This is a genomic window from Pseudomonas sp. ArH3a (assembly GCF_022648765.1).
Lineage (GTDB): Bacteria > Pseudomonadota > Gammaproteobacteria > Pseudomonadales > Pseudomonadaceae > Aquipseudomonas.
The window spans coordinates 3,564,787-3,787,254 of record NZ_CP080330.1 but is presented as its reverse complement, the minus strand read 5'-3'; the positions used below and the strand labels follow the sequence as shown (position 1 = coordinate 3,787,254).

229 protein-coding genes, 3 tRNA genes and 8 pseudogenes (1 of these 240 only partly in view) are annotated in these 222,468 nt (G+C 58.5%); 128 read left to right on the top strand and 112 right to left on the bottom strand.

Annotated features, from left to right (window positions below; genetic code table 11):
- Positions 1–446: 446 nt before the first annotated feature.
- Positions 447–764, bottom strand: coding sequence for a hypothetical protein (locus tag K0P33_RS17245; protein ID WP_242149921.1), 318 nt, complete (start codon positions 762–764; stop codon positions 447–449).
- A 64-nt stretch (positions 765–828) separates the two neighbouring features.
- Positions 829–1,167 (bottom strand): hypothetical protein, encoded by a 339-nt coding sequence (locus tag K0P33_RS17240; RefSeq protein WP_242149917.1) that lies wholly within the window; start codon positions 1,165–1,167, stop codon positions 829–831.
- 212 nt (positions 1,168–1,379) lie between these two features.
- Between K0P33_RS17240 and K0P33_RS17235 the strand changes: the two genes are divergently transcribed.
- Positions 1,380–1,664: a hypothetical protein gene (locus tag K0P33_RS17235; RefSeq protein ID WP_242149914.1), complete on the top strand. Its 285-nt coding sequence runs from the start codon at positions 1,380–1,382 to the stop codon at positions 1,662–1,664.
- Here the strand turns inward: K0P33_RS17235 and K0P33_RS17230 are convergent.
- Positions 1,631–2,017 (bottom strand): hypothetical protein, encoded by a 387-nt coding sequence (locus tag K0P33_RS17230; protein ID WP_242149911.1) that lies wholly within the window; start codon positions 2,015–2,017, stop codon positions 1,631–1,633. The genes K0P33_RS17235 and K0P33_RS17230 overlap by 34 nt on opposite strands.
- Positions 2,018–2,496: 479 nt before the next feature.
- Between K0P33_RS17230 and K0P33_RS17225 the strand changes: the two genes are divergently transcribed.
- The 4 genes from K0P33_RS17225 to K0P33_RS17210 all read left to right on the top strand — a co-directional run bounded on the left by K0P33_RS17225 (position 2,497) and on the right by K0P33_RS17210 (position 5,454).
- Positions 2,497–2,808: a DUF1654 domain-containing protein gene (locus K0P33_RS17225; protein ID WP_242149908.1), complete on the top strand. Its 312-nt coding sequence runs from the start codon at positions 2,497–2,499 to the stop codon at positions 2,806–2,808.
- 110 nt (positions 2,809–2,918) lie between these two features.
- Positions 2,919–3,374 (top strand): hypothetical protein, encoded by a 456-nt coding sequence (locus K0P33_RS17220; RefSeq protein ID WP_242149905.1) that lies wholly within the window; start codon positions 2,919–2,921, stop codon positions 3,372–3,374.
- Between the two features lie 119 nt (positions 3,375–3,493).
- Complete coding sequence (locus K0P33_RS17215) at positions 3,494–4,270, top strand: hypothetical protein (RefSeq protein WP_242149902.1); 777 nt, start codon at positions 3,494–3,496, stop codon at positions 4,268–4,270.
- On the top strand, positions 4,267–5,454 hold the full coding sequence (locus tag K0P33_RS17210; RefSeq protein ID WP_242149899.1) for an XRE family transcriptional regulator: 1,188 nt from the start codon (positions 4,267–4,269) through the stop codon (positions 5,452–5,454). The genes K0P33_RS17215 and K0P33_RS17210 overlap by 4 nt, the downstream gene beginning before the upstream one ends.
- A gap of 74 nt (positions 5,455–5,528) precedes the next feature.
- On the opposite strand, the gene K0P33_RS17205 is transcribed toward K0P33_RS17210, so the two are convergent.
- Both K0P33_RS17205 and K0P33_RS17200 read right to left on the bottom strand, forming a co-directional pair.
- Complete coding sequence (locus K0P33_RS17205; protein ID WP_242149898.1) at positions 5,529–5,759, bottom strand: hypothetical protein; 231 nt, start codon at positions 5,757–5,759, stop codon at positions 5,529–5,531.
- A gap of 3 nt (positions 5,760–5,762) precedes the next feature.
- Complete coding sequence (locus K0P33_RS17200; RefSeq protein WP_242149895.1) at positions 5,763–6,584, bottom strand: XRE family transcriptional regulator; 822 nt, start codon at positions 6,582–6,584, stop codon at positions 5,763–5,765.
- Between the two features lie 106 nt (positions 6,585–6,690).
- Between K0P33_RS17200 and K0P33_RS17195 the strand changes: the two genes are divergently transcribed.
- Both K0P33_RS17195 and K0P33_RS17190 read left to right on the top strand, forming a co-directional pair.
- Positions 6,691–6,918, top strand: coding sequence for a helix-turn-helix transcriptional regulator (locus tag K0P33_RS17195; RefSeq protein ID WP_074900406.1), 228 nt, complete (start codon positions 6,691–6,693; stop codon positions 6,916–6,918).
- A gap of 50 nt (positions 6,919–6,968) precedes the next feature.
- Positions 6,969–7,583: a hypothetical protein gene (locus K0P33_RS17190; protein ID WP_242149892.1), complete on the top strand. Its 615-nt coding sequence runs from the start codon at positions 6,969–6,971 to the stop codon at positions 7,581–7,583.
- A gap of 182 nt (positions 7,584–7,765) precedes the next feature.
- Here the strand turns inward: K0P33_RS17190 and K0P33_RS17185 are convergent, their stop codons facing one another.
- Complete coding sequence (locus K0P33_RS17185) at positions 7,766–7,960, bottom strand: hypothetical protein (protein WP_242149889.1); 195 nt, start codon at positions 7,958–7,960, stop codon at positions 7,766–7,768.
- 136 nt (positions 7,961–8,096) lie between these two features.
- Here K0P33_RS17185 and K0P33_RS17180 point away from each other — a divergent pair, with 136 nt between their 5' ends.
- The 51 genes from K0P33_RS17180 (at position 8,097) to K0P33_RS16930 (ending at position 43,747) form a co-directional block, all read left to right on the top strand.
- Positions 8,097–8,930, top strand: coding sequence for a hypothetical protein (locus K0P33_RS17180; protein ID WP_242149886.1), 834 nt, complete (start codon positions 8,097–8,099; stop codon positions 8,928–8,930).
- Between the two features lie 36 nt (positions 8,931–8,966).
- Positions 8,967–9,809, top strand: a complete 843-nt coding sequence (locus K0P33_RS17175; RefSeq protein WP_242149883.1) for a ParB N-terminal domain-containing protein — start codon at positions 8,967–8,969, stop codon at positions 9,807–9,809.
- 1 nt (position 9,810) lies between these two features.
- Positions 9,811–10,791 carry a phage replication protein gene (locus tag K0P33_RS17170; RefSeq protein WP_242149881.1) on the top strand — a complete coding sequence of 327 codons (981 nt, stop codon included), beginning with the start codon at positions 9,811–9,813 and terminating at the stop codon, positions 10,789–10,791.
- Positions 10,766–11,542, top strand: a complete 777-nt coding sequence (locus tag K0P33_RS17165) for a hypothetical protein (RefSeq protein WP_242149878.1) — start codon at positions 10,766–10,768, stop codon at positions 11,540–11,542. The genes K0P33_RS17170 and K0P33_RS17165 overlap by 26 nt, the downstream gene beginning before the upstream one ends.
- Positions 11,539–11,727, top strand: a complete 189-nt coding sequence (locus K0P33_RS17160) for a DUF1382 family protein (RefSeq protein WP_242149875.1) — start codon at positions 11,539–11,541, stop codon at positions 11,725–11,727. Before K0P33_RS17165 ends, K0P33_RS17160 begins: the two co-directional genes overlap by 4 nt.
- Positions 11,724–12,119 (top strand): phage protein NinX family protein, encoded by a 396-nt coding sequence (locus K0P33_RS17155; protein ID WP_242149871.1) that lies wholly within the window; start codon positions 11,724–11,726, stop codon positions 12,117–12,119. Before K0P33_RS17160 ends, K0P33_RS17155 begins: the two co-directional genes overlap by 4 nt.
- Positions 12,116–12,844, top strand: a complete 729-nt coding sequence (locus K0P33_RS17150; protein WP_242149868.1) for a hypothetical protein — start codon at positions 12,116–12,118, stop codon at positions 12,842–12,844. The genes K0P33_RS17155 and K0P33_RS17150 overlap by 4 nt, the downstream gene beginning before the upstream one ends.
- Positions 12,841–13,083 carry a hypothetical protein gene (locus K0P33_RS17145; protein ID WP_242149865.1) on the top strand — a complete coding sequence of 81 codons (243 nt, stop codon included), beginning with the start codon at positions 12,841–12,843 and terminating at the stop codon, positions 13,081–13,083. Before K0P33_RS17150 ends, K0P33_RS17145 begins: the two co-directional genes overlap by 4 nt.
- Positions 13,080–13,496: a recombination protein NinB gene (locus K0P33_RS17140; RefSeq protein WP_242149862.1), complete on the top strand. Its 417-nt coding sequence runs from the start codon at positions 13,080–13,082 to the stop codon at positions 13,494–13,496. Before K0P33_RS17145 ends, K0P33_RS17140 begins: the two co-directional genes overlap by 4 nt.
- Positions 13,496–13,813: a hypothetical protein gene (locus tag K0P33_RS17135; protein ID WP_242149859.1), complete on the top strand. Its 318-nt coding sequence runs from the start codon at positions 13,496–13,498 to the stop codon at positions 13,811–13,813. Before K0P33_RS17140 ends, K0P33_RS17135 begins: the two co-directional genes overlap by 1 nt.
- Positions 13,797–14,039 (top strand): hypothetical protein, encoded by a 243-nt coding sequence (locus K0P33_RS17130; protein WP_242149855.1) that lies wholly within the window; start codon positions 13,797–13,799, stop codon positions 14,037–14,039. Before K0P33_RS17135 ends, K0P33_RS17130 begins: the two co-directional genes overlap by 17 nt.
- Positions 14,036–14,665: a recombination protein NinG gene (locus K0P33_RS17125; RefSeq protein WP_242149852.1), complete on the top strand. Its 630-nt coding sequence runs from the start codon at positions 14,036–14,038 to the stop codon at positions 14,663–14,665. Before K0P33_RS17130 ends, K0P33_RS17125 begins: the two co-directional genes overlap by 4 nt.
- A 47-nt stretch (positions 14,666–14,712) precedes the next feature.
- Positions 14,713–15,513, top strand: coding sequence for an HNH endonuclease signature motif containing protein (locus K0P33_RS17120; protein WP_242149849.1), 801 nt, complete (start codon positions 14,713–14,715; stop codon positions 15,511–15,513).
- The gene (locus tag K0P33_RS17115; RefSeq protein WP_242149845.1) at positions 15,510–16,055 is read left to right on the top strand and encodes a hypothetical protein; all 546 of its coding nucleotides are present in this window, start codon (positions 15,510–15,512) and stop codon (positions 16,053–16,055) included. The genes K0P33_RS17120 and K0P33_RS17115 overlap by 4 nt, the downstream gene beginning before the upstream one ends.
- A 115-nt stretch (positions 16,056–16,170) precedes the next feature.
- Positions 16,171–16,246: transfer RNA gene (locus K0P33_RS17110), tRNA-Thr, on the top strand.
- Positions 16,247–16,249: 3 nt separating this feature from the next.
- Positions 16,250–16,324 (top strand) — tRNA-Asn (locus K0P33_RS17105).
- Between the two features lie 256 nt (positions 16,325–16,580).
- Entirely contained in the window at positions 16,581–17,417 is an 837-nt protein-coding gene (locus tag K0P33_RS17100; protein ID WP_242149842.1) for a DUF1983 domain-containing protein, read from the top strand.
- Between the two features lie 36 nt (positions 17,418–17,453).
- Positions 17,454–17,780, top strand: coding sequence for a phage holin, lambda family (locus K0P33_RS17095; protein ID WP_242149839.1), 327 nt, complete (start codon positions 17,454–17,456; stop codon positions 17,778–17,780).
- Positions 17,777–18,163 (top strand): hypothetical protein, encoded by a 387-nt coding sequence (locus tag K0P33_RS17090; protein WP_242149836.1) that lies wholly within the window; start codon positions 17,777–17,779, stop codon positions 18,161–18,163. Before K0P33_RS17095 ends, K0P33_RS17090 begins: the two co-directional genes overlap by 4 nt.
- Positions 18,150–18,311 (top strand): hypothetical protein, encoded by a 162-nt coding sequence (locus tag K0P33_RS17085; RefSeq protein WP_242156160.1) that lies wholly within the window; start codon positions 18,150–18,152, stop codon positions 18,309–18,311. The genes K0P33_RS17090 and K0P33_RS17085 overlap by 14 nt, the downstream gene beginning before the upstream one ends.
- Positions 18,312–18,360: 49 nt before the next feature.
- Positions 18,361–18,570 carry a hypothetical protein gene (locus K0P33_RS17080; RefSeq protein ID WP_153000344.1) on the top strand — a complete coding sequence of 70 codons (210 nt, stop codon included), beginning with the start codon at positions 18,361–18,363 and terminating at the stop codon, positions 18,568–18,570.
- A complete protein-coding gene (locus tag K0P33_RS17075) occupies positions 18,567–18,782 on the top strand; it encodes a hypothetical protein (RefSeq protein WP_242149832.1) in 216 nt (71 codons plus the stop codon). Before K0P33_RS17080 ends, K0P33_RS17075 begins: the two co-directional genes overlap by 4 nt.
- Positions 18,779–18,970, top strand: a complete 192-nt coding sequence (locus K0P33_RS17070; RefSeq protein ID WP_242149829.1) for a hypothetical protein — start codon at positions 18,779–18,781, stop codon at positions 18,968–18,970. The genes K0P33_RS17075 and K0P33_RS17070 overlap by 4 nt, the downstream gene beginning before the upstream one ends.
- A complete protein-coding gene (locus K0P33_RS17065) occupies positions 18,967–19,398 on the top strand; it encodes a proteasome subunit beta (protein WP_242149826.1) in 432 nt (143 codons plus the stop codon). The genes K0P33_RS17070 and K0P33_RS17065 overlap by 4 nt, the downstream gene beginning before the upstream one ends.
- Positions 19,399–19,406: 8 nt before the next feature.
- On the top strand, positions 19,407–20,024 hold the full coding sequence (locus K0P33_RS17060) for a hypothetical protein (RefSeq protein WP_242149824.1): 618 nt from the start codon (positions 19,407–19,409) through the stop codon (positions 20,022–20,024).
- Between the two features lies 1 nt (position 20,025).
- Positions 20,026–21,516, top strand: a complete 1,491-nt coding sequence (locus tag K0P33_RS17055) for a terminase (protein WP_242149821.1) — start codon at positions 20,026–20,028, stop codon at positions 21,514–21,516.
- Positions 21,516–22,898, top strand: a complete 1,383-nt coding sequence (locus K0P33_RS17050; protein ID WP_242149818.1) for a DUF4055 domain-containing protein — start codon at positions 21,516–21,518, stop codon at positions 22,896–22,898. Before K0P33_RS17055 ends, K0P33_RS17050 begins: the two co-directional genes overlap by 1 nt.
- Positions 22,899–22,901: 3 nt before the next feature.
- A complete protein-coding gene (locus K0P33_RS17045; protein WP_242149815.1) occupies positions 22,902–23,960 on the top strand; it encodes a phage minor head protein in 1,059 nt (352 codons plus the stop codon).
- A gap of 14 nt (positions 23,961–23,974) precedes the next feature.
- A complete protein-coding gene (locus tag K0P33_RS17040) occupies positions 23,975–24,205 on the top strand; it encodes a hypothetical protein (RefSeq protein ID WP_242149812.1) in 231 nt (76 codons plus the stop codon).
- A gap of 120 nt (positions 24,206–24,325) precedes the next feature.
- Positions 24,326–25,063, top strand: coding sequence for a hypothetical protein (locus K0P33_RS17035; protein WP_242149810.1), 738 nt, complete (start codon positions 24,326–24,328; stop codon positions 25,061–25,063).
- A gap of 3 nt (positions 25,064–25,066) precedes the next feature.
- The gene (locus K0P33_RS17030) at positions 25,067–26,044 is read left to right on the top strand and encodes a phage coat protein (protein ID WP_242149807.1); all 978 of its coding nucleotides are present in this window, start codon (positions 25,067–25,069) and stop codon (positions 26,042–26,044) included.
- A 50-nt stretch (positions 26,045–26,094) separates the two neighbouring features.
- Positions 26,095–26,403, top strand: a complete 309-nt coding sequence (locus tag K0P33_RS17025) for a HeH/LEM domain-containing protein (protein ID WP_242149804.1) — start codon at positions 26,095–26,097, stop codon at positions 26,401–26,403.
- Between the two features lie 10 nt (positions 26,404–26,413).
- Positions 26,414–26,791: a hypothetical protein gene (locus K0P33_RS17020; RefSeq protein WP_242149802.1), complete on the top strand. Its 378-nt coding sequence runs from the start codon at positions 26,414–26,416 to the stop codon at positions 26,789–26,791.
- Positions 26,792–26,793: 2 nt separating this feature from the next.
- Complete coding sequence (locus tag K0P33_RS17015) at positions 26,794–27,159, top strand: glutamate 5-kinase (RefSeq protein WP_242149799.1); 366 nt, start codon at positions 26,794–26,796, stop codon at positions 27,157–27,159.
- A gap of 2 nt (positions 27,160–27,161) precedes the next feature.
- Entirely contained in the window at positions 27,162–27,542 is a 381-nt protein-coding gene (locus tag K0P33_RS17010; RefSeq protein WP_242149797.1) for an HK97 gp10 family phage protein, read from the top strand.
- Positions 27,539–27,934 carry a phage tail terminator-like protein gene (locus K0P33_RS17005; RefSeq protein WP_242149794.1) on the top strand — a complete coding sequence of 132 codons (396 nt, stop codon included), beginning with the start codon at positions 27,539–27,541 and terminating at the stop codon, positions 27,932–27,934. Before K0P33_RS17010 ends, K0P33_RS17005 begins: the two co-directional genes overlap by 4 nt.
- Before the next feature lie 60 nt (positions 27,935–27,994).
- The gene (locus K0P33_RS17000; RefSeq protein WP_242149791.1) at positions 27,995–28,924 is read left to right on the top strand and encodes a phage tail tube protein; all 930 of its coding nucleotides are present in this window, start codon (positions 27,995–27,997) and stop codon (positions 28,922–28,924) included.
- A gap of 48 nt (positions 28,925–28,972) precedes the next feature.
- The gene (locus K0P33_RS16995) at positions 28,973–29,488 is read left to right on the top strand and encodes a hypothetical protein (protein WP_242149788.1); all 516 of its coding nucleotides are present in this window, start codon (positions 28,973–28,975) and stop codon (positions 29,486–29,488) included.
- Positions 29,489–29,583: 95 nt separating this feature from the next.
- The gene (locus tag K0P33_RS16990) at positions 29,584–29,736 is read left to right on the top strand and encodes a hypothetical protein (protein ID WP_242149785.1); all 153 of its coding nucleotides are present in this window, start codon (positions 29,584–29,586) and stop codon (positions 29,734–29,736) included.
- Positions 29,737–29,921: 185 nt separating this feature from the next.
- Complete coding sequence (locus K0P33_RS16985; RefSeq protein ID WP_242149782.1) at positions 29,922–30,320, top strand: hypothetical protein; 399 nt, start codon at positions 29,922–29,924, stop codon at positions 30,318–30,320.
- Between the two features lie 66 nt (positions 30,321–30,386).
- On the top strand, positions 30,387–34,100 hold the full coding sequence (locus tag K0P33_RS16980; RefSeq protein ID WP_242149779.1) for a phage tail tape measure protein: 3,714 nt from the start codon (positions 30,387–30,389) through the stop codon (positions 34,098–34,100).
- Positions 34,100–34,438, top strand: coding sequence for a phage tail protein (locus K0P33_RS16975; RefSeq protein WP_242149776.1), 339 nt, complete (start codon positions 34,100–34,102; stop codon positions 34,436–34,438). The genes K0P33_RS16980 and K0P33_RS16975 overlap by 1 nt, the downstream gene beginning before the upstream one ends.
- Before the next feature lie 7 nt (positions 34,439–34,445).
- Positions 34,446–35,195, top strand: coding sequence for a phage minor tail protein L (locus K0P33_RS16970; protein WP_242149772.1), 750 nt, complete (start codon positions 34,446–34,448; stop codon positions 35,193–35,195).
- A gap of 2 nt (positions 35,196–35,197) precedes the next feature.
- Entirely contained in the window at positions 35,198–35,953 is a 756-nt protein-coding gene (locus K0P33_RS16965; RefSeq protein WP_242149769.1) for a C40 family peptidase, read from the top strand.
- Complete coding sequence (locus K0P33_RS16960; protein ID WP_242149766.1) at positions 35,950–36,534, top strand: tail assembly protein; 585 nt, start codon at positions 35,950–35,952, stop codon at positions 36,532–36,534. The genes K0P33_RS16965 and K0P33_RS16960 overlap by 4 nt, the downstream gene beginning before the upstream one ends.
- A 58-nt stretch (positions 36,535–36,592) precedes the next feature.
- On the top strand, positions 36,593–40,177 hold the full coding sequence (locus K0P33_RS16955; RefSeq protein WP_242149763.1) for a DUF1983 domain-containing protein: 3,585 nt from the start codon (positions 36,593–36,595) through the stop codon (positions 40,175–40,177).
- 1,060 nt (positions 40,178–41,237) lie between these two features.
- A complete protein-coding gene (locus tag K0P33_RS16950; RefSeq protein ID WP_242149761.1) occupies positions 41,238–42,197 on the top strand; it encodes a phage tail protein in 960 nt (319 codons plus the stop codon).
- Positions 42,197–42,487, top strand: a complete 291-nt coding sequence (locus tag K0P33_RS16945) for a hypothetical protein (protein WP_242149758.1) — start codon at positions 42,197–42,199, stop codon at positions 42,485–42,487. The genes K0P33_RS16950 and K0P33_RS16945 overlap by 1 nt, the downstream gene beginning before the upstream one ends.
- Positions 42,484–42,738 (top strand): hypothetical protein, encoded by a 255-nt coding sequence (locus K0P33_RS16940; RefSeq protein ID WP_242149755.1) that lies wholly within the window; start codon positions 42,484–42,486, stop codon positions 42,736–42,738. The genes K0P33_RS16945 and K0P33_RS16940 overlap by 4 nt, the downstream gene beginning before the upstream one ends.
- A gap of 56 nt (positions 42,739–42,794) precedes the next feature.
- Positions 42,795–43,220, top strand: a complete 426-nt coding sequence (locus K0P33_RS16935) for a structural protein (protein ID WP_242149751.1) — start codon at positions 42,795–42,797, stop codon at positions 43,218–43,220.
- Positions 43,217–43,747, top strand: coding sequence for a lysis system i-spanin subunit Rz (locus K0P33_RS16930; RefSeq protein WP_242149749.1), 531 nt, complete (start codon positions 43,217–43,219; stop codon positions 43,745–43,747). The genes K0P33_RS16935 and K0P33_RS16930 overlap by 4 nt, the downstream gene beginning before the upstream one ends.
- A gap of 595 nt (positions 43,748–44,342) precedes the next feature.
- Here K0P33_RS16930 and K0P33_RS16925 read toward each other — a convergent pair.
- Together K0P33_RS16925 and K0P33_RS16920 are read right to left on the bottom strand one after the other, a co-directional pair.
- Positions 44,343–44,873 (bottom strand): hypothetical protein, encoded by a 531-nt coding sequence (locus K0P33_RS16925; RefSeq protein ID WP_242149746.1) that lies wholly within the window; start codon positions 44,871–44,873, stop codon positions 44,343–44,345.
- Between the two features lie 49 nt (positions 44,874–44,922).
- Entirely contained in the window at positions 44,923–45,363 is a 441-nt protein-coding gene (locus K0P33_RS16920; RefSeq protein ID WP_242149742.1) for a PACE efflux transporter, read from the bottom strand.
- A gap of 115 nt (positions 45,364–45,478) precedes the next feature.
- Between K0P33_RS16920 and K0P33_RS16915 the strand changes: the two genes are divergently transcribed.
- The 4 genes and pseudogenes from K0P33_RS16915 to K0P33_RS16900 all read left to right on the top strand — a co-directional run bounded on the left by K0P33_RS16915 (position 45,479) and on the right by K0P33_RS16900 (position 48,495).
- Entirely contained in the window at positions 45,479–46,369 is an 891-nt protein-coding gene (locus K0P33_RS16915) for a LysR substrate-binding domain-containing protein (RefSeq protein ID WP_242149738.1), read from the top strand.
- A gap of 166 nt (positions 46,370–46,535) precedes the next feature.
- Entirely contained in the window at positions 46,536–46,835 is a 300-nt protein-coding gene (locus tag K0P33_RS16910; protein WP_242149735.1) for a hypothetical protein, read from the top strand.
- A 363-nt stretch (positions 46,836–47,198) separates the two neighbouring features.
- Positions 47,199–47,735, top strand: a pseudogene (locus K0P33_RS16905) (hypothetical protein).
- Between the two features lie 442 nt (positions 47,736–48,177).
- Positions 48,178–48,495, top strand: a complete 318-nt coding sequence (locus K0P33_RS16900; protein ID WP_242156065.1) for a hypothetical protein — start codon at positions 48,178–48,180, stop codon at positions 48,493–48,495.
- Between the two features lie 331 nt (positions 48,496–48,826).
- On the opposite strand, the gene K0P33_RS16895 is transcribed toward K0P33_RS16900, so the two are convergent.
- On the bottom strand, positions 48,827–50,137 hold the full coding sequence (locus tag K0P33_RS16895) for a PAS domain-containing methyl-accepting chemotaxis protein (RefSeq protein WP_242149732.1): 1,311 nt from the start codon (positions 50,135–50,137) through the stop codon (positions 48,827–48,829).
- A 664-nt stretch (positions 50,138–50,801) separates the two neighbouring features.
- Positions 50,802–51,644, bottom strand: a complete 843-nt coding sequence (locus tag K0P33_RS16890; RefSeq protein WP_242149730.1) for an enoyl-CoA hydratase/isomerase family protein — start codon at positions 51,642–51,644, stop codon at positions 50,802–50,804.
- A 103-nt stretch (positions 51,645–51,747) separates the two neighbouring features.
- On the opposite strand from K0P33_RS16890, the gene K0P33_RS16885 reads away from it, so the two are divergent.
- Together K0P33_RS16885 and K0P33_RS16880 are read left to right on the top strand one after the other, a co-directional pair.
- Positions 51,748–52,131 (top strand): helix-turn-helix domain-containing protein, encoded by a 384-nt coding sequence (locus K0P33_RS16885; RefSeq protein ID WP_242149727.1) that lies wholly within the window; start codon positions 51,748–51,750, stop codon positions 52,129–52,131.
- A 17-nt stretch (positions 52,132–52,148) separates the two neighbouring features.
- Positions 52,149–52,292: pseudogene (locus K0P33_RS16880) on the top strand (transposase domain-containing protein); the annotation flags it as partial.
- Here the strand turns inward: K0P33_RS16880 and K0P33_RS16875 are convergent.
- Both K0P33_RS16875 and K0P33_RS16870 read right to left on the bottom strand, forming a co-directional pair.
- Positions 52,274–52,765, bottom strand: coding sequence for an AAA family ATPase (locus K0P33_RS16875; protein WP_242149724.1), 492 nt, complete (start codon positions 52,763–52,765; stop codon positions 52,274–52,276). The pseudogene K0P33_RS16880 and the gene K0P33_RS16875 overlap by 19 nt on opposite strands.
- Before the next feature lie 366 nt (positions 52,766–53,131).
- On the bottom strand, positions 53,132–53,590 hold the full coding sequence (locus K0P33_RS16870) for a helix-turn-helix domain-containing protein (protein ID WP_242149722.1): 459 nt from the start codon (positions 53,588–53,590) through the stop codon (positions 53,132–53,134).
- A gap of 96 nt (positions 53,591–53,686) precedes the next feature.
- On the opposite strand from K0P33_RS16870, the gene K0P33_RS16865 reads away from it, so the two are divergent.
- Both K0P33_RS16865 and K0P33_RS16860 read left to right on the top strand, forming a co-directional pair.
- A complete protein-coding gene (locus K0P33_RS16865) occupies positions 53,687–54,628 on the top strand; it encodes an aromatic alcohol reductase (RefSeq protein ID WP_242149719.1) in 942 nt (313 codons plus the stop codon).
- A 408-nt stretch (positions 54,629–55,036) separates the two neighbouring features.
- Positions 55,037–55,324 (top strand): helix-turn-helix transcriptional regulator, encoded by a 288-nt coding sequence (locus tag K0P33_RS16860; protein WP_242149716.1) that lies wholly within the window; start codon positions 55,037–55,039, stop codon positions 55,322–55,324.
- Between the two features lie 82 nt (positions 55,325–55,406).
- Here the strand turns inward: K0P33_RS16860 and K0P33_RS16855 are convergent, their stop codons facing one another.
- Positions 55,407–55,670, bottom strand: a complete 264-nt coding sequence (locus tag K0P33_RS16855) for a hypothetical protein (RefSeq protein ID WP_242149713.1) — start codon at positions 55,668–55,670, stop codon at positions 55,407–55,409.
- A gap of 483 nt (positions 55,671–56,153) precedes the next feature.
- Positions 56,154–56,714, bottom strand: coding sequence for a fasciclin domain-containing protein (locus K0P33_RS16850; RefSeq protein WP_242149711.1), 561 nt, complete (start codon positions 56,712–56,714; stop codon positions 56,154–56,156).
- Positions 56,715–56,956: 242 nt separating this feature from the next.
- On the opposite strand from K0P33_RS16850, the gene K0P33_RS16845 reads away from it, so the two are divergent.
- The gene (locus K0P33_RS16845; protein WP_242156063.1) at positions 56,957–57,505 is read left to right on the top strand and encodes a GNAT family N-acetyltransferase; all 549 of its coding nucleotides are present in this window, start codon (positions 56,957–56,959) and stop codon (positions 57,503–57,505) included.
- An 8-nt stretch (positions 57,506–57,513) separates the two neighbouring features.
- Here K0P33_RS16845 and K0P33_RS16840 read toward each other — a convergent pair whose 3' ends face one another.
- The 4 genes from K0P33_RS16840 to K0P33_RS16825 are packed head-to-tail and all read right to left on the bottom strand — an operon-like array spanning position 57,514 to position 59,357.
- A complete protein-coding gene (locus tag K0P33_RS16840; protein WP_242149708.1) occupies positions 57,514–57,759 on the bottom strand; it encodes a helix-hairpin-helix domain-containing protein in 246 nt (81 codons plus the stop codon).
- Between the two features lie 49 nt (positions 57,760–57,808).
- Positions 57,809–58,063 carry a hypothetical protein gene (locus K0P33_RS16835; RefSeq protein ID WP_242149705.1) on the bottom strand — a complete coding sequence of 85 codons (255 nt, stop codon included), beginning with the start codon at positions 58,061–58,063 and terminating at the stop codon, positions 57,809–57,811.
- Entirely contained in the window at positions 58,064–58,600 is a 537-nt protein-coding gene (locus K0P33_RS16830) for a GNAT family N-acetyltransferase (RefSeq protein WP_242149703.1), read from the bottom strand. It lies immediately after the preceding gene.
- A 7-nt stretch (positions 58,601–58,607) separates the two neighbouring features.
- The gene (locus tag K0P33_RS16825) at positions 58,608–59,357 is read right to left on the bottom strand and encodes an SDR family oxidoreductase (RefSeq protein ID WP_242149700.1); all 750 of its coding nucleotides are present in this window, start codon (positions 59,355–59,357) and stop codon (positions 58,608–58,610) included.
- 362 nt (positions 59,358–59,719) lie between these two features.
- Here K0P33_RS16825 and K0P33_RS16820 point away from each other — a divergent pair, with 362 nt between their 5' ends.
- From K0P33_RS16820 to K0P33_RS16810, 3 genes and pseudogenes are all read left to right on the top strand, one after another.
- Positions 59,720–60,328: a LysE family translocator gene (locus K0P33_RS16820; RefSeq protein WP_242149698.1), complete on the top strand. Its 609-nt coding sequence runs from the start codon at positions 59,720–59,722 to the stop codon at positions 60,326–60,328.
- Between the two features lie 341 nt (positions 60,329–60,669).
- A pseudogene (locus K0P33_RS16815) lies at positions 60,670–60,750 on the top strand (S26 family signal peptidase); the annotation flags it as partial.
- A gap of 169 nt (positions 60,751–60,919) precedes the next feature.
- Complete coding sequence (locus K0P33_RS16810) at positions 60,920–61,903, top strand: GlxA family transcriptional regulator (RefSeq protein WP_242156061.1); 984 nt, start codon at positions 60,920–60,922, stop codon at positions 61,901–61,903.
- Here K0P33_RS16810 and K0P33_RS16805 read toward each other — a convergent pair.
- From K0P33_RS16805 to K0P33_RS16775, 7 genes are all read right to left on the bottom strand, one after another.
- Entirely contained in the window at positions 61,839–63,824 is a 1,986-nt protein-coding gene (locus K0P33_RS16805; RefSeq protein WP_242149695.1) for an avidin/streptavidin family protein, read from the bottom strand. The two genes, K0P33_RS16810 and K0P33_RS16805, sit on opposite strands and share 65 nt — an antisense overlap.
- A gap of 141 nt (positions 63,825–63,965) precedes the next feature.
- Complete coding sequence (locus K0P33_RS16800; RefSeq protein ID WP_242149694.1) at positions 63,966–65,309, bottom strand: MFS transporter; 1,344 nt, start codon at positions 65,307–65,309, stop codon at positions 63,966–63,968.
- 20 nt (positions 65,310–65,329) lie between these two features.
- Positions 65,330–66,151: an aspartate/glutamate racemase family protein gene (locus K0P33_RS16795; RefSeq protein ID WP_242149691.1), complete on the bottom strand. Its 822-nt coding sequence runs from the start codon at positions 66,149–66,151 to the stop codon at positions 65,330–65,332.
- Positions 66,152–66,182: 31 nt separating this feature from the next.
- A complete protein-coding gene (locus K0P33_RS16790) occupies positions 66,183–67,073 on the bottom strand; it encodes a hypothetical protein (protein WP_242149688.1) in 891 nt (296 codons plus the stop codon).
- A 66-nt stretch (positions 67,074–67,139) separates the two neighbouring features.
- Positions 67,140–68,798 (bottom strand): hydantoinase B/oxoprolinase family protein, encoded by a 1,659-nt coding sequence (locus tag K0P33_RS16785; RefSeq protein WP_242149686.1) that lies wholly within the window; start codon positions 68,796–68,798, stop codon positions 67,140–67,142.
- 12 nt (positions 68,799–68,810) lie between these two features.
- Positions 68,811–70,889, bottom strand: a complete 2,079-nt coding sequence (locus K0P33_RS16780; protein ID WP_242149683.1) for a hydantoinase/oxoprolinase family protein — start codon at positions 70,887–70,889, stop codon at positions 68,811–68,813.
- Between the two features lie 168 nt (positions 70,890–71,057).
- Positions 71,058–73,619: a LuxR C-terminal-related transcriptional regulator gene (locus tag K0P33_RS16775; protein ID WP_242149679.1), complete on the bottom strand. Its 2,562-nt coding sequence runs from the start codon at positions 73,617–73,619 to the stop codon at positions 71,058–71,060.
- A 386-nt stretch (positions 73,620–74,005) separates the two neighbouring features.
- Between K0P33_RS16775 and K0P33_RS16770 the strand changes: the two genes are divergently transcribed.
- A complete protein-coding gene (locus K0P33_RS16770) occupies positions 74,006–74,920 on the top strand; it encodes an ADP-ribosylglycohydrolase family protein (protein ID WP_242149676.1) in 915 nt (304 codons plus the stop codon).
- A gap of 23 nt (positions 74,921–74,943) precedes the next feature.
- Here K0P33_RS16770 and K0P33_RS16765 read toward each other — a convergent pair whose 3' ends face one another.
- From K0P33_RS16765 to K0P33_RS16745, 5 genes are read right to left on the bottom strand one after another with little or no spacing between them, the layout of a single operon-like run.
- Positions 74,944–76,203: an FAD-dependent oxidoreductase gene (locus K0P33_RS16765; RefSeq protein ID WP_242149673.1), complete on the bottom strand. Its 1,260-nt coding sequence runs from the start codon at positions 76,201–76,203 to the stop codon at positions 74,944–74,946.
- Positions 76,204–76,206: 3 nt separating this feature from the next.
- Positions 76,207–77,778 (bottom strand): aldehyde dehydrogenase (NADP(+)), encoded by a 1,572-nt coding sequence (locus tag K0P33_RS16760; protein WP_242149670.1) that lies wholly within the window; start codon positions 77,776–77,778, stop codon positions 76,207–76,209.
- Positions 77,779–77,835: 57 nt separating this feature from the next.
- Positions 77,836–78,783, bottom strand: coding sequence for a dihydrodipicolinate synthase family protein (locus tag K0P33_RS16755; protein WP_242149668.1), 948 nt, complete (start codon positions 78,781–78,783; stop codon positions 77,836–77,838).
- 38 nt (positions 78,784–78,821) lie between these two features.
- Positions 78,822–79,748 carry a 4-hydroxyproline epimerase gene (locus K0P33_RS16750; protein ID WP_242149665.1) on the bottom strand — a complete coding sequence of 309 codons (927 nt, stop codon included), beginning with the start codon at positions 79,746–79,748 and terminating at the stop codon, positions 78,822–78,824.
- Positions 79,749–79,760: 12 nt separating this feature from the next.
- Complete coding sequence (locus tag K0P33_RS16745; RefSeq protein WP_242149662.1) at positions 79,761–81,386, bottom strand: APC family permease; 1,626 nt, start codon at positions 81,384–81,386, stop codon at positions 79,761–79,763.
- Positions 81,387–81,563: 177 nt separating this feature from the next.
- Here K0P33_RS16745 and K0P33_RS16740 point away from each other — a divergent pair, with 177 nt between their 5' ends.
- The 4 genes from K0P33_RS16740 (at position 81,564) to K0P33_RS16725 (ending at position 87,891) form a co-directional block, all read left to right on the top strand.
- A complete protein-coding gene (locus K0P33_RS16740; RefSeq protein ID WP_242149658.1) occupies positions 81,564–82,322 on the top strand; it encodes an AraC family transcriptional regulator in 759 nt (252 codons plus the stop codon).
- An 86-nt stretch (positions 82,323–82,408) separates the two neighbouring features.
- Positions 82,409–84,475 (top strand): maltose alpha-D-glucosyltransferase, encoded by a 2,067-nt coding sequence (gene treS / locus K0P33_RS16735; RefSeq protein ID WP_242149655.1) that lies wholly within the window; start codon positions 82,409–82,411, stop codon positions 84,473–84,475.
- 540 nt (positions 84,476–85,015) lie between these two features.
- Complete coding sequence (locus K0P33_RS16730) at positions 85,016–86,578, top strand: AAA family ATPase (RefSeq protein WP_242156058.1); 1,563 nt, start codon at positions 85,016–85,018, stop codon at positions 86,576–86,578.
- Positions 86,575–87,891, top strand: a complete 1,317-nt coding sequence (locus tag K0P33_RS16725; protein WP_242149651.1) for an McrC family protein — start codon at positions 86,575–86,577, stop codon at positions 87,889–87,891. The genes K0P33_RS16730 and K0P33_RS16725 overlap by 4 nt, the downstream gene beginning before the upstream one ends.
- 117 nt (positions 87,892–88,008) lie before the next feature.
- On the opposite strand, the gene K0P33_RS16720 is transcribed toward K0P33_RS16725, so the two are convergent.
- Positions 88,009–88,242: a LysR substrate-binding domain-containing protein gene (locus K0P33_RS16720; RefSeq protein ID WP_242149648.1), complete on the bottom strand. Its 234-nt coding sequence runs from the start codon at positions 88,240–88,242 to the stop codon at positions 88,009–88,011.
- Between the two features lie 33 nt (positions 88,243–88,275).
- On the opposite strand from K0P33_RS16720, the gene K0P33_RS16715 reads away from it, so the two are divergent.
- Both K0P33_RS16715 and K0P33_RS16710 read left to right on the top strand, forming a co-directional pair.
- Positions 88,276–88,650 (top strand): nitroreductase family protein, encoded by a 375-nt coding sequence (locus K0P33_RS16715; protein ID WP_242149645.1) that lies wholly within the window; start codon positions 88,276–88,278, stop codon positions 88,648–88,650.
- Between the two features lie 128 nt (positions 88,651–88,778).
- Positions 88,779–89,171 carry a tautomerase family protein gene (locus K0P33_RS16710; protein ID WP_242149642.1) on the top strand — a complete coding sequence of 131 codons (393 nt, stop codon included), beginning with the start codon at positions 88,779–88,781 and terminating at the stop codon, positions 89,169–89,171.
- A gap of 47 nt (positions 89,172–89,218) precedes the next feature.
- Here K0P33_RS16710 and K0P33_RS16705 read toward each other — a convergent pair whose 3' ends face one another.
- Positions 89,219–89,824 (bottom strand): cysteine hydrolase, encoded by a 606-nt coding sequence (locus K0P33_RS16705; RefSeq protein ID WP_242149639.1) that lies wholly within the window; start codon positions 89,822–89,824, stop codon positions 89,219–89,221.
- Positions 89,825–89,959: 135 nt separating this feature from the next.
- Between K0P33_RS16705 and K0P33_RS16700 the strand changes: the two genes are divergently transcribed.
- Positions 89,960–90,820 (top strand): alpha/beta fold hydrolase, encoded by an 861-nt coding sequence (locus K0P33_RS16700; protein WP_242149636.1) that lies wholly within the window; start codon positions 89,960–89,962, stop codon positions 90,818–90,820.
- Between the two features lie 642 nt (positions 90,821–91,462).
- Here K0P33_RS16700 and K0P33_RS16695 read toward each other — a convergent pair.
- The 4 genes and pseudogenes from K0P33_RS16695 to K0P33_RS16680 all read right to left on the bottom strand — a co-directional run bounded on the left by K0P33_RS16695 (position 91,463) and on the right by K0P33_RS16680 (position 93,194).
- Complete coding sequence (locus tag K0P33_RS16695) at positions 91,463–91,762, bottom strand: hypothetical protein (protein WP_242149633.1); 300 nt, start codon at positions 91,760–91,762, stop codon at positions 91,463–91,465.
- A 464-nt stretch (positions 91,763–92,226) separates the two neighbouring features.
- Positions 92,227–92,421, bottom strand: a pseudogene (locus tag K0P33_RS16690) (hypothetical protein); the annotation flags it as partial.
- Positions 92,422–92,627: 206 nt separating this feature from the next.
- Positions 92,628–92,714 (bottom strand) — tRNA-Leu (locus K0P33_RS16685).
- Between the two features lie 198 nt (positions 92,715–92,912).
- Positions 92,913–93,194: a hypothetical protein gene (locus K0P33_RS16680; protein ID WP_094953889.1), complete on the bottom strand. Its 282-nt coding sequence runs from the start codon at positions 93,192–93,194 to the stop codon at positions 92,913–92,915.
- Between the two features lie 182 nt (positions 93,195–93,376).
- On the opposite strand from K0P33_RS16680, the gene K0P33_RS16675 reads away from it, so the two are divergent.
- Positions 93,377–93,826 carry a GFA family protein gene (locus tag K0P33_RS16675; RefSeq protein WP_242149631.1) on the top strand — a complete coding sequence of 150 codons (450 nt, stop codon included), beginning with the start codon at positions 93,377–93,379 and terminating at the stop codon, positions 93,824–93,826.
- 2 nt (positions 93,827–93,828) lie between these two features.
- Here K0P33_RS16675 and K0P33_RS16670 read toward each other — a convergent pair whose 3' ends face one another.
- On the bottom strand, positions 93,829–94,356 hold the full coding sequence (locus K0P33_RS16670) for a DinB family protein (protein WP_242149628.1): 528 nt from the start codon (positions 94,354–94,356) through the stop codon (positions 93,829–93,831).
- A gap of 125 nt (positions 94,357–94,481) precedes the next feature.
- On the opposite strand from K0P33_RS16670, the gene K0P33_RS16665 reads away from it, so the two are divergent.
- The gene (locus K0P33_RS16665; protein ID WP_242149625.1) at positions 94,482–95,171 is read left to right on the top strand and encodes a tellurite resistance TerB family protein; all 690 of its coding nucleotides are present in this window, start codon (positions 94,482–94,484) and stop codon (positions 95,169–95,171) included.
- Between the two features lie 550 nt (positions 95,172–95,721).
- Here K0P33_RS16665 and K0P33_RS16660 read toward each other — a convergent pair.
- The 9 genes from K0P33_RS16660 to K0P33_RS16620 all read right to left on the bottom strand — a co-directional run bounded on the left by K0P33_RS16660 (position 95,722) and on the right by K0P33_RS16620 (position 104,215).
- The gene (locus K0P33_RS16660; RefSeq protein WP_242149622.1) at positions 95,722–96,543 is read right to left on the bottom strand and encodes a hypothetical protein; all 822 of its coding nucleotides are present in this window, start codon (positions 96,541–96,543) and stop codon (positions 95,722–95,724) included.
- 18 nt (positions 96,544–96,561) lie between these two features.
- A complete protein-coding gene (locus K0P33_RS16655; protein WP_242149620.1) occupies positions 96,562–96,909 on the bottom strand; it encodes a DUF2493 domain-containing protein in 348 nt (115 codons plus the stop codon).
- A 63-nt stretch (positions 96,910–96,972) separates the two neighbouring features.
- A complete protein-coding gene (gene mgtA / locus K0P33_RS16650) occupies positions 96,973–99,687 on the bottom strand; it encodes a magnesium-translocating P-type ATPase (protein WP_094953641.1) in 2,715 nt (904 codons plus the stop codon).
- Positions 99,688–99,922: 235 nt separating this feature from the next.
- Positions 99,923–100,216 carry a hypothetical protein gene (locus K0P33_RS16645; RefSeq protein ID WP_094953642.1) on the bottom strand — a complete coding sequence of 98 codons (294 nt, stop codon included), beginning with the start codon at positions 100,214–100,216 and terminating at the stop codon, positions 99,923–99,925.
- A gap of 317 nt (positions 100,217–100,533) precedes the next feature.
- Positions 100,534–101,145: a LysE family transporter gene (locus K0P33_RS16640; RefSeq protein WP_094953643.1), complete on the bottom strand. Its 612-nt coding sequence runs from the start codon at positions 101,143–101,145 to the stop codon at positions 100,534–100,536.
- 72 nt (positions 101,146–101,217) lie between these two features.
- Positions 101,218–102,009 carry an AraC family transcriptional regulator gene (locus K0P33_RS16635; RefSeq protein WP_242149617.1) on the bottom strand — a complete coding sequence of 264 codons (792 nt, stop codon included), beginning with the start codon at positions 102,007–102,009 and terminating at the stop codon, positions 101,218–101,220.
- A 62-nt stretch (positions 102,010–102,071) separates the two neighbouring features.
- Positions 102,072–102,542 carry an arsenate reductase ArsC gene (locus K0P33_RS16630; protein WP_094953645.1) on the bottom strand — a complete coding sequence of 157 codons (471 nt, stop codon included), beginning with the start codon at positions 102,540–102,542 and terminating at the stop codon, positions 102,072–102,074.
- A gap of 13 nt (positions 102,543–102,555) precedes the next feature.
- Positions 102,556–103,839: an arsenic transporter gene (locus tag K0P33_RS16625; protein WP_094953646.1), complete on the bottom strand. Its 1,284-nt coding sequence runs from the start codon at positions 103,837–103,839 to the stop codon at positions 102,556–102,558.
- A gap of 19 nt (positions 103,840–103,858) precedes the next feature.
- Positions 103,859–104,215 (bottom strand): metalloregulator ArsR/SmtB family transcription factor, encoded by a 357-nt coding sequence (locus tag K0P33_RS16620; protein WP_094953647.1) that lies wholly within the window; start codon positions 104,213–104,215, stop codon positions 103,859–103,861.
- A gap of 177 nt (positions 104,216–104,392) precedes the next feature.
- Here K0P33_RS16620 and K0P33_RS16615 point away from each other — a divergent pair, with 177 nt between their 5' ends.
- From K0P33_RS16615 to K0P33_RS16605, 3 genes are all read left to right on the top strand, one after another.
- Positions 104,393–104,608, top strand: a complete 216-nt coding sequence (locus K0P33_RS16615; RefSeq protein ID WP_017138831.1) for a hypothetical protein — start codon at positions 104,393–104,395, stop codon at positions 104,606–104,608.
- Positions 104,609–104,679: 71 nt separating this feature from the next.
- The gene (locus K0P33_RS16610) at positions 104,680–105,375 is read left to right on the top strand and encodes an AzlC family ABC transporter permease (protein ID WP_094953648.1); all 696 of its coding nucleotides are present in this window, start codon (positions 104,680–104,682) and stop codon (positions 105,373–105,375) included.
- The gene (locus K0P33_RS16605; protein ID WP_094953649.1) at positions 105,372–105,683 is read left to right on the top strand and encodes an AzlD domain-containing protein; all 312 of its coding nucleotides are present in this window, start codon (positions 105,372–105,374) and stop codon (positions 105,681–105,683) included. Before K0P33_RS16610 ends, K0P33_RS16605 begins: the two co-directional genes overlap by 4 nt.
- 1,157 nt (positions 105,684–106,840) lie before the next feature.
- Here the strand turns inward: K0P33_RS16605 and K0P33_RS16600 are convergent.
- Positions 106,841–107,098 (bottom strand): hypothetical protein, encoded by a 258-nt coding sequence (locus K0P33_RS16600; RefSeq protein WP_094952224.1) that lies wholly within the window; start codon positions 107,096–107,098, stop codon positions 106,841–106,843.
- Positions 107,099–107,207: 109 nt separating this feature from the next.
- On the opposite strand from K0P33_RS16600, the gene K0P33_RS16595 reads away from it, so the two are divergent.
- Positions 107,208–107,561 carry a hypothetical protein gene (locus K0P33_RS16595; RefSeq protein ID WP_094952223.1) on the top strand — a complete coding sequence of 118 codons (354 nt, stop codon included), beginning with the start codon at positions 107,208–107,210 and terminating at the stop codon, positions 107,559–107,561.
- Positions 107,562–107,706: 145 nt separating this feature from the next.
- Here the strand turns inward: K0P33_RS16595 and K0P33_RS16590 are convergent, their stop codons facing one another.
- The 7 genes from K0P33_RS16590 to K0P33_RS16560 all read right to left on the bottom strand — a co-directional run bounded on the left by K0P33_RS16590 (position 107,707) and on the right by K0P33_RS16560 (position 115,077).
- Positions 107,707–108,411: a YoaK family protein gene (locus K0P33_RS16590; protein WP_094952222.1), complete on the bottom strand. Its 705-nt coding sequence runs from the start codon at positions 108,409–108,411 to the stop codon at positions 107,707–107,709.
- A 69-nt stretch (positions 108,412–108,480) separates the two neighbouring features.
- On the bottom strand, positions 108,481–110,115 hold the full coding sequence (locus K0P33_RS16585) for an ATP-binding cassette domain-containing protein (protein ID WP_242149614.1): 1,635 nt from the start codon (positions 110,113–110,115) through the stop codon (positions 108,481–108,483).
- 124 nt (positions 110,116–110,239) lie between these two features.
- On the bottom strand, positions 110,240–111,289 hold the full coding sequence (locus tag K0P33_RS16580; protein WP_094952219.1) for a DNA topoisomerase IB: 1,050 nt from the start codon (positions 111,287–111,289) through the stop codon (positions 110,240–110,242).
- 73 nt (positions 111,290–111,362) lie between these two features.
- Positions 111,363–112,442: a molybdenum ABC transporter ATP-binding protein gene (gene modC / locus K0P33_RS16575; protein ID WP_094952218.1), complete on the bottom strand. Its 1,080-nt coding sequence runs from the start codon at positions 112,440–112,442 to the stop codon at positions 111,363–111,365.
- A 3-nt stretch (positions 112,443–112,445) separates the two neighbouring features.
- Positions 112,446–113,126 (bottom strand): molybdate ABC transporter permease subunit, encoded by a 681-nt coding sequence (gene modB / locus K0P33_RS16570; RefSeq protein WP_094952217.1) that lies wholly within the window; start codon positions 113,124–113,126, stop codon positions 112,446–112,448.
- Complete coding sequence (gene modA, locus K0P33_RS16565; RefSeq protein WP_094952216.1) at positions 113,127–113,900, bottom strand: molybdate ABC transporter substrate-binding protein; 774 nt, start codon at positions 113,898–113,900, stop codon at positions 113,127–113,129. It abuts the gene before it with no gap.
- Between the two features lie 118 nt (positions 113,901–114,018).
- A complete protein-coding gene (locus K0P33_RS16560; RefSeq protein WP_094952215.1) occupies positions 114,019–115,077 on the bottom strand; it encodes a nitronate monooxygenase in 1,059 nt (352 codons plus the stop codon).
- A 204-nt stretch (positions 115,078–115,281) separates the two neighbouring features.
- Between K0P33_RS16560 and K0P33_RS16555 the strand changes: the two are divergent.
- Positions 115,282–115,404 (top strand): annotated as a pseudogene (locus K0P33_RS16555) (CGNR zinc finger domain-containing protein); the annotation flags it as partial.
- 31 nt (positions 115,405–115,435) lie between these two features.
- Entirely contained in the window at positions 115,436–115,897 is a 462-nt protein-coding gene (locus tag K0P33_RS16550; protein WP_242149612.1) for a GyrI-like domain-containing protein, read from the top strand.
- Between the two features lie 3 nt (positions 115,898–115,900).
- Here K0P33_RS16550 and ada read toward each other — a convergent pair whose 3' ends face one another.
- The 4 genes from ada to K0P33_RS16530 all read right to left on the bottom strand — a co-directional run bounded on the left by ada (position 115,901) and on the right by K0P33_RS16530 (position 118,180).
- A complete protein-coding gene (gene ada, locus K0P33_RS16545) occupies positions 115,901–116,944 on the bottom strand; it encodes a bifunctional DNA-binding transcriptional regulator/O6-methylguanine-DNA methyltransferase Ada (RefSeq protein ID WP_242149609.1) in 1,044 nt (347 codons plus the stop codon).
- Positions 116,945–117,019: 75 nt separating this feature from the next.
- Positions 117,020–117,685: a DNA oxidative demethylase AlkB gene (gene alkB, locus K0P33_RS16540; RefSeq protein ID WP_242149606.1), complete on the bottom strand. Its 666-nt coding sequence runs from the start codon at positions 117,683–117,685 to the stop codon at positions 117,020–117,022.
- A 3-nt stretch (positions 117,686–117,688) separates the two neighbouring features.
- The gene (locus tag K0P33_RS16535; protein ID WP_094952211.1) at positions 117,689–117,856 is read right to left on the bottom strand and encodes a hypothetical protein; all 168 of its coding nucleotides are present in this window, start codon (positions 117,854–117,856) and stop codon (positions 117,689–117,691) included.
- Positions 117,857–117,877: 21 nt separating this feature from the next.
- Positions 117,878–118,180: a DUF1883 domain-containing protein gene (locus tag K0P33_RS16530; RefSeq protein WP_034119651.1), complete on the bottom strand. Its 303-nt coding sequence runs from the start codon at positions 118,178–118,180 to the stop codon at positions 117,878–117,880.
- Positions 118,181–118,391: 211 nt separating this feature from the next.
- Between K0P33_RS16530 and K0P33_RS16525 the strand changes: the two genes are divergently transcribed.
- The 4 genes from K0P33_RS16525 (at position 118,392) to K0P33_RS16510 (ending at position 120,793) form a co-directional block, all read left to right on the top strand.
- Positions 118,392–118,742 (top strand): hypothetical protein, encoded by a 351-nt coding sequence (locus K0P33_RS16525; protein WP_242149603.1) that lies wholly within the window; start codon positions 118,392–118,394, stop codon positions 118,740–118,742.
- 198 nt (positions 118,743–118,940) lie between these two features.
- On the top strand, positions 118,941–119,564 hold the full coding sequence (locus K0P33_RS16520; protein ID WP_094952226.1) for a c-type cytochrome: 624 nt from the start codon (positions 118,941–118,943) through the stop codon (positions 119,562–119,564).
- The gene (locus K0P33_RS16515; RefSeq protein ID WP_094952209.1) at positions 119,561–120,484 is read left to right on the top strand and encodes a c-type cytochrome; all 924 of its coding nucleotides are present in this window, start codon (positions 119,561–119,563) and stop codon (positions 120,482–120,484) included. The genes K0P33_RS16520 and K0P33_RS16515 overlap by 4 nt, the downstream gene beginning before the upstream one ends.
- Before the next feature lie 78 nt (positions 120,485–120,562).
- Positions 120,563–120,793: a hypothetical protein gene (locus K0P33_RS16510; protein ID WP_094952208.1), complete on the top strand. Its 231-nt coding sequence runs from the start codon at positions 120,563–120,565 to the stop codon at positions 120,791–120,793.
- A 9-nt stretch (positions 120,794–120,802) separates the two neighbouring features.
- Here the strand turns inward: K0P33_RS16510 and K0P33_RS16505 are convergent, their stop codons facing one another.
- Positions 120,803–121,087 (bottom strand): hypothetical protein, encoded by a 285-nt coding sequence (locus K0P33_RS16505; protein ID WP_094952207.1) that lies wholly within the window; start codon positions 121,085–121,087, stop codon positions 120,803–120,805.
- Positions 121,088–121,231: 144 nt separating this feature from the next.
- Entirely contained in the window at positions 121,232–121,417 is a 186-nt protein-coding gene (locus K0P33_RS16500; RefSeq protein ID WP_094952206.1) for a hypothetical protein, read from the bottom strand.
- Between the two features lie 311 nt (positions 121,418–121,728).
- On the opposite strand from K0P33_RS16500, the gene galU reads away from it, so the two are divergent.
- Positions 121,729–122,568, top strand: a complete 840-nt coding sequence (gene galU / locus K0P33_RS16495) for a UTP--glucose-1-phosphate uridylyltransferase GalU (RefSeq protein ID WP_003212579.1) — start codon at positions 121,729–121,731, stop codon at positions 122,566–122,568.
- Between the two features lie 102 nt (positions 122,569–122,670).
- Entirely contained in the window at positions 122,671–124,029 is a 1,359-nt protein-coding gene (gene gorA / locus K0P33_RS16490; protein WP_242149600.1) for a glutathione-disulfide reductase, read from the top strand.
- Here the strand turns inward: gorA and K0P33_RS16485 are convergent, their stop codons facing one another.
- Positions 124,030–125,037, bottom strand: coding sequence for a DNA-binding protein (locus tag K0P33_RS16485; protein ID WP_242149597.1), 1,008 nt, complete (start codon positions 125,035–125,037; stop codon positions 124,030–124,032).
- Positions 125,038–125,207: 170 nt separating this feature from the next.
- Here K0P33_RS16485 and K0P33_RS16480 point away from each other — a divergent pair, with 170 nt between their 5' ends.
- From K0P33_RS16480 to ahpF, 3 genes are all read left to right on the top strand, one after another.
- Complete coding sequence (locus K0P33_RS16480) at positions 125,208–126,140, top strand: site-specific integrase (RefSeq protein WP_242149594.1); 933 nt, start codon at positions 125,208–125,210, stop codon at positions 126,138–126,140.
- 133 nt (positions 126,141–126,273) lie between these two features.
- Positions 126,274–126,837: an alkyl hydroperoxide reductase subunit C gene (ahpC, locus tag K0P33_RS16475; protein ID WP_010210361.1), complete on the top strand. Its 564-nt coding sequence runs from the start codon at positions 126,274–126,276 to the stop codon at positions 126,835–126,837.
- Between the two features lie 127 nt (positions 126,838–126,964).
- Positions 126,965–128,530 (top strand): alkyl hydroperoxide reductase subunit F, encoded by a 1,566-nt coding sequence (gene ahpF / locus K0P33_RS16470; RefSeq protein WP_242149590.1) that lies wholly within the window; start codon positions 126,965–126,967, stop codon positions 128,528–128,530.
- A gap of 106 nt (positions 128,531–128,636) precedes the next feature.
- Here the strand turns inward: ahpF and gloA are convergent, their stop codons facing one another.
- Positions 128,637–129,158 carry a lactoylglutathione lyase gene (gene gloA / locus K0P33_RS16465; RefSeq protein WP_094952201.1) on the bottom strand — a complete coding sequence of 174 codons (522 nt, stop codon included), beginning with the start codon at positions 129,156–129,158 and terminating at the stop codon, positions 128,637–128,639.
- 199 nt (positions 129,159–129,357) lie between these two features.
- On the opposite strand from gloA, the gene K0P33_RS16460 reads away from it, so the two are divergent.
- Entirely contained in the window at positions 129,358–129,894 is a 537-nt protein-coding gene (locus K0P33_RS16460) for a DUF4946 domain-containing protein (protein ID WP_318654886.1), read from the top strand.
- A gap of 109 nt (positions 129,895–130,003) precedes the next feature.
- On the opposite strand, the gene K0P33_RS16455 is transcribed toward K0P33_RS16460, so the two are convergent.
- The 3 genes from K0P33_RS16455 to K0P33_RS16445 form a co-directional block, all read right to left on the bottom strand.
- Positions 130,004–130,369, bottom strand: coding sequence for a histone-like nucleoid-structuring protein, MvaT/MvaU family (locus K0P33_RS16455; RefSeq protein WP_094952200.1), 366 nt, complete (start codon positions 130,367–130,369; stop codon positions 130,004–130,006).
- A 200-nt stretch (positions 130,370–130,569) separates the two neighbouring features.
- On the bottom strand, positions 130,570–132,111 hold the full coding sequence (locus K0P33_RS16450; protein ID WP_242149585.1) for an EAL domain-containing protein: 1,542 nt from the start codon (positions 132,109–132,111) through the stop codon (positions 130,570–130,572).
- Between the two features lie 117 nt (positions 132,112–132,228).
- Entirely contained in the window at positions 132,229–133,101 is an 873-nt protein-coding gene (locus tag K0P33_RS16445) for a LysR family transcriptional regulator (protein WP_094952198.1), read from the bottom strand.
- Positions 133,102–133,177: 76 nt separating this feature from the next.
- On the opposite strand from K0P33_RS16445, the gene K0P33_RS16440 reads away from it, so the two are divergent.
- Positions 133,178–134,095, top strand: coding sequence for a DMT family transporter (locus K0P33_RS16440; RefSeq protein ID WP_242149582.1), 918 nt, complete (start codon positions 133,178–133,180; stop codon positions 134,093–134,095).
- Between the two features lie 245 nt (positions 134,096–134,340).
- Complete coding sequence (gene hppD / locus K0P33_RS16435; RefSeq protein ID WP_094952196.1) at positions 134,341–135,417, top strand: 4-hydroxyphenylpyruvate dioxygenase; 1,077 nt, start codon at positions 134,341–134,343, stop codon at positions 135,415–135,417.
- 55 nt (positions 135,418–135,472) lie between these two features.
- Here the strand turns inward: hppD and rarD are convergent, their stop codons facing one another.
- Positions 135,473–136,354: an EamA family transporter RarD gene (gene rarD / locus K0P33_RS16430; protein WP_094952194.1), complete on the bottom strand. Its 882-nt coding sequence runs from the start codon at positions 136,352–136,354 to the stop codon at positions 135,473–135,475.
- A gap of 314 nt (positions 136,355–136,668) precedes the next feature.
- On the opposite strand from rarD, the gene K0P33_RS16425 reads away from it, so the two are divergent.
- Positions 136,669–137,946: a DUF6543 domain-containing protein gene (locus K0P33_RS16425; protein ID WP_094952193.1), complete on the top strand. Its 1,278-nt coding sequence runs from the start codon at positions 136,669–136,671 to the stop codon at positions 137,944–137,946.
- A gap of 48 nt (positions 137,947–137,994) precedes the next feature.
- Here K0P33_RS16425 and K0P33_RS16420 read toward each other — a convergent pair whose 3' ends face one another.
- From K0P33_RS16420 to K0P33_RS16410, 3 genes and pseudogenes are all read right to left on the bottom strand, one after another.
- On the bottom strand, positions 137,995–139,002 hold the full coding sequence (locus tag K0P33_RS16420; protein ID WP_094952192.1) for an aldo/keto reductase: 1,008 nt from the start codon (positions 139,000–139,002) through the stop codon (positions 137,995–137,997).
- A gap of 81 nt (positions 139,003–139,083) precedes the next feature.
- Positions 139,084–139,242 (bottom strand): annotated as a pseudogene (locus tag K0P33_RS16415) (LysR family transcriptional regulator); the annotation flags it as partial.
- Positions 139,243–140,401: 1,159 nt separating this feature from the next.
- A complete protein-coding gene (locus K0P33_RS16410; RefSeq protein WP_242149579.1) occupies positions 140,402–141,712 on the bottom strand; it encodes an MFS transporter in 1,311 nt (436 codons plus the stop codon).
- A gap of 161 nt (positions 141,713–141,873) precedes the next feature.
- Here K0P33_RS16410 and K0P33_RS16405 point away from each other — a divergent pair, with 161 nt between their 5' ends.
- Positions 141,874–142,980: a sugar diacid recognition domain-containing protein gene (locus K0P33_RS16405; protein WP_242149577.1), complete on the top strand. Its 1,107-nt coding sequence runs from the start codon at positions 141,874–141,876 to the stop codon at positions 142,978–142,980.
- Between the two features lie 91 nt (positions 142,981–143,071).
- Positions 143,072–144,211 carry a glycerate kinase gene (locus K0P33_RS16400; RefSeq protein ID WP_242149575.1) on the top strand — a complete coding sequence of 380 codons (1,140 nt, stop codon included), beginning with the start codon at positions 143,072–143,074 and terminating at the stop codon, positions 144,209–144,211.
- A 17-nt stretch (positions 144,212–144,228) separates the two neighbouring features.
- Here K0P33_RS16400 and K0P33_RS16395 read toward each other — a convergent pair whose 3' ends face one another.
- On the bottom strand, positions 144,229–145,821 hold the full coding sequence (locus tag K0P33_RS16395; protein WP_242149572.1) for an alpha/beta fold hydrolase: 1,593 nt from the start codon (positions 145,819–145,821) through the stop codon (positions 144,229–144,231).
- A 179-nt stretch (positions 145,822–146,000) separates the two neighbouring features.
- Here K0P33_RS16395 and K0P33_RS16390 point away from each other — a divergent pair, with 179 nt between their 5' ends.
- Positions 146,001–146,513, top strand: coding sequence for a GNAT family N-acetyltransferase (locus K0P33_RS16390; protein ID WP_094951810.1), 513 nt, complete (start codon positions 146,001–146,003; stop codon positions 146,511–146,513).
- On the opposite strand, the gene K0P33_RS16385 is transcribed toward K0P33_RS16390, so the two are convergent.
- The 3 genes from K0P33_RS16385 to ccoN all read right to left on the bottom strand — a co-directional run bounded on the left by K0P33_RS16385 (position 146,510) and on the right by ccoN (position 148,931).
- Positions 146,510–147,202 (bottom strand): aspartate/glutamate racemase family protein, encoded by a 693-nt coding sequence (locus tag K0P33_RS16385; protein ID WP_242149569.1) that lies wholly within the window; start codon positions 147,200–147,202, stop codon positions 146,510–146,512. The genes K0P33_RS16390 and K0P33_RS16385 overlap by 4 nt on opposite strands.
- Before the next feature lie 90 nt (positions 147,203–147,292).
- Complete coding sequence (locus K0P33_RS16380) at positions 147,293–147,502, bottom strand: cbb3-type cytochrome c oxidase subunit 3 (protein WP_094951812.1); 210 nt, start codon at positions 147,500–147,502, stop codon at positions 147,293–147,295.
- 1 nt (position 147,503) lies between these two features.
- Complete coding sequence (ccoN, locus tag K0P33_RS16375; RefSeq protein WP_242149567.1) at positions 147,504–148,931, bottom strand: cytochrome-c oxidase, cbb3-type subunit I; 1,428 nt, start codon at positions 148,929–148,931, stop codon at positions 147,504–147,506.
- 253 nt (positions 148,932–149,184) lie between these two features.
- Here ccoN and K0P33_RS16370 point away from each other — a divergent pair, with 253 nt between their 5' ends.
- On the top strand, positions 149,185–149,679 hold the full coding sequence (locus K0P33_RS16370; RefSeq protein ID WP_094951814.1) for a hypothetical protein: 495 nt from the start codon (positions 149,185–149,187) through the stop codon (positions 149,677–149,679).
- A gap of 84 nt (positions 149,680–149,763) precedes the next feature.
- Positions 149,764–150,435, top strand: a complete 672-nt coding sequence (locus K0P33_RS16365) for a DUF3313 domain-containing protein (RefSeq protein ID WP_242149564.1) — start codon at positions 149,764–149,766, stop codon at positions 150,433–150,435.
- A 4-nt stretch (positions 150,436–150,439) separates the two neighbouring features.
- On the opposite strand, the gene K0P33_RS16360 is transcribed toward K0P33_RS16365, so the two are convergent.
- From K0P33_RS16360 to K0P33_RS16340, 5 genes are all read right to left on the bottom strand, one after another.
- Entirely contained in the window at positions 150,440–151,438 is a 999-nt protein-coding gene (locus K0P33_RS16360) for a DUF3829 domain-containing protein (RefSeq protein WP_094951815.1), read from the bottom strand.
- Positions 151,435–153,024, bottom strand: a complete 1,590-nt coding sequence (locus K0P33_RS16355; RefSeq protein ID WP_242149562.1) for a J domain-containing protein — start codon at positions 153,022–153,024, stop codon at positions 151,435–151,437. Before K0P33_RS16355 ends, K0P33_RS16360 begins: the two co-directional genes overlap by 4 nt.
- 118 nt (positions 153,025–153,142) lie before the next feature.
- Positions 153,143–154,537, bottom strand: a complete 1,395-nt coding sequence (locus tag K0P33_RS16350) for a DUF1254 domain-containing protein (RefSeq protein ID WP_242149559.1) — start codon at positions 154,535–154,537, stop codon at positions 153,143–153,145.
- A gap of 215 nt (positions 154,538–154,752) precedes the next feature.
- Positions 154,753–155,118: a response regulator gene (locus K0P33_RS16345; RefSeq protein ID WP_242149556.1), complete on the bottom strand. Its 366-nt coding sequence runs from the start codon at positions 155,116–155,118 to the stop codon at positions 154,753–154,755.
- A gap of 337 nt (positions 155,119–155,455) precedes the next feature.
- Positions 155,456–159,010 carry a hypothetical protein gene (locus tag K0P33_RS16340; RefSeq protein ID WP_242149554.1) on the bottom strand — a complete coding sequence of 1,185 codons (3,555 nt, stop codon included), beginning with the start codon at positions 159,008–159,010 and terminating at the stop codon, positions 155,456–155,458.
- Positions 159,011–159,290: 280 nt separating this feature from the next.
- Between K0P33_RS16340 and K0P33_RS16335 the strand changes: the two genes are divergently transcribed.
- The 5 genes from K0P33_RS16335 to K0P33_RS16315 all read left to right on the top strand — a co-directional run bounded on the left by K0P33_RS16335 (position 159,291) and on the right by K0P33_RS16315 (position 165,858).
- Positions 159,291–162,788, top strand: a complete 3,498-nt coding sequence (locus K0P33_RS16335; RefSeq protein WP_094951820.1) for a response regulator — start codon at positions 159,291–159,293, stop codon at positions 162,786–162,788.
- A 15-nt stretch (positions 162,789–162,803) separates the two neighbouring features.
- A complete protein-coding gene (locus K0P33_RS16330) occupies positions 162,804–163,619 on the top strand; it encodes a protein-glutamate O-methyltransferase CheR (RefSeq protein ID WP_242149550.1) in 816 nt (271 codons plus the stop codon).
- Complete coding sequence (locus K0P33_RS16325) at positions 163,616–164,215, top strand: chemotaxis protein CheB (RefSeq protein WP_094951821.1); 600 nt, start codon at positions 163,616–163,618, stop codon at positions 164,213–164,215. The genes K0P33_RS16330 and K0P33_RS16325 overlap by 4 nt, the downstream gene beginning before the upstream one ends.
- Positions 164,209–165,402, top strand: coding sequence for a hybrid sensor histidine kinase/response regulator (locus K0P33_RS16320; protein WP_242149548.1), 1,194 nt, complete (start codon positions 164,209–164,211; stop codon positions 165,400–165,402). Before K0P33_RS16325 ends, K0P33_RS16320 begins: the two co-directional genes overlap by 7 nt.
- Before the next feature lie 78 nt (positions 165,403–165,480).
- Positions 165,481–165,858 (top strand): response regulator, encoded by a 378-nt coding sequence (locus K0P33_RS16315; protein WP_094951823.1) that lies wholly within the window; start codon positions 165,481–165,483, stop codon positions 165,856–165,858.
- A gap of 39 nt (positions 165,859–165,897) precedes the next feature.
- Here the strand turns inward: K0P33_RS16315 and K0P33_RS16310 are convergent, their stop codons facing one another.
- From K0P33_RS16310 to K0P33_RS16295, 4 genes are all read right to left on the bottom strand, one after another.
- Positions 165,898–167,568, bottom strand: a complete 1,671-nt coding sequence (locus K0P33_RS16310) for a response regulator (RefSeq protein WP_242149545.1) — start codon at positions 167,566–167,568, stop codon at positions 165,898–165,900.
- Complete coding sequence (locus K0P33_RS16305; RefSeq protein WP_094951825.1) at positions 167,568–169,067, bottom strand: ATPase domain-containing protein; 1,500 nt, start codon at positions 169,065–169,067, stop codon at positions 167,568–167,570. The genes K0P33_RS16310 and K0P33_RS16305 overlap by 1 nt, the downstream gene beginning before the upstream one ends.
- A gap of 802 nt (positions 169,068–169,869) precedes the next feature.
- Complete coding sequence (locus K0P33_RS16300; protein WP_242149543.1) at positions 169,870–170,928, bottom strand: tetratricopeptide repeat protein; 1,059 nt, start codon at positions 170,926–170,928, stop codon at positions 169,870–169,872.
- A gap of 77 nt (positions 170,929–171,005) precedes the next feature.
- Entirely contained in the window at positions 171,006–171,899 is an 894-nt protein-coding gene (locus tag K0P33_RS16295) for a bestrophin family protein (RefSeq protein ID WP_094951827.1), read from the bottom strand.
- Between the two features lie 225 nt (positions 171,900–172,124).
- Here K0P33_RS16295 and K0P33_RS16290 point away from each other — a divergent pair, with 225 nt between their 5' ends.
- From K0P33_RS16290 to K0P33_RS16270, 5 genes are read left to right on the top strand one after another with little or no spacing between them, the layout of a single operon-like run.
- Complete coding sequence (locus K0P33_RS16290; protein ID WP_242149540.1) at positions 172,125–173,774, top strand: AMP-binding protein; 1,650 nt, start codon at positions 172,125–172,127, stop codon at positions 173,772–173,774.
- A gap of 21 nt (positions 173,775–173,795) precedes the next feature.
- Positions 173,796–174,563: an SDR family NAD(P)-dependent oxidoreductase gene (locus K0P33_RS16285; protein ID WP_242149536.1), complete on the top strand. Its 768-nt coding sequence runs from the start codon at positions 173,796–173,798 to the stop codon at positions 174,561–174,563.
- A gap of 11 nt (positions 174,564–174,574) precedes the next feature.
- The gene (locus K0P33_RS16280) at positions 174,575–175,759 is read left to right on the top strand and encodes an acetyl-CoA C-acyltransferase (RefSeq protein WP_094951830.1); all 1,185 of its coding nucleotides are present in this window, start codon (positions 174,575–174,577) and stop codon (positions 175,757–175,759) included.
- Positions 175,760–175,768: 9 nt separating this feature from the next.
- Complete coding sequence (locus tag K0P33_RS16275; RefSeq protein WP_242149533.1) at positions 175,769–176,896, top strand: acyl-CoA dehydrogenase; 1,128 nt, start codon at positions 175,769–175,771, stop codon at positions 176,894–176,896.
- 11 nt (positions 176,897–176,907) lie between these two features.
- Entirely contained in the window at positions 176,908–177,681 is a 774-nt protein-coding gene (locus tag K0P33_RS16270) for an enoyl-CoA hydratase (RefSeq protein WP_094951832.1), read from the top strand.
- Between the two features lie 890 nt (positions 177,682–178,571).
- Here the strand turns inward: K0P33_RS16270 and K0P33_RS16265 are convergent.
- The 13 genes from K0P33_RS16265 to arnC form a co-directional block, all read right to left on the bottom strand.
- Entirely contained in the window at positions 178,572–179,879 is a 1,308-nt protein-coding gene (locus K0P33_RS16265; RefSeq protein ID WP_242149530.1) for an IS4 family transposase, read from the bottom strand.
- Between the two features lie 192 nt (positions 179,880–180,071).
- Complete coding sequence (locus tag K0P33_RS16260) at positions 180,072–181,223, bottom strand: acyl-CoA dehydrogenase family protein (protein WP_094952616.1); 1,152 nt, start codon at positions 181,221–181,223, stop codon at positions 180,072–180,074.
- Between the two features lie 3 nt (positions 181,224–181,226).
- Positions 181,227–182,330 (bottom strand): enoyl-CoA hydratase/isomerase family protein, encoded by a 1,104-nt coding sequence (locus tag K0P33_RS16255; protein WP_242149527.1) that lies wholly within the window; start codon positions 182,328–182,330, stop codon positions 181,227–181,229.
- Positions 182,331–182,447: 117 nt separating this feature from the next.
- Entirely contained in the window at positions 182,448–183,161 is a 714-nt protein-coding gene (locus K0P33_RS16250) for an HPP family protein (RefSeq protein WP_094952614.1), read from the bottom strand.
- A gap of 163 nt (positions 183,162–183,324) precedes the next feature.
- On the bottom strand, positions 183,325–183,513 hold the full coding sequence (locus K0P33_RS16245; RefSeq protein ID WP_256589293.1) for a type VI secretion system contractile sheath small subunit: 189 nt from the start codon (positions 183,511–183,513) through the stop codon (positions 183,325–183,327).
- Between the two features lie 312 nt (positions 183,514–183,825).
- Positions 183,826–185,448 carry a phospholipid carrier-dependent glycosyltransferase gene (locus K0P33_RS16240; protein WP_242149525.1) on the bottom strand — a complete coding sequence of 541 codons (1,623 nt, stop codon included), beginning with the start codon at positions 185,446–185,448 and terminating at the stop codon, positions 183,826–183,828.
- A 3-nt stretch (positions 185,449–185,451) separates the two neighbouring features.
- Positions 185,452–186,831: a UDP-glucose/GDP-mannose dehydrogenase family protein gene (locus K0P33_RS16235; RefSeq protein WP_094952612.1), complete on the bottom strand. Its 1,380-nt coding sequence runs from the start codon at positions 186,829–186,831 to the stop codon at positions 185,452–185,454.
- Positions 186,828–187,241, bottom strand: a complete 414-nt coding sequence (gene arnF / locus K0P33_RS16230) for a 4-amino-4-deoxy-L-arabinose-phosphoundecaprenol flippase subunit ArnF (protein WP_094952611.1) — start codon at positions 187,239–187,241, stop codon at positions 186,828–186,830. Before arnF ends, K0P33_RS16235 begins: the two co-directional genes overlap by 4 nt.
- Positions 187,238–187,585 (bottom strand): 4-amino-4-deoxy-L-arabinose-phosphoundecaprenol flippase subunit ArnE, encoded by a 348-nt coding sequence (gene arnE, locus K0P33_RS16225; RefSeq protein ID WP_094952610.1) that lies wholly within the window; start codon positions 187,583–187,585, stop codon positions 187,238–187,240. The genes arnF and arnE overlap by 4 nt, the downstream gene beginning before the upstream one ends.
- Positions 187,582–189,237 carry a lipid IV(A) 4-amino-4-deoxy-L-arabinosyltransferase gene (gene arnT, locus K0P33_RS16220; protein WP_094952609.1) on the bottom strand — a complete coding sequence of 552 codons (1,656 nt, stop codon included), beginning with the start codon at positions 189,235–189,237 and terminating at the stop codon, positions 187,582–187,584. Before arnT ends, arnE begins: the two co-directional genes overlap by 4 nt.
- Positions 189,234–190,118, bottom strand: coding sequence for a 4-deoxy-4-formamido-L-arabinose-phosphoundecaprenol deformylase (gene arnD / locus K0P33_RS16215; protein ID WP_242149522.1), 885 nt, complete (start codon positions 190,116–190,118; stop codon positions 189,234–189,236). Before arnD ends, arnT begins: the two co-directional genes overlap by 4 nt.
- Entirely contained in the window at positions 190,118–192,109 is a 1,992-nt protein-coding gene (gene arnA, locus K0P33_RS16210) for a bifunctional UDP-4-amino-4-deoxy-L-arabinose formyltransferase/UDP-glucuronic acid oxidase ArnA (RefSeq protein WP_094952607.1), read from the bottom strand. Before arnA ends, arnD begins: the two co-directional genes overlap by 1 nt.
- Entirely contained in the window at positions 192,106–193,140 is a 1,035-nt protein-coding gene (gene arnC, locus K0P33_RS16205; protein WP_094952606.1) for an undecaprenyl-phosphate 4-deoxy-4-formamido-L-arabinose transferase, read from the bottom strand. Before arnC ends, arnA begins: the two co-directional genes overlap by 4 nt.
- A gap of 471 nt (positions 193,141–193,611) precedes the next feature.
- On the opposite strand from arnC, the gene K0P33_RS16200 reads away from it, so the two are divergent.
- Both K0P33_RS16200 and K0P33_RS16195 read left to right on the top strand, forming a co-directional pair.
- A complete protein-coding gene (locus K0P33_RS16200) occupies positions 193,612–194,430 on the top strand; it encodes a hypothetical protein (RefSeq protein ID WP_094952605.1) in 819 nt (272 codons plus the stop codon).
- A gap of 108 nt (positions 194,431–194,538) precedes the next feature.
- Positions 194,539–195,453 (top strand): tyrosine-type recombinase/integrase, encoded by a 915-nt coding sequence (locus K0P33_RS16195; protein WP_242149519.1) that lies wholly within the window; start codon positions 194,539–194,541, stop codon positions 195,451–195,453.
- Positions 195,454–195,978: 525 nt separating this feature from the next.
- On the opposite strand, the gene K0P33_RS16190 is transcribed toward K0P33_RS16195, so the two are convergent.
- Entirely contained in the window at positions 195,979–196,836 is an 858-nt protein-coding gene (locus K0P33_RS16190; RefSeq protein WP_242149517.1) for an SDR family oxidoreductase, read from the bottom strand.
- A gap of 95 nt (positions 196,837–196,931) precedes the next feature.
- Complete coding sequence (locus tag K0P33_RS16185; RefSeq protein ID WP_242149514.1) at positions 196,932–197,843, bottom strand: LysR substrate-binding domain-containing protein; 912 nt, start codon at positions 197,841–197,843, stop codon at positions 196,932–196,934.
- 115 nt (positions 197,844–197,958) lie between these two features.
- On the opposite strand from K0P33_RS16185, the gene K0P33_RS16180 reads away from it, so the two are divergent.
- Positions 197,959–198,567: a LysE family translocator gene (locus tag K0P33_RS16180; RefSeq protein ID WP_242149511.1), complete on the top strand. Its 609-nt coding sequence runs from the start codon at positions 197,959–197,961 to the stop codon at positions 198,565–198,567.
- A gap of 9 nt (positions 198,568–198,576) precedes the next feature.
- Here the strand turns inward: K0P33_RS16180 and K0P33_RS16175 are convergent, their stop codons facing one another.
- Positions 198,577–199,782 (bottom strand): multidrug effflux MFS transporter, encoded by a 1,206-nt coding sequence (locus K0P33_RS16175; RefSeq protein WP_094952600.1) that lies wholly within the window; start codon positions 199,780–199,782, stop codon positions 198,577–198,579.
- A gap of 260 nt (positions 199,783–200,042) precedes the next feature.
- Here K0P33_RS16175 and rbsK point away from each other — a divergent pair, with 260 nt between their 5' ends.
- The 3 genes from rbsK to K0P33_RS16160 are packed head-to-tail and all read left to right on the top strand — an operon-like array spanning position 200,043 to position 203,366.
- A complete protein-coding gene (rbsK, locus tag K0P33_RS16170; protein ID WP_242149508.1) occupies positions 200,043–200,963 on the top strand; it encodes a ribokinase in 921 nt (306 codons plus the stop codon).
- Positions 200,964–200,991: 28 nt separating this feature from the next.
- Positions 200,992–202,323, top strand: coding sequence for an L-fucose:H+ symporter permease (gene fucP, locus K0P33_RS16165; protein ID WP_242149506.1), 1,332 nt, complete (start codon positions 200,992–200,994; stop codon positions 202,321–202,323).
- A complete protein-coding gene (locus K0P33_RS16160; protein WP_242149503.1) occupies positions 202,320–203,366 on the top strand; it encodes an aldose 1-epimerase family protein in 1,047 nt (348 codons plus the stop codon). Before fucP ends, K0P33_RS16160 begins: the two co-directional genes overlap by 4 nt.
- On the opposite strand, the gene deoR is transcribed toward K0P33_RS16160, so the two are convergent.
- A complete protein-coding gene (deoR, locus tag K0P33_RS16155; RefSeq protein WP_094952596.1) occupies positions 203,363–204,121 on the bottom strand; it encodes a DNA-binding transcriptional repressor DeoR in 759 nt (252 codons plus the stop codon). The two genes, K0P33_RS16160 and deoR, sit on opposite strands and share 4 nt — an antisense overlap.
- Positions 204,122–204,249: 128 nt before the next feature.
- Here deoR and deoC point away from each other — a divergent pair, with 128 nt between their 5' ends.
- From deoC to K0P33_RS16135, 4 genes and pseudogenes are all read left to right on the top strand, one after another.
- Complete coding sequence (gene deoC / locus K0P33_RS16150; protein ID WP_242149501.1) at positions 204,250–204,933, top strand: deoxyribose-phosphate aldolase; 684 nt, start codon at positions 204,250–204,252, stop codon at positions 204,931–204,933.
- Positions 204,934–205,124: 191 nt separating this feature from the next.
- Positions 205,125–205,553, top strand: a complete 429-nt coding sequence (locus K0P33_RS16145) for a hypothetical protein (RefSeq protein ID WP_242149498.1) — start codon at positions 205,125–205,127, stop codon at positions 205,551–205,553.
- Positions 205,554–207,578: 2,025 nt separating this feature from the next.
- Positions 207,579–208,052 carry an MbcA/ParS/Xre antitoxin family protein gene (locus tag K0P33_RS16140; RefSeq protein WP_242156057.1) on the top strand — a complete coding sequence of 158 codons (474 nt, stop codon included), beginning with the start codon at positions 207,579–207,581 and terminating at the stop codon, positions 208,050–208,052.
- Between the two features lie 21 nt (positions 208,053–208,073).
- Positions 208,074–208,334 (top strand): annotated as a pseudogene (locus tag K0P33_RS16135) (restriction endonuclease); the annotation flags it as partial.
- A gap of 87 nt (positions 208,335–208,421) precedes the next feature.
- Here the strand turns inward: K0P33_RS16135 and K0P33_RS16130 are convergent.
- Entirely contained in the window at positions 208,422–208,751 is a 330-nt protein-coding gene (locus K0P33_RS16130) for a helix-turn-helix transcriptional regulator (protein WP_242149495.1), read from the bottom strand.
- 82 nt (positions 208,752–208,833) lie between these two features.
- Here K0P33_RS16130 and K0P33_RS16125 point away from each other — a divergent pair, with 82 nt between their 5' ends.
- Entirely contained in the window at positions 208,834–209,292 is a 459-nt protein-coding gene (locus K0P33_RS16125) for a hypothetical protein (RefSeq protein ID WP_242149493.1), read from the top strand.
- A 28-nt stretch (positions 209,293–209,320) separates the two neighbouring features.
- Here K0P33_RS16125 and K0P33_RS16120 read toward each other — a convergent pair whose 3' ends face one another.
- Both K0P33_RS16120 and K0P33_RS16115 read right to left on the bottom strand, forming a co-directional pair.
- A complete protein-coding gene (locus K0P33_RS16120; protein WP_242149490.1) occupies positions 209,321–209,548 on the bottom strand; it encodes a BPSL0761 family protein in 228 nt (75 codons plus the stop codon).
- 317 nt (positions 209,549–209,865) lie between these two features.
- Positions 209,866–210,474 carry a DUF6088 family protein gene (locus K0P33_RS16115; protein ID WP_347341781.1) on the bottom strand — a complete coding sequence of 203 codons (609 nt, stop codon included), beginning with the start codon at positions 210,472–210,474 and terminating at the stop codon, positions 209,866–209,868.
- Positions 210,475–210,617: 143 nt separating this feature from the next.
- Here K0P33_RS16115 and K0P33_RS31430 point away from each other — a divergent pair.
- Positions 210,618–211,661, top strand: a pseudogene (locus K0P33_RS31430) (site-specific integrase); the annotation flags it as partial.
- Positions 211,662–211,722: 61 nt separating this feature from the next.
- Here the strand turns inward: K0P33_RS31430 and K0P33_RS16105 are convergent.
- From K0P33_RS16105 to K0P33_RS16090, 4 genes are all read right to left on the bottom strand, one after another.
- Positions 211,723–212,793 (bottom strand): UvrD-helicase domain-containing protein, encoded by a 1,071-nt coding sequence (locus tag K0P33_RS16105; RefSeq protein WP_242149482.1) that lies wholly within the window; start codon positions 212,791–212,793, stop codon positions 211,723–211,725.
- A complete protein-coding gene (locus tag K0P33_RS16100) occupies positions 212,786–214,396 on the bottom strand; it encodes an AAA family ATPase (RefSeq protein ID WP_242149479.1) in 1,611 nt (536 codons plus the stop codon). Before K0P33_RS16100 ends, K0P33_RS16105 begins: the two co-directional genes overlap by 8 nt.
- Positions 214,397–214,527: 131 nt before the next feature.
- The gene (locus K0P33_RS16095; RefSeq protein WP_242149476.1) at positions 214,528–214,998 is read right to left on the bottom strand and encodes a transposase domain-containing protein; all 471 of its coding nucleotides are present in this window, start codon (positions 214,996–214,998) and stop codon (positions 214,528–214,530) included.
- Between the two features lie 59 nt (positions 214,999–215,057).
- A complete protein-coding gene (locus K0P33_RS16090; RefSeq protein WP_150692523.1) occupies positions 215,058–215,423 on the bottom strand; it encodes a histone-like nucleoid-structuring protein, MvaT/MvaU family in 366 nt (121 codons plus the stop codon).
- 295 nt (positions 215,424–215,718) lie between these two features.
- Here K0P33_RS16090 and K0P33_RS16085 point away from each other — a divergent pair, with 295 nt between their 5' ends.
- Positions 215,719–215,934, top strand: a complete 216-nt coding sequence (locus K0P33_RS16085; RefSeq protein WP_242149473.1) for a hypothetical protein — start codon at positions 215,719–215,721, stop codon at positions 215,932–215,934.
- A 23-nt stretch (positions 215,935–215,957) separates the two neighbouring features.
- On the top strand, positions 215,958–216,365 hold the full coding sequence (locus K0P33_RS16080) for a hypothetical protein (protein WP_242149470.1): 408 nt from the start codon (positions 215,958–215,960) through the stop codon (positions 216,363–216,365).
- A 427-nt stretch (positions 216,366–216,792) separates the two neighbouring features.
- Here K0P33_RS16080 and K0P33_RS16075 read toward each other — a convergent pair whose 3' ends face one another.
- From K0P33_RS16075 to K0P33_RS16050, 6 genes are all read right to left on the bottom strand, one after another.
- Positions 216,793–218,115: an allantoin permease gene (locus K0P33_RS16075; protein ID WP_242149468.1), complete on the bottom strand. Its 1,323-nt coding sequence runs from the start codon at positions 218,113–218,115 to the stop codon at positions 216,793–216,795.
- 111 nt (positions 218,116–218,226) lie between these two features.
- A complete protein-coding gene (locus tag K0P33_RS16070) occupies positions 218,227–219,201 on the bottom strand; it encodes a biotin-dependent carboxyltransferase family protein (protein ID WP_242149465.1) in 975 nt (324 codons plus the stop codon).
- Positions 219,198–220,070: an allophanate hydrolase subunit 1 gene (locus K0P33_RS16065; RefSeq protein WP_242149462.1), complete on the bottom strand. Its 873-nt coding sequence runs from the start codon at positions 220,068–220,070 to the stop codon at positions 219,198–219,200. Before K0P33_RS16065 ends, K0P33_RS16070 begins: the two co-directional genes overlap by 4 nt.
- Entirely contained in the window at positions 220,067–221,440 is a 1,374-nt protein-coding gene (locus K0P33_RS16060) for an acetyl-CoA carboxylase biotin carboxylase subunit (RefSeq protein WP_242149460.1), read from the bottom strand. Before K0P33_RS16060 ends, K0P33_RS16065 begins: the two co-directional genes overlap by 4 nt.
- A 10-nt stretch (positions 221,441–221,450) precedes the next feature.
- On the bottom strand, positions 221,451–221,696 hold the full coding sequence (locus K0P33_RS16055; protein ID WP_095191478.1) for an acetyl-CoA carboxylase: 246 nt from the start codon (positions 221,694–221,696) through the stop codon (positions 221,451–221,453).
- 94 nt (positions 221,697–221,790) lie between these two features.
- Positions 221,791–222,468 carry the 3' portion of a 5-oxoprolinase subunit PxpA gene (locus K0P33_RS16050; protein WP_242149458.1) on the bottom strand. It continues 81 nt past the right edge of the window, so the window shows 678 of its 759 coding nt (coding positions 82–759); its start codon lies off the right edge, out of view; it ends in the stop codon at positions 221,791–221,793.

Here is a 222,468-nt window from a genome sequence, read left to right as displayed (position 1 = left end):
CCCTCGGACTCGCCTGCGGTGTTCGTCTTCGTTTGGGTTGGGCCTGCCAGCTCCCTGGCTGATGCGCGGTCACATCGTCGGCCCTGCTTTCCGCTGCCTGTTAGGGTGTTGGGCGAAGCCTTCAGGCTTGCTACGCCACGCGGGTGAACCGTTGATCTACTTCATGGCCGTATCTCCTGTTGTTCGCTCACTGGGAAGGCAGTGGCCACCTATGAGAATGGGTGATGCAGATGCCCGGTGCTGGTCTCCGGGTTGAGAGTCATGCCGCGGTCAGCGCCTTTCGGCTACCGCAATGCCAGTTATTACGAGCCGGTACCGCGCGGGCATAAAATAGTACTTAGCCGGTCAGCGTTCACTCTCGGAACTGTTAGTTTTCAAACCTGCCCATCAGCCTGGGCGTGCATCCGCATCCAGCTGCGCACTCTGTGAATGCGCAGGAGGATGGTTCAGATAGGCGAGTTGCTATCGGAGTCGCAGCTATTAAGCCACTCCAGAACAGCTTCTTCGCCGATGGCGCTCAGCATGTCGGTAGGGTCTGTGTGCTCACCGGCCAGCCATCTGGCCAGGTCTTCCTCGGCCATCGCCTGAAGAACCTCTGTCGGCCCGAGGAAGTCGATGACGTCGCGGATATCAAGGTCGTGTAGACGATCATCCAGAGCCATGTCTTCAACAATTAGCCTTGGGTCGCCCTCGACGGTGACTGTCATGCCGCGATAGTCATTTTCCACGAACACCTTGTCGGCCTTGAATACAGTTGCTTCCATCGTCTTGCCCTCGGTTGTTTTCCCGCTGCCCACCGCTCTGGATGGGCATCAGTGAAAAGGTCCGTCATGCTGAATGGCCGGCTCGTACTATGTCGCTCATGCATACAGTTGCCGTGCCGCGCATGCTGATCACTTCGCGCTCTCGTTTCAGGCGTTCAGCCTTTGCCAAATATTCGAAGGTGGGGTGGAAGTAGCACTCAGGCTTGTGGCCGTCCTTCTTCATATGGCCCAGCTCACCGCTACGAACCGCTGCATTGAGTGCCTTCCGAAGGCTGGCCGGGAGGCTATTCACCACCATCCTGAAGCGCTCATTACGAACCATCTGCACGTTCGCTTGGTTGGCGGTTAGCTCGCCCTTCTGCATCAGGTCCTGTAGGTGATCGATATCGTTCTGTCGTGCCATGTTCCTTCTCCTGTCCGATTTTCCGGATAACCCTGTCGCCAAGGTCATCGAGGAAATCTGTGGCGCCGTGACCCGCTACTGGCGTCGGTCACCGGCTTGAATCAAATGTGGTTGCCTGTTTTTACAGGGGCAGGCTCCCTGTTTCCTCGCTTTCCACAGTCGAGGGAAACCCATATGCTTCGGCCTCCACAGTCGAAACAAGGAATGTCGCAATGGCGGAATATATGGTGCGTGTTGGACTATCTAATGCGGGCGGGGATGATTACAGCGATCTCCATGATGCAATGGAGGTGCTTGGCCTTAAGAGAACGGTGGTTTTCGAAAATGGGAAAAGATACAAGATGCCAAATGGTACTTACTTTGGCTCAAGCTCCCTCGGAACCACTGCGCTGAGAGACAAGGTGAAATCGATTGCCGATCCTCTAGCCGTACTAGGAGCCGCATCTGTCTTCGTGTGCCAGTCTCAAGATTGGCAGGCTTGGCTTTTCGAGGACTGACTTGATCCACCACCAGCGGAAGGCTTTCCTTTAGGCATTTCGCTGACCCAGTAGGCCAGGTGATTCGACGCGATGGCGAAAGCCTCATCAAAAGTGACGCTTTCATCCGTCGAGACCTCCTGAACAATCTTGCGAAACCGCTCAATCTGTTCTTCGTTCATTTCCTTACTCCGGCTTGATTCAGTGGCCAGGAACTGCGGGTAAGTGGCGGCGGGGTCCTGCTCAGCACCTTGTCGCCACAACTCTACAAAGTGCCGGTAAGCAGATTCGGCGAACTGCTTGGCCAACTGATCGAACTCTTCGGTGCCAGGTTTTGGAATCACTTCGATAGTCAGCCCTTCAATTTTTGCCATCTTCACTCTCCTGCTTTCCGCGTGGTCCTGAGTAGGGCCACCTGGAGAGCATCCGGCCCGCACGTGGCTGGCCGGCAATCTCTGATTCCTTCTCACAGTCCGCGGATCTTCCCGACTGCACTCTTGTTCTTGCACGGATCTAAGCTGCTCCGGCCGGGTCGAGGCACGATTCTCATCGCGTTTACCCGTGGGTCGATTAAGGCTCGACCTCGCTAAACCTTTTTGATGCTGGGCCGGTGGTGATCCGGCAAGGGTGAGGCTGTGTGACTAAAGAGCGGGTCAGGCCCTGAGGCCCTGGCGAGTCCCTGTTGGGTGACTCGATGGAGTGAACTATCACGCATCGTGTTTATTACGTCAACACGTAATGTGATTTATTTTTTCAAGTTAACACGTCGGCTCGCAGTTACGTTTTTTGGGGGTGTGGGATATGATTCCGGTTAAGCTGTATGGATATACAGCATTTAACTGGGAGGTGGTTTATGGCGAAGAAGCAGGCGGCACCGGCAGCACGACAGGAAATGAGCGGTATGGCGCGCCTGGGGCTGCGCGTCTCATCGATGATCAATCACCCGGCGGCACAGGCGCAGCGTTGGGTGACGATTCACCGCCTGGACACGGATGGGGATCGGGAGTGGGAAGAGGTGTTAAGCGTGATCGCTGGAACTGACGAACTCGAGCTTACGCTCAACGACGACGGCAGCGTGACGGTGAGGTGGGAGCAGCAGGAGGCCGAGCCAGCTGGGAAGGGCGAAGCGGAGTTTGAGCCGGAGGAAGAGTCCGCACCTTTCTGACCTGCATGAAAAAGCCCGCACTCGGCAGGCTGTCGGACTGCCACCATTCCGCTACAATCGGCGCCGGCTGAGCCTCAGCCAGGCCAATGAAGGCGCGATGGAGTGATGGCATGAAGACGGGGAAGGTGGCGGGAGCCGCAACGCTTGCTGCAATACTGGCAATGAACGGGTGCGCCAGCATCGTGAGCACCAGTAAGCCAAAGGTGAATATCTATGCCTTGCCGCAGGTGACGACGTACACGATCAAGGATTCGGCGGGGAAAGTTTTGCTTACCGGGCAAACCCCTGGAGCGGCGCTGCTGGAGACTAGCCGTGGCTACTTCAAGCGCCAAACCTACTCAATCACGTTCAGCGCTGACGGCTACAGCGACAGCACTCAAGCCCTCAAGCCGACGATCAGTGGTTGGTACTGGTGGAATATCCTGCTCGGCGGCGCAATCGGCATGCTCATCGTCGATCCGCTCACCGGCGCCATGTACACGCTGCCGGACGAAGTTGTGGGAACGCTCAAGCCGGTCGCATCCAGCACCCCATCGCCCCTGGCGCGGCAAGTCCAGGCTCAGTAATAGCCCACAAAAAAGCCCGCTCAATGGCGGGCTACGGATTCAGATCGGGGAGGGCAGATACAGGAAGCCCGGCGCTGGGCCGGGAACTCGGCTTTTGATCGGAAAGGTTAGGTGCCGACTTGCTGCAAGTCTGGAGCGTGCTATTATCGGTTAACGGTGAAAAAACAAAGAAAATCCAGATTGCGGGAATTGATCAAAATATGACCATAATTGATATTCAAGAAGAGGTTGAAAGCCTACTGGTAGCTCATTTTCCAAGAAATTTTTGGGTTAGAGCATTGGATGATCTGCATGCGGCATATGGTATGGCGTACGACACCATGACCGCACGTTTGGAGCTTCATGAGCATGAACTTGTCAGGGCATTGCCGCAGGCTCGGCACTATAAACTGAGCTCAACCATGCGGAGCATCGCCGAGTCGTCCGGGCTCGAAGTGCTAGATTTGAAGGCTGATAACTCGGGGGAGAACTACGTTGTATTAAGGTCTGGACCTCTTCAGCTTGGTCGTATTGGCGTGAATCAAGGTAGTTCTCTGCCTCGGGGGGCGAAGCATCGAGCGCTGATTGCAGCGTTGAACGCAAGGCTTGAGGGTGTCACGCACGATTTGTTTTCACCAACTGTACATATGCTTCCCTCAAGCACGCTTGGCTTGCTCTTAGTTAACGTAAATCCTAAGCAGAACCTCGATCAGGACCGGATGATTGATCTTCAAGTCGGAGTTCCATATAGCGATCTTTCAGGCTGGCACTATCTTCAGCCATGCTCGAAAGTTCTGACAAAGTACTCAGATGTACCTGCGGTAGAAGAGCCGGCCGTACTGACAGATAAGGCGGTAATTCGATTGAAAGAAGTGATTAGCGAAATCGAAGCATCGGAATCCAGAGATAAGTCATGAGAGTCGGCGTTTCAGGTTTTGTCCCTGCTCGCCTCACTCAGGCGCGAGTACTGGCTTCATTGACCAGGCTTGAGTTGAGCGAGCGCATCGGAAAATCGTCTTCTTCTATTTCGCGATGGGAGAAAGGAGAGAGTGCACCCGAGTCAGAGGCTCTCGAAAGTATTTCTTTTGTGCTTGGTTTTCCGGTTGCCTGGTTTACTCGTCCAATCTCAAGCAAGCCGGTATCGCCAGTTTTTTATAGAACACTTGCGAGTACGAGCAGCGATCTGCGCGGGAAAGCTGGAACAAGGATGGATTGGCTACAGGAGATTGCGGGGTATCTGTCTACTTGGCTCGACTGGCCAGAATTAAATTTACCTAGCTGCGAGGTTACCGATCACCGACAGCTAGATTTTCCCGAGATAGCGAGAGCTGCTTTAAAGTGCAGGGAAATGTGGGGGCTTGGGCTAGGCCCGATAGCTGACCTGTCCATGGCAGCAGAAGGTGCTGGGATAATCTGTGCGCACGTCCATCAAGGCAATACAAAAATGGACGGATTGTCTCAGTGGGACGAGTCTCAGAAAAGACCGTTTATTTTGCTCTCTAGCGATAAGGGTAACTATTATCGCTCTAGATTCGACCTTGCACATGAGATCGGTCATGTAGTTCTTCACAAAAATATTAAGACATTTGATATTTTACATCTCAAAGAGATCGAAAAGCAGGCAAACTATTTTGCCAGCTGTTTATTGCTGCCTGAGGAGCTTCTGTCTATAGAGCTTCCAAGATATCCGTCTCTGGAGAATTTGCTTTCATTGAAGCGGCGCTGGAATGTATCTGTAGCCGCGATCATTTACCGAGCTGAGAAGTCGCTGTTCATTGGTGAGCAAGAGGCGTTGAGGCTCAGGAAAAGCTACTCCGCTCGTGGGTGGATAAAGGGCGAACCGTTCGACAATGATTCTGCTCTAGAGAGCGTTCGGCTAATGCCGAGAGCCATAAACGCCATTTTAGATGCGAAAATAAAAACAAAGGTATCGATAGTTCGAGATCTGATGATGCCTGTGAAGGATGTTGAGCAGCTTTGCGGACTCGCTGACGGTTTCCTAGCATTTCAGCCTAAGATAATTAGTAACCCACTTCCAAAGCTTAAGAGTCTGCAGGACGACTCAGGCTCTAATGTGTTCGAGTTTAAAAAGAAAGGTTAAGTTCTTTCTCAGGGCTGGGGTGGGCACCGCACCCCAGCCTTTCAATGAGGCGCTACAAATAAGCGCTCGGTCCATCACCCCCGCACAATCCTCCCTTCCTTCACCTCTTCCGCATACCCTGCCAGCTTGTCCTCAGCCTGCTGGAACGAGAGGGCTATCTTCAACAGCTCCGTAGCCTCGCCTTCTTGGCCTGTCGCTGACAGCCTCTTCGCTGCCTGTATCAGATCGACGCCTGACCACTTAAGCAGGGCCGCAGCCTCTTTCAGGTCGCGGCGCAGCTGCTGGTTGGGCTTGGTGAGGGGCATGGGTTACACCGGTTGTCCGTTCCACACATAAAGCACGCGAGCAAGGATGTGGGTATCGTCCACCCGGATGTCCTCGGGGTCGTGGTGCTTGTTGTCCGAGATCATCTTGAAGCGATCCTTGCCTTTCTTCTGCAGGCGCTTCACGTACAGCATCTCGTCGTGAGAGAAGAGGTAGATGCCGTCACCTGTGAACTCCCGGATCGTGATGTCCACGAGCAATGGGTCTCGATCCTTGATCGTCGGCGCCATCGACTGGCCCCACCCGGTGATCATCTTCAGGTGGAAGTGTTCTTTGAACGTGAGGCCAAGGTCGCGCAGGTGCTTAGGGCTGACGCGTATGTCCTGGAGCATCTCCGGGTATTCGTGCGGAATCTGCCCGCCGCCCATCGCCGCCCGCACGTCGTAGTGAGCAATCCACACCTCGTCACCGACCTGGCCGGGGCGGGAGAAGTCGACGGTGATGACGTTGCTCGACCCCAGCTCCCGTGCGGTCTCATTGACTGCGTCCGCGATCATCCTGCGCGCGTCATCAGTAAGATTCTTGCCGTGCTTTGCCAGCATCAGATTCACGATTTCAGCAGTGGACGGGCGAGCGGCCTGATCTGGCGCACTTGGCGACTCATTTTGCGTATCTAGCAGAAGCTCGGACTTCTCGACGCGTAGCGCCTTGGCCATCAGTTCTATATCTGCAAAAGACGGCTCTCGCGTCCCGGCCTCGTAGTTACCCACTCGGGATTGCGACCAGCCGCAAGCTTCGGCCAGTTGAGCCTGTGATTTTCCAGCATTTTTACGTGCGCGTTTGATGCGCTCAGCTAATTCGGTCATGCGCGGGATTCAATCACGTATTGAAATACCCGGCTTTCACTTATTGTGTTTGCCTTTAACACGATGCGTGTTTATCCTTGGGCCAAGAGCTATAGGAGCGATTTCCATGAACCACGTCCGAAACATTCGAGAGAAAGCCGGGATTACCCAGGCCGCACTTCGTCGGTCGCTTGGGTGGAATCAATCGCGCCTCGCTAATTACGAGTCCGGCCTTCGTTGTCCGGGGCTCAGCGAGGCACGCCTGATCGTGTCTGCATTGAACGCCTTGGGAGCCAAGTGCGTTCTTGATGAAGCATTTCCGCCTGCGGGCGTTTCATCCCAGTCCGCCGCCTGACATCCCTGTCCGCCGTTCCATTGAAGCCAGATTAGAAGAGAGCAGTCCCCATGGAAACGTCCAGTTCCAGACACAACGTTCAAACCCGTGATCAGGTGCTGGTCGCTCACGCTCAAAACCAGATCGCACGTACCAGCTTGAGCCAGGACGATTTTGCCCAGGCGCTGAGCCTTGAGCTGCACCTGTCGATTCCTGACCGAGCCAAGAAAAAGGAAGTGCCCGACTTCAATTCGCCCGAACTGACCGGCGATGTGAGTGAGTTCGTGAAGGCGACCGGCCGCTGGCTCAAGCGAGTACAGCGCTGGCTGAACGGCGATCAGGAAATGCCTTCCTGGCTGGAAGAGTCTTGGGTCAATGCCCTTGAGCCTGAATACCGCGATCACTGCTTGAACGAGCTGGCGAGCCGCCACGGGTTGACCGGCGCCCGCCAGATGACCAGCGACCAATGCGCGAACAAAAGCTTCGGCGCGCTGATCCGCGCGCTTGGCGATGTGATCGACACCGGCAGCGAAGTGTTTGACGACCAAGTGATGTGCGAGCAGGACCTGCCGCACTTGCCGGCGTTCGCCAAGCAATGCCGACAGGTCGAAGCGAAGGCGGGGGAGTTGCGCCGCAAAGCTGAGGCTCTGCTCAACGGAAAGCCTGCACTGAAATCAATCGCCTGAATTTCACAACCGGAGAAAGACCATGACCCAGGAAAACGAAGCGGTACTGGATGACCGCCAAATCAACATCGCATCTCAAGCCCTGGCTGATGCAGTTGTGGCATTGGCAGTTCGAGGGGAGGTTGAGGGCATTGAGGAAGCAGCGACCAGCATCTCTAATGCGCTGGTCGCTGGCCTACGACTTATCCAAGCGTCTTGTAATGCTCGGTAAGGGTTTTGTGAAAGGCAATGACGAACTCGGCAATGTTTTTTCCGGAGGCTTCGCTCACGCCTTTCACCCTGAACAAATCCGCACCGCTCGCCCTTACCAGCTCGAGAGCTACTTGATGCGCCGCTTCTTCAGGGCGGTTTATTGGATCAATCACTATTTCAGTCATGTCCGGCCTCCTAGGCCTTCTTGTGTGGAAGCAGAAAGCTACCACGGATGCGCCGGACACCTATAACGCCTGAATCGCGGGCACAAAAAAGCCAGGTTCGTGGCCTGGCTGATTGCGTAACACAAGGAAAATCTACATGAGCAATTTAACCCAAAACGCCATCAACGTAAACGGCCCGGCAATTACCGTCGAGCAGGTAACGCCTGAGATCGCTCGCGCCTGGCTTGAGCGGAATACTGGTAACCGCGCGGCAAGCATGGCGCATGTCGCAAAGCTTGAGAAAGCGATCCGCGAGGGGGGCTGGAAGATGACCGGCGACCCTATCCGCTTTTCGAAGGGCGGAAGCCTGTTGGATGGTCAGCACCGCCTGCACGCCATCATCCAATCCGGCATCACCGTAACCTGCGTCGTAATGCGTGGCTTTGACGAAAGCATTTTCGACGTGCTCGACAGCGGGAAGGGGCGCCAGAAGTCGGATGTGCTTTTTGTCCAGCTGGGCCTCCCAGTTGAAACCTGCAAGATGCTCGCGACCGCTACCACTTGGGTGATCGACTACGAGAAAGAGCAGTTTGGATTCCCCGGCAAAGCCGAGAAGACCGATGTCCTGGAGTTCGTGAAGCGCAACCCGCTGCTCATTGCTGCCGCCGAATATGGGCAGACCCTTCCTCGCCAATCGCCTGTCCCTCGCTCCATCGCGGCAATGTTTTACTTCTATGCAAGCCAGCGCAACCAGGCTTTAGCAGAGCGGTTTCTGGAGCGCTTCATGGTTGGCGCCGTTGAGGGGGTCAATGACAACCTGCTTTATCTGCGCAATCGCTGCTTTGCCGCATCCGTTGACCGTCGGCCGATCCATCGCAGCCAAGTGCTTGCCGCGCTGATTCGCACCTGGAACGCAGAGGCGCGCGGGAAGCCGATCAAGCACGCGACCAACGTGTTGCGAACCGACGACACGTTCCCGACTTTCATCTAAATAGGATGGGAGCGGGAAACCGCTCCCTATCAAAAAATGGCCGATCAAATCATTCAGTGCCAGGCATCCCTGATCAAGGTCGCGAATCGATTCCGCAAGGACTTCGGCGACATTGAAAGCCTGGCCGCAAGCATTTCAGAGATTGGGCTCTTGCAGCCAATCGGCATCGACTCCGGATACCGTCTCGTTTTTGGTGAGCGCCGCCTACGCGCCTGCCTGTCCCTCGGTTGGGAAAAGATTCCAGTCCGCACTGTTCACCTTGATTCAATCTTGCAAGGCGAGCTCGCCGAAAATGAGTTCCGCAAGGACTTCACGCCATCCGAGCGAGTTGCGATTGGCGAGGCTATTGAGCTTGAACTGCAAGGGCGAAACCATCGCCCTGCGTCAGAAAGTCCGGAAAATTTTCCGGAGTTACTAAAGGGCGATACACGCGACATAGCTGCGAAAGCTGCTGGATTCGGTAACGGAAAAACCTACGAGCAGGCCAAGCGTGTCGCTAACGAGGCCGCGCCTGAGCTTGTCCAGGCGATGGATGAAGGTCGCGCCTCCGTCTCGGGTGCTGTGGCTTTGCTGGTTCTGCCAAAGGATCTGCAGGCCTCGGTTGCGGTCGGAGATAAGAAGTCGATTCAGCAGGCCTCCAAGGCTGCCAAGGCGCCACCTAAGGAGCAGGCTCGTGCATCTGACCTCATCCTCAGCGTCATCACTCAGGTTGAGCTGATAGGGCGTTACGTAGAGCGTAGCGAGGTTGGCGTGCCTAGCTTTGCTGGTCAGTTCCTTTCTGACCTGATCGAAGCGGACGCCACTATCCAAGCGCGGCTCTCTGCCATTCTTCCAGTGCTGCAAGGCCTCTCAGATATCGCCAGTGCGGTGGAGGCCTGATATGCAATTCACCCTATCCATCAATCAGGTCAAGTCGCTTGAGTGGGGGCTCAACTCCCAGCAGGCGCTCCTGTTTGCGTTCGTCTACGCATGCCCAAGCTGGACGACTCCAGTTAAAACCGAAAACGGCATTTTCTTCGCGCTGAGCAAGGCAAAGATCGTAGAGGAACTGCCTCTGCTGACCGACAAGCCCGACACCGCTTACCGCATGCTGAAAGCCCTGGAAGAGGCCGGTTTGATTGATCTGTCCAGCACGGCAAACATCACGCTGTTCCGCCTGACCAAGAAGGCCGCAGAGTGGAACAAAAAAGAAGACGGGTCGGAAAAATATCCGACCCCGCCAACCTCAAAGGGTCGGAAAAATATCCGATCTACCTCGGATAAATCTCCGAGCAAGGTCGGAAAAAAATCCGTGCAAGGGTCGGATAAATCTCCGACAAATCAAGATACCAGTAATCAGGATACCAATCAGGGTACCAGTCACAGCTTGCCGGAAGGCTCGGACAAGCCGACCCAAGCCGGCGTGTTGGTGCTGGTGGTTGATCAACCCGAAGCGCCCCGCGTCGAAATCCCGGCCGACATGCCAGGGCCGAAAGACCAGACCTGCAAAACGTTCAAGGCCTGGGCGAACTACGCCATGGCCTACCGCAAGCGTTACCAGTGCTGGCCGGTGTGGAACGCAGCAGCCGGCGGAATCCTTGGCAAGCTGGTTGACCGCCTGGGTATCGAAGTCGCTCACAGCGTGGCCGCGTACTACCTCACGATCAACGACGCTCGCATCGTCAACGACTGCCACAGCCTGAACAACCTGATCGCCAAGGCCGAGGCGTACCACACCCAGTGGGCGACCGGTCGCCAGATGAATTCCCGAACTGCCCGCCAAATCGAAGACACCCAAGCCAACGTGAATGCCGCGCAAGAGGCAAGCCGCAGCATTCTGGAAGGAGGTGAGAGCAATGCTTTCCTACGCCGAAACCGCTGAACTGAGCATGGCCATCTGCGCCACGGCTGAAACCCTTGGGCAAGTGCTGAGCGCTCCGGCTGCCAAGCTGATGGCTGAGGACTTGGCCGATCACCCCATGGACGTGATCGCCAATGCGCTCTGGTCCTGCCGCCGCGAACTGACGGGCAAGCTGACCCTGGCCGCGATCCTTCAGCGCGTGCAAGCCGCCGACGGTCGTCCAGGCAAGGACGAAGCCTGGGCCATCGCCATGACCACGAACGACGAATTTGAAACCGTCGTGCTGACCGATGAAATCCAGCTGGCCCTTGCTGCTGCCAAGCCTGTACTCGACGCCGGGGACAAAATTGGCGCCCGCATGGCCTTCATCAGCGCGTATGAGCGGTTTGTCAGCCAATCCCGAGAGGATGCCAAGCCTGTGAACTGGCACGTCTCTGTGGGTTTTGACGCCAATCGCCGAATTCAGGCTGTCACCAAGGCCGTGGAGCTGAAACGCATCCCCCGTGAGCACGGGCAGAAGTACTTGGCTGACCTGAGCGTTGTGCCTGTCACGGAGGATGGCAGGGCGATCGCTGGTTTGCTGACCGGCGCGGTGACCCGCCCGGCGCCAGTACTGCGCGAAAAACTCCAGCTTGTGAAGTCGTCGATGCTGGAAATGCGCGCCGCCAGTGCCGAGCGGAAAACCGAAATGCGGATTGAAGCGGCCAACGAGTTGGCAGATCGCCGTGCACTGCTGATCAAGCAGGCCCAGGAATTGGAGTCACGAGCATGAAACGAGCAAACCCAGCCCAGCTACGCCAATCCATTGAGATGGCCAACACGATGGTTAAGCACGGAATCCGTTTTGTGTGCATGCCGGTGGTGGACGAGGCGGACCTTCAGAACCTGGCCAGCCAGGCCGCTGAGCGCTTTGAGCGCATGGCATTGATCGCAGAAGCAGCGGAGCAACGGACATGACCGAATTCGTAGAAGTGAATACGCAAGACCTGTCGGGCGCTGCGCTGGATTGGGCTGTGGCAAAGGTTGGGGGTGTTGAAGTCAGTTGGCGTTATGGGCGGGAGCTGGTGGAGGTTCATGACGGCGGCGGCATCAAACTGATCGAAAGTATCCGCTCAATCTACTCGCCATCCACCGACTGGAGCCAGGGAGGGCCGCTGATCGAATCCGGCGAACTGACGGTTGAGCCCAGCGCTTGGGACTGGAAGGGCGCATGCGTTCTGTGGCGCGCAACAGTAGAGGGTGAGAGCGTCTATTTCGAGCATACGAACCTGCTGGTCGCAGCAATGCGTTCCGCTGTTCACGCCAAGCTTGGTGAAACCCTAAGCGTGCCAAAGGAGCTGCTGTCATGACCGACTACACCGAACTGAAGCGGCTGGCCGAGGCTCATGCACAGAAGGATATTGCCGATCCGATTGAGTCGAAGCGAGTAATGCTGGTTGAGCCTAAAACGGTCCTGGCCCTGATCGCCGAGAACGAGCGACTGGCCAAGCAGTGGGGTGACCGTCCTGCGTATCGCACCCCCGAGTACGAGAGCAAGCGGGACGCTATGTGGCGCCGAGCTCATATGGTCGCGACCTCAAAAGGTTACGACCACATCAACATGGCAATCGCAGCGGCCCCTCAAGCATGCGCGGATTGCATGGGTTGCGGCGGCGAGTGGCAGGGCGATGGCGCGCCGAACTCGGTATGCGAAACCTGCAATGGAAGTCGTGGCAAATCGCTTGAGGTCGAGCGCGACCAGCTCAAGGCCGAGAACGAGGCGCTGCGCAAGCATCAGCCAAGCGCCGAGGTGATTTGGTGTGCGTGCGGTGATGGCCATGCTGCCAATAGCTACGGCGCTGGGTTCATGGATGCGAACAATGGGGTTTGCGAGAACTGCGATGCGGCGAGCGGCGGATACGACTTGCGCAAGGATGCCGAGCGGTATCGCTTTGTTCGCTCTATCGCCAGCATAAGCGCTGGTCGCCGTTACTTGGTCGTCAAGCGGCGCCCAGTCAGCGGGTTTAGCAGCAGTACGGCGCGTGACTTTGACAGTGCCATCGACGCCGCCATGGGCCAGGGAGAGCGGTCATGACCTACGCCAAGCCCGAAAGCTATACCGATGCCGATTGGGAAATGGTCCAGGGCTACATGCGCGGCAAAGACGGTCTGCCGCCCCAGCGCCGAAACGCCGCCTACATGCACGGTCACCGAGACGGTGTGTCCGATGCGACTGGCGTGCCGCATGAGCGGGCCAATGTCTTGATCCGTCGGGCGAACATGATTCCAGGCATCACGCCAATGGCGCCGATAAATGCTGGTGGCCGGCCATGACTAGCCTCCAGATCCGCAACGAATCAGACCGCAACAAGGCCATGGGCTACATCGCCGGCCTGGACCTGGCCAAGCCCAAGAAGCTGTCCATCACCGAAGTCGACCGCAGCGGGGAGCAGAACAAGGCCCTTCACGCGGCCCTGTCCGATATCGCCGCCCAGGTCGAGCACGCCGGGAAGAAGTGGGATGTTCTGATCTGGAAGCGCCTTCTGACGGCCGCCTGGCTGCGCGAGACGGGCGATCAACCGCAGATGATACCGGCGGTGGACGGCAACGGCTTCGACGTCATCTACGAGCGCACCAGCAAGCTCACCGTGAAGCAGTGCGGCGAGCTGATCGAGTGGGTTCATTGCTTCGGCGCCGAGCACCATGTGCGGTGGACGCAGAAGGACAATTGGGGAGGGCGCTACTGATGAGCCATAACTTCAAGCCGGGCGACCTGGCGCTGATCGTTGATCGTCGCGCACGTGAAGCGAACGTAGGAAGAACAGTTTCCTTGGTCAAAAGCCTCGGGTCACCTGCTGTGTATTTTTGGGAAGGGGTTGAGTTCCGCAATACGACTGGGAGCCAGATTTGGGTGATCGAGGTGAATGGTGAGCCTCTGGAAGCGCGCCGCAAGGCCCACGTCATGCGCGGGCCAATTTGCGAATACAAGCTGATGCCCCTGCGCGGCGACTTCACCCCTGAGCAGCAGAAAGCCAAGGAGGTGTCTGATGTGCATCTGGTTTGAAGTGACCCCGCTCCATGACAACCCTGCCGAGGTGCATAACGCTGGCGGCCTAGCTGATGCTGTCGGTTGTGCTGTTCGGGATCTGCCCACCATCAGCGATACCGCGATGGATCCAGGCGAATGTCTGTGCGATCTGGACATTGAGGCATTTGAGTCGAAGTTCGGGTATCGGCATGAAGTCGGTGAAACCTCCTTCGATAATCGTCTGGTCGAGGTTTCGGCATGAAGCGTACCCCGCTGCAACGCAAAACCCCGCTCACGTCCGGCGGCCCGCGCCGTAAACGCTGCCCGGAGTGCCGAGTCATGTTCGTGCCTGCGCGCAATGGCCAGGCAGTGTGCGGCGAGATCGAGTGTGCCATTGCTCATGGTCAGTCGGAGAAGGGCCGGGCAATCGCCGGGAAGGCACTGGCCGAAGTAGGGCGCCGCGAGATCAAGGTGCGCAAGGAGAAGCTGAAGAGCAGGGCGGATCATGCCAAAGAGGCTCAGGCGGTCATAAACCGCTACGTCAGGCTGCGTGACGCTCACCTGGGCTGCATCAGCTGTGACAAGCCGGCGAGCTGGGGCGGTCAATGGCACTGCTCGCATTTTCGCAGCGTTGGGGCTGCCCCACACATCAGATACAACCTCTGGAATATGCATCGTTCTTGTTCCGTCTGTAACAACCACCTTAGCGGGAACATAGCTGGATATAGGCCAAAACTGATTGAAAAAATCGGGCAGAAAAAGGTGGATTGGCTGGAAAGCAATCATTCCGTAGCCCGCCATGACATCGCGTACTTGAAACGCATCAAGGCAGTTTTCACCAAGAAATGCCGTCGCCTGGAGGGTCGCATCCAATGCAATGCTGCGTAGAAGATTGTGGCCGGTCGGTCATGTACAGGGGCGTTCAGCTCTGTCAGATGCACTATCACCGCAAACGAAGGAATGGCGACTTTGCTTTAGTGCTTGAAAAGAAGCGCAAGAAGCTAGGCTACTCCAGGGTTTACCGGGTAACGATGCCCGGCAAAGGCTACCAGCGCGTTTACGAGCCAGATCACCCCTTGCGTGACAAGGCTGGTTATGTGGCCGAACACCGGGCGGTCGTGTACGCAAAATATGGAGATGCTCTCCCTGACTGCGAATTATGTGGCGTAGGGCTCGACTGGAAGATCTGTCACATTGATCACATCGACCGAGATGTCAAAAATAACCTGTCTAGCAATCTCCGGCCACTTTGCCGAGTTTGCAATACGACTCGCGATTATCCACCTCAGTGCGAGCTACAAAAAAACCACAAAATCACGATTGATGGCGTCTCCCAAACTCCACAAGAGTGGAGTCGTGATCCAAGAGTTAAGGTTTCTGGAAACACGATAATCCTGAGAAAGAAGTCGGGCATGAGCGACTTCGACGCTGTATTTGCGCCGAAAATCACCCACAACGGTCGCAAGCCTGTGCCAGCTTCAAGGAAAACCAATCACAAGCATGAACGGAGCAATGCTTTCGTGATCACCATCGATGGCGTGACTGACACACTCGCGGAGTGGTCGAGGATGCCAGGCGTAGTCGTCACTGAGCGCGCAGTGGCGAACAGGATTAATTCGGGCTGGGATCCTATCGATGCTTTGTTCACTCCACCACGCAGTCGGGGGAGATTGAGTGAAATCGATGAGGCCGAATACCGGGCAAAGACCAAAGAACTCAAGAGGGCTGCAGCATGACCTATCGCAACGTGGTATCCGCAGTAGTCCGGGCGCTCGCCGCCGAAACCATCAACTCCGCCGGCGGCTGCGACTTCGAGCCCAAGGTGCAATGCGCTAAGCAGAAGGGGGATATCGTCGGCAAGGAGGCGGCGTTTCTCCAGGACTGCTGGGTATTCGGTCGGCTGCACAAGGCGTTGACTGCCGAGCACTGGCGCGCCCTGGTTGCGAAGTTCTCCACGCACACCGAACGGAAGCACGCGGCAATTGCTGAGCTGACCCGCGTGATGCGATCGCCGGCGCCGGAGCGTTTCCTGCACTGCGCCGTGGTTACCTGGGCCTTGCCTCGGTTGCCAGGGGTGGACGGTAAACGCTCCACAAACGTGCTACCGGCCGGGTGGTACGAGATGGATAACTGGTCGAACGAACCACATCCGATCAAGACCCAGGAGCGGTGGAGGCGGGATATTCGCAAGGCCTTGGAGACCAGTGTGGACCTCGCTTTAATCGAGGCTCAGCACATTCTTGAGCATGAAGGCCTTGTGATGTCAGAAGTCGCTTGACGAGCACTGATCCATTGAGCCAATATTCACCCATCCTGTCGTACTTGCGCATGTAGGTGATGCAAGAGACAAACAAACCCGGCCACTGCGCCGGGTTTTTTATTGCCTGAATCCAGCCGTCATAGCTCCAGCGGTAGAGCAGTCGCCTTGTAAGCGAATGGCCCGGGGTTCGAATCCTCGTGGCGGCACCATATTGGTGAGTAGCACAGCGGTAGTGCAATCGGCTGTTAACCGATCGGTCAGTGGTTCGATCCCACTCTCACCAGCCAGTAACACCTGTAGCCAGGACAGCCTTCGGGAAGGCCTGGACGTCGATAGCCGGACAGTGCGACGTACGGAGATAACACCGGCAGCCCGCGCACTCTGACCTCACTGTGCTTCCAGGGTGGCGCGAGACAGGAAAGGCGAGATCGATGCATTGGGGCGTCGACGCTGGGATGGTCTTTGGCTGACTGCGGGAAAGACCGCGCACCTATTCAGGGCCTCAGCATTCGCTGGGGCTTTTCTCGTTATGAGGCACGGAAAATGTCCCGCACGATCCAATCCAGCAATTACGTGCCGGGCGTTTCCGGCCTGAAGATCGACCTGAAGACGGGCGAGTTCGAACTGAACTCCTGCGCCCTCGGCAGCGCGGCTAAATCGCCAGAGCGCCAGATGGTGTCGGTTGAAGTGGCCAGCTGGAGCAAGTGGGACTTGCCCAAGAATGCCGAAAACCTGCTCCAGTTCATGCAGGCAGAGCTTGAGCGGGTGCCGGAGCAGTATCGTCACGCCGCCGAGTTCGAAGAGTTCGATGCGAGCTACGGCGATGAATCGTTCAATGCTCGCCTGTTCCTGAGCTACTCGCGTCTTGAGACCGAGGAAGAGCTGGCTGATCGGCTTGCGAAAGCGAAGGTGGCCGGCACACGGGTCAGCATCAAGAATGGTCTTTTGACTATCAGCCATGATGGTGTTGTGCGGTGCAAGATCGGCAATCTGGACCAGCCAGAGCCGGAGCAGCCTCAGCCCTTCAAGGTTGATGGCGACCGCGTCTTCATCAGCGAGGCCACGATTAAGGACGGCATCATCAAGTCGCCATTGTTGGCTGCATGGGGCGTGCGGATGCAGCTCGGCGAGAATGGCAAGTACTACGCCGCGGGCGTCGGCTTGTCATCACAGATCCTGGTGTCGGCTGATCGCTTCGCCATCAACGGACGCGGCGCATCAGACATCCTCCGCGACATTGCCGACATGATCAGCGAGACCAAGCTTGGTCAGGGTCTGAAAGAGGAGGTTGACCTGCTGGGTTCGAACCTCGCTGACCAGGTCAAGGCATTGATCCGCAAGGAGCTCATGCCGGGCGGCCTGCTTCACCGCTCCCGCTAATTCATTACTTCACTCCCTAACCGGGAGGATACCGAGATGAACCCGATGCCTGAGAAAAACCCCGACTTCTGGGCCCAGGTCTGGCTGGTCCTCTCGAACCCACTGTGGCAGGGCGCAATCATGGCCTTCACGATCACGCTGTTGCGCGTGCTGTACGACGCCAAAGAGCCGAACTACTGGCGAACCTTGTTCGAAGCGCTGCTGTGCGGGGCATTGAGCCTATCGGCCAGCAGCATCATCGAGTGGATGGAATGGCCCCCAAGCCTATCCGTTGCTGCTGGTGGTGCCATCGGCTTTATCGGCGTGACAGCGATCCGTGACCTGATCATCAGGTTCCTGGGTAGAAAGGCGGACGCAGCATGAAGGCGATAGCAGCGGGGATCATCATTGCCCTGGTTGGCCTTTTGCTCGTCGGCATCCAGCAGCTGCGGGTCGAGGATCTGCGAGACGAAAAGCTGGTCGAGACCCGCGCCAAGGAGGAGGCCGTGAAGGCCAACACCGAGAGCCAAGCCACGATCACCACCCTGCGCGCCGAAGCCCAGCGCAACGCCGATTACCAGAAAGACCTGAGCAAGCGGTTACAGGCCAGTCAGGCCAAAGCCAGAAAGGCGGAGAAGAACTTTGAAGAACTCAAACGCAACAGCAAACCTGTTCGTGATTGGGCTGCTCAGCCTCTGCCTGACGGCCTGCGCGGCAAAGCCGGTGGTGGTGACAAAGACCCAGGCCGTAAGGATGGAAGCCCCTGAGCTGATCCCATGCGAGCGGGTAGACCAAGACGACGCCGACCTTCGCCTGAATGGTGATGTGTGGGAGTTGAAGGACAAGGCCATCAAGTTGCTGGATACCTGCGCTGACCAGGTGGACGCCCAGATCGTCCGCAGCCAGAGCAAGTAATCCGCGCCACGTTTTCGAATGCGCCAAATCGTGGCGCGAGACAGGTCACATGAAAGTAATCGTAACCAAGCTCCTGGGGTCGGCTGAAGTCGAGTTCCTGCGTGAGGGTGTGGTCGTTCATCGCGAGCGGTTCACCGGCAAAGTCACCTCCGAGTACCGCCGCACCATTGCGTTCAATGAGTCGTTCGACGACCACCGCTGCCGGTTTGTGACGGCCATGCCTGCTGACCGGGCGTTCCAGTATGAGGTTTCGCCATGAGCATCAAGAAACAGCTGATTCACTTCAATGACATCCGGCTCACCTTGTCTGCGGATGACCTGAAGGCTGCACTGATCGCCAAGTATGGTGATGCTGCTGCCGAAGTACTGGTCGATGACGTGACCCTCCAGAATGCTACCTACTCCACTTACTACCCCAATGACGGCGTGGAGTTCACCTTTGCTCAGCCGCTGGAAGGGCACAACACGTGAGCAACGTCACCCGCCTGCGGCACGCGCTGCCAATGAGCTCGGACATCAACGCTGCGGTAAGCGCGCTCGACAAGGCTATCGCCGCAGCAGTTGACGCATCCAAGGAAGCCGGACTGCCTCAAGGCCTGATCGTGAGCCTGCTCCACGGTCACGCACACGCACAGACACACGAGATGGTGATCGAATGACGACCATTGCCTACAAAGACGGCGTGATCGCCTATGACGGTCGTCAGACCCGCAACGATCGCATCGTTTCCGACAGCGCCCCGAAGTGCCAGGTGGTAGACGGGGTCAGCTTCTTCCTGTGTGGTTCGGTATGCGACGAAAAGACTTTGATAGCTGCCTACTTCGGCACTACCTCGCCAGTCCCCGTCGAGTGCTCGGGCTACGTCGTCGATGCTGGAAAGCTGATGATGGTCGGACATGAGGACAACACAGGCATCTGGAAGCAGGAGCTTGAGCTGTCAAACCCGGACGCCATTGGCAGCGGGTCAGCGTATGCCCTTGCTGCCATGGATATGGGTGCAAGCGCAGAAGACGCAGTGCGCGCCGCCATGAAGCGCGACATCTACACCGGCGGCACGATCCGCACAATGGCCATCAAGCAAGACTAAGGATTCCCATGACAACCAAGCAACCCGACTGGGAGCGCATCGAACAGCTCTTCCGGGCTGGTCTGCTCTCGGTTCGTGAGATCGCCGCAGCCTGTGGCGTTTCACACACTGCAATCAACAAGCGGTCGAAGGCGGAAGGCTGGGATCGCGACCTGAACGCGAAGATCAAGGCCAAGGCTGATTCACTGGTTTCCAAACGTGAGGTTTCCACAAAGGTTTCCACGGAAACACTGGCAACCGAGCGTGGAATCGTAGAGGCCAATGCCGAGGTCATTGCTGACATCCGGATGGCCCACCGTACTGACATTGGCCGTTCCCGACGATTGGCCAACAAGCTGCTGGACGAACTGGAATCGCTTACCGATGAGCAGGGCACCATCAAGGAGTTGATTGCTCAGCTCAAGGATGGCGACAGCGACGACGGTGAAGCGATGTCCGATGTACTCGCCCTGGCACAGAAGATGGGAGCATTGCCGTCTCGCACCAAGACCATGAAGGAGTTGGCAGAGACATTGAAGACACTGGTCCTCTTGGAGCGCCAAGCCTACGACCTCGACACCAAATCTGGCGGCAATGACGCCGACGAGCTATCCAAACTGATGGACGATCTATCGAAGGACGCCTGATATGAAGCCCGAGCACTTGAAGCTGCTCCGGAACAAATACTGGCGTCTGAACCACCTGTACTTCGTGACAAATGAGGACGGCAAACAGGTCCGGTTCCGCATGCGCCCAGAACAGGTTGAGTATTTCTCGGGGCTGCACACGCGAAACCTCATCCTCAAAGCTCGCCAGATTGGTTTCACGACCGCGCAGTGCATTATCCAGCTTGATGCTGCCCTCTTTGAGGCTGCCAAGTGCGCTCTGATCGCTCACACCCTTCCTGACGCTCACAGGCTGTTTAGGGAGAAAGTTAAATACGCCTACGACAACCTGCCCGCCGAGATACGCGCGGCCAACCCAGCACGCAATGACGCTGCCGGGGAGTTGGTGTTCAGTAAGGGTGGCTCGCTCTATGTCTCGACCTCATTCCGGGGCGGAACGCTGCGTTACCTGCACGTTTCCGAGTTCGGGAAGATCTGCGCCAAGGCACCATACAAGGCAAGGGAGATCGTAACGGGTGCATTCGAGGCGGTGGCTGCAGACTGCTTTATCACCATTGAGTCGACCGCTGAAGGTCGCGCGGGCTACTTCTTCGACTATTCGCAGAGTGCCGAGAAGCAAGCGCTGTCAGGCACGCCCTTGGGCAAGCTGGACTGGAAGTTCTTTTTTTTCACCTGGTGGACTGCGCCTAAATACTGGCTTGATCCTGCTGAAGCGGTCATCCCGCAGCGCCTAACCGATTACTTCAGCGAACTGTTCGCCAAGCACGGAATCGTCACCAACGACGGCCAGCGCGCATGGTACGCCGCCAAGGAGAAGACCCTCGGCGACGACATGAAGCGGGAATACCCGTCAATCCCGGCCGAAGCCTTCCATCAATCGATTGAGGGCGCGTACTACTCCCAGCAGTTCACCAAGCTTTACGCGGCAGGGAGAATCGGCAAGCTTCCGGGCAACTCGCACCTGCCGGTAATGACCATCTGGGACATCGGCGTCGGCGACTCCACGGCCATCTGGTTCGTGCGTCAGGTCGGCACCGAATACCACGTCATCGACTACTACGAGAACAGCGGCGAAGGCCTGCGGCATTACATGAAGGTGCTCAAGGACAAGGGTTACACCTATTCCGAGCACTGGGGGCCGCACGACATCGAAAACCGCGAGTTCGGTAGCGATGCCAAGAGTCGCAAGGACATTGCCAAAGAGGGCTACGAGATCGACGGCGTGAAATACAGCCTGAAGTTCCAGGTTGTACCAAAAACTGGCATAGACACGGGCATTGAGGCAGTTCGGGAGATCCTGCCGAGCTGCGTGTTCGACGAAGCCAAGTGCGACGAAGGCATCAGCCACCTTGAGGGCTACCGCAAGGAGTGGGACGACAAGCGCGGCTGCTGGAAAGACAAGCCCTTGCACGACAATACGTCGCACGGCGCCGACGCATTTAGATATTTCGCTGTCGCCATGTCGCGACGTATACGCACAGGCGGAACACGCCGTATTGGAGGATTGGCCTGATGCCAGTGCAATCGACAAACCCCGACTACGACGCGCACATCGTCGAGTGGGAAATGATGGACGACGCGCTCGAGGGTGAGTGCGCCATCAAACGTAAAGATCGGAACCTGCCAAAGCCCAGCGGCATGGTGGAGGCTGAAAAGCTCGACGCCGCCGGCAACAAGTACCTGTACCAGAACTACACCGACCGGGCACAGTACGAGCACTGGGTGCGCGACTCCCTGCGCTCGATGATGGGCCTGGTATCCCGGCTGATTCCTGAAATCGCACTGCCTTCCGGCCTCAAGGCGCTTGAAAACAACGCCACCTCTGACGGTTTCGGACTTAAGCAGCTGTTCTTCCGAATGGTTCGCCAGGCCATTTCCCACGGACGTGTTCCGCTGGTCGTAAACATCGATGATGCTGGCGAGCCGTATTTCTCGACATACGCCACAAGGAACGCGATCAACTGGGACGTTGCCGACCAAAGCGGGCGGCAGGATCTGGTTCTTGCTGTGTTCCGCGAATTCCGCAAGAAGGGTGGCGACCGCTACAGCCATGATACCGAGACAGTGTTCCGTGAGTTCTTCATGCGGGGCGATGTTTGTTACACCTCGGTTCGCGATGAGGGTGGACAGCTTGTCGAGGATGAGCGGCCGCTTGGCACCACGGGCGCTGATAACCGCCTGGTCAAGGGCCTCTCCTACATCCCGGTGATCTATTGCGGATCTACCGACAACTCGCCAGAAGTGGACGAAGTGCCGCTGCTGACGATGGCCCGCGCTGCTCTGAAGTCGTACCAATTGAGCGCTGACTACTTCACCTCACTGCACCAGACTAGCCACCCGCAGCCGTGGGTCTCCGGCCTGGATGAAGCTGTGGAACTCAGCGTCACCGGGCCATCTGCGGCATGGGATCTGGGTCGAGACGGAAAATGCGGCTACCTGGAGTTCCAAGGCGCAGGCATTGAAGCTGTACGCACAGCCATGGAAGACCAGAAGGGCGCCGCTCTTGAGGCAGGCGCCAAGGTTATGGATGTTGGCGGCACAGAGTCAGGGGAAGCCCGCAAAACCCGCCAGAACGATCAGCACGCGACCCTGCATAGCATTGTTGTGACCGTTGCCGAGGCAATGGAGCAGGCAATTCGTTATGCCGCCGAGTGGAAGGGTTACGACCCAAAGCAAGTGAAGTTCGCGGTCAAGCCTGAATTCATCACTCCGGCGGTAGATGCCCAGGTGCTTACAGAGCTACAGAAGGCTGTCATGGCTGGAACCGTGAGCGCTGACACTTATTGGATGTATCTCACGACTGGCAAGCTTCCAGAGCGAGCCTATGACGAAGAGGTCAAGGTGATGACCATTGAAGGGTTGTCCGACCGGCGAGGCGTGGGTCTGGAGGAATAACCAATGGGCAGCGATCAGATCAGCGACACGATCCGCAATGCGGTCCTGCTCGAAAGCCTCAAGTCCAGCGAGGTCGAGAAGTTCGCGCCATTCCTCAGGCGGATCGACCAGTCACTACGGGAGCAGCTTGGGAGGGGTGAGCTGACCGACTTCAAGCGCGCCCGACTGGACGAAATGCTAAAGCAGGTTGACGAGGCCCTGGCCGACATTCTGGTCGAGTACACCGATCAGATGCAGCTGGATCTAATGGATGTCGCCACCTGGCAGGCTGGCGCAGAGGCGGCGGTTATTGCTGCTGCGCTGCCCAGCCATACGGCGACCATTCCAGCGCTCTCCACGCTCAAGACGGCGGCATTCAAGTCTCCTTTGGGCGTGAAGGGCGCGGACGGCGGCAAGCTGCTAGCCCCATTCATCGAGGACTGGAGCAAGTCCGAGCGGTCGCGGGTCACTGGTGCTATTCGGCAGGGCTGGTTCGAGGGCAGGACCAACGTCGAGATCATGCGCACGCTGCGCGGCACCAAGGAAATGAAGTACGCCGACGGCCTGCTGGCGATCACCGCCCGCAACGCCGATGCCGTCACACGCACCGCCGTGCAGCACGTTGCCAGCCAGGCACGCAATCAGTTCGCCAAGCAGAACAGCGACATCCTGAAGGGCGTGAAGATCGTTGCCACGCTGGATGGCCGCACTACCGCGTATTGCCGAGCAGCTGACGGCACCGAGTACGCGCTGGATGAAGGGCCGCGTCCTCCGTTCCACGTCCGCTGCCGGACCAGCTTCATTTTGCTGCTCAAGGATGCGCCGTCACTGGGCGCGCTGGCAGACAGGTCAAGCATGAACGGACAGGTCAAGGCTGATACCACCTATTACGAGTGGATCAAAACACAGCCGGCATCGTTTCAGAATGCAGTCATTGGTAAGTCCAGGGCTAAGCTATTCCGCGACGGCGGCATGACGCCCGAACAGTTCTCGGATCTGCAGATCGGCAACAACTTCAAGCCGAGAACGCTGGATCAGCTTCGGCAGATGGTGCCAGAGGCGTTCGACCGAGCCGGCCTATAACCGGAGGGAAAGAAATGGACAACCAGCACAAGAAAATCACCGGCTACCGCGACCTGAGCCAGTCCGAGATCGACGGCATGAACTCGATCAAGGCGCTCGAAGCTGATGCCGGCGAACTGTTCAAGCAGATCGGCCAGATTGAAGGTGTCGATCCTCGACTGCTCGCCCTGGCCAAGACCAACTTGCAGCAGGGCTTCATGTGGTTTGTGCGCTCGATCGCCAAACCGTCCGACCCGTTCGCCTGACCTATACGCGCCACGAAACGCGAACGCGCAAAACGTAGCGCGCAAATCAATACGCCTCGCATCTGCGGGGCTTTTTTATGCTCGCAAAGCGGGCCGATCATACCCAAGGGGTAAATCACTGTGGCAGAAGAAAACCAGATTGATCTTGAAGACCCGGCAGTAAAAACCGCCATTGCCGCCGCTGTTGATGCGGCGACTACAGGTCTGAAGAGCAAGAACAGCGAGCTGCTCGGCAAGCTGAGCACCACAAGGGGTGAGTTGGACGGCTTCAAGACTCAGTTCGAAGGTCTCGACATCGATGCGGTGAAGGGCCTGCTGAACAAGGTGGGCCAGGACGAAGAAACCAAGCTGATCGCTGAAGGCAAGCTCGACGAGGTGATCAACCGCCGCACCGAGCGCCTGCGTGGCGACTACGACAAGCAGCTTGCTGCCCAGAAGGATCGAGCTGACAAGGCTGAGGCCTTCGCTGCCAAGTACAGCGACAAAGTGCTGGCCGACTCCATCCGCGCCGCCGCTATCAAGGCCGGCGCGCTCCCCGAGGCCGCCGAGGACATCATCCTGCGCGCACGGGGCACCTTCAAGCTTAGCGAAGACGGCGAAGCGATTGCCACTGACCGGGACGGCGAAGTCGTTTACGGGAAGGACGGCAAGACCCCGCTGTCACCGTTCGAATGGGCGGAATCGCTGCGCGAAACAGCAACACACCTCTGGCCAAGGGCTCAGGGTGCCGGTCCGACCGGCGACAACGGTGGCAAGGCCACGAAAAAGTGGGGCGAATACACGGAAACCGAGCGCGCTGCGATCGCCCGTGACAACCCAGATCTCTTCAAGAAAATCCAGGCCACCAAAGGAACCTAATCCATGGCAACTACCCAACTGACCGACATCTTCGTCGGCGACTACTACGCCTCCCTGGCGCCGGTTAACAGCCCGGAAAAAACATCCGTCTACGAGTCGGGGATTGTTACCCGCTCGCCTGTGCTGGATGCCATCGCCTCCGGCAGCCAAGGCACCGCCGAGATCAGCTACTGGCAGGATCTGGACGCTGATGAAGCGCCAAACGTCAGCAACGACGATCCGAACGACCAGGGCGAAGTCGGCAAAGTCACCCAGGACAGCATGCGCGCGCGCGTTCTGTACCTCAACAAGGGTTACGGCGTCACCGACCTGACTGCCGAGCTGGCTAATACCGAGCCTCAGCAGCAGATCCGCAACCGCTTCGGCACCTACTGGACCCGCCAGTGGCAGCGTTACCTGCTGGGCGCGTCTCGCGGCATCATCGCCTCTAACATCGCGAACAACGCGGGCGACATGGTTGTTGATGCTGGTGCGACCATCAGCGCTACTGCGTTCCAGGATGCGGCCTTCACTGCCGGCGACGCGGCTGACCAGTTCGGCGCCATCGGTGTTCACTCGGTCGTAATGAACCAGATGGTCAAGCAGGATCTCATCGAGTACCTGCGCGACTCCGACGGCAAGATCATCCTGGCTACCTACCTGGGCAAGCCTGTGTTCATGGACGACGGCCTGACCTACGGCGCCGGTCGCTACCTGTCGGTGTTCTTCGGCCAAGGCGCGTTCGGCTACGGCGAAGGCAATCCGAAAATGCCGGTCGAGCTGGAGCGCAAGCCAGGCGGCGGCAACGGCGGCGGCGCTGAGGTGCTGTGGGAGCGTAAAACCTACATCCTGCAGCCGGCTGGTTTCAGCTGGAAAGGCTCCGAGGCGCAAAACCTCAGCCCTACTGCAACCCAGTACGCGAACGCAGCCAACTGGGAGCGCGTCTTCGACCGTAAACAGGTTCCGTTCGCAGCTGTGATCAGCGGCACTGTAACCCCGTAATCCACCATCGACGGGGCGCCTTAGCGCGCCCTGTCGGCACGGAGAAAGACATGAAGGTTATTTATTCAGACGCTCCAGGCAATGAGGCGGGGGTTTGCTATCGCCGGCTGGATGAGTTCTTCGGTGTGATCAGCTCGGCAAAGGAAGTGGTGGTGGATGGCGATAAGCCAAACATCATCGAGGCCTACAAGCGCGCTGGCATTGCTGTTTCTGGCGGCGCTGACAAACGATCCGATGTCGAAACTGACCCTTTGAAAATGAAGGTAGACGGGCTTAAAGCCTGGTTGACCGGAAAGGGTATCGACTTCCAGGCTGACGCCAAGAAAGACGAGCTGCTGGCCCTGGTGCCGAAGGAATAAGGATAAGCACATGACCGATTACATCACCGTTGCCGACGTTGACACCCTGCTAGGTCCTGGCTGGGCCGGCACCGGTGATCCGGTCCTTGCTGTGACCATGGCCAATGCCTGGCTCACGGCCAAGATTAAGCGCCCTGTTGCCGACCCGACACCTGAAGCCATAAAGCTGGCCGGCGCGCAGGTGGCGAAAGAGGCGGCGATGGGCAATTTGTACAAGGCCACCCAGAAGGAAGTGCTGAGCAAGACTGTTTCCGCAACTTCGGGCACGTCCGTGAGCAAAACCTACGCGCAAGGATCGACCGACTTGTCTGCCGGCGAGAACTTCGCGCTGGCCTTGCTCGAGCCGTGGACAAAGCGGTCGGGCGTCATGATGCTGAAAAGGATCTGACCATGGGCATGCGCGATGAGATTCAGGCCGAACTGGCCGAGGCCTTCGACGACGATCTTGCCGATGCGGTGAGCCAGATCGTCGGCAGCTACACCGGACCCGGCGTCTTTGACCCGGTCACCGAAGAAGACACGGCCGAAACGATCACCTACACAGGTCGAGGCGTTATCACCGGCTTCAAGGTCGAGCGCATTGACGGAATCAACATCAAGGTGGGTGACGCCAAGTGCGTCATCCTCAGCAATGAGATAGGTGCTGTGCCGGACGTAGGCCACGCCATCAGCGCCGGCACTGAAAACTATCTGGTCCACCTAGTAGCGCCAGATCCAACGGGCGCGACGTATCAGCTTCACCTGCGGAGGGCTTGAGCATGGCCAGAGGCTGGAGTGTTCCGCCGAGCCTGTTTGCCGGGGTTGTTGAGCAGGACCTGTCTAAGAAAGTCAGGACTATTGCGATCCAGTGCCTGAACGAGGTGGTGATGCGGTCGCCTGTCGATACCGGCAGGTTTCGAGCAAACAACCAGCTATCGATTGGTAGTCCGATCTACACCTCGCGAGAGGAGTTCGACAAGAATGGTGGAGCGACAATCCTGGAAGGTGTAGCAAAGCTGTCTGGTCTGGAGCCTTACACAGTCGTGTTCATACAGAATTCACTTCCGTATGCGGAGAAGCTCGAAAACGGCCACTCCAAACAGGCGCCTGCCGGCATGTTCGGCGCGGCCTTCAACAGCGTGGCGAGGGCCAACCAATGACCTTCGAGCAGATCCGCAATATCGTCACCGCGCGCATGACGCAATGGACGGGCATTCCAGCCGCCAAAGTCGACTACCCGAACAATAAGCTATTCGATTCGGCCGGAAAGGCTATCTGGGCAAGGCTTGCCGACGTGCCAGGCCTGTCCTCTACGCCAGAAGTAGGCCTGTCGCCATGCGTGCAGCGCACCGGGATCATCATCATTCAACTATTCGTGCCGAGCTACAAAGGCACGCTGGCCATTACCCGGGCCGCTGACACGCTGGTGCAGCACTTCGAGTTTTTCAGCGAGAGCGGCTTCGACTGCTTCGCGGCCTCGGCCGCAACCCTTGGCGATGACGGCAACGGCTGGTATCAGATCAACGTGCAGATCCCCTACAGGGCGTATTAGCCCCGAAAACCCAGCCGCTCCCGAGCGGTTTTTTTACGCCTATTGATAGGAGAAACACCCATGTCGTCAGGAGCAAAGGTCGCTACGGCCTATGTTGAAGAAGTAACCCAGGGCGTCACACCCGCCACTGGCTGGAAAGAGCTGATCCGCACATCGTTCGGTATCGGCCCGACCCAGAACACCGCAGAAAACAACGAAATTGGCTCGACTCGAATGAGCCAGGGCACCACGCCGACAACCGTTGATGTCGCCGGCGCGATCGGCATGAAGTGGCGCTACGGCGGCGCAGTCGATGACTTCCTGGAATCGTGCTTCGGCGCTCGCTGGACGGCTGACTCGCTGACCATGGGCAATCAGCGCATCAGCTACTCGATCGCATCCTACGCAAGCGATGTAACCATTGCTTCGGTGGCTCGCGGCGCGCAAGTGGCCTCGATGGCCTTCACCTTCGGCACCGACAACGATGTCACCATTGACACCACGTTCTCGGCGACCGACTGGGAAGACAAGGCCGATGGCACGAACTTCTTCGCCACGCCAACTCCCGAGCCAACCGGACCGCGCTTCAACTTCAAGAACTTCACCGCGCTGACCCTGGACGGCGTAGCGGCTTCGGCTGCCAACGGCACCTGCATTAGCGCAATGTCGCTGACCTTCGATAATGCCGTCCAGACTCAGCGCTGCCTGGGCTCGGGTGACGCCTACGCCGGTAGCATCATCCCGACAACCTTCAGCGCCTCCGGCAGCGTCACTGTGGCCTGGTCTGCCGCGTCCTACGCCCTGTACCGCAAGCAGCGTACCGGCGAGTCGGTGGCGATGAGCTTCACGCTAGCGAACGAGGATGGCGCCTACACGGTGACACTGCCAGAGATGGAAGCGGTCGGCAGCTGGCCGGATGGCGGCGCTACCGACATCATCGAGGTCGAGCTGGCAGTTTCTGCCCGCCGCATCCCGCCAACGATCACGCGCGTACCGCCTGTTACGCCTTAACCATCAATCATGCCGAGGCCTTAAAAGGCCTCGTTGCTGGGGCACAGAATGACATTTATTTTGAAGAAGAAAGACCCGCTTGATGTCGTGTCCACGCGCTGGATCGAGCCGGCGCTAGGCCTGCGCTTGCAGATCGGATCGTCAGCGCGCCCGGGTTACACCAGCGACTTTCGCCAGATTCAACGGCACCTTGAATTTGCCTCGCGCCAGATGGGCGTGGGTACTGAAGAGTTCGACATCCTCAAGAAGTCATCAGTTGAAATTCCAGATCCTGACATCCTTTTCGTTGAACTGGCGTGCAAGCATCTGATCCTCGACTGGGAAGGCGTTGCCGAGGCAGAAGATCCAAGCACTCCTGCGCCGTACACTCCAGCGCGCGGCGTGGTCCTGATTGAGCAGATGCCCGAGGTTTACTTCCTCGTCCTGAATGCTGCCAACGATATCGCCCTGCGTCACAAGGAGCAGGTGGCCGACACAGTGGAAAAGCCCTTGCCGCCTACCGCTGGGCAGCCGAGTGGGCGGGCCCGGAAAACGAGCGCAAAAGAGAAGTCCACGAAAAGCTAGGGGTTTTTGTTCCTGATCCTCCGGAGCTGGACGGTGCGACTACTGACCTGCTTGAGGCCTACTACGTCATCAGTCGTGGCAGGCAGTATGTAGGTATGAATGGCGTTCCAGCCCCGCTCTCTGTTCGCGACTTGAGCGACTACCTGGCGGCCTACGGCGAGCGATATTCCCGCGACGAGTTTGATGCGGTGATATTTGCCATCGATGACGAATTCCGGGAGAGATGGGCTGAAAAGAACAAGCCGTAGCGCTGCGGCTTCTTAACAGTTAATCAGCGCTGAGTGAAAACAATTCCATACCTATCTCCTTGGCTTGTCGTGGGTTGGTATCTAATCATGGAATGAAGGGATAGCGATAAGGCACGCCCGCACCGGTTTTTTTTGGCGGCCCCATCGGTTGATGGTAGATTGACGGTATCTATCAGGGAGGTGCTATGCAGATTCTAATCGTCATTTTGCTCGCCATCATTGCGATAGCCGTTGCGCCATGGCTTGTTGGGATTGTCACAGTAGGCGCCATAGCCTATAGCGCGCTTCTTGTTGCCATCATTGCTGCCGCTGTGCTGGCCATCGTTATTTATGCCGGGTATTTCTTTTTAGTGGTTTGTCCGCGCCGAGATAAACTGGAGGCGAAGATAAGAAGTGATCGAGACGCTAAAATGCGGTCTCAAGACGCGCAGCTCGCAGCTCAAAAACGATCAGAGCAGGAAATTATTGACGCCAGGGCGCGCGCCACTGCGAAAGCCAAAGCGAGTGAGGATTTAATTCAGGCAGAGGTTGACGAGCAAATACGCGAGGCCGAGATCCGCAAGGCCCTTAAAGTCAGAAGCTGAAGCCAAATAATTTAAGAAATCATGAGCCCGCCTCCGAGCGGGTTTTTTATTGCCTGGAGAAAAGTCATGGCTCAGCAATCCAGCCGCTTAGATATCATCATCGATTCGCGGCAGGCTCAGCGGAATGGCGAGCAGCTTCGCATTACCCTCAATAACCTTGTGGTGGTCGGCGATCAGGCATCCGACTCGATGAGGGGTGCAGGTACGGCAGCCAAGGCGGCTGGCGCAGCATTCGCAGCCCTTGGAGCGGGCCGAGTGGTTGGTGAGATCATCCGCCTGACTGATGCCTTCAAGTCCATGCAGGGCTCTCTGGCTCTCGTTAGCTCATCAAATTCGGTAGCGGCTGATTCGTTTCAGAAGCTTCTGACGATGGCGAACAACACCGGCAGCTCTCTTGAATCCACCGTGTCGCTGTATACCCGGCTTGCCAACGCAACCAAGGGCGCCGGCTACACCACCGAGCAACTGTTGGGAGTTACCGATGCCATCAACAAGGCGTTCGTTATCTCCGGCGCAACCATGCAGGAGGCTTCAAACGCCGCGATCCAGCTGTCTCAAGGCCTGGCATCGGGCACGCTGCGCGGCGAGGAACTGAACTCTGTTATGGAGCAGGGGCCACGTATCACTCGCGCCCTTTCTGAGTACTTGGGCGTTACCAACGGCCAGATTCGCCAGATGGCCGCCAATGGCCAGATCACGGCCGAGGTAGTCACCAATGCCCTGCTCAAGTCGCTGACATCATTGAACTCGGAGCTTGAGCGCATGCCGCGCCGGTTTGAGAAGGCATCGACGGCGCTGAAAAACAACTTCCTCGCGGCCGTCGGCCAGATCGATATCAGCCCGCTGATCAGTACGGTCGATGCGCTGGCCAATTCGCTGGCAGACCCAAAGGTAATTTCTGGCATACAGACAATCGCCACGGGTATTGGCGGTATCGTTTCCGTAGGTGGTGACGGCCTCAAAGCAGTCGCGACAAATGTCGATGCTCTGATGGCTATCACTGGGGCGTACGCAACAAGCGTCGGGGTTAAGCTAGTCAGCGCTCTCGCATTATCTACCGGGGCGCGGCTATCTGATTATGCTGCATCTATTCGTCAGGTTGAGACAGCTAGGCTAGCCGCAGTAGCTGATACTCAAGCGGCTCAAATTGTGACGCGCCGCGCCCTTGCTGAACAGCAAATGACAGGGGCCAAGCTAGCACGGGCAAACGTCGAGTTGCTGGCGACTAGAGGAACCAATGCTGAGACATTCGCGCTAGAGGCGCAGATCGCCGCATTAAGCGCTAACAGGGTAGCAACACTGGCAGTGACCGAGGCGAAAGCGGCGCAGACTGTCGTAGAAAACAATCTCTCGGCAGCGCTGACGCGAGGGGCTGCTGCTCGCGGCGTCGCTATGGCAGCAGTTGGCGGACCGCTTGGCCTGTTCACTCTTGCTCTGTCAGCTGCCGCTGCCGCCTACATTTATTTCAAGGATTCCGCAGACTCAGGCACTCAGTCGCTGATCGATCAAGGCCTGACGATTGATGAGACGATTGAAAAGTTCAGAAATCTGGCTGCTGAACAGAAGAGGTACATGGCCTCGCAATGGATGGATTCCCAGCGCGATTCCGCCGGCGCGGCTGATCAGGCCCTTAAGGATTACTTCAACGGGGCGATTGCTGGGTTCATCCAGCTCGGAGCCACGACGAAGGGAACTTCTTCTGAGTTCAAAAAGCTTTTCGAAGAGGTCAAGAGTGGACAGCGGAGCTTGGACTCTCTGACTGAGTGGACGCTAACAAACACCGAGCTTGCACCACGCTACACGAAGGAGCTTGAGCGGCAAGGGTCTGAGTATGTGTCAAATAGCAAAAAGGCCGACGACTACGCGAAGCTGCTTGAGCGGAGCAAGAATGCATCAGATGGGGTGTCCTCGGCCTCAAAATCCATGGCTGCGTCCCAAGCAGCCGCAAGTGACAAGCAAGCCGCGGGTGCTGCCGCCTGGGACAAGTACATTGAGCAGCTGACCAAGACCCGCGACCTGGTTGGCGCAAACGCTGCTGCAGAGGCGGCATACACCGCCATCAAGATGGGTGCCAACGCTGCGCAGCAGGCTCAAGCAAAAGCCATCGCCGAGCAGACTGACCTGCTCAACAAGTATCAAGACGCGGTCAAGGAGAACAACAAGGCTGAGCAGGAGCGCCTAAAGGCTCTGCTGGTGGCGAGCTACACCGCTATGCAGGCCGTAGAAGATCTCGCAGCAGCCAAGAAAAAGGCTGATGCAGAAACGGCGAAATCTGCCGAGGACAGCTCGAAGCGTCAGATCACAGCTATAGAGAAGGTCGCGGCGGCCTCCTATGCATCACTGCTGACCAAGCCAGTTGCAAAGCAGAGCCTTGGTGGTTATGGGCTGCTGACCAATGGAGGTACTGCGCCAGTTGTTCCGCGCAAAACTCCGCAGCAGTTGGCTGATGAGGCGGCAGCACAAGTTATAGCAGGCACCACGCCAAACAAGCCGACCAAAACACCAAAAGGCCCGAGCGATAAAGGCGAGCTTAACGCCGCGATGAGCGCATTCGATGCTCTCTACAAAAAGGCAGACCCGGCAGCTCAGGCTGTTCGAGATCTGACCGAGGCTCAGCAAAAGCTTCAGCTTGCGCTTTCCAAGGGGAAGATCACGCAGGAGCAATACGGTGCAGCGCTGGGCCAAGCGTCCAAAGATTACGCCGCAGCCATCGCAAAAAGTGGCGAGCTAAGCCAGGCCGAGCAGTATCGACTTCAGGTAATGAAGCAGCTTCAGAGCCAGCAGGACGCAGCCAATCAAGCAGCAGCTGCTATTGGTCAGGGTTCGGAAGAGGCACAAAGAGCTTCGGATCGGCTGAAACTGGAGAGCGATCACAACGACCGAATACTCGATCTGCGCACCAAGCTTGCCAGAGCATCAACTGACCAACAGCGCAAGGATCTGCAGGACCAGATCGATATCACCAATGAACTGTTCCCGCGTCAGGTCGAAATCATGGTGAATGGCTGGGCCAAAGTGGACAAGGCTCGGGCAGATTGGTCGAACGGAGCGAGATCAGCATTTCAGAACTATGCCGAGCAAGCTGCTGACGTGGCGGGCCAGAGCAAATCGCTTTTCACAAACGCCTTCAGCAACATGGAGGACTCGATCGTAAACTTTGTGAAGACCGGCAAGCTTTCGTTCAAGGATCTGGCTGACGGCATCATTGCTGATCTGATCCGCATCCAGGTACGTCAGGCGGCGGTTGGCATCTTCAGCACGCTGCTCAGCAGTTTCGCTGGTGCTGGTGCATCTGCTGCAGGCAATGGCCTTGCCGCCGGTTCCGCAGGCGCTGCCTCGTCGAGCCTCGGTGCGTCTGCTGCAGGGTACACCTCGAAGTTCGGATTCTCCGACGGCGGCTATACCGGTGATGGCGGTAAGTTCGAGCCGAAGGGCGTAGTGCACGGCGGCGAATTCGTTGTCAAAAAGGAGGCGGTCAGCCAGCCTGGCACTCGCGAATTCCTTGAGCGGATGAACGCATCCACAAAGGGGTATGCCAGCGGCGGCTACGTTGGTAGCGGTAGCGGATCTTCGGGCCCCAGCGGCGGGAACATCTACAACTTCCCTATCAGTGTACAGGTTGATGCATCTGGCGCTGCCGGGGGCAATGCCAGCCAACAAGACTCTGAGCAGATCGGGCGAGGGATTCAGGAAGCCGCCAAGACTGAAGCTCAAAAGGCGATCACGAACGCGCTCAGGCCTGGCGGCTCAATTCACCGGGTTATCAATGGGAGGGCGTAATGGCTATCGAGACATTTGCATGGTGCGTTAACTCGCAGTCATCCGGCTCTACCAGCTACGCCACTCGTTCAAGCAAGTTCGCTGATGGGTACGAGCAAGTAACGGCAGACGGACTTAACAATGTGTCTAGCGAGTGGAGCATTTCCATTAATGGAAACAGTGTAAAGATCGAGGCCGTGAAGGCGTTTCTTGATCTTCACGCTGGCGCCAAGTCATTCCTATGGACGCCCCCTCTTGGCGTCCTCGGGATGTACTTGGGGAGCGGCGTAAACGTTAGTGGCGGCGGCGGCGACTACTACACCCTCACTGCCAAGTTCAAACAATCATTCCATCCGTGAGGTGCCTGTGGCGCTGATTAAAGACATTCAGACATTGCAGCCTGGCAGCGAGATAATCCTGTTCGAGCTGGACGGCTCGGATTACGGTGCGGACGTGCTGCGCTTTCATGGCCATGCCGTCCCGCATACGGCGGAAGAGCTTATGGCCGCAGGCGTTAACGCAGATCAGCTGCCAGCGAAAGCAATTTGGTTTCAGGGCAATGAATACGGGGCCTGGCCAATGCAAATCGACGGCATTGAGTCGAATTCAGATGGTACGGCAGTTCGACCATCGCTATCTGTTGGCAACGTCAACGGGCGCATAACGGCGCTTTGTCTTGCTTTCGACGACCTGCTCGAGTTCAAGCTTACGATGCGCAACACGCTGGGCGCCTATCTCGATGCCGAGAACTTCCCGGACGGAAACCCAACTGCAGATCCGACCCAAGAGACAATCGAGGTCTGGTACATCGACCAGAAGACGGGCGAGGACGGCAAGACCGTGAGCTGGGAGTTGGCCAGCCCTGGCGACGTTGGTGGTGAAACGATCGGTCGGCAGATGACGACGCTGTGCCACTGGTGCCTCACTGGTGGTTACAGAGGAGAAAACTGTGGCTATACCGGCCCTTACCGCGACAAAGACGGCAACCTCACGGATAACCCTGAACTCGACGAGTGCGACGGCACGCTTGGCAAGGGATGCGACCCGCGCTTCGGCGTAGGCAATCCCGCATCCTTCGGTGGATTTCCTGCTGTTTCACTTATTGCCCGGAGCTAAGCATGCGCAAACACATCATTGCAGCCATCCAGGCGCATGCAGAGCAGTGCTATCCGGCCGAGTGCTGCGGCCTGTTGCTGGCCGTGGGCCGGGCGCAGAAATACTTCCCGTGCCGGAACATCGCCACCGAGCCAAACGAAGAGTTCCGGCTTGAGCCTGAGGACTACGCTGCGGCGGAAGACGTGGGCGAGGTGATCGGCATCGTGCACTCGCACCCGGACGCCACCAGCCGCCCGTCATCGCGCGACCTCGCCATGTGTGAGGCCACGGCTTTGCCTTGGCACATCATGTCCTGGCCCGAAGGCGACCTTCGCACCATCACGCCGACCGGTAGCACGCCGCTGCTCAAGCGACCATTCGTGCACGGCGCCTGGGACTGCTGGCAGGTCTGCGCCGATTGGTATCAGCGCGAGTGGGGACTTGAGTTCGAAGCCTTCCAGCGCGCCGATGGCTGGTGGGAGAGTCCGGAGAGTGCAAGCCTGTATGAGGCGAACTACGCTGCCGCCGGATTCGAGCAGGTCGACAGCCCGCGGCGAGGCGACATGATCGTGATGGAGGTAGGCCGCACGGCTCACCCCAACCATGCCGGTATCTACCTGGGCACTGACCCGGCACTGCCTGGCGAGGACTCCGGCGTGTTCGGCCCGGGCCCCTTCGTGCTACATCACTTGTATGGCCGGCCGTCGGAGGTGATCGTCTACGGCGGTCCGTGGCTGCAACGCACCCGCTTAATTCTTCGACACAAGGAGGCCCGATGAGCGCCATCGTTTATTCGCCAATGACCACCATCAAGCTGTCGGGATCACTGGCCCAGAAGTTCGGCAGGCTGCACCGGCGCCAGGTTGACTCTGGCGATACCTGGGAAGTTTTCCGGGCGTTGAAGGCCACGATTGACGGATTCGAAGCCGAGATCCGCCGTCTTGATCGCCTGGGCCTTCGCTTCGCCATCTTCCGCAACCGTAAAAACGTCGGGGCGGAAGCGTTTGGCATGGGCGGTACCAAGGAGATCAGGATTGTTCCGGTCATAGAGGGGCGCAAGCGCGGGGGGCTGATACAGTCAATTATCGGCGCCGTACTTATTGTCGCTGGCACATATTTCGGTCAGGCCTGGGCCGTTCAGCTCGGTGTAGGTCTCCTGGCGGGCGGCGTGATCCAGATGCTCAGCCCGCAGGCGTCCGGCCTCAAGCAGAGCGCATCGCCGGAAAACATGCCGAGCTATGCATTCGGTAGCGCAAAGAACACCACGGCCAGCGGCAACCCTGTCCCTATCTGCATCGGCGAGCGCAGGTGGGGTGGGGCGATTATCTCGGCATCGATCTACGCCGAAGACAAAACATAACCATAACGCATCGAGCAAACCGCCCAAGAGGCGGTTTTTTATTGCCTGGAGAAAAGTCATGGGCGCAGCACAGAAGCTGGATATTCACGGTGCCAAGGGTGGCGAGAGCAAGCCAAAATCGCCTGTAGAGTCACCCGATAGCCTGCGCTCCACCAACGTGGCCAAGATCCTGATCGCCGTAGGCGAGGGTGAATTCGACGGGACACCAACCGCGCGCGACATCTACCTCGACAACACGCCGATCCAGGATGCCAGCGGCAATTTCAACTTCACTAACGTCAAGTGGGACTGGCGCCCGGGCTCGGTAGAGCAGACTTACATACCAGGCATTCCGTCTGTCGACAACGAAACCTCACTGAATGTAGAGCTGCGCAGCGGCACGCCGTGGGTTCAGTCGCTGACCAATCTTCAGCTGTCGGCAGCACGCATCCGCCTGGCCACGCCGCGACTTGCGAGCCAGGACAGTGAAGGCAACATCAACGGCTACACCATCCAGTACGCGGTGGACGTGGCGACCGACGGCGGCGCGTATCAGGAGGTGCTGGTCGGGGCAATGTCGGGCAAAACCACCACCCGCTACGAGCGATCCTTGCGCATTGATTTGCCGCCGGCAACCAGTGGCTGGCTGATTCGCGTTCGCCGCATTACACCAAACCAGAATACCGATAGGGTTAATGACAGCCTGTTCATCGCCGGCTACACGCAGGTTATTGATGCCAAGCTGCGCTACCCAAATACCGCGCTTCTATTCGTTGAGTTCGACGCCGAGCAGTTCACCAACATCCCGGCTGTCACCGTGAAGTGCAAGGCGCGCCGCTGGCAGGTGCCGAGCAACTACGACCCGGTGGCCCGCACCTACTCCGGCGCCTGGGACGGCACCATGAAGGAGGCATGGACCAACAACCCGGCATGGGTCACCTACGGCATATGCACCCAGGACCGTTTTGGCCTAGGCCGCCGCATCAAGCCGTGGATGGTGGACAAATGGGAGCTGTACCGCATCGCGCAGTACTGCGACCAGTGGGTGCCGAATGGCGCCGACGGCGTTGAGCCGCGCTTCCTGTGCGACATGAACCTGCAGGGTAAGGCCGACGCTTGGTCCCTGCTGCGCGACATCGCCGGCATTTACCGAGGCATGACGTACTGGGCCCAGGGCCAATTGGTCATGCAGGCCGATATGCCGCGCTCGCAGGACATCGACTACGTCTTCACCCGGTCCAACGTCATCGACGGCAAGATCTCCTACGGCAGTGCGTCGGCCAAGACACGCTTCACGCGCTGCCTCGTCAGCTACGACAACCCACTGAACAACTACGACACCGACGTCACGGTGTATTCCGACCTGCCGCTCCAGCGCCGCCTTGGCGACAAGCCGACCGAAATCAGTGCCATCGGCTGCACCCGGGCATCTGAAGCCCAGCGCCGCGCCAAATGGCTGGTGCTGAGCAATAACCAGGACCGCACCATCAGCTTCAGGACCGGCATGGAAGGCCGTATCCCGCTGCCAGGGTTCATTATCCCCGTGGCCGACTCGCTGCTGGCGGGCCGGGAGATCGGCGGGCGCATTGCCGCGGCGGCGGGAAAGGTAATCACCCTGGACCGCGACACCTTGGCCAAGGCCGGCGACCGGCTGGTTATCAACCTTCCAGGCGGTCGTGCAGAAGGCCGCACAGTCGAAAGCGTGAGCGGTCGCAACATAATCGTGACCGTTGCCTATAGCGAGGCGCCTGCGGCACAGCTTCAGTGGGCAATCGACGCTGACGACCTGGCCATCCCTCTATATAGAGTGATGAGGACTGCACGGACACCAGAAGGCGATTACGACATCAGCGCCTTGCAATACGAGCCTGGCAAGTTCGCCAGCATCGACACTGGCGCGCGCCAGGAAGAACGGCCGATCAGCGTTATCCCGATCACCGTGGTGCCGCCGCCGGCAAGCGTGACCATCACGTCGAGCGTGTCGATCGACCAAGGCCTGGCCATCAGCACTATGAACATCTCGTGGCCCGCTGTTGCTGGCGCGGTCGCCTATGACGTGGAGTGGCGCAAGGACAGCGGCAACTGGATCAAGGTGCAGCGCACCGGCTCCACCAGCGTGGATATTACCGGCATCTACTCGGGCTCCTATCTGGCGCGGGTTCGGTCAGTGAGCGCCTTCGAGATCTCTTCCATCTGGAAAAGCTCCAACCTGACCAACCTCGAAGGCAAAACCGGCCTTCCGCCGGCGGTGGCATACCTGCGCACCACCAGCGAGCTGTTCGGCATCAGCATCAAGTGGGGCTTCCCACCAGGTGCAGAGGACACCCAGCGCACAGAAGTCTGGTATGGGCCTGCGAACGATCTTGGAGCCTCTACCAAGCTGGCCGACCTGTCATACCCGCAGGCCGACTACCGCATGCAGCAGCTACAGGCAGGTGCAACGCTGTTCTTCTGGGCGCGGCTTGTGGACCGCACCGGCAACATCGGGCCGTTCTATCCCGTAGTGGGCGGCGTCATGGGGCAGGCCAGCTCAGAAGCCAGCCCAATCCTTGAACTGCTCACCGGCAAGATCACCAAGACCGAGCTTGGCGAGGATCTGCTCAGCGACATCGAGAAGATCCCCGGCCTGCAGGATCAAATCGACGCGCTTGACGACATCCTGCTGTACGACGCTGCGAAAACCTATGTCGCTGGCGACACCGTGCGCCAGGGCCCGCGGCTTTATCAGGCCATTGCCAGCGTGCCGGCCAACAAGCCACCACCGAACGCTACCTACTGGCTGGACGTGGGGCAGACGGTTGGCTCTGTCGGCGCATTGGCGCAACAGGTCGCACTGAACAAAACCAGCATCGAAACCGTTGACGGTAAGGTTACTGCGCAAGGCTCAACGCTGAATGTGCTGCGCGCAGCTACTCGGGATGACAGTGGTAGCGGTGCGAAGGCAGATGCGTTGAAAGGCTGGGCCAGCACTGCAGCAATTGCTACTCAAGAAAAGGTCATCGCCTCAAACGAAGAAGCATCGGCACAGCGCCTCACAACCGTGGATGCCAAGGTCAACCAAAACGCCGCCAATGTGACGCTTCTGGAAAGCACGGTAGCCAACAACAAGCAGGCTTCAGCCCAGCAAATCAGCCAAGTCAATGCGGAGGTGGCTACAGCTAAAGATGGCGTCGCCACAAACAAGGCTGATATTCAGCAGACGGCATCAGCGCTTGCAAAAACCAATGGTGACCTGGCGACCATTTGGTCGGTGAAGATGGAAACCACGGCGGGCGGGCAGAAATATGGGGCGTCGTTCGGCCTGGGCCTGCAGGTCGATCCATCCGGGGTGTCTTCGCAGTTCGTGGTCAGGGCTGACACATTCATGTTGCTGAACTTGAACAACGGCACTCCTGTGTCGCCGTTCTCGGTATCTGGCGGCCAGACGTTTGTCAGTTCGGCGTTTATCCAAGACGGCACGATCACCAACGCCAAGATCGGCGAGTACATCAGCTCCACCAACTATATCGCCGGTCAGCAGGGGTGGATTCTCAAGAAAGACGGAACGTTCGAAATCAACGGGATTGTCCCCGGTCAAGGGCGATCCATGATGACGAACAGATCGATGCGTTTTTGGGACGTGAACAACGTCAAGCGCGTTCAAATCGGAGATCTGACCGAATGAGTGCAGGCATGAGGGTGTGGGGGGCGAACGGTGTACTACAGCTGGATGAAAACTCATTCACCGTTCGCGTGATTTATTCAGCAGTAGTTCAAAAAGTAGCAGGGGAGGCAAGAAGTAGGTTCATCTCCATACCTGGCGCTACACCAGCATCATGTGCGGCAATCTGTCTACCAAGCACTGGCTCTTGGAGCGGTAGCTCGAATGGGCAAGACGCCAATGTCTCTCAGTACGATGCTCAAGTTGTCTCGGGTGGGGTAATTGTGTGGTTTGGAAATCGCAATATGCCCGATGGGAGATTAGGAGTATCTCCACAAAGATTATTAGTGTTGAGGTATAGGTAATGTCCTATGGATTAAGATTTACCAATAACTCAGATGTCGTGACTCTTGACTCTGAGTTTTCTAGGCTCGTAGTGCTTTTCTCTGCAAGGTACGTAGGGAGTGCAACTTTTCCCTATCCTATAACCTCGGCTGAGCCGCCGTTGATTTTTGTAAGGCCGGACAGCAACGCGGTATTTCAGTGGATTAGAATTACCGGATCACCTGGAAACTGGACGGGCTGGGTAAACTCCTCATCTACCGGCATTGCGGGTACTTATTTCCTAGCAGCCTACCAGGCTCGAGAAACCGAGACTTATGGTATGCGGCTATGGGATGGCAGTTCGAAACTTTTATTTGATAGCGGTACACCCTGTGCGCAGTTTACGAGTGTAGTTGCCGGCTGGAGTTTTCTAGGGGCTACAAACACTTCCGTAGGTAGGTGGTCGTTTAATTGGTCTACCACCGCCCCACTAAGTAGTGGCGACTATATGCTGATAAACACAATCGCTATGGACCTTCCGGGAGGCAGCACTTACTCTAAGCTGAGCTGCTCCTGGGACTATGCAAATAACAGGGTTTTGGTTTTGCTGCAGAATATCGGCGATTACAACGGTAGCAGTTTTTTTCTACCATTATTATTTGCAAAACCAGTTTCATAGACTGGGCGCGCACTCAAAACTTGAGCGGGTTTTTATTGCCTGGAGAAAAATATGGTTTGGCAAAGAGCAGGGACAGTTGCAGTGCAGAATGGCAGCAACACTGTCGTCGGCACGAACGTAGATTTCGCCGCCAGCAGCCGGAATGGCGATTCATTTGTTGGCCCAGACGGGGCGACGTACGAGCTGGCGAACGTCGCAAGCTCCACGGTGATATCGATCCTGCCGCCTTACAAAGGTCCGACAGTCAGTGGCGCGGCGTACGCCATCATGCCCGTGCAGGGCTACGACAAGATGCTTTCTGACGCCTTCAATGCGCTGAACAATCAGTTTGGGGCGAAGCTGGCGGCGCTGGGTACCACTGGCAACTACGACATTCTGCCCGTGGTCAAGGGCGGCACCGGCAGCAACAGCGCATCTGGCGCGCAGTCGAGCCTTGGGCTTAAAGATGCCAGCGCGGCGCTATTGCTTGCAAACCTTGGGATAAGGGGGAGCGCAACAGGGTTCGGTATAAACGGTTTATATGTGGGATGGAATGGTGAGAGTGCGTCGGGGTCCGCGAACTTCATCGTAAACCGAGGCGGGGGCCTTGGGGGTTTCAGCTTTCGCAGTGTTAACAGCAACAATACGGAAAGCGGCCCGATCACGACGTTGTCTTATGAGGGCGTCCTCAACGTTCCCGGGGGGATTCAGCTAAACGGAAAGAACTTGGTTGAGCGAGGCTCGAACGCAAACGGTGACTATGTCCGACTAGCTGACGGCACTCAGATCTGCTGGAAGCGCATAACGACGGACGCTTCAAGCAACGCAATCGGGGCGATTTACGGCAGCGGTGCTTTCGGCGCAGGCCCGTTCCCAGCATCCTTTACCGAGATCCCCAAGATTGTCCATTCCGGGTACATCGCCTCTGGCACAGTCAATGCGATGTGGTCGTCTTGCTACAGCACGCCTTCGCAAACTAGCTGGGGTAACTATCGGATGCTGTCCGCTGGCTCCTACGGGGCGGGTTACATTGATGTTGTAGCAGTGGGGAGGTGGTTCTGATGATTATAAAGTTTTCACCACAGCGCAGAGACGATGAACTTACAGTCAGCAAACGAAGTGATGTGCTGACCATCAATGGAGAGCGCTTCGATTTTCGAGAGCTGCCAGAGGGCGCTGTTTTGCCGGCTTCGGCAGTTGAGTGCGAGTTTGTCGTAGGCGATGTCACGCGAAAAAATGGCGAGCTGATTGTTACGCTGCTTTTGCCTTACGGCCCTGATGCAACCGAGGCAGCAAAATTCCCCGCCGATATCGTCAGCCCGCCTGACGGAAACGTGAGTCTTCCCCAATGAAAAACATTGATTTCAGCAAGATGGTGACTGTCGAGCAGCGCGAGAAAGAAGACCGCCGGGCAACGCTTGAGGCTGTTTTGGCTTCTCGCCGGGCCGCGTACCTGGCCGAATCTGATCCGCTTCGCCTGGAGGCTGACTACGACGCAATGAGCCAGGGCCGTGAACCGGACTATGCGAAGTGGTTTGCGTCGGTTGCAGCCATCAAGGCGCGCTTCCCGCTTCCAGCGACCGATGACACTACCGATTCCTGATCAGCAACAGCACACCACGGCCGCCTTGTGCGGTTTTTTTTCGCCTGGAGAAAAGTATGCCGACCACAGAAACTCGAGGGGTGCGGAACAACAACCCTGGAAATATTGACTACAACCCGGCCAACGACTGGAAGGGTCAACTCAAGCCAGACCTAGCTATTGAGAAGCGCTTTGCCCGGTTCGACACGCCTGAGAACGGTATCCGCGCCTTGGGTAAGGCGCTGCTGACCTACCAGCGTAAGCATGGGCTGAAGACGGTCAAGGCCATCATCAGCCGCTGGGCGCCATCGGTGGAGAACGACACGGCCGCCTATGTGCGCGCGGTTGAGGCGAACACCGGGACCCGCCCGGGCGCCGAGGTGGACCTTTCGCAGCCCTTGGTGATGTCCGGTTTCGTCAAGGCGATCATCCATCATGAAAACGCGGGGTATGCCTATCCCGCCGCCGTTCTGGCTGAAGGCGTGCGGCGGGCGCTGGCATGACGCCGGTGCAGAAGCTGGTCGGTCTGGCTGTGCTGGTTCTGGTGCTGATGGCCGGCGTCTGCGGCGTGACCTGGCAGGTTCAGGATTGGCGCCTGGGCAAGAAGCTCGCCGAGCAGATCGCGGAGCAGCGCATTGCGCACCAGAAAGACCTGGACGCAATCACCGGCGAGGCCTGGCGTCAGCAGGCCGCCGAGCAGGACAAGCGGCTGGCCACCGAGCGGCAGCTCGCCACCCTGGACCAACAACACACCAAGGAATTATCCGATGCTCAGCGCAACCAGGCTCTTCTGCGTGACCACCTTGCTACTACTGAGTTGCGGTTGTCAGTCCTTCTCGACGCCACGGATCCAGCCAGTGGTTGCAACGTGCCTGCCGCCGCCGGCACCGTCGGCTTGGTTCATGCAGCCCGTAGAGCCCAACTTGACCCAGCGCATGCTCAAAGAATTATCGCCATCACCGACGACGGGGATAACGCCGTGATCGCGTTGCATGCCTGTCAATCGTACGTTAGGGCGATCAATCGCTGACCTACATTCGTGGGTGTGAAAATCAACATGGCTGATTCCGCAGTTTGTCAACGGGGCTTCATGGCGATTCGCCCGATCTGTCAACCTGCGCAAAATCGCAAGTTGGCTGCTCACGACAAAATCGACGCAAAATATTCCGGAAATTATTCCTGGTGATGCCTACGGTTTGGATTTGGTGTTCGTCGGCCGGACGCCGGGGGTGAGGAGGGCAGTTTTAGGCGTGGGACAATCCTGGGACACTAGATGTCCCAAATAGACATGAATGCAGATGATGCGTTATTAGGTGAAAGCCAATGGAAACAGGTGTTTCGCCCTTTTGGCTCAGCAAATTGGCAGATGATTAACGGATTGCAAATCCGCCTACGCCGGTTCGATTCCGACCTCGGCCTCCACTCTTAGAAACCCCGTAGATTAACGTCTACGGGGTTTTTTATTGCCTGCGATTTGGTCATCGCGTCCGCAACCCCGCTTTTTCGGGAAATTCAAGACGCCATTATCGGTATGCCTCTCCTCGATTGGACGTGGGATTGTGCTCGAGACCGAGGAGCCTGAGCATCCACTAACTGCCAAACGCGTACGTTTAAATCGATAGGGGTTATGCAGCAACGTAGGCAAGAACCGGCTGGAGGCAAGTGAGCGGCGGTGCCGAATCAAGCATGTCGGTAGATTCACACCATGGATAGCTGCGACCTTGAAGCCAATCCATTATTTTGCGCATATGCTGGGAAGGACACTCCAACATGTGTTCGATAACAATGGACAGTTGAATGGCCAGGCCGCTTTGCGGTGAAAAGACCCAATGATATTCCCCGCAACCTACGCGTAACTCTCCAGTCGCTTTTGTTGACATGCCAACCAGCCATTTGCACTTATGAACATTTGCTCCGGGCTTTGGAGGGTCACCGAAGCAGAATGTATAAATGTTCTCATATTGCAGGCTAAAGCCGCGTACCAGTACTTCAGCAATATCTTCGCGCCCCTGGACGTTGGGAGGAAATCGGATGCTGCTCGTCTTCACTAACACGTTAAGAGTTGCGTCTAGACTGAAAGCATGGCGCAACAAGTCGGGCCGATTTCCGTCCTTGCCAAAGATGTAGTTCTCAATCGCTTTGGTGGTGTTTTTCATGTACAAATCCTAGTGCTGCTGTAGGTAGGCTAATCGGATTCCGGGCGGATTATGGGTTAACCGAAACCTCCGCCTTCGCGGAGTTTGGTACATCAAATATCCTATCGAAGACCCATTGAAACGCCAGCGCGTAAAAGAAGAAGAAAACGAACAGCCCTAGGTCGGTGATCAGTGCAGCCCACCAAGAAATCTCCAGCCACCATGCCACCAGTGGTACCAACAGTAGAACTAGCCCACCCTCAAAACCCAGTGAGTGGAGCAAGCGCCTACCCAACGTGCGAGTACGCTGCGGCTGATGCGCTTCCCAGAATTCAAAAACGTAGTTAAACAGCACGTTCCACAGCAGCGCGCATACAGACAACATCAACGACAGCGCACCCGCATGAGCCAGGCCTTCGTCGTATATCAACGAGATGCTGGGCGACAGCACCGCAACAGCGATTGATTCATAGAGGATGGCTTGAAGAATTTTTCGCGAAGGTCCTTGCATGGTGTTTTCCGAAGGTTGAGTAGATCGAATACCCGCGACGGTATCGCTCCGTACACACCAGGAAAAATGAGATAAATTGAATACACATTAATTCAATTCACCTAGGGAACCATGTGTGTTTTCGACTCTTCCGCTTAACGCGTTGCGCACCTTCGAGGCGGCTGCGCGACTGGGTAGCTTTAAAGCGGCAGCAGAGGAACTCTCTGTCACCCCCGCGGCCATTTCCCACCAGGTCAAGACGTTGGAAACCCGCCTCGGAGCGCCGCTGTTTAAACGATCTGGACAAGGTGTGGCATTGACCGAAGAGGGTGAGTTGCTATATCGCCAGACTCATCGCGCATTATTAGACATTCGCAGCAGCCTGGAGGCCTTCTATCCGGACACTGTTCCCCAAACCCTGACCATTTCCACTACGCCGGGCTTGGCCGCAGCCTGGCTGATTCCACGGCTGGGTAGTTTCTATCGGAGCTTTCCGCAATTCAATGTGCGGGTCGATACACGTAACGAACTAGTCGATCTGCTGCGTGATTCCAGTGTCGATCTTGCTATTCGCTCGGTCAGCCGCGATGACCCGAAGTTGTTCTGTCAGGAGCTAATGAACGAGCAGTTCTCGGTTTACGGCGCCCCCGGTCTGGTGGCCTCGCTGAACGTAAATCAGATCGAACTGATCAACCTACACTGGAAAATTCCGGGAGCATTTTCAATAAACTGGGAGAGCTGGTGCGCGGCCGCAGAATGCCAGGCCTGGCTTGAAACGGCGCAGATGCGTGAGTTCGACGATGAGCATTTTGCTTTGAGTGCTGCAATCGCGGGTCATGGGCTGGTGCTGGCAAGCAATGTACTGGTAGCCGACAGCCTCAGGCATGGAGAATTAGTGGCCTATAGGCCAGAAGTCAGCCTGCTTGGTCCGCGTTACATTGCGGTGTGCGTGCCAGGGCGGGAGCGACAAGTACATGTGAGCGCGTTCCTGATGTGGCTGGCAGGTGCTGCTCTACAGGATGGATGACAATATTCGTTTGCTGCCCCTTACGACAGGCAGCAATCGACCCAAACCAGTCAGTCGAAACAGACCGGAATCGACCCTTAACGGTCTTTCGCTTTTGACAGTCTGAAAGTTTATGTAATCTCGCGAAATCCGTTCGCAAATTCGTTGTAATACCCGGGATACCTTTATGCAGACTGCTCAAACCAGGCTACTCGCGCTTGCACTGATAGAGATCAGGACGTTGCTTGCAGATTATCTGGGAAGTGATGTAGATGCTCCAATGAGCGTCCGTGTTGCGGCCCATATGGCCTATGCACTCCATAATGAGGCGGAGGCTACATACAGCAATGCTGACTTTCAACTCGACTGTGCGACCCAAAAAATAGCCGCAATTGATCAGATTCTTGGTGTTTCGGATGGAGCCGCATTGTTGAGTAGATTTGACGTCGAAGACAAAATCAATCCGGATGACGCCCAACCTGAATGACCGCTTCTGGCCGAAGGAGGAGTCTTAGATCTGCCCTCCATAGCAACTCCACTTGAATCACTCAGGCAACGACGAATACCTTTTGCGCCAGGTTTACCGGTTGTGCCGAGTGCTGTGACGTAGTCATGATCCATCCTCTGTTAGGTGAGGGTGCTGAAGCACCTGGCTTGTAGGGTCCTGCATGTCGGCCTCCTAAAGCTCGGCCCATTGCCCTCGATAACCCGTATAAATTCACCAATCAAGGATCGATAAAGTGGCACTTTGTGAGTGCTGACGTAATAAAAGCGGGGGCGTTTTTGGATGTAATGAACTACTCACGTCCATGGGTTTCTAAATTAATTAATCCATATTTGGTGAGCGACTGTGTCTAAGATCATTACCTATGAGACCAGTACGCATGAGCCTCTTCCCGCTGAGGCATTTGTATTCGGCACTGCGAAAGACCGTCTCGATTTCTATCGCCGAGAAATTCAGTACGAAACCACTCTGCTATCGAATCGAACAAATGCGAATCTGACGGCGCAATCGTTTTTGGTGATTGCGTTTGCATCCTCAATGGCCAATCTCAACCCGCAATGGGGCAACATCTTTACGTTGGTTGTGCCATTGCTATTGGCGTTACTCGGGGTTGTGAGTTCGCTGAATGCATGGCCAGGGATTCGAGCTGCTTACGCAATAATTGATCAGTGGCATTTCAAGCAAAGCAATCTGTTGCGCAGCGAGCCTGCAATGGGGCTTAACTATGATGATTCGCCCCTGTTCTGCGAAGCGTAATCCAGTCAAAAGGGGTATATAAAATCCCTTCAGTTTTCTATGAGAACCCCATGGCTTTTTGTGATTTTCTGGGTGGTTCTTGCAAGCTTTAGCACTTATATCCAGTTCTCGAATCCCGGTTTTTAAGCTGGGCTCGTGGCCAGGTTGATTGTGGGCCGCGATTTCGTCCGCATCGGGGTGTGTCTGCCCTGACTTAATCCGGCATACCGGCTGCCCGGGGAACCTTTCGGCCTATGTTTCAGATCACACTGCGATATGACTGATGCCGGGGAGGGCCAGGCGCTCGGGCCGTTATCGATAGGCTGTCGTGACGTAGGTTGTTCAGACTGGTTCACGGAACGTATGATCAGAACAAGCACCGTTTCGGGCGCTAAGACTCACACCCTTTGAAGGACATGAGCATGGAAAAGCACTTCGGTAATTCAGGCCTTTTCAAGGCTACTTCGTATCACTGCAACAAGCTCCTGAGCGGCGGTGTCGCTAACTGGGAGCTGAAAAATAGTGCGTTGAATACGAAGGAGTTTTTGATATGTCCAAAGAACTACTCGGAGTTTCTGCTCTAGGGTTAATGGTGGTCGGTGAGTTTTGTGCGATTTACAGTGAGGTAGTAACCGCCAAGCTTGCCCACACAGGGAGTGGCTCGTGGGAAGGGTTCGTACTTCCTGTTGCACTTATGTGTTTTGCAGGGCTTTGTCTGCTGGGTGCTTATTGGCTTGGATACGTTGCCGTCGGTGATATCTGGATCGTCACCGTGGTCTCGGTTACCTCTTTGTTGCTTCTGGAGCCCATTGTGGTCTGGTCTCTGTTTCATGAAGCACCAGGGCGAGGCGCACTCATTGGGTTCGTCTTGGGCGCTTTGGGCATGCTTTCCACTGTATTGCTTTAACTCACCCTTCTGGCCCAGCAATCAAATGCTGGGCCAATTCGCGCATCTGGATCAGCTCAAGCCGTTAATTCGGCGCACTCAGCTCGGCGCACTATTCGCCCCTTAGCCATTCGCCTTTCCGACATCCGGTGTGGTGCTGACGTGGATTTGTCACCGCCGGCTATAATGGTTGGTTTCGTCACGGCGATCATCCACCACGAGAACGCAGGCTATGCCTATCCTGACGCCGTGTTGGCGCAGAAGCGGTCAGCCAGAAACCGCCATATTTCACAGGGCCAGCGCGTCCTCTTGTCGGGTAAAGCCGCAAGATTGATGCATTGATACAACGGGTTCACAGTTGTTTTGCAAACCGTTCAACCGCACCTAAAACTTCTCGGGCGCCAGATTGAATTTCCAGTATCACGCTTCCTGCTTGTTGAGCCAGCATCAGCCCTTGCTCCGCCTGGGAACGACTGCTACCCATGTTTGCTACGGCTTCATCGACTAGAAGCTGATTTTTTTGCACGACTGCAACGATCTCCTCAGTCGCATTACTCGTTCTTCCTGCAAGTTGCCGTACTTCGTCTGCGACAACCGCAAACCCTCTACCTTGTTCGCCTGCGCGCGCCGCCTCGATTGCCGCGTTCAATGCTAATAGATTAGTTTGAGCAGCGATTCCACCGATAGTTTGTACCATCGAGCTGATCAGATAAGACTGCTTACCCAAGGCTTCAATGCCTTCCGAAGCAGACGATATTTGGTCGACAATTTTGTTCATTGTGCCGACCGTTTCCTGAACAACTTCTGCTCCCCGATTTGCAGAAATATCAGTTTGCTGTGAAATGTCGTAGGCCGTGCTAGCAGCAGAACTAATCTCTTGTTCGCGCTGAACTTGATCGGTGACCACGGTGGCGAACTTTACAATCTTGTAAAGTTTTCCTCGGGTGTCATAAACAGGGTTGTAGGTAGCTTCAAGCCAAATTTCCCGGCCAGAACTATCTATTCTTTTGAATCGGTTTGCTACGAAATTTCCGTCATTCAGCGTTTTCCAAAACTGCTGGTATTCTGAGGAAGAAGTATAGGCGGGCTCACAAAATAAGCTATGATGCTTCCCCACTAATTGTACAAGTGAATAACCCACTGCATTTAAGAAATTATCGTTCGCGGTGATAATCTTTCCCGACGTGTCGAATTCTATCACTGCGGTAGATCTCAGCAGCGCTTGGATGAATTCGCTATTTTCACGTGACTTGTCTATAGAGTCTGTGGCATCTATTCCATAACAAGCCATATGGGTTGTACGACCACTTTCATCTTTGATTGGGCACCAAGCTGCGTGTATCCAAACCATTCGACCGTCGGCTGTGATGTATCTGTAGTCATCGCTGACTGATCGTCCTTCAGACATCGCACGCATAAAATTTTTATAACAAGAAAGGTCTTTGACATACGAGGGTGATAGGGTGCCTAGTGAGGCGCCAATTAATTTAGTTTGTTCGTAACCTACTAGTTTCGCGAAATTTTTATTGATGCAGGTAATCGTCAGGTTGCTATCGACAGTCATGGTGACCATTTCAGCACTTACACCGTCTTGTAATGCTTGCTGCCTTTTGACTTCACCCTTTAATTCCATTAGCTCTTTTTTTAAGGTTTTGTTGAACATATAGATGCCCGAGGTAAGGTTGTGTGGGCCCTAAGGCGAAGCCATCGCAGCTAAAATTAAGTTAGCTAGCTAAGCGCTTGGGTGGTTCGATGGTTTTAGCTACTTTTCAATTGTAGTTGACCTCTTGTACACGTGTTAAAGATTTTTGAAACCCATTATTCTGTGTGTCCAACCAAGGCTGTCTTTGTACTGAGTGAGGTTTATCTATTCAGTTGGGTGTTCAGCTTTCAATAAGCACTCAAAAGCGTTATTCCATTTTGTATTAAGTGCTGCAATAAAGTGCGCATCGCGGATGCGTTGAATGTGCCATGCTCCGCATGGGTACCTATGATGCTCTTACACGCGTTTTCAACTCTGTAGAAGCGTGTGCCATCCGTTCCGTGTTTGATATGTTTTATCAAACTGACTTATTAAGACCTGCGGGCCACGTCAGCGGCTGAAGCGCTTGATCGGATTTCTCGGCCGGACGTCTATTCCACCAAGCTGGCTCAACGTTGATCGAATGCACGCAAGTACTGCTCTGGCACAAGTGCTGGTCAGCGTTTTTCTCGGGCGCTGTGATCGTCAAAGTCGAAATCGGTTTGCAGGGATCTTTGCCCGGCAGCTGCCGAAGGTATGCGCAGTTGTGGCCCATGGATTATCTCCAGTAAGGCGCCGCCCTCCGTTACCGGTGGTGGCAATTCAGTCCTCGGAGAAGGCTCTCCAGATTTCGCTCCCCTTCTTTAGTCTGCGCGCCAGCCTTAAGCCCTCCCCGGATGAGCTTTTCAGCCGCCGGACGTTCGAAGAGTCCCGCCCAGGCATCGTGCTCGCGGCGAAAGCCTTCCCGCAGGTCTGTTCTGGGCACTGCTTTTTTTGCGGCGGCGATTACCCCTTCGGGCAGTGCGGCGATGTTGCGCGCCAGCCGATCAACGAAATCGTCAAGTTGGTCTGCAGGTATCGCTCTGTTGATCCATCCATAACGTTCTGCCGTTATTGCGTCGATGAGATCGGCGCCAAGTATCACTTCAAGAGCTCGGCCGCGTGTCATCCGACTAGGAAGGTATTGAGTCGCTCCACCCCCTGGGGTGATGCCCATCAACGCTTCGCATTGGGCAAGTCCTGCTCGGTCTTCTGCGGCAAATACCATGTCGGCTGCCGAGATGAACTCTGCGCCACCCCCGCGCGCCAATCCGGCGAGCTTGATAATTGTTACCTGTGGCTGATCTCGCAGCAGCTCGCCGAATGCCTGGAACGGGTTGAGAGCCTCTGGAGACTCATGAACAAAATCGTCAAACGCGTGCGGCTCGTCGATTAATGTCATATCGACATGCGCTATGAAAAACTCTGGGTCCGCACTCTGGAATACCAGCACGCGGCTGTTTGTGTCATCACGAGCGCGAAGGAGAAAGCGCTGTATCTCGCCCATCAAAGATACGTCGAGTACGTTCACTGGCGGATTATTAATTGTGATCGTCGTAACGCCATTAGCGTTGGAAATGTGAAGTTTGCCGACGTCTGTATCTGTCATCTGAGTACTCCTTGGTTAGGTGCGCTAATGATCTGATAGTATTTATTGGTTACTTGGAGTCAATTACGCACCTGAAGCATCCTAGGTGTACTGGAGGATACCAATGGAAGATACTGACCCGATCTACCGCGCCGATTGTCCAAGCCGCGTGATACTCGATCAGATAGCAGATAAATGGTCGATGATGGTTCTGGCTGTATTGTGCGAGCCCTGTCGCTTCAATGCCATCAAGCGTCGTCTCGATGGCATCACCCAACGCGTGCTGACCCAGACGCTACGCAAACTGGAGCGCAACGGAATGTTGACGCGTAGAGTTCTGGATGGACGAGTGCTTGGTGTCGAGTATGCCCTGACACCACTGGGTAGCTCGTTGCAGGGGGCATTCTCGGTTCTGTTCGACTGGACAGTCGAGAATATGGACGCCATTCAAGACTGCCGACGTAGCTATGACGCAGCTGAAAAAAAAGAGCGAATTATGAACTGTTAAGTTACCCACTACGTGGCTTGGTTGGGCCTGCGCGGCTTACTGGCCATGATCCGTATGCGTATTTGAAGGAGGTACTGGCGCGGCTGCTGACGCAACGGGCGAGCGAGATCGCCGAGCTGTGGCCGCATAACTGGAAGTCGATTCAGTCTTTAGAAGCATGAGCGTTCGCGCTAGCCTGTGCATCAACAACTAAAATTTCGGTGAAACCCTCGCTCAAGCGTGGAGGCTGAAGTGCTTTAAAAACGTTTCTAATGGCATTCTCAGGAACCATCTCATCATCAGGGCGCAATTGATTACGTGCCAAACAGTCTTCCAGCGAAGTAGTGAACCAAGTAGCTACTGCATCTACCCCATGCTTCTTGGCTGCCTGTATGAGCGATTCACGCTCACAGCGCTGAACCAGGATGGCATCAAAGATTACAGCGCCAGGCTCAACTAAACGCGTCGATTTGGCCCAAGTGCTTTTTCCTGCACCCTGAGCGCCTATCAACACATACAGACGAGAAGGCTTGGGAGTCACTAGCAGAGCCTCTGATAGGGCAAGGTGAGCCCTCTGCCAAGCCAGTCTATTTAGCTCAGCATTAATAATGCGGCCATTCTCCGTCTGTAAGAAGTGATCAGGATTGATGTGCATGAAGACGGCCGGCCAGGAAAGGCGTGAATGTAGCATTTGAACGCAGGGGTGGCCGGAAACTGTTTTTAGGCAGGAGTTCGGAAAGGTCGGCCCTATGCCGTGAAAATTTACGTCTTACACAACAGCATCGAAGGTGTGTTAGCCAGGGGGGCGTCATGGCTCCGAGATGGAGTTGTTTACCGGATCGCTTCGCAGTGGCAAACGGGCAGCGGCGATCATGAGTCTGATCCAGTCGCTGCCAACGCAGCGCGCCAGTGATATTGATCAACTTCTCCCACATCAATGGATGCAGGCCTGACTTACGCGCTGTAAGTTGGACGGACGCTTAGCGATCTAGTCGTGAGACGTTGCTTGTAACGCGGAAGATTACTCAGGCGCTTCTGGACCTACTGGAATCGACACGGGAATTTGCCATGACGGCTTTTTGCCATCTTGACTGTCGAACATTCGACGCGCTTTGCGGAATTCCTCGGCGTTCTCGACTACCCAAGTCCAGATAGGGGACATACGGATCAACAGTCCCAGGCCCAGCGGCGTCAGCTCATACTCGACCCGGGGCGGAATTTCACCGAACTCCCGCCGAATCAGTAGACCATCGCGCTCCATGGCGCGTAGTGTCTTCGTCAACATTCGCTGAGTTACACCCGCCATCTGCCTTTTAATCTCGGCATGGCGCATCTTACCGTAGACACCTAACGCATGCAGAATGCCCAATGACCAGCGGCTACCTGCGTGAGCGAGGACTTCGCGCCTGACGCCATCATCATCTTCTCTTAGCGTTTGGCAGATAGTTTCTGCCTGCTTAAGAGTTTCATGATCGGTCATTTCTCCCCCTGGTATCACACGTGTGCCTTCTTACGAGCGCTGCCGAATCGTGCAAGCATTCGCTCATCTTACAGGCAATAGGTCTCAGGAGAAATCATGACCAAAGTGACCCAGCTTCCCCCCCAATCAATTCTTGTTCTAGGCGCAGGTGAACTGGGTCTTCCGGTTTTACGCAATCTTGCGCGGGTGGCAAAGCGTACGCCCGGCTCCAAAATCAGCGTCCTGCTCAGGGATTCGACCATCAACACTCAGGTGCCGGAGAAAAAGGTAGAAATCGATGAGCTTCGCAGTCTAGGCATCCAAATGGTCGCCGCAGACCTGGTGAATGACTCAATTGATCAGCTGGCTGAAGTGTTCGCACGGTTTGATACCGTAATAGGCTGTGCAGGCATGGTCGCGGGTCGAGAAACCCCGATGAAGTTGGCTACAGCCGCGCTCAAGTCCGGCGTGAAGCGCTACTTCCCATGGCAGTTTGGCGTCGATTTTGAGGTGATCGGTCGGGGCAGCCCCCAGGATCTATTCGATGCTCAACTCGATGTGCGCGAGTTGCTTCGTGCCCAAGACAAAACTGAATGGGTAATCATCTCGACGGGTATGTTCACCAGCTTTCTTTTCGAGCCTGTATTTGAGGTAGTGGACTTCGAAAACGACACAGTGAACGCCCTAGGCAGTCTTGAGAACAGCGTGACGCTCACGACACCAGACGACATCGGTACGCTGACAGCGGAAATCGTTTTCTTTGAGCCTCGCTTGCGCAATCAAATTGTCTACCTTTCTGGCGACACTGTGACGTATGGGCAGGTTGCGAACATCCTTGAGCAGGTTCTGGGACGCCCATTCAAACGTAACGTATGGACTGTTCCGTACCTAATCCAGGAATTGGAGAAAGACCCCACTCATCACATCAAAAAGTACCGCGCTGTGTTCGCACAAGGTAGAGGAGTGGCGTGGCCTAAAGCTGCCACTTTCAACGAGCAACAGTCGATTCAGGTCACCACCGCCGAGCAATGGGCTCAGAAAAACCTGCAGGCACTTTAACGCACAAGCGCGTAGCTGAATGATCCTGCGCCAGGGAATTACCTGCTGAGAAGCTCATTGGCCTGATAGTGGGCGTTGATGACTAAGACTGAAAAGTGGAGCGCGGGATTCATAGTCCGATGCCACGCCGTTTATTTATCGTACTCGTACGCTCTGCCGAAGTTTGAGGCGCTCTAAAACGACGCGCTGTCGAGATTTTAGAACTCACAGCCTGAATCAAGGTGACTTCACCGAACGCTTACTCAGCGTCGACGGCAATAACGCAGTAACCGCATTGCTGGCTTGGCAGGCGTATGTGAAAGCGTTGAGTCGAGAGCAGGGTTGCCAACGTTCAGTTTGGCTGTGCCGTCTGGAACTAATAATCTGCGGCCTCACTCTTACCTTCACCTAGTTAACCTGAGTAAAAACATGAGCATAGGTGCAAGGCTGAAGAGTGAGAGGCTTCGGCTTGGAATCTCCCAAGCTGAGATCGGGAAGTGGGGGGGTGTCGAAGTGAATGCTCAGGGGCGTTACGAGAACGATATAAGGTTCCCCCGCGCGGATTACTTGGCTGCTGTTGCAAAAGCCGGCGTTGACGTGCTCTTTGTCATCACCGGGCAGCGCACACAGAATGGCAGTACGGACTCCCTGAAGGCGGCTGAGGCACTGGACAGCGCAACTGAGTGCTTGGAAAAAGCCAAAGAACTTATTCACTGAACCCCCTGAGGCGCGCAGTGCTGAGCGAGGCACTCAACGCCCTTAAAGTGCACCTCGCCTGCCGCCTCCGTACGGCGAGGCCTTAGTGAATGGCCGAGGTACGTTGAGTGGGCGCTGGATCAAATTTGGAAACCTCCTGAACCCAGAAGCGCCGATACTTGGTCTGGTCAGGCGGGACGGGCTTATGAAGAGACCAAGAGTGCTCGGCATTCAAGGCGTCTCGATAAGCCTGCCACTCCTTCGCTTCAGCAACATCCGTAGCGCTTTTTTTGTCCTCAAACCAACCTAAAATGTAGACCTCACCTTGATCTCTTCCATGCTCTACCAGTAAGTAAATATCTTTCATAACCTAAGTCCACTGCCACATTTCTCAATTCCCCCGACTCGGGGCGCTTCTTTACAGGGTATCGGCCCACGCTTGCACTTGTTGAGACTTATTGCGCCGCCCATGCCCGCGTGGGGGGCCGTGCTGGCTGTCCTGACGCTCGAAAACCCTCCACGATCTGCGCCATGCCTGTTTTGTTGCTGACTTTATGAACTACGCTCGTCGTGTCGTTCGTAGTGCGAACATAGCGTTTGGAACGGTCACCATGGATAAGCGCCTTGCAGGTCTATCGTTTCTGCTCACCCTCGGATGGGTCGCCACCGTGGTGTCTGTGATGTGGTATTTCTACGACAGTTAGCCGGCGGGCCGGAGCCGTTCAGCCTGTTTCAGCGTGAAGCGCAGGCACAAGAGTTACCGTGTTATCCGGATTAAAGCCAGGTTTAGTGGTGCTCAACCAAGGTTTGACACCCGGCAAACTCTGGGTTTGCCGGGATTGCAGAGCGTTTAAGGCATCAAGACTGAGTCTACAACGTGGATCACACCGTTGGACTGCATCACGTCGGCGATGCTGATACTTGCCTTACCGCCCTTGGCATCCACCACCCAAAGCTTGCCGTCGTGCAGTTTGATATTCAGCGACTCACCTTGCACGGTTTTCAGCACAACGGTGCCGCCGTTCTTCTTGGCGTCGGCCATCAGTTGTGCCGATGTGTGAGTGCCGGGCACGACGTGGTAGGTCAGGATTTTAGTCAGGTCGGCTTTGTGTTCTGGCTTGACCAGCGTGTCGACGGTACCTGCCGGCAGCTTGGCAAAGGCTTCGTTGGTTGGCGCGAATACGGTGAAAGGCCCTTTGCTATTGAGCGTATCAACCAACCCGGCAGCCTTGACTGCTGCTACGAGTGTGGTGTGGTCCTTTGAATTGACCGCATTCTCTACGATGGTTTTGCTTGGGTACATCGCTGCGCCTCCGACCATCACTGTGTCGGCGGCAACGCTGAGTGTTGCAGTGACGCTGAGAATCGAGAAACAGGCTGCTGCAGCAAGTTTTTTGTAAAAAGCGTGCATGATGTATCTCCTTGGCTCTTATGCCCTCCGAGTGAGGGTATTGAATCTACGAGCCAACCATCAAAGTGGATGCACGGTTTCATAAAATAATTGTGTGAAGGCGGTGAATGGGTACATCACTGCAAAGCCTGTACGTTCGTAATGATCACGAAAAATACTCAGCCCGGCTGCGCATTGAGCTTTTTTGCATCTCGCCCTCAGTGCTACAGTCTTGAAAAACCACTGTATTGAAGGAAAAACCGGTGCTGGAGCTCTTTTCGGATCGACTCCATATGCGGCAGTTGTCTTCAACTGACTGGGCGCTTTTTCTACAGCTACATACTGACCCGAAGGTGATTGAGTATGTGTGCGACCACCCTGCGGAACATAGCTTACGAGAGAAGTTTGCATGCAGGCTTCCTGAGTGGACGCCAGATTCCGATCATTGGTTGTGCCTTGTCATCTGCGAGCGACATAGCGGCCAGCCTGTAGGTGTCACCGGCTTAAAGATGACCCGCAATGGGGCTGACGCGCCAGGAGCCGAAGTCGGCTACCTTCTTTTGTCGCAGCAGCACGGCAAGGGATATGGTGTCGAATCACTGAACAGCGTGATTGCCTATGCAGATGAAAGCTTGAGGCTCACTGCACTCCAGGCCACGGTAACAGCCGGGAATATTGCGTCATGTCGCGTGCTTGAGAAGTGTGGTTTTTCGCTGGAAAGCCGTGTTCCGAATGCAGTGCGAATCAATGATCAGGTATTTGAAGACTTGATATACACGCGTTCTATCGCCGCGAGCGTGGGTCACTCCTAGCCCCAAGTTCAGACGTTTTCTCCCTGAGCCCTCGCAAGTTCTACCGCCGCCGTAATTGCCGCTCGGGCCTGAGGGCTGTTTTTCCAGCACGTCGAACCCAATGCCGCAGACGCTTGCGCGAGGATGTCGCTCACGTGCGCTTTACCAAGTTCTTCCATCGACTCGATACCCATCTGCTCCAGCCGAGCAATGACGGTCGGGCCTACTCCCTTGAGCGCGAGCAAAGCGGTTCTTTCTTCCATTGAAAATGGCATCCGTAAACTCCTTATTTAACCGTGAATACGTGTTCGACCTGATGGGTTTTCATTCGGCCTCATGCCTGATAACACGTTGCTCCTTAACTTCCCCCGCATACCCACCAATCTTCTCCTGCTGAGCCGTCAGCAACGCACAAATCTTCATTAACGCGACTGCCTGCGCAGGCGTTTTAGCGCCTGCCGCCATGGCCGTCAGCTCAACCACCGACCAGCCGATAACCGCCGCCGCATCTTCAAGGTCATAAAACAATTCCTGCTGAGCAGTCCTCGGCCCATCGAGGCCTTGTATCAACTCTTCCATCTACTTCACCGCCTGCCGTTGCTTCAACGCCAATCCCATCACCACCATGCCGATTTCAGCCAGGTCAGTTTTGAATGGGATCTCGCCGATTTGATTGAACCCAAATGCCTCATAAAAGCCTCGGGCATTCAGGTTGGTCTTGAGTACATCCAGCCAAAGCAACGTTTCCCCACGAGATTGCGCCTGCTCACAAATGAACTGCAGAAACTGCTTCCCATACCCGTGACCTGTGGCTGATTTGAGCAGGTAGATTTTTTGCAGCTCCGCCCCCAACACCCCGGTAATAGGGCTGGGGGTTGACCAGTTAACCTTGGCAAACCCTACCGGTTTACCGCCACTGTCAGAGGCTATAAGCCACACATGCCGCTCGGTCGCTTCAAGCGAATGGCTCAGGGCGCTGGCTGAAAAGTCTTGATCGAGAAAACTCTGCATGCCGGCAGGCGACCAGATGGCGGAAAAGTGCTCGCGATAAGTCTCACAGCCGACCTCACGCAGGCTGTCGATATCGGCTTTTGTCGCTTGGCGTAAGTGAATCATAGGCCGCTCATTTGCCCCCAGTCACATCAAGGAACGTCCCGGTAATAAACGACGCTTCATCGCTCGCCAGCCACAATACCGCCCGTGCCACTTCTTCAGGTTGGCCGCCTCGGCCCATAGGGATGGAGTCCTTGACCCGATCGACCCGGCCCGGCTCGCCGCCGCTGGCGTGCATGTCGGTGTAGATGTGCCCCGGCCGGACGCAGTTGACGCGGATGCCGTCGCGGGCAACTTCTTTGGCGAAGCCGATGGTGAAGGACTCCAGGGCGCCTTTTGAGGCGGCGTAGTCGATGTATTCATGTGGGCTGCCGAGCCGCGCCGCCCCTGAGGACAGGTTGATCACCACGCCACCGCGACCGTTGTGGCGGTGGGACATGCGCTTGATGGCGTGCTGGGAGCACAGCATCGGGCCGATGGCGTTGACGGCGAAAATACGTTGCATCCGTGCAAAGTCGAGGTCTTCCAGGCGCGATTGCGGCCCCAGTATGGCCGCGTTGTTGACCAGTACATCGAGGCGCCCGAACTCACGGTCGATCGCGGCGAATAACGCGGCGACTTGCTCCGGGTCTGCGCTGTCGGCGCGTATCGCCAGCGCTCGACGCCCGGTGGCTTTCACGTCGTTGGCCACGGCGAGAGCTGCGGCTTCGTCAGACACGAAGCTGATTGCTACATCGTAGCCGCGCTCAGCCGCCAGGCGCGCAGTGGCTGCGCCTACGCCGCGACTTCCGCCGGTGATCAGGATGACGGGGGCACTCATGGTGTGATCCTTTGCTGGGGACAGGAATGGGCGGCCTCCGCCGATAAAATGCAGGCTCATGGTAGTCGATTTCCGAGTCGACGCTTGCTTACAGCGGCCATCGATTCCACATGGAGAGTCGCAGGGGCCGGTCGCCAGCGCGCAAACCTGGCTGGCGGGTATCGCGCATGCGCGCCTGGAAATACTTGAGGGTGTGGGGCACCTGCCGATGGTCGAGGCCAGCGCCAGAACCACCGCACACTGTCGCAAATTGCTCGACAAGGCCAAAGTGTATGCCTTGATCTGTCCCTAGCTGTACGGGGCGATGGGCTGCGCAAACCACTACTGTCGCAGGCATACCACCGTCGTTCGGATGCCGCACCATGTTCATGTCTACCAGCCTGCTGTCAGCCTTTGTGCTGTTCGCCTTTGTGTCCTCGATCACGCCTGGCCCCAACAACACCATGTTGCTGGCGTCGGGGGTGAACTTCGGGTTTCGCCGCTCCATGCCCCATGCGTTGGGGATCAGCATGGGGTTCATGCTGCTGGTGATTTCGGTGGGCCTGGGCCTTGGCGAAGTGTTCAAGCTGTTCCCGTGGGCTTACACCGTGTTGCGCTATGTGGGCGCGACGTATTTGTTGTACTTGGCGTGGAAGATCGCGACCGCAGGTGGCATGTCCGACAGCAGTGACGAGCACGGCAAACCCATGACCTTCCTCGGCGCGGCGGCGTTCCAGTGGGTCAACCCCAAGGCGTGGATCATGGCGTTGGGGGCCATCACCACCTACACGCCAGCGGAAGGTTATGTGACCAATGTGTTGGTGATCGCCCTGGTGTTTGCGGTGGTCAACCTGCCCAGCGTGTGTGTATGGGTGGGTTGCGGCACCGGCCTGCGCAACGTGTTGCGCGAGCCGCGCTGGATACGGGTGTTCAACGGGTCGATGGCGGGGTTGTTGGTGCTGTCGCTGTACCCGATGCTCTTTGCCAACTGACAGCGCCGCGCACAGCCGCCCAACAGTGCGGGCTTAAACGGGCGAGATGGTCGCCAGCAAGCCAATACCAATGGTCAGCACCAAAAAGCCGAACAGGAAAAGTGCCATCTTGGTCATAAGACCTCCGAAAGGAAGAGGGCGGCAGGAATCTTCCTGCCGGGAATGGGCCTATTGTCCGCTTCGAACAGTTTTCAATACAGGCGCAGATAGCAAAGAAAAAACCGTATCAGATTGGGCCGTGACGGCTTAACTGCGGGCTCGGGAGGCGGGCGCGTTTATGAAGATCAGCAGTAAATTGATCCCGGCAGCACGTGCCTTGCGCGATTTTGGCACCGGTGCTGGTGCCGGCCGGCAGCTACTTTATGTTGGGTGATAACCGCGATAACAGCGCGGATTCACGCTATATCGGCTTTGTGCCACGCTAGCTGCTGATCGGCCGCGCGCACCCTGTGCTGGCGGCCGCGCAGATCCTGGATAACTGGATGCCACGTTTTCGTCGATTCGGCGCGCTAATCCTCTAAGATGACGCCCATTGCATCTACAACAAAAGTGGGCTGACCCTCGATGGAAAGACGCCAGTTCAGCGGTGGCATGAAAGGCAAAAACCTGCGCTACCTCAATGAACCCCCCCAGCAGCCTGCAGCGACCACGCGTGTCGGCTTCTTGCTGCTCGAACACTTCTCCCTGCCCGCATTCACCCAGACCCTCGACACCCTCATCACCGCCAACCTGCTGCGCCCCGAATTGTTTGCCACACGTACCTTCGGTTGCTGCGAGGGCGAAGTCATCAGCGACCTGGGCCTGGTGATCCGCCCCGATGCGCGGCTGGAACTGTCGGCGCTGGCGCAACTGGACTTATTGGTGGTCTGCGGTGGCTTTCGCACCGAACTCAAAGCCTGCGATGAGTTGATCCAACTGCTGCGCACCGCCGCCGAACAGGCTGTGGGGCTGGCCGGGTTATGGAATGGCGCCTGGTTCCTCGGGCGCGCCGGCCTGTTGCAGGGCTACCGCTGCGCCATCCACCCGGAACATCGCCCGGCACTGGCGGAAGTCGCCAAGGCCGCCCAGGTCACCAGCGAACCCTACGTGATCGACCGTGACCGCCTGACGGCCTCCAGCCCATCAGGCGCCTTTCACATGGCCCTGGACTGGATCAAAACCCTGCATGGCAAGGCGTTGGTCGAAGGCATCGAAGACATCCTGTCGTTCGAAGAGTCGCGCTACCGGCGCATCAAACCCACCGAAAACGTCTGCGTCAGCGCGCCGCTGCGTGAAGTGGTCAAACTGATGGACGCCAACCTCGAAGAACCGCTGGAACTGGACCAACTGGCAGTCTATGCCGGCCGCTCGCGGCGCCAGTTGGAGCGGCTGTTCAAGGAACAACTGGGCACCACACCGCAACGCTATTACATGGAACTGCGCGTCACCGAGGCGCGGCGCTTGTTGCAGCACACCGAGCTGTCGCAAGTGGATGTGCTGGTGGCGTGCGGGTTTGTGTCACCGAGCCATTTCAGTAAGTGCTATAGCGCGTATTTCGGGTATAGGCCGTCGAAGGAAAAGAGACGGGTGAAGTAGCACGGATAAAACGCAACGACGAAAGCTTGGTGGCCAAGTAGGCCTGTGCGGGGGCCACAGGCGAACTTGCCAATACCACCAGGCTCAATGTTTGCCCGGCTAAATCCAAGGTGCCACAGAGTGTCGAAACCTCGCCTGCCTGGGTATTGGTGACGGTCAAGCTCACGGATTGAAACGCCAGCTTGCTGGAGACGGCGTTGATATCGGTAAAGCCGGACACTTCGACAAAGACGCCGCCCGAGGTTAACCGCCCCTGGACAATGCCAAAGCGATGCTGGGAGTCAGCCTCAACCGTCAATGACAGGAGCGTTTCATCGCTGGCGACCCAGCGCCCGCTTAAATCGTTATCAATCGATATCGATTCGATCGGCGCACAGGGAGTGGCGAGGGAGGGCTGTGCCACTCGACGATAAACCAGCTTGTCGATGTAATTGCCTCGGTTCGCCAAGTCAGGGAACTCACTGGACGCGACCAGCAGGTGCGACAGGGCCAGCACATCGCCTTTGTCACCCGTACTCAGCTGCCCGCTTAATCCTGAGGCCCACTGCCAACTGGGGTCGCTCGTTTCATTGCCAAGGTCGTGCCACTCAATCGCCAATGCCAACGGCTGGTTTTTCAGCCGTGTCGCGCCAGGCCCCAGTAAAGAGCCAGAGATTGCGTAATGGCCCGTTGAGCCGGTTGACGATTGGTACGTGCCGAAGACGTGCTGGCCTGAGACCTCCAGGGTCATCAACGAGCCATAGTCGTTCTGCCAGGTCCCGGCGACTGAGACAGTTTCTTCGGCACTGCGCGGCGGGGCGGCGCTGCCATCAAGCACTGTTCGTTTGCCAGGGATGAAAGGCGTCGAAGACGATTGCGTAATGATCTTGGGGCCATCAGGCCGGTTGAACAGCCAGACGCCCACCGGGGCCAGCGAATAAACAGTGTTAGAGCATTTCACCACTTGGTACTCATACACCGTATAGCAATGCTCCATCACCACCGACCCTACCAGTACCAGGTCGGTGAGACCCAGTGGCGCGAACTGCGGCAGCACCTGATTTTTTTGCGGGCCTTCTTCGATCAGGCAGTTGTAGAGATCGGCGCCCAGGGTGATTTCACCGTCGGCGAACCCCAGTACCACGTTGGGTTGATCGCCCAAGGCCATGCGAGCCAGGGTCTGGCGCATCAACCTGTCGTCGCCCTTGAACCGCGAAGAGCCGGAATCGATAGCGAACTTGAGGTTGGACGCCAGTTGTTCTGAGCCTACCGAATAAGACGTCAGTTCGGCTGACCAGATGTACTCCACCCCAGGCAACGCGGTGTAGACGGACCAAGGCAAAAACACGCATGCGCCTTTGGTTTTCAGCGGGTCAACCGCGCCCATACGGCAGGTGCCGTTGTGCGCATCGGCGTTCCAGTCAAATGTCACAAACGGGTAGGCGGGGTCGAGTTGCCCTTCACGCATCAACGTCTGGAGCACAAATGAATGACGGCCTTCCACATAAGCACTGCTGCAAGGCAGGCCTAGCCCGCCATCCCAGTCCAGTTGCTTGAATTGCTCACCCTCATAGGCTGCGGCCAAAAACAGCTGAGTGTCCAATTGAGCACCAGCAGGCGTGGTCAACAGGTCTGAGGCGGACTCGACCTGCATCGTGCCCCAAGGGCCAAAGCTGTAAGGCCTGCGCAGGCAATCGTTAAAGCTTGCGGTGCTGGAGGCATGAACGTCAAAACGCCCGCCCGCGAAATGCACACATTGATCATCCGGGCAGAGCGTCGACGTAACCCAGTTGATATTGGTACCTGTGTCGATAGCGAACTTCAGCGTTTGCGCCGGCGTGCCGAGTTTGAGCGGGCAATACCACGGGGTCGCGCCGTTGTTCTGAAAAGGCCCGCGCTGCATGGGGAAAACCAGGCTGCTTGGCGAGGGTCTGTTAGCCATGGGAACTCCGTTTCCAAGGGGATGGGGGCTGCGACTGATGTCGGGAGCCGTCTAGGGGCAGTATTCAATCCGGGTTTGCTGCCGGCGACTGCCAGCAGCGTGCCTTGGAGTGGGTCGGACTCGACGCTCAAACCACCGGCTTTAGCGCAATGCCTCGCCTTCCGTTTCGGGGATGAAGGCGGCGAGCACCACCGTGACCAGCAAAAACGCGTTAATGAGGGTGGCGGTCAGGTTGAACGAGGAGCCATAGGCGATGAGCGCGCCGATCAGCGACGGCGCCGCCACATTTGCCAGGCGCTGGGCGAAAATGGCCCAGCCATAGCCCAACGTGCGCAGGCTCGTCGGGTACAACTCGCTGACCCACGTGCCCCATACGCCCCAGGCGCCAAGGCTGAAAAACGCCAGGGCGAAGTTGCTCAGGTAGAGCATCTCCAGGCTCTGGGCGTTGGCAAAACCGTAACCGGCGAGTACCGACGCGCTAATGAAACTCACGATGACTTTTTTACGCCCCAGACGACCGGTCAAATAAGACGCCGCCATGTAGCCCGGGATCATGCACAGCGCCGACAGCGCGATAAAACCGTAGCTTTGCGGCAGGCTCAGGCCGCGCTGTTGCAGCAACGTCGGCAGCCACGTTTGCAGGCCCCAGTAACCCCACGAAAACGTGAAGTTGACGGTGATTTGCAGCAGGCTGACCTTGAGCAGCGCAGCACTGAATACATCGCGCTGGCGACCGGAAGTCGTACGATCAACCTGCAGTTCACACGTTTTGGGTATAAGCACCGTGCCCTGACTCAACGTGTAGATCGTGGCTTTAGCGTCTTCCTGACGCCCCACGGACGCCAGCCAATAAGGCGACTCTGGTACCCAGCGCGCGACGGCAATTGCCCACAAGCCGCCCAGCGAACTCAAGACGATAATGGCGCGCCAACCTTGCGGCAGCAGCCACACGGTGGCGCCCAACGCCAGCAACATACCGATCGGCCAACCTGCTGCGAGGTACACCGTTAACGCACCGCGCTGGCGTACCGGCAGCAGCTCCTGGAAATGCGCAAAGGTCACCACCATCATGCCCACGGCTGCCACGCCGCTGAGCAATCGCAGGGCATACAGGGTGGAGTAATCCGGCGCAAACGCACTGGCCAGGGAGATCACCCCGTAGGTGCCAAGGCTCCAGATAATCGCGCGCTTGCGGCCGATGCGTTCGGCCACTTTGCCCCAGGGCAATGCACCCAGCAGCATGCCGATGAACATCGCGCCGATCAGGTGGCCGACGGCAAGTGCATCCAGGGCAAATTCTGCCGCAATCAACGGCGCGGTGTAGACGATGATCATCATCTCCCAGGCTTCAATCGCAAACACCAGAAACAGTACCAGGCAGCACTGCAGGTGCTTGCGTGTCAGGGGCACGTCTCTGAACACATCACCCACGTTGCGGTGCTGTTGTGACCCGTGCGGGTCGGGCGTGGAGGGAGTATCACGCATGGCGGTTATCCTTTTTATGCTCAGGCTTTGACGCGATTGCCTATGGGAGCGGGGCCCTTGAACAAACCGAATCGTTCGATTTCGGCTTCCGGTGGTGGCTCACAACTGCCCACGCGGCTGGGGCGCCAGCCAAACCTGCACTTCATGCCCGCCATGGCTTCGGCGACTTTGAATGCCGCCACCACGGGGTCGATCACCGGCACGCCGATTTCGCGTTGCACCTCCTCAAAAAAGCCGAACTCGATGGTGCAGCCCAGGATGATGGCCTCGGCGCCATCGTCTTCTACGGCACGCCGGGCTTGCTCGATGATCTTGCGGCGGGTCACCGCGTGGTCGAGCTGGAACTCATCCACGCCCATGCCCAGCGGGCGCATTGACGCCAGTCTGTCGCCGGCACCGTAGCCCTGGACCAGGCTGCGCATCTGCTCGATCCACTTGGTGCGCCCGACAATGATCGAAAAACGATTGGCCAGGTGCGCGGCCACCTGCAGGCTTGCCTGGCAGGGGCCGACGACCAGGGTTTTACCGGAAATTTCGCGTGCATCGGCCAATGCCGGATCGTAAAAACAGCCCAGCACCAAGGCGTCCACGCCCGACTGCGCACAATCGCGGGCGATGCGTACAGTGCGCTCATAAGTGAGTGCCTCGTAGGCGCGGTATTCCAAGTGCGTAGGGCTTGGGGTCAGGTCAAACGACACCACCTCAACTTCGGTAGAGGGTTGTTTGATGCTGTGCAGCAGTTCGGCGATAGGGGCGTCGAAGGTTGGGCAGCCAATCGGGTTCAGCCAGCGCACAATGACCGGCATGTCATGTGGCTCTGGCGTGCTGGTAGTCAAGTCCATACGGTATTCCTCATAGATGATGTGTGTGGCACTAGAAAAATTTCACTATCGCCATGGTCAAGCTATTGGAACGGGGCAGGTTGTCGCTGTTGTAGTAATCGAAGTTGAAGTTGCTCGACAGGTAGAGCCCCTGCTTGCTGAAACCGGTGTAGGTCATCGCCGGGCCGATCTTGCCCTGGCGCGACTCTTTGAAGTCCGAGGCCGTACGGTTGTTGATGTGGTAGGCGTGATGCACACCGAGCCACAAGTCATCGCTTACCAGGTACCCCGCGGCAATGTTTGCAAACCACAGGCTGACACCGCCTTGAAGCCGAGTAGGGTCGCCGTCGCCGAGGTCGGAAGCGTGACGATTGCGCGCGGCGTAATGGATGCCGACCGGCGTGAACGTGGCGGCGAAGCGCCCCACGCGCAAGTAGTTGGCCACGCTGAAGCTGGCACCATAGCGGTTGGCAAACGCGCCATAGCCGCTGCCTTCATCGTTGCCGTTGGGAAACTCCAGCGACAGGGTGGGGTTGACCCAGAACGTGGTGAAATCATCGGCACCAAAGGCGCTGGTGGGCTCTACCACGTTGTAGTAATAGGCCAGGCCGAGGTTGGGCGAGGCGACGCCCCACGAACCATTGCTGCGCGTGCCGTTGGCGCCGGTGTAACCCGCGTCGGCACCGACCCATACTTGCAACTGATCACGTTGCGTGCCGGTAAAGCCGGTTTCGGAGAAGTACGTCAGCACCGTATTACTGCCCGCGCGCACGTCGCCATTTTGCGTGCGGTTGAACACCGGGAACGTTTCCAGTGCCCACTTCCCAGGAACGCCCGGCTGGGCGAAACCAATGAACTGATCAGCCTGTGCTACGGAGGTGAATCCCAACATCCAGGCAAGCGCAGGCGCTACCCATAAACGCGATGAGTGTTGCGGTTTCATAGTGGTGCTCTCTTTTTTGTTGTTGTTCTTTCAAGCCGAGTGTCAAGGCGCGCGATGCGCCCCGGGCTAAAGTGTCAAGCCGTAGACCGATTGGGCGGTGGCTGCATCGATGTAGCCATTCTTCAGGTCTGCGCGAACGGCGTGTGGCTCGCGCCGGCTGGCCGGGCCATAGCCGCCGCCAGCGCCGGTGCGCACCCGGACCAGATCACCGGCATTCAGGGCGATGCCGCTGGCCATGCTGTAGTGCTCCTGTTGGCCGTTCACGCGAATGACTTCGACATAGTTGGGTGTGCCTTCACCCCCTTGCGCCAGGCCCCAGGGCGGGATGACCGAACGGGTGTAGCCGCAGGTCATGAAGCTGCCGTCAGCGCGAATTCGGTAGTCAATGCACACCCCGCGCCCACCTCTGAACTGGCCGTGCCCGCCGGGCTCGTCATTCAGTGCCAGACGCTCTACATACAGCCCATAACGGGCCTCACAGACCTCAACGGGGCAGTTGTAGGTTTCGCCATGCAATCCGGAGTAAACCGCGTTGTTGCCGTCGCGCCCGGGTTCGGCGCCCCAGCCGCCGATTTCCGGTTCTACCAGGGTGAACAGGCGGCCGGTTTCCGGGTGTGCGCCGCCAATGATGGTGGCGCACACCGACGCGAAGTTGCCGGCGGGTAAACGCTCCGGAAACTGCTGGGCCAGGCAGCACAGGATCAGGTCATGCACCCGAATCAGGTTCTCGAAGTAAAACCCCTCGGCGGCGGGCGGCAGCGCATCGAACAACGAGCCTGGGCGCGTCAGCACCCGCAAGGGGCGGAACGTGCCGCCATTGGTCACGCCTTGCGGCGCCGTCAAGGCCTTGAACGCCATTTGCGCCGCGACTACCGCGCCGTCGCGGCTGAGGTTGGTCGGCCCCAGGCACTGGTCGGGGTTGTCCCGCAGGTCGATCACCAGTTCGGTGTTGCGGATATCAATGCGCACCTTGAACAGGCTGCCATCATCTTGCAGCTCCTCAAGGTTCAGTTGCCCTTCAGGCAACGCCGCCAGCGCCTTGAGCGAGACTCTCTCGCCCAGGTCCATGAAGTCGCTCATCGCCAGCAAAAACAGCGCCGTACCGTATTTTTCCGTGAGTTCGCGCAAGCGCGTTGCGCCACCCCGGACAGCGGCAACGCCCGCCCAAAGATCGCCTTCCATAAAGTCCGGCATACGGGTGTTGGCGCGCAAAATCTGCAGTACCGAACGGATCGGCTCACCCTTGCTGAACAGCTTCACCGAGGACAGGCGCAGGCCTTCCTGAAAGATATCCGTGGCATCCGTCGACAACGAACCGGGTACGCGACCACCCACATCGTTCCAGTGCGCGATGTTGGCGGTCCAGGCCACCAGATGGCCGTCGGCAAACACCGGCATGGCCAAAACCACATCGTTGAGGTGCGTTACCGCACCATCATGCGGGTCGTTGCTGATAAAAATATCGCCGTCTTCAATGTCATGCGGCAACGGATGGTGCTGGCGGATTTTCTTCACGGCTTTGTCCAGCACACCGACAAAGGCGGGTATACCCGCGCCGGAACTGGCGATCTCGCCGTGGGCGTCGGTGATGCCCGTGCCCATGTCCAACACTTCGTAAATCACCGGGCTCATGGCGGCCGTGCGCATGGCAGTGAACATCTCGTCGGCGATGGCCTGGAGTGAGTTCTGGATGATGTCGCGGGTAAAGATATCGAGCTTGCTCATGGCGATACTCCGTCAGCCGTTGATCATGATGTGCAGGTTGCCCAGGCGGTCCACCTGTACGCGGTTGCCGGGGTGCACCACCACGGTGGTGCCGGCGTCCTCGACTATGGCCGGCCCGTTAAACGTCATCAGCGGTTCGAGCAAGGCGTAGTCGTAGAGACTCGCCTCATGAATGCCTTCCTGGGCGTAGTCGACGCGGCGCCACCCCTTGCAGGCCTCGCTCACCAAACGGCCGGTAATCGGCAACGCCTGGGGCGTCAACTTGCCGATCTGAGCAATCGCCACCAGATGAAAACCGATGATTTCCACGGGTGCTTGCAGGCTGTAGGTGTAATGCTGCTTGTAGAGGCTGTGAAAGCGTTGTTCGATCACGGCCCAGTCTGCGTCGATGCGCTCGTTCGGCCCGAGCAGCACTTCAACTGAATGCTCCTGGTTCTGGTAGCGCAGCTTGCAATGCACCTGGACCTCGACGTGCGCCGGCGTGATGCCTTGCGCGACGAACTGTTCGCGGGCGGCACCCGTCAGTTCTTGCAAAAACTGCTGGGTCTGCTCCAGTTCAACGAGGTGGCGGGTCTGTACAAAACGGTTGATAAACAGGTCGCGTCGCAAGTCCGAGAGGGTCATGCCCCAGGCAGAGAACACTGAGGCGCTGCGCGGGACGATGACCTTTTGCACACCCAGCTCCTGGGCGAGCGCAACAGCATGCATGGCGCCACCTCCGCCAAAGGCCATCAAGGTCAGCTCGCGTGGGTCATGCCCACGGCTCAGCGACACCAGCTTCAACGCGTTGACCATATTGTCGTTGGCCAAACGCACCACGCCGCGCGCCACCTCATCGGCCGGCAGTTGCAGGCGCTGCCCCAGGGTGTTTAGCCCGCGTACAACGGCCGGCAGGTCGGCTACCACGTCGCCGCCGCAAAAGTAATCCGGGTTGATGCGCCCCAGCATCAGGTTGGCGTCGGTAGTGGTGATCAGCGTGCCGCCATTGCCATAGGCGGCGGGGCCCGGCACCGCGCCGGCGGAATGTGGGCCGACATGCAGTTTGTCAAAGTCATCAACCCAGGCGATGGAGCCGCCGCCGTTGCCGATTTCCACCAGGTCGACCACGGGCACCATGATCGGGTAGCCCGCATTGATTCGGTTGCGCTCAATCCAGTAGTCGGTCTTGATCGATACCTGGCCGTTGCGAATCAGTGCACATTTGGCGGTGGTGCCACCAATGTCCAGGCCCAGTACGTTTGGCTCATCAATCAGCCGTCCCAGTTCGGCAGCCGCCCAAAAACCGCTGGCTGGGCCGGATTCGACCATGGTGATCGGTGTTTCCCGCGCATGCTCCACACTGTCGACGCCGCAGTTCGATTGCATGATGTACAACGGCGCCTTGTAGCCACCGTCGCGCAAACCACTCGCCAGGTCGTCCAGATACCGTGCGGCGATGGGCTGGACATAGGCGGACAGCACCGTTGTGCTGGAGCGCTCGTACTCACGCCATTCTCGGGTGATCTGATGGGACGCAACCACCGACACCTGCGGCCAGAGCCTGCGTACTTCATTCAGCACAGCTTGCTCATGGGCCGGGTTGGCGTAGGCGTGTATCAAGCAGATCGCAATGGCCTGCACGTTGTCGGCGCGAAAGGCTTCGATGATCGGCGCCACTTGCGTAAGGTCCAGGGGCTGGCGCTCCTGACCGTTGGTGTGCAGGCGCCCGGTTATTTCGCGACGCAGATAGCGCGGCACGAAGGGCGCCGGCTTGACCCACTTGAGGTTGAAGTAATCCGGGCGGTTGGCGCGGGCGATTTCCAGCACATCGCGAAAGCCTTGGGTGGTGATCAACCCTGTCTTGACGCCCCGGCGTTCGGTCAGGGCATTGATGACCACGGTGGTGCCATGGGCCAGGAAGTCGACGTCAGCCAGATCCACGTCCGCCTTGCGGATGACATTGAGTACGCCCTGGGCGAAGTTGGGTGGGGTGGTGTCGACTTTGGCCGTGCGAATCGTCTGTTCGCCGGTGGTCGGGTCGTGTTCGAAATACACAAGGTCGGTAAAAGTCCCGCCGACGTCGGTGGCCACGCGCACTGTTTTGCCTTCCATACCCACAGGGCATCTCCTGCTGTACTTACGTTGTCATGGGAGCCAGGCGAGAGCCTCTCGCTGGTGTTGGGGGATGCTAGGGCGCGCTACTCGGCGCAGGCTACGAGTAGGGCGGGTAGGTGACGACGATTGCGGCATTTCGACTACCCGCATGGGTAGGTTGGTGGGTCAATGGGGCGCGTCGAGCAGGCCCAAGCGCAATGCGGCGGCCATTGCGGCGGTGCGGCTGTCGACACACAGCTTGGTAAACACGTGCTTGAGGTGGAATTTCACGGTGTTTTCAGAAATATCCATCGCCAGGGCGATGGCTTTGTTCGATTGACCTTCGGCAAGCAACGTGAGGATCTGCGTCTCCTTGGCGCTGAACGACAGGCGTGAGCGCACAGGGTGGGCGCGCCATCCGCGCAAGCGCGTGATGATGGTTTGTTGGCTGTGGGTGGTGCTGGCGCAGGCTTCCAGCGCGCTCAAAAGACACGGCCCGGCTTCCAGCAGCAGCCCGGGCAACGCCTGGGCCGGGATCGATGCCAAGATTGCGTTCTGCTCGGGTGGATGGCCTTTGCCGTGGGCGGCCAGGGCCAGCAGTTGCAGGCGCCAGGCGGGTAACTGCAAGCCGCGTTCGTGCAAGAGCCTGGCGCCGCGTTGCAGGTGGTTGAGCGCGTCAGCCGACGCTCCGGTCGCGAACTGTAACCTGGCCAGTGCCAACGTCGCGGCCTCATGGTTACGCCAGTCATCGGGGTTCTTTGCGGCGCTTTCCAGGTCATTGGCCAGCGCTTCCTGACGCGCTTGCGTCAAGGCCCCGGCTTGCACCAGCAGGTCGACTCGCCACGCGTTGACCAGCCGTTCCAGCCGCTGCCAGTTGCGCGCAGTGGCGAGTTCGGCTACTTGCGTGAGCTCCAGCAACGCTGGCTGCAAGCCAAGCGTGCGCAACGAAGTGCGCCATGCCAGCTCGGCGGTGACGGCAGTGATATCCAACCAAGCGTCGGTTTGTTTGAGCGAAGCCCAACCATCGCGCAACCACGGGGTTGCCTCGGCCCAGGCGCCTTGCCAGTACAGGTGCTGGGCCTTGAGGCAACCGGCCACCGCCCTGACTGAACTCTCGCTGCCGAATTGACTGTCGGCCACGGCCACGGCGGTGTCGACCATCTGTGCTGAGACGCGAATATCGCCTGTCAACGCGAGGATTTGCGCCTCATGGATCCGACAGTAATTTTCACCCCGTGGGTTGGCGGCCACCCGCATCTTGATGTGCGCCGAGCGAATCACTTGCAGGGACAGGGACAGTTGGCCTTGTTTCAGTGCTTTCAAGGCCTGAGCGCATTCCTGCGTGCCCGTGGCGAGCATATTGTCGGCGCAGTCACTTTCCCACGGCGCCAGTTCAAAGCGATCGACATAGGCGTCGGCGAGCGTGCGCACCACATGATAGTCCCGCGCCAGGCGCTGATTTGCCTGCGCTTGCTCTCGGATCAAATCGAGCAATTGCTTGGCGAGGGCATGTTCGCCGAGTTTGGCGTGCAAGTACGCCTGGAGCAGCATCAGGTCCGGTTCAGTACTCAGCGCCTTTTCATCGAATTGCTGCAGCAGGCTTTCGGCGTAACGGATGCCGTTGTGCATGACCACCTCCCAACCGCCGGCCCGCACGAGCAGGTCAACTGCCAGCCGGGTATCACGGGCACGCAGTGCATAGCGGATGGCTTGGACCCAGTCCCTTTGTGCCGCCAGCCAGTGAGCTGCGGCGTTATAAAGGTTATGAGCGGCGTCGGTCTCAATGCTCTGGTTGAGAAAGTCGCGCAGCAGCCGGTGGTGACGAAACCATTGGCGGCCGGCATCCAAGGGAACAAGCAGGGCGTCCAGATGCGTTAACTGCGCCATCCGCTGCGCGCTGTCATTACGGCCACGGACGGCGTCGGCCAGCTCGGCGTTGAAACGCTCCAGCAGTGCCATATCACGCAAAAAAGCCTGGCATTCAGGTGACAGGCGCTGCACGACTTGCCCCGTCAGGTACTCCGCCATGTCGGTGACACGCCCGGAAAATGCATTCAGGCCATGCAGTGAGGCATCGCCACTGTCACGCCACAACCTCGCCAGTTGCACCGCCACCGCCCAGCCTTCGGTTCTCTCATGCAAGTCCAGAAGTTCAGCGGTGGGTATATCTGCGCCGAGCACCGCCGTGGTTTCGGCCGCTGTGAATGTCAACGCCTGGGCGGATACTTCGTGCACCCAGCCATTGGCTTTCCAGCGCGCCAGGGGCCAGCCAGGCCGCTGGCGCGCCGCTACAACCCATTCCAGCCAAGGCGAAGCCTGTTCCAGCAAGGCCTGGACGATGGGGTCGAGTTGGGGGTTTGCCGCGCAGTGATAGTCGTCAAGGAACAGCGTCACCTTACGGTTAGTACGCGCCAGTGCATGCAGCAGGGCCGTGATCGTGCGCTGCGGTTGCACATCCAGTGATTGCGCGTGTGCCAGACGGGTCAGGTGCCCCAGGTCAAGGCCGGCGTGGTCCAGCGTCAGGATCAGGTAGGACAGGAAACGATGGGGGTCGCCGTCGGCCTCATCCACTGAAAGCCATGCGATGGTCGAGGGTAGCGTGGTCGACAGCAAGGCGCGTCGCCACTGCATCAACAGCGTCGTCTTTCCGAAACCGGCGGGAGCAACCACCAGCACCAGAGGGCCGCTTGTGCGCTCGCGAAAAGAGTCCAGTAACGCCTGGCGCGGCAAGGAGGTCAGCAATGTCAACGGCGGTGCCAGCTTGCCGACCCAGCACCAAGCGTTGGATGAAGCGGATGAAGAGTTTCTTTTCAAGACATCGGTCTCGCACGCAAAGGTTTGCGTTGGTTTTATCAGCTGCTTTTTAGGTTGTGGCTGACGCAATCGTCACCTGATGTTTATTCAAGCCCTCTGAACGCGCCACAAGCCACTTAGCCAAGTGCGCATTGGCACAATGCCATCGCGCTAAGCCCTTGTACGCCCTGTGCACCTGCCAAGAAAAAGCCGCGTGTGATTAAGTTCCTACACGCAACGCAGGATTTATCTGATTTTGAGCGTGCGGTGCCGAGTTCCCTCAAAAGGCGGCTGGTCGAGTAGGATAACCCTGCGACTGGATCAGCTCTAAAGGAAGACGGATGCCCCTCACACTCATTGATCGTTACCGTGGCAGCCTGCTTGGGTTAGCCTGCGGTGACGCGGTCGGCACTACGGTTGAATTCATGCCGCGTGGCACGTTTGCCGCCGTTACCGACATGGTCGGCGGCGGGCCGTTCAACCTCAAGCCCGGCCAATGGACGGACGACACCTCAATGGCCCTGTGCCTTGCCGAAAGCCTGCTGCGCAAGGGCGGTTTTGACGCGAAGGATCAGATGGGCCGGTACTTGAATTGGTGGCAGTGGGGCTACTTGAGTGCTACCGGTGACTGCTTTGATATCGGCATGACCGTACGTGAGGCATTGGCGGCGTACCAGCAAGACGGCAACCCATTTGCGGGTTCTACACACCCGCGTTCGGCCGGCAATGGTTCGATGATGCGCCTTGCGCCGGTGGTGTTGTTCTTCTTTGCCGACCCGCAAAAGGTGCGTACATACACTATCGAAAGTTCACGCACGACCCATGGCGCTCAAGAAGCAATCGAGTGTTGCCTGGTGCTGGCGCAGGCCATCAGCAATGCCTTGAACGGTGTTTCAAAAGATCAAGTGCTGCACGTCCGCGACCCAGCGTTGACGGCCCCTAAAGTGCAGGCTATCGCCGCGGGTGAGTACCGCAACAAGTCCCGTGATGACATTGTCGGTTCCGGGTATGCCGTCGCCTCTTTAGAGGCCGCGTTTTGGTGTTTTCATCACACCGACAGCTTTGCTGAGGCCGTGCTCGCCGCCGCGAACCTGGGTGATGATGCTGATACCACCGCCGCCATCGTCGGGCAGTTGGCGGGCGCCTACTATGGCGTGCAAGGTATTCCGGCGGGGTGGTTGCAGACGCTATGGATGCGTGAGGAGATTCAAGAGGCGGCCGATGCGTTGTTGAGTGCATCCCAAGTGGCCGATTGAAAACCCGCACGCGGCGAGTTTTCTCAGAATCGATCCAACCGAAACGGTGCAAGTGCCGGCAGGCCTGAAAACGCAGGCTTCGCAGTAGCCAACTGCACCACCATCTCGGCGGTCACCGCCGCCTGTGTCAACCCCAGATGTTGGTGCCCAAACGCCAGCAGCACCTTGGCGTCACACACCTGATCAATGATCGGCAGCGAGTCGGGCAAGGACGGCCGAAAGCCCATCCACGGTGTAGCGCCCTGCGTGCTCAGGTCCTGGCGAAACAAACCCTGGCTCAGCCGGTGCAGTTGCCAGGCGCGTTGCATGTTCGCCGGGCGCGTGAGCCCGGCGAACTCGACAGTGCCGGCCAGGCGCAGGCCGCCGGCCATGGGCGTCATGATGAACTTGCGTTCAAACGAGGTCACCGCAAACGGCAGGCGCTGTTGCTCCTGGGGCAACATCAGGTGATAACCGCGTTCGGTGTCCAGCGGGATTTTTTTACCGGTGAGTGCGGCGGTCAGGCTGGCCGAGTGCGCACCGCAGGCGATCAGCACCTGGCGCGCCGTAACGCTGCCCTGGTCGGTCAATAACGACACGCCCTCTGGTTCCAGGCGCCCACCCAGCACGCGCTGTTTGAGGAACTGCACACCTTCGGCCTTGGCGGCCTCCACCAGTTCGCAGACCACGTGGTAAGGGTCCAGAAAATGCCCGGTAGCGGGGAAGAACAAGCCGCCTTGGATCGCTTCGCTCAACTGCGGCGCGGCCGTGCGCACCGCAGTACTCGACCAGAACTCAACCGGTACATTTTGTTGCTGCATGCGCTGTTGCAACGCATCCACCGCCGCGCGCGATTCGGCGCGCTCAAACACCAGCAACGAACCGTCTTCGCGCAACAGGTGCGGGCGCTCAATCGATTGCAGCAGGCGTTGCCAGGCGCCCAGGCTGGCTTCATTCAACGCACGAATGCCCGCCACCGTGCGCCGGTAGTTTGCCGGGCGCAGGTTCAACAGCAGGCGCACAAACCAGGGCAGGGCGCGGGGCAGGTATTTCCAGTCCAGGCGCAGCGGGCCCATGGGGTCCATCAGCATCGCGGGCAGGCGCTTTAAGATCGACACATCGGCGATGGGAAACACCTGCTCGGTCGCCAGGTGCCCGGCATTGCCGTAGGAGGCGCCCATGCCGGGCGCTTGCGGGTCGATGACCACCACGCGCCGGCCTTGACGCGCCAATTGCAGTGCACAGGCCACGCCGATAATACCGGCGCCGATGACCGCGATATCGCCAGTGTTGGAGTCGCGCATGGCCTAGGCCTCTCTCTGGCCGTCGAGCAAGCGCCGCAACAGCCAGGGGTTGGCGTGTTGCAGGGCGCCGGGGAGCAAGTCGTCGGGGAAATCCTGGTAGCACACCGGGCGCAAGAACCGCAGGATCGCCGCCGTGCCGACCGAGGTGCTGCGTGAGTCTGAAGTGGCAGGGAAGGGGCCGCCGTGGACCATGGCGTCACAGACCTCCACGCCGGTCGGCCAGCCGTTGACTAGCAGGCGGCCCGCCTTGCGCTCAAGCACCGGGAGCAAGGTTTTCGCACGCGCCAGGTCCGCTTCATCCACGTGCAGCGTGGCTGTCAGTTGGCCTTCCAAGTGTTCCGAGACCTGGCGCACTTCTGCGTCGCTGGCGCACACCACCACCAGCGATGCGGCGCCGAAGACTTCGGCTTGCAGGTGCTCATTGCTCAAAAACGCACTGGCCTGGGTGACGAATAAATGCGCCTGGCCCTGGTTCGGGCCTTCAGCCGCCTGACCTTTGGCGGCGACGTGGGCGTGTTCGGTCAGCGCAGCCACGCCGGTTTCGTAAGCGTTGAAAATGCCCGGCGTCAACATGGTCTGCGCCGCGCAACCGCGCAGCAGCTCACTGGCGGTGGCGATGAATCGCTGCAGTGCGCTGCCCTCGATGGCAATCACCAAACCTGGGTTGGTACAGAACTGCCCGGCGCCCTGGGTCAACGATGCGACAAAGCCCTGCGCCAAGCCTTCGGCGCGTGCCTGCAATGCGCCGGGAAACAGATACACCGGGTTGATCGAGCTCATCTCGGCATACACCGCAATCGGCTCCGGCCGCGCCTGCGCTGCGTGTGTCAGCGCGAGGCCACCGCTGCGCGAACCGGTAAAGCCGACGGCCTTGATCCGTGGGTCGGTGACCAGCGCAATGCCCACGTCGGTACCTGAGCAATACAACAGCGAAAACACGCCTTGCGGCAAACCGCAGTCTTCAACCGCCTTGGCCAGCGCACGGCCCACCAGCTCACTGGTGCCCGGATGGGCGCCATGGGCCTTGACGATCACCGGGCAGCCGGCCGCGAGTGCCGACGCGGTATCGCCGCCCGCCACCGAGAACGCCAGCGGGAAATTACTCGCGCCAAACACGGCCACCGGCCCCAGTGGCAGGTGGCGTTGACGCAGGTCCGCACGCGGCAGCGGCTGGCGCTCAGGCTGCGCGGTGTCCACCCGCACATTCAGCCATTCACCGGCACGCACGGTGCGGGCAAAGGTCCGCAGTTGCCCGCAGGTACGCCCGCGTTCACCTTGAATGCGCGCGCGTGGCAGGCCGGTTTCGGCCACGGCGCGGTCGATCAACGCATCACCGAGGGCTTCAATGTTGTCGGCAATGGCTTCGAGAAAGGCGGCGCGCGCCGTCAGCGAGGTTTCGCGGTACGTGTCGAACGCGGCCCACGCCAGCGCGCAGGCCTGTTCGACATGCTCGCCACTGCCGCCGGCATAGGCCGGTTCCAAGGGGGTATCGGTGGCGGGATTGATCGCTCGGAACCCTTGGCGATCACCGGAAATTGCTTGCTGACCGATCAGCATCTTGCCCGTCAGAGTCATGGGGTCATCCTGGAAAAAAGGGTTGGCCGCTGCGAGAACCACAGCGGCGCGCACGGGTCAGGCGCGGTTCTGTTCAGCCGACCAGTGGGCGTACCACTGGCGGAACAGCGCGTACTGGTGTTCGGCGTAACGGCGCTGCGCATCGCTGAGCACGTCGGTGTCGTTGAAGTGCAGGGCGTAACCCTGGTCACCGTTGAGCACCATCAAATGCTTGTAGTACAGCACCAGGTCGCAGCCTTCGTCGAAGGATGACAGCACGCCCAGCGCGGCTTCCAACTCACGGGCCAAGCGCCGTGCCTTGGCGTCGCCTTTGGCGGCTTGTTTGCTCAGGGCCACCAGTTGCAGCACTTCGCGGGGCAGGGCGTTGCCGATGCCGGTGATCGCGCCAGTGGCGTTACAGTTGACGAAACCATGGACCACTTGAGTATCAACGCCGACCATCAGGGTCACGTTATCGTCCTGGGAGGTGATGTTTTCCGCCGCGTAACGCAGGTCGGCAGCGCCGCCGAATTCCTTGAAGCCGATGAGGTTCGGGTGCTCGCGGCGCAGTTCGAAAAACAGCTCGGCGCGGGTGGCGAAGCCGTAGTACGGGCTGTTGTAGATCACCGCCGGCAGGTTCGGCGCAGCCTTGAGGATGGCCGAGAAGTGCGCCTTTTGTGCGGTGGCCGAAGCGCCACGTGACAGCACGCGCGGGATCACCATCAGGCCATGGGCACCGACTTTGGCCGCATGTGCTGCGTGGGCCACGGCCTCACGGCTGTTCACCGCGCCAGTGCCGACGATGGTCGGCACACCGGCGGCCACCAGGCGCGCCACGCCTTCCTGGCGCTCAGCTTCGGTGAGCAACGGCCAGTCACCCATGGAGCCGCAGTACACCACGGCGCTCATGCCGATATCGATCAGCTCGCGGCCCTTGGCGACCAGGGCGTCGAAGTCCGGCGTGCGCTGTGGCGTGCACGGGGTCATCAGCGCGGGGATGCAACCGGTGAAGATGTTGTCGCTCATTGTTCTAACTCCAGCGTTCAGTTAAATAAGGCCTGGGCTCAGATGCCCCAGGCGAAAGGGTCCTGCTCGTCGATCAGCAAGGTGCTGTCGGCGGTCATGTAGGCGCGGCCGGTGATGAAGGGGCGTACGCGTTCGCCGTCCCATTCATAACGGCCTTCGAATTGGCTGCCGGTGATGCTGGCTTGTACCCAGGTGGCGCCGGGCGCGAGTTTGCCGTCAGCGGCCAGGCACGCGAGCTTGGCGCTGGTGCCGGTGCCGCACGGCGAGCGGTCGTAGGCCTTGCCGGGGCACATCACGAAGTTGCGGCTATCGGCGTGGGCGTCATCGGCGAACAGTTCGATATGGTCGATCAGCGCGCCATCGGCACCGTGAATGCCTTGCTCTTCCAGGGCCTTGAGCATCGCCCAGGTGTAATCGGTGAGGGCATCGACGTTAGCCATCTCCAGCGTTTGCCCATGCTGCGACACCAGGAAAAACCAGTTGCCGCCCCAGGCAATGTCGCCGTAGACCACGCCGTAGCCAGGCACCTGCACCGCGACCTGTTGGCGATGGCGGTAGGCGGGCACGTTGCGCAGGGTCACGGCGCCATCTTCGTGCAAGGTGGCGGCTACCGGGCCCACTGGCGTGTCGATGCTGTGAACGCCCGGCTGGATGCGGCCCAAGTGGTGCAACGAGGCGACCAGCCCGATAGTGCCGTGGCCGCACATCCCGAGGTAGCCGGCGTTGTTGAAGAAGATCACCCCGCAGGTGGCGCCCGGTGTGACTGGCTCGCAATACAACGCGCCGACCAATACATCATTGCCACGCGGCTCCAACAGGCAGGCGCGGCGCCACCGGTCGTGCTCGCTGCGCAGGTTGTCCAGTTGCTCAGCGATACTGCTGCCGGCCAGGGTGGGGAAACCGTCCAGCACTAAGCGCGTAGGTTCGCCGCCGGTGTGGGAGTCGATAACGCGCAACCGTTTCATAAAACACTCCATTCAATGGGTGGCCGGGGACAAGCGTGTGTTGTGCTGGGGTTCGCTGACGGCTTCGCTTTCGTCGTCTTCGTGTTCCAGGCGCACCAGGTGCGCAGGCACGCCGGTGGCGGCGCCCCAGTAATAGATGCCCAAGGCGCAGACGGCGACGACAACCGTGTCATACGGGTGGCTGAGTACGCCGATGCCGCCAAAGCTGCCGAGCTTGGAGAGCAGGATGGTCACCGCGTAGAAGCCGATCACCCACGCCGCCGAACGCACTTGCTGCTTGATGTTCAGGTGCGCAGTCGGCACCCAGCGCGCGCACAGCAGGTACACCGCAAACATCAGGATTTGCAGGCCGAGCAGCCACGAGACCGTGCTCCAGCCGGACCAGTACACGATCAGCGCGGCGATGATGAACGACAGTGGGCCGAGCACCGCCATGCCCTTGACCCGGAACGGCCGCGCCATGCCCGGTGCATTGCGGCGCAGCGCGGCGACGGTCACCGGGGCCACGGCGTAGCTCAAGATCAACGCGGCCGACACCACGTTGATCAGCGCTTCCCAGGACGGAAACGGCAGGGTCCAGAACACCGACAAGCCAAAGGTCAGCCACAGCGCTGGGCGCGGGATGCCGGACTTCTCGTCAATACGCGTGAAGATCTTGAAGAACGTGCCGGTCTGCGCCCAGCCATACACCACGCGCGGGGTGGCGTTCATGTAGATATTGCCGCAGCCGCTGGGCGAGATCACCGCGTCGGCCACCACCAGATAGGCCAGCCAGCCCACGCCCAGCGCCAGGGCGATGTCGCGGTAAGGCAGTGCGAGTTCCTTGCTGATCCCGGCCCAACCGTTGGCGAGCATCTCGGTGGGTACGCCGCCGAGGAATGCGGTTTGCAGCAGCACATAAATCGCCGTCGACAGCAGCACCGAGAGGATCAATGCAATCGGAATCGTGCGTTGCGGGTTCTTCACTTCACTGGCTACCGAGATGATCGGCGTGAGGCCCAAGTACGCAAAAATCACCCCGCCGGCCGACACCGCCATCTCGATGCCCGACAGCCCGAACGGGGCAAAACCCTGCACCTGAAAGTTCGCTGGTTTGAAGAAGGTGAACAGCACGCCAATCACCAGCAGCGGCACGATGAACTTGAACACGCTCACCAGGTTATTGGCGATGGCGAAGGTCTTCACGCTGCGGTAGTTGAGGACAAAGAACAGGCACAGCAGGGCGAACTGCACCAGCCAACCGAGGGTGGTCGGGTCACTGGAGCCGACTTTGGTCAGTTCGGGAAACCAGGCCGCGGCGTATTGGCGCGAGGCGACCACTTCAATCGCCACTAGGCTTGAAAACGCGATCAACGTGATAAAGCCCATCAGGTAGCCCAGCAGCGGGCCGTGGGAATACACCGGGTAACGCACCACACCACCGGCGCGGGGCAGGGCGGCGCCGAGTTCGCAGTACACAATGCCCAACAGCAGCACGGCGAAACCACCGATCAGCCAGGAAATAATCCCGGCGGGCCCGGCGATGGCGGAGACGTGGCTGGCCGCAAACAGCCAGCCCGAACCGAAGATGGCGCCCAGCCCGATAAAGGTGAGGTCCATCAGTGAAAGTTGTTTCTTGAACTTGCCTTGAGCAGACATGGCGGCGCCTTCTTGTGAGTTATTGGATAGGCATGCAGTGGCGCTATCCTGAACCCATCAATGGCGTGGTGATTGATGTTTTGCGCGTGTGTGGATGACGAATTCGGCACAGTTCACCAGGCTCGACAGCCATGCCGGCATGCGGCAATCTGCTCAAAAAAACCGGGAGTCCAGGTCATGTTGCCGAGCGCATTTGCGAGCCTTTTTCAGGCCAATCGCCCCCACAACATTGAACAGCTCCTGGCCGGGGTGGCACAGCTGTTGCCGATGCTCGACGTGATCCCCAACGCCGCGATCTTCATCAAGGACATCCACGCCCGCTACCTACTCGCCAACCACACCTTGGTGCAACGCTGCGGCCTCAAGCAGCTGCAACCGCTGCTGGGCAAGACCAGCGCCGAAGTATTCCCAGCGCAACTGGGGCCGGGTTACACCGAACAGGATCGGCGCGTGCTGGAGCAGGGGTTTGTACTGGAAGACCAGCTTGAATTGCACCTGTACGGCACCCGCGAACCCGGCTGGTGCCTGACGCACAAATGGCCGCTGTACAGCGCTGCAGGCCAGATTATTGGCCTGGCGGGTATCTCGGTCGACCTGCAATCGGCCAGCGAAACCCACCCGGCGTACCAGCGCCTGGCCGCCGTGGACGAGTACATCCGCACGCATTTCAACCGGCGCGTCACCCTTGGCGAACTGACGCGCATCGCCGGAATTTCCGTGGCGCAACTGGAGCGCTACTGCAAGCGCGTGTTCCACCTCACACCCCGGCAGATGATCCAGAAAGTGCGCCTGGAACATGCGCATCGGTTGCTGCACACCGACCTGCCGATCACCGAAGTGGCGCTGCAATGCGGCTACACCGACCACAGCGCGTTTACCCGCCAGTTCAAGGCATTGACCGGGTTTACGCCGAGGCAGTATCGGCAGTTGGCGTAGTTGCCGGCATTGCAATGCAACGAATCACTCCCGTCGTCGCTCCTATGCTTACGAGTAACCTTTTCACGCACACAGGTAATAGGCTTATGACGGCGGCGGACAACGATCATGTGAACTGGCTGGTTGAGCAATCGATGCTGCACGCGGCGCGCCAGCGGGCCAAGCTGTATTCGGGGCAAGGGCGCTTGTGGCAACAGCCGTATGCGCATACCCGGCCGCGCGATGCTACCGCCTTGTCTTCTGTGTGGTTTACCGCCTACCCAGCCTCGATCGTGACCCGTGAAAACGGCACGGTATTGGAGGCGCTGGGGGATGAAAGCCTGTGGCACGCGCTGTCGAAAATCGGCATCCAGGGCATTCACAACGGCCCATTGAAGAAGTCCGGCGGGCTGTCCGGTACGCGGCATACGCCGACCATCGACGGCAATTTCGACCGCATCAGTTTTGAAATTGACCCGCAGCTCGGCACCGAGGCGCAGTTGCAGGCGCTGACGCGCATGGCGGCCGCGCACAATGCGGTGATCATCGACGATGTGATCCCGTCGCACACCGGCAAGGGCGCGGATTTTCGCCTGGCCGAGATGGCGTACGAGGACTATCCCGGCCTCTACCACATGGTGGAAATCCGCGAGGAAGACTGGCCGATGCTGCCCGACGTCGCCGAAGGCCGTGATGCGCAGAACCTCAGCCCATTGCAGGTGGATGCGCTGCGTGACAAGCATTACATCGTCGGCCAGTTGCAGCGGGTGATCTTTTTCGAGCCCGGCGTGAAGGAAACCGACTGGAGCGCGACGCCGGTAGTCATCGGTGTGGATGGCAAGCCGCGGCGCTGGGTGTACCTGCACTATTTCAAGGAAGGCCAGCCGTCGCTGAACTGGCTGGACCCTTCGTTCGCGGCGCAGCAGATGATCATCGGCGACGCCTTGCACGCGATTGACGTGATGGGCGCCAAGATCCTGCGCCTGGACGCCAACGGCTTCCTCGGCGTGGAGCGCAAGCTGGAGGGCGGTGCCTGGTCGGAAAGCCATCCGCTGTCGATCACCGGCAACCAGCTGCTCGGCGGCGCGATTCGCAAGGCCGGTGGGTTCAGCTTTCAAGAGTTGAACCTTACCGTCGACGACATCGCCGCCATGTCCCACGGCGGCGCCGACCTTTCTTATGACTTCATTACGCGCCCGGCGTACCAGCATGCGTTGCTGATGGGCGACACCGAGTTCCTGCGCCTGATGCTGCGCGAAATGCACAGCCAGGGCATCGACCCAGGCTCGCTGATCCATGCGTTGCAGAACCACGACGAACTGACCCTGGAACTGGTGCACTTCTGGACCTTGCACGCCCACGACAGCTACCTCTACCAAGGCCAGACGTTCCCCGGCAACATCCTGCGCGAGCATATCCGCGAGCAGATGTATGAGCGCCTGGCGGGCGAGCATGCGCCGTATAACCTCAAGTTCGTCACCAACGGCGTGTCCTGCACCACCGCCAGCATCATCACGGCAGCCCTGGGTATTCGTGACCTTGAAGCAATTACGCCGGCCGATATCCAGCAGATCCGCCAGATCCATTTACTGTTGGTGATGTACAACGCCATGCAGCCGGGCGTGTTTGCGTTGTCGGGCTGGGACTTGGTCGGCGCGTTGCCATTGGCGGCCGATGAGGTGGCGCATTTGATGGGCGATGGCGATACCCGCTGGGTTCATCGCGGCGCCTACGACCTGGTGGACTTGAACCCGGATGCCGAGCTCTCGGCGGGGCAGATGCCGCGCTCGAAAACCTTGTACGGCAGCCTCAACAGTCAATTGCAGGACCCGGAGTCGTTTGCCTCGCAGTTGCAAAAAATTCTCGCGGTGCGCAGTGCCTACGGGATCGCCGCCAGCCGCCAGATTCTGGTGCCGGAGGTTGAGCACCCGGGCTTGCTGATCATGGTTCACGAATTGCCGGCCGGGAAGGGCACGCAGATCACCGCGCTTAACTTTGGCGCTACGCCGATCACTGAAACCCTGCACCTGCCCAATATCGCGCCGGGGCCGGTGGTCGACATCATTAATGAACGGGTGGAGGGCGATCTTACCGCTGAGGGGGAGTTCACCATCACCCTGGATGCGTATGAAGGCCTGGCGCTGCGGGTGGTCAGCCATTCGCCGATGCTTTAAGGGCGGAAGGCATCGATGAAGTGCCGCAGCTTCGCAGTGCGCTGGCGGTCGGGCAGATCAGAGTCAGGCGCCTAATGATCGGTAAGACTACTTCAAACGGCAGCGACCTTATTGAGTTTTTTGGCCCGTTCAACACGGGAGCGTTTTTCGGGTGGACAGGATGATGCCAAATGGCTAGCTTCGGCGGCACTCATCTTTCTCAGGACGTTTCACATGACATTGAAGTTGCGTAATCGGGTGTTCGAGTTGTTGCAGCAAACGCCCGGAAAGCGGTGGACACCCAGTGATTTAGCCTGGGAACTCTTTCGGCTATATCCTGCCGATTGCCAGGAAAAGAAAGCGCGCAGCAAGGCCATCGATACCAACGATGCACTGGTATCGCAAATAGCCCGTGAAATTTACGGGTCTCGCATCCGCTGGCAGGGTAGCTATCCGGAGGTGCAATCTGAAGGGGAAAACCCCCGTCGCCTCTATTGGGATAATACACAGCCCGTGCCTTCTAAAAACGCTCAGGTTTCTTCGGCGGTAACCAGTGGGAAAGTGGCGCTGAATCGGATTCTGTTCGGTCCGCCGGGCACGGGTAAAACCTACGCGACGATTGAGGCGGCGCTGGAAGTGCTGGACCCGGATTTCCTTACGGAGCAGCGGCTGAACAGTTCGGCGGATGATGATCTGCGCCTTGCGCTGAAAACCCGTGTCGATGAATTGGACCGTGAAGGTCGTATCCGCTTCGTGACCTTCCACCAAAGCTTTAGCTACGAAGACTTTATCGAAGGGCTACGCGCATCCAGCAATGAAGACGGGCAACTCGAGTACGCAGTAGAACCGGGGGTATTTAAGCGTCTTTGTGACCAGGCGCGGACCAGTTCGGCCAATGCGGGTACCAGCAGCAATCCGCGTATCTGGAAAATTTCCATCAATGGCAGTTGGGGTAGTCCTGAGTTGACCTACTGCCTTGCGCACGGCGAAGCCCGTATCGGCTGGGTGGAGGCGGGCGATATGAGCGCTGAAAAAATGACGCCTTATTACGACCAGTTGGGGAGTAATAACAAAAGCACCCTGACGGCTTTTGCCAAAGAGATTCAGCCTGGCGATATTTTGGTGTGTATTCATTCAGCGGAGCTAATCTCGGCAGTCGGTGTCGTCACCGGTAACTATCGATATGAGGCTAGTCCGCCCAGCATTGTGCGCGAATACCCGCACGTGTTGCCGGTGAATTGGCTGTATCGCGACCTCAAACTGTCAGTCTTACCGCTTAATGGCGAAAAATCTTTTACCCAGAAAACCGTTTACCCACTCGATCGCTTCAACTGGAGTGATCTCCTTGGTTACCTGAATAAATCGGATGCCAAGCCAATCAGTCCTTTCGAGCAAACAAACGAAGTACGCAAACCCCACGTCCTTGTTATCGATGAAATTAACCGGGGTAACATTTCACGTATTTTCGGCGAGCTCATTAGCTTGATTGAGCCGAGTAAGCGCGAGCGTCTGGATGCCGAGTCGAGCGAAGCATTGAGTGTTCAGCTTCCGTACTCGAAGAAGCCCTTCAGTGTGCCAGACAACGTGTACCTCATCGGTACGATGAATACGGCGGATCGTTCCCTCGCCTCAATGGATATTGCTCTGCGCCGGCGTTTCAATTTCATTGAAATGCCGCCTGAACCCGACCTGCTGGAAGGCATTTTCGTCAACGAAGGCGCTGATGCAACGTTGGAGACCGGGCTCGACATCAAGCAACTGTTGATCACATTGAACAAACGCATTGAGGTGCTACTCGATCGCGACCATTGTCTGGGGCATGCTTACTTTCTCCCGTTACGGAACGAGCCGAGTCTGGGGCTACTGGCATCTATCTTTCGCCAACAAATTTTGCCGCTACTACAAGAGTATTTCTTCGAGGACTGGCAGCGTATCCATTGGGTGCTGAATGACCACAACAAAGAGGAAGACGACGAAAAGTTTGTTCAGGAAGTAACGATAGACTTCCTGCAATTGTTCGGCAAAAAGGGGCCTGTTGATTCGCGAACCCAGCGATGGCAGTTGAATGAACGTGCATTCGGCCGTCTCCAAGCTTACCTGGCTATCGGTGAGGTCGCCCGTTGAGTCCTCCCGTCACGGTCCGCGAATTTGCCTGGCTGACCACCGATGACATTGAGTCGGATCTGGATCAGGCGCAAATTCCTCATTCAGCCTTTAAGTGGCTCTGTGACCTGAACGACTCCTTCACCAAAGGGGGAACGGCATTGGCGCAGATAGCGGGTCGATGCTGGTTGAAACTGGATAACTTCGTCGGCGTCCTTGAGAGCCCTTGCGGCACGCAATTGGAGATACTCCCCAAGCATTTTGAACAAGACGATTGCATTGAGCAGAGCCGTAGATTGCTCTGCAAGATGATTCAGACCGCATTCAACCTGAAAACCCGTCGAGTAGGCCCCGCGGATCTGATGTTGTTCGATGCGCCACTGAGTGAGTGGGTGATGCAGCAGTTCTTACTGGAGCTTGATCATCTATTCAAACGAGGCGTGCGCTTTGACTACCAGCGTGTAGAGGAAGAACAGCGTTACCTACGTGGCCAACTGGATATTGTCAGGCAAATGCGCCAGCCCCCGGGGCGTCAGCACCAGTTTCAGCTACGCCATGATATTTTCCTGCCTGATCGCCCGGAAAATCGACTGCTAATGCTGGCTTTACAGAAAGTCTGCAAATCGACGCAGCAACCGGACAGTTGGCGTTTAGCCCATGAGCTTCGGGGCCTGTTGCACGAGTTGCCGGCCAGCCGTGATGTAAAGGCGGACCTGAAACTATGGCGCGATGATCGTTTGATGGCTCATTACCAACATGTAAAACCTTGGTGTGAGCTGGTTTTAGGGGAGAACATGCCAATCGCCGTGTCGGGTGGTTGGCATGGGATCAGCTTGTTGTTCCCTATGGAAAGATTATTTGAACGCTATGTGGAAGCCTGCCTTCGAACGACTTTGCCTGCCTCTGCGACATTACAGCGACAGGTCAAGCAAGAGTTCCTGTGCTGGCACAACGAAGAAGGTATGTTCCAACTCAAGCCCGACATGCTCATCGCGCTGAAGGATCGACGCTGGGTGTTGGATACTAAATGGAAGCGTCTGGATCACAGCACAAGCAAGTACGGTTTGAGCCAATCGGACTTTTATCAATTGTTAGCCTATGGCCAGCGGTATTTGAAGGATCAGCAGCAAGGAGAAATGCTGCTGATCTATCCATGCAAAGCCAGCTTTAATCAACCTCTTCCGGAGTTCCGTTTCTCGTCGGATCTACGGCTCTGGGTGGTGCCCTTTGACTTAGAGTTAGGGGTGCTGGTTGATAGACAGCCCATCCCGCTCCCTTTGTGGTGGGAGGGCCTTTCTGAGTCGTTCGCCGCTGAGGCGTCAGTCAGTGGTTGAGACGGTGGTCCCATTGATACCTTTTAGTCAGGCGTCAGACGAATATGAAATGAGTTGAAAAAAGCTTTTCCTGGGCCACAGAAAGGTACTGTGGATTCATTGCTTCCCGCGCTCGATTCAGGGGCCAAAGGCGCTGATCGACGCATCGATGAAATGCCGCAACTTTGCAGTGCGCTGGCGGTCGGCCGGGTAGATCAGGCTCATCGGTTTGGACGGGCCTTCATAATTAGGCAGCACCCGCACCAGTTGGCCGCAGGCCAGTGCGGGGGCGAGCAGGTCGAGCGCCGCCGTCACCATGCCGAACCCGGCGATGGCGGCCTGGAGCTGCGCCTCGGCACTGTTGACGCGCAAAAGGCTGCCGACCTGCACCGGATAGGGTTTTGCGTGGCGAGTGAACCCCCATTCTTTGATGACCACACCGCGCGCCAGGCCTGCTTGCGCCACAACCTGAAGTTTTTTGACGCGCCCTACGTGGCCTTTTTGTTCATGCCAAAAATCAGCGACTACGTACGCGCGGCGGGCGATATCGGCATGTATGCGCAGACCTTTCTGCTGTCGTTGCAGGCACACGGCCTGGGCGGGATTTCCCAGACGTTGTTGGGGATGTACACCGACACGGTGCGCGAAGTGCTAGGGGTCAGTGCGGACTTGAAGCTGATGTTCGATATTTCCTTCGGGCAGGCCGACCCGCATTCAGCGTCCAATGGTGTTGAAGTGAGCTGGGTGGCGTTGGAGGAGAGTGTGGTGAGGCATCGTTAAGCCTTATGTGTGTGCTTCACACATTATAACTTTACTAATTATGCGTTCTAAGCATTTTATGCTCGAGTTTAGCTTGGGGTTATTGGCTGCCGATGTGGACTGCCACCGACCTGTTGAGGATTTTTCCCATGCCTTTAGTTCGAATTGATCTCGCCGCCGATACCTCTACTGAAACCGCTGCCGCGATTGGTGATGTGATCTACGCCGCGATGACCAGCGTCGCCAATGTGCCTGAGCACGATAAGTTCCAGATCATCAATCGCCACGCCAAGGATGACCTTGTGTACCCGGCGGCGGGTTACTTGGGGGTCGGCTATACACCGAACATCGTGTTAATACAGGTCACTTGGAGCGCTGGGCGCAGTATCGACGTGAAAAAGGCTTTCTATACATTCATCGCCGAGGGCATTCACGCCAAAACCGGGCTGCGTAAGGAGAACGTGTGGGCCAGCCTGGTGGACGTGAAGCGTGAAGACTGGTCGTTTGGTAACGGTGAAATGCAGTACGCACCGACCGAGTGACTTAAAGCCAAAAAAGGGGCGACTCATTTATGCGTCGCCCCTTTTGCTTATTGGGTGTCCAACGCCTGCAGAAACTGGTCGTGTTTCAGCGTTTGCGAAAACATCGGCAGCGTAAAGTTTTCGGCGGCGTGCTGTTGCTCATCGCTGAACGTTGCGGTGCAATCGGTCAAGGTCACCACGTCGTAGCCTTTCTCATAACCGGACCGCACTGTGCCTTCGACACAGCAGTTAGTCAGGAAACCCGCGACCACCAGGTTCTTGATGCCATTGTTACGCAGCACCAGGTCCAGGCCGGTTGTGGCGAACGCATCCAGGCCGAGCTTGCCCTCGACCAGGATGTCGGCGGCCTCGCGTGTCAGCGCCTCGGTGATCTCGGCGCCCCAACTGCCGGCGCGAAAGGCATTCGCGTCTGCCACACCTTTGAGAATTCCGTAGGTGCGGGTGGTCAGTTCGGGGTAGCCGTCGGCAAACTGGATCGGCATATGGATGATCTTCACGCCGAGCTTGCGTGCCTGCTCAACCGTGGTGGCGGTATTGGCCAACATGTTGGTGGTGTGCATGACGTCTTTGACGGCGTCGTGAAACACCCCGCCCGGGGTGGTGAAGTCGTTCTGAAATTCAATCAAAACCAACGCGGTGGTAGTCGGGTTCATGTTGATGCTCCGATGAGGTGATTGTTTCACTCGTGCAGTTATAGGCTGTTTAGCGTGCCCCGTCATGAGATAGCAACGGGGCGCAGGCACAGTGGCGCTTTCGGTACTCGGACGTACCCTCCCTGGAATTGAATCATGTTTCGACACTTGGTTTTTTGGCTGGGCCTGCTCGTGCTGCTGCCTCGGCTGACCCTGGCGGAGCCTGTAAGTTTTGCCACCCAGGACATTACCTTCCAAAGCGCCGGTGTTGCACTGGCCGGCACCGTCTTCCTGCCCGAGCATCCGCAGGTGGGCGTGGTACTTGTGCACGGCTCCGGTCAGGAACCGCGCATGGTTCGTTTCGCAACGCTGCTGGCCGGGCGTGGCATTGCCGTGCTGACCTACGACAAGCGCGGCGTCGGGCAATCCGCTGGTGTATACGTCGGCCCCGAGGTGGGTACCAACAACCTCGATGCGTCCAACCTGGTGGCCCTGGCGGGTGATGCAAATGCAGCGGTTACGGCCCTGTCAGCACAGGCTGCGGTGCCCATCGGGTTGGTGGGTTTCAGCCAGGCCGGCTGGGTCATTCCCATCGCCGCAGAACACAATCGCAGCGTCAATTTCATGGTGCTGTTCAGCGGGCCTGTCCTCACCACACGGGAGCAATTGCGGTTTCAGTTTCTGACCCAGGGCAAGGCGGACTTCTGGCGCACTCACAGCCAAGCGGATGTGCGTCAACATATCGCGCAAGACCCCGACCGTTACCCGTTTGTCGACACTGACCCGCGCGCTGCGTTGGCCAAGGTGTCGACCCCGGGGCTGTGGTTGTTGGGCGGCAAAGACCTGCAAACTCCGGCGTTCATGGCCATCAAGCGGTTGGACGCGATGAATGCCAAGGGCAAGGCATTTGAATATCGGCTCTATCCCGAGTTGGGGCACAACGTCTCACCCGGCGGCGCCGGCCAGTCGGTTGAAAACGCGGTGCAATGGATCAAGGCAGTCACGGTTGCTCGTTGAGGCGCTCGCCACAGTTCATTTGGCATCGTGAAAAATGATGCCGAGGGTTCTGCGCTCACCGCGATGAAGGCGGCTCAGTCGTGCCGATAGCGGCAACGTGTCCAGTTCCACCAGCACCGCCAGCCTGGGTGATGCAGGAACCGTCGAACTCCGTCGAGAAACTGGACAAGCTGTTTTCGATTTACGGAGAGACCTCATCGCCGACCAAGCAGCCTTGAGGGCGGCGCAGACGTATATCAGGGATGTCTGCCAGCGACCCTAGGAGGCCCGGGTTTCGCTTTGCCTTTTTGCGGTCAACTCTTTTTGACGGTTCTTCTTATCCAATTGGTAGCCCAACCAGAGTGTGGTGATACCGAAAACAACCAGTAGTGCTATCTGATATATGGGCACTCTTTTCTCTCTGAAAAAATTAGACACGCAGAAGGGTTTGGCTGCATCGTGCAATATTTTTCCGAAGCACTCAGGTGTGTGACGAGTGAACGGCGATTTGATGGTGGGCTGATCAGGGCTTAAAGAAAAGAAAGACCTGCGAGCAGGCCATGGTGGCCTGCTGCAGTAACATTCAGGAGTAGCGAGAACTGTAGTTTTTTTTGTTTTTACAGGTTTTTAGAGTGCTACTCTTTTTGTGTTTTTTTATTGTTTTTAAGGTGCGCTTCGGCAGCTCTCGCAGCGCCATCCCTTATAACTTTCGGATTTCTCAAGCACTGTAATAAAATCACGACCGCCTATACTGTTTTGGCAGTTGTTATGTTTTTCATTTGGTTCTTTCACCCCCTCGCATCGTTTTTTCAGGAAGGGGCTTACCACCGCCTGCTGCTTTGACGAAAGCGCTCTAAAACCCTTGTCTACGGCTAGCTTGGCGTAGCTTTGTACGCTCGGCTTTTCACCTTGAAATGCGTTCTTCGCGATAAGGGCCGAGAAAATCTCTCGCTCGATAGTCATTCGTTAATCCTTTATTCAACCAACAAATTTGCTCATGTTTTTTCTTATACTGAGCAATGCGAAAACATACGTTACCACTAGGTGGGTTTTTATTGAACTGGGTTTCCATCCAGCTATAAAAGGCAAGGCCTCTCGTTTTCGGTTAGTGAATATTGGTTTCTTGGTGTTTAGAATATTTCAAGAGGTCTTTGTTGCAATTTGTTTCTTGTTCGGGAGAGTGAGGAAGTTTCGCTTTGCACTTTAATGAGGTCGTGCGCCGTGGGACGCTTCTGTCTTTCGCGCTAAATTTAAGGATGACGCTACTTCTTATGAGCTTCTATAAAGTTCCGCGATTCCCTATCCCGGGCTGTCGATCAAATTGGCACAACTGGTACTGTGTGCGACGCGTCCTATACTGCCTTGACTAACTAACAGGAGTGCGAAATTCTCTAATCTCCACAGAAGAGGTGGTGCGTTTGCGGCTACCCGGCAAACTCTGCGCTCTTCGCCTGGGTCTCTAGCAGCATTTGGCTGATGCCGAAAACGTCAGCCCGCGCTTTGCGCAGCTGCAGGTTCAGCTCCTGGATCTCGTTCTCCAAAAGTCTGCCGTGCTGGCGGTACATTTCCAGGGGCGTAGGGCATCCAAGCCACGCAGAGGTGTCTTCGTCGATAGGGTGCATGGTGAGGTAATCCGATTGCTGTATGTTCGTACAGTAATCGAGGTTTAGGCATGATGCGATTTGAGGCGACGAGCTGTAGCGGATTTTGGGTTGGTGTTCGGTCGGCAGGACGCCGGTGGAGTGGAATTGCGGTGCAGTGTATTAAATTGCGGAGCACAAAAGATAAGGGCCTGCATGAAGTTCATCATGCAAGCCCTTGATATCTATGGTGCCCGAAGCCGGAATCGAACCGGCACGCCCTTACGAGCGGGGGATTTTAAGTCCCATGCGTCTACCAGTTTCGCCATTCGGGCGGTAGCGCGGTGCAGCAGGGTTGGGAATATATAGACCCGAGCGTTTGGATGCAAGGTCGAAAACGCTGTTTATCGCTTTAATCCAAAGCTGAAAAAGCTTGTCAGATCAGTGATCTACACAGGAAAGCTGGGGCTGAAGCGAGGTGTTGGACACCTCGCGAAACGTTCCAGTCAACAACTGACACGGGCCTGAATGACTCAGACAAATGGCTGCCCGCTGAAACCGCGTGGCAAACGCTGCAAGCCGGGCAGGTCGGTGAGGCGTTGTGTCCACGCGCTGCGCCAATCGCTGGCGGTGTGGGTTTTGGCTTTGCGTGCGGAGCGGCGGGCGGCGTTGCGTTGGGTGCGGCGCGCTTCCTTGTAGGCATCGGTATTGCGGCAGGTACGGCATTTGACTCGGTTCAGCTCAGTGCTGGACGTGAGGTTGCTGCCGTGGTGGCCGCAGGCTAAATGCCCGGCGACCTTGAAGTGAGTGACCATGTAAGCGTCTCCTTCTTATGGGGTGCGCGCATCGGTAATACGCTGATGTGCGCGAGGAGGGCGGGCTGCGGAAAATCCCGACACCTGAAGTTACGACCCCAGACGCAGCGCAGCGTTCGGTTTTGCGCTTAAGGGTGTTCAGGCTAATCTGTGCCGCCAACAATCATAAAAAGGAGTGAATGATGAGCGTCGAAAAACTGCCGCTGGAAGGCAGCTGCCGCTGCAATCGGGTGCGTTTCAGTGTGAGCTTGCCACCGGTGATTACCATGGCGTGCCATTGCAGCGGCTGCCAGAAAATGACCTCCAGTGCGTTCTCCCTCAGCGCGCTGTTTCCCGCCAGCGGCTTTACCGTGACTCAGGGCTGCCCGGTGATTGGCGGCTTGCACGGTGTGGACCGCCACTATTGCTGCCCGCATTGCATGAGCTGGCTGTTTACCCGCCCGCATGGCATCGATGAGTTCGTCAATGTGCGTGCGACCTTGCTGGATAACGCCAGTGATTACGTGCCTTTCATGGAAACCTGGACCAGCGAAAAGCTGCCTTGGGCCACGACCCCCGCGGTCGAAAGCTTTGCGCAATTGCCTGAGCTGCAAGAATTCCCGCGCTTGATGCAGGCCTACGCGCAGCGCTGAGTTCAGTCGATCAGTGCCAGCAGGTCGGTGTCGCCCACGTCCACGCCCGCCTGGGTCAGCAACGTGGTTGCCTGGCCCCGGTGGTGGGTCTGGTGGTTGAAAAAATGCACCAGCAAGCCGAAGAACGGTTTGCTGTTCGCCACGCCGCGCATGTTGTGGTAACTCAGGCGCTGATCCAGGTCGGTTTCGCGCAGGCTGTGGGCCCACTCGAGGATGAGTTGGTCCAGCCAGGCGCGATGGTTTGCCAGCTCGCGGATATCGGCAAAGGCCAACTGCTTGAGGTCGCTGGGTGTGGCAATCGCACTTAAGGAGGTCAGGGCCGCAAAGTTTGCCGGGTGCTGGGCAAAGCGCTTGAGCCAGACGGTGTCGCCCAGCGCCAGGTGATTGAGGGTGCCGAGAATCGAGCCGAAAAACGCCTGTCGGTCCGCGCTCAGCTCTGCGTCCGTCAGCGTGCCGGCGGCTTCGTAGACTTTGCGGTTCATCCACTGGTTGTAGTGGGCCATCAACGCGATGTGCTCGATGCGGTTCACGTGGGTTCTCTCTTAGCGGCGTAGTGGCGCCATCATAAGGCGTGCCCGCCCGGCGGTCATGGTGTTCCAGCCTGGGCGGGCTATGGTTGTTGAACGCCATTACTGCGCCCCGGGAGGGTGAGAGCATGAACACCAGCGATCTATTGGAACAATTGCTGCGCGGGCAGCAAGGCGGCGGCGCCTCGGGCGGTGGCCTGGGTGGGCTGCTGGGCGGTTTACTGAAAGGCACCAGTACTGGGAATGCTTCGGCTGGCGGCGGTTTGGGTGGGTTATTAGGTGGCTTGGGTGGGTTGTTGGGCGGTGCGCCCGCCAGTGGTTCGACGCCGACGCGCTCAGGCGGGATGAATTACGCGGCGCTGGCTTCGTTGGGAATGGCGGCGTTTCAGGCGTATCAGGCGTGGCAGCGTCAGCAGGCGTCTGCGCCGCAGCAAACGATCCAAACGGTTGACCAGCTTGATGGGCCGCAGGCTGAGGCTCATAGCCATGCGCTGTTGCGTGCGCTGATTGCGGCGGCTAAGGCGGATGGTGAGATTGATGAGCAGGAGCAGGAGATGATCTCAGCCGAGATTGGGCGCCATACTGATGACCCGCAATTGCAGCAATGGCTCGATGCCGAGGTGGCCAAGCCGCTGAATGCTGCGGATTTTGCTGAATATGCGAAAGATCCGGCGGTGGCTTCGGAGGTTTATTTGGCCAGTGTGATGCTGGTGAATGTTGAGCAGGCAGGGGAACGGGGTTATCTGGATGAGTTGGCGGGGCAGTTGCGGATTGATCCGGGGTTGCAGGTGCATCTGGAGCAGCAGGCTAAGGCTTAGAGGCTGTTTTTTGAGTACATATCCGTTGCTGCGGTAACGGCTGATAGGGGTTCCGCCCTTACGGCGGGTCACTTTTGAAAGAGCCCAAAAGTAACCAAAAGGCTCTTGCCCCACCACTCGGCACCTCGCCTAGGCTCGGTGTGCCCTCACGCAGGCTTTGGACCGTGGGCCGCCGCCATGGGCCATCCTTGGCCCATCGCGGCTAAACCGGCGTCCTGCCGGTTTACCCACGCTCCAAAGCCTGCGTTCGGCCAGCGTGGTTTAACGGGGCGCCTAAGATCAAGATCAAAAGCAGATCAAGATCAAAAGCAAGAGCACGGCGGCCTAGTAGCCGACCTGAGTGGTTAAATCAAAAGCTAAACCGAGGCGGCCTGACAGCCGACCTGATCTTGATGGCAGAACTCAATCTAATGTGGGAGCTGGCTTGCCTGCGATAGCATCAATTGGTTATGCCTGATACACCGAGGTGTCTGCATCGCAGCGGTGCGGCGATCCGACAAGCCCGCTCCCACATTGAATTGAGTCCAGTCTCCACTATCAGGCCGCTGCCTTAGAAACGCACCGTAGCCCCCGTAGTCAACCACCGGTTACGGTCCCCATTCAGGCTTTGCCCAACTACCAAGTCGACATCAACCAACTGGCCCACATGCAATCGCGGCCCGGCCTGCCATGCCTGGTCGCCGCCTTCCTGGCCGTAGCGCTCGCCAATCAGTGTCAGCGCATCCGCAACCTGGTATTCGAACCCGGTTCCCCAGGTCAGGCGGTGATTTTGCTCACCGCCGTTGTAGGCGTGTGTCCAGCCAGCATTCACGTTCAGGCGCAGCGCTTCGAGGGGTTGCCAGGTCAACGGAATGTTCAGGTCCGCGCCGTCAAACGCGTGTTGGCGATCCAGCGCAAAATGCGAAGTCGCTGCCACCGCCATCTGCAGCCCCAAGTCATCCCGCGACCACACTTGCGCCTTCACTTGCGGGCTGACTTGGGTCTCGGTCTCGCCGGCGTTGCTGGCGCGCGACAGTGCGGCGCTCCATTGCACCGAAGGCAGTGCGCTGAAGGTGCAGGCCGGGTTCAAGGTTTGGTTATGGACGTTGCCTTGATGCCGATTGGCGCTGTACCAGGCGTCCACATTGCATTCTCCCGGGGCGTTGACGGCGCCGTCGTCGACCACATAAGCACCACCGGCTGCATGGGCCTTGGAAAGCAGCGCGATGAGCAACACAAGGCCCAGGGTCACGCCGATAAAGGTCAAGTTACGTTGCAGCGCGCGCCGCTTGGCCGGCGGTAACAGCAACAAGGTGTGGCGAGCGTCGCGATAGTGACGTGCGCGGTATTTGGCAAACCCGTCTAGACGGGCAGGGGTGTGTTTTTTGTGCATGATGCACCTCGCTTGAATTCAGCTTTCTACAGTCAGCACCGAAATGCCGCTGGCTTTGGCTTGGCAGACCAGCTCCGAGGTGTCGTCACCACCCGGCAGGGCGATGATTACGTCGGGGCGGCTGTCGGTCAGCATGAAATGGTTGCGCTGGCGTTCCGCCTGCTTGCCGTGGCGTTGCCAATTGGGCGGGTAGCGCACCACGTCGATGCCGATTTCCCGCGCCCACTCCTCAACGTCACTGCCCAGGAACTGGTTGCCGCCGTGAATCAATACCTGCACCGGGCGCAGGCGGTGGTAAGCGTCCAGCACTTGGCGGGACTTTTTGGTGTCGGCGTAATGACGACCTGCACAGATCAAGACGCGCATAGTTGAATCCTTGTGTTGCACGGTGGCCGCCGGGCGACGGCCACCGTTTTCAGAGGCGGGTGATCAGTACCACTGCTTGAAGCGGCGGATGTAGATCGTTTTCATCAGTTGGGCCACGCAGCAGTAGGCGAGCAGGGTGCCGACCAGCCATGGGAAGTACGCCAGCGGCAGCGGCTCCAGGCCGACCAGGGTGCCCAGCGGCGAGAACGGTACGTAGATCCCCAGCCCGATGACGATGGCGGTCATCATCAGCACCGGCCAGGCGGCCGTGCTCTGGAAGAACGGGATCTTGCGAGTGCGCAACATGTGCACCACTAAGGTTTGCGACAACAGCCCTTCGATAAACCAGCCGGACTGGAACAGGGTCTGCATTTCCACGCTGTTGGCGCTGAACACGTACCACATCAGTGCAAAGGTGGTGATGTCGAAGATCGACGAGGTTGGCCCGATCCAGATCATGAAGCGGCCAATGTTTTTCGCATCCCACTTACGCGGTTTGGCCAGGTATTCCTTGTCCATCTTGTCCCACGGCAAGGCCAGCTGGGAGATGTCGTACATCAGGTTTTGCAGCAGCAGGTGGATCGCCAGCATCGGCATAAACGGAATGAACGCACTGGCCACCAGCACCGAGAACACGTTGCCGAAGTTGGAACTGGCGGTCATGTTCAGGTACTTCATGATATTGCCGAAGGTTTCGCGGCCTTTGAGCACGCCTTCTTCCAGCACCATCAGGCTCTTTTCCAAGAGGATGATGTCGGCCGACTCCTTGGCGATGTCGGTGCCGCTGTCCACCGAGATACCCACGTCGGCATCGCGCAGCGCCGGCGCATCGTTGATGCCGTCACCCAGGAAGCCCACGGTGTGGCCGTTGGCTTGCAGCGCCTTGAGCACCCGGGATTTCTGCAGCGGCGTGAGCTTGGCAAACACCGTGCGCTCTTCCACGCGGCGCATCAGGGTGGCGTCGTCCATCGCTTCGATTTCTACGCCCAACAGTGGCTGGCCAGGTTCAAGGCCGACTTGGCGACAGATCTTGCTGGTGACCACGGCGTTGTCGCCGGTCAACACTTTCACCGCCACGCCGATTTGTTGCAGTGCAGCAATCGCCGGGCCTGCGGTTTCCTTTGGTGGATCAAGGAAAGTCAGGAAGCCCTGGATGACCAGGTTGCGCTCATCGGCGGTGGTGTATTGCTGGCGAGCCAGGGATTTAGGGATGTTGCGGGTGGCGACCACCAGTACACGGAAACCATCTTCGTTGTAGTCGTTCGCCAGTGCCAACAACTCGTCACGGCGACGATCATCCAGCGGCACTGCAGCGCCATCCTCTATCACGTGGGTGGAAATGCTGAGCATCTCTTCCACGGCGCCCTTGCACACCAGCAACTGGTCGCCGGAAGCATCCTTGACCACGATCGACAGGCGACGGCGTACAAAGTCGAACGGCAATTCATCGACCTTGCTGTAGGCAAATGGCAGCTGGAACTTGGGATTGTGTTCCGAGAACTGCACCACGGCCTGGTCCATCAGGTTCTTCATGCCGCTCTGGTGGTAGCTGTTGAGCCAGGCCAGGGACAGCACCGCATCATCACGTTGGCCAAAGGCGTTGACGTGGTGTTCGAGGATGATTTTGTCTTGGGTCAGGGTGCCGGTCTTGTCGGTGCACAGCACGTCCATTGAGCCGAAGTTCTGGATCGCATTCAGGCGTTTGACCACCACTTTGCGCTTGGCCATGGCGGTGGCGCCCTTGGCCAGGTTGGCGCTGACGATCATTGGCAGCATTTCCGGGGTCAGGCCCACGGCCACCGCCAGGGCAAACAGGAACGCATCGCCCCAATCGCCTTTGGAGAAACCATTGAGCAGGAACACGATCGGTACCATCACCAGCATGAAGCGAATCAACAGCCAGCTGACGCTGTTCACCCCACGGTCGAACGCGGTCTGCACCCGCGAGCCGACAATGGCCTTGGCCAGCGAGCCAAAGTAAGTGCGTGGCCCGGTGGCGACCACTACGGCCTTGGCGCGGCCGCTGACCACGTTGGTGCCCATGAAGCAGATGTTCGGCAGGTCGAGCAGGTTGCCTTGGTCGGCTGCCAGCGAAGAGGCAGACTTTTGTGTGACGTCACCGAGGGTGTCGTATTTCTCGACCGGCAAGGCTTCGCCAGTCAGCACGGCCTGGCTGATAAACAGGTCACGCGACTCGATCAGGCGGATATCGGCCGGGATCATGTCGCCGGCCGACAGTTGCACGATGTCGCCGGCGACCAGGTCGCGCATCGGTACTTCGCGCAGCGTTGGCTGGGCGCCGACTTGCTCACGGCGCAGCACCGTGGCGGTGGTGCGCACCATGGCTTTCAGCGCTTCGGCGGATTTGGCCGAGCGGTGCTCCTGCCAGAAGCGCAGCAGGCTGCTGAGCAGCACCATGGTCATGATGATGATGACTTTGGTCAGGTCGACTTCTTCACCAGCCTGCAAGGGCAGCCAGTAGTCCGTGATAAAGCTGATGCCGGCCAGGGTCAGCAGTACGTAGATGAAGGGGTTGTTCAGTGCCTGCAGGAACTGGACGATGGCGTGAGGCGGCTTGTCATGGGCCACCTCGTTGTAGCCTTCGCGCTGCAGACGTGCCGAGGCGTCCAGCTCGGTCAAACCGTCCTGGGTGGCTCGCACATTGGCGAGGGTGGCCTGTAGGCCGTTCTGGGCTTCACGGGCGGCACGCATCGACAGTTTGGTGTCGGCGTCGGTGCCATTTTTCTTGTGCAGAGGCGTGTTTTTTACGGCGCTCATTGTCTGTACTCCTGTCGCCAATTCTCGACAAAACATACCCGGTACTTACCTGAATACAGGCGAGCGAAAGCATGCCGAGCCGCGGACTTCGCGATCGGTTTAAATAAGGTGTTCACATAACTTCTACAGCGCCCGCCGGACGCACGTTAGTTAACTAACGCGCAGCGGGCTACTACTGGACTTGTTCATAAAGAACTCCAGACTATTAATCAGAAAGTTGCTGTTTCCAGCCGGTTTAAGCGGCGCGAGTGCTCAGGTAAAAACCGAGCAACAGGCTCGCTTGAGCCAGTGTGGAAACCTTAGGTCTCTGCGGGTCTTGAGGGTCGGCGTGGTCCCAGTGCTGCAGCAGTTGGCCGCTGGCAGGGCAGATACGCCAGTGCGCCAGCGGGGGAGCCGGACGCACTTGGGGGGAAGGTGCAGCAAAGGCGGAACGAGTAGGCGAAAAACCTACGGGCTCGCGGCACAGCTTGGCGCGCAGGGCTGCGGCTAGCGTACGTACATCAGGCAAAACTAAGAGTTGGAAGGTCATAACACACCTCGGGACCGGACGGGCGACCGGTGAGGCAGTTACGGTGGAGCATCAAGCTCTAGCGCAGCTTACCGGACCTGGAAGGCGAGTCCTGTCATATTCTGGGTTTGGCGCCCGATGCCCGCATTAGCGGTGCTCGGACAGCGACTAGATACTGTGTCCATTGGCTTCTTTTGTGAGGTTTAAAAAAGGCCCCAGTTGTGGGCAGGGGCAATCTACTCAGATGGTTACAAAATGTCAACGCATGATTAATTAAATTAACCCGTGTTCAGAGTTCATTCAGATAAGCCGCTCGGAAAGTTACTGGATATATAACTTCATACACCCTGTGCTGCCAGAACAGCCAGATACATCAATACCAGACCACACACGCCATAACTGATGCGCTGCCACAGCGGTGAGGCGTTCTTGCGTAGCAGGTTGACCAGTGCGGCAATCAGAAAACATGACAGCACCGACGCCAGCATAAAGCCTGCAAAAAACATCAACGTTTGCGCATGGCTGGGCGTGGCGCCGACGATGCCCGACAACGCGCTGCCCAGTGCGCCCCAATAAACAATGTTCTTCGGGTTGGCCAGGGAAATGGCCGCGCCCACCGCCAGCGCGTTTTGCCCGCAGCGGGCCGGCGCGGTGTCCGCTACGGGCAAGTGCCAGGCGTCGATCAGGCTGCGCACGCCCAGCCAGGCCAGGTACAGCGCGCACACGATGGTCAGTGGTACGCGCACGGCATCATGCGCAATCAGCAGGGCAATGCCGGTGAGGCCGATCACCGCCCACACGGCGTCGCCCACCAGCGAGCCGATCTGCACCAGCAAGGCCGGGGTAAAGCCCTGGAGCAAGCCTCGGCGCAACGTCTCGGCCAGCACTGCGCCGGGCGAGAGGCAAAACACAAATCCGAATACCAGCGCGTAAAAAAAGATCGTCAACATGCCCGCGTTCCTTCAAGAGAAGCGGGCAGTGTGCGGGCGTGTGGAGTAGGCGTCTTGAACCAGATTGCGCTTTCAGCGTTTCAATACGCGTTGATAGCGGCCAGGGGTGATGCCATAGGCGGCGCGGAAGTGCCGGTTGAGGTGGCTCTGGTCGGCAAAGCCCAGCTCATGCGCGACGTCGCTGGCCGAGACACCGCTGCGCAAAAGCCCCTTGGCGCGACAGGTGCGCAGTTGCATGGCCCATTGCCTGGGGCTTAGCCCGGTTTCTTTCTGGAAGGCGCGCAACAGGTGGAATTTGGACAGGCCCAGTTCATCACCCAGTTGGTCCAGCGGTGGCGACTGGTGTAGCTGCGAGGCGAGTAATTCCTGGGCGCGGCTGATCAGGCTTTTGCTGGTTTTCGGGCTGCCTGCCAGGCGCACACCGCTGACGCCGACCACCTCACCCAGCAGCAGCACCAAGGCTTCTTCATTGCGTTCGCGTAGCCATGCATCGGCGCTCAAGGCACCTTTGATTGCCGCCGCCAGGCGCTGCGCCAAGTCAGGCTGAAAGCAACACGCGTGATCAAACTCCACGTGGGAGAGCCCAAGGTCAGCCGCTAACTGCTCCGCCGTGGCGTACAGGCTGACAAAGTGCCAAGGCGCGCCGTGCGCCGCACCGCCGCCCTGAATCTGCCCGGGGTTGTACAAGGTTATGCTGCCGGGCCCGGCCTCGAACTCGCGGCGGTCGAGCCAGACCTTTTCTTCACCGATCAGGTTCACGCCGATCACGCATTCATCATGGCTGTGGCGGGCAAAGGTCAGGCCGGTGCAGTGGGTGCTACTGACTTCGTAGTTGCCCAGCCAGGCGTGTTGAAGGGTGCTCATCGGGAAGGCTCGTGGAATCGGACTGCGGCCAGCATACGGGGGTTGTCGGCCTGACGGAACGACTACAGCAGCGCGATGCGGTCCAGCTCAGCCTTCAATTGCGTGGGGGAGAGCTGTGCAAAAGGCAGTGCGAAGAATGCTTGGCAGCGGGTGGCGATAGTGCTCAGGGTGAGCTGGAATGCCGCCTCGATACTGGCCTCGTCACGTTTAACCTCCGACGGGTCTGCCAACCCCCAATGCGCCTTCAGCGCCGGCCCGAAATACACCGGGCATGCCTCGCCGGCAGCCTTGTCGCAAACGGTGATGACCACGTCCGGCGGGCTGTCTTCAAACGCATCATTGCCCTTGCTGTATAAGCCGTCGGTGTTGATACCCGCCGCCTGTAACGTACTCAAGCTGCGCGGTAGCACCTGGCCCTTGGGGAAGCTGCCGGAGCTGATCGCCTCGAAGCCTGGCGGCGCCAGGTGGTTGAACAGCGCTTCGGACAAGATGCTGCGGCAGCTGTTGGCGGTACACATGAACAGGACTTTCATGGCGTTAGCTCCTTTAGAGGCTCAGACGCAAGGCGAGGGCAGCCAGGGTGATCAACAACACCGGCAAGGTCAGCACAATCCCGACTTTGAAGTAGTAACCCCAGGTGATGGTGATGCCTTTGCGCGCCAGGATATGCAGCCACAACAAGGTGGCCAGGCTGCCGATAGGGGTGATTTTCGGGCCCAGGTCGCTGCCGATGACATTGGCGTAGATCATCGCGTCCTTGACCACACCCACGGCATGGCTGGACTCGATGGACAGCGCGCCGATCAGCACGGTCGGCAGGTTGTTCATCGCCGACGACAGCAGCGCCGTCAGCACGCCGGTGCCCATGGCTGCGCCCCACACGCCATAGGTGGCGAAGGTGTCGAGCCAGGTGGCGAGGTAGGTGGTCAGGCCGGCGTTACGCAGGCCGTAAACCACCAGGTACATGCCCAAGGAAAAGATCACGATTTGCCAAGGGGCTTCTTTCAGTACTTTGCGCGTTGAGATCGTGTGGCCCTTGGCGGCGATCACCAGCAGTAATACGGCGCACGCGGCCGAAATAGCACTGATGGGAATGCCCAGCGGTTCCAAGGCGAAACAGCCGACCAGCAAGATACCGAGCACCCACCAACCGGCGCGAAAGGTCGCACGGTCGTGAATGGCGCTGGACGGCTCTTCCAGGTCGGCGGGGTCGTAGGTCTGCGGAATATCGCGGCGGAAAAACCACAGCAACACCGCCAGGGTTGCTGCGACGCTGACGAAGTTGACCGGCACCATCACGGCGGCATATTCGTTGAAGCCGATCTTGAAATAATCTGCCGAGACGATGTTCACCAGGTTTGACACCACTAACGGCAAGCTCGCCGTGTCCGCGATAAACCCGGCGCCCATCACGAAGGCCAGGGTCGCCGCCGGGGAAAAGCGCAACGCCAGCAGCATCGACATCACGATGGGCGTGAGGATCAACGCGGCGCCGTCGTTGGCAAACAGCGCTGAAACCAGCGCCCCGAGCAGCACCATGTACGCAAACAAGCGCCGGCCACGCCCACGGCCCCAGCGCGCCACGTGCAGCGCGGTCCAGGCAAAGAACCCGGCTTCATCGAGCAACAGGCTGATGATAATCAGCGCGACAAAGGTGCCGGTGGCGTTCCAGATGATGTGCCACACCACCGGGATGTCCGCCACGCTGATCACGCCACAGGCCAGGGCCAGGATCGCGCCCAGGGTTGCGCTCCAGCCAACGCCCAAGCCTTTGGGCTGCCAGATGACCAACACGATGGTGAAGATAAAAATCGCAATCGCGACAAGCATGAATAAACGCTCCGATGGCTCAGCAGCAGGTGCTGGCCCGTTGTGGTCTGTCGCCCATTGCATCAAGACGCAGCGCGTCGTTTTGCAACCATGGCTGGTTGGCTTGCAAGGTGGTGTCCAGCACCTGTGTGACCCAGGCGGGCAGTGCCGGATTGATGCGGTAATAGACCCATTGGCCCTGACGGCGGTCCAGCAAAAGCCCGCTACTGCGCAGATGCGCCAGGTGGCGGGAGATTTTCGGTTGACTGTCGTCCAGAGCATGGATCAGTTCGCACACGCAAAGTTCGCCCTCGCGGAGGATCAATAACGTCAACCGCGCGCGGGTAGCATCCGCCAGGTATTTGAACAGGGTGGGTGGGGAGAGGAGGTCCGGCATTTTGAGGTCTTCGTATATATGGCTATCCGAATATATGGATAAACATATATGTAGGTCAAATCCTGATTTCGTTTGACGTGGATCAAATGCCGCTAAATCAACCACAAGTGACTGAAATTAAAATGAAACACGAATGTCCTAAAGTGCCTGCCCATTGCTGATGAAGGAAGAACCCGCGTGACCCGTGCCACTCGCAACCTGCGCAAGACCCTCGATTCCGTCGCGGACAACAACGAAACCGCTGCGTTTGATTTGATGCGCGCCGTCGAAAAACTCGGCGATGAAGTGCTGCGCCAACGCCTGCTCAATACCATCCACCGGCTCAACCAGGATGCTCATGAGCTGCGCGAGGCGCGTGACTCGGTGGAGCAGGTGTCGGTCAAGCTCGCCTGAGCACGATCGTTCAAGACAAGCCCCGCATGACGCTGGCATGCTTGTCGACTGTCTGTCGATGAGCCGTCTCCATGCCTACAGCCTTACCTCATTACGCCTTCGGTCGCGGCGCCATCGCCGTCATCCCCTTGTCCCTGGCCTGTGCGCCCTGGGGGCTGCTCGCCGGTTCCATGGCCATTGATGCGCAATTTACCCCGCTGCAAGCCCAGGGATTGTCCGCCATCGTCTTCGCCGGTGCCGCGCAGTTGGTGGCCATCGGTATGGTTAAGAGTGGCGCCAGCCTGATTTCGATTGTGCTGACCACGTTGCTGCTGACTTCCCAGCATTTGCTCTACGGCATGCATATGCGCCCCACGCTGTCGTCGCTCAATACGCGCTGGCGTATGAGCTTGGGTTTTTTGTTGACCGATGAGTTTTTTGCGCTGGTCAACCACTATGACCGTGAGACTTTCAATCGCTGGTATGCACTGGGTGTTGGCCTGACGTTTTATATCATTTGGAACCTGTTTACCTTGGCGGGCATTGTGCTTGGCAAGAGCATTCCCGGCCTTGATCAGTTGGGGTTGGAGTTTTCGATTGCGGCGACATTTATCGCGTTGATCACGCCGGTGGTGCGGGATGTGCCCACGGTGGTGTGCGTGGCGGTTTCGCTGTTGTGCTCGGTGTGGTTGAGTTACTTGCACTGGGAGTCGGCGGTGGTGGTCTCGGGGGTGCTGGGGATGAGCGCGGGGTTCGCCTGTAAGCGGCTTGGGGTAGGGCAGCGATGATTTACCTGATGATTGTGGGCATGGGGCTGGTGGTGTTTTTTAACCGCTACGTGTTTATTGAGCCGCGGTTGCCGGTGCGGCTTAATCGCGGGGCTCGGGAGTTTCTTGGGTTTGCGGTGCCGGGGATGCTGACGGCGATCTGTGGGCCGATTATTTTTCTCGCGGACCATAAATTGAATTTGAGTCTGGCCAATCCTTATTTGTTAGCGGGTGTTTGTGCGGTGGCGTTGATGTTCTGGACGCGCAGTGTGTTGGTGACTGTGCTGCTGAGTATGGGGTTGTTTTATTTGTTTCGTTGGTGGGTTTGAGGGGGCGGCGGTGTTGGGTTTTGGGTGTATATCCGTTGCTGCGGTAACGGCTTCGTAGGGTTCCGCTCTTACAGCGGGTCACTTTTGGAAAAGAGCCCGGAATGCCGGCCCAGCCAAAAGTAACCAAAAGGGCTCTTGCCCCACCACTCGGCACCTCGCTTAGGCTCGGTGTGCCCTCACTCCGGCTTTGGAGCGGGGGCCGCCGCCATGGGCCATCCTTGGCCCATCGCGGCTAAACCGGCGTCCTGCCGGTTTACCCCCGCTCCAAAGCCTGCGTTCGGCCAGCGTGGTTAACGGGGCGCCTAAGATCAAGATCAAAAGCAAGATCAAAAGCAAGAGCACGGCGGCCTAGTAGCCGACCTGAGTGGTTAGATCAAAAGCAAGCCGAGGCGGCCTGACAGCCGACCTGATCCTGGAAGATGAAACTCAATCAAATGTGGGAGCTGGCTTGCCTGCGATGCAGGCACCTCGGTCCATCAAGTACACCGAGTTGATGCCATCGCAGGCAAGCCAGCTCCCACAGAAAAGCAGAGCACTGCGGTGCTGGCAGCCAAACTCGGTCAAAATTGTGGGAGCGGGCTTGCTCGCGAAGGCGGTGGGTCAGTTACACATGAGCTGACTGACACACCGCCTTCGCGAGCAAGCCCGCCCCCACATTGGGATCTCATTACATCAGCTAGATAGGATGGTGCTCTGCTTCTGCCCTGCTTTTGCTTCTACCACTCAGGTCGGCTACTAGGCCGCCGTGCTCTTGCTTTTGATCTTGATCTTGATCTGAGGCGCCCCGTTAACCACGATGGCCGAACGCAGGCTTGAATCCGTGGGTAACCCGGCAGGACGCCGGGTTAGCCGCGATGGGCCAAGGATGGCCCATGGCGGCGGCCCACGGATTCAAGCCTTCGTTCTGGCATGCCGAGCCTAGGCGAGGCACCGAGTGGTGGGGCAAGAGCGTTTTGCTTACTTTTGCGCTGTTCAAAAGTGAGCCGCCGTAAGGGCGGAACCCATCTCAACCATCCCCCAAATAACGGATATGTACTCAGCAGCCCCCAACCCCCAGGCAAAAAAAAGCCCGCGGGAGGGCGGGCAGAAGGGAGACTTCTTAAAAATGAGCCTGCCAACTATAGCCAGCACAACTACCCTTCACAGTGAAACTAAATTCATTCGGCAGCAGATGACGCCTTCTTCTTGGCTTTGGCCTCAGCCGCCAGGCATTCCAGCGCGAACTGCTCGGTGTAGGTCATCTGGATGGGCGTGCTTTCGCCCTTCACGGTGCGCTCGCCATCGAGGATGTAGCGGATGCGCTTGTCAGTGACGCCGATGCGCTTGGCGATCCACGTGGGCGTCTGGCCGATGCGGCTGATCAGCTTGTCGGCGTAGTCGGTGGAAGGGTTGTAGCGTTCGGCGTTGGGGGTCATCGGTTTTCCAGGTGACAGCGAGGTCGTAAGTAGGCGACAGGGTGACGTAATAGTCCTCGGGTGTCGCCTGCTAATGATAGAGTCGCGGTTTTTCCAAGGAGGCGATGGCATGCGAAAGCTGGTAATTGGCGTATTGGTGGTGGCAGCACTGTCCGGTTGTGCAGGTTCGAAAATGAAAGAAGCGCGCACCGGCACGCCTTACAAAACCCTGGCATCGCAGAAGGCCCCTCTGGTGGTTGCCCAATGCATCCAGTTCGGTTGGCAGGACGAGGCGGTATTTGGCGTTGACGCCGGCGGCTTCAAGGAGCCGATGGAAGCCGGCGGTTACACGGTGTACACCACCGGTGGCGACTATTTCGTCGACGTGCGCAGCGCGGGTGCCGGTTCTACCGTGAATTACTTTGCGGGCCAAGACTCGATGCCGACAAAACGTCGCCTGGCCGCACTCGCAACCTGTCTGTAGGCTGTCGCCTAGGTATTTTTCGGAAATGCCCGGCGGGACAGCCGCCGGACATTCGCTTATTATTCTTTTCGCTCGCTCGACGTGGTAGCTCTTTACCAGTACACGGACGTCGAGGCCGAAACGTCGGGCGGGCCTCTTTTCTTCCTTATCGCGGCATGTAACCCAAGTGCCAGCGCCGGGGAATCTTCAGCGACACTACCCCCAGCAACGCCGCCAATGCGCCACTGACCAGCAGCGCCTTGAGGCCGAGTTGATGTTCCAGCAGCGCGCCAATCACCGCGCCGACAAACATTCCCGCCCACGGAATCAGTTGCACGCGCCAACCATTGCGCCGCTCTCCGAGTATCCAGCGGCCCAGCCCGCGACCAAAGCGTGACAGCGCCCCGGTTACATAGGTCAGGCCCACCGGCAAACCGTTGACCTCTTCCACCGCCGCATTCAGCATGCCCATGGCAATAATCGCCGCGAGCAACGCCGGCAATGTATCGGCAAACGGCCACAAGGCTGCGCCACACAACAAGGCCGCAATGCACAACAGCAAGGGCAGCGCATGCCGCTTGGCGACGCGGCTGACTACCACACCCAACGCGTTGCCGACCACGAACATCGCGATCAGCAACAACAACCGCCCCGTAAGGCCCAGGTCCCCGGCGCCAATCGCTACCGCCAGCCGCGTGGTATTGCCGCTCATGAACGAGACAAAATCGCCACTGGCCATAAAACCGATGGCATCGGTCATGCCGGCCAGTACGGAAAGACTGGCCACCAACATCAAACCGACCCGGCCGCGCCAGCGTTGCCGATGGGCCAGTGCGGCATTGACGTAAGGTTTGCGCGATGCAGGCAGCATTGTGCCGGGCTCCTCGGTGAGATTATTCGGCCACTACCGTAGGGCGCTTTGAGTGTGTGCGCAATGACCTCAGACACACTTCAGCCACCAACCCCGACTTTGCCAGGTTAAAACGTGCGTCGGCCTGATCGCTTGCACGAACGCCTCGTCATGGGACACCACCACCATCGCCCCGGTAAAACCCTGCAACGCCTGTTCAAAGGCCAGCACCGATTCCAGGTCCAAGTGGTTGGTAGGCTCGTCCAGCAATAGCAGTTGTGCCGGGACTTTGCGCCACAAGGCAATTGCCATTGCGGCCTTTAAACGCTCGCCGCCACTCAACTGGCCAGTGGGTTGAGTCACCCGCAACGCATCCAGTTGCAGCAAGGCCAGGCGCGTGCGCAGTTCGCCTTCGGCCAACGGTGTGTCGAGCAGGTTGAGCTGTTCGACGATGCTGCGATCGTTCTCCAATAGCGCCAGGTGTTGATCAATATAAGCGCTGGGCACTTGCACGGCGCATTCCCCGCTGACGGCCTTCCATAGACCGGCAAGCAGCTTGAGCAAGGTGGATTTGCCGCAGCCGTTCGGCCCGTGCACGGCAACGCGCACCGGGCCCGTCAGGTTGAGTGTGAGGTAAGTTGCAGGCGACTGCGGATCCAGCCACGGCAGTTGCGCATGCTCCAAGGCCAGGACGTGTCGACCGTTGGGCACTGCCGAGCCGGGCAAGGCGAGCAGGGTGGGCGTTTCGTCGACGACGCGTTCGTAGGCCTGGCGCACCTGCACATCCAGCTCGTTTTTGTACTCGCGGTGTGCACTGCGCACAGTGCTGACGATTTCGGTGGCGGCATCTTTCCAGCGGGCTTTAGTGAACCGGTCGACGTTGGCGGTTTCGGCATGCTTGCGTGAGCGGGCGGCATTGCGTTGCAAGCTGTCGTGGTCTTTTTGCAGGCGCTTGCGCTCGCGGCTGCGCTCCAGGCGCGCGTGTTCAAGGGCTGCAACGGCAGCGTGCTGCTCGGTGTCGCGTTGCAGGCGGTAGGCCTGGTAATTGCCGCCATACGCGCGCGCCCCGAGGGGCGACAGTTCGAGGATGCGGCCCATGGCGTTGAGCAATTGCCGGTCATGGCTGACCACCACCAGGCCGCCGTGCCAGCCCGCCAGCACATGCAACAGCCAATCACGGCCGTCGCTGTCGAGGTGGTTGGTGGGCTCATCGAGAATCAGCAACTGTGGCTCGGCCAGCACCGCACCGAGCACCGTGACCCTGGCCAATTGGCCGCCGCTGAGCTGCTCGGCCGGTGTGTGCGCATTGAGGTGTGCCAAGCCTGCGGCGCCCAATGCGGTGCGCAGGCGTTCGGCCAGGTCCCAGCGATCGTCGATCAGCGCCAGGTCGTCCACGTGTGCTTCGCCGCGAGCCATGCGTGCAAGTGCAGCCAACACCTCGGCGGTGCCGGTGACATCGGCGATGGTTGCGCCCGGTTGAACCGCCACTGCTTGGGCGACGTATGCGACGCTGGCCGAACGCTTCAGCGTGCCGGACGAGGGCGCAAGCAACCCGGCCAGCATCTTCGCGAGAATGCTTTTGCCACGGCCATTACGCCCGACAATCCCGGTGGGTGTGTGATCAATCGACAGGTTGAGACCTTCCAGCAAGGTTTCGCCATTGGCGAACTGGAAAGACACGTGTTGCAAGGAAACGAGTACGGGCAGCCGGTTGACGTCAGTCATAGGCACCTCCAAAAAAATGTCGAACAGGCCAACAAGCGCGCCAGGCGGCTCGTTGCAGATACATTTTGGAAGGCTTAGTTGTTCACGTCGGCGGTCATCCCGGGCGTCAGAAGGGCTGCAGAGGCTAACTCACCTTGGCGCTCTTCGGCAAGTCGGCGGCCAATTGCTCGAGGAACATCGCCAGTGCGACTTCTTCGGCTTTCAAGCCCTTGCGCACCCGTGGCTTGGGCAGCTTGGACAGTTCGCCCAGGCTGAAATGCTCCAGAACGGCCGGGTGGATATAGCACTTGCGGCACACCGCCGGAGTATTGCCGAGCTGCTTGGCGACGTCTTTGACGGTTGCCACCACGTGCCGCTTGGCATCGGATTCCGGCTGCCATTGCAGCTCGCGCAACACGGCCAAGGCAAGAGCGGTGCCGGCCCAGGTGCGGTAATCCTTGGCGGTGAAATCGGCGCCCGTCAGGCTGTGCAGGTAGGCGTTGACGTCGTGGGAGCTGACGGTATGCCGCTCGCCGTCTTCATCCAGGTACTGAAACAGATTTTGCCCAGGCAGTTCGAGGCAGCGCTTGACCACCGTGGCCAGGCGCCGGTCCTTGACGCTGACCTGATGCTCCACGCCACTCTTGCCGCGAAACTGAAACTGGATTTCGCTGCCCTTGATGTCCACATGGCGGGTGCGCAAGGTGGTCAGCCCGTAGGATTTGTTGTCCCGCGCGTACTGGGTATTGCCGACGCGGATGAGCGTGGCATCCAGCAGCATCACCACAGTGGCCAATACTTTCTCGCGGGTGAAACCGGGTTCGGCGATTTGGGCTTCCAATTTCGCGCGCAGTGTTGGCAAAGCATTCCCGAACGCTTGCAGGCGCGAATACTTGTCGCTGTCACGCACTTCACGCCAGCGCGAGTGGTAACGGTATTGCTTGCGGCCGCGGGCGTCACGCCCCGTGGCTTGCAGATGGCCACGCGGGTCGGCGCAGATCCACACATCGGTGTAGGCGGGCGGCACGGCCAGTGCGTTCAGGCGTTTGATTTCGTCAGCATCGATGATACGCACTCCGTTGGCATCGACATACTGGAACTTGCCGCGCAGCTTCTTGCGGCGGATACCCGGTTGGGTGTCGTCAACGTAATGCAGGTCGCGGGGCAGGTCGGCAAGCAGTGCGGAGTCGGGCATGGTGCAAATTCCTTGGCGGTAATCAGGCCGGTATGTCTGATTGACCGCAGGGTTTTGCGCGGGTGCCAAATAGTTATGCGAGCACGGCTACCGCCTTGATTTGCGCCCACAGCCTCAGACCGGGCTGCAGTTGCAATTGATCACGGGAGAACCGCGTGATGCGCGCCAGCAGCGGCGTGCCGCCAGCATCCAGGCGCACCAGCACATGGGCGTTGTTATCCGCAGAAATCTCCTGGGTCACCGTCACCGGCAGACGGTTAAGGATGCTGCTGGGTTCTTGCCCATACAAGCTGAGGCTGACATCTCGGGCCTGTACCTTGATGCGCAGTGGCTTGCCCACTGCCAACGGCGCGTGCGCCACGCGTACCTGCAATGGGCTGTCGGGCAATTGCAGGGTGAGCAACTGATAGTGCTCATCGTAGGCACTGACCGTGCCATTGATGACCACGCCGGCGTCGTCGCCCAAGGCGATGGGTAAGTCGAGCCGTGCCAGGGTTTCACTGATGGGGCCGCTGGCCAGGGCCTTGCCGTCGCTGAGCAATACAATGTGATCGGCCAGCCGCGCCACTTCATCCTGGGCATGGCTGACGTACAGCACCGGAATATCCAGTTCGTCGTGCAGGCGTTCGAGGTACGGCAAAATTTCGCTTTTGCGTTGGCTGTCCAGGGCTGCCAGCGGTTCATCCATCAACAGCAATTGCGGGCTGGTGAGCAGCGCGCGGGCGATGCCGATGCGTTGGCGCTCGCCGCCGGACAGGTGCTGCGGGTGCCGGTCGAGCAGGTGGCCGATGCCGAGCAGTTCGGTGGCCTGGGCCATGTCCACCCGACGTTGCTGAGGCGCAATACGCTTGAGGCCGAACTCAAGATTGGCCCGCACTGATAGATGTGGAAACAGGCTCGCTTCCTGAAACACATACCCCAAGGCGCGCTTATGCGGCGGCACAAATACGCCGTTGCGGCTGTCTTGCCAGACGTCATCATTGACCTGCACAAAGCCGTCTGCGGCGCGCTCAAGCCCCGCGATACAGCGCAGGCAAGTGGTCTTGCCGGAGCCAGAATGCCCGTACAAGGCGGTCACGCCACGGCCGGGCAAATGCAAGTCCACATTCAGGGCGAAGCCGGAATAGGTGAGGTGCAGGCGTACATCAATCATCGATCAGCTCCAGCCCATTTTGGTTTTACGGTTGGAATAGAGCGCCAGCAATACGAGGAAGGCGAACACCACCATGGAGCCGGCCAACCAATGGGCCTGAGCATATTCCATGGCCTCGACGTGGTCATAGATCTGCACCGACACCACGCGGGTTTTGTCGGGAATATTGCCGCCGATCATCAGCACCACGCCAAACTCACCGACGGTGTGGGCGAAGCCGAGTATCGACGCGGTGATAAAACCCGGGCGGGCCAGGGGCAGGATCACGGTGAAAAACGTGTCCCAGGGATTGGCGCGCAAGGTGGCGGCTACTTCCAGTGGGCGAGTACCGACGGCGGAAAAGGCGTTTTGCAACGGCTGCACCACAAACGGCATGGAATAGATCACCGAGCCAATCACCAGCCCGGTGAAGCTGAAAGTCAGGGTGCCCAGGCCCAGCCATTGGGTGAACTGGCCGAAGTAGCCATTGGGCCCCATGGTCAACAGCAGGTAAAACCCAATGACCGTGGGTGGCAACACCAACGGCAGGGCGACGATGGCACCGATGGGGCCGCGCCACCAGGAGCGGGTGCGCGACAGCCACAGGGCAATCGGAGTGCCGATGATCAGCAGGATCACGGTGGTCAGTGATGCCAGTTTAATGGTCAGCCAGATCGCGGAAAAATCGGCACTCGACAGCGGCATTTAGTTGGCCAACTCGTAACCGTAAGACTTGATCACCGCGGCGGCTTTGGGGCCTTTGAGGTACTCGACCAGCGCTTTGGCCGCGGCGCTGTCTTTGCCTTTGGTGAGAATGACAGCGTCTTGCTTGATCGGGTCGTGCATGGACGCGGGAACGATCCACGCCGAACCGCTGGTGACTTTGCCGTCCTTGTAGATTTGCGACAGGGCGACGAAGCCCAGTTCTGCGTTGCCGGTGGACACGAACTGGAAGGCTTGGGTGATGTTCTGGCCTTCAACGAGCTTGCCCTTGACCTTGTCGGTCAAGCCTTCTTTAGCCAGCACTTGGGTGGCGGCCAGGCCGTAGGGCGCGGCTTTAGGGTTGGCGATGGACAGGTGCTTGAATTCGTTCTTCTTGAGCACCTCACCTTTGGCATCGACATAACCTTCCTTGGCCGACCACAGCGCCAGGGTGCCGACCGCGTAGGTGAAGCGCGAACCTTTGACGGTGTCGCCTTCGGTTTCGAGTTTTTGCGGGGTGGTGTCGTCAGCGCTGAGGAACACTTCGAATGGCGCGCCGTTTTTGATCTGCGTATAGAACTGGCCGGTGGCGCCGTAGGCTGCAACCAGTTTGTGGCCGGTGTCTTTTTCGAAATCGGCAGCAATCGCCTGGATCGGTGCGGTGAAGTTGGCGGCAACGGCAACCTGCACTTCATCGGCTTGGGCCGCGCCAAAGGCAAAGGCCGCAATCAGGGTGGCGATGGCCGTGGGGGCCAGGCGTGAGGCGCGGATCATCATGAAGCAGCTCCTTTGAGGTGTACGGCTTGTTACAGGTAGAAGGCGTTACCGCTATGTATAGGAATATATAGCGGTTAGCCATTGCCGGTACAGTGCAACGTTGCCGCTGGTGTCAGTTCTATTGGAGCTTGGCCCGTGCCTGCTCGGCCAATTCGCGGGTCAGGTCATACGTGGAAATGTCTTTGCCCAGGCGCAATGCCTGGCCTGACCACAGGTTGCTGAAACCCGCTTCATCCTTGGCTTTGAGCGGCATCAAGGCGCCGCCGGAAGTGGGGAAGGCGGGCGCTTGCGGGTTGATCGCGCCGAGTTCGCGCATTACGCGGTTAACGATGCCTCGCGCCGGGCGGCCGGTGAACAGGTTGGTCAGTGCGGTCTCGCTGGCTTGGGCGTGGCGCAGTGCATGGTGATGGGAAGCGCTGACGTTGGCTTCGGGAGTGAAGAGGTACGCGGTACCCACTTGCACGGCCGAAGCGCCCAGGGCGAATGCCGCGACAATGCCGCGCGCATCACCGATACCACCGGCGGCGATCACCGGCACGCTGACCGCGTCGACAATCTGCGGCAGCAGTGCCATCAGGCCGATCTGGGTGTTGAGGTCGTCGCTGAGAAACAACCCGCGATGCCCGCCAGCCTCAAACCCCATTGCAATGATGGCGTCGCAGCCATGCTGTTCCAGCCAGAGGGCTTCTTCCACGGTGGTGGCCGATGACAGTACCTTGGCGCCCGTGGCTTTGACCCGGTCGAGCAAGGCTTTTTCCGGCAGGCCAAAGTGAAAGCTCACCACTTCGGGGCGGAACTCTTCGACCACTTTGCAGGCAGCGTCATTAAAGGGTGCGCGGTTGGACGCGGGCGTTGGCGCGTCAAAATCGGCGCCGAGTTCATGGTAGTAAGGTTCCAGCAAGTCCTTCCAGCGGCGGTCACCGGCTTCATCGGCGGCGGGCGGTTGATGACAGAAGAAATTCACATTGATCGGCCGCGAGCTTGCCTGGCGGATCGTGGCCAAGGCTTCACGCAGTTGCTCGATGGTCAGCGCTGCGGCGGGCATTGAGCCCAGCCCGCCGGCCGCATTGGTGGCGATGACCATGGCGGTGGTCGTTGCCCCGGCCATAGGGGCCTGGATGATGGGCACTTCAATGCCCAGCAGGTCAAGAATTCGAGTGTCTGGCCAGCTGCTCATGGGATGCGTCTCCAGCGTGAGTAAGACTTTGCGCTGTTTTAGCAGGGCGATTGGCACCCGGCCAGTCTGTTTTATTCACTGGACGAAAGTGGGTTTTCGTGCGGCGCCATCAATTGATGGCATGGTGCTGGCTGATGACCCGGTGCTGGGCATGCTCAACACCCTGGCGACTATCGACGGCGTGCCATGGGACTTCTGGCAAGTCTGTGGTTTTATGATCGGACCAAGGCGCACAAACGTCGCAGGTGCAGTATGGCGCTGTGCGGTAACCGGTATAAGGTTGCAAGTGTCCTAAACGCAAAGCTTCGTAAACGGAACGCTAAGTAAGCGTAAATTGACGTTTTAAAAGGAGAGCGCGGTGCAAACAATCAAGGAACAACAGGTAGCGGCCGTTCGTGTGTCCGGGCTGAAAGTTCGCACGCGTAATGCGGATGAAGCCCAGCCTTCGAGCGCGAAGATCGGCCCGATGTGGCAACGGTTTTTCGCTGAAGAGCTTTACCAGAAAATACCCGGCAAGCAGCCGGAGTCACCGATGTACGGGGTTTACAGCGGCTATGAGTCCGATGCGCAAGGGCTGTTTGATGTCACTGCGGGCGTGGCGACCCAGGCACCGGCTGCCGGGTTTGACAGCCTGGTGATTGAGCCGGGGCGTTATTTGGTGTTTGAGGCGCGTGGGCCGATGCCGGCTGCGATCATCACGGCTTGGCAGCACGTCTGGGACTACTTTGAGCAGCCGGGTGTGGAGTCGCGTGCGTTTGTCACCGATTTTGAGGTGTACCCCGCGGACGACGTGGCGCTGATCTATATCGGTATCCGCTAGCCGTTACTGACTTTCGCGCTCCAGCAGCTGGCGCTTGCGCTCCACGCCCCAGCGGTAGCCCGAAAGCTCGCCGTTGCTGCGCACCACGCGGTGGCAGGGAATTGCCACCGCCAAGTGGTTGGCTCCGCAGGCCTGGGCCACCGCTCTAAAGGATGTGGGCGCGCCGATCCGCTGGGCAATTTGCGCGTAGCTGGCAGTGCTGCCCACCGGGATTTCGCGCAGCGCCTGCCACACCCGTTCCTGAAAGGCGGTGCCGCGCAAATCCAGGGGTAAATCCAGGCCCAAGGCAGGCGCTTCGACAAAGCCCACTACCTGCGCAATCAATTGTTCGAAGTCCCGGTCCGCACCGACCAACTCGGCCTTGGGAAACTGGTCCTGCAGGTCGCGCACCAGTTGGTCCGGGTCATCCCCCAGCAAAATCGCACAGACACCGCGTTGACTCTGCGCCACCAGAATCGCCCCCAATGAGCATTGGCCCACGGCAAAGCGAATTTCACTGTTGGTGCCGCCGGCCTTGTAATCGCTGGGCTTCATGCCGAGTAGCTGGTCAGCCGCCTCATAAAAGCGGCTGTTGGAGTTGAAGCCTGCGTCATACAGCGCGTCGGTAACCGAGTGCTGCCCCTTGAGGCCATCGCGTACTTTGCGCGAGCGCAGGGCATTGGCGTAACCCTTGGGCGTCAGGCCAGTGATGGCTTTGAATACGCGGTGGAAATGGAACGCGCTTAACCCGGCCGGGCGTGCGAGAGCGTCCAGGCTGGGCGGCGTTTCGGCCTGTTCGATGCGGCGGCACGCATCGGCAACCAGCTGCCCATGGTGCGCGGCTAATTGAGTCTGGTCACCCGCGGCGCGTTTGCTGGGGCGATAACCTGCGGCTTCGGCTTGCAGCGGCGTGTCGAAGAATTCGATGTTTTCCGGCCGTGGCAAGCGCGAGGCGCTGCTGGGGCGGCAGTACACGCCGGTGGTTTTAACCCCGTACACAAACAGTGCGTCTGCCTTGGCGTCGCGGGTGACGATGGCGGCCCAGCGCGGGTCTTGTTCGTTGGTCATGGTCTGCACTCTTGGCGGCTCACGGGCAGATTAGCCGTGCTGGCCACGCTCGGCACTCACAAGCTTGCGGTCAAATTAACCGGCGGTGCGAAAGGTCAGGTTGATGCGTTGCGGGCCCATGACCGGATGCACGCCGTCCTTGATTGGCATCACCCCATGAAAGCGCAAGCGATCGACGCCGCCCCAGACCACCACATCGCCATGAAACAGCGAGACCTTTTGCGTGCGGTTGCCGCGTTCATGCCCGCCAAACAGGAAAATCGCCGGCAGGCCCAGTGACACGGAGACCACGGGCGCGTTGTAGCGCCGTTCGTTCTTGTCTTGGTGCAGGGACATCTTGGCGCCGGGCACATAGCGGTTGATCAGGCAGGCATCCGGAGTGAAGTCGCTGAAGCCGGCTTCTGCGGCCGCCTGCACAGCCAGTTCGCGCAACGTGTGAGGCATGGCAGGCCACGGTTGCTGGCTGCGCGGGTCAAGCGGGCTGTAACGATAGCCGCTGCTGTCGGTGGTCCAACCCAGCTCGCCGCAACTGCTCAGCGCCGCCGACATGGTAAAGCCGCCGGGTGTGACCATTTGCCGAAACGGTGATTGGGCCAATATGCGCCGTAGTTCAGGTAACAGACGCTCGACCCGGGGCAGGGCATAGCCCCTTAACACGTAAGACTCTTCGCCAATCTGTTCACGCCCTGCGGGTTGTTGCAGGGCGTCGTCGGCAAACAGGTCCGCAGTCGGGCCGGGCATGGCTTACAGCGCCTTGCTCACGGTGATGTCGGTGATTTCGTCGGTTGCATCGTGGATTTTCGCCAGGGCTTGCTTGGCTTCGTCGACGTCGTTGGTTTGCAACTGGGCGAACTCAAAGCGGCGTTCGCCGTTGAGCTTGTACTTGATGACGTATTTGGTCGTAGGGGTCACAGCGGTTTTCCTGTTCAGGGTTCAGCTCAGCTTGGTGCTGGTGCGACGAACGATGCGAATCTTGTGGGACAGCGCCGGTTTGCGCGTAACGCTGATCGCGCGGCGCGTCACCACGTCCAGGGTAATGTTCCAGAAACCGGTGCTGGGTGCGGTGATTTTCGCCGGGAACTGGTCGAACGCGCCGCCGTGGTAGGTGTGGCGGCCACCGTTCTTGAAGCTGCGAAAGTTGGCATCGCTCATCAGGCGAATGTTGCAGGTCTGCGAGCATTCGATGACAACGATGTCGCCCTCGTTGAGGTGCTCGCGCTGGTGGATGAATTTCATGGGTGTCTCCAGAAGGGCTTTTTCTGAAAAATCAGAATGATACGTAGGTTAAGATAGAGTTTATCAGCCCCAGCGTGTTTATTATCGGGTCGTCGTCGACGACTTCGACAATTTAAAACAGTTATTTACCGAGTTTTCAGAGATAAATCCTACATTAGCGGGAGAAAATTACTCTCAGCGCTGTCGTAGGGTCTTTATCGGAGGTTTTAGTATGAAGTGGAGTGTGTTGGTTCTGGCCTTGGCGTTGGGTGGATGTGCTTCGGTTGCAGATATCAAGCAGACCCCGCCAACATTGGTGGTCATTTCAGGGAAGAAGCCGCAGGAATATGCCGCGTGTGTGGTTCGCAAGTTGGCTGAAACCCGGCGTCCACCGCAGATCGAGCCGCATAAGGACGGTGTACAGGTGATTGTGCCGCAGAAATTCTCGGCTGACCCTTCGGCGATCTTCGAGATTGAAGAGCGCTCCAGCGGCAGCAGCATCAAGCTCTATGAAAGCATGTCCAATGTACCGATTCGCCCGGGCGACGTGAAGAAAGCCGCGGAGGAATGTATTTCCGGCTGAGCCCTAAGGTTCAACCCGCACACTTAATCCGATAAAAAAGCCTGGCCCTGCTGTTGCGGGGCCAGGCTTTTTTTTGCGCTGCTTTTGGGTGTTGTCTCGACAGGATCATTACCCTACCATTTGTAAGCTTATGCGATTGAAGCCTAAGCATATAACTATAAAAATGGAGCCGTGACGATGTCTCTGGAACGAGTGTTGATGGGGAGCGCGCTGTTATTGCTGCTAGGCAATGCCCACGCGCTGGACGGGAAAAAGATTTTTACCGAAGGTGGTTCGCAGCCTGGGGCGATGCCGTGTGTAGCCTGCCATGGCGCCGATGGGCTGGGGCTTGCAGCGGCTGGGTTCCCGCGCTTGGCGGGTTTGTCGGCGGAGTATGTGCGTAAACAGCTGGCGGACTTCAGCAGCGGGGCACGCAGCAATCCGGTGATGCAGCCGCTGGCCAAGGCCTTGACCGAAGCCGAGGTCGTTGCAGTCAGCCAAGCCGTGGCGGCGGTGCCTCACCCGGCGCCTGCCACGCTGCACCGCAGTGAAATGCCCACCAGCGCGGCGCAGAAACTCGCGCTGCAAGGCGCCTGGGAGCGGCAGATTCCCGCCTGCGTCAGTTGCCATGGTCCCGCCGGTGTCGGCGTGGGCGCGGCGTTTCCGCCTCTGGCCGGCCAGCCTGCCGCTTACCTGGCGGCACAGTTGGCCGCGTGGCGTAACGGCACTCGTCACAATGATCCTAATGACCTGATGGGGCACATTGCCAAGTCTCTGACCCCTGAGGAAGTGCAGGGCGTCGCCCAGTACTTTGCGTCGCTGAGCCCGGAGGCCAAGCCATGAAGTCGCGCATGCTTGTCCCCGCGCTGGGGCTGATGATTGCACTGCCATCCGCTGCTGCCACGATTGCCATGGAAGACCAGTCACAGCTGCAGCCAGCGCCTGCGCACCTGGTAGCCAATCAATTCCAGCCGCCGCAGGAAAGTGAATTGCCTGACAATGCCTACGGCAAGTTGGTCAAGCAGGGTTACGCACTGTTCGTCGACACTAAGCGCCTGGCGCCACAATTTGTTGGCAATGGGCTCAACTGCAGCAACTGCCACCTGGACCAGGGCCGCCTCGCCAACTCGGCGCCGCTGTGGGGCGCGTACCCAATGTACCCGGCCTATCGAAAGAAGAACGACAAGGTCAACACCTTTGCCGAGCGTTTGCAGGGTTGCTTCCAGTTCAGCATGAACGGCGGTACGCCGCCTGCGGCTGACAGCCCCGAAATTACGGCACTCTCGGTGTACGCCTATTGGTTGGCGAGCAAGGCGCCGCTGGGCGTGGAGCTGGCGGGGCGTGGCTATCCTGATGTGGCGCAACCGGCCAAAGGCTACAACCTGGCCCAAGGCGCTGAGGTCTATAAAGGCCAATGCGCGGTGTGCCATGGTGCCGAAGGGCTGGGGCAAAAGGCCGGTGATAGTTTCGTCATGCCGCCGCTCTGGGGTAAAGACTCCTACAACTGGGGCGCCGGCATGCACCGCATCAATACCGCGGCGTCTTTCATCAAGCACAACATGCCGCTGGGTAAGGGCGGCAGCTTGAGCGACCAGCAGGCCTGGGACGTCGCCGCTTACGTCAACAGCCATGAGCGGCCGCAGGATCCACGCTTGGTGGACGGCTCAGTGGAGAAAACCCGAATCAAGTTTCACGCCAATGATGGCGTCAATCTCTACGGGCAAACCGTTGATGGCGTGTTGATCGGCCAAGGCATCCGTTAAACTGTCGGGTATTCAATGCAAAAAATGCCGCGCAAGCCTTGAGTTTGCGCGGCATTTGTCTTTATTCGGAAACCCGCCATGAAACGTGAACACGTTAAAACCCGCAATGCCGAGGGTCAGATATCGGCCACCCATGTCATCCAGAACCCCGCCGACCTGGGTGAATGGATCGTCTTTTTCAAGAAAAGCGGCGGGCGCAGTTACTTCCTGGTGGATGAGCAGGATGAAGTCGAGTCGTTCCCGCGCCTGGATGACCTGATCGAGCTGTTACGCGAGCTGGGCATCAAGTTCGCCGAAATTCACCTGTAGCCATACGGCTTACTTGCAGACCACAACGACGCTGCGGCTTTTGAAGTTGCCGACGTCTTTGCCCAGGGTCTTGTCGCTTTCTTTGAGTGACGGCGTGCCGTCGGTACCGACGATACGATAACCGGTGCCCGCGCAGGACGCGTCGGCTTTTTCGTAGCAACTGGCCCACGAATTGGCCTCGCCCGAGCAGTCGATGGTCAGGCCTTGTTCGCCATTTTTAAGGTAAGTGTCGGATGTAGTGGTGCAGCCGGTCATCAGCGCAAGGGCCGCAGTCAATGCCAGAATTTTGTTCATGTGTTGGTTCGTCGTCGAGGGTGTTGGAGGGGCGCTGACACTGTCGTGGGGCGTTCGCAGCAGATTATAGCGAACTGCCATGTAGGTACAGACAAACACAAAAAAGCCCCGCTTAACGGGGCTTTTGGCGCGGGGCATAGAGGCTTACTTGCCCTTCGGTCGCTTGCTCGATGCGTGACCGGCTTCATCCACAAACACTTCGGCGACTGCAGTAGCCATGGCTTCGGTCGGGAATACCCCAGCGACGCTGTCACCGTGGAAGTTGATCAAGTGCCAGCCGTCTGCGCGCTGCGTGATCAGGTAGCCGTTTACACCTTTTGGTTCTGACATCTATTAACAATCTCGTGGTCTGGTTCAAGGGCGCAATGATAGCGCACAAATGCACTGCGCCCGCCGAAGTTATTCCACATCAGTGCCCTCAGCTTGAAAGCATGCTAAAAGGGATGTAGCCCTCAGAAACATTGGCTTGTAGGTTGTTTGCCGGTCGAGGGTGAAGGTACTTGTCGGAAGATAAGTGGAACTTACGCCGACATTTTTTCTCTATGTTGACATCGCAACGCCAGCAGGACCCATTGTAAGGTGACTGCGGCCTGATTAGACTGCGCCGAATTCCGTACGCACAGCCCTTTGTAAGGACTCATATGATCAAGAAATGCTTGTTCCCAGCAGCCGGTTACGGCACTCGCTTCTTACCAGCGACCAAAGCCATGCCCAAAGAGATGCTGCCGGTGGTGAACAAGCCACTGATTCAGTACGGCGTCGAAGAGGCACTGGATGCTGGCCTGAACGAAATCTCCATCGTCACCGGCCGTGGTAAGCGCGCGCTGGAAGACCATTTCGATATCAGCTACGAGCTGGAAAACCAGATCAAGGGCACCGACAAGGAAAAGTACCTGGTCGGTATCCGTAAATTGCTCGACGAGTGCTCGTTCTCCTACACCCGTCAAACCCAGATGAAAGGCCTTGGCCACGCGATCCTGACCGGCCGTCCGCTGATCGGTGACGAACCGTTCGCCGTGGTCCTGGCGGACGACCTGTGCGTCAACCTGGAAGGCGACGGCGTGCTGACCCAGATGGTCAAGCTGTACCAGAAGTACCGTTGCACCATCGTTGCGGTTCAAGAGGTTGATCCTCAAGAGACCAACAAGTATGGCGTGATTGCCGGTGACGACATTGGTGATGGCCTGATCCGCGTACGCGACATGGTCGAAAAACCAGCGCCGGAAGATGCTCCGTCGAACCTGGCGATCATCGGCCGTTACATTCTGACCCCGGACATCTTCAAGCTGATCGAAGAAACCGAGCCAGGCAAGGGTGGCGAGATCCAGATCACTGACGCCCTGTTGAAGCAGGCAAAAGACGGTTGTGTGATCGCGTACAAGTTCAAGGGTCGTCGTTTCGACTGCGGTGGCGCTGAAGGCTACATCGAGGCAACCAACTTCTGCTACGAGCACTTCTACAAGACTGGCAAGGCTTACTGATTCACGCCTGCCCGACTGTTCTAAAAAAGCCACCTTAGGTGGCTTTTTCGTTTTTCAGCCCCATGTAAGTCGGTATGCTGGTGTCCTGCCAAGGAGAGTGAAATGGCCTACGATTTTGATCTGTATGTAATTGGCGCCGGTTCCGGCGGTGTTCGCGCGGCGCGTTTTGCCGCTGGCTTTGGTGCCAAGGTGGCCGTGGCGGAAAGCCGCTACCTGGGCGGTACCTGCGTTAACGTCGGCTGCGTACCGAAAAAACTCCTGGTGTACGGCGCGCATTTCGCCGAAGACTTCGAGCAGGCCAGCGGTTTCGGCTGGTCGCTGGGTGAGGCGAACTTTGATTGGGCGACGCTGATCGCCAACAAAGACCGCGAAATCAATCGTCTCAATGGTATCTACCGCAACCTGCTGGTCAACAGTGGCGTCACCCTGCATGAAGGTCACGCGCGCTTAGTGGACCCGCATCAGGTGGAAATCAATGGTGAGCGCTTTACCGCCAAGCACATCCTGATCGCCACGGGCGGCTGGCCGCAAATCCCGCAGATTCCGGGGCGCGAACACGCCATTGGCTCCAACGAGGCATTCTTCCTTAAGGCGCTGCCTAAGCGTGTATTGGTGGTGGGTGGCGGTTACATCGCCGTTGAGTTTGCCGGCATTTTCCATGGCTTGGGCGCGCAGACTTCGCTGCTGTATCGCGGCGACCTGTTCCTGCGCGGTTTTGACGGTGCAGTGCGCACCCACCTGAAAGAAGAGCTGACCAAGCGCGGCCTGGACCTGCAATTTAACGCTGATATCGAGCGCATCGACAAGCAAGCCGATGGCAGCCTCAAGGCCACGCTGAAAGACGGTCGTGTGCTGGAGGCCGATTGTGTGTTTTATGCCACCGGCCGCCGCCCGATGTTGGACAATCTGGGCCTGGAGAATACTGGCGTCAAATTGGACGAGCGCGGCTTCGTTGAGGTGGATGACCTGTACCAGACCGCCGAGTCGTCGATACTGGCGATCGGTGATGTGATTGGTCGTGTGCAATTGACGCCGGTTGCCCTGGCTGAAGGCATGGCGGTGGCACGTCGCTTGTTCAAGCCTGAGCAGTATCGCCCAGTGGACTACGCGATGATTCCGACGGCGGTGTTCAGCCTGCCGAACATCGGCACTGTCGGCCTGAGTGAAGAAGAGGCGAAGAAGAACGGCCACAAGGTGCAGATCTTCGAAAGCCGCTTCCGACCCATGAAGCTGACGCTGACGGATTGCCAGGAAAAGACCTTGATGAAACTGGTGGTCGACGCCGACACCGACAAGGTGCTGGGTTGCCACATGGTGGGGCCGGACGCCGGCGAAATCGTGCAGGGCTTGGCGATCGCGCTCAAGGCGGGCGCGACCAAGCAGCATTTCGATGAAACCATCGGCGTGCATCCTACGGCGGCGGAAGAATTTGTCACCATGCGCACGCCTGTGGCCGACTGATCAGGTTGGCGATGTTGCCTCTGGCGCCGCTGCAACGGCGGCCGCCAGGCGCAACGCCTCGATACTGGCCTGGGCCTTGATAAGGTCCAGTTCCAGGCTTTTGTTGGTCTGCTGCTGTTCGCTCAGCACGTCCTGGCGTGACTGGCTTTCCAGCACGGCCACCCGCAGGCGCTCCTGAAGCAGGGTGCGTTCGCTTTCAATCAGGCTGACCTGTTCACTGAGCTTTTGCTGCAAGGCCTGGTCTTTGCGGGTTTGCTCCTGCAGCGCGGCCAATTCCTTCGCGGTTACGCGGTGCTCGATTAACAGCCGCTCATTGTCGCGGTGCAACTGTGTGATCTCGTCCTGACGCACCATTGCGCTTTGCTGGGCCTGGCGCAGTTCCGCCTGCACCTGTTGCAGCTGGCCTTCGTGGCGGCGCTGTTCTTGCTCGCGCTGTTCCTTGATTGCATTGCGGTAATGCTCGAGGGCGTCGCGGGCGTGCAGGTGCTTTTCTTCCAGCGAGCGAATCTGCTCGTCCTTGTCGTTGATGCGTAGCTCGTAATCGCTGCACGCCTGACTGAGCCCGGCGTTGCGGGTTTGCTCGGTCTGAAGGCTAGTGCTGGTGGTTTGCAGGGCGGCGCTTTCTTCTGCCAGGGCGGCGCCCTGGATATCAAATTGCTGCTTGAGCTCGGCGTGCGCCTGCTCAAGCGTCTGCACCTGGGCGAGCAGGGCAGCTTTGTGCTGTTCGAATTGCGCCAGGGCCAGGTCGATCGGCTCCTGGGCCTTCTCTTTTAGGCGCTGGGCCAGCCGTGCGACCAGCTCACCCAGCTCGTCATCAATAGGCGCTTCGGTGATGGTCACCCGGGTTTCGCTGTCGTCCAGTTCCTTCAAATAGCGATGAATCGTGGTTTTTGAGCCGGTATTACCCATCTCGATGCGTACCGCGTCGATGCTGGGGTTTTCGCCGCGGGCAAGGATCGCCAGGCGTGCCGTTTGAACTACTGCTTTGTTTATGCCGCCGCGAGCCATGGGGTCTCCGTCGATTTAGTACTGTGGTATGTAGTATGCATATACGTACTGTATCACGAATAAAAAACCGTTTAAATTCATGATTTAACAGATGGGATATTGGCGTATTATCCCGTGTCATAGCCGTTTTAAGCGCAAACTCACCCTGTCGCAGTACGAATAGGCCTTTCATGAGCGATCTGGACCGGTACCTCAACGCCGCCACCCGCGATAACACCCGCCGCAGCTACCGCGCGGCCATCGAGCACTTCGAAGTGAATTGGGGCGGCTTCCTGCCAGCGACCAGCGACAGCGTGGCGCGCTACTTGGTGGCGCATGCCGGCGTGCTGGCGGTCAACACCTTGAAGCTGCGGCTTTCGGCGTTGGCGCAGTGGCACACCAGCCAGGGGTTTCCCGACCCGACCAAGGCGCCGGTGGTGCGCAAGGTGCTCAAGGGCATTCGTGCCGTACACCCGGCACAGGAGAAACAGGCCGAGCCGCTGCAACTTAAACACCTTGAGCAGGTGGTGGCTTCGCTGCAGGCAGAAGCGCTGCAGGCGAGCAACGATCAGGACTCACCCCGATTGCTGCGCGCCAAGCGCGACACCGCTCTGATCCTGCTTGGCTTCTGGCGGGGCTTTCGCAGTGATGAGTTGTGCCGCCTGAACATCGAGCACGTGCAGGCGGTGCCAGGAGCGGGAATCAGCCTGTACCTGCCGCGCAGCAAAAGTGACCGCGACAACCTCGGCAAGACCTACCAGACCCCGGCGTTGCTGCGCCTGTGCCCGGTGCAGGCGTACAGCGAATGGCTCAGCGCCTCGGCCCTCGTGCGCGGCCCTGTGTTTCGCGGGATTGATCGCTGGGGCAACCTGGGCGAGGAGGGGCTGCACCCCAACAGTGTGATCCCGCTGCTGCGCCAAGCGCTGGAGCGCGCGGGCATCCCAGCCGACCTATACACCAGCCACTCGCTGCGCCGAGGCTTTGCCACCTGGGCGCATCGCAGTGGCTGGGACATCAAGTCGCTGATGAGTTACGTCGGTTGGAGCGACATGAAATCCGCCATGCGCTATGTTGAAGCGACGCCCTTTCTGGGCATGACCCTGGCGACCCAACCGCTGATTTGAGATTTCTTCTATTAATACAGTTACCTGATAGGGAAAACCAATCGTCAGCATGAGGTTTGCCAATGAGTCATCGGCCGAAAGAGTGGGTAGCATTCATCTCATCAACTTCTTAACCCCTGACGGAGAGTCAACGATGCCTATCATCAACAGCCAAGTAAAACCGTTCAAAGCTACCGCATACAAAAACGGCAACTTCGTAGACGTGTCGGACGCTGACCTGAAAGGCAAATGGTCCGTAGTATTCTTTTACCCAGCCGACTTCACCTTCGTTTGCCCAACCGAGCTGGAAGACCTGGCTGACAACTACGCCGAATTCCAGAAACTGGGCGTCGAGATCTACAGCGTTTCCACCGACACCCACTTTGCCCACGCTGCCTGGCACAACACTTCGCCAGCCATCGGCAAAATCCAGTACACCATGATCGGTGACCCGACCCTCACCATCTCGCGCAACTTCGACGTACTGATCGAAGAAGCTGGCCTGGCAGACCGCGGTACTTTCGTGATCAACCCAGAAGGTCAGATCAAGATCGTTGAACTGAACGATGGCGGTGTTGGCCGTGACGCTTCCGAGCTGCTGCGCAAAATCAAGGCCGCTCAGTACGTCGCTGCCCACCCAGGCGAAGTGTGCCCAGCCAAGTGGAAAGAAGGCGAGGCTACTCTGGCTCCGTCCCTGGACCTGGTCGGCAAGATCTAAGTCTGTGAAATATCCAGGGCGGAACTCCGCACCTCAGTAAGCTGCATCCGCCCTCAAAACGCCCGGGCGAGATTCGCTCGGGCGTTTTTTTGTCTGCAATAAACCGAATTAATAGGAAATCGCCCGTATGTTGGACGCCAATCTTAAAGCTCAGTTGAAGTCATACCTGGAACGGGTCACCCAGCCGATCGAGATCGTCGCCTCCCTCGACGACGGTGCGAAATCCGAGGAAATGCTTGGCCTTTTGCAGGACGTAACCGGCCTCACCACGCTGATCACCCTGAAAACCGATGGCGATGATGCGCGCAAGCCCTCGTTCGCCATCAACCGCCCGGGTGCCGACATCAGCCTGCGTTTCGCCGGCATCCCCATGGGCCATGAATTTACTTCGCTGGTGCTGGCCCTGCTGCAAGTCGGTGGCCACCCGTCGAAGGCCAGTGTCGAAGTGATTGAACAGATCCGCGCGCTCAAAGGCGAGTTCAGCTTCGAGACCTACTTCTCGCTGTCGTGCCAGAACTGCCCGGACGTGGTCCAGGCGCTGAACCTGATGGCCGTGCTCAACCCCAACATCCGCCACGTCGCTATCGACGGTGCGCTGTTCCAGGCGGAAGTCGATGAGCGCCAGATTATGGCGGTGCCAAGTGTCTACCTCAACGGCGTGAACTTTGGTCAGGGCCGCATGGGCCTGGAAGAAATCCTTGCCAAGCTCGACACCAGCGGCATTGAAAAAGCCGCCGAGAAAATCAGCGCCAAAGACGCGTTTGATGTGTTGGTCGTCGGCGGCGGCCCAGCCGGTTCTGCCGCTGCCATCTACGCAGCACGTAAAGGCATCCGCACCGGTGTGGCGGCTGAACGCTTTGGTGGCCAGGTGCTGGATACCATGTCGATCGAGAACTTCATCTCGGTGCAGGAAACCGAAGGGCCGAAACTGGCCAGCGCGCTGGAAGCCCACGTGCGTCAGTACGACGTGGACATCATGAACCTGCAGCGTGCCAGCAGCTTGATCCCTGCGAAACACGCCGGTGACTTGCACGAAATTCGCTTCGAAAGCGGTGCGACCCTCAAGTCCAAGACCGTAATCCTGGCCACTGGCGCCCGCTGGCGCGAAATGGGTGTGCCGGGCGAGCAGGAATACAAAGCCAAGGGCGTGTGCTTCTGCCCGCACTGCGACGGCCCGCTGTTCAAAGGCAAGCGCGTGGCAGTGATCGGCGGCGGTAACTCCGGCGTTGAAGCAGCCATCGACCTGGCCGGTATCGTCAGCCACGTGACCTTGCTCGAGTTCGACAGCAAACTGCGCGCCGACGCCGTGTTGCAGCGCAAGCTCTACAGCCTGCCGAACGTGGACGTGATCACCAGTGCGCTGACCAGTGAAGTCAAAGGCGACGGCCAGAAAGTCACCGGCCTGGCGTACAAAGATCGCGACAGTGGCGAGTTCAAGACCATCGACCTGGAAGGCATCTTCGTTCAGATCGGCTTGCTGCCCAACACTGACTGGCTCAAAGGCACAGTGGAGCTGACCCCGCGTGGCGAGATCATTGTCGATGCGCGTGGCGAGACTTCGCTGCCAGGTATATTTGCCGCCGGTGACGTGACAACCGTGCCGTACAAGCAGATCGTGATCGCGGTAGGCGAGGGCGCCAAGGCTTCGCTGAGTGCTTTCGATCACCTGATCCGCACGTCCGCACCGGCTTAAATCCGGGCCCGGAAATGAAAAACCCCATGAGTGATCATGGGGTTTTTCTCGTTCCCACGCTCCGCGTGGGAATGCCTCCGATGACGCTCTGCGTCACCCTGTCCGCTTACATAGGCGCTGGCTGAATAATCTCAACCCAGTACGCATCCGGGTCCTTGATGAAGGCCAGGCTTTTCATGCGGCCATCGGTCAGGCGCTTCTGGAAATCACAGCCCAGGGCTTCGAAACGCTCGCAGGCGGCGACGATATCCGGCACTGAGATGCAGATATGGCCAAAGCCACGCGGGTCGGTGTTGCCGTTATGGTAGGCAAAATCGGCATCGTTTTCGGTGCCGTGGTTGTGGGTCAGTTCCAGGATGCCCGGGATCGACTTCATCCACTGGGTGCGCGCGGCGGCGTCAGCTGGAATCTGGGCCTTGTCCACCAGGGCCAGGAAGTACAGGCTGAATTCGGCTTCCGGGAAGTCGCGCTTTTCCACCAGGGAAAAACCCAGGATGCGGGTGTAGAAATCCAGCGACTGGGTGATGTCCTTGACCCGCAACATGGTGTGGTTGAACACAAAGTTCGAGGTGGCGGTGTCGGGCTGGGCGGTGACGCCCGGGAAAGTGTTCAGATCGTGCAGGCTCATGGGCCCTCCAGAAAAAAATGGGGCAAACGCGACTTGAAATGATAGGCGCGGTCCGTTGGCTTGCGGCAAGCATCCCTGCAGCCGAGCCATGATACGCAAGGCCCAGCCGCTGCGCCAAATGAAAAAGGTCACGTAGCGCTTGCGACCAGCGGGCGCCGGGGCTCAAACTTTGGCGCTTGAACCTTGGGTGTTTTTCGTAATGATTGAATTTCGTAAATCGCTGTTGAGCGCCATGTGTTTTCTGTTGGCCAGCCCGCTTGTGCTGGCGGCCGACCCGGAAATTCACTGGCCCAGCGGCTGGCAGGTCGAGGAAGTGGACGTTGACGGCGAGGCGCCGGTAAAACCCCAGGCAGTGTCGCGCCAGCGCGCAATCAAGAACGATGAAAATGGCAATACCTTGATGGTCATGGAGTTGACCGGCACCCCGATTGAGGCCGGGCATAAAGTTAATCTTCAAGGTGTATTGCTGGAAATGCGTAAATCCATCCAGAAAGATTTCGCCGGTAGCGGTTATCAAAGCGTGTGCACCAAGATGCACCCAACCACATTGAGCCGTCTTGAGGCGCTGGAAACTACTTGTGTGATTACTGAAAATGGCCGACACGTTTTGTCGCAAACATTAGTCGGCGCGGTTGATAGCGATAAAGCCTATGTATTTTCGTATGCAGGGCAGGCCGAAGCCTACGAGGCAAGCAAAGACGAAGTGGGTTCGGTACGTGACAGCCTCAAACTTTGAGCGCGTTATCTCGAACGATAATGAACACAGTGAAGTGTTAGTTAAGTTCGTTTTCGACGCCTCAAAAAAAAACCCGCAGATGCGGGGCTTTTTTGTGCGGGCCGTGTGATCAGCCGCGCAACCAGGAATCGACAGTGGCAGCGCCATACTGTTCTTTCCAGGCTTTCAGGCCGCGATGGTTGCCGCCTTTGGTCTCGATCAGCTCACCGGTGTGCGGGTTGCTGTACACCTTGACCACGCGCGCGCGGCGCTGTTTTGGTGCGGCGGCGAGCGTAGCGCCGGCCTTGCCAGGGTTTGGGTCAAGGATCGAGATGATGTCGCGCAGGCCTTTACCGTAGTGCTTCATCAGGCCTTGCAGCTTTTCTTCAAATTCGATTTCTTTCTTCAAGCCGGCGTCGTTCTTCAAGGATTCGAGCTGGGCAAGCTGCTCTTGAAGGGCTTTTTCTGCTGCGCGAAATTCGGCGAGTCTGGACAAAATCTGTACTCCAATAATGGTGTTTGCTGATATCAACTGCAGACAAAGCTATAAGCCAAGCGCTTATAAGGTGACTCAAAGAAAGAGGCCTTTCTGCGAGTTCAGCACAGGCAGGAAAAATTGTAGTAGTTAATGCCCCACGAGTAAATCATGTCTTTTGCCTAAACAAGATTATTTCATCAAGCGCACGGGCTGGCTATTCAATGGCTGGCCAGCGACTTAATGAACTCGTCACAGGGTAACGGCCTACCAAACAGGTAACCCTGCAGGAAATCCACACCTTGTGCAGCAAGATAGTCGCACTGCTCAGCTGTTTCCACGCCCTCGGCAACGATGCCCAGATCCAGCTTGCCGGAGAGTTCGATGATACTGTCGAGAATATGCCGTGAGAGTGCATCCGCGCCAATCATGGCGACAAAGCTTTGATCGATTTTCAAGTAATCGACATTGAAGTTGCGCAAGTAACCCAGGCTGGAATGCCCGGTACCGAAGTCATCAATCGCAATCATCACCCCCAGTTGATGCAGGGCGTCGAACAGCCGACGAGTGATGTCGGTTGGCGTGATCAGCTCGCGCTCAGTCAGCTCCAACACCAGTGTCACCTGGCCGGGCGCGAAGGCAGCGAGAAACTCCCCACAGTCCTCAACCAAGTCCAGATCCTGACAGTGGCGCGCGGTGATATTCACGCCAATATGAAAGCCTGGACTGAAGCGCGCGGCATGCGGGGCAAGTTGCGCGGCGGTCTGGCGCAACAAGGCGCGGGTCATCGGCACGATCAGGCCAGAATGCTCTGCCAGTGGGATAAACAAGTCAGGACGCACCAGGCCTTCCTTGGGGTGCTGCCAGCGCATCAGCACTTCACAGCCGGCCCATTCACGGGTATCGCCGCGTACCACTGGCTGGAAATACGGGATGAACTCGTTGGCGCCCAAGGCCCGCTGCAATTCATGCGTAGGCGCAGACGAGCGCTTTTGCAGCCAATGCGCGAGCACGCCCGCCAGCACGCCAAAGAACACCAGAAGGCTGAACAGCGCCGGGTAGCGTGCTTCCATGTACCGCCACACTTCACCGGCCGGCATGCCGACATCGACACTGTAGGGAAAGCGTTCTGAGACCAAATAGTGATGGGCCACGGCAAACACCGGTACGGGGCTGGTGTGCACCTTGCCGTCGGCATCCAGCCAGTTAGGCCCTGCTTGCAGGATCAGGTGCGCGTAGCGGCTGATCAGGCGCAAGGCGTTGGTCAGGTGGTAACCGTCAATCGAGGCAAACGCCGCTTTGTCGCCGTCCACCAAGCGGTAAACCAGCAACGCCGTATCCGGCGTCACCGGGTTGCCGTTCATCAACCATAACGTGCCATCGACATAATCATCCGGGTTGACCGCCGACTGGTAATCACCCCCGAACAGCGAGGTGCAATAGATGTTCTTCTGCCAGGACAGGGTCGTTGCGCGCACAAAAGGCCGACGCGTGACCTGTTCACGCAGCGCCAGTTGCGCACCGTTGTCACAAGGCTGGCCTGCCAGTGGCAGCAGTGCCTGGGCGGCGAGGGCGGTGTTGTCGAGCATCAGGTCAAACTGGCGCACGGCCTCGCTGGCGGTTTGCGCGGTGCTTTCTTGAAGGGTGCGTTCGGCTTGCCAGTGCAGGATCACCACGCCCAATGCGATAGGCAGCAGAACACTCAGGGCGGTGATCAAGTAGCGGGTGGCGCGTTTGCGCGGGCCGTTAACGGTCAGAGGCATGGAGGGGACGGCCTGTCGCAGGGTGGGGAAAGCGCCGAAGGGCTAATCAGGTTATTCAGATGATAGATGGCGCGCGGGAAATAAGCTCGCTGTACCTGGCCATTTGGATAGTCTCCATCACTGGAAGTCCAGGCGTTGCGCCACGTCAATAAACGCTAGGGTCGCCGGTGTCGACTGACGTTGATCCAACACCGCCAGGCCGATGTCACGGCTGACGCGTGGCGACAACGGACGCACGTGGTAACGCGCGTCCGGTGCCTCGGGCAGCGACGCCTGCGCCACCACGCTCACGCCGTCACCTCGGCCCACGGCTTCCAGGGTACTGAGCAGTTGTGAGCAGCGGTAACGTACCTTCGGCGTCAGCCGCGCAGCACTGAACAGCCGCGTGACCAGCTCCTGCGAGCCGGCATCGGTAAGAATGAACGGATCGTCACACAGCGCCTTCAGTTCCACACAGGGCTGCGCGGCCAGCGAATGCCCAACGGGGAGCAGGGCAACCAGTTGGTCCTGGAACAGCACAAACGTATCGAAACGCTCTTGCTCCAGCACCACAAAGCCCACGTCGATACGGCGCTCGTCCAGCCATTGGATCACCTGGCGATCGGGGCCTTCGTCCACGTGCACCTCAATACCTGGATGCGCCAGCCTGTATTGCTCGAGAATTCGCGGTAGCAGGCGGTTGGACGAGGTCGGGCCAAACGAGCCGATACGCAGCGTGCCGCGCTTCATGCCGCGCGCATCCGAGGCTTCCTGTTGCAGGGTGTCGGCCACGCCGAGCAGCGTACGCGCGCGCATCAGCAGTTGCTGGCCGATATCGCTGAGTTCGACCTGGGACTGATGGCGGCGAAACAGCTCGATGCCCAACTCCTGCTCGAGGGCCTTGATGGCATGGGACACGGCTGACTGGCTGATACCCAGGCGGTGCGCGGCCTGGGTGAAGCTTTGCAGCTCGGCCACCTGAGAGAAGAGGTGCAGTTGAGTGAGGGTCATGAGTAACAACTCATTTTACGATGATTGATCATTAGTTTGAGGATACCCCAATCCTGACACTTGCCGAGCACCGCTGATGACGTCCGACCGCCTGACCTACCTCAAACTTGCCGCCGTCACGATGATCTGGGGCGCGACCTTCGTGGCAGGCCGCTACCTGGCCGCCGACGTTGACCCGCTGCTGGCTGCCACGCTGCGTTTTATCCTGGCAAGTGCCGCGCTGCTGGGGTTCATGGCCCTTACACGCGTACGCCTGGCCCGGCCCAGCACCCGGCAGCTCGCGCAGTTGGCAATGCTGGGTTTTTTCGGCATCTTTTTCTACAACCTGTGCTTTTTCTACGGCCTGCACTACATCAACGCATCGCGGGCGTCCCTGATCGTTGCTTTGAACCCGGCGGTGATCGCCCTGGCTTCATGGTTGCTGTACAAGGAGCGCCTGAGCGCGACCCGGTGTCTGGGCATTGCCTTGTGCCTGGGCGGCGCCGGTGCGGTGATCATCAGCCGTAACCCGCTGCTCCTGCAGGGCGCCGAGAGTGCCTGGCGCGGTGACCTGCTGATTTTCGGCTGTGTGGTGGGGTGGGGTGCTTACTCGGTGTTTTCCCGCAGCCTTAATCAGAGCCTGGGGCCATTGCAGACGGTAACGTGGTCGATCTTGCTGGGCACGGCGATGCTCACGATCACCACGCTCGTTGGCGGCAAGCTCACACTAAGTGCCCTGAGTACAATCCATCTGCCGCAACTGCTCAGCCTGCTGTATCTGGGCATCCTCGGCTCAGCACTGGCCTACATCGTTTGGTACGACGGCATCCGCCGTATCGGCGCGACCCGTGCCGGCGTGTTCATCGCACTCAACCCACTGACGGCGGTCATCTGCGGCGCTGTGCTGCTGGGCGAGCAACTCAGCGCGCCGATGCTGCTGGGCGGTGCGGTGATCCTGCTGGGCATCTGCCTGTGCAACAAACCCCTTGCGCCGGCCAAGCCATTGGGGATTTGATAAGAGTGCGGACAATTACTGTTACGCTGTGTAGAATCGATTTACGCATACAAGAATATGGACTTGCGCTCACGCAAGCCTCGGCCGTCAGAGACTGATGTAACCATGAAGCTACTCGGCTCCCCCCTCATCTTTGGTGACTTCCTCGCCCGCAGCGTGCGAGGCCTCTCCTGTGCGCCACCCTCAAATCTCATCCTTGCTCGCAAATAACCATTTGTTAATTACAAGAATGATGAGGTGCCACCATGGCAGACCAATACGAAAACCCAATGGGCCTGATGGGCTTTGAATTTATCGAATTCGCATCGCCAACCCCAGGCACCCTGGAGCCGATCTTCGAGATCATGGGCTTCACCAAAGTTGCGTCCCACCGCTCCAAAAACGTGCACCTGTATCGCCAGGGCGAGATCAACCTGATCCTCAACAACCAGCCCGACAGCCTCGCGTCGTACTTTGCGGCCGAACACGGCCCGTCGGTCTGTGGCATGGCATTCCGCGTCAAAGACTCGCAGCAGGCCTACAGCCGCGCCCTGGAACTGGGCGCACAGCCGATCCATATCGAAACCGGCCCGATGGAGCTGAACCTGCCGGCCATTAAAGGCATCGGCGGTGCGCCGCTGTACTTGATCGACCGTTTCGGTGAAGGCAGCTCGATCTATGACATCGACTTCGTCTACCTCGAAGGCGTAGACCGCAACCCCGTCGGCGCCGGCCTCAAAGTCATCGACCACCTGACCCACAACGTGTATCGCGGGCGCATGGTCTACTGGGCGAACTTCTACGAGAAGCTGTTCAACTTCCGTGAAGCGCGCTACTTCGATATCAAGGGTGAATACACCGGCCTGACCTCCAAGGCCATGAGCGCTCCGGACGGCATGATCCGCATCCCGCTGAACGAAGAGTCGTCGAAAGGCGCAGGCCAGATCGAAGAGTTCTTGATGCAATTCAACGGCGAGGGCATCCAGCACGTGGCTTTCCTCACCGAAGACCTGGTCAAGACCTGGGACGCGCTGAAGAAGATCGGCATGCGCTTCATGACCGCGCCGCCGGAAACCTACTACGAAATGCTCGAAGGCCGCCTGCCGAACCACGGCGAACCGGTGGACCAACTGCAAGCACGCGGCATTCTGCTCGACGGTTCGTCGATTGAAGGCGACAAGCGCCTGCTGCTACAGATCTTCTCGGAAACCCTGATGGGCCCGGTGTTCTTCGAATTCATTCAGCGCAAAGGCGATGATGGCTTTGGTGAGGGCAACTTTAAGGCACTGTTCGAATCGATCGAGCGTGACCAGGTGCGTCGTGGTGTATTGACCGCCGACTAAGCGTAAAAAAGCCCGGCCGAGGTTAACCCCGGCCGGGCTTTTTATTGCCTGCGAATCAAGCTTTGCGCTGGCGCACCAAGTGCTTGAAGCCCTCAAACACCAGCACTGTCACCGCCAGCCAGATCGGGATGTAGGTCAGCCATTGGCCGCCCTTGATGCCTTCTCCCAATATCAACGCCACCGCGAGCAGCAGGACCGGTTCCACATAGCTGAGCAGCCCGAACAGGCTGAAGGGCAGCAAGCGGCTGGCAAGGATATAGCTCACCAGCGCCGAGGCACTGATGAGCCCCAGCATCGGAATCAACACATACAACTTCGGATGCAGATCCATCACGGCAAAGCCTTGTTCGCCGTGCTGCACAAACCACCAGGCCACCGGCAGCATCAGCGCCATATCCAGCCACAGGCCGCCCAAGTGATCGGTGCTCAGGTATTTGCGCACCACGAAGTAGATCGGGTAACCGATGATCACCACCAGTGTCGCCCAGGAAAAACCACCGGACTGATACAGCTCGTTAAGTACGCCGAGCGCAGCAAACACCACCGCGATCTGCTGCAGGCGCGACAAACGCTCGCCGTACACCAGGCGCCCGGTGAGCACCATGGTCAGTGGCAGCAGGAAATAGCCCACCGAGACATCCAGGCTGCGCCCATTCAGCGGTGCCCACATAAACAGCCACAGCTGCACGCCGAGCAAGGCCGATGACAACAACACACCGCCGATCAACCGTGGCTTTGCCGCCAACACTCGCACCAGTTCCAGCACCCGTCGCCATTCGCCGCTGACAATCATGAATACCGTCATGCACGGCACCGTCAGCAGCATGCGCCAGCCGAAAATCTCCAGGCCGCTCAATGGCGTGAGCAGCGAGGTGAAGTAATACATCACGGCAAATAACACCGAGGCTAAGACTGATACCACAACACCTTTAGACACACTGTCCTCGCGAAAGACGATTCATACAAAAAAAGGAAAAACTTCGCGTAGGAATATATTGGTCGTGACATTGTTTGTCACGTCTATTACACGTTTTAAGCCGTTTGAATGGAACATATTTTCCCGTCGACATCACATAAGGCTGACGACATTTGGTTTGTATGGCCAAGTGTTGTCTTCCACGGGAAGTTTTGCAGGGTTGTGTGGGTCATGTGAAAACCTCACCGAATGGAAGGAAGTTATTAATAGCAGCGATTCTGGCGAGGCCGTTCAGGAAGTTGCATAACTCATGCAGTGGATAAAAAGGTTGCTCTATGCAAAACAGTTCTGGAAAGGTTACCTCGCTGGCGACGCTTGCATTCAGTTATTCGCCGGGTGTCCTGAATGGCTTGAGCGAAAACACCAGGGTATCTCGAGAGACTCAGCCCGCGTGGAAGACCTCTGACATTTATGTAAGGTTCTCTGAGTCATTGGCCAGAGACACCCAAAGTCACGCCCTCTCGCCAGAAGGTAAAGCACTCATTGATGCGATGCTGTCTCCAAGCGCGTCAAACGGCCCGAAGGTTAAAGTCTTCAGTTTTGGCGTAGGCGGTGTTCGGTCCAATGATATGTTTGTGCTAATGCGTAATCCTCCGGTAGAGGGCAAAACCAATATTGTATGGAACATGCCGGAATATAATTACACGTCATTCCATGAGTTTAAGAACACCCAGCAAATGAGTGCGTTTTTGAAGGACCTTCCTAACAGGCCTCACGACTTCAAGCTGTTTCTGTCCCATTTTGGTAGCGGCCCACGCTCTGAACCTGTCGTCAGCGTCAAGCGCACAATGAACGAGTGGGCGAGCGCACCGGAGAATAGCAAGCCCCCAACGGGCGCAGGGGCGATGGGCACCCTCTTTGGCAATGTGTTCGAGCACTTGGACAGGTTGAGCCAGCAGCCGGTATCGCTTGTGCCCGTCAATGGCCTCGCCGGCATACATCGCAAAGCGGTAAGTCCTCAAGGGGGGGCCATTTACAGCGGAGTGCGACCGGATGGTGAGAACGTTAATTATCAGTACGCCGCCAACGGCAACCTGCTGGGCGTGGGCGACAAAGGTAATTATTACTTTCTGGAGCATGGCTGGGGGAGTAAAAAGCCACTGAGTTCACTGACACCTGCACAGTTCAATGCGGTCGTTGATAAGGACATGTTGGATCGCCTGAATAAAGCGGGCGTGGTGTGGACGACTGACGCAATCTTAAACGCGATTGGCGACGCTTTAGAACATCCTTTCTTCTGGGCTTCAGACTTTTTGGAAGCCTTTGGCGTCAACAAGGAAGACGCAGGCTTTGTAGAGAACGTCTTGGATAACCCCGTCACGGCATTGCTTCTATTCTTAAATAAGCACAATGATATTGGCAGGCCGTTCGGTATGGAAAAGAAGGAGATGGATGCGCTGCTCAGCCTGTATGGCGATGCCGCGCAGAGTGTTGTTCCGCATTATGGCGCTGTCAGAGCGGTTGCCGCGGTGATTGGAAAGGCAATTAGAGGCGAGCCCCTGACAGACAAGGAAATTCGGGAGACGGCCGACGCGTTACACGCCAGAACTTAAGCAAGTAACGAGCAAGAACGCCCACACCGATCGGTGTGGGCGATTTGACTATCGGCAACTACGCCCCGACACAAAATGGCCCACATCATTAAACCCCGGCGTAGACGAATGCCCCGGCGTCACCAGTGAATCAATAAATGCTTCATCTTCAGCGCTGATCTTCACCTCCAGCGCGCCGGTGTACGCATCCCACTGCGCTTCAGTGCGCGGCCCGACAATGGCCGAACTCACTGCCGAGCTGTTCAGCACCCAGGCAATCGCAAATTCGACAATGCCTACCCCACGCCCTTGGGTGTACTGCTGAATCTGCTGGGCGATGCGTAATGATTCCACACGCCACTCGGTTTCCAGGATGCGCTTGTCCTGGCGCGCTGCACGGCTGCCGGCTTGGGGGGTGACGTCAGGTGCGTATTTGCCGCTGAGTACACCACGAGCCAACGGGCTGTAAGGCACCACACCCAGGCCGTAGGCGGCTGCGGCGGTGATCTGCTCGACCTCGGCCTGACGGTTGACGATGTTGTACAGCGGCTGGCTGATGATCGGCAGGTCAACGCCCAACCGCTCGGCCACACGGATGACTTCGGCAATGCGCCAGCCACGGTAATTGGACAGGCCCCAGTAGCGAATCTTGCCTTGGCGGATCAAGTCGCCAATCGCCGACACCGTCACTTCCAGCGGTGTGTCGTGGTCTTCACGGTGCAGGTAGTAGATGTCCAGATAGTCGGTGTCCAGACGCGTGAGGCTGGCTTCCAGCGCGTTGAAAATACGCTTGCGGCTCAAGCCGTTGCGGTTGGGCACCCCGTCCGCCGGGCCGATGCCGACCTTGGACGCCACCACCCAATCCTGGCGATGACGGGCGATCGCCTCGCCAACGATTTCCTCGGAGCGCCCGCCGGTGTAGACGTCGGCGGTGTCGATGAAGTTGATGCCTTGGTCCCAGGCCTTGTCGATGATGCGCAGCGAGTCTTCGGTGTGGGTCTGTTCGCCAAACATCATGGTACCCAGGGTCAGTGCGCTGACCTTCATCCCGGACTGGCCCAATGTGCGGTAAATCATGCAAAGCTCCTCATGGCAGGGAAACGTGAGTCATGCAATACCAGACTCGAGCGCTCTGGAACAAGCCCTGCACGCGTTTCTTCATGCGCTCAGCAGGTTCTCACCGCGTTGCTGGAGAAAGCGGTGCAGCACGTTCACCCGTTCCGACACTTGCAGGCGATGAGGGCACATCAGGTTGAAAGGGGTGGGTTCGCCTTGCCAGTCGGGCAACCGCGCCACCAGACGGCCGGCCTTGATATCGACGGTGGGGGATTGGTGTAAGCACGGTGATGGGGGCGCTGGTTTGCCTGCGGGGCGTTTCTTTAGTTAGATATGAGTACATATCCGTTGCTGCGGTAACGGCTGCTTAGGGTTCCGCTCTTACAGCGGGTCACTTTTGGAAAAGAGCCCCAAAAGTAACCAAAAGGGCTCTTGCCCCACCACTCGGCACCTCGCCTAGGCTCGGTGTGCCCTCACTCCGGCTTTGGTGCGGGGGCCGCCGCGATGGGCCATCCTTGGCCCATCGCGGCTAAACCGGCGTCCTGCCGGTTTACCCCCGCTCCAAAGCCTGCGTTCGGCCAGCGTGGTTTAACGGGGCGCCTCAGATCAAGATCAAGATCAAAAGCAAGAGCACGGCGGCCTAGTAGCCGACCTGAGTGGTTAAATCAAAAGCTAAACCGAGGCGGCCTGACAGCCGACCTGATCTTGATGGCAGAACTCAATCTAATGTGGGAGCTGGCTTGCCTGCGATAGCATCAATTGGTTATGCCTGATACACCGAGGTGTCTGCATCGCAGCGGTGCGGCGATCCGACAAGCCAGCTCCCACAGAAAAGCAGAGCACTGCGGTGCCAGCAACCGAACTCGGTCAAAATTGTGGGAGCGGGCTTGCTCGCGAAGGCGGTGGGTCAGCCAGCTGATGTGTAACTGACACACCGCCTTCGCGAGCAAGCCCGCTCCCACATTGGGATCTCAGTACATCAGGCAGAGAGTGTACTGCTGTGCTTTTGCTGTGCTTTTGCCCTGTTTTGCTTCTACCACTCAGGTCGGCTACTAGGCCGCCGTGCTTTTGATCTTGATCTTGATCTTGATCTGAGGCGCCCCGTTAACCACGATGGCCGAACGCAGGCTTGAATCCGTGGGTAACCCGGCAGGACGCCGGGTTAGCCGCGATGGGCCAAGGATGGCCCATGGCGGCGGCCCACGGATTCAAGCCGGAGTGAGGGCATGCCGAGCCTAGGCGAGGCACCGAGTGGTGGGGCAAGAGCCCTTTTGGTTACTTTTGGGGCTCTTTTCCAAAAGTGACCCGCCGTAAGGGCGGAACCAATAGCAGCCGTAACCCAAACAACGGATATGTACCCCATCAAACCCGCGACAACCCCAGTACCACTATCGCAGGCAAGCCAACCCACCTGGCTGCGTTATACCTTCAAGGTCCGGGTCATGCGCAACGCCAACACACTGCCGGCAACAATCACTGCCGCTAGCAGGTACAACGCCACATCCGTGGACCCGGTGGCATCCTTCACAAACCCTACGATATACGGGCTGAGAAAGCCCGCCATCTGGCCCATGGAATTGATCAGCGCCAAACCACCTGCGGCCGCGCCCGCGCTGAGCATGGCGGTTGGCACCGGCCAGAACATCGGCAAGCCGGTGAGGGCGCCCATGGTGGCGATGGTCAGGCCGAGAATCGCAATCGCCGGGGTGGTGGCGAAATTCACCGCGATCACCAGGCCAATAGCGCCCATCAACATGGGCACCACCAAATGCCAGCGCCGTTCTTTGCGTAAGTCGGCAGAGCGGCCCACCAGCAGCATGAACACGGCCGCCAGCAGATACGGAATCGCACTGAGCCAGCCAATCACCAAGTTATCGCTGAAACCCAGGCTCTTGATGATCGACGGCAGCCAGAAGTTGATGGCGTACACGCCGCTCTGGATGCAGAAGTAGATCAGGCCGAACGCCCAGATCGCCGGGTTCTTGAACACTTCGCCGAGCGAGTCCGTGGTGGTTTTCGGCTTGTTCGCCAGGTCTGTCGCTTGATCGGCCTCCAGCACCGCACGCTCATGGGGCGTCAGCCACTTGGCATTGGCAAAGCTGTCGCTGAGCAGGAAGTAGGCGAGGGCGCCGAGGATGACGGTCGGGATGCCTTGCAGCAGGAACATCCACTGCCAGCCCGCGAGGCCACCTTGGCCGGCGGCGAAGTGGTTGAGAATCCACCCGGAAAACGGGCTGCCGAGCAAGCCGGACACCGGGATCGCCGACATGAACAACGCCATGATCCGCCCACGGCGGAAGGTCGGGAACCACTGCGAGAGGTACAGCACCACACCCGGGAAGAAGCCGGCTTCGGCGGCACCGGTCAACAGGCGCAAGCCATAGAAGTGCGTCGGTGTGGTCACAAACAGCAAGCAGGTGGAGAGCGTGCCCCACACGATCATCATCAGCGCAATCCAGCGCCGCGGGCCGAACTTGGTCAGCGCCAGGTTGCTCGGCACGCCGCACAGCACGTAGCCGATAAAGAAAATCCCGGCACCGAGGCCGTAGACGGTTTCACTGAATTTCAGCGCATCGAGCATCTGCAACTTGGCAAAGCCAACGTTCACCCGGTCGAGGTAGTTGAACAGGTAGCAGATGAAAATGAAGGGGATCAGGCGCAGGGTAATGCGCTTGTAGATGGCGTTTTTATCGTCATCGGTGGCCAGTGTGGCAGCGGCGCTCTGTGACATGGGAGTCTCTCTTTATTATGATTTTTTGCGATGCGCAGGTAACGTTGATCGCCCAACGAGTCTCGGCCACCTGGCAGGGTGCTGTCTTTGTGCTCGCGCACAGTCAAGCATGCTTTGCGCTGTGCCGATGAACAACCCACCCTTTCAAGGAACTTAGCCCCATGTTCGAGTTGGATCATGACTTGGCGCAGGATATTGTCGATCGCACCATGGCGATCCTGCCCTATAACGTCAACGTCATGGACAGTCAGGGGCTGATTCTCGGCAGCGGCGAGCCGGAGCGCATCAACACCCGCCATGAAGGCGCGCAACTGGTGCTGGCCAATGGGCGCGTGGTGGAAATCGACGGCCAGACCGCCAAGCACCTCAAGGGCGTGCAGCCGGGCATCAACCTGCCGCTGATGCACGATCAACGTTTGATCGGCGTGCTGGGCATTACCGGCGAACCCGAGCTGTTGCGCACTTACGCTGAACTGGTGCGCATGACCGCCGAAATGTTGGTCAGCCATCGCCATCAGCAAGCCGAACAGCAGTGGCGACGCCAGCGTTGTGATGACTTGCTGGCGTTGCTGCTGGCTGAAAGTGGCGACTCGCCGCGCCTCATCGACGAGGCCCAGCAACTGGGGCTCAAACCGCAAATGGCACGTACGCCGTACCTGTTTGAACTCGGCGTGGGCCAATCGGCGGAGGCACTCAGCGCCTGGCTTACCAGCCGTTACCCAGACAGTTGGTGTGTCAGCTCGGCGCAGTTTTCGCTGTTGTGGTGTCGGCCGGCTGCGGTGCAAGTCGACAACCCACGGCTGCTGGAAAAACTCCAGGGCCTGGGTTGGAACATCCTGCGTGTGGCTGTCGGCGGGCAAGCGGATGGCCTGGCAGGTTTGCGTCGTTGCTATCGACGTGTTGGCGACTTACTGGCCTATGGTCGGGATATCTTGCCCCAATCGCGTTTGTTGACGCTCAACCGCTACCGCCTGCCGGTGATGCTGTGGCGCCATCGCAACGACGATGCTCTGGATGAACTGCTCAACCCCTTGCGCAAGGTGTTGGCCAAGGACAGTAACGGCCAACTCCTCGCCACCTTGCGCAGTTGGTGCGCGCACGACGGCCAAAGCCAAGCGTGTGCGGATGCCTTGGGCATTCACCGCAACAGCCTGCGCTACCGCATGGAGCGCATCGCCGAGCTCAGCGGCGTCGACCCGCTGACCCTCGACGGCATGCTCGCCCTCTACCTCGGCGTACAGCTGTTTCCTCAGGCTTTGTCGGAATGAACAACAAACCTCACCCACACTTGTGCATCGGACCGGCGTCATTGCCGCAGCCAACTGGCAGCATGGGCGTTATAAAAACCGGAGAAAGCCCATGAAAATCATCATCGCCCCCGACTCGTTCAAGGACAGCCTCAGTGCCGAAGGCGTCGCCCAGGCCATTGCCGAGGGGTTGGCGCAGGTTTGGCCGGATGCACACTTGATCCAGTGCCCGATGGCCGATGGCGGTGAAGGCACGGTGGATTCGGTACTCGCTGCGTGCAACGGGCAGTTGCGCCGCCAGCTGGTGCGAGGCCCCTTGGGTCACGCCGTTGACGCGCGCTGGGGGTGGTTGGCTGAGAGTCACACTGCAATCATTGAGATGGCCGAAGCCAGCGGCTTGCAGCTTGTGCCGCCGGGGCAGCGCGATGCCTGCACCAGCAGCACTTACGGCACTGGCGAATTGATCCGCGCGGCCCTTGATGCCGGCGCGCAGCGCATCATTCTGGCGATTGGGGGCAGTGCCACCAACGATGGCGGTGCCGGTGCAATGCAGGCACTCGGTGTGCAATTGTTAGATGCCCAGGACCAAGCACTGGCACCGGGCGGCCTGGCCTTGGCACGCTTGGCGCGCATCAGCTTTGAGCAACTGGACCCACGCCTGGCCCAGGTGCGCGTTGAAATCGCCGCTGACGTGAATAACCCGCTGTGTGGCCCGCACGGTGCTTCGGCCATTTTTGGTCCGCAAAAAGGCGCCAGTGAGCAGCAGGTTGAGCAACTGGACGCGGCCCTTGGGCACTTTGCTGATCATTGCGCCAAGGTGTTGCCCAAAGACGTGCGCAATGAACCCGGTAGCGGTGCAGCGGGCGGTTTGGGGTTTGCCGCCAAGGCCTTTCTCAGCGCGCAGTTCCGTGCGGGCGTGGAGGTTGTCGCCGAGCTGGTTAGCCTGGACGCAGCCGTGCGTGGCGCGGACCTGGTGATCACCGGCGAGGGCCGCTTCGACGCCCAGACCCTGCGCGGTAAAACTCCGTTTGGGGTCGCCCGCATTGCCCGGCAGCACGGCGTGCCAGTCATCGTGATCGCCGGCACCTTGGGCGACGGCTACGAACAAATGTACGCACACGGTGTGGACGCTGCTTTTGCCTTGCCGTCCGGGCCGATGAGCCTGGAACAGGCCTGCCATGACGCACCGCGCTTGCTGCGCGAGCGTGCGGCAGACGCCGCGCGGTTGTGGCGTGCGGCGACGCGAGGGTGAACGCGGTTCGCGTGGGCTCAGTCTGAGGCGAAGCAGGTCGCAATGCGGTCGGGTTTACGACCATACGCCAGGTACTCACCCACATTACGGTTCACGCAGGCGCTCAGATCAGCAAAGGACACACCGTGCTGATGGACCCCCTTGAGCAACACCAGGCGGGTATTGGGCAAGCTCCGAAAGGCGTTGAAGGCGCCCGATGTAGGTGTTTGGCCGTCGTACTCGGCCTGGACCATCACGATGCTGTCAGCCTGTGCCAGTTTGCCCAGTGGCACACCGGCCAGCGGCTTGGCGCGCCAGCCCGCGCAATGCCTAGCCTGGAAGAAACTGCCCCCGACCGGGTAGCGGGCGGCATACTGGTTTTCCTTCTCGGTCCAGAATGCGTCATTCGCCGCAGGCGAGTCGTTGCATAGCACGGTACTGCGTACAGACACCGCAGGGCTGAGCTTCAGCGGGCCCGGTGCGATGTCATTCCAGGGCGCTGGGTTTCGAGTGACGCTAAGCAGATGCGTAAATGCACGTTGTACCTGTTGGTTAATGTCGGGGTCGGGGCTGAACCGATAAGCGCTGGCTTTTTTGTGTAGTTGCGCGTCTTTCAATTCAGGCGATCGACGCAACCAGTCGCTGAGCGCGCGCGCCGCCATCAGGTATTCGATTGAGCTATAGAACTCGCTGTCAGAACGCAGGGCGACGCGCACCTGGGGGAGCAAGCCGGTAAAAATCTCGCCGATGGCCCTGGGATCGTTGCCCATTTGGTAAGCCTTCGGGTTTTCAGCAGCGCGCTGCGCCACAAAACGCGTGAAGATCCGCTCCTTCTCTGGCGCCTGGATCAACGACGCGTTCTGGAAGGTCGAGGTCCAGTCGGTGTTGGAGTCCAGCACCATTCGCCCGACGTGCTCGGGAAACAGACCCGCGTACCAGGCGCCCAGCCACGTGCCGTAGGAGTTGCCGAAATAGTTGAGGGTGGGTTCTTTGAGCGCGATGCGCACGAACTCCATGTCCCGCGCGGTTTGCTCGGTATTAATGTAAGGCGCCATGCGCTGGCTGGCGCAACCTCGAGCCAGTACCCCGGCGTTATGCCGGATCGCCTCGATATTGGCTGCGCTGCGGTCTTCGGCAATATCGTTTTGCGCGACAACTATCTCATCGGATTGGCACACCAATTGCGCGTCCGGCGTACTGCCCAACCCACGTGGCGTTATGCCGATGATGTCATACGTATTCGTCAGGTGCTGATAGGCCTCACCGTCCGGCATATCCGCGTAACTTTTCCAGAGCGAAGCCAAGACAACCGCAAACCCGCTGCCATCGGCCCCTGGGCCGCCAGGGTTGGTAAACAATGCGCCTGCGCGCTTTTGCGGCTCTAGGGCTGCAACGCGGGTGATGTCCAGCTTGAGGTTGCCGAGCCTGGGTTTCAAGTGATCCAGCGGCACTGTCGCGATGCCGCACTGTGTCCTGGAGACCACCTCAGGGTCCAGCCCGCTGATGGGGCGCCCCTCGCAGTCCGGTAGCCATCTGATAGCCTGCTCGGGTTGCGGTCTTGTTGCACAAGCACTCACCACCAGTAAGACGGCCGCACCAATGCTGGCGACGATTGCCTGTTGTTTCACCATTTTGCCGACACATCCTGTTCACGCTTGGAAGATTCAAAGTATCGCAAAGCCGGCTGAGCAGACCTGTAGGAAAATACTACGTGTTGGCCAGGCAAACTCTTAGAGCGCACGCCGCTTTCCATTGTGCAGGGAGGCGTCCTACACTGGCCTGCCTCTTGTCTTTCAAAGGATGAAACACAATGCACACACCTGAACCCCATATCGTGATCCAGCGCTTTACTGAAGCCCACCTCGAAGGCGTGGCCGCGCTCTATAACGAACCGGCTGTATGCCGTCAGGTGCTGCAAATGCCTTTCCAGTCAGTCGAGGCCTGGCGCAACAAGCTGGTCAGCGATAACGAGCGGCGGCTACAACTGGTGGCCGTGCATGGCGGTGAGGTAATCGGCCAACTCGGTTTGGAACAGTACCTGCGCGTACGCCAGGCCCATGTCGGTTCGTTCGGCATGGGCGTGGCGACAGCCTGGCAGGGCAAAGGCGTAGGTTCCAAGCTGTTGACCGCTGCCCTGGACGTGGCCGACAACTGGATGAACCTGCGCCGCGTGGAGCTCACGGTGTACGCCGATAACGAAGCCGCGCATAACCTGTACCGCAAGTTCGGCTTCGAAGTCGAAGGGCGGCTGCGCGATTACGCCCTGCGTGACGGCGTGTTCGTCGACACCCTGAGCATGGCGCGCCTGCGCAAGTCGGCTTAACCCCCTAGAGCAAACGCCACCGCAGCCTGCGCATGCAGCTCGGTGGTGTCCAGCAGCGGCAAGTCGCTGTGCTGCGGCTTGATCAGCAGACCGATTTCCGTACAACCGAGGATGATCGCCTGGGCGCCACGCGCGGCCAGCGAGTCGATCACGCGTTGATCAACTTGGCGCGATGCATCACTGATCACCCCGACACACAACTCCTCATAGATGATCCGGTGCACGGCCTGGCGCTCGTCCGCGTCGGGCACCAGCACGGTCAAACCTTGGGCGGCCAGGCGCGCTTTGAGAAAGTCCTGTTCCATGGTGAATGCGGTGCCGAGCAGGCCAACCGTCAGCGTGCCAGCCTCAACAGCGGCTTTACCTGCCGCATCGGCAATGTGCAGGAACGGAATCGACACCGCCGCCTCGATACGCGGCGCCACTAAGTGCATCGTGTTGGTACACAGCACCACACACTCGGCACCACCGGCCTGCAGGCGGCGCGCGGCATCTTCGAGGATCAGCGCGGTGTCATCCCACCGGCCGACATGCTGGGCTTGCTCCACCGGGCCGAAGTCCACGCTGTACATCAGCAGTTGCGCCGAGCGTAGCGGGCCCAGCTGGTCGCGCACGCGCTGGTTGATGATGCGGTAATACTCGGCGCTGGACTCCCAGCTCATGCCGCCGATAAGGCCGATAGTGCGCATGCGATGCTCCGGACAGGGGATGTCGCCTCACCTTACCCATCCAGCGCGCTTTAGTCATACGCAGTTACCGGCCAAATGACCGGAGCAGTTTCACATGTCCAGGTTGACCCAGCCCGGCTTGGGCTGCTCCGGGGCCACCGCGTTGATTGGCTTGCCGGTGGCCTGTTCGACTCGCCGCGCCACGTCAGGGTCATCAGCGAACGGCAGCAAGCTGGCGTCATCCAGGCTCTTTTCAGATTCCCCGCGCAGGCAATATTCCACCGCGCCGTACAGGCACACCAGCATCAACAGGCTCCACATCTCAGGCGATCCGCGCGTCAAGCTGCGCGACGCGCAAGTCGGCGATCCGCACTGTACGCCAGGTGTTGTAGGCCATCAGCAACATGCCCGTCAGGAAAAACACGCCGCCGGCAAAACGCACCACAAACCCCGGATGGCTGGCCTGCAAGGCTTCGACAAACGAATAGGTGAGGGTGCCGTCGTCGTTCACCGCCCGCCACATCAGGCCCTGAGTGATGCCGTTGACCCACATCGAGGCGATATAGAGCACCGTACCGATGGTGGCCAGCCAGAAGTGCAGGTTGATCAGCCCCACGCTGTGCATCTGCTCGCGGCCGAACACTTTGGGAATCATGTGGTACAGCGAGCCGAAGGTAATCATCGCCACCCAACCCAGCGCCCCGGCGTGGACGTGGCCGATGGTCCAGTCGGTGTAGTGGGAGAGGGCGTTGACGGTCTTGATCGCCATCATCGGGCCTTCGAAGGTCGACATGCCGTAGAACGCCAACGATAACACCAGAAAGCGCAGGATCGGGTCGGTGCGCAACTGATGCCAGGCGCCGGACAAGGTCATCATGCCGTTGATCATGCCGCCCCAGCTCGGCGCCAGCAGGATCAGCGACATCGCCATGCCCAGGGACTGCGCCCAGTCCGGCAGGGCGGTGTAGTGCAAATGGTGCGGGCCGGCCCAGATGTACAGGGTGATCAATGCCCAGAAGTGCACGATCGACAAGCGATACGAGTAAACCGGGCGTCCGACTTGCTTGGGCACAAAGTAGTACATCATCCCCAAAAAGCCGGTGGTGAGGAAAAAGCCCACGGCGTTGTGCCCGTACCACCATTGCACCATCGCATCGGTGGCCCCGGAATACACCGGGTAAGACTTGAACCAGCCCACCGGGATCGACAGGTGATTGACCACATGCAACATGGCGATCACCAGAATAAATGCGCCGAAAAACCAGTTGCCCACGTAGATATGCCGGGTCTTGCGCCGCACCACGGTGGTGAAAAACACCACCGCGTAGGCCACCCACACCACGGTCATCCACACCGCGCCGGAGAATTCAATCTCGGCGTATTCCTTGGTGGTGGTGTAACCCAGCGGCAAGCTGATCAACATGATCACGATCACCGACTGCCAGCCCCAGAAGGTAAAGGCCGCCAGCGTGTCGGAAAACAGCCGTACCTGGCAGGTGCGCTGCACCGCGTAGTAGCTCGCAGCGAATTGCGCGCTGCCAGCAAAGCCGAAAATCACCAGGCTGGTGTGCAATGGCCGCAGGCGGCCAAAGGTGGTCCAGGGCAGATCCAGGTTCATCTCGGGCCACACCAGTTGTGAGGCGATCCACACGCCCATGGCCATGCCGACCACGCCCCAGGCGATGGTTGCGATGACGAATTGGCGCACGACTTTGTAGTTATAGGCCTGTCCGGTTGTTGCGTTACTCATGCTCAGTCCTCCCACGGTTCCAAGTGGCGGGCACTGTAGGAAGCATGGGCAAAACAAAACAGACTCAGAAAAAGCCGATTACTACGGATCAGTTGTTAAGGCGTGAAAGCGCTGGTTACAGCGGTTCTGATCCGCTTTTTAACTTCTCGCCTGAATCTTCAACGCACTGCGCTGGCATCGCATAATCGTACAGCCCGCCGCCGCATCTGCCATGATCAGTGTTCGCAACCTGGCTTATCCAAGGAACGCCGCAATGGACGATGTACAGCAACTGGGCGAGATGCTTCGTCATTACGCCGACAGCGAAGCGCATAAAAAGCAGCAATTCGACGTGCAGTCGGCCCGCTGGGCGCAAAAGCTCGGCGAGCTGTTCGGGCAGATTGAGCAGTGGCTGGAGCCGGTCAAAACCGTGGGTTTGCTGGAGGTCCAGCGTGAAGCCTACGTGGCCAGTGGCCCGAGCCTGCCGGTAGAAACATCAACCTTCAAGACCGAGAAGCTGACCGTGCAGATCACCGGCAAGCCGGTGGAGTTCGTGCCTGACGTAATGGGCGCGGGCGGCTCGATTTCCGTGTCGGTCATGGGCCTGACCGCCGCACGGCACGGGAGTGTCTCGCTGGTGCTGGCGGCCGACAAAAACGACTGGTTGTGGAAGAAAACCAACGGCCTCAAAGACCCGGACACCTTTGCCTTCGACGCGAACTTTCTGGCGTCGCAGCTGCAGAGCCTGATCCCGCGCGAACGCGGCTGAGCAATTTATCACTGCGTTGGCTATACATAAGGCTCCGTGTCTCGATGATCACCTCCAGGGAGCTCAATAATGAGGAGTGCAATGATGAAACTAAGGCCAATGGTCAGCGCGCTGTGCATCGCTTCAATCGCAATGGCAGGGTGTGCCAGTAAGGTCACCCAGCCGGACGAGTATTCCGGCTTTCTCTCCGATTACAGCCAACTCAAGGAAGCCAAGTCACCCTCGGGGGCCGAGGTGATGCGTTGGGTCGACCCGAATTTGGACGTGAGCCGTTACAACGCGGTGTATGTCGAACCCACCCAGTTCTATCCCAAGCCGCATGCCACCGCGAAAATCCCGGACAGCACCCTGAACGGTATCAACCTCTACTTCAACCAGGCGCTCAAGCGTGAACTGGCTAAATCACTGCCACTGGCCAACGCCCCAGGCCCGGGGGTGATCGTGGTGCGCGCTGCCATCACCGCTGTCAGCAGCAAGACTGAAAGCCTGAAACCCTACGAATACATACCTGTGGCCTTGGTGGTGGCTGCTGTGAGCACCGGCGCAGGTATTCGTGACCAGCAAACAACCCTGGGCACCGAGGCGCAGTTTCTCGATGGCGCCAATGGCAAGGTGATCGCCCAGGTGGTGCGCAAAGGCACCGGCAAGTCGCTGTCCAACGACTCGCAGGTGATGAAGGCCGATGACGTCAAAGGCGTTATCGATGGCTGGGCATCGGACCTGCATCAGTCGTTTGTGAAGCTGAAAAAGCGCTGAGGGCTTAAAACGCGTTCCTTGCAGGCCGGTTGTAATAGCTGAGCAGGGCGTCGTAGCGGCGGGTGACGAGGTAGTAATCGTCACTCAGTTGCTGCGGTGGGGCGTGGTCAAGCCAATCTTGCAGCAGGCTCTGCAATGCTTTGAGGTAGGCATCGGCGGGCGCTCTGATGGTGTACCAAAGGTGCAGGGTTTCATCGTTGAGGTTTTTGTCCGGGATTTGATCCACGAACCCGGCGCTGTTTTCGTTGGCGCGCTGCACTGCAGCCGTTAACGCCGCCAAGGCCTTGGGTGTGAGGTTGGCGTTGCGCACACCCTCGTCTATCTGGTCCACCGCGTGCCGTGCCGCGATCATGTAGTTGAGCAGGTGCCAGTGCAGGTCGCGACCCAAGCGCGCCTCCAGCAAAGCCAGTTGGGCAGGGCGCAGGCGTTGATCTTCCTGCGCCAGGTCGTGGCGCAACTGGGTGGAGATTGCCGTGTAGGTTTCTCCATTTCTGCTGAGTTCGTCCTGAAAGCGTTGCAACATGACATCGCCAAACAGCCGTTGTTGATACGAAGTGCCCAACGTCGAGGTGATTTTTTGCAGGCGCGATACGTACTCGGCGGTCATCCCGATCAAGGGGCTGCCAGGTTGCTGATGTTCCAACTTAGTGGTGATGGTTGGCGCGCACACATCATTCTGGATCAGCCGCGCCTGCGGCTCGCTGTTGTCGCCAAACTCCTCGCGTGCCCTGGCGTAGCGGCCGACCGGCAACGACGTTTGTAACTCAGGTTCTGCATCGGCCTGTGGTGGATGAGCTAAGCGTTGGTAGGCCAGCCGCGTGTCCCGGTCGACGCGGTTCATGCAATCGATGATCGGCGCCAGGGCGCTGGCAGAGGCGGTTTGCGGGCTGTCCAGCCTGTCCACCCACAATGCGAGCACCTGGGTTTGTTTGCCCGCGCCGGCAAGGCCGAACAGCATCAGCATAAAGACCACGCCAACGGGTATTAATAGGCCTGGGTTCATCGCTTGGCCTCCTGGCCGTACCATTGCGCGGGTGTAGGCGGGGCCTGGCAGTGCTCGGCGGTTTGCGGCATGCGGCTGCACACGCGCTCGGTCCATTGTTGCAGGCCTTGATTGCGACTGACTTGATGGCGGCTATCGAGGTATTTCAACCCAGCGAAGACCAACGCGAAGGCGATGGCACCCAGGCCTACTGCGCCGATTACCTTGCGTGGATAAAGCGCCGCCCATTCCTTGTAGCTCATGCTCGCTCGGCGTTTGCCCACGCCAATGGCGGCCAATATCGCCACCAGCGTCAGGCCGGCGATAGGGCCGAACTGAATGCTGACGGCAATGCTCATGGTCGCTCCAGGGATCAGGTCGCGCACGGGCAACAGCGGCAGATGGGTAGGGCTTAACCTGCGCGGCAGTTTTGCGCCGAGACTTTCATCCAGCACGCGCAGCCGATGTGCCAACGGGCGCCATACCTGCCAGGCCAGCGCGCCCGCAGCCATGTAGGCCATTGACCACGCCAACGCTTCACCCGCGCTGTCCACTAGCGCGCCCGCATGCCAGGGCGCCTTGCAGAGCGCACCGGCCAGGCAACCCAGCACAATCGCCACCAGCAGTGGCCAGGTGTCAACGGCGGTTTCCCAATCCTGCCAGAAATAGGGCGTGCCTCCCGGCAGGGCGAACGCAACGTCGGGATGGTCAGCCTTAAGGGCGGCGGCCAGCTTACGACACGCTTCCCAGTCTGCTTCGCTTAACCGCTGTGCGAACGCACGCCGCTGGCCCAGGGACATCGGCGCCAGCAGCAATCGCGCAGCGCGTTGCTGAGCGGTGGCCGGTGCGGCGGCCGCCAACGCACGCTGGTGGGCCATGAATACCGGGCCTTGCTGGCGCCGTAACAAGTGCTGCCATTCGTCCTCGGGGCACGCGTGGTTGTTACCGCCATGCCAATTTTGGCCAGCGCGCACTGCCTCAAATACTGCAGGCGACCAGAAATGGCTCTCGGCCAACATCGTCGCCAGCATCTGGTTAAACCATTGGGTATGCGCGGGCTGCTTGAGCCAAGGGTAATCAACGCGTGCTGCGTAGGCGCTGAGAAAGTCCACTTCGTTGCGCTGAGCCATGGCCAGCGCCAAGCGGTATTGCAGGGCGTCCTTGCACCGGTCTGCCAGCGCGTCGATCAGCGCCTGTGGCAGTTCAAGGCGCTGCCAGGCGCTGAGCCACTGAAACGTATCGAACGCCCAGTGTCGGTCTTCATCGCTGACGTCGTCGTGCGAGACACAGCGCTTGAGCAGCGCCACTTCGAATTCCAGCCCGGCGCCGGCAGCCATCGCCTGCTCATAGTGCTGCTGCAAGCTCACGGCGGTGATAGCCGCCGGCGTTGCCTCCACAACCAATGCCTCTACCGCCACCGCGCACGCAGCCTGTTCCTGCTGCGCCCATTGCTGCCAATTCAAGGCCTCTTCGTAAGCCTCGCGCAGGCGTTGAAAGCCCTCGGCGTCATCATCCGGCCGGGTTTTCTTCAACAACGTGGCGTATTGGCGCTTGATCGTGCGGCTATCGGCATCCGGCGGCAGGCCAAGGACATCCCAGCAAGTCATGTGCGGTACAACTCCATAAAGAACCGCGCGCACCTTACTCGTTTTATTGCTCGATAAACCAGTGGTAGTCAGGGAAGGCGCTGCCCGGCCGACTGCGTTTGCGGCCGGGCACGCGGTGTTACTTGAGCGGCGTCAACGGTGGCAGCTTCCATTGGCCCACGTCAGGCTTGGGCAGGTAGATGCGCAGTACGGCGTAAAACGGACCGGGCGGGGCGGGCAGCCAGTTGCTCTGTTCGGCTTTCGGCGGCTCGTGGTGCTGTAACGCCAGGGTCAGGCCGCCGTCGGCGTCGCGCTTAAGGTTGGGCAGCATCCCTGAGTTGATCTGGTAGCGTTTCTTCAGGTTAGGCGCCAGCAGCTTGGTCTTGGCGTCGTACATGGTCAGCGACCAGAACGCCTCGGCGGGCGGCAAATTGTCTTTGTCAAAATGCACGGTGTAGCTGTGGCGCGCACCATTGGCCGGTTTACCTTCGCTGTCGACGTGGTAGCTCAAGTAAACGGCTTCATCGGCAGAGTTACCAAAAATGCCTAAGTCGGCACCGGCGTAGCGGTAGAGGTAGTTGTTTTTCAGACGGTCACGGCTACCGAACAGGTCACCGCTGGACACTTGGTGCGTGTCGATCTTGTCTTTCTTGAACGCGGCAAACTCAGCCCGAGCGTCGGCAATCCCATCTTCCAGGGCTTTGCGTTGTTCAGCGGTCAACTCTTTGACCTTAAAGGGCGCACCAGGGGCGATACCGATTTTGGCAAAGCGCGCCAGCAGGTCTGTTTCGCTGTCCTGTGGTGCGGCAAACGCGAGCATGAAGTTCAGGTAGCGGAACAGCTGCGGCCCCTCGGTCATGGTGGCCATCGGCTTTGGCCAGACGATTTTAGACACCGGGGCCGGAGCGGGCTGTTTTACATAGCCGCTCAGCGGCTGCACTTTGTAGCCGTTCTGGATCTGCTTGACCTTGTTCAGGTCCTTCTCGTCAAACAACTGCGTGCGGTACAGGGCATAGGCGATATTGCTTTCGCTGTACACCACACGGTCGATGTCGACCGGCTGCTGACCTTTCCAGTCAGGGCCCGCGATCATGTAGTGGCCGCCATTGTTGCCGGTACTGCGCGTACCTAAGTAGGCGATATTTTGCGTATAGAGGTCGATCAACTGCACCGAGTAGTAACGGTTGTCTTCGATCTTGGGCAAGGTCAGCACCAACGGCTCTTTGCGCAAGTCCATCCACATGAAGGAGTAAGGCGTGTCCGAATTCGGGGTGGCGAACGCGGTGTCCTTGGGGGTGAAGACCTGGGCGGTGTTACCGATGTGGTTGAACGGTGCCTTGAAGTTGGCACCGCCCTTATCCACGGCCTGGGTGTAGAGCGTCTTGTACATCGCCACTACCGGGTAGCCATACAGGTAGGCTTCCTTGGCAATGGCCCGGGCTTCGGCCGGGGTTGCCGTGAAGTCGGCCAAGGCACCGGTACTCATCAGAATCGAGAGGCTCGCCAACAGCAGGCGCGTCGGTTTTCCAATCATGTTGTTGCGTCCTTCCTGAGTTCTTTATAAAGGCGTGGGATCAAGGCGCTGAGTTAACCGTTTTATTGGCCGAACGTCACGTTAATCCCTGCAAGACTTAGCCGTGAAGTGATAAGGGCAGGCGAGCAGGCACAGAGTAGCCCCCCAGCAGCTGAAATAGCCCGAAGATATGCGGTGGTGCAACGAAATGAGGCGCGTAGTGCCGTGGCGGGGCTTCAGCCGACAGGCAACATCGACTTGACCTTGTCACGCAGCTGGTCGATGGAGAACGGTTTGCCGATCACTTGCATGCCCGCCGGCACGTCAATACTTTCGGCATAGCCGCTGGCGAACAGAATAGGCAGGGCAGGGCGCAACTCGCGAACCTTGGTCGCTAACTCCTTACCGTCCATGTCGGGCAGGCCGACATCGGTCATCATCAGGTCGATCACCTGGTCAGTGTTTTCGACCAGCTGCAAGGCCTCTTGAGCGTCCGCCGCTTCAAGCACGCTGAACTCCAACTCTTCGAGTACATCGACGATCAGCATGCGCACGATGGCGTCGTCTTCGACTACAAGGATGGTGGAGGGGGCAACGGACATAGGGAAAATTCCTGAGGAGTTGTAAGTGCTGGCCTTTAGTCATTTAACGACCATTCTCATCCCTGAGTCCTGCCGATCCAGGTAAGTTCCCCAGAGATCAAAACATTGTGACGCTAATGCGCGGCAATGTCCCGCCCGGTGAGCGGGTTCAGCAGCGCAAAGCCGAATGAGCGCTCGGATAGCTACAGCCGACCCTCGCATCACAACAAAAGACTGCGAGACACCTTGAACAGCAGGCCTGGCTGCTAATGGTCAGACCGAACTGGCCGAACAAGTGCAGGGCCAACTGACCTTGAGCATGTTCGGCCGTAATCAGGGCTGGAGCCATTCACACGAGTCAAGGTGCTAACGGATTGGACACCATTATTGAAACAGCAAAACTATCAACCTTACTATCAAGAACGTCATTCGGCTGGAACGGGCTGACGTAGAACTGACGCGTTCCTTGCGCAGACATGAACGGTTTTAACGTGGCGGCCATGGCCCCGCGGTCTAATAACTTCTCCATAGCGTTGCGCATAGACTGCAAATTATCAAACTTGGCGAGTCCGCTATCGGGATCGAAGAAGAACCATTCTTTTTTACCATTTCGGATCCTGACTGCAGCCAGCATGGCGTGATCTTCAGTGCTGATTCTCAGGTATTTTGAGGTGGTGGCAGTACTGAGGTCGTTAATAATGCGCTGAGAATCGATCAATGAAGGCATGCGTCCTATATGAAAATCCCCCGTTTGGTCTAAAACATTTTGGAGTGATTTCATATCATGGTTGAATTTTGTATGTTGGGCCATTGGCGTTGCGGTAGTAGAGGCCTTGCGAAGGTTCTCCAGAAATATTTTTTCGTCTCCTCGATGCAGTGCCAGCGCCATTGCATTTGTCATCCCAGCACAGTAGCCCTTTGAAGTTAAATCAACGCGCGCGAGGTATTGTGCTTGGGCAAAGCGGTCGAAAGAAACGCCTGGGCCGGCAATGTCGGCGGCAAAAATATTTGTGAAATACTCCCCATCTCTAATTCTTTCCTCCTTTATTGTCCTCGCCAAAAGCCCTATTTCTTCCGGCGTCCGATTGGGGTTTGCGGCCAACTTCAGTAAGTCCTTCAAGCGTGTTTGGCCTGTGTAATCCGGCAGCGCCTGAAGCACCCCATTTTTATAACCCTGATTAAACCGCGCAAGGCTATTGGGCTTTCGTGCCTCAACGAGCTTCTTGTAGAAATTCCCAAACGCAACTCCCAAGCTGCTGCTAAGCGTGCCGCCACGCAGGGGAGTGAAGTGGTCGATTGGCGAGCCATACACACTATTTTTTAAGGGGTCATAGTTATACCATTGATCGTTCTTGCGTACCGCGACCGTGTCGATGGTGCGATCTCCAACGTTCACAGAGCCGATTAACGCTGTCCCGTGCTGCTTGCTTATCTGCTGAAGTTTTTGGTAACCGCCATTGGAGGCCCTGAGCTTTTTAAGCCACCCAGTACTCTTCGTGTAGCCCTTGAGGAGCAAATGCCCGGCTCCCCATATTATGTCGCCCGCCCCACTGAGTGGGTTGAGCACCTCAAAGGCGGACGCCCCCAGGAACCTGATAGCTTTTGCAGCCTTGGCGCCATTGCCAAAGACTTTGGCGGCCTGGGCAGTCTTGCCTGCGCCAAACGTCAGCAGTCCAATGACATCCATCGTTAGGTCGGCTATCCCCTCGACGACGCTGCCTTTCGCCAGGTTGACGATGGCAGACCGGAACGGGATGAGGTTGAGGAAGAATTCACCAACCCCCTTGTCAAGCGAACGATCATGATCGTAGGACGTCACGCCTCTGGCGTGATCCAGCACACTTTCATCATCCAGGCCTAAGGATTTAACGTAGAAATTGGCAATCTTATTGGTTCGGTTCGAGTCGAAACTTTTGGGGATCTCAGTACTGCCTGGCTTATCAGTCTTGGCAATGCTGGAGTCGCTGGGATAAGGCGTAATGATCGAAGTAACGGGCTGATAGCCTCCGTCTATTTTAATTACCTGTTTCAGGTTTTCTGTCATGCGCTCGTTTTGTTTAGTGATTGTCCCTTTGGTGGTGTCGATCTCATAAAGATTGCTCTCACCCTCGTACGTAGTTTTCACAAACAATGTATGTTCGCGACGCACCGTCACGAGTGCGTTACCCGCCGCATCTTTGTAGTGTTTTTCGTAAGAGAACTCGATCTCGCCGAATTCAAAATTTTTGCGGTCGGCTAATGGCAATTGGGATATCAGGTGCTTGACCATTCCGTGATGGCCCTTTTTTTGCGCCGCTATCGACGCCTCGAATTGGGTCGTGAACACCTCGGGCGCTGGAAGCCTTTCGGAACGTGTAAAGTTGTTGAACGCATCGATTGGCACCCTGCGATCGTTGGTGACCCATTTGTATTTTTCCCCCAGCATTTCCCCTTCCATCACAATATCAAGCATGGAACGCAACCTTGGATCGCCGGCTCCGGGGCGGCCTGTGTAGGCCTTTGCGAGGAATCGTGCTTCAAAAACCGTTGGATCAAGCTTTGGGAACTCAGCTTTGAGGGCGTCAAGCGCAATTTTTTTTCGACTGGCCAGTGGCGTGTATAAAGAAGTAGAAGTCTCCACCAGCGCATCCAAGCGACTGTCGTAGGCCGCTTTGGTCTGTTCCATTTGTGACGCTGTCGGTTCGGGAGTTGAGGGAACCAGTGCGCCATTTACCGGGGTCCAACTGGTTTGCAAGATGGGCAGCAAACCATTGGCTAACCCCCACTCTTTTAGAGTTTCGCGCTGAGCAAGTTGAACGTCGATATCGCTGGTCGGCAGCGACTCCGCTAGGGCCATAACCTCGACATAGGTCATGTTAGGCACCCGGCCAGGCGTCTGGGCTTCGATCTTGGCTGCTGCGGTTGTCAATTGCCCCCAGAGAACACCGCCGACTTTCACAATCGAGGGAATATCTTTGATCAGAAACTGCGGGGCGTGACTCGCCAACAGAACGTGGGTCGCAAGTTTAGCGGCCGAGTCTGTCGCCAGGCCTTCCTTGATCAGATACTTGCTCAGGTGCTCGGCAACCAGCGAGGGTGATTGACCCCAATACATGGGGGAGTCCAGATAAATATCACCGATTTTGTTGGGTTCGGGGTGCCAAAGGCCACCCAGGTCAAGCCCATCGATCATCGCGGTCAACAGATAGTCATAAATACTGGTGGGTGTGGCCACACCCTTCAGGTGCGCCTGTAACGCCTGCCCCAGCGCCTGGGCCCTGGGGGAATCGAACAGTTTTTGTAGCGTCTGTTGAGGGTCACTTTGCAAATCACGGTGCGTGAGCGAACTGCCGTGCAACAAGTAATGCAGCGTGCCGTTGCCATGTGTCGGCAACGGCAAGCCAGGCAAGCCGCTGTTACGGGAGAAGAGGAACGCGCGAATGCTCCTTCGGTCCTCTTGTGACATCGCAATTGGCCAGGAAAGGCCGCCGCCCAAATTCCCCAGCACCGGGATTGAAGCCTTTTGCCCAATTTGTTTGGCCAACGTAGCGACTTGTTCGGCGGTAACTGGCAGTTCATAACCGAGGTCGGTAATGACGGCCGCCAATGTCGGGGGCGTGGAGCCTGCCAAGGCGTAGGTGGACCCTACGTAAGGCACGTCAATTTGACTTTTTAACGCGCTTGAAATTTGGAGTGGAGTGAGGGGCTTGCCCTCATTTTGGGTACCCATTTGGCGGAGTTGGTCGACCAAATTGAAAAGGTTCTGGTTGTCTGCTTGGAGCTGTCCCACCGTTTTGGTTGGTGGCTGCGCTGCTGCGGGATTGCTTGCGGGGGCCGGCGTTATTGATGAAGTGTTGGAGATGTTTTGCGCAGGCAGTTGAGCTTCTGTGGTGGAGACGTTCACTGTTTGTTGCGTAACACTTGAAATGCTCATTTAGCGTACCTTGGCAAGTCATAAGAAGACGCCGTCCAAAAGATCTTCCGTGTTCCTGAGGCGTGCTTCTGAGTGCGAAGCCAATGAAAGTTCGTTCCTCTTTTGCTGTAGGAAGTTGTTATAAGTTGTGTGCGACGTACTCAAGGAAGCTGGCCAAAATCAGCGCGAAATCCACCCGCGCCTTGTAGGTTTTCGCCTCAAACCAGCGCAGAAACATAGCCCTGACCCCTGATGTTCGGGCAAACTCCTCCTTTTTCCGTACTTTGGCCAAGGCATGCCCATGACTCCCGCGTCGTCCGTCGATGAAAAGAGCTTTCGTAAACTCCTGAGCCGTAACGTGGCCCTGCCGTTGGGTGTGGGCGTGCTCAGCGCAGTGTTTTTCGTCGTGCTGATTACTTATTTGTTGTCGGTGATCCAGTGGGTGGAGCACACCGACCGGGTCATCAATAACCTCAATGAGTCATCAAAACTGACAGTGGACCTGGAAACCGGCATGCGCGGCTTCTTGATCACTGGCGATGAGCATTTCCTCGACCCCTACGAAGTGGCCAAACCGCGGATCATTGCCGACTTGCGTAACCTGCAGGAACTGGTGGCGGACAACCCCCAGCAGGTAGACCGCCTCAAGCGCCTAGAGGCGATGCAGGCCGAGTGGAACAAGTACGCGCAGTCGATGATTGATATGCAGCGCCAGAGCGGTGATTACCGCAGCGCGGTCAAGGCCGGTCGGGGCAAGCGCCTCACGGACGAGATCCGCAAGGAGTACGACGATGCGGTGGCGATGGAGCAGCAGTTCCGCATCACCCGCAATGAAGAAGTCACCAAGACCACGGTGGTCAGCGTCACCCTGTACCTGGCGTTCGTACTCGGCCTGAGTGGGTTCCTGGCGTATGTCGGTCGTAAGAATTTGCTCTCACTATCAAGGAGTTACAGCGATAACCTCGCGTCACAACAGAAGATTGCGCGACGCCTTGAACAGCAAGCCTGGCTGCGCAGTGGTCAGACCGAACTGGCCGAACAAGTGCTCGGCCAACTGACCCTGAACATGTTGGGCCGTAACATCCTGCAGTTCTTTGCCCAATACATGGGCTCGGCAGTCGCCGCGCTGTATGTGCGTGAAGAGCACGGCGGCCTCAAGCGTGTGGCGACCTATGGTTTCTCCCGCGAACAGGAGCAGCAGGAACAGTCGATCTACAGCGACGAAGGTATCGTCGGGCAGGCCGCCCAGCTTGATCGCCTGATTCGCTTGGACGATGTGCCGGTGGACTACTTCAAGGTCAGTTCCGGCCTGGGCGAAGGCGCTACTCGCAGCGTGCTGGTGATGCCGACCAGCGAGGACGACCGTGTCAACGGCGTGATCGAACTGGGTTTCCTGCGCTCACTGGAAGAACGTGACGTCGAACTGCTGGAGCTGATTGCCGGCAATATCGGCACCTCTATCGAAGCCGCGCGTTATCGCCAGCGCCTGCAGGAAGTACTGGCCGAGACCCAGCAGCTCAACGAAGAGCTGCAAGTGCAGCAGGAAGAACTCAAGACCGCCAACGAAGAACTCGAAGAACAGTCACGCATCCTCAAGGAGTCCCAGACCCACCTGGAAACCCAGCAGGCCGAGCTTGAGCAGACCAACGAGCAGTTGGCCGAACAGACCCAGACCCTGGCCGAGCAGCGCGACGCCATGGACCGCAAGAACGTCGAGCTCAACAAGGCACAGCTTGAACTCGAAGACCGCGCCGACGAATTGCAGCGCTCCAGCAAGTACAAGTCCGAGTTCCTCGCCAACATGTCCCACGAGCTGCGCACCCCGCTGAACAGCTCGTTGATCCTGGCCAAGCTGCTGGCGGAAAACCCCCAGGAAAACCTCAGCGCCGAACAGGTCAAGTTTGCCGAGTCGATTTATTCGGCGGGCAATGACTTGCTCAACCTGATCAACGACATTCTGGATATTTCCAAGGTCGAAGCCGGCAAGCTCGAGGTGCGCCCGGAAAACTCCAGTGTCGTGCGTCTGGTGGACGGCCTGCGCGGCATGTTCGAACCGTTGGCCGCCGACCGCAAGCTGGCCTTCCAGGTGGAGGTGCAAAGCGATGCGCCGACCCTGCTGTTTACCGACCGCCAGCGTCTGGAGCAGATCCTCAAGAACCTGCTGTCCAACGCGATCAAGTTCACCGAGCAGGGCGAGGTCAGCCTGTCGGTGTCCCGTGCGCCGAACGAGAGCATTGCCTTTACGGTGCGCGACTCCGGCATCGGCATCGCCCCGGACCAGCAGGAAAGCATCTTCGAAGCCTTCCGCCAGGCGGACGGCACCACCAACCGCCGCTACGGCGGCACCGGCCTGGGCTTGTCGATCTCGCGCGACCTGGCCACGTTGCTCGGCGGCTATATCAGCGTGACCAGCGAACCGGGCAAGGGCAGTGTGTTTACCCTGGTATTGCCGGAGCAGTACATCGAGCGCGAGGAGGGCGCGGCGCCCATCGAGCAGCCGCGTCACGCTGTGGCGGCGCCTGCACCTGCACCGATCGCCATCTCGCCGCTGCCGGTGGCCGATGCGCAACAGATCCCACGTTTTGCCGATGACCGTGACAAGGCACCGTTCACCACCCGTTGCATCCTGGTCGTGGAAGACGAGCCGAACTTTGCGCGCATCCTGTTCGATTTGGCCCACGAGCTGGGCTACAACTGCCTGGTCGCCCATGGCGCGGACGAAGGCTACAGCCTGGCTGAGGAATTCGTGCCGGACGCGATCCTGCTGGACATGCGCCTGCCGGACCATTCCGGGCTGACGGTGCTGCAACGCCTGAAAGAACACGCCAACACCCGCCACATCCCTGTGCACGTGATTTCCGTGGAAGACCGCGTCGAAGCCGCCATGCACATGGGCGCCATCGGCTATGCGGTCAAGCCGACCACGCGCGAGGAGCTCAAGGACGTGTTTGCGCGCCTGGAAGCCAAGCTGACACAGAAGGTCAAGCGCGTACTGCTGGTGGAAGACGATGACCTGCAGCGCGACAGCATTGCCCGCCTGATCGGCGACGATGACATTGAGATCACCGACGTCGGCTACGCCCAGGCCGCCCTGGACCTGCTGCGCACGAATATCTACGACTGCATGATCATCGACCTCAAGCTGCCGGACATGCTCGGCAACGAGCTGCTCAAGCGCATGGCCACCGAGGATATCTGCTCGTTCCCGCCAGTCATCGTCTACACCGGGCGTAACCTGACCCGTGATGAAGAGGCTGAACTGCGCAAATACTCGCGCTCGATCATCATCAAGGGTGCGCGCTCACCTGAACGTTTGCTGGATGAAGTGACACTCTTTCTGCACAAAGTCGAGTCCCAGCTGTCCCATGACCGCCAGAAGATGCTCAAGACCGCGCGCAGCCGTGACAAGGTCTTTGAGGGGCGCAAGATCCTGTTGGTGGACGACGATGTGCGCAACATCTTTGCCCTGACCAGCGCCCTGGAGCACAAAGGTGCGGTGGTGGTGATCGGCCGTAACGGCCGCGAGGCCATCGACAAACTCAATGAAGTGGACGACATCGACCTGGTGCTGATGGACGTGATGATGCCGGAGATGGACGGTTACGAGGCCACGGCCTTGATCCGTCAGGACCCGCGCTGGAAGAAGTTGCCGATCATTGCGGTCACGGCCAAGGCCATGAAGGACGATCAGGAGCGCTGCCTCGCGGCAGGCTCCAACGATTACCTGGCCAAGCCGATTGACCTGGATCGTCTGTTCTCGCTGATTCGCGTATGGCTACCGAAGATGGAACGTATTTAAGTGGAGCAGCGTTTTTTGGACAAAAGCAGCGACATTGAGCTGCGCCTGTTGATCGAGGCGATTTACCTCAAGTACAGCTACGACTTTCGCGACTATTCCGGTGCGTCGGTCAAGCGGCGTGTGGCCCATGCCCTGCGCCAGTTTGACTGTGCAACCATTTCGGCGCTGCAGGAGCGGGTGTTGCACGACCCTGGCGCGTTCATGCAGTTGCTGCAATTTCTGACGATCCCCGTGAGCGAGATGTTTCGCGACCCGTCGCACTTTCTGGCGATTCGTCAGGAAGTGGTGCCGTTGCTCAAGACCTATCCGTCGATCAAGATCTGGATCGCCGGCTGCAGCACAGGCGAGGAGGTGTACTCCATGGCGATCCTGCTGCGCGAAGAGGGGTTGCTCGAGCGCACCATCATCTACGCCACGGACATCAACCCGGCATCGCTGGATAAAGCCAAACAAGGGATTTTCTCCCTGGAGAATGTACGCGCCTACACTGCTAATTATCAGCAGGCTGGCGGCCAACGTTCATTCGCCGACTACTACACGGCGGCCTACGATTACGCGATCTTCGACAAGACCCTGCGCGAGAACGTCACCTTTGCCGACCACAGCCTGGCGACCGACAGTGTATTCTCAGAAACTCAATTAATTTCATGTCGCAACGTACTGATTTATTTCAATAAAAAATTGCAGGATCGAGCGTTTGGATTGTTTCATGAGTCGCTGTGTCATCGCGGCTTCCTGGTGCTGGGCAGTAAGGAAACCCTGGATTTTTCCGCCTACAGCAAACAATTCGAACCCTTGGTCAAGCAGGAACGGATCTACCGAAAATCATGAACGAGGCGCAAGCCAACCCGTTTTTCGGGATTGAAGCCATTGTCGTCGGCGCCTCAGCCGGCGGCGTCGAGGCGTTGCTGAAGATTTTTGGCGACCTGCCTGAAGGGTTTGCCTTGCCGATTATTGCCGTGTTGCACCTGCCGGACGAACGCCGAAGCCAGTTGGCGCAAGTGTTCGCGCGGCGCCTGCGTATCCCGGTGAAGGAAGCGCGGGACAAGGAAGTGATCGAGGCCGGCACTGTGTACTTCGCCGGGCCCGGCTACCACCTCTCGGTAGAACATGACCACAGCCTGTCCCTGAGCCAGGAAGACCGCGTGCACTATTCCCGTCCGGCCATTGATTACCTGTTCGCCTCAGCCGCTGATGCCTACGGCAAGGGTTTGCTGGCGATCCTGCTGACCGGCGCCAACCAGGACGGCGCGCGTGGGCTGGCCCACGTCAAACAATCGGGCGGCACCACCGTGGTACAAGACCCCAAGGAAGCACACATTGCCGTGATGCCGTTGGCGGCCTTGGCACTGCACACACCTGACCATATTCTGACCTTGAGCCGCATTGCCTCATTGCTGGCTTCCCTGGAATCTTCCCCATGTTAAGTAATATCCAGGCCAAATTGCTGATCGTCGACGATCTGCCGGAAAACCTGCTGGCCCTCGAAGCGCTTATCAAGCGCGAGGATCGCCAGGTCTTCAAGGCCTTGAGCGCCGACGAGGCCTTGTCACTGTTGCTGGAGCACGAGTTCGCCATGGCGATTCTCGATGTGCAGATGCCCGGCATGAACGGTTTCGAGCTGGCCGAGCTGATGCGCGGCACCGAAAAGACCAAGAACATCCCGATTGTGTTCGTCAGCGCTGCTGGCCGAGAACTCAATTACGCCTTCAAAGGCTATGAAAGCGGCGCCGTGGACTTCCTGCACAAGCCGCTGGATATCCACGCGGTCAAGAGCAAGGTCAACGTGTTCGTCGACCTGTACCGCCAGAGCAAGGCGATGAAACTGCAAGTGGAAGCCCTGGAGCGCAGTCGCCGCGAGCAGGAACTGCTGCTGACGCGCCTGCAGGCTACCCAGGCTGAATTGGAGCAGGCGGTGCGCATGCGTGACGACTTCATGTCGATCGTCGCCCACGAAGTGCGTACGCCGCTTAACGGCCTGATCCTGGAGACCCAGCTGCGCAAGATGCACCTGGCCCGGGATAACGCCGCCGCATTCACCCTGGACAAGATGCACGCCATGGTTGACCGCGACGAGCGGCAGATCAAAAGCCTGATTCGCCTGATTGAAGACATGCTCGACGTGTCGCGCATCCGCACCGGCAAGCTGTCGATCCGCCCGGCGCGCTTTGACCTGGCCCTGTTGGTGCGTAACCTGGTGGAAAACTTTGCACCGCAAGTCGCGGCCGCCGACTCATCGATGCACCTGGAAACCGAAGGCCCCGTGGAGGGCAATTGGGATGAGTTCCGCATCGAGCAGGTGGTCTCCAACCTGCTGACCAACGCGCTGCGCTACGGGGCCAAGAGCCCGGTGGAAGTGCGGGTCTACACCGAGCATGGCGAAGCGCGGGTGGAAGTGCGTGACCATGGCATCGGCATCAGTGAAGACAACCAGAAGCGCATATTCCAGCAGTTCGAGCGGGTGTCGGCCAGCCATGTCTCGGCGGGCCTGGGCCTGGGGCTGTTTATCTCCGAACAGATCGTGGCGGCCCACGGCGGTACCATCGAGGTCCAAAGCCAGATAGGCGAGGGCGCCCTGTTCCGGGTGTGCCTGCCGCTTGAGGCGGCCGCGTGAAATCAATCGTCACCTCGACGCAACCTCTGCGTGACCCCATGGTCGTAACTGCAGCAATTGACCGGACAAAGGCTTCCCATGAGTGAAGATGCACAAGATGTCGTTCTGATCGTCGAGGACGACGAATCCATTATGTTTGTGCTGGGTGAATACCTGGCAGGCCTGGGCTATCGGGTGTTGAAGGCGATCGACGGGGAGCAGGCCTTCGAAATCCTCGCGTCCAAGCCGCACCTGGACCTGATGGTCACGGACTACCGCCTGCCGGGTGGGATTTCCGGGGTGCAGATCGCTGAGCCTGCGATCAAGTTGCGACCGGAATTAAAAGTGATCTTTATCAGCGGCTACCCGCAGGAAATTCTCGACTGCAATAGCCCGATCACGCGCAACGCGCCGATCCTGGCCAAGCCGTTTGACTTGGATACGCTGCAAGAGCATATCCAGCGCCTGCTGGCGTGAAGGGTGACAGGGCTGCCATGCAGCCCTTGTTGTAGCGCCTCAACCCTGAATCATTTCCCGCACTTTTGCCGTTAACAGATCAAACGTGAACGGTTTGGTGATCAACTGCATCCCCGGGTCCAGGAAGCCGCCGCGTACCGCCGCGTGTTCGGCGTAGCCGGTGATAAACAGCACCTTGAGCTGCGGGCGCATCTGCCGACCGATTTCCGCCATCTGCCGGCCGTTCATGCCGGGCAGGCCCACATCGCTGATCAGCAGGTCAATACGCTGTTCGGATTCAATGATGGGCAGCGCCGTATCGGCATCACACGCCTCGACGAAGGCATAACCCAGTTCTTTGAGCACTGCACTGACTAATACCCGCACTGCCGGGTCATCCTCGACGATCAATACGGTTTCACCCGCATTGGCGAAGGGCAGCAGCGTTGGGTTGAGCAGCTCCAGCGTCTTCATCTCGCCGACAAAGCGCGGCAGGAACAGGCTGACGGTGGTGCCTTTATCGATTTCACTATGGATCGTGACGTGGCCGTGGGACTGGCGGGCAAAGCCGTAGATCATCGACAACCCAAGGCCGGTGCCCTGGCCGATGGGTTTGGTGGTGAAAAACGGATCGAACACCCGGCCGATCAGGTGTTCGGGGATACCGCAGCCGGTGTCGCTGACGCTCAGCTCAACGTAATCACCGGGCTTCAACGTGCCGTAGGCGGCGGTGAACACGCTGTCCAGGTGGCGGTTGGTGGTTTCGACCACCAGCTTGCCGCCGCCAGGCATGGCGTCCCGTGCGTTGATGACCAAGTTGAGCAGGGCGCTTTCGAGCTGGTTGGGGTCGGCTTCGGCGGTCCAGAGCGTGTCGCTCAGGCGCATATCCAAGGCGATGCTTTCATTGATGCTGCGTTGCAGCAATTCGCCCATGGAGGCGACCAATTGGTTGATCTCCACGGGCTTGGAATCCAGCGACTGACGACGGGAAAACGCCAGCAGGCGGTGGGTCAGGCCGGCGGCGCGGTTGGCCGAGGTCACGCCTAGGTCGATCAGGCCATCGAGGTCGTCCAGCTTGCCGCGCGATATGCGCCTGCGCAGCAGCTCCAGGCTGCCGATAATCCCGGTGAGCATATTGTTGAAGTCATGGGCGATGCCGCCGGTCAACTGGCCGACAGCTTCCATTTTCTGCGACTGGCGCAGCGCCTCTTCATTGGTGCGCAGTTGCGCCGTGCGCTCCTCGACTTGCTGCTCGAGGGTTTCCAGCGTGCGTTGCAGGCGCAGCTCGCTCTCGCTCAAATCAATCAGCCGGTCGCGGGCTTCGTATTGCCGCCGTCGGCCGCGCAGGGCGGCGCTCACCAGACTGATCAAGGTCACTGGATGGAAGGGGCGCTCGAGGAAGGTCACGTTGCCCAACAGCCCGCTCAAGTGCGAGGAACCGTTCTGCTCGCTGCCGCCATGGTGGGTCATCAGCACGATGGGCAGGTCCGACCAGGCCGGTTGCTGATGCAGGTATTCCAGCAGCGGCTCCAAATCGACGCCGCGCAGGGCTTCGTCGGCGATCACCAGCAGGCCGGCGCCGTGCTCTAACGCTTCGCACAGGTTCGCCAGGTGCGTGGCGATGATGCCGCTGTAGCCGGCCTGGTTCAGCATCATCAGCGCCAATGAGCCGTCACGGCCCATGGGCGCCAGGATGATTGCACGCTCGGAGACGGGAGATAGGCCAGTCACTAGCCCTCTTCCTTGAGCAAAGGTGAGCCCGCGCCCATGTAGGTAGGAATGCCGCGTAACACGCCTTGGAAGTTATCCAGGGGTTCGCCAACCGTCATGCCGCGACCGCCGATGCGGTATTCGCGGATAGTCGATTCATGCGAGCCGGTGCGTTTCTTGATGATCGAAATGGCCCGACGCACCTTGCCCAGCGCTTCGAAGTAGCGCAGCAGAATGACCGTATCGGCCAGGTAAGTGATGTCTACCGGGGCCTGCATATCGCCCACGAGCCCGTGCTGGGCAACTGTCATGAAGGTCGCGGCGCCACGGCGGTTGAGGTACAGCAGCAGTTCGTGCATGTGCAGGATCAGGGCATTTTCTTCGGGCATGGCGGCCTGGTAGCCGTTGATGCTGTCGATCACCACGGTTTTGATCCCGCGTTCATCCACGCAACGCCGCACCCGGTGTGAGAATTCGCCCGGCGACAGCTCGGCAGCGTCGACCTGTTCGATCAGCAAGTTGCCGGTGGCTTGCAGGGCCTCGAGGTCGATGCCCATGTTTCGCATGCGTTCGAACAACAAGCCCAGCTCTTCATCAAAGATAAACAACGCGGCTTTTTCGCCACGGGCCACGGCGGCTGCGGCAAAGATCATCGAGATCAGCGACTTGCCGGTACCGGCCGGGCCCAGGATCAAGCTGCTCGAACCGGTCTCGACGCCGCCGCCCATCAGGGCATCCAATTCGGCTATGCCGCTGCTCAGGGTCTGGCGCGTGTAACCACCGCGATGCTCGGCGGCGACCAAGCGCGGGAATACATGGATACCGTCGGCCATGATGGTGAAGTCGTGGAAACCGCCACGGTATTTCTGCCCACGGTATTTCACCACCCGCACGCGGCGGCGTTCGGCGCCGTAGTTGGGGGTCAGTTCTTCCAGGCGAATCACGCCGTGGGCCACGCTGTGCACGGTTTTATCCAGGGATTCGGTAGTCAGGTCGTCGAGCAGCAGCACGGTGGCGTCGTAGCGCACGAAGTAGTGCTTGATCGCCAGGATCTGGCGGCGGTAGCGCAGCGAGCTTTGCGCCAGCAGGCGGATCTCCGACAGGCTGTCGATGACCACGCGGGTCGGCTTGACCGCTTCGACCACTTCAAAGATTTGCCGGGTGGCTTCGCCCAATTCCAGGTCCGACGAATACAGCAGGCTCTGCTGGTGGTCGGCGTCGAGCAGGCTCTCGGGTGGGGTCAGTTCGAAGATGTGGATATTGTCATCCAGGTCCCAGCCGTGGGACTTTGCGCCATGGCGCAATTCGCGCTCGGTTTCGGACAGGGTGATGTACAGGGATCGTTCACCGTTTTTCGCGCCGGCTTGCAGAAAGTGCAGCGCTACGGTGGTTTTACCGGTGCCGGGTTCGCCTTCCAGCAGGAACAGGTGGCTGCGCGATAGCCCCCCGGAAAGAATGTCATCAAGACCTTCGATGCCGGTGGCCGCCTTTTCACTGAACAGCTCTTTGGATGTAGACAAGAAGTGCCCTCAGGTCACGTACAAGTAGAGGAGCGCGCCGCCCTGGGCGCGCCATATTTACTTGACCGTAGTGGTCCGTAGCGGTTCAACACTTCGTGATATTTGTAGCCTCGTTGCGCTTATAGGCAGCCTTTGGGGGGCTTTTTGGTTAGGTGACTTCTATGGTGATTAAGAGAGATCTGGGAGTCGGTAACCTGTAGTGCGGTAGCCTGGTTTGGTGGTGCTTCTTTAGTTGGATTGAGTACATATCCATTGCTGCGGTAACGGCGGCTTAGGGTTCCGCCCTTACGGCGGGTCACTTTTGGAAAAGAGCCCCAAAAGTAACCAAAAAGGCTCTTGCCCCACCACTCGGCACCTCGCTTAGGCTCGGTGTGCCCTCACTCCGGCTTGAATCCGTGGGCCGCCGCCATGGGCCATCCTTGGCCCATCGCGGCTAAACCGGCGTCCTGCCGGTTTACCCACGGATTCAAGCCTGCGTTCGGCCAGCGTGGTTAACGGGGCGCCTAAGATCAAGATCAAAAGCAAGAGCACGGCGGCCTAGTAGCCGACCTGAGTGGTAGAAGCAAAGCAGGGCAGAAGCACAGCAGCACCACATCTAGCTGATGTAATGAGATCCAACTGTGGGAGCGGGCTTGCTCGCGAATGCGGTGGTTCAGTTACAAATAAGCTGACTGGCCCACCGCATTCGCGAGCAAGTCGAATCGTCGCACCGCTGCGATGCAGGCACCTCGGTACGAAAACGGATATGTACCCAGCACCCCCGCCACAGGTGGTTGTCCGCCCTTAACTAAAGGGTTGGCTCTTACAGGCCTTGTTGCAGTGCAGGATCGTCCGGGTTTTGTTGCTCAAGTTGCGCCAGTAACACCTGGACGTTTTGCAACTGGCCAGTCTCTTTCCAGTAGTTGATCAGCAACACGCGAGCTTTGCGGTTGGCGGGATGGCGCTGCACAATTTCTTCCAGTTGACGCTGGGCCGCTTCCAATTCCTCTTGGGCATGCAAGGTGGTCGCCAAGTCGTAGCGGTAATCCTGATTGTCCGGCTCCAGCTCCACCGCTTTGGACAGGCCGAGCAGCGCATAAGGGCGCTCGCCGTGGTGCAGCAACCACATGCCCAAGGCATGTTGCAGGTAGGCCGACTCCGGGTGGGCCGCCAGTTGCCGTGCCAGCAGTTGGCGCGACTCGTCGGTCTTGCCTTGTTTATCCAGTAACTCGATCTGCGCCACCCCGGCTTGCAGGTTGTCCGGCTGCAAACGCATGGCCTGCGCCAAGGCATTTTGCGCGTCCGGCAGCAGCACGCTGTGGATGTACAGGCGCGCCAGCTGAATCCAGCCTTCAGCCGTTTCCGGCTGGTCCTTGAGCGTTTTCACGAACTCATCGAGTACTTGCTGCAAGGGCCCGAAGTACAGGCCCAAGGTGTCCGCAGAGAGGCCGAGCAGGGCATTGGCGGCGGCAAAGCGCACGTCTTGTTCGGGATCCTCCAGCACTGGCCCCAGCAGCAACACGCGTTGGCCGCTGGGCACCAGGCCGACGATGCTGTGAATCGCCGCCTCGCGCACCAGTGGCGAATCATTGGCCAGGTCTTTATCGGCAAGCTTCAGTGCCTGCGGGCTTGGGTAGTTGGGCAGTTCAGCGTGCAACGCCGCGCGACGTTCAGGTGACAGGTCCGGCCGACCAAGCTGCTGATACAGCACACGCGCCGCGCCCGGTTCACCGTTATGCGCCTGCTTTAAGGCCTTGCCGTAACCATGGGCGATGGCCTTCGGCACGGCCACCGGGCTGGAGTGGGAGAAAAACCAGGTAAGCAACACAATCAACAACAGGGCGCACAGGCCGACGATGGAATAACGGCGTGACTTTGACATGCAGGCGTCCAAAAGCTGGGGGCAGCTATCGCAAAGCCATCAGCTTCGGTCAGACCACCGCGGGTGTCAAACCCGCATCAGGTCAGCACGTATTCAACCGGCTCCAAGGCAGGCGGCAAGTCGCTTTCGCCGAGAGCTGCAAGAATCTCGCGCTCCAGGGTGCGCACCAGCGCATTGCATGGCAGGTCGTTTTCGTCGAAGCCGAACGGGTCTTCCAGGTCATCGCCAATTTCATCCAGGCCAAAGAAGGTGTAGCTGACGATGGCGGTGAACACCGGTGTCAGCCAGCCCAGCGGCTCGGCCATCGCAAACGGCAGCAGAATGCAGAACAGGTAGATGGTGCGGTGCAGCAACAAGGTGTAAGGGAAGGGCAGCGGCGTGTGTTTGATCCGCTCGCAGGAGGCCTGCACCTGGCTCAGGCTGACCAGTCGGGTTTCCAGCTGGGTGTAGCGCCATTCGCTGATCACGCCTTGCTCGGCCAGCCCCGAAAACCGCGCGCCGAGCTGTTGCAGCACATGGTCGGGGAGGTTGGGGTGCGTGCGATCAATGCCGATCCAGGGCTTTATCGCCGCCGCTTCGTCCTCATGCCGCAGGCGCGCGATCAAGCCATGGGCAAAGCCGCACACACCGCGCAACAGCCCGGCACGCTCAACCGGATCACTCAGCACCTGGGTCTGGCGAATCAGCGAACGCACCTCAATGATCATTTGCCCCAACTGCTTGCGGCCTTCCCACCAGCGGTCATAACAGGCGTTGTTGCGAAAGCTCATGAAGATCGACAACGACAACCCCAACAACGTGAAGGGCGTGGCGTTGACCGTGGAGAAATACGCCGGGTGCAGGGTTTCAACCAGCACGATCACCGAGGCCAGCAAGGTCACCAGCAGGCTACGCAGGGCAATACGCTTGGCAATCGAGCCCTTGAGGGAGAACAGGATACCCAGGAGGTTGGGTTTGGGACGAACGATCATCGCGGGGAGGCTTCTTCGGTGGCGCAGTCTTTCAGGTTAGAAGCTTGAATCAAGAGCGTCCAATCACTAGAACTGACTGGCTGATCAGCGCGATCAATGATTGGCCAAACCAGTCAGCCAAGTTGAAGGCTTTGACCATTGCTGCTACAGCGCTCTAGAGCGACTATTTCCACGCTTTAACGGCTCCAAAACGTCCTGAAAATAAAAAACACAAGGATTGAAGCGATGCGTGAGTATTTGGCTGCCACCACCGAGTTTGATTACCAGCACACTGCCGACGCCGCACTGGCCGGCAACCTGCAGGCCCTCAATGCCTGCGTGGAATGCTGCGACCGGCACGCACTGCCGGGCCGCATCGCGCTGTTCTGGGAAGGTAAGGACGGGCGCAGCGCCACGTCGACCTTTACTGACTTGCAGGACCAGGCAGCGCGCTTCGCCAATTTCCTTCTGGCCCAGGGCGTCAAACGCGGTGACAAGGTGGCGGGCCTGCTGCCACGCACGGCGGAACTGCTGGTGGTAGTGCTTGCCACCTGGCGCATCGGCGCGGTCTATCAGCCGCTGTTTACTGCCTTCGGCCCCAAGGCTATCGAACACCGCCTGAACAGCTCCGACGCGGCGCTGGTGGTCACCGACGCGGTGAACCGCCCCAAACTGGCGGAAGTCGAGGGCTGCCCGACCATCGTGACGGTCGCCGGCGCCAAGGGCGAAGGCATTGTGCGCGGCGATTACAGCTTCTGGGCTGAATTGCCCAACTATTCAAACCTCTGCGAACCGGTATTGCTGGGCGCAGACGATCCGTTCCTGCTGATGTTCACCTCAGGCACCACCGGCCCGTCCAAAGCCCTGTCGGTACCGCTCAAGGCCATCGTCGCGTTCCAGAGCTATACCCGCGACGCGGTAGACCTGCGCCCCGAAGATGCATTCTGGAACGTGGCCGACCCGGGTTGGGCCTACGGCATCTATTTTGGCGTGACCGGGCCGTTATCCTTGGGCCACCCGATCACCTTCTACGATGGGCCGTTCACCCTGGAAAGCACCTGCCGGGTGATCAACAAATACGGGATCACCAACCTGACGGGCTCGCCGACCGCGTATCGCCTGTTGATAGCTGGTGGCGAGCAATTCGCGCGATCGATCAAGGGCACGCTGCGCATTGTCAGCAGTGCCGGCGAGCCGCTGAACCCGGAAGTGATCCGCTGGTTCGCGGATAACCTGGGTGTGACCATCCACGACCACTACGGCCAGACCGAACTGGGCATGGTGCTGTGCAACCACCACGGCCTGGCGCACCCGGTGCACGTCGGCTCGGCGGGGTTTGCCTCGCCAGGGCATCGCATTGTGGTGCTGGATGACGATCACCAGGAATTGCCCGCGGGCCAGCCGGGAATCCTGGCCATCGACCGCGAACAGTCGCCGATGTGCTGGTTCGCCGGCTACGACGGTGTGAAGACCAAAGCCTTTGTCGGCAAGTACTACCTCAGCGGCGACACGGTGGAGTTGAACCCCGACGGCAGCATCAGCTTTGTCGGGCGCAGTGACGATGTGATCACCACCTCTGGCTACCGCGTTGGCCCGTTCGACGTGGAAAGCGCCTTGGTTGAACACCCGGCCGTTGTCGAAGCGGCAGTGGTCGGCAAGCCTGACCCGGAGCGCACTGAGCTGGTGAAAGCCTTCGTGGTGCTCAACGCACAATACCGTGCCACCCCGGAACTCGCCGAAGAGCTGCGCCTGCACGTGCGCAAGCGTCTCGCCGCGCATGCTTACCCGCGAGAAATCGAATTTGTCAGCGACTTGCCCAAGACCCCGAGCGGCAAGCTGCAACGTTTTATTTTGCGTAATCAGGAAATCGCCAAGGCTCAAGCAGCACTGGCGTGATCCCTTTCAAAGGAAATAAAGATGCAGATTGAAAACAAGGTATTCCTGGTCAGCGGCGGCGCTTCGGGCCTCGGCGCGGCCACCGCTGAAATGCTGGTGGCCGCCGGTGCCAAGGTAATGCTGGTGGACCTGAACGCCGAGGCCGTCGCGGCCAAGGCCCAACAGCTCGGTGATAATGCCCGCAGCGCCGTGGCGGATATCAGCCAGGAAGCTGCCGCCGAAGCCGCCGTGCAAGCGGCCGTCGCCGCGTTTGGTGGCTTGCACGGGCTGATCAACTGCGCCGGTGTGGTGCGTGGCGAGAAAATCCTCGGTAAGAACGGCCCTCACGCCTTGGCCAGCTTTGCCCAGGTGATCAACGTCAACCTGATCGGCAGCTTCAACCTGCTGCGCCTGGCCGCCGCCGCCATCGCCGAAACCGAGGCGAATGCCGATGGCGAACGCGGCGTGATCATCAATACCGCGTCGGTGGCCGCCTTTGATGGGCAGATCGGCCAGGCGGCGTATTCCGCCTCCAAAGGCGCCATCGCCAGCCTGACGCTGCCCGCCGCCCGCGAGCTGGCGCGCTTCGGCATTCGGGTCATGACCATCGCCCCGGGCATTTTTGAAACACCGATGATGGCCGGCATGACCCCGGAAGTCCGCGATTCCCTGGCCGCTGGCGTGCCATTCCCGCCACGTTTGGGCAAACCGACCGAGTACGCCGCACTGGTGCGGCACATCATTGAAAACAGCATGCTCAACGGCGAGGTGATCCGTCTCGACGGCGCCTTGCGCATGGCAGCCAAGTAAGGAGGATTTTTATGAACGATCCGATCGTTATCGTCAGCGCCGTACGCACGCCCATGGGCGGGTTCCAGGGTGACCTTAAAGGGCTGACCGCGCCGCAATTGGGCGCCGCCGCGATTCGCGCCGCCGTCGAACGAGCCGGCATTGCGCCGGACGCCGTGGATGAAGTGCTGTTCGGCTGCGTCCTGCCGGCAGGCCTCGGCCAGGCACCTGCACGGCAGGCGGCGTTGGGCGCCGGGTTGGACAAGGGCACCCGCTGCACCACGCTCAACAAAATGTGCGGCTCGGGCATGGAAGCGACCATCCTGGCCCACGATTCATTGTTGGCCGGCAGTGTCGATGTGGTGGTGGCTGGCGGCATGGAAAGCATGTCCAATGCACCGTACCTGCTCGACCGCGCACGCAGCGGCTACCGCATGGGCCACGGCAAGGTGCTCGACCATATGTTCCTCGACGGCCTCGAAGACGCCTACGACAAGGGTCGACTGATGGGCAGCTTTGCCGAGGACTGCGCCGAGCACAATGGCTTCACCCGTGAAGCCCAGGACGCTTTTGCCATCGCCTCGCTGACCCGTGCCCAACAGGCGATCACCCACGGTAGCTTCGCCGCCGAGATCGTCCCGGTGCAGGTCACCGTCGGCAAAGAGCAAAAAACCATCTTGCATGATGAACAACCACCGAAAGCCAAGCTGGACAAGATTGCCAGCCTCAAACCCGCGTTCCGCGAAGGCGGTACGGTGACGGCGGCCAACGCCAGTTCGATTTCTGACGGCGCGGCGGCGTTGCTCTTGATGCGTCAGTCCGAAGCGCACAAGCGCGGCCTCAAGCCACTGGCGGTGATCCATGGGCACGCCGCATTTGCCGATGAGCCGGGGCTGTTCCCGGTGGCGCCGGTGGGCGCGATTCGCAAGCTGATGAGTAAGACCGGCTGGAACCTCGACGAAGTAGATCTGTTCGAGATCAACGAGGCCTTCGCGGTGGTCAGCCTGGTGACCATGAGCAAACTGGAAATCCCGCACAGCAAGGTCAACATTCACGGCGGCGCCTGCGCCCTGGGCCACCCGATTGGTGCCTCGGGTGCGCGCATCCTGGTGACGTTGCTCTCGGCCCTGCGCCAGAAAGGCCTCAAGCGCGGCGTTGCTGCGATTTGCATCGGCGGCGGTGAAGCCACGGCCATGGCCGTCGAATGCGTGTATTAAGGACTTTTTATGCTGCCCAATGACGAACAACTGCAAATCAGCGACGCGGCCCGGCAATTTGCCCAGGAGCGTTTGAAACCGTTCGCCGCCGAGTGGGACCGCGAGCACCGTTTTCCAACGCAAGCCATCGGCGAAATGGCCGAGCTGGGCTTTTTCGGCATGTTGGTGCCGGAACAGTGGGGCGGTTGCGACACCGGCTACCTGGCCTACGCCATGGCCCTGGAAGAGATCGCCGCCGGTGACGGCGCTTGCTCGACCATCATGAGCGTGCACAACTCAGTGGGCTGCGTGCCGATTCTGAAATTCGGCAACGATCAGCAGAAAGAGCAATTCCTCAAGCCCTTGGCCAGCGGCGCCATGCTGGGCGCCTTCGCGCTGACCGAACCGCAAGCCGGTTCCGATGCCAGCAGCCTGAAAACCCGTGCACGCCTGGAAGGCGATCACTACGTGCTCAATGGCTGCAAACAGTTCATCACCTCCGGGCAAAACGCCGGCGTTGTGATTGTGTTTGCGGTCACCGACCCGGCCGCCGGCAAACGTGGGATCAGCGCGTTCATCGTGCCCACCGATTCGCCGGGCTACACGGTCGCGCGGGTTGAAGACAAGCTTGGCCAGCATGCCTCCGACACCTGCCAGATCCTGTTTGAGGACGTGAAGGTGCCGGTCGCCAATCGGCTTGGGGAGGAGGGCGAAGGCTACAAGATCGCCCTGGCCAACCTTGAAGGTGGCCGCGTCGGCATCGCCTCGCAATCGGTGGGCATGGCCCGTGCCGCCTTTGAGGCCGCCCGTGACTATGCGCGCGAGCGCGAAAGTTTTGGCAAAGCGCTGATCGAACACCAGGCTGTGGCATTTCGCCTGGCGGACATGGCCACGCAAATCGCCGTCGCTCGGCAGATGGTGCATTACGCCGCCGCCCTGCGCGACAGCGGCAAGCCGGCCTTGGTCGAAGCCTCGATGGCCAAGTTGTTTGCCTCGGAAATGGCCGAAAAAGTCTGCTCGGCCGCCTTGCAAACCTTGGGCGGTTACGGTTACCTGAGCGACTTCCCCTTGGAGCGGATCTACCGCGATGTGCGGGTCTGCCAGATTTACGAAGGCACCAGCGATATCCAGCGCATGGTCATCTCACGCAATCTTTAAGGAGCCGATACATGAGTTACGACACCATTTTGGTCGAAGTCCAGGGCCGCGTAGGGCTGATTACCCTTAATCGCCCGCAAGCGTTGAACGCCTTGAATGCGCAACTGGTCAGCGAGTTGAACCAGGCGTTGGATGGGCTGGAGGCCAATCCTGAGATTGGGTGCATCGTGCTGACTGGCTCGAAAAAAGCCTTTGCTGCCGGGGCTGACATCAAGGAGATGGCGGAGCTGACGTATCCGCAGATCTATCTGGATGACCTGTTTAGCGACAGTGATCGGGTGGCTAACCGGCGTAAGCCGATCATTGCTGCGGTTAACGGCTTCGCGCTGGGTGGCGGGTGTGAACTGGCGTTGATGTGCGACTTTATCCTGGCGGGTGATGGGGCTAAGTTTGGTCAGCCGGAAATTAACCTTGGCGTGCTGCCGGGTATGGGGGGCACTCAGCGCCTGACCCGTGCGGTGGGTAAGGCCAAGGCCATGGAGATGTGCCTGACTGGGCGCTTTATCGATGCGGTGGAGGCTGAGCGGTGTGGGATTGTGGCGCGTATCGTTCCGGCGGATGAATTGCTTGAGGAAGCGTTGAAGGTTGCGACCTTGATTGCCGGTAAATCTGTGCCGATTAGTATGATGGTCAAGGAAAGCGTTAATCGTGCGTTTGAGGTGAGTCTTTCTGAAGGTGTGCGTTTTGAGCGCAGGGTGTTTCATGCGGCGTTTGCGACGCTGGATCAGAAGGAAGGGATGGCGGCGTTTGTGGGTAAGCGGGCGCCTGAGTTTAAGGATCGGTAAGGGGGGGGAGGGGTGGGGTTGCGGTTGCGGTTGGGGGCATATCCGTTGCTGCGGTAACGGCTTCGTAGGGTTCCGCTCTTACAGCGGGTCACTTTTGGAAAAGAGCCCCAAAAGTAACCAAAAGGGCTCTTGCCCCACCACTCGGCACCTCGCCTAGGCTCGGTGTGCCCTCACTCCGGCTTTGGACCGTGGGCCGCCGCCATGGGCCATCCTTGGCCCATCGCGGCTAAACCGGCGTCCTGCCGGTTTACCCACGCTCCAAAGCCTGCGTTCGGCCAGCGTGGTTTAACGGGGCGCCTAAGATCAAGATCAAAAGCAAGAGCACGGCGGCCTAGTAGCCGACCTGAGTGGTTAGATCAAAAGCAAAACCGAGGCGGCCTGACAGCCGACCTGATATTTGAAACTGAACTCAATCTAATGTGGGAGCTGGCTTGCCTGCGATGGTATCAACTCGGTGTACCTGATGGACCGAGGTGTCTGCATCGCAGCGGTGCGGCGATCCGACAAGCCAGCTCCCACAGAAAAGCAGATCTGCTTCTGCTCTGCTTCTGCCTTGCTTTTGCTTCTACCACTCAGGTCGGCTACTAGGCCGCCGTGCTCTTGCTTTTGATCTTGATCTTAGGCGCCCCGTTAAACCACGATGGCCGAACGCAGGCTTGAATCCGTGGGTAACCCGGCAGGACGCCGGGTTAGCCGCGATGGGCCAAGGATGGCCCATGGCGGCGGCCCACGGATTCAAGCCGGAGTGAGGGCACACCGAGCCTAAGCGAGGTGCCGAGTGGTGGGGCAAGAGCCCTTTTGGTTACTTTTGGGGCTCTTTTCCAAAAGTGACCCGCTGTAAGAGCCATGCCTTTCAAGGTCTGCGTTTAAAAGTTCGTTTAAAGCAGTGTTTAAGTCTGTTTATCCGACTTGGCAGCCTTAAGCACCCGAGCTGTTGAAACATGAGCCCGTGCGGCCTTACCTTCCAGCCACTCCTTGGGTTTGGCGATTTTAGGGCCGCGCGGGCTTTTCGCGACGGCCTTAGGTTTGATCAACCTCGCCAGGGCCAGTAACCGCTCTGCCAACCCTTGCGAGGTCTTTTCGAGAGGGAAGTTTTCCGCCGGTAATGCGATCTGCATTCCCTCATAACCGCTGCGAACGTGCACCGCCAAATGGTAAATCGAAGCCTCCCAACTCGCTGGCTGCGTTTCGCGGTGCGCCTGTTCCACACTGCGTTTGAGAACCGACAAAACGTTGTAAGCCAGAACCGCCGAGGCGAAGCCCAGCAGCGCGGCTTTAGGGCTACCAAGGCTCTTAATCTCACTGTCGAGCACCGATTCAAGGCGTTGGAACATCCCTTCAATACTCCAGCGGCGGCGGTATAAATCAGCTATTTGTCGAGCGCTGATGGTGTCGGGCAAATTGCTCCAGAACCACATCACCAAATCACCTGAGTCATTTGCCGTTTGCAGGCTCAACTCAACGCGTCGCCAGCGGCGACCGCCTTTTACTTCGATGGTTTGTTCGCGAACGGTTCCGGTGTCGACGGTCCCTGACTCTTGCCAGTCGCCTTCCTGGATCACACGTGGATGTTTGCTGTGTTGGCGAACGATGAACGAGGCCCCTGTGTTTTCGCAGGCTTGCAGGACAGGCAGCGTGCAATAAAGTCGGTCAGCCATCCATAGTTGACCCGCGCTTGCGCGGGCCAACAGCGGTAGAACACTGACCCGCTCGCTGGCATGGGCGTCTTCCCAAGGCTGAAGATCGACGACTAAATCCAGATCAGGATCGTAGGCCACTACGGAAAACCCTGGGCGAGCCGCAGCTCGCTCGCTGCGCAAAGGGCCTAAACGTTTTTCAGTGGCCGGTAGGTGGTTGCCATCGACAATGCGCAACTGCCAGCCGGGTAGTATCGATGAGTGGCCGAGCGTTTTGATGGTTGGTTCTAAACGCTCTGCGCTGCCTGAGATGAGGGCTCGAAGCACCTCGGGTTCGGTCCGATTGATCTTGTCATAGAGCGCCGCAACGCTCACCGAAAGGCCCTCCATCTTACGCGCTGCAGCGTGCAGTGATGGCCTCAAGCCCAATGAAACAAGGGACATCAGCTCTACAACGGTTGAAAACAAGAGCTCACGGGAGTACTGGCGTTGTCGGTGGTCATTGAACACCTTGTCAACCCACTCGGCAGGTACGGCCTGCTCCAATACCAGCTTGGTCATGACACTGGCCGGCGCCTGCTTTTCAAACCGTTCTAGAACCTTTTCCCACATCGTTTCGTCATCCTGACTAAAGTATTTGTTTATGTTTTAAACCAAGACCTTGAAAGGCATGGCTGTAAGAGCGGAACCAATATCAGCCATCACCCCAATAACGGATATGTACCCAGCAGACCCTCGACAACACCAATCCCCTCAAAGCTGATAATTCTTCAACTCCCGCGCAATCACCATCCGCTGAATCTCACTCGTCCCCTCATAAATCTGCGTAATGCGCGCATCCCGGTAATACCGCTCCACCGGGTAATCCTCCAGATACCCATACCCGCCATGAATCTGCATCGCCGAGGAGCAAACCTTCTCAGCCATTTCCGAGGCAAACAGCTTGGCTTGTGACGCTTCCGACAAACACGGCTTGCCAGCACTGCGCAACCGAGCGGCGTGCAGGATCAACAGACGTGCAGCATTCAAGCGCGTCTGCATATCAGCCAGCAAGTTAGCAACGCTCTGGTGCTCAATGATCGCCTTGTCGAATTGCACCCGATCCCGCGCATACGCCAGCGCCGCTTCAAACGCCGCACGGGCGATGCCCAAGGCCTGGGCGGCAATACCGATGCGCCCGCCCTCGAGGTTGGACAGGGCAATGGCCAGGCCTTTGCCACGCTCACCGAGCAAATTGGCCTCGGGCACCGTGCACTGGTTGAGGGTAACCGCGCAGGTATCCGACGCACGAATGCCCATCTTGTGTTCGGTGCGGTCGACCACAAACCCCGGCGTCTCGGTGGGCACCAGGAAAGCAGAAATACCTTTCTTGCCCAACTCCGGGTCCGTCACCGCAAACACAATAGCCAACTTGGCGCGCTTGCCATTGCTGACAAACTGCTTGGCGCCGTTGATCACCCACTGGCCATCGCGCAGTTCGGCACGGGTACGCAGGTTATGCGCTTCGGAACCGGCCTGGGGTTCAGTCAGGCAGAAGCAGCCGATGGCCTGGCCACTGGCAAGGTCGGGCAGCCAGGTTTGCTTCTGCTCTTGTGTGCCGTAGTTGAGAATTGGCCCGCAACCGACTGAATTATGGATACTCATCAGCGCGCCGGTGGCGCCGTCACCGGCAGAGATTTCTTCGACCGCCAAAGCGTAGGCGACGTAATCAACGTAAGTGCCGCCCCATTCTTCAGGCACCACCATGCCCAGCAGGCCCAGTTCGCCCATCTTGGCGACCAAGGCGTCATCGATCCAGCCGGCCTTTTCCCAGGCTTGGGCGTGCGGGGCGATCTCGCCACGGGCAAAGTCGCGCGCCATGTCGCGAATCATTACTTGTTCTTCAGTATATTCAATGTCTTGCACGGCTTATCTCCCAACCTGCTTGAAGTTGTGGAAGAAGCTTTCCACATGGGTTGCGTCCAACCCGTGAATCGAGGGCGGGTTCCAGCGCGGGCTTTTGTCTTTGTCGATGATCAAGGCCCGAACGCCTTCGATCAGGTCACCGCGCTCGAACCATTGGCGGTCCAGGTGCAACTCCAGCGCAAAGCACTGCTCCAGCGGCAGGCGGCGGCCACGACGGAGCATTTCCAGGGTGACGGCCATTGCCAGCGGTGAGCGGGTTTGCATCAGGTTGGCGGTGGTCAACGCCCATTCATGGCTGTCGGCGACGGTGACTTGCTGCAACTGCTCGACAATGCTGGGCACGTCCGGCAGGGCGAAGAAGTGGTCGATGGCCGGGCGCAGGGCTGCCAACGGTGCATCGGGCAATTGCTGCACGGCCAACTTGGCGAGTACACCTTGCAGGTCCTTGAGCGGCGAGTCCTGCCATTGCAGGCGGTCGAGCTTCTGGTCGAGGTCGGCGAACTTGGCGCTGTCCAAGTACCAGTCCGCCAACCCGCAATACAGAGCGTCGGCGGCGCGAATCTGTACACCGGTCACGCCTAAGTAAATCCCCAGTTCGCCAGGAATGCGGGGCAGGAAGTAGCTGCCGCCCACGTCCGGGAAATACCCGATGGCCACTTCCGGCATCGCCAGGCGACTGCGCTCGGTGACCACGCGCAGGTCGGCGCCTTGCACCAGGCCCATGCCGCCGCCGAGGACGAACCCGTCCATCAAGGAGAGTACGGGCTTGCGGTAATGATGAATGGCCAAGTCGAGGGCGTATTCTTCGACGAAAAAATCGGCGTGCAGGCTGTCGCCGTTCTTGAAGCTGTCGTAAAGGGAACGGATGTCACCCCCGGCACAGAAGGCTTTTTCGCCAGCGCCGCGCAGGACCACGGCATAGACTTGCGGATCATCCGCCCAGGCCTGCAGTTGCGAGGCGAGGCTGCGGACCATGTGCAGGGTAATGGCATTCAAGCCAGCGGGGCGGTTGAGGGTAAGGTGGCCGATATGGTTGCGCACCTCGGCCAGCACTTCTTCCTGAAGAGTATCGGCGCGGCTTGCTTCGGATGAAACCTGAGCAGTCATCTGTAACTCCCTGCTTTTATTGTTCTTTATCAAGATATTCGCGGGCGAACCCTCTCGTGATCCTACCAGTGCAAATTTGCCCAGTACAACCGTGAATCATGCAGGTCGTTTTTGCATTTATGCAGCAGGTCGACTGGCCAGCACTTCGCCAATGCTGCGGCGTCGCGCATGGCCTTGCGCCGCGTGGATCAGCTGTTCGAGTTCGGACGGTGCGACATCGTAGAACTGCTCCATCTCGGCCAACGCCTGCTTCAAGTCGGCCGCCGTTATCGAGGGGTCAGCGACCTGCGTGGCATTGCCCAGGACGACGGCCGGCGAGTCGACTGTACCTTTGGGATAACGCGTGCGGGTGACGTTGTTATACGCCAACGCACACGCCAGCAGCGCACCCGCGCCGAGCATGACCGGTGCGAGTTCCTGCCAACCCAGGGCAATCGACGCCGGGTCGGCGAGCACCAGGGTCATGGCCAGGCCACCGGCAGGTGGGTGCAGGCAACGCAGCCAGCACATCAGGATAACGGTCATGCCCGCTGCCAGGCAGGCACTGCCCAAGGTGCGCCCCAGTACCCGCGCGATCAGCAGCGCCACGACAGCGGCGCATAAATAGCTGCCGATGATCGACCACGGTTGGGCCAGCGCGCCGGATGACACTGCAAACAGCAGCACGGCTGACGCCCCCAGCGGCCCGAGCAAGTGCAAGGCCACCTCCAGGCCAAACAGCTGGGCGCACACCCAGACACTGAACAGCGTGCCCAGGGCCATGCCGATTGCGGCGCGGCTCCATTCGGCGGGGCGGGTGTTGATTGCAGCGGGTAACCAGCGAGCGAGCATCGAAGGGGTCCATAAACAGCAGGCGAAAAAAAAGGCTGATCAGGTCACCCGGAAAAGCCCTTTGAAAGTTCCAACGGTTGGGGGAGGAACTCGCACAGTGTGCCGCCCCGAATGCCAGCGCGCCAATGCATATTAATGAGGGTTGAATACAAAGATAATGCAGTCAAGTGGCTTCGTCGAATGGAGCAGGGCATTCCTTCTCTGCCCGTGCAGTACTCAGGCGTCCCAATACACGTGTATCCGCCTCTTCGTTGAACAGGTGTCGTTGCAGGTTTTCCAGCAGCGCGGGGTCGTCGGCCAGCGGCCCCTTCAACGCCACCAGGGCGTCACGCAGTTCCATCAACCGATCCAGCCTCGGCAGAGGAATAAGCAAGAGATCTTCCGGCACGGCATTGCCCTCTTAATGAAGTAAGTCACTGTGTGTCGCATGGCCTAATGCGTCCTTGTTGTTATCCAATGTGCACTTACCCCAGCCTCCCGAGATCGGGGCAGTAGATAGTTAATGCACTGGGCAACGAGTCTACATTTGGGTTCCAAGCGTCGGAAGACAACGCGCGACAGCCGTTACGCATAGCTATGTAGGGGGTTTCTTGGTGGTTATGACGAAAAACGCCCACTCCTGAAAGAGTGGGCGTTGTTTGTTAAACAGCCGCTATAAACGCGATCAAGGCGCGGGCGCCCTCGCCAGATGCAGCAACACATAGGGGTCTTTGTCGAACTCCCCAGTGAGCGTCGGGGTGAGCGTGCGCAAGCGCGGGTCTTGTAAGCGCTCAAAGTCTGCTGCACTCATCACCAGCCAGGCAGGCCCTTGCAGCGGCGTCAGGTCAGCGGACGTTTGGGTAAACAACGGCACCTTATCGCATCCGAAGTTGACCATGAACTTGATGGCTTTGGCATCTTTACCCAAGCCATGCAGTATCACCGGTGCCGGCTGTTGGCGGATCTGAGCCTTGACCGCGAGGCTGAACGTGCGGGTGTCGTAGAGCGTGCGCTCCAACGGTTCGACCACCACAATGTAGGTCGACCATAACGCCAGTACCGCCGCGAATGCCGGGGCCAATGGTCGCAAGCGCGGTTTCAACACGGCCAGCAGCGCCAGTACCTGAAGCACGCCCAATAGCGTGAACATCAGCCCAAGGCTGCTCAACTGTTCCGGGTAACGCTTGCGCGCCACCACCAGCCCGATCACCAACAATGCCGGCAACAGCGTCCAGATGCCCAGCATCAAGCCGCGCAACCCGGCGAACAATCGCCCCTGGCTGACCTGGAACGGGTAGGCCGCGATGATCGCCGCCATGGGGAGCATCGGCAGGATGTAACGGGCCTTTTTCGCCTGGGGTACCGACAAACCGAGCATCACCAGTAAACCGGCGGCCGCGCAGTAGAGCACCAGCTGCAATGCCGGATCTGGCGCCCGTCGCCCACCGACTGCCACGGCCAGCAGCACCAACAAGGCCAGCGGGTAAGCCAAGGCATAATTGCCCATGGAACTGGTGAAGTAATACAGCACGCCGCTGGAGCCTTCGGTGCCGTCCATACGCCCCAGGAACTGCATGCGGATCACGTCCTGCATGAAGTCCTCGCCACCACTGAGCTTGGCCAGCAGCAGCAACAAACCGACACACGCCGCCAGCAACGCCAAGGCAATCAAGCCGAAGGTGAACAGTTGGCGCCATTGCCGGTTGAGCAGGTAATAGCTGCACAGCACGCCAGTGGGGATCACGAGGCCAATCGGCCCACGCACCGCAAAGCCGATAATCAGCAGCAGGAACAGCCAATGCAGGCGTTTAGCCGCGCCGAAGTGATCATGCGCATAACCTAGGTAGAACACCGCCAAAGCGACTGCGGCGAGCATCTGGTCCAGCGACACCGCACGAGTTTCGCTGATGAAGGTGCTGCTGAGCAGCAACATCGCGATGCTCAGCAGGCCCCAGCGCGTGGAGTAGGGCGCTGTCAGGCGATACACCAGCGTGACGATCAGCGCCGAAGCGATGGAGGTGGGCAACCACGCGGTCAAGCTGGTGACTTGGCCGAACGGCAACGACAAGACCCACGTCAGCAACGTCGAGGTCGCCAGGTAGTCGGCGTAGGGCTGGCCATAGGTCGTGGGGAAGAAGCTCGGCCCATGGCGCAGCATTTCCTGGGCAAACAGCACAAAGCGCGAGTCAAACCCGATAATCGCCTGGTGCCAGTTACCCACTATAAACAGCACCAGGGCCAGGAGCCCAAGCCCCAGCGACTGGTGGCGGATCGTTGCGGTGAGCAGGGGCGGTTGAGCTCTATTCACGTCTCAGGCTTCCTTGACCTGCGGCACCCAGTTTTGCTGAGGGATCGGCAGTTCGCAGGAGTCACCTCGCCCTATTGGGAAGTATTTGAAGCCTTTGCGTGCCAGGCGCTCGCCGTCGTACAGGTTACGGCCGTCGAAGATCACCGGGTTTTTCAGGCGAGTGTGGATCAGGTCGAAATCCGGTGCCTTGAACTGCTGCCATTCGGTACAGACGATCAGCGCATCAGCGCCGCTCAACGCCGATTCCGGCGTGCCCAGCAGGGTCAGGCGCGACTCGTCGCCGTAGATGCGCTGGGTTTCCTGCATGGCTTCAGGGTCAAACGCGCGCACATGGGCGCCCGCTGCCCACAGGGCTTCCATCAGCACACGGCTTGGCGCATCGCGCATATCATCGGTGTTGGGCTTGAACGCCAGGCCCCACAAGGCGAAGGTTTTACCCTGCAAGTTGCCCTTGAAGTAGGCGTTGACGCGTTCGAACAGCTTGCTCTTCTGGCGCTGGTTGATGGCCTCAACGGCTTCGAGCAGGTCGCTGGAGCAGTTGGCTTGCTTGGCGCTGTGGATCAGGGCGCGCATGTCTTTGGGGAAGCACGAGCCGCCATAGCCGCAACCGGGGTAGATAAAGTGGTAGCCGATGCGCGAGTCGGCGCCGATGCCCAGGCGCACGGCTTCGATGTCGGCGCCCAGATGCTCGGCCAGTTCGGCGATCTGGTTGATAAAGCTGATCTTGGTGGCCAGCATGCAGTTGGCGGCGTACTTAGTCAGTTCGGCGCTGCGCAGGTCCATGAAGATGATGCGGTCGTGGTTGCGGTTGAACGGCGCGTACAGATCGCGCATCACTTCACGCACTTCTTCACGCTCGCAGCCGATGATGATGCGGTCCGGGCGACGGCAGTCGGCCACGGCCGAGCCTTCCTTGAGGAATTCCGGGTTGGAGACGATATCGAACTCCAAGTGGCGGCCGGCCACGCGCAGGCTCTTTTCAATGTGCGCGCGCAAGGTGTCACCGGTGCCGACGGGAACGGTGGATTTCTCGACCAGGATCACCGGCTCCACGCGGTGGCGGGACACGGCGTCGCCCACCGACAGCACGTATTTGAGGTCGGCCGAACCGTCTTCGTCCGACGGTGTGCCCACGGCGATGAACAGCACTTCACCGTGTTCAACCGCGAGTTTTTCATCAAAGGTAAAGTGCAGGCGTCCGCTTTCCAGGTTTTCCTTGACCATGGCTGCCAGACCCGGCTCGAAGATGGTCACGTGGCCTTTCTGCAGCGACTCGACCTTGCTCTTGTCCACGTCCATGCAGATCACATCGTGACCGACTTCGGCCAATACGGTGGCCTGCACCAGACCAACGTAACCGCTACCAAATACACTGATTTTCATGGGGCATTCCTGGGGCTTGCAACGCTAGCACGACGAGAGTTAATGACCAGAACACCGAGGATGACCAGCGCCACCCCCAGGGTTTTCGAAAGCGAGAAATCTTCGTTGAACACCGGCAGGCTGGCAGCCAGCAGGTAGACCAACGCGTAGCTGATGCTGAGCAGCGAATAGGCGCGGCCCAGCGGCAGGTGCTTGAGTGCGCCAAGCCAGCAAAGCATCGACAGCGCATAGGCGATGATCGCCAGGATCACCACGCCCAAGGCGCCGAGGTCGATGGCATTGCTGTTGAACGCGTTCAGCCATTCGGCAGGCAGCGGCAGGCGCGTCATGCTCCAGCGCATGCCCAGTTGGGCGGCGCTGACCAGGCCGACGCTGCCCAACGCCAGGGCAAAGCCTTGAACCCGGCTCATACGTGACGCCCTAGCAACACCACACCGCCGATGACCAGTGCCACACCCAGCCAGTGACGGCCATCGATGTGTTCATGAAAGACAAACCGCGCCATCAGCGTGACCAGTACAAAATTAAGGCTGAGCATGGGGTAGGCGATGCCCACTTCCAGGCGCTGCAACACCAAAAGCCATACCAGCAAACCCAGGCCCAGGCACACCAGCGCCGACCACAGCCAAGGCGAACGCAGCTTTGGCGCCCAACCGTCCGGCTGGTCGCGCCAGCTTTCCACGGCAAACTTCTGCGAAACCTGGCCCATGCACGTAAGCAGGCACGCGCTTAATAAAAGAACCAGCGTGATCATGGCGCGGCCTGTGGGAATATCAGGATGACCAGATTGCCTTGCTCGTAACGCTTGCCGTCTTGGGGCAGCAGGTTCACTTCAGCGACTTCATCGTCGCCCTTGACCCGCATGACCACACCGACCGACCCTTGCTTACGCGCATCACTCATCCATTGCTGGACCTGAGTGGTGCCGATCTTGCGGTGGGCAGTGTCTGCGTAGGCAATGCCGTACTTCACTTCACCGACGGTGTTGTAGAGCGCGACATCCGGACGCCCCAGGCGCCAGGACAAGGCCGACGCCGCGCCCAAGTCATTGCTGAGCAAGGCGGTGGTCGATTGCAATTCCTGCTGGTGGTCGATGATGAACTGATCCGGGATCTTGTTGTAAACCACCGAGTGGGGCAGTGCGGCCGGTACGAGCAGTACCAGCAAACCACTGCCGATCAGCGGCGCGGCCCACAGTTTCAAAGGGCGAGCGGCTTGCAGCAGGTTGACCAGGATCCAGCCGAACAAGCAGGCAAACACCAGCACCAAGCTGAGGGTTTCCTCACCGTGTTCGTACACCGGCTTCTTCAATTGGAACCAACTGAGCGCCAACACGGCCAGCACACCGACACTCAAGTTCAGCCAACCGTTGATGCGCAAGGCGCGGCCATGGCCCTGGGCGAGCTTGTTGCTTAGGGTTGAACCCATCAGCAAAGCCAGCGGCAGCAGGCACGGCATGATGTAGGACGGCAACTTGCCTTTGGCCAGGCTGAAGAACGCCAGGGGCATCAACAGCCACAGCAGCAGGAACGCGGTTTTGGGCAGGCGTTTGTCCAGCCATGCCTGTTTGACCGTGGACGGCAGCAAGGCAACCCAGGGCAACGAGAACGCGACCATCAGCGGCAGGTAGTACCAGAACGGTTCGGCGTGCTGGGCATCGTCACCGGCAAAGCGTTGGATATGCTCGTGCCAGAAGAAGAAGTTCCAGTAGTCCGGCTCTTGCAGGTGCACGGCCAGCGCCCAGGGCAAGCTGACAACAATGGCGACGACTACCGCCACCACGCCGTAACCGAGCAGTTCACCAAAGCGTTTCTGCCAGATGGCGTAGGGCAGGGCGATCAGCACCGGCAGCAGCCAGGCGAGAAAACCCTTGGTCATAAAGCCCATGCCGCAGGCAAAGCCGAGCAAGGCCCAAGACCATAAACGGCCACGGCGCGTGGTGCTGTCGAAGCAGAACCACAGCGCAACGCCGGTCAGGTTGACCCAGAAGGTGAATTGCGGGTCCAGGTTGGCGTAGCCGCCGAGCAACGCCACGCTGACAAAGCTCATGTACAGCACGGTGCTGACCAGGCTTTTTTGCGGGTCGTTCCACAGCCTGCGCGACACCAGGTACACCAGCAGGATGCTCAGCCCGGTGCTCAAGGCTGAGGCAAACCGCACGCCGAACAGGTTTTGCCCGAAGATCGCCTGGCCCAGCGCGATCATCCAGTAGCCGGCAGCCGGTTTTTCGAAGTAGCGAATGCCCATGAAGTGCGGCGAGGCCCACTTGCCGGTCAGCAGCATTTCCTGACTGATCTGCGCGTAACGGGTTTCATCCGGGATCCACAGGCCGTGGGTGGCCAGCGGTAACAGGTAAAACGCGCCAAACGCCAGCAGGAGCAGGGGCAATGCCCAGCGCCGGATCATGCCTGTTGCACTCCGAGCCAACCCTCGCGGCCACTGAGTGCACCGCGCACCAGCTGTTGCTGGGGCAGGGTGCTCACATCCGCAGGCAACAGGTCGCCCAGGGGGTTGAAGTCGATGCCGCGCTGCCCGGCCTGGGCGAGCAGCTGGCGAAAATCATCAGCCATCAGAATCCCTTCTACTTCTGCGTGGATCGTGTAGACGTTCAGCTTCGATTCGGTAAAGCGGTCAAGAATGAAGCTGTTGAAGTCTTTGGCAGCCACTACCGGCCCGACGACTTCGTCGAAGGTCGGCAGGTCTACCGGAATTTGTGGGGTGCCCGCGCTGCCATCGGCCAGAGTTGGACGAAACAGGCTGGTGCCCCGGCAATCGCTGTTGTAGCGAAAGTTGAAACCTTGCTTGGCTTGCACCACGCGCTCATCGGCACGCCAACCGGCAGCCGCTGAACAGTCGATGCGTTCACCGAGGATGTCGCTCAAGGTGTCGACGCCACGGCGGATCTGCTCGACCAGCTGTGCATCGCTCCAGCGCCCGGTGTTAGCCTGCCAGCCGTGGTGGTCCCACGCGTGCAGGCCGACTTCATGCCCAGCAGCCTTGGCCTGGCGCATCAAATGCCCCAGGTCACGGCCAATCGGCTTGCCCGGCCAGGCGGTGCCGGCCAGCAAGATATCCCAGCCGTACAGCCCGGCGGCATTGGAACGCAGCATCTTCCACAGGAATTGCGGACGGATCAGGCGCCACAAGTGGCGCCCCATGTTGTCCGGCCCGACGCTGAAGAAGAACGTCGCTTTTACCGAGGCTTCATCCAGGGATTCGAGCAACCGCGGCACACCTTCACGGGTGCCACGGTAGGTGTCGACGTCGATGCGCAAGCCTGCCTTCATTATTTCTTGTCCGCGATTTCAAGCATGGCTTCGCGCAGGAAGAAATCCAGGGTGTTGCCGATGGTTTCGCTCATCTCAACGGTAGGCTCCCAGTTCAGCAGGCGCTTGGCGTTTTCGATGCTTGGCTTGCGGTGTGCCACGTCCTGGTAACCGGTGCCGTAGAACGCCTTGCTTTCGACGTCGCGGAAACCAGCGAACGGCGGGAAGTTGCTGCGCAACGGGTGAGCTTCGAACTGACGCAGCAGCTCTTCGCCCAACTGACGGATGCTGGCTTCGTTTTCCGGGTTGCCGATGTTGATGATCTGGCCGTTGCACACATCGTTGTCGTTATCGATGATGCGCGCCAGGGCTTCGATGCCGTCGGCGATGTCGGTGAAGCAGCGCTTCTGCTCGCCACCGTCGAACAGGCGGATCGGCGTGCCTTCCACCAGGTTCAGGATCAGCTGGGTGATCGCACGGGAGCTGCCGATACGGGCCGAGTCCAGGCGGTCAAGGCGTGGGCCCATCCAGTTGAATGGACGGAACAGGGTGAAGTTCAGGCCTTTGTCGCCGTAAGCCCAGATCACGCGGTCCAGCAGTTGCTTGGAGACCGAGTAGATCCAGCGCTGCTTGTTGACCGGGCCCACCACCAGGTTGGAGGTGTCTTCGTCGAAATACTGGTCCTGGCACATGCCATAGACTTCGGAAGTCGACGGGAAGATCACGCGCTTGTTGTACTTGACGCAGTAGCGAACCAGTTTCAGGTTCTCTTCGAAGTCGAGCTCGAACACGCGCAGCGGGTTACGGGTGTATTCGATTGGCGTGGCGATGGCCACCAGCGGCAGGACCACGTCGCACTTCTTGATGTGGTACTCGATCCACTCGGAGTGAATGCTGATATCGCCTTCCACGTAGTGGAAGTTAGGGTGGTTGCGCAGGCGCTCGATGGCGTCGGAGCCAATATCCAGGCCGTAGATTTCGTAACGGTCGTCACGCAGCAGGCGCTCGGACAGGTGGTTACCGATAAAGCCGTTCACACCCAGGATCAGCACGCGGGTACGACGTGGCTTGCGGCCGGACTCGGCGCCGCGCAGCACGGAGCCGTCGACCAGGCCGAGCTCGTCAGCCAGGGAAGGGCCAGCCAGGTACAGGCCGTTGGCGTTGCGTTGGCCGAACTTGACCACCAGCGAGTCTTGACCGCAGGCAATGCGCAGTGGGTTGACGCTGATCACGCGACCTGGCGCCAGGCCTTCGTTGCCCTTGACCACTTCAGCTTGCCAAACGATCAGTTTGTGCTCGCCGACCGCGCAAAAAGCGCCCGGGTACGGCTGGGTCACGGCGCGAACCAGGTTGAACAGTTCTTCAGCCGGTTTTTTCCAGTCCAGCTTGCCATCGGCGGCGGTGCGGCGGCCGAAGTAGGTGGCTTGGCTTTCGTCCTGGGCGGTTTCAGCCAGCTTGCCTTGGGCCAGTTGCGGCAGCGCGTCGCGCAGCAGGTTGGCGGCGGCGTCACGCAGTTTGGCGTGCAGGGTCAGGCCGGTGTCAGTGCGGTCAATGATGACTTTCTGTTGGGCCAGGATCGCGCCAGCGTCAGCACGCTTGACCATACGGTGCAGGGTCACGCCGGTTTCGGTTTCGCCGTTGACCAGCACCCAGTTGGCCGGCGCGCGGCCACGGTATTTAGGCAGCAACGAACCGTGCAGGTTGAACGCGCCTTTGCTGGCGGTGGCCAGCAAAGGCTCGCTCAGCAGGTTGCGGTAGTAGAAGGAGAAGATGTAGTCCGGGTTCAGCTTGGCAATACGCTCGATCCACAGTGGGTGGTTGGCGTCTTCCGGCGCATGCACCGGGATGCCGTTGCGGGCGCAGAGTTGGGCGACGGAGCCGTAGAAATTGTTTTCCTTGGGGTCGTCGGCATGGGTGAACACGGCAGCAATGTCGTAGCCGGCGGTGAGCAAGGCTTCAATGCCTGCACAGCCAATATCGTGGTAAGCGAAGACAACAGCTTTTGAATTCATGACGAAACCTGATCGGAAGGAGAAGTAGAGGTATGGGAGGACACCAGGCCATCAACGACGACGACTGGAGCCGGTGCTGCCGGTTGGTTGCGCAGCACTTTTTCAATAAAGAACCGTGGACGGGCACGAACGTCACTGTACATGCGGCCCAGGTATTCACCCAAGAGGCCCATGCCGATGAATTGGCCGCCGGTAAACACGAACAATACGGCGAACAGCACAAAAGTACCGTCGCCCGCCCAAGTGGCACCGAAGGCCAGTCGCATGACGATCAAGGCAAAAGCGAACAGCACGCCCAACGCCGCCATGCTGAAGCCGACAATGCTCAGCAGGCGCAATGGCGTGGTGGTCATGCAGGTCAGCAGGTCGAACATCAGGCTGATCAGGCGCATCGGGCTGTATTTGGACTCGCCATGTTCACGCTCGGCGTGGTGCACCAGGATCTCGGTGGTGTGGCGGGCAAAGCCGTTGGCCAGGATCGGGATAAAGGTGCTGCGCTCGCGGCAGGCGAGCATGGCGTCGACGATGGTGCGCCGGTAAGCGCGCAGCATGCAACCGTAGTCGGTCATGGCCACGCCGGTGGAACGCTGCACGGCCAAGTTGATCAGGCGCGAAGGCCAGCGGCGGAAAGCCGAGTCCTGGCGGTTGTTGCGTACGGTGGCAACCACGTCGTAGCCCAAGGCGGCTTGTTCGACCAGGCGCGGGATTTCTTCCGGCGGGTTCTGCAGGTCGGCGTCGAGGGTAATCACCACCTCGCCCCGGCACTGCTCAAAGCCGGCCATGATCGCCGCATGCTGGCCGTAGTTACGGTTGAGGATCACCGCCACTACGTTGCTGCCGTCTTGCGCGGCGGCGTCTTCCAGTAATTGGGCGGAATTGTCGCGACTACCATCATCCACCAGGATGATTTCGTATTCGTAGGCCAGTTGCTTGCAGGCTGCCGTCGTGCGACGCAGCAATTCAGGCAGGCTCTCTTGTTCGTTGTAGACCGGGATAACGATCGACACGCAATGAATAGGGTAGGGTTTCAAAGATTCATGACCTCGGGGCAAGAGCAGGTTGGAGCGTTGAAAACAGCAGTCATCAGCGGCTGGAGATTCAGAAAACTGATTAAACGTAGCGTGGGTATGCAGTGTTCATTCGACATTCCTGGGAAGGGCAATGTTTTCTTCCATGGGCTAGCAGAGTAAAGACCAAATTTGTGAAAGATAAAGCCGAATCAACACGTTAGTCATAGAACGCGCGGCTTGTTCTCAAGTCCTGCGGCCAAGATTAAGCGCAAAATTGTTGAACGAATATGAAAGGCGGATGAAAAACTCGTTTATTTGACAGGTAGACAGCTAGGGTTCAGCTAAACCGCAAAGCCGCCTTGGCCGCCATTGACGGGTAAGTTTCGATGGTTTTTTCGGCGGTGCCGTCGGTCCTTGGTCTTATTCAACAATCTTCTCTGCATTGGCCCTCAAGTGCCGGTAAAGTAAGCCATCTCTTGCCAGGGTACTCGGATGAATAGCGTGCAGCTTTTACGCGGCCAGTTGCGGCCGGCGTTGATGGGATTGTGGATGGCTGTGGCCTGTGTCACGACCGTTCGCGCGGATGATGGGGTGGCGCTCACCACGGTCGAGCAGGTGCCGGAAGGCGTTGAAGTGCGCGGTAAACAAGTCGCGGCCTACAGCTGGGACGACCACCAAGGCAAGAATCTGCTGGTACTCGCCGAACAGGTCAGCGAGCGTGACGATGACGGCACCCAGTCGTCATTTGTCTACGCGGCCCAGTATTTGCTGGGCGGCGATCATCCCAAGCGGGTGTGGATGCTCTATGACGATGTGCAGCATTGCCAATTCGATGCGGCACTGCGCTTTGACATGGCGGCGACCAAGGTTACCGACCTTGCCGGCGATGGCATCACCCAGGCCACCGTGGGCTATTCGCGCACCTGCACCAGCGATGTCAGCCCCAACGAATTCAAGTTGATCATGCACGTGGGCAAGTCCCAGAAGTACCGCCTGCGCGGTGTCGATCGCATCGGCGCGAGCTGGTGGGATGAGGAGGCCGGTGCGTTGCGTGGCATGCCGCTGCCAAAGGATTGCAGCGTTGCGGCGCAACAGGCGCTGGTCAGCCAGTACAAGGAGCAGGGCACTGAGTTGCCGTTGCCAGGCTGCTATGGCGATGAAAAGGACTTTGCCAAGGCGCCGGACAGCTACCTGGCGTTTATGCGCCAGCATTGGTTTGCGCTGATGCACAAGCAAGACACCGAGTGGAGCCAGTCCCAGACCCAGCCGCAGCCCGAGGACCCGACCGAGGATGACGAGTCGGCTCCGTGATTTTGTGTGAGGGCCGCTACTGCGTTAGACTTGGCCCTCGCCAATTCACTAAATACTTCGATTAAACAACAGCTTGCTTGAGGTATTTAATCCAAAGACTGATCTACTTTGACTGAGTCTATCCGTAACCCGCTGACCCTCTACCTCACCCGCCTGGCGCCCTCCAGCCAGCTGACCATGCGCTACGTGCTGCAAGACGCTGCCGACCGCCTGGGCTTCGAAGACATCAACCTCGAAGAGATCGACTGGCATTTGCTCCAGCCCGAACACGTGATTGCCTTGGTCGCCGCCTTGCGCGAGGACGGTTATGCGCCGAACACTTCATCGCTGTATGTGAATGCGGTGCGTGGGGTGATGAACGAAGCCTGGCGCATGAGCCTGATCAGCCAGGACCACTTGCTCAAGATGCGCTCGGTCAAGGCCGCGCCCGGTACACGCCTGGGGCAGGGCCGTAACCTGCGCCGCACGCTGATCCGCGAAATGATGGAAGTCTGCGCCGCCGACCCGCGCCCGCAGGGCCTGCGTGATGCGGCGGTCATCGGCATTCTGTATGGGTCGGGTATGCGCAAGTCGGAGTCGGTAAACCTTGACCTGGCGCAGGTCGACTTCCAAGAGCGCAGTTTGCGCGTGACCGGCAAGGGCAATAAGGAGCTGATCAAGTATGCGCCGGCTTGGGCCTTTGAAAAGCTCACGGCGTGGCTGGAGTTTCGTCGCGAACAGCTCAAGGACGGCGAGCAGGACGATACGTTCCTGTTCAACCGCATTCGCCGTGGCAGCCATATCACCCGTGAACGCATCACCAAGCACGCGATTTACTACATCGCCCGCCAGCGCGGCGAACAGGTAGGCGTGAAGATCATGCCGCATGACTTTCGGCGGTCCTTCATCACTCGGGTGATTGAAGAACATGACCTGTCGATTGCGCAGAAACTGGCGCACCACACCAATATCCAGACCACTGCCAGTTATGACGTGCGCGACGACAATGAGCGCCGGCGGGCGGTGGATCGGTTTGATTTGTAGTGTCGGGTAGCACTTGCGCCGAGCCTTTGATGGGTTTAGGCGGATTGAGTGCATATCCATTGCTGCGGTAACGGCCACCTAGGGTTTCGCTCTTACAGCGAGTCACTTTTTTACAAACGCCTAATAAAGTAACCAAAAAACGCTTTGCCCCACCACTCGGTGCCTCGCTTAGGCTCGGCATGCCCGCACGCAGGCTTGAATCCGTGGGCCGCCGCGATGGGCCATCCTTGGCCCAGCGCGGCTAACCCGGCGTCCTGCCGGGATACCCACGGATTCAAGCCTGCGTTCGGCCATCGTGGTTAACGGGGCCTGTCAGATCAAGATCAAAAGCAGAGCACGGCGGCCTAGTAGCCGACCTGAGTGGTAGAGGCAAAAGCAGGGCAACAACAGAGCAGAAGAAGAGCTGCTTTTCTGTGGGAGCTGGCTTGTCGGATAGCCGCACCGCTGCGATGCAGACACCTCGGTTTGTCAGGCATAACTGCCATCACCGGCACGCCAGCACCCACATTCGACTGTGTGTGAGGCTTATAGGATCGGTTTGCCGCCAGTCACCCCATAGCGCGAACCCGAAATGTAGCTGGCTTCATCCGAGGCCAGCAGCACATAGATCGGCGCCACTTCCACCGGTTGGCCGGGACGCCCCAGCGGGGTTTCGCTGCCGAAACTCTTGACGTCTTCGTCGGTCATGGTCGCTACGATCAGCGGCGTCCAGATTGGGCCCGGCGCGACGCTGTTGACGCGGATGCCCTTGCTGCCAAGCAACTGCGCCAGGCCACCGGTGAAGTTGGCGATAGCGCCTTTGGTGGCGGCATACGCCAGCAGCGTCGGTTTGGGCATGTCCGAATTGACCGAACTGGTATTGATGATCGAGCTGCCGGCTTTCATATGGGGCAGGGCGGCTTTGCAGAGGCGAAACATCGCCGTAATGTTGATATCGAAGGTTTTCACCCATTCTTCATCTTCGATCTCTTCGAGGGTTTCGTGGGTCATCTGGAACGCGGCGTTGTTGACCAGCACGTCAATGCGGCCGAACTGTTCGACGGTCTTGTCCACCAGCGCCTGGCAGGTGGTTTTTTGCGCAATATCGCCCGGCAGCAGCAGGCATTGGCGGCCGGCTTCTTCGACCCAGCGCGCGGTTTCCTTGGCGTCGTCGTGCTCGTCCAGGTAGGCGATGGCCACGTCGGCACCTTCACGGGCAAACGCAATGGCGACCGCGCGGCCAATGCCGCTGTCGGCGCCGGTGATCAGGGCGATCTTGTTGGCCAACCGACCGGAACCTTTGTAGCTCTTTTCGCCGCAGTCGGGGTAGGGGTCCATTCTCTTCTGCGAACCGGGCACCGACTGGGCTTGAGGGGCGAAAGGTGGGCGAGGGTAGTCAGTCATCTGAGTCTCCATAACGGTTCAAGGGTGCTATGGAGTTAGTAGTTTTGCCGGCGGCGATAGTTGTAGCGAATGTGCGGCACGCCCGACGAATGGTGTCAGTGGCCCGCAGGCAGGAACTCAAGGCCTGGCAAGTCTAGCGCTGGGACTAGTCGTGTCAGGCACTCGCACAGTTCACGCAGTTTGGGGCCGTGCCGGCTCGATTTGGGCCACACCAGGTAGTAAGCGTCGCCGGAGGCCACGGCGGTGGCGTAGGGCAGCTTGATAAGGCCGTCGCGTACATCGTTGGCCACCAGGTGCAGGTCGCCAATTGAAACGCCGTGGCCGCGCATGGCGGCCGAGATCGCCTGATCGAGCGTGTCAAAGACTTTGCCGCGGTCGAGGTTGACGCGTGCATCAAGTGGCTGGGCCGCCAACCAGCGTCGCCAGTCGCGGCGGTCAGGGGTAGGGTGGACCAGTTCGGTATCGGCCAGCTCAGTACCCACCCAACCGGGCGCGCAGATCGGGATCAGCCATTCATCGAACAGTTTGTGCGCCTGCACCTCCGAGCCGAACTGACCGTTGCCAAGCAAAATTGCGCAGTCGTAAGGCTCGGCGTAGAAGTCCACGCTGTCAAAATCCATCCAGACACTCGCCAGTTGGATAGCCAGTTCAGGCGCGCTGAGCTTGAGTTCGTCCAGGGCGTGCAGCAGCCAGCGCATGGTCAGCGTCGACGGCGCCTTCAAGCGCAGATCGCCGGTGCCGGCCCGGAAGGGTGCGCACGCTTGCTCGATGATGCGAAAGCCAACCTTGAGTTCCTGCGCAAGCCGTTCGCCGGCGACGGTCAATTCCAGCCGTGGCCCGTGGCGCTCGAACAAACGGCAATCGAGGATGCCTTCCAGGGTTTTGATGTGGCGGCTAATCGCACTTTGAGTCAATGACAATTCTTGCGCCGCACGTGTAAACGAGGAGGTGCGAGCCGCTATTTCAAAGGCGCGCAGGGCATACAGCGGGGGGAGTCGTTCGGCCATGGGGGCTTGTCATTGTGATTAATACTCATAGTAGGGCACAGGCTTTTACGTTTTTCAACGCGCGTCGCCTGGCGCACGCTGCCAGCCCCTGAACCCAATAAGGCGCACTGGCTCGATGAATACCTCGTTACTTCTAATTTATGTCTTCAGCGTAGTGGCGTTGATCGTCACGCCCGGCCCGGTGGTGGCGCTGATCATCAACACCAGCCTGCAAGCCGGCAGCCGGCGCGCGCTGTGGACAGCCGCAGGCACCAACCTGGCATCGTTGATCTTGGCGCTGCTGGCGGTGCTGATTTTGTCGGGGAGTTTTTCCGTGAGCCCAAGGTTGCTCAGCGGGATCAGCTTCTTCGGCTGCCTGTTTATCCTGCACTTGGCGATCCAGGGGCTGCGTTGCCCACCTGGGCAGGGCACCAAGGCCGGACGATCGCGCAGCGCGGTCGGCACCGGTTTCCTGGTGGGCATTTCCAACCCCAAGGACATCATTTTCTTTGTCGCCTTCTTCCCCCAGTTTATCCACGTGGCTGACTCATTCAGTGCCAGCGTGGCGTGGTTGACCGGGCTGTGGGTGCTGATCGACTTTGTGGTGCTGGCAGGCTACATTGCTGTCGCGCGCCAGGCGTTCGCGCTGAAATACCGCGTCGGTATCAATCGCGTGGCGTGCCTGGTGCTGCTGGCCGTGGCCCTGATTGGCCTTGTGCATTCAGGGCCGGCGTTGCTGGGTTGATGCTGCGTATCAGGTGCGCGGCGCAGGTTGCAGATGCGCCGGCAAACGGCGCAGTGTCCAGAAGGCGGTCAGCATCGCGGCGACTGCACACAGCGCAATGCCAACCAGCATTGGTGCGGGCGTATGGTCGGCGTACAGCCCAACCAATGTCATCGACACGGCGGCAGTAATCATCTGGATCGCACCCAGCAGTGCCGAGGCAGCACCGGCCACGGCGCCGTGGTCTTCCAGGGACAACACGCCGGCCGCCGGCAACAGCAGGCCGAGGAAACCGAAGCCGATAAACAGCATCGTCATCATCACCGCCAAGTGGTTGCCCCACAGCGTGGTGGCTGCCAGCAAGACCATGACGGCCGCGACAGCCATCACCGACCAACGAATCACCGGCGCCAGGCCAAAGCGCGCGCTCAGGCGTGCGGTCATTTGGCTCATAGCGAAAAACGAGGCGGCATTCAGCGCAAAGCACAGGCTGAATTGTGTGGGTGTCAGGCCGAAGTATTCGATGTACACGAACGGCGCGCTGCCGATAAACACGAAGAAGGTGGCCAGGCCGAAGCCGCTGACCACCGCTAAACCGATAAATACCGGGTCGCGCAACAGCGCGCCGTAACTGCCGATGGCGTTGCCCAGGGTCTTGCCCAAGCGGCGCTCGGCCGGGTGGGTTTCCGGCAATTGCACAATGGTCATCACCAGGCACAGCACGGACACGACCGCCAGTGCCGCGAACACTTCGCGCCAGCTCCAGAGTGAAATCACCACGCTGCCGGCCAAGGGCGCCAGGATCGGCGACACACTCATCACCAGCATCAGCAGGGCCATCAGGCGCGCGGCCTCATGGCCGGTGTACAGGTCGCGAACGATCGCCCGCGGAATGACCATGCCGGCACAGGCGCCGAACGCTTGCAGGGCCCGAAACCCAATCAGCACTTCAATAGTGGGGGCCAGTGCACAGCCGACGCTGGCCACGGCGAATATCACCAGGCCGAGATAGATCGGCGGCTTGCGACCGTACACATCGCTGATCGGGCCGTAGAACAGCTGGCACACGCCGATGATCATGAAGAACACCGTGAGGCTCATCTGCACCGCCGCCGGCGAGGCGTGCAGGCTGGCACCCAAGGTGGGCAGGGCGGGCAGGTAGCTGTCGATGGCGAAAGGGCCGATGGCGGTGATCAACCCCAGCAATAAGGCGAGGTGGGCGATGCTTCGAGACATGGGGTGTTCCGGGTTACGGCGAAAGACCGGCCAGCTTAGAGAGCGGCCCGTGGGGTTACAAGGTGGCGTTTACACAGCCGCTACATTTTTAGCGCTTGAAAGCTGGAGGCTGAGGTTTTGCTTGGCAGCGAAAGCGTCCTACGTCGTCCGTCGATCTCTCTGCGCAGAAAAAGATTGAATATTCACACTAAATGTTATTTAAATAACAGAATAAGAGCATCACGACCTGCCTGGCCGTGACGCAACAAGGTGGAATAGCAATGAGCAAGATCGCAGTCATCGGCAGCAATATGGTGGATTTGATTACCTACATTGACCGCATGCCAGCCCAGGGCGAAACCCTGGAAGCACCGGGATTTGCCCTGGGATGCGGCGGCAAAGGCGCCAACCAGGCGGTGGCGGCAGCCAAGCTTGGGGCGGATGTATTGATGCTGAGTAAGGTCGGCGACGACATGTTTGCCGACAACACCCTGGCCAACTTCCAGCGCTTTGGCATCGACACCCGTTATGTGCAGCGGGTGCCTGGCGTCTCCAGCGGCGTAGCGCCGATTTTTGTGCGTGCCGATTCCCACAACAGCATTTTGATCGTCAAAGGCGCCAATGCGCATTTGTCGCCGGCGGACATCGATGCCGCAGCAGCCGACCTGCGTGGCTGCACGCTGATTGTGCTGCAGCTTGAGATCAACCTGGAGACGGTCTACTACGCCATCGAGTTTGCGCACCGGCATGGCATCGCCGTGCTGCTGAATCCGGCACCGGCCCTGGCGGGCTTAAGCGCTGAGCACTTGGCGAAGCTGGATTTCCTGATCCCCAACGAATCGGAACTGGCGTTGATCACCGGCCTTACCGTGGACTCGTCAGACTCGGCTCGCGCTGCCGCACGCACGCTGGTGGCCAGCGGCATCCGCCATGTGATCGTCACCCTTGGCGAGCAGGGCGCGTTATATGTGGGCGAGGAGGGCGAGTTCCAGGTGCCGGGCCAGCGCGTTGTGGCCCGTGACACCACCGGCGCCGGTGACGCCTTTATCGGTTGCTTCATTCAGCACTGGAACCGCGACGGCAGCATTCGCCAGGCCATGGAGCAGGCCGTGGCGTATTCCGCGTGCTCGGTAACGGCGCTGGGTACGCAAACCTCCTATCCCGACAGCGAAGCGTTCGCGCGCTTCCAACAACAGCGCTAAACCCATCAATTCAGCCCGGAGAACAATAATGAACAAACCTGCGCTGCAACAGACACCCGATGGTTTTTACCTGAACCGCACGCCGTGGTTCGCCTTTATCCTGCTGTGCAGCATCTTCGCGTTGTGGGCCGCGGCGGCGAGCATGAATGACGTGCTGATCGCCCATTTCAAGAAAGCGTTTTTGCTCAGCGATTTCCAGACCGCCTTTGTGCAGTCGGCGTTTTACCTGGGCTACTTTTTTGTGGCGATCCCGGCCGCCATGGTGGTGCGCCGCTTGAGCTACAAAAGCACGATTCTGATTGGCCTGTTGTTGTACATGTTCGGTTGCCTGCTGTTTTTCCCCGCAGCGTCTACGGCCAAGTACGGCATGTTTTTGCTCGCGCTGTTTGTGATTGCCGCCGGCCTGTCGTTCCTCGAAACCGCCTGCAACACCTACTCGACGCTGATGGGCCCACGGGAAACCGGGACGCGGCGCTTGAACATCTCGCAGACCTTTCACCCGTTCGGCGCCATGGCTGGGGTTTACGTGGGCAGCTTCGTGATGTTCAAGGAGACCGATGCCACCACCGAGCAACTGACACAGATGAGCGCCACGGATGCGGCGGTGCAGCAGTTGCAAATGATCCAGTCCACGCTGCTGCCTTATAAGTGGATGATCGCGGTGCTGGTGCTGATGTTTATCCTGATCGCGATCACCCGTTTCCCCGCCTGCAAGGGCAACAAGCCCGTCGACAACAAGTCCGGTAGCTTGCGTAAAAGCCTGGGGCGGTTGTGGCGCAACCCGCGTTTTACTTTCGGCGTACTCGCGCAGTTTCTGTATGTGGGCGCGCAGGTCGGCGTGTGGAGTTTCACCATTCGGTTGGCCATGCAAATGGGCGGCATGAATGAGCGCAGTGCGTCATGGTTCCTGATGACCACCTTTGCCGCGTACTTTGTCGGCAAGTTGATCGCCAACCTGCTGATGCGCCGCCTGCACCCGGCCAAGGTCTTGGCGATCTACGGTGTGCTGTGCATTGTGCTGCTGGCCTACACCATTCTGGTGCCGAACATTTCGGCGGTGTATGCAGCGGTGGGTGTGAGTATTTTTCTCGGCCCGTGCTGGCCGACCATTTACGGCCTGACCATCGATGGCTTGGGTGAAGACACCGGTGTCGGTGGTTCCTTGCTGGTGATGAGTATCGTCGGTGGCGGGGTGATTCCGATCTTCCAAGGCCTGTTGTCCGACGCCAGCGGTGGCAACATGCAGTTGGCCTACAGCGTGCCGTTGCTGTGCTTTATCGTGATTGTGATGTATGCGGTCAAATGCCTGCGCCAGTCAGACACATCACCCTCCAGCGCGGCCGCGGCGGTGGTCTCATGAACACGTGCATCCCGCTGTATCGCGCCGTGTTTGCTGAACAGGAAAAGATCCTGTTGCAGTCTGAGGATTTCAAGGTCAGTGCCTGGACCTATCCGTCCGGCGTGCTGGCCGTGAGCCTGGAGAACTGCCGTGGACGTTTGGTCGTGCTGCCGTATCAAGGGCAGATGATCTGGTCGGCCGTGTTCGACGGCTGCGACCTGACCATGACGAACCTGTTCGAGCAGCCAAGGCCCAGCCCGACGGTGATCGATACTTACGGCTGCTTCATGTTTCACAGTGGCCTGCTGCGCAACGGCTGCCCGGCGCCGGATGACACTCATGCGTTGCACGGCGAGATGCCTTGCGCGCCAATGGACACCGCCTGGCTGGAAATCGGCGAGGGCTTTGTGCGCCTGGGCGGCTCGTACCAATACGCCAAGGGCTTCGGCGATCGCTACCGGGCGTGCCCGAGCGTCACGCTGCGCGCCGATTCGGCGTTATTCGATATCGACATGGACGTGACGAACCTGGCTGGCAAACCCATGGACCTGATGTACATGGCTCACATGAACTACGCCTATGTGGCCGGTGCCCGGTTTGTCGAGCCGCTGGGCATGCAGCGCCTGCGCCTGCGCACCAGTGTGCCGGACCACGTCAAGCCGACGCCGGACTGGAGCGCCTACATGGCGCAACTCGCTGAGCATCCCGCTCAGCTGGCGTGCCTGGAGCGGCCGGCGCTGTACGATCCAGAAGTCGTGTTTTTCTTCGACGAGGTTGGCACTGACGCCACCGGCCACGCGCACTTCTTGCTCGATCACCCCGATGGTGCTGCGTTCTACACCCGTTATCGCCCCGAGCAATTCGAGCACGCCGCACGCTGGATCCTGCACTCAGCGGATCAGCAAGTGGCCGCGTTCGTGCTGCCATCAACCTGCGAACCCGAAGGCTATAACGCGGAAAAAGCCAAAGGTCACGTGCGTTCGCTGGCGGCCGGGGCCAGCGCCTCGTTCAGCGTGACCACCGGCTACTTGAACGCCCAGGAGCGGCACAAGTTGCTGGGTTAAACCAGCAGTTGCGCGCCGCTGGCCTCGATGAGGTCTTTGTAGCCGCGGGGGATTTTCTTGTCGCTGACCACGTAGTGAAAGTCTTCCAGGGCTGCGAAATGCGCGGTGCGCACAGTGTCGAACTTGCTGAAGTCGGCGAGCAGCACACGCTGCTGGGCCTGGCGCAGGACCTTTTGCTTGACCTCGACTTCATTGAAGTTGAAGCACGTCACGCCGAATTCCTGGCTGACGCCGGCGGCGGTCACAAAAGCCCACGTCAGGCGCACGCTGTCGAGGATGCTGCTTTCGGCGCTGCTTTCAAACACCTGGTTCTTGCGGTGAAAGGTGCCGCCGCACAACACGATGTGACAGTTGGGCTTGTTCTGCAGCCTGAGCAGCACGTTCAACGAGCTGCACACGGCGGTGAACTCCAGCTCATCAGGGATGAAATCAATCACAAAGGGCGAGGTGGTGCCGCAGTCGAAAAACACCGTGTCACCGGGTTGTACCAGCCGGGCGGCGAGTTTGCCGATGCGGCGTTTTTCCTCGACGTGACGCGTGTCCTGGTCGGCTACGCGGTAATCGCTGGCCTCAGTGCCGACGCGGGTGATGTAGCCGCCTAGCAGACGCACATGCTCGGTGAAGTGGTTGAGGTCGCGGCGCAGGGTCATCTCGGAAACGTCCAGCAGTGCCGCCATTTCCCGCAGGTGAATGGCGTTCTGGTCCTGCAAAGCTTGTTGGATTAGCTTGAGTCGCTCGGCTTTTTTACTGTCCACGCGTATTCCAGGGCTTGATTGTTTGTGTTAGACAAGTAACATTTAATGATATTATTGTAACGTATTAATGTGAGCGCTGTGACAAGCGCACCACAATCATTGGCAACATACAGGCAAGGGCACGTTAAATGAATACACTTCAACCCGCAGCATTGGCCAAGTACATCGATCACACCTTGCTGGCGCCCGACGCCTCCCGTGAGCAGATTCGCACCTTGTGCGAGGAAGCCATGCAGCACGGTTTTTATTCGGTGTGCCTGAACTCCGGGCAAGTGCCTTACGCCGCTTCGTGCCTGAGCGACAAGACCGTGGTGATTTGTGCGGTAGTGGGCTTCCCACTGGGCGCCGGCTTGAGCGACACCAAGGCGTTTGAAGCCGAACGGGCGATTGCCGCCGGGGCAGGGGAGATCGACATGGTGCTCAACATCGGCTGGCTGAAGGAGGGCTTGCTAGACGCGGTACGCGAAGACATCAACTGGGTCCACAAAGCCTGCGGCGCAGTGCCGTTGAAGGTCATCCTGGAAACCTGCCTGCTGAGCGACGAGCAGAAAGTCCAGGCGTGTGAAATCTGCCGGGATTTGGGCGTGGCATTCGTCAAGACCTCCACAGGGTTCAGCAAAAGTGGCGCTACCGTTGAGGACGTTGCACTGATGCGCAAAACAGTGGGCGCGGGCGTTGGGGTCAAGGCGTCCGGTGGCGTGCGTGATTATCCGACGGCGATGAAGATGATTGAGGCCGGGGCGACGCGCTTGGGCAGCAGCTCGGGGATTGCGATTGTGGGTGGAGTGATGACGGCGGCCAGTGGTTATTGATGTGCCTAATTATAACTAAACTAAATAGACATTTAGTTTAGTTATAATATACAGATATATTGCAAGGGCAGGGCTCACTCATCTTTGACCCTTATCTGGGTACATGCGCGATACTTAAAACCGGCGGGCGCCATAAAGGGACGGTCTCTATGCTGAGAAGGTTTACGTTAGGTCTTTGGGTGGCGTGTTTCGTGATCAGTACTACGGCGCTGGCGGATGAACTACCGCGTAGCGAGCAGATAAAGGCATTGCGCACTGCTGGATTTAACCAAGAGGCGTCGGAGTGCGAAATCGAGGAAACCGGTAGCTACACGCCGGCAACCATCGAGCAGGTTAAGGACCTGAACGGTGACGGCCGGCCGGATGCGTTGATTACCGAAGGCAGCAGTTCCTGTTATGGGCAGACAGGTACTGGATTTTATCTGGTCAGTCAGCAGCCTGACGGCGACTGGAAACTCATGCTCAACGAAAGCGGCTTTGCTGAGTTTCTCGCCAGCAAAGGCAGTGATGGTTGGCCTGATGTCGAGGTTGGCGGCCCGGGCTTGTGTTTTCCAGTAATGCGTTACGACGGGCAACGTTATCGCGTTCACCATAGTGTTGGTGAGCGGTGTGCTGACTAGCCGTAAAAGTCGTATGACCTAAGGGCCAGTGGCTGGTTATTTACGCAAAAGAAAACCCCAACGTTCGTGAGAGCCCTGGGGTTTTTCTTCGCGTTCATAACGCGCAATCCACGCGGTGCCATTTCGCGACCTGATTTGCCCAGGTCGTTATCACCGAGGAGTTAAGCCAACAGGGGTTTGCCCATTGAAATCTGACGAGGACTGGCCCTGATTACGTAACACGGTATTACGCATAATGTATATTATGTTAAATTATGTGTCATAGATGTTCAGGTGCTCTAGTCGCTTCCCCCACAAAAGCTGTCATCGCTTGCGACTGCGGAAATTCGAAACTTTCCCCACGAAACTCGCGCAAACTCCAGTTTTGTTTGTGCAAATTTAGAACTACGTCGTCCCCATTTGCTCAATATTGAAATTTCCTCGCTTTCTCATTCATGTTTGACGCTGAAATCCGCCAGACTGGCCGATAGACCGCCGAAGCGATTTTGCAGAATCTAGCACTACTTGGAGGTAGTACCGAGGCCAGAGTACCTCGTGCTCGATATGATTCCAAAACCGGACCCCATCTGGTCCCCTAGGCGCTGGAAACAGCGCAATGGGAATGCTCAGCAGAGACTTTTACCCAGAGATCGCCGAAGTAATTTTGCAGATAAAACGTGAACTAATCGCAAGATAACGTCCCTCTTAATCGCAATCCATACATGACTTCTGAGTTTTCACGGTTGCTGCGAAAACTGCGGTCATATCCAATTAATACTTCAGCCTCTGTCTCTCTATCAGTTTTTTACTGCTGTGACCTATCAGACTGATTCACTATCTTTTCTTTACTCATGGAAAATCCCGCAAACGCTTGCAAGATCTAATAACGGCCAGACGTTTAATGCCTATCGCACTCAAGTGGAGCGTTTGCTGCTGTGGGAGCTAATTATTCGGCAAAAGCCACTGCATCAGCTCAAACGTCAAGATGCCGACGGTTACCTGGCTTTATGTCGCAATCCACCACAATCCACCGCAGTCCTGGATTGGCCCGGTTATAAGTGGGCGTTTTGTGGCTAATGCTGCGGCCGCATCGCAGAGCGCTCCTTCGATGGCCCACACCAAATGGCGGCCGTTGAATGGGCCATCCGGGACTGAGGGCGAGACCGGGCTGCTGCAGAGCGGCGAACCTTACACAGCCACGGCTGGAACACTCAATCTGGTCAGCTCGACATCGCCGAAGGTACCAATCGACTTTGTAGTATTCGACCGGCAACAGTATGGATGGAGCGTCCAGCCAAGATCTCAGCTCCTTCTCGTATTCAGGGTTGGGTATGACGCTGAGCGTGACTACGGCGCAAGCTGTGGTGGGAATGGCGCGGTTATGTGCACCGCTTACGCCCTGCAATTCTGGTCTGTGATCTAGAAACAGCTCGATTTTGATGACCGGCCGCGGTGATGCCCGCCCCGCCTTGAGGTCGTCCAGAAAGGAGGTGACCATTCCTGAGTTGAACCCGTGATGACTTACCAACATCATTGCCGCCCACCAGTAGGTTCATCTTTGGGTTGGGGGCAAGCTCGAATTTCCGGTGGATTCTGTAGCCCTTAACTTTGATCTTTGTGATCATCGTACATTCCTAGTACTTGGGTCGGTGCTGCGGTTGCTGGGCTTTAGAGGTGATGGCCAATGTGGTTCGAACGGCGAACGGTGAGCAAGCTCATGCAGAGTAGTTCTCAGATTTCCGGAATTTGCGTGCTCGCCGCTTGCGAATTTACGATTCACCCTCCTCTGGCTTCAATTGCCTGATTCGGCCAGGTGACAGCGGAAAATCTACCATCCTGGATGCCATCGAGCTTTGTCTTGGCGCCAGGCGTAGTGCTCCCTTTGGGGATACCGACTTTTACAACCTCAACGTCAATGTGCCCATCAGCATTTCAATTATGTTGGGCGACCTGACGGACGACCTGATCAATTCGGTGCAGGCCACCATGCGCGACGCATCAAATCGGGCTAGGCTAGCCTCAAATGTCGCAACCGAATTCAGCCAGATGGTTTCTCCTACTACCCAAACAGCTAAATCGACACCACCAACCCGTAAGCCTACTGAATACTTGACCCAAGTCAAAATCGAACAGCTCAGCCAGCTCAGTATTTTCTTGCTGGCCAGGGAGGGTTTCGCCCTCAAAAATGTTCAGGCCATGCTCTCGGCCTCTGCGCTTTATTCGTCATCGAGGGTCATCGGGCGAATCGTCGGCGGGTCCATCCGAACGAGCCAACGTCAGGGCGATGACTCAAAGACAGCTCGCCTTAACGTTCAGCAGAGCGCGGTGGCCTTTCAATACGCGAAGGTTCTAGAACACGCGACGACTGTTTTTGGCACACAGCGGCTTGCCGAAGAATGGCTCGATCGACCTTGTAAGCACCTTGCAGGCAACGTCCCTCTTGACCTTATCGATAACTCTCTTGGGTTTCAGGCTGTCGAAGTCTACCTGGAGCGGGTTGAGTTAGGGGTTTACCAATGACCTCCCGGCCTCGGGTGATTAGGCAAGAACATGGTCATACGGGCCAAAAACTACACAGGCTCTGTAGGCAACGCTGCGGTGTTGCAGGCGATCTCTGCTAAAGCGTTCTACGGCTGTGACGAGGCCATGGCTGTCACGAATTCCTACTACACGAAGTCAGCCAAGGAATTGGCCAGTACGGCTGGCGTTCGATTGATAGACCGAGAAGGACTTCAGAGCTATCTGGACGATTACAACCAGAAGCTGAGTGATGTGTTCCAGGTGCAGAGAGAACGAGCGTAGGTCCGGCTGCCATTGCAGTGGACCATGGCAACCGCTACGGCTATGTGCAACACGCTGCAAGGCTGTCATTCTCGGCGCCCGGATAGGCTATGGTTGGCTCGGACTTTTTTGGTCATGTGCAAGTGAAACGGTGTCATCGAGTGAAAGCGAAGCTAATTCGGTTTCAATATTTTTGAGAAGATCGGATACATTTTGCCGATTTTCTTTGTGCATATATGCAACAGCCATCATGGTCAGAGGATGGACGTTGAGCACTGAGGACAACTGCTCCAGTTTTTCCAATGTTGGACTTTTCAGGCCGCGCTCCAGCGTGCTCAGATACGTCCGGCTGCTGATATTTGAAAAGTCCTCTTGGGTGAGCTGCTGCCGCTTACGGACCTGTTTGAGCGCAAGGCCAAACGCTGTGTTGAGTTCCAATTTGCCGATTCCGCAAAAGGAACGATGAAGCGCTCTCGAAACCTATAGAGCTACAATCTATAGTGTTCATTTTGAGGTTGCTATGTTCACTACTTACCGTCATACAGAAATCGAATTGGGGCTACCCGATGGGCTGTGCTCCGCTCCCAACCAGCAATTATGGAACTGCGTCGAGCAGGAGTTGATCTTGCCTTGGTTTTACCTGCAGGTGGTGCGCCGCCATGGGCGGGAATTAAATGCCACCATGCTGATGCTATATCACGCCCACGAGCTTAAGCAGTACGTCGATTACCAATCGACCCGAACGTGGATTGAGCAGGTCCAGTTGGTAACCCCGCCACATATGAATGGGCAAACCAGATGGTTAATGGAGCCGCTGCAACAGGTCTCGCTCGTAGAGGCTCCAACGGATGGCGCCCATTTCCTAGTATTCACGGTGACCAGCGGCTCTACCTATTCGTTGAGGGACGACCTCGATCTCAAACTGCCTGCTTTCCGTGTCTTGTTCTGTGCAGAGACCGATCTTCGTCACACCAGATAAAACAGAGCGCAGGCGAGAAAGCTTTGCTTCAATCATCGCCTGGTGAGCTGAAAACGGGCCCGATGAGCTCTGTTAACGAAGCGGGTTGCTCTTCAAGTCGAGCTGCTAGCACCATGTCAGCTTTGCTTGGGTAATGTCGCAAAAGAAATCTGGCATCGCGACGAATTTTTTCGGGTAGAGATTTATCGCGATATAGCTCAACTAAGAATTCACGAGTCTGAATCACCGCGCGAGTGCGCTCTTCCGGCATGGTCATTTTGATTTCCCAGCAGCGCTTCAGCAAAAGTTCAGGGTGAAGGTTGATATAATATGCAAGCTCCACCGTACACCCCCGCCTGTCCCATCCGAAAGGTGCACACCGATCAGCTTAATTCAAGCCTGATCCTCATCCTTGCTAAAGGTCCGGGTCGCAACGGGCGAACGGTTCGTGTTCGTCCATGTCAATTTTTGAGGGTATGGCCACGATTGGGTGGCTAATGGCGTTTGTACGCACCCTCACCTAGTCAGGGCGCAGCCGCTGACCAAGGCAGCCATAATTCCTCACCATCGCGCTAGCTCCAACTGATAGATAGGTTATGACGTAAGGCAGGACCGCATCCATTTCGGCATTTTGCAATCTAGAAGCTTGCGAAATTCTTCTTTGCTCAGCGTATCAGTGATTTTTGACACAATCTCCTTGGACATTCCCCGCTTTCCAACGTAGTGGAGAGCCGTGAGTACTAATCCTAGATTCGTACCGGCATGCTGAAGGCGGTCTTCAGATACATGCTTGAGACGCACCAAGGCAATCCCGATTTTGATTTCGCGCGAAGAGCCGCTTGTATAATAAGTTGGGTGCACTTGCATTTGTGTGCTGAGGCCCAACCTGCGGACTGCCTCCGCTCCATGTACCTGTATCGTCTCACCGTTAGCTGTGGTGATTACCTTCATAACCGTGAGTGGGCTCGGACGTACTGGACCGATGTAGCTGTTCAACTTGGGGCGCATGTATACGCCTCGGGCCACGCGATCTAACAAGCCTGCGAGTACCAGTTTGGACAGTGCTTTATTGACCGCAGAGCGAGAGCCGACTGAGGCGAACTTCGTGCCGACGAAGGGCTGCCCTTTCTTCAGGCGTTTAACTCTCTGGGAGATGACATACTCAACGGACACAAATGCCTCCCCTCCGGTGCACAAATACATGTCCAATAGATTTTACACTTCACTGCACGGGAGTTTAGCATTCCAATGGGAAACGGCTCAAATCTAGACAGCGCTTAGAGCTGCCCCTTCAGCACCGGCGCACACTGTGGGCCTGGCTAGTTGAATGCATACTGGGCGTGTAGTCCAAGAAGCCGCTTCTCGAACTCAAACGCCATGATTGTGAGAGCTTCCTGGAGTTTTGCTTACAGCCTCGTCCTGAGTGGATTGGTCCTGTCGTTAAATCGAGATTTACCCGGGTGGGAGGTCGTAAGGCTGCTGAAACTGACACCTACATCATCAACGACAAATGGCGGCCCTTTAACGTCAAAATCGATAAGCAAATTCGCAAGGTCGCTGCGGAGAACTGTAAAAATGTAGATGAAACAGCCTACAAAATGTCTGCAGGCTCGATGGGTCAGGTGTTTGCTGTGTGTGGCAGTTTTTTTCAGTACACAATCGACGAAGGCCTGACCGCTGACGCCAATCCTATTCGGTCCGTCAAACAAAAATCCAACTTTAAGCAGCGCAACACGGTGATCAGCTCTGGTAAGGCGCTGACTCCGCTCCAGTGGAATTATGTAATCGAGACCGCAGAAGTCATGGCTGCAGAGGATCCTAGGCACGAGCGTACGCTATTCATTGTGGCCACCCTCTTTCTCTCTACCTCCGAACCTCTGATCTCGTCGGTCGGGACAACTGGAAGCCTACAATGGGTTCGTTCGAGTACGACGGTGAAAACTGGTGGTTCAACGTTGTCGGTACGGGCAACAAGGCCGCGAAAATTAGCGTGCGAGACGAATACATTGGAGCCTACTTGAAGCGTTATCGGACCACCCTCGCCCTTCCCCCCTTGCCGTCTTACAAGCAGAGTACTCCACTCGTCACAACGGTCAGAGTTCGAGCTGGCCTGTCAGATCGTTACATTCGTGCCCTCATTCAGATGGTGTTCGATAAATCACTTCAGCGCATGAAGGACGAGGGTCAAACTGACTTAGAGATGGACAAGCTTCGGTCGGCATCCCTACATTGGTTGCGTCACACGGCGGCTACATTTGACGCGCCATTTCGTGATCCAAGCTGACTGACGCCACGAGAGTATGTCGACAACTCAGAACACCTATTACAACTCGCTGGATCAGAATCGTGCCAAGTCAGTTAAGGGGCTCGGGATCAAGGACAGAGGTTAGGATTTAGCTAAAACCAGCAAATTAGGCTCGGCTCGACGAGGTCTATCGGGACATCACGGGTTCAAGGGCTCCAATACGGCAGTTTTGAAACCCCCGCTTTCTCTGCAACGATCGCTACGCTCTGCTGTGCACGGGTCACCGCAACGTAAAAAGCAGCTGCTGGCCCTGGTTCCAACGAAACTTTTTTCTGGAGAAAATTGAGTATCGGAGCGGTAGGAACGATCAGAACGCGCTCATAGGTAGCGCCCTTTGAGACCTTGAAATTCAGAAATTCCAGGTCGTAACCCTTGCCCGAACTCGCCGTATTACGCAGGCATTGCGGATGAAATTGGGCGATGTAACTATCGACGTGCTTTTTGTGTACGAGAAACACCCCGTCGTGTTCGGTCCTAGTTTCATTCAGTGACTCTGTCGTGGGGAACAACCAGCTGGCGTCAAAAATGGTGTCGGAGAATGCGGCGACTCCTGGATGACAGCGCCACGTGGTTACCCTTTCAGTAATTTCCAAAATGCCTTTTTTCTCACGCTCCCTGAACCAATGAATGGCCTCGGTATATGCGTACTTTCGGTTCTTCGAACCACGTGGGTTTGTGGCCAATACTGATTGGCGAATATCGCCGACCATTCGGACGTCGATCGATGAGTGAAGCAGCACGTCGAGGATTTCCCAGTCGTAACTGCTGAGGTCTTGCACCTCATCAACGAGGATCTCGTCATAGATGCACTCCAGCCGGTGAAGCAGCGCTCCCCTACTCTCTGCTATCAATTCAAAAGCCAGGCGCCCGAGCTCACAAGCGTATGCCGCACCGTTGGAATTCAAAAATCGCTTCACCCCCATTACCATCATGGGGGGACGGCCCTCGAAATCAAATCCAAGTACACGTTTGCCAGGATACTTAAAAGGTAGGAAAGGTTTAGCAAAATGGCGGAGAAGGAAGGTGTACCAACCCATCACTTCAATACCCTGATGGTCTCCTGCGTACATCGCTATTCGGTGTCTAAGCTCCTCCTGGTTGGTTTGGGTAAACGTCACAACCAGCGCATGACGAGTCAGAGGGAGCGCTGTGCAGTGATCGACAACTCCTTGGGTCTTGCGGGATCCCGCCACTGCTAATGTCAGATGGTTAGCCATGGATAAACTCGGCTGCGGCGACCATGTAAGCCGGCGGGACTAGCGCCAGTTTGGACTGAGCAATCCTGAGGGCACCCTCTGTTTTCTCCCTTTGCATCCAAGTTTCGAGGACTGCCGCATCTTTGATGCCAAGAATCTCACGCATAGCTTTCTCGCCATTGTGCGAGATCAGTTGCGGCTCCAGCGTTCTCCCTGTCTCGACCGTCCCTATAAACAGCTCTCGCCTGTCTGCGGTCAGCAAATGTTCCACCGGTGCTCGTAGCTCCGCGGGATCAGTTCCATCATTGTCGCGTAGGACAGCCACTGGCTTGTCGAGCGCTTCACATAGTTGCAGGCACCGGGAAAGCGCGAGGCCGCGCATGCTCAGAACGTCAATGCCGCATGCCATTGGATACAGGCCATAACGATCATGAAAGATGCGTTCGAAAACGATCTCATCGGATGGCCCTTCAACGAGCACAATTTTTTTCGCGAGGGCCATCCTCAGTGTGTCGTACCCGGGTAACCGCTGAAAGTAAGACACCGTCGTTGGCTCAAGCTCGGTGATCTTTGTCGCTGTACTTCGGCCAATCAAGATCAATGAGCCCAGTCCCAGTCGGTTCAATACGTATGTACTGTGGGTTGTAATGAACAGTTGTTGTTGATCACCTGCCAACTTCTCTATGCGAGCCAACAGCGTGGTCAAGCTCGTATGTGACAGGTGGTTCTCTGGCTCCTCGATCATCACGATATTCGCTTTGTCAGCATGGCGGCTCATTGCCAGCGAAATCTTGATGGAGGCCTGCTCACCCTGACCTGACATTGAAAAAGGTACGTCGTTAACATGAGGCGTCACTGCCGCCTCCCAAGACGTCCTTGAACTCTGATCCATCGCCAAAGACATCGGCTGCTCCTGCAGAGAAGCCTCCAGGATACCCAGGCGCTTGTTGACGTCCTTGAGCGCGTTATCCGACATCGAAGCTTTGACGTCCCGATAAGCAAGAGAGATCGACGCCTTCTCCGCGGGCTCAAGGTGATCACTGAGGATCTGTCGAAGATGGTAATCGACGCCGCTCGATGATCTAACTGTCCTGGAGTCGATGATGCCTACAGCGAGTTGCCTTGGCCGTTTAGTGAGTTGCTGGTCAGCAAAGGAGCGCCATTCGACGGTGTAGTACTCAACAGGTAACAACGCCGATGGGGACTTTAGCCACTCATCTAACTCCGGGGCGTACTCCGGATTGGGCAAAATTTTGAGAGACACACCAGGGCATGCATTGGTGGGAACGTCACTGTTGGCCGCTCCGCACAAAAATTGAAGATCAGCCCTATTATCAAAAAAGAGCTCGATTGATATCTCTGGCATCGCAATACGTTCACCTGCGCGACGAGCGTTTAGAAAATCGGCAACCAATGACGTGTTGAACCAGTAGGGGTTGAGCTCCTCCGTAGCTGTTCGCCCTCCTACACGCGCTGTTAGCGCCAAAGCTACCGCTTCCATCAAGGAAGATTTGCCCGCCTCATTACCTCCGACAAGTAAATTCAGCTTTGAGTTTGGCAACATCACAAAGTCTTTGTAGATTCGGTAACCGTGGATTTTTATTTTGGTGATCAATGCCGTCATCCTTTGAGGCAGAACGTTTTGGTGAAGGATCAGAAAGCCACAAGCATGTTAGGTAATTACACGCTGCCGCGTCTGAGCATAGCCCCAAAATATGGGCAGGCGATTTGGGTGCTGACGTTACCGACCCGAAACTAATCTTCCACCGGCTTTACGCTTGCTTTCGTAATGGACGCCCGCCGCCCTCCCTTTGCAATATTGGCAGCATGCAACAATGGCTGAAGTTCCGCGTGTTGACGGTGGTCCTCCTCAAACGCGGAAGAAACGTTCAGAGCGACCAACTCCAGACTCTCTCCACTTCCGGACGTTTCAAGCATGATATTCATGCGGTTGACCACATCCCATGCCGACATGCGGCGAAAGAAGGCTATGGAGATCACGCACCAGAGCATCATTTCAAGCGGCAGCGCCGCTTGCGCAGACGCCACGCGGGCGTGTTCAAGGGCTTGCTCGACCAAAGAAGGGCGAGTAAAGAATCCAGTCCCTCGATTGAATTGGGAGTGGAGGCGATGTTGTGAGTCAGTTCCAGGCCTCGAGCGAGACGCATAAAAAAATCCGATGCCAACACAGGCATCGGATTTTGATTTCTTGCGGCCAAAGGTCAAGCGAGAGGGCTTAACTGATCGGCATTACCCTCGTGGGCCCTTTTATACTCAAACCAGTATCACTTGGTTAGCCAGGACTCGACTTTGTCGGAGCCATATTTCGCCTTCCACTCTTTCAAAGTTTTGTGATTGCCGCCTTTTGTTTCCACAACCTCCCCAGATTCTGGGTTTTTGTAAATCTTCACTAGGCGAGGCTTACGCGTACCCGCTTTCGACTGGACTGCTGGCGTGCGACGACCTGCTTGCGGGTCAAGCAGGTTGATGATGTCTTTCAAGCTAAAGCCGTATTTGGCAAGCAAGTCCCGTAGCTTAGATTCAAATTCTATTTCTTTCTTAAGACCAACATCGCCTTTCATTGCTTCAAGCTCAGCAAGCTGTGATGCGAGTTGTTGTTCGAGTTTGCGAAACTCAGCAAGACGGGACATTTGATGCTCCAAAAAAGTTTAAGCGAATGTAAAAGGTCATCTCCTAGCATACACATTTGAATGAACAGAGTAAGCCCCCAGAACCAAGCCAGTTTATCGATGCGCGGATCCGGTTCGTAAGGATCAACACCTTGCAGATAACCAAATCGGATCAAGTGGCACGGTTGTGCAAATGTTTTCTTCACCGCGATTGTTATTGCCACCGTGGGCAAGGTATGGCGAAATCAAACATTTCTAACATCTGTAGGTTACTGAACACAGCGACGTGCTCCGCACTGAATCAGGGAAGTGTCTAATGTCCGAAAGCATGCTCGTTCGTGCCAGCCGCGAGGGCGATCAGTTCCATTATCTGTGGGCGGCACGCCGCCCATTGCGGCTACTCACACTGGAATCCGGTTTTATAGCTATTACGATTGAGGGGCGGCAACTGACGAGCTTCCTGGCGTCGAGCCTGTTGAAGTCGGCGAACAACTCATCGACATCGCTGAGTACTACGGCAGCACTGAGCTAGAAAGCGCGACGCGGGTTCGCTACATGCAGCTCAAGCATTCGACGGTACGGGTCGACGAAATATGGCAACCGAGCGGTTTGGAAAAGACGATCCGCGGGTTTGCTGAACGCTTTGAGGCGCTTCAAAAAGAACTTCCAGACATCCATCTGTGTGAAAAGCTTGAGTTTTGGTTTGTCACAAATCGCCCCATCACCGCCGATTTTATTGTGGCAATCGAGGATGCTGCTGCACAGAGTGAGCCTCGACATCCTGGCAACCTCAGAAAGCTGGAGACATTCACGTCACTCGAAGGAGAAGCGCTCGCGACATTCTGTCGAATGCTTCGATTGGACGGTGCGCACGATAATTACTGGACTCAAAGAAACATCCTTTTCCAAGATGTCAGCGGTGTTGTTGACCAAGGCGCCAGTTGTGCCCGTACCGGAGGGTGAGTTGCCGCTCTGGGAAATCCAACCCGGCCCTGTGGTGCTGTAGGTTCCCGTGAGCGCCGGGCAGTTGTTCAATCGAATGGCAAAATCCACCCAGCCGCTGGCAGTGTTTACTCCGGTAAATGTCTTGGTCTGATGCGTGCCCATAGGGACTGTCACATCCGGCGTGCTGCAGCTGCGCGACACAATCTGGATACTGCCAGAGATGCCCATTTTGAACCCCAACATTCTGGCATCGCCAAAATTGCCAAAATGGAACGGCCGTTATGGATCGGCTCTGTAGAAGAGACTGAATCCGCACGCCGACTTTTTCAACAGAATCGGCCAGAAGTAGTCACTGGAAACCCATCAACGAATTCGTAATCAGCTTCCCCTTACCTGCTCTACCTTGTTAGAACAGGAGGGATAAGGGATAGGTAACTGCAAGACGCTACTCTGCCAGCCTTAACTGCAACCGGCTTCGATGGGATAAGCCTGCCTGCAGGGCAAACGCCACGACCACCGTCGCCGGTGCAGAAAAACTGCTCAGTCCATCTCCGGCAAACATCAATGCCAGTCCCAGCGCTGTAGCGCCAAACCATGCCGTCAAACCTGCCGGATTGAACGCCCTCACCTCCTCAAGCGCTGCAATATCGTTGCGCCCGTAGAGAATCTGCGCCAACGCCACACCGACCCAAGCCACAACGAAAATCCCTTGATAAGCCAACGCCTTGAGCAAGTAGGCAAACACGTCCGCCAACATCAGGCCGTACACGATCACCCCGACCACCACTGCCCACATCAAGTACGAACCGCGTACGCCAAAACGGCCGAAGAACGCTTGCATGTTTAACGTCGCCAGATAGTAGTTGGCCGTGTTGATTCGGGTTTGCGTCGCCCAGACGAACAACAATCCCCACAACCCCATCAACTGCAGAATCGCCATCACCACCGACACTTCGTTCAGCGCGCCGTCGTGGGGAATGCTGCTGACCAGATAGATACCCGCCGCGCCGTTGAGCAGGAACGTCACTGCGTAGAACGGCATGCCGAAGTTCCAACGACCGTGGTACTCGGCGTCTTCAGATTTGCCGAAACGTGCGTAGTCGAAGGTGAACAACATCAATACCCAGACGCCCATGTAGGCGACGAAGCAATGCCACCAGCCAAATGCGTCGGGGGTTGCCGGGCCGAAATCCAGCCATTGCGGCTGGTAGCCATAACGACTGATCGACAGCCCAACCGCCACCAGCAGACCGCCGAGGTAAATCGGCAGCAACACGCCGTTGAGCTTGTCGAGCCAGTGTTGCACGCTACCGAGGATCATCGGCACGCTGTAGAGCACCACCGCCAGTGCCGCCAGCGGATAGATCAGTTGCGGATACAGGTGATTGAGCGCCACGGCGATCACCGAGCCTTCGAATACCGCGTAGTAGATCGCCGTGGAAAAGAAGATCAGCGTCGCCAGACACGCGCCGGTGCTGCCGAACAACAGACGTGAAAACAACGCCACCGACAAGCCGCTGCGAATCGCGAAGCGACTGAGCACACTGTTGACCAGACCGTAGCTGATCACCGACAGCACCATGCCGATCAGCGCATCGCGCGCACCGAACGACAGCGCCAGTGACGCCCCGACCACGATGTAGAACATTGCACTGCACACCGCCCACCAGGCCATGGTCAGCGACAGTCGCCCCATGCGCGCCTGGCTCGGTACGGGATGATGGGCCGGGTCTTGCCCGGTTTGACTCGATTGCGATAAAGCGGCCATATGCGTGAACTCCAGAACCAGTCAAAGGTTGAAGCGCGGGCAGCCGTCACCGCACCGAAGTGCGGCGTTGGCTTACCGTTTGGCATGGCCCGCGCGATGCGGCGGGCAGAATCAGGAAGGGAACAGCTTGCTCAGGCAGCTGAGTTTTTTCTTATAGGAACGTCGCGCTTGCAACGCCTCTTCGAGGGTCACCGCGACAAAGCGGGCCTTCTGGTTGGGTTGCATCTGGCCGATCAGGTCGAGGTCGGCGCTGATCACCGTGCCGATCATCGCGTAGCCGCCACCGGACACCGCGTCGCGGTGCAGAACAATCGGCTCAAGCCCCGCCGGCACCTGGATCGAACCGATCGGGTAGCAACTGTCGACGATGTTCGACGGATCGGACCCGGCACCGAACGGCTGCTCGCGTGGCTGAAAGCTCAGCGCACTGCCGCCCTTGAAGCGATAGCCGATACGGTCTGCTTCCGAGCCGACCGTCCATGGCTCGGCGAAAAAGCTCTGTGCCGCAGACTCGCTCAAGCGCTCGTAGTAAAGGCCCGGCACTACCCGCAGGGTGATTTCGCCGCCCAGCGATTGGCGCAACGCCATGGGCAGACTGGCACCGGCGCGGCCCTTACCGCTGGCGGCGCCTACCGGCAATTCGTCGCCTGCGACCAGTCGGCGCCCCTGAAAACCGCCGAGCGCACCGAGCGCGTATGTCGAGCGACTGCCGAGCACCACCGGCACATCAATGCCCCCCGCCACCGCCAGATAAGTCCGAGCGCCGGCCTTGGGAAAATCGAAACGTAGCACCTGGCCGGCCTTCACCTCAAAGGCGGTGTCGTGGTGCATTTCCACACCCTCGACCCGCGGTGTCATGTGCGCACCGCAGACCGCCACCAAGGCGTCCTGCTGAAATTCAAGCTCCGGGCCCAGCAATGTGCATTCCAGCGCGGCGGAACCCGCCGGGTTGCCGACCAGTTGATTGGCCGCACTCAGGGCGTATTGATCGAGCGCACCTGAAGGCGGAATACCCAAGTGGTAATACCCTTCGCGGCCCAGATCCTGTACCGAGGTCGCCAGACCGGGTTTGAGTACCTTGATCATGCCAGCACATCCTGCAGCGACTTGGGATAACCGATCGGATCGGCGACAAACGCATCCAGCGAAAACTCCACCGGGCGAATTCGCAGATCAAAGCGTCCGGCGTCCACTTCGGTCACAGCATGGTCGTAGGCCTCACGATCGATCGGCTTGAACTGCACGATGTCGCCCGGACGGAAAAACACCATGTGTTCCTTGAGGTAGGCGAGGTTCTGTTGCGGGTCGTAGATCGGTGCCGGCGTGACGCCAAACATCTGATAGCCGCCGGCACCGCGCACCGAATAAATGCAGCCGAAGCAGCCGCCATGACCAAGGGTCAATTTCGGCGTATCAGTGCGTGGCCGCAGGTACTTTGGCACCTGCAACTGGCGCTCACGTTCAACCATTTGAAACATGAATGGCAGCCCCGCGACGAAACCGACCATCGAGACAAACCACGGTGCCCCACTGTGAGCGGCGATGAACGCATCGACGTCCGCCAGACCGTTAATGCGCGCGGCGTATTCCAGGTCTGTGGCGCTGGGGTCCTGATGGCGGTCGCGAAAACGCATCAGGGTTTCGTGGGTCCACGGGTCGTTGTACAGCACCGGAATCTCGATGATCCGCGTCTGCAGCGTGCGTTCGGCAACCGCCGCGGCTTCGGCGCCCTTCACCGCTTCGAGCAAAGTGTGCGGGGCAAGACGATCCGGATCAAAACGGATCTGAAACGAAGCATTGGCCAGACACACATCCAGCACGCCATCCAGCGCCAGCCGTTCCACCGCTCGGGTGACGGCCAGGCCCGTGAAGAACGCATCGAGGGACATGCTGTCGCTGACTTCGGCAAACAGATGCTCGTCGGCGCCGAAGCTGTAACGGATCGGTGTGCTCATGCTTCACCTCCACTGCGGCGCTCGGCCAGCCAGGTTTCCAGGGTGCCGGTGTGGAAGTCAGCGCTATGCAGCCACGGTTGTTCCAGCAATTCGCCGTGCAGCGCCAAGGTACTGGCCATGCCGGTCAATGTGGTTTGCTCTACCGCCGCCATCGCCCGGCGTAAGGCTTCGGCGCGATCAGCACCGTGCACGATCAGCTTGGCCAGCAGCGAGTCATAGTAAGGCGGCACGCGGTAGCCTTGATACAGATGAGTGTCGACGCGAATGCCTTCGCCCTGCGGCCAGATCAGTTCTTCAACCAGCCCGGGACTGGGGAAGAAATCCCGCTCCGGGTCTTCGGCGTTCAGGCGCATCTGCAGCGCGGCACCGTTGAGTTGAATGTCACTCTGCTTAAAGCCCAGCGGCTCGCCGCCGGCAATGCGCAACATGGCTTGAACCAGATCGATGCCAGTGACCAGTTCGCTGACCGGATGCTCCACCTGGATCCGCGTATTCATCTCGATAAAGAAGAACTCGCCGGTGGCGTCGTCATACAGATACTCAAGGGTGCCGGCGCCTTTGTAGCCTAGGGCTTCGGTCAGGCGCACGGCGCTGGCACAAAGAGTTTCGCGTTGCTGCTGACTGAGAACCGGCGACGGCGCTTCTTCGAAGATTTTCTGCCGGCGACGCTGCAGTGAGCACTCGCGTTCAAACAGATGCACAGCGTGCTGACCGTCGCCCAGCACCTGCACTTCAATGTGCCGCGCTTTGCCGATAAACCGTTCCAGATACACCGCACCATTGCCGAACGCGGCCTGGGCTTCGCGCTGGGAACGGGGAAACTCTTCGCGCAGTTGCTCGACGTTTTCCGCCAGACGAATACCACGCCCGCCGCCACCGGCCGAGGCCTTGATCAACAGCGGGAAACCAACGGTTTCGGAAGCCTTGAGTGCCGATTCGACGTCGAACAGTTCACCCGGCGAACCCGGCACCACCGGCACCCCTGCCGCTTGAGCGGTACGTCGGGCTTCGGCTTTATCGCCCATACGGCGAATCGTCTCTGCGCTCGGCCCGACAAAAATCGCCCCGGCCGCCACCACTGCTTCGGCAAAGTCAGCGTTCTCCGAGAGAAAGCCATAACCGGGGTGAACCGCATTGGCACCCGTGGCCTTCAGGGCGCCAAGCAACGCTTCGACATTCAGGTAACTTTTATCGGCGCGGGCCGGGCCGAGAACATGCATCTCATCGGCCATGCGCGCTGCCTGGGAATCGACGTCCGCCTCGCTGCACGCGGCAACAGTGGGAATCCCCAGCTCTCTGGCGGCGCGAATAATCCGCACCGCGATCTCGCCACGGTTGGCGATCAGTAATTTATGAATACCTTGGGTCATGATCGCGGCCTCACTCGTCGTCGAGTGTTGCGATGACTTGACCCGGCTCCACCGGATCACCGTCTTCTACCAGGAATGCGCTGAGGCGACCGGCCGTCCCGGCGGTCAGTTCGGAAAACTGCTTCATCACCTCGATCAGGCCGATCACCGTGTCGGCGCTGACCTGCGCGCCCACCTCGACGTAGTTCGCCGAGTCCGGAGTGGCTTTGCGATAGAAGGTCCCTGGCAACGGGGTGATAACAGTGTGTTCGGCCATGTCTGTTCCTTTTGGAATAGTTGTAGAAAGGCAGGCAAAAAATGCAGCGTTGGGCAAACCCTGGCGTCTGTGTACCAGGTGTTTTCGCAAGAATTCAGCGTGGTGCGCGCACCTTGATCCCGGCGTTATCGAGTGCTTTGCGTGTGGCCTCGACCAGCGCCAGTGCACCCGGGGTGTCGCTGTGCAAACAGATCGAATCGAACTCGATCGCCAGGTCTTCACCCTCGACCGTGCGCACCACGCCTTGCTGACAGGCGCGCAATACCCGCGCAGCGACCTGCTCCGGGTCGTAGGCGCGCACGTTGCGGGTGAAGACGATGGAGCCGCTGAGGTCGTATTCGCGGTCGGCGTAGAACTCGCGGATCACCGGTTGCCCGAGTTCTGTAGCGACTCGCCAGATCACCGAATCGGGCATGCAATACAGCAACAACTCAGGCTCCAGGCGTTGCAGGTTTTCCACCAGCAAACGGGCGGCCTCCTCGTCACGGGCCAAGTGCATATAGAGCGCACCGTGGGGTTTGATGTGTTGCAGTGCCACACCCTGAACCCGAGCCAGTTCACGCAGCGCGCCCAACTGGTAGAGCATGTCGTCGACCAGTTCTTGGGCCGGCGCGTTGATGTGCCGACGGCCGAAACCGACCAGATCACGAAACCCCGGATGCGCGCCGACCGCCACGCCCAGACGCTTGGCCTGTTCGACGGTGCGGCGCATGGTGCCGGGGTCGCCGGCATGAAAACCGGTGGCAATGTTGGCTGAACTGATGAAGTCCAT

Excerpts from the sequence above, each read along its gene's own strand:
- K0P33_RS16250 (WP_094952614.1), bottom strand. The coding sequence starts at position 183,161 with ATGCTCGCTCGCTGGTTACCCGCTGCAATCAACACCCGCCCCGCCGAA.
- K0P33_RS16910 (WP_242149735.1), top strand. The coding sequence starts at position 46,536 with ATGCAGACTGCTCAAACCAGGCTACTCGCGCTTGCACTGATAGAGATC.
- arnE (WP_094952610.1), bottom strand. The coding sequence starts at position 187,585 with ATGATCACGCTGGTTCTTTTATTAAGCGCGTGCCTGCTTACGTGCATG.
- K0P33_RS17020 (WP_242149802.1), top strand. The coding sequence starts at position 26,414 with ATGACCGATTACATCACCGTTGCCGACGTTGACACCCTGCTAGGTCCT.
- K0P33_RS17160 (WP_242149875.1), top strand. The coding sequence starts at position 11,539 with ATGAAACGAGCAAACCCAGCCCAGCTACGCCAATCCATTGAGATGGCC.
- ahpC (WP_010210361.1), top strand. The coding sequence starts at position 126,274 with ATGCCTATCATCAACAGCCAAGTAAAACCGTTCAAAGCTACCGCATAC.
- K0P33_RS16675 (WP_242149631.1), top strand. The coding sequence starts at position 93,377 with ATGAGCGTCGAAAAACTGCCGCTGGAAGGCAGCTGCCGCTGCAATCGG.
- K0P33_RS16665 (WP_242149625.1), top strand. The coding sequence starts at position 94,482 with ATGAACACCAGCGATCTATTGGAACAATTGCTGCGCGGGCAGCAAGGC.
- K0P33_RS16645 (WP_094953642.1), bottom strand. The coding sequence starts at position 100,216 with ATGACCTTCCAACTCTTAGTTTTGCCTGATGTACGTACGCTAGCCGCA.
- K0P33_RS16365 (WP_242149564.1), top strand. The coding sequence starts at position 149,764 with ATGAAACTAAGGCCAATGGTCAGCGCGCTGTGCATCGCTTCAATCGCA.
- K0P33_RS16060 (WP_242149460.1), bottom strand. The coding sequence starts at position 221,440 with ATGACCCAAGGTATTCATAAATTACTGATCGCCAACCGTGGCGAGATC.
- K0P33_RS16760 (WP_242149670.1), bottom strand. The coding sequence starts at position 77,778 with ATGACTCTGACGGGCAAGATGCTGATCGGTCAGCAAGCAATTTCCGGT.
- K0P33_RS17030 (WP_242149807.1), top strand. The coding sequence starts at position 25,067 with ATGGCAACTACCCAACTGACCGACATCTTCGTCGGCGACTACTACGCC.
- K0P33_RS16585 (WP_242149614.1), bottom strand. The coding sequence starts at position 110,115 with ATGACTGACGTCAACCGGCTGCCCGTACTCGTTTCCTTGCAACACGTG.
- K0P33_RS16320 (WP_242149548.1), top strand. The coding sequence starts at position 164,209 with ATGTTAAGTAATATCCAGGCCAAATTGCTGATCGTCGACGATCTGCCG.
- K0P33_RS17045 (WP_242149815.1), top strand. The coding sequence starts at position 22,902 with ATGGGCAGCGATCAGATCAGCGACACGATCCGCAATGCGGTCCTGCTC.
- K0P33_RS16270 (WP_094951832.1), top strand. The coding sequence starts at position 176,908 with ATGAGTTACGACACCATTTTGGTCGAAGTCCAGGGCCGCGTAGGGCTG.
- K0P33_RS16340 (WP_242149554.1), bottom strand. The coding sequence starts at position 159,010 with ATGAGCATTTCAAGTGTTACGCAACAAACAGTGAACGTCTCCACCACA.
- alkB (WP_242149606.1), bottom strand. The coding sequence starts at position 117,685 with ATGCCCGGCCCGACTGCGGACCTGTTTGCCGACGACGCCCTGCAACAA.
- K0P33_RS16655 (WP_242149620.1), bottom strand. The coding sequence starts at position 96,909 with ATGCGCGTCTTGATCTGTGCAGGTCGTCATTACGCCGACACCAAAAAG.
- K0P33_RS17040 (WP_242149812.1), top strand. The coding sequence starts at position 23,975 with ATGGACAACCAGCACAAGAAAATCACCGGCTACCGCGACCTGAGCCAG.
- K0P33_RS16500 (WP_094952206.1), bottom strand. The coding sequence starts at position 121,417 with ATGTCAGAACCAAAAGGTGTAAACGGCTACCTGATCACGCAGCGCGCA.
- K0P33_RS16660 (WP_242149622.1), bottom strand. The coding sequence starts at position 96,543 with ATGCACAAAAAACACACCCCTGCCCGTCTAGACGGGTTTGCCAAATAC.
- K0P33_RS16450 (WP_242149585.1), bottom strand. The coding sequence starts at position 132,111 with ATGCCTCTGACCGTTAACGGCCCGCGCAAACGCGCCACCCGCTACTTG.
- K0P33_RS16695 (WP_242149633.1), bottom strand. The coding sequence starts at position 91,762 with ATGACTATCGAGCGAGAGATTTTCTCGGCCCTTATCGCGAAGAACGCA.
- K0P33_RS16315 (WP_094951823.1), top strand. The coding sequence starts at position 165,481 with ATGAGTGAAGATGCACAAGATGTCGTTCTGATCGTCGAGGACGACGAA.
- K0P33_RS16995 (WP_242149788.1), top strand. The coding sequence starts at position 28,973 with ATGACATTTATTTTGAAGAAGAAAGACCCGCTTGATGTCGTGTCCACG.
- K0P33_RS16900 (WP_242156065.1), top strand. The coding sequence starts at position 48,178 with ATGGTGGTCGGTGAGTTTTGTGCGATTTACAGTGAGGTAGTAACCGCC.
- K0P33_RS17230 (WP_242149911.1), bottom strand. The coding sequence starts at position 2,017 with ATGGCAAAAATTGAAGGGCTGACTATCGAAGTGATTCCAAAACCTGGC.
- K0P33_RS16385 (WP_242149569.1), bottom strand. The coding sequence starts at position 147,202 with ATGCGCACTATCGGCCTTATCGGCGGCATGAGCTGGGAGTCCAGCGCC.
- K0P33_RS17065 (WP_242149826.1), top strand. The coding sequence starts at position 18,967 with ATGACGACCATTGCCTACAAAGACGGCGTGATCGCCTATGACGGTCGT.
- K0P33_RS16480 (WP_242149594.1), top strand. The coding sequence starts at position 125,208 with ATGAGCGATCTGGACCGGTACCTCAACGCCGCCACCCGCGATAACACC.
- K0P33_RS16755 (WP_242149668.1), bottom strand. The coding sequence starts at position 78,783 with ATGAGCGACAACATCTTCACCGGTTGCATCCCCGCGCTGATGACCCCG.
- K0P33_RS17220 (WP_242149905.1), top strand. The coding sequence starts at position 2,919 with ATGAAGACGGGGAAGGTGGCGGGAGCCGCAACGCTTGCTGCAATACTG.
- K0P33_RS16080 (WP_242149470.1), top strand. The coding sequence starts at position 215,958 with ATGCAGCTCAAGCATTCGACGGTACGGGTCGACGAAATATGGCAACCG.
- K0P33_RS16855 (WP_242149713.1), bottom strand. The coding sequence starts at position 55,670 with ATGAAAGATATTTACTTACTGGTAGAGCATGGAAGAGATCAAGGTGAG.
- gorA (WP_242149600.1), top strand. The coding sequence starts at position 122,671 with ATGGCCTACGATTTTGATCTGTATGTAATTGGCGCCGGTTCCGGCGGT.
- K0P33_RS16790 (WP_242149688.1), bottom strand. The coding sequence starts at position 67,073 with ATGAAACCGCAACACTCATCGCGTTTATGGGTAGCGCCTGCGCTTGCC.
- K0P33_RS16620 (WP_094953647.1), bottom strand. The coding sequence starts at position 104,215 with ATGCCGGACCTCCTCTCCCCACCCACCCTGTTCAAATACCTGGCGGAT.
- K0P33_RS16425 (WP_094952193.1), top strand. The coding sequence starts at position 136,669 with ATGCAAAACAGTTCTGGAAAGGTTACCTCGCTGGCGACGCTTGCATTC.
- K0P33_RS16420 (WP_094952192.1), bottom strand. The coding sequence starts at position 139,002 with ATGATTTACCGCACATTGGGCCAGTCCGGGATGAAGGTCAGCGCACTG.
- K0P33_RS17190 (WP_242149892.1), top strand. The coding sequence starts at position 6,969 with ATGGAAACGTCCAGTTCCAGACACAACGTTCAAACCCGTGATCAGGTG.
- K0P33_RS16085 (WP_242149473.1), top strand. The coding sequence starts at position 215,719 with ATGTCCGAAAGCATGCTCGTTCGTGCCAGCCGCGAGGGCGATCAGTTC.
- K0P33_RS17060 (WP_242149824.1), top strand. The coding sequence starts at position 19,407 with ATGACAACCAAGCAACCCGACTGGGAGCGCATCGAACAGCTCTTCCGG.
- K0P33_RS16925 (WP_242149746.1), bottom strand. The coding sequence starts at position 44,873 with ATGAAAAACACCACCAAAGCGATTGAGAACTACATCTTTGGCAAGGAC.
- K0P33_RS16355 (WP_242149562.1), bottom strand. The coding sequence starts at position 153,024 with ATGACTTGCTGGGATGTCCTTGGCCTGCCGCCGGATGCCGATAGCCGC.
- K0P33_RS16100 (WP_242149479.1), bottom strand. The coding sequence starts at position 214,396 with ATGACGGCATTGATCACCAAAATAAAAATCCACGGTTACCGAATCTAC.
- gloA (WP_094952201.1), bottom strand. The coding sequence starts at position 129,158 with ATGAGCCTGCACGATCTGAACACTTTCCCGGGCGTCACCGCCCAGCCC.
- K0P33_RS17170 (WP_242149881.1), top strand. The coding sequence starts at position 9,811 with ATGCAATTCACCCTATCCATCAATCAGGTCAAGTCGCTTGAGTGGGGG.
- K0P33_RS16990 (WP_242149785.1), top strand. The coding sequence starts at position 29,584 with ATGAATGGCGTTCCAGCCCCGCTCTCTGTTCGCGACTTGAGCGACTAC.
- K0P33_RS16090 (WP_150692523.1), bottom strand. The coding sequence starts at position 215,423 with ATGTCCCGTCTTGCTGAGTTTCGCAAACTCGAACAACAACTCGCATCA.
- K0P33_RS16710 (WP_242149642.1), top strand. The coding sequence starts at position 88,779 with ATGCCTTTAGTTCGAATTGATCTCGCCGCCGATACCTCTACTGAAACC.
- K0P33_RS16980 (WP_242149779.1), top strand. The coding sequence starts at position 30,387 with ATGGCTCAGCAATCCAGCCGCTTAGATATCATCATCGATTCGCGGCAG.
- K0P33_RS16795 (WP_242149691.1), bottom strand. The coding sequence starts at position 66,151 with ATGGACTTGACTACCAGCACGCCAGAGCCACATGACATGCCGGTCATT.
- K0P33_RS16505 (WP_094952207.1), bottom strand. The coding sequence starts at position 121,087 with ATGAACAAAATTCTGGCATTGACTGCGGCCCTTGCGCTGATGACCGGC.
- K0P33_RS16595 (WP_094952223.1), top strand. The coding sequence starts at position 107,208 with ATGCGAAAGCTGGTAATTGGCGTATTGGTGGTGGCAGCACTGTCCGGT.
- rbsK (WP_242149508.1), top strand. The coding sequence starts at position 200,043 with ATGAGCAAGATCGCAGTCATCGGCAGCAATATGGTGGATTTGATTACC.
- K0P33_RS16885 (WP_242149727.1), top strand. The coding sequence starts at position 51,748 with ATGGAAGATACTGACCCGATCTACCGCGCCGATTGTCCAAGCCGCGTG.
- K0P33_RS16380 (WP_094951812.1), bottom strand. The coding sequence starts at position 147,502 with ATGTGGAGCCTGTTGATGCTGGTGTGCCTGTACGGCGCGGTGGAATAT.
- K0P33_RS16935 (WP_242149751.1), top strand. The coding sequence starts at position 42,795 with ATGCCGACCACAGAAACTCGAGGGGTGCGGAACAACAACCCTGGAAAT.
- K0P33_RS17235 (WP_242149914.1), top strand. The coding sequence starts at position 1,380 with ATGGCGGAATATATGGTGCGTGTTGGACTATCTAATGCGGGCGGGGAT.
- fucP (WP_242149506.1), top strand. The coding sequence starts at position 200,992 with ATGAACAAACCTGCGCTGCAACAGACACCCGATGGTTTTTACCTGAAC.
- K0P33_RS16610 (WP_094953648.1), top strand. The coding sequence starts at position 104,680 with ATGCCTACAGCCTTACCTCATTACGCCTTCGGTCGCGGCGCCATCGCC.
- K0P33_RS16345 (WP_242149556.1), bottom strand. The coding sequence starts at position 155,118 with ATGTCCGTTGCCCCCTCCACCATCCTTGTAGTCGAAGACGACGCCATC.
- K0P33_RS16860 (WP_242149716.1), top strand. The coding sequence starts at position 55,037 with ATGAGCATAGGTGCAAGGCTGAAGAGTGAGAGGCTTCGGCTTGGAATC.
- K0P33_RS16830 (WP_242149703.1), bottom strand. The coding sequence starts at position 58,600 with ATGATTCACTTACGCCAAGCGACAAAAGCCGATATCGACAGCCTGCGT.
- arnD (WP_242149522.1), bottom strand. The coding sequence starts at position 190,118 with ATGAAGGCAGGCTTGCGCATCGACGTCGACACCTACCGTGGCACCCGT.
- ahpF (WP_242149590.1), top strand. The coding sequence starts at position 126,965 with ATGTTGGACGCCAATCTTAAAGCTCAGTTGAAGTCATACCTGGAACGG.
- arnA (WP_094952607.1), bottom strand. The coding sequence starts at position 192,109 with ATGAATTCAAAAGCTGTTGTCTTCGCTTACCACGATATTGGCTGTGCA.
- K0P33_RS16515 (WP_094952209.1), top strand. The coding sequence starts at position 119,561 with ATGAAGTCGCGCATGCTTGTCCCCGCGCTGGGGCTGATGATTGCACTG.
- K0P33_RS17015 (WP_242149799.1), top strand. The coding sequence starts at position 26,794 with ATGGGCATGCGCGATGAGATTCAGGCCGAACTGGCCGAGGCCTTCGAC.
- K0P33_RS17195 (WP_074900406.1), top strand. The coding sequence starts at position 6,691 with ATGAACCACGTCCGAAACATTCGAGAGAAAGCCGGGATTACCCAGGCC.
- K0P33_RS16360 (WP_094951815.1), bottom strand. The coding sequence starts at position 151,438 with ATGAACCCAGGCCTATTAATACCCGTTGGCGTGGTCTTTATGCTGATG.
- K0P33_RS17240 (WP_242149917.1), bottom strand. The coding sequence starts at position 1,167 with ATGGCACGACAGAACGATATCGATCACCTACAGGACCTGATGCAGAAG.
- K0P33_RS16840 (WP_242149708.1), bottom strand. The coding sequence starts at position 57,759 with ATGCCATTTTCAATGGAAGAAAGAACCGCTTTGCTCGCGCTCAAGGGA.
- K0P33_RS16955 (WP_242149763.1), top strand. The coding sequence starts at position 36,593 with ATGGGCGCAGCACAGAAGCTGGATATTCACGGTGCCAAGGGTGGCGAG.
- K0P33_RS16160 (WP_242149503.1), top strand. The coding sequence starts at position 202,320 with ATGAACACGTGCATCCCGCTGTATCGCGCCGTGTTTGCTGAACAGGAA.
- K0P33_RS16865 (WP_242149719.1), top strand. The coding sequence starts at position 53,687 with ATGACCAAAGTGACCCAGCTTCCCCCCCAATCAATTCTTGTTCTAGGC.
- K0P33_RS16255 (WP_242149527.1), bottom strand. The coding sequence starts at position 182,330 with ATGACTGCTCAGGTTTCATCCGAAGCAAGCCGCGCCGATACTCTTCAG.
- K0P33_RS17085 (WP_242156160.1), top strand. The coding sequence starts at position 18,150 with ATGGAAGCCCCTGAGCTGATCCCATGCGAGCGGGTAGACCAAGACGAC.
- K0P33_RS16055 (WP_095191478.1), bottom strand. The coding sequence starts at position 221,696 with ATGGCCGAACACACTGTTATCACCCCGTTGCCAGGGACCTTCTATCGC.
- K0P33_RS17245 (WP_242149921.1), bottom strand. The coding sequence starts at position 764 with ATGGAAGCAACTGTATTCAAGGCCGACAAGGTGTTCGTGGAAAATGAC.
- K0P33_RS17175 (WP_242149883.1), top strand. The coding sequence starts at position 8,967 with ATGGCCGATCAAATCATTCAGTGCCAGGCATCCCTGATCAAGGTCGCG.
- K0P33_RS16185 (WP_242149514.1), bottom strand. The coding sequence starts at position 197,843 with ATGGCCGAACGACTCCCCCCGCTGTATGCCCTGCGCGCCTTTGAAATA.
- K0P33_RS16780 (WP_242149683.1), bottom strand. The coding sequence starts at position 70,889 with ATGGAAGGCAAAACAGTGCGCGTGGCCACCGACGTCGGCGGGACTTTT.
- K0P33_RS16400 (WP_242149575.1), top strand. The coding sequence starts at position 143,072 with ATGAAAATCATCATCGCCCCCGACTCGTTCAAGGACAGCCTCAGTGCC.
- K0P33_RS16115 (WP_347341781.1), bottom strand. The coding sequence starts at position 210,474 with ATGTATTTGTGCACCGGAGGGGAGGCATTTGTGTCCGTTGAGTATGTC.
- K0P33_RS16805 (WP_242149695.1), bottom strand. The coding sequence starts at position 63,824 with ATGGCTAACAGACCCTCGCCAAGCAGCCTGGTTTTCCCCATGCAGCGC.
- K0P33_RS17225 (WP_242149908.1), top strand. The coding sequence starts at position 2,497 with ATGGCGAAGAAGCAGGCGGCACCGGCAGCACGACAGGAAATGAGCGGT.
- K0P33_RS17130 (WP_242149855.1), top strand. The coding sequence starts at position 13,797 with ATGTGCATCTGGTTTGAAGTGACCCCGCTCCATGACAACCCTGCCGAG.
- K0P33_RS16800 (WP_242149694.1), bottom strand. The coding sequence starts at position 65,309 with ATGCGTGATACTCCCTCCACGCCCGACCCGCACGGGTCACAACAGCAC.
- K0P33_RS16200 (WP_094952605.1), top strand. The coding sequence starts at position 193,612 with ATGAATAGCGTGCAGCTTTTACGCGGCCAGTTGCGGCCGGCGTTGATG.
- K0P33_RS16960 (WP_242149766.1), top strand. The coding sequence starts at position 35,950 with ATGAGCGCCATCGTTTATTCGCCAATGACCACCATCAAGCTGTCGGGA.
- K0P33_RS16625 (WP_094953646.1), bottom strand. The coding sequence starts at position 103,839 with ATGCTTGTCGCGATTGCGATTTTTATCTTCACCATCGTGTTGGTCATC.
- K0P33_RS16700 (WP_242149636.1), top strand. The coding sequence starts at position 89,960 with ATGTTTCGACACTTGGTTTTTTGGCTGGGCCTGCTCGTGCTGCTGCCT.
- K0P33_RS16745 (WP_242149662.1), bottom strand. The coding sequence starts at position 81,386 with ATGTCTGCTCAAGGCAAGTTCAAGAAACAACTTTCACTGATGGACCTC.
- K0P33_RS16325 (WP_094951821.1), top strand. The coding sequence starts at position 163,616 with ATGAACGAGGCGCAAGCCAACCCGTTTTTCGGGATTGAAGCCATTGTC.
- K0P33_RS16395 (WP_242149572.1), bottom strand. The coding sequence starts at position 145,821 with ATGGTGAAACAACAGGCAATCGTCGCCAGCATTGGTGCGGCCGTCTTA.
- K0P33_RS17120 (WP_242149849.1), top strand. The coding sequence starts at position 14,713 with ATGCACTATCACCGCAAACGAAGGAATGGCGACTTTGCTTTAGTGCTT.
- K0P33_RS16390 (WP_094951810.1), top strand. The coding sequence starts at position 146,001 with ATGCACACACCTGAACCCCATATCGTGATCCAGCGCTTTACTGAAGCC.
- K0P33_RS17155 (WP_242149871.1), top strand. The coding sequence starts at position 11,724 with ATGACCGAATTCGTAGAAGTGAATACGCAAGACCTGTCGGGCGCTGCG.
- K0P33_RS17005 (WP_242149794.1), top strand. The coding sequence starts at position 27,539 with ATGACCTTCGAGCAGATCCGCAATATCGTCACCGCGCGCATGACGCAA.
- K0P33_RS16530 (WP_034119651.1), bottom strand. The coding sequence starts at position 118,180 with ATGAAATTCATCCACCAGCGCGAGCACCTCAACGAGGGCGACATCGTT.
- K0P33_RS17090 (WP_242149836.1), top strand. The coding sequence starts at position 17,777 with ATGAAGGCGATAGCAGCGGGGATCATCATTGCCCTGGTTGGCCTTTTG.
- K0P33_RS16765 (WP_242149673.1), bottom strand. The coding sequence starts at position 76,203 with ATGCGCGACTCCAACACTGGCGATATCGCGGTCATCGGCGCCGGTATT.
- K0P33_RS17180 (WP_242149886.1), top strand. The coding sequence starts at position 8,097 with ATGAGCAATTTAACCCAAAACGCCATCAACGTAAACGGCCCGGCAATT.
- K0P33_RS16445 (WP_094952198.1), bottom strand. The coding sequence starts at position 133,101 with ATGACCCTCACTCAACTGCACCTCTTCTCTCAGGTGGCCGAGCTGCAA.
- K0P33_RS16985 (WP_242149782.1), top strand. The coding sequence starts at position 29,922 with ATGCAGATTCTAATCGTCATTTTGCTCGCCATCATTGCGATAGCCGTT.
- K0P33_RS16175 (WP_094952600.1), bottom strand. The coding sequence starts at position 199,782 with ATGTCTCGAAGCATCGCCCACCTCGCCTTATTGCTGGGGTTGATCACC.
- K0P33_RS16105 (WP_242149482.1), bottom strand. The coding sequence starts at position 212,793 with ATGGCTAACCATCTGACATTAGCAGTGGCGGGATCCCGCAAGACCCAA.
- K0P33_RS16640 (WP_094953643.1), bottom strand. The coding sequence starts at position 101,145 with ATGTTGACGATCTTTTTTTACGCGCTGGTATTCGGATTTGTGTTTTGC.
- arnT (WP_094952609.1), bottom strand. The coding sequence starts at position 189,237 with ATGATCCGGCGCTGGGCATTGCCCCTGCTCCTGCTGGCGTTTGGCGCG.
- K0P33_RS16410 (WP_242149579.1), bottom strand. The coding sequence starts at position 141,712 with ATGTCACAGAGCGCCGCTGCCACACTGGCCACCGATGACGATAAAAAC.
- K0P33_RS16820 (WP_242149698.1), top strand. The coding sequence starts at position 59,720 with ATGTTCATGTCTACCAGCCTGCTGTCAGCCTTTGTGCTGTTCGCCTTT.
- K0P33_RS16075 (WP_242149468.1), bottom strand. The coding sequence starts at position 218,115 with ATGGCCGCTTTATCGCAATCGAGTCAAACCGGGCAAGACCCGGCCCAT.
- K0P33_RS16295 (WP_094951827.1), bottom strand. The coding sequence starts at position 171,899 with ATGATCGTTCGTCCCAAACCCAACCTCCTGGGTATCCTGTTCTCCCTC.
- modA (WP_094952216.1), bottom strand. The coding sequence starts at position 113,900 with ATGATGATCCGCGCCTCACGCCTGGCCCCCACGGCCATCGCCACCCTG.
- K0P33_RS16870 (WP_242149722.1), bottom strand. The coding sequence starts at position 53,590 with ATGACCGATCATGAAACTCTTAAGCAGGCAGAAACTATCTGCCAAACG.
- K0P33_RS17115 (WP_242149845.1), top strand. The coding sequence starts at position 15,510 with ATGACCTATCGCAACGTGGTATCCGCAGTAGTCCGGGCGCTCGCCGCC.
- K0P33_RS17075 (WP_242149832.1), top strand. The coding sequence starts at position 18,567 with ATGAGCATCAAGAAACAGCTGATTCACTTCAATGACATCCGGCTCACC.
- K0P33_RS16120 (WP_242149490.1), bottom strand. The coding sequence starts at position 209,548 with ATGACCATGCCGGAAGAGCGCACTCGCGCGGTGATTCAGACTCGTGAA.
- K0P33_RS16525 (WP_242149603.1), top strand. The coding sequence starts at position 118,392 with ATGAAGTGGAGTGTGTTGGTTCTGGCCTTGGCGTTGGGTGGATGTGCT.
- K0P33_RS17145 (WP_242149865.1), top strand. The coding sequence starts at position 12,841 with ATGACCTACGCCAAGCCCGAAAGCTATACCGATGCCGATTGGGAAATG.
- K0P33_RS16635 (WP_242149617.1), bottom strand. The coding sequence starts at position 102,009 with ATGAGCACCCTTCAACACGCCTGGCTGGGCAACTACGAAGTCAGTAGC.
- K0P33_RS16265 (WP_242149530.1), bottom strand. The coding sequence starts at position 179,879 with ATGACCAAGCTGGTATTGGAGCAGGCCGTACCTGCCGAGTGGGTTGAC.
- K0P33_RS16770 (WP_242149676.1), top strand. The coding sequence starts at position 74,006 with ATGCCCCTCACACTCATTGATCGTTACCGTGGCAGCCTGCTTGGGTTA.
- arnF (WP_094952611.1), bottom strand. The coding sequence starts at position 187,241 with ATGAGCCGGGTTCAAGGCTTTGCCCTGGCGTTGGGCAGCGTCGGCCTG.
- K0P33_RS16740 (WP_242149658.1), top strand. The coding sequence starts at position 81,564 with ATGTTGCCGAGCGCATTTGCGAGCCTTTTTCAGGCCAATCGCCCCCAC.
- K0P33_RS17125 (WP_242149852.1), top strand. The coding sequence starts at position 14,036 with ATGAAGCGTACCCCGCTGCAACGCAAAACCCCGCTCACGTCCGGCGGC.
- K0P33_RS16065 (WP_242149462.1), bottom strand. The coding sequence starts at position 220,070 with ATGAGCACACCGATCCGTTACAGCTTCGGCGCCGACGAGCATCTGTTT.
- K0P33_RS17080 (WP_153000344.1), top strand. The coding sequence starts at position 18,361 with ATGAAAGTAATCGTAACCAAGCTCCTGGGGTCGGCTGAAGTCGAGTTC.
- K0P33_RS17025 (WP_242149804.1), top strand. The coding sequence starts at position 26,095 with ATGAAGGTTATTTATTCAGACGCTCCAGGCAATGAGGCGGGGGTTTGC.
- K0P33_RS16280 (WP_094951830.1), top strand. The coding sequence starts at position 174,575 with ATGAACGATCCGATCGTTATCGTCAGCGCCGTACGCACGCCCATGGGC.
- K0P33_RS17205 (WP_242149898.1), bottom strand. The coding sequence starts at position 5,759 with ATGCCCCTCACCAAGCCCAACCAGCAGCTGCGCCGCGACCTGAAAGAG.
- K0P33_RS16560 (WP_094952215.1), bottom strand. The coding sequence starts at position 115,077 with ATGAGCAGCTGGCCAGACACTCGAATTCTTGACCTGCTGGGCATTGAA.
- K0P33_RS16590 (WP_094952222.1), bottom strand. The coding sequence starts at position 108,411 with ATGCTGCCTGCATCGCGCAAACCTTACGTCAATGCCGCACTGGCCCAT.
- ada (WP_242149609.1), bottom strand. The coding sequence starts at position 116,944 with ATGACCAACGAACAAGACCCGCGCTGGGCCGCCATCGTCACCCGCGAC.
- K0P33_RS16440 (WP_242149582.1), top strand. The coding sequence starts at position 133,178 with ATGACGTCCGACCGCCTGACCTACCTCAAACTTGCCGCCGTCACGATG.
- K0P33_RS16370 (WP_094951814.1), top strand. The coding sequence starts at position 149,185 with ATGGACGATGTACAGCAACTGGGCGAGATGCTTCGTCATTACGCCGAC.
- K0P33_RS16975 (WP_242149776.1), top strand. The coding sequence starts at position 34,100 with ATGGCTATCGAGACATTTGCATGGTGCGTTAACTCGCAGTCATCCGGC.
- K0P33_RS16335 (WP_094951820.1), top strand. The coding sequence starts at position 159,291 with ATGACTCCCGCGTCGTCCGTCGATGAAAAGAGCTTTCGTAAACTCCTG.
- K0P33_RS17000 (WP_242149791.1), top strand. The coding sequence starts at position 27,995 with ATGTCGTCAGGAGCAAAGGTCGCTACGGCCTATGTTGAAGAAGTAACC.
- K0P33_RS17100 (WP_242149842.1), top strand. The coding sequence starts at position 16,581 with ATGTCCCGCACGATCCAATCCAGCAATTACGTGCCGGGCGTTTCCGGC.
- modB (WP_094952217.1), bottom strand. The coding sequence starts at position 113,126 with ATGCCGCTGTCGAGTGCCGATTTTTCCGCGATCTGGCTGACCATTAAA.
- treS (WP_242149655.1), top strand. The coding sequence starts at position 82,409 with ATGACGGCGGCGGACAACGATCATGTGAACTGGCTGGTTGAGCAATCG.
- K0P33_RS16580 (WP_094952219.1), bottom strand. The coding sequence starts at position 111,289 with ATGCCCGACTCCGCACTGCTTGCCGACCTGCCCCGCGACCTGCATTAC.
- K0P33_RS17140 (WP_242149862.1), top strand. The coding sequence starts at position 13,080 with ATGACTAGCCTCCAGATCCGCAACGAATCAGACCGCAACAAGGCCATG.
- K0P33_RS16890 (WP_242149730.1), bottom strand. The coding sequence starts at position 51,644 with ATGACAGATACAGACGTCGGCAAACTTCACATTTCCAACGCTAATGGC.
- K0P33_RS17210 (WP_242149899.1), top strand. The coding sequence starts at position 4,267 with ATGAGAGTCGGCGTTTCAGGTTTTGTCCCTGCTCGCCTCACTCAGGCG.
- K0P33_RS16485 (WP_242149597.1), bottom strand. The coding sequence starts at position 125,037 with ATGGCTCGCGGCGGCATAAACAAAGCAGTAGTTCAAACGGCACGCCTG.
- K0P33_RS16920 (WP_242149742.1), bottom strand. The coding sequence starts at position 45,363 with ATGCAAGGACCTTCGCGAAAAATTCTTCAAGCCATCCTCTATGAATCA.
- K0P33_RS16810 (WP_242156061.1), top strand. The coding sequence starts at position 60,920 with ATGAAAGGCAAAAACCTGCGCTACCTCAATGAACCCCCCCAGCAGCCT.
- modC (WP_094952218.1), bottom strand. The coding sequence starts at position 112,442 with ATGATTGATGTACGCCTGCACCTCACCTATTCCGGCTTCGCCCTGAAT.
- K0P33_RS16125 (WP_242149493.1), top strand. The coding sequence starts at position 208,834 with ATGTTCACTACTTACCGTCATACAGAAATCGAATTGGGGCTACCCGAT.
- K0P33_RS16895 (WP_242149732.1), bottom strand. The coding sequence starts at position 50,137 with ATGTTCAACAAAACCTTAAAAAAAGAGCTAATGGAATTAAAGGGTGAA.
- K0P33_RS16405 (WP_242149577.1), top strand. The coding sequence starts at position 141,874 with ATGTTCGAGTTGGATCATGACTTGGCGCAGGATATTGTCGATCGCACC.
- K0P33_RS16285 (WP_242149536.1), top strand. The coding sequence starts at position 173,796 with ATGCAGATTGAAAACAAGGTATTCCTGGTCAGCGGCGGCGCTTCGGGC.
- K0P33_RS16825 (WP_242149700.1), bottom strand. The coding sequence starts at position 59,357 with ATGAGTGCCCCCGTCATCCTGATCACCGGCGGAAGTCGCGGCGTAGGC.
- K0P33_RS16945 (WP_242149758.1), top strand. The coding sequence starts at position 42,197 with ATGATTATAAAGTTTTCACCACAGCGCAGAGACGATGAACTTACAGTC.
- K0P33_RS16630 (WP_094953645.1), bottom strand. The coding sequence starts at position 102,542 with ATGAAAGTCCTGTTCATGTGTACCGCCAACAGCTGCCGCAGCATCTTG.
- K0P33_RS16680 (WP_094953889.1), bottom strand. The coding sequence starts at position 93,194 with ATGGTCACTCACTTCAAGGTCGCCGGGCATTTAGCCTGCGGCCACCAC.
- K0P33_RS17165 (WP_242149878.1), top strand. The coding sequence starts at position 10,766 with ATGCTTTCCTACGCCGAAACCGCTGAACTGAGCATGGCCATCTGCGCC.
- mgtA (WP_094953641.1), bottom strand. The coding sequence starts at position 99,687 with ATGAGCGCCGTAAAAAACACGCCTCTGCACAAGAAAAATGGCACCGAC.
- K0P33_RS16930 (WP_242149749.1), top strand. The coding sequence starts at position 43,217 with ATGACGCCGGTGCAGAAGCTGGTCGGTCTGGCTGTGCTGGTTCTGGTG.
- K0P33_RS17055 (WP_242149821.1), top strand. The coding sequence starts at position 20,026 with ATGAAGCCCGAGCACTTGAAGCTGCTCCGGAACAAATACTGGCGTCTG.
- K0P33_RS16510 (WP_094952208.1), top strand. The coding sequence starts at position 120,563 with ATGAAACGTGAACACGTTAAAACCCGCAATGCCGAGGGTCAGATATCG.
- K0P33_RS16875 (WP_242149724.1), bottom strand. The coding sequence starts at position 52,765 with ATGCACATCAATCCTGATCACTTCTTACAGACGGAGAATGGCCGCATT.
- K0P33_RS16140 (WP_242156057.1), top strand. The coding sequence starts at position 207,579 with ATGGTTTCTCCTACTACCCAAACAGCTAAATCGACACCACCAACCCGT.
- K0P33_RS17185 (WP_242149889.1), bottom strand. The coding sequence starts at position 7,960 with ATGACTGAAATAGTGATTGATCCAATAAACCGCCCTGAAGAAGCGGCG.
- K0P33_RS16600 (WP_094952224.1), bottom strand. The coding sequence starts at position 107,098 with ATGACCCCCAACGCCGAACGCTACAACCCTTCCACCGACTACGCCGAC.
- deoC (WP_242149501.1), top strand. The coding sequence starts at position 204,250 with ATGAATACACTTCAACCCGCAGCATTGGCCAAGTACATCGATCACACC.
- K0P33_RS16275 (WP_242149533.1), top strand. The coding sequence starts at position 175,769 with ATGCTGCCCAATGACGAACAACTGCAAATCAGCGACGCGGCCCGGCAA.
- K0P33_RS16835 (WP_242149705.1), bottom strand. The coding sequence starts at position 58,063 with ATGGAAGAGTTGATACAAGGCCTCGATGGGCCGAGGACTGCTCAGCAG.
- K0P33_RS16785 (WP_242149686.1), bottom strand. The coding sequence starts at position 68,798 with ATGAGCAAGCTCGATATCTTTACCCGCGACATCATCCAGAACTCACTC.
- K0P33_RS16520 (WP_094952226.1), top strand. The coding sequence starts at position 118,941 with ATGGGGAGCGCGCTGTTATTGCTGCTAGGCAATGCCCACGCGCTGGAC.
- K0P33_RS17010 (WP_242149797.1), top strand. The coding sequence starts at position 27,162 with ATGGCCAGAGGCTGGAGTGTTCCGCCGAGCCTGTTTGCCGGGGTTGTT.
- K0P33_RS16235 (WP_094952612.1), bottom strand. The coding sequence starts at position 186,831 with ATGAAAATCAGTGTATTTGGTAGCGGTTACGTTGGTCTGGTGCAGGCC.
- K0P33_RS17135 (WP_242149859.1), top strand. The coding sequence starts at position 13,496 with ATGAGCCATAACTTCAAGCCGGGCGACCTGGCGCTGATCGTTGATCGT.
- K0P33_RS16180 (WP_242149511.1), top strand. The coding sequence starts at position 197,959 with ATGAATACCTCGTTACTTCTAATTTATGTCTTCAGCGTAGTGGCGTTG.
- hppD (WP_094952196.1), top strand. The coding sequence starts at position 134,341 with ATGGCAGACCAATACGAAAACCCAATGGGCCTGATGGGCTTTGAATTT.
- K0P33_RS16940 (WP_242149755.1), top strand. The coding sequence starts at position 42,484 with ATGAAAAACATTGATTTCAGCAAGATGGTGACTGTCGAGCAGCGCGAG.
- K0P33_RS16965 (WP_242149769.1), top strand. The coding sequence starts at position 35,198 with ATGCGCAAACACATCATTGCAGCCATCCAGGCGCATGCAGAGCAGTGC.
- K0P33_RS16300 (WP_242149543.1), bottom strand. The coding sequence starts at position 170,928 with ATGTCAAAGTCACGCCGTTATTCCATCGTCGGCCTGTGCGCCCTGTTG.
- K0P33_RS17095 (WP_242149839.1), top strand. The coding sequence starts at position 17,454 with ATGAACCCGATGCCTGAGAAAAACCCCGACTTCTGGGCCCAGGTCTGG.
- K0P33_RS16850 (WP_242149711.1), bottom strand. The coding sequence starts at position 56,714 with ATGCACGCTTTTTACAAAAAACTTGCTGCAGCAGCCTGTTTCTCGATT.
- K0P33_RS16460 (WP_318654886.1), top strand. The coding sequence starts at position 129,358 with ATGATTGAATTTCGTAAATCGCTGTTGAGCGCCATGTGTTTTCTGTTG.
- K0P33_RS16705 (WP_242149639.1), bottom strand. The coding sequence starts at position 89,824 with ATGAACCCGACTACCACCGCGTTGGTTTTGATTGAATTTCAGAACGAC.
- K0P33_RS16290 (WP_242149540.1), top strand. The coding sequence starts at position 172,125 with ATGCGTGAGTATTTGGCTGCCACCACCGAGTTTGATTACCAGCACACT.
- K0P33_RS16750 (WP_242149665.1), bottom strand. The coding sequence starts at position 79,748 with ATGAAACGGTTGCGCGTTATCGACTCCCACACCGGCGGCGAACCTACG.
- galU (WP_003212579.1), top strand. The coding sequence starts at position 121,729 with ATGATCAAGAAATGCTTGTTCCCAGCAGCCGGTTACGGCACTCGCTTC.
- ccoN (WP_242149567.1), bottom strand. The coding sequence starts at position 148,931 with ATGAGTAACGCAACAACCGGACAGGCCTATAACTACAAAGTCGTGCGC.
- K0P33_RS17150 (WP_242149868.1), top strand. The coding sequence starts at position 12,116 with ATGACCGACTACACCGAACTGAAGCGGCTGGCCGAGGCTCATGCACAG.
- K0P33_RS16605 (WP_094953649.1), top strand. The coding sequence starts at position 105,372 with ATGATTTACCTGATGATTGTGGGCATGGGGCTGGTGGTGTTTTTTAAC.
- K0P33_RS17050 (WP_242149818.1), top strand. The coding sequence starts at position 21,516 with ATGCCAGTGCAATCGACAAACCCCGACTACGACGCGCACATCGTCGAG.
- K0P33_RS17200 (WP_242149895.1), bottom strand. The coding sequence starts at position 6,584 with ATGACCGAATTAGCTGAGCGCATCAAACGCGCACGTAAAAATGCTGGA.
- K0P33_RS16070 (WP_242149465.1), bottom strand. The coding sequence starts at position 219,201 with ATGATCAAGGTACTCAAACCCGGTCTGGCGACCTCGGTACAGGATCTG.
- K0P33_RS16350 (WP_242149559.1), bottom strand. The coding sequence starts at position 154,537 with ATGATTGGAAAACCGACGCGCCTGCTGTTGGCGAGCCTCTCGATTCTG.
- K0P33_RS16190 (WP_242149517.1), bottom strand. The coding sequence starts at position 196,836 with ATGACTGACTACCCTCGCCCACCTTTCGCCCCTCAAGCCCAGTCGGTG.